The following is a 230686-nucleotide window of genomic DNA, read 5'->3' as shown; positions in this document are numbered from 1 at the left end:
AAAGTCGGGGCAGGCAGCGCCTCAGGGTAAAAGAGTTGATCTAACGTGCCACCAAACATATAGACGAAGAAGCCAAGGCCGAATACACCATACACAATCGATGGCACACCCGCTAAGTTAATCACAGCAATACGGATCATCTTAGTCACAGGCCCTTTCTTAGCGTATTCATGCAAATAGATCGCCGCGATAACGCCAAAAGGGGTCACAATAACCGCCATCAACATCACCATAAACACCGTACCGAAGATAGCCGGGAATACACCGCCTTCAGTATTCGCTTCCCGTGGGTCATCGCTGACAAACCGGCCGATACCGACAAACCAGTGGCCGATTTTTCCTATCAGGCTGATACGATTGGAATAGGTAACATCTAAAATCGTATCGAGTTTGAGCACGACCTCTTCGCCGCGCATATCTTTGATGATCACCGAGTCTCGTGCCGCTTCGGTGCGAAGGGCAAAGAAGGACTTCTCCAGCAGCAAGTATTCAGCCTGCAAGCTCGCTTGCTTAATTGCAATTTCCGCCTTGCGCCCCTCGGTGAGTTGACCATCTAACTCATAACGTCTTTCCCGTAAACGAAGCTGTTCCATTTCATGGTTTATCGACCCGATTTCACTCTTTTGCAGTGTTACCGCTTGATCATTGAGCTCTACGGCACGTTCGATATGCGCCTCAAAAGAGGCCTCGATATCATCGAGGGCGAGTCGCTTTCCATCTTCAACCACTGCAATCGGGTAACCATAGAAATCACCGTTTTTACTTCTCTCAATCACGGCAATATTTTCAGGTTGAGTGCGCGAGATGATATCTGTCGCTAATATCCAGCGAAAATCCAATCCAACGAACTCACGGTTACCGGTTTTAACCAGATAACGCGTCACCGTTTCACCTGGCGTCTCCTTAAACACATGACCCGCAGAGATAAGACGCTCGGTTGGCACCTCCTCTTTATCATATATTTCACCAATTAAGGTGTAACGATCACCTTCTGGATCGTTCAGCTCCCACTGATAAATTTCTGCAGGCCAGAAATAGCTGAGGCCACGCCAGGCAATCATCAACAATAATCCCAGTACGGCAATTAAGCTGATGCTCACCGCCCCACCAGTCATCCATATCCACGGAGACCCGGATTTAAACCACTTACCCATGATTCATACTCCAAAATCCTTGCACAAAAACAGCACCACAGTCATTCATTCTGTAAGCCCAAGGAGAACCAGACTTAAACCACTTACCCATGACGAATACTCCAACATCCTAGCTCGAAAACACACATATTCATTTTCATATATCTAGTCATCATTTCCATTACTCATCATTACAGTGAACTATAACGTTCACGCAGACGCTGTCTCACCACTTCAGCTATGGTGTTGAAGAAGAAGGTGAAAATAAACAGAACAAAGGCTGCAAGGAAAAGCACCCGGTAGTGTGAACTGCCAATCGCCGACTCAGGCATCTCTACAGCAATGTTAGCGGCCAGTGTCCGCATACCTTCGAATACACTCCATTCCATGATGGCAGTATTACCCGTTGCCATAAGCACGATCATGGTCTCTCCCACCGCGCGACCCAGACCCATCATTATCGCAGAGAAGATACCCGGACTCGCCGTAAGCAAGACCACTCGGGTCAAGGTCTGCCAGTTAGTCGCGCCTAAGGCTAAGCTACCATTTGACAGGTGGCGAGGCACTGAGAACACAGCGTCTTCGGCAATCGAGAAGATAGTCGGAATAACCGCGAACCCCATAGCGATACCGACAACTAACGCATTACGCTGATCGAATGTGATCCCCAGTTCATTAGTAATAAACATACGCGAGTCACCATGGAAGAAGGCAACTTCGATGGCGGGACTAATAGCGAAGGAGAACCAACCGATAAAGATAATCACAGGCAATAGCATCAGTTCCTGATAAATTTCAGGCAGACGCTGTTTCCACTTTCCAGGCAGGTTATGCCAGGCAAATGCCGTGGCCAGAATCGATAAAGGTAGCAGCAAGAGCAACACCAAAATACCCGGCAAATTGTCTTCAATCAGAGGCGCAAGCCAGAGTCCCGCTAAGAAACCCAAGATCACGGTAGGTAAAGCTTCCATTATCTCAATCGTCGGCTTCACTATGGAACGTATCTTTGGAGACATGAAATAGGCGGTATAGATCGCGCCGGCAATCGCCAGTGGAGTGGCAAACAGCATGGCATAAAGCGCGGCCTTCATGGTTCCGAAAGCCAATGGCATCAGACTTAACTTAGCCTCAAAGTCATCGGAACCGGATGTCGATTGCCATACATATTTAGGTTCCGGATAGTCTTCATACCAAACCTTACTCCACATCGCACTCCAGGAAACCTCAGGATGAGAGTTTTCAACGGTAAATAGATGCAGTTTAGATCCAGCCTCCACCACAAGCGCGTTAGCTCTTGGACTGAAACCGATTTTTTTAGGATTGTTAAGGCCAAAAGGCTCTGAAAATAACTCACGTTCACTGGTGGTATACAGGAGTGTCAGATCACCTTTTTCACTCACTGTCACGAAGCTCTTTCGATAAAATTCGCTGGCAACGCTGGCAACCGATGAGGAAGTGTCAAATGAACGGATCTCCCGGTATTGACGCCCCCGCTCACCATTGACTTGAAAGTACTGCGCAACCAGGCCCGAATCATAGCTAACCAAGATAGAGCTCGCCCCGGCAAGTAGACTCACATCGGTGACCTTCGCCTTAGCCAATTCTAACTCAAGCACTTGTTGTAAGGAGATATCATCGGCGTCACGAATATTATAGATAAACAGCTTATCACCGCTTCTCAATAGAAGCTGACGCTGATCAGGAGTCATTAATCTTTGCTGGACATCCTGCGGCGCATCATTGATCAAGCCCGTTGTCGCAATCCATTCAACCTCTTCGGTCATCATGTTCTCTTCGCCTTCCTGGCGGGTGAGATGCCAAAGATCATCCTGGTCTTGATAGGCGAAGCTCATCTTGTCACTGCTATAACCAAAGATCAGATTATTGAGCGGTGAGCCCTTCTCATCGACAGCGAACGGCTCTCTTCCGGCTGGGTATCTTAAGTTCGGAGTGATCACGCGTTGGTTATTCGGATAGGTCACGCCAAAGTCGATACCTGCAAGTAACACCTGACCATTACTTAGGCCCAAGGCAAATCGTTGCTCACTGACCACCGAAGACGCACTGCCAACAACCTCTACACCTTGAGGAAGAGAAAGCGTTTGTGTTTCGATTAACTGGCCATTTTTCACATCATAAAAATCGACCCGACCAGACTCTGATACGCGGTAGATGATCTCATTTTGTTCATCACTGCCAACCATCAATGCCGGACTCGTATCATTCGCAACATCGACACTGACCAGTGGAGCGACTTCGGCGCCATCGAAGATTGGTTTAACAACGTATAGCAGATAAAAGAAGATCAATAGCAGAGCGACAAATACCATCGTCCCCCCAATCGTCACCCCCACTTGGGTTAATCTGTCCTGAATAGCCCTTCTACTCGAGCCTTTACTCATCAGTAGGTTTTTAGCCTTTGGATCAGGTTTTATTACCTGAGTTACCATTAGAACCTCGTTTATTAAATAGTCAGTAGAGTTTTCACTGGGATTGTTTCAATTGCTGTGCTAACAATAGCTTAGAAACACTCTCATTATTCTGATGTGTCGAATTATATGACGTAAAGATGACACTAGTGTTACAAGGTACAAATCCAGAGATAATATTTATTCAAAGGAGCTAAATCAACATGTTACGATACTTAGTCACCCTACAGGTAGCCGATAGAAAAGGGTTAGTCGAACAGATCGCGCACGCGGTTAGCCGTCATGGTGGTAATTGGCTCGATTCTGAACTTCGTCATATCGACGGAATTTTTGCGGCCATACTCCTTTTAGAGGTCCCGGCTTCTAACTGGGATATTCTGGCCGAAAACTTAGAGTGTATAGAAGGTTTAAGCATGACCTATGCTAAAACCAATAAAAACCCACATCAGATTAAACACTTTAGTTTTTCACTCGTGGCCTATGACAGACCAGGCTTAGTACATGATATTTCAAACAAGATCAGTGCACTTGGAATTAATATTGAACACTTCAGCACGCGTTATGAGAGCGCGAGCCACACGGGTGTGCCCCTCTTCAGAGCTAATTTCGATCTTGGAATAAAAACCCCCGAACAAGAGGAGCTGCTTTCGAGTGCGCTATATGAAATAGGTGATGATGTGGTTCTGGATAAAATCAGCACTTAAACTGTTAAATACTTAAAGACCAGCTCAAAGAGAGTGAGATCCACTCACTCTCCTTCATGAATATGCCACTCAGCTTTCCTACTTCTTTCAAGTCTCTTTTTACTGGTAGCAATCGAAAAAATCTATCAGAGGTCGTTTAAACAATCTGTTAGACTGTGACCTATCCAGAAGACTGGTCGTTAACGCCAGCTCAATGTCTTGCTCAATTCTATGCTTTATCTTTAATAGGGCATATTTATGCTAGGAACAGCTATGTCAGGTTCAATGTTAGGTACTGTCTCAGGTACGATAAAAAAAATGCGCGCCACACTAGATAATGATGGGCGGGTAGAATACCAACTGCCCATAGGTGATGAGCTGTTAGCCATGAACCCTCTTATCGGCACTAGAGTTACCTTGACGCATACCGGCAAAATTTGCTGCAGTAACTGCGGCAAAAAGACCAAAAAAAGTTATTCTCAAGGACACTGTTTTGTCTGCATGAAGAAGCTGGCAAGTTGCGATATGTGCATCATGAAGCCCGAAACCTGTCACTTTGACCAAGGTACCTGTCGTGAGCCACAGTGGGGAGAAGACAACTGTTTCGTCCCTCACTATGTCTACCTGTCAAATACATCGGGTCTCAAGGTCGGCATCACCCGTCATACCCAGTTACCAACACGTTGGATAGATCAGGGGGCCACTCAGGGCTTACCCATTTTAAAGGTATCGACAAGACAGATATCAGGTTTAGTGGAAGTCGAGTTGGCGAAGTTGATTGCTGATAAGACCAACTGGCGCACTATGCTCAAAGGTAATGCGGAAAATATCGATCTTAAAGCTCACGCTACCGAGCTTTTACCCCAGGTTGAGAGTAAAATTCATGAGATTTGTATGGCCCATGGCGAATACGCCATCGAGAAGCTCAATGAAGATATTCAGGAGATACATTTCCCTGTCACTGAGTTCCCGACAAAGATAACGTCACATAATTTTGATAAAAATCCTATCGTTAGCGGGGTTTTGCAGGGAATTAAGGGGCAATATCTTATCTTCGACACCGGCGTCATCAACCTACGCAAGTTTACCTCCTATGAGATAAGTGTCGGCTAACCGATCGGGGCTCATGGGCCGGTCCCCCTTTACAGGAGAAATCCGGCTCATGCTCATCTCCCCTTTAGAAAAAATTAACAATGACGGCATACTTTAAAACCCCGGTATGCTCACCCGCCTCTACCCAAGTATTCATTTTATCCAGCCTCTCAAAATTTCAGAATCGTCATATACTATATTGCACTAATATATATAACTCCCAATTAGTTAGCTTCACTCTCCCAGGGATAATGTTTCACAATTCATCTTCATCTACGGCCTGGCATTTTCAATATATTTGTTAATCAGATCCCATTTGAGCTGTCGTAGTTACACCGGGTTCACACTTTTGCAACCACCATGTTGTATTTAACTGTTTTTTGGCTCTTAATATTCATTAGATTTTTCTTATGTCTTATCGAATTCATCCTAGGGTGGTTTTCATGAAAATGACAATTAAAGCTAAATTAATCATATTAGTAGGTGCCTTACTCGTTGCTGTTTCCGGCTACTTCATCGTCAACATGATCGTGATTGAACAGGCGGTTCTCAAACAAGAAGAGCTTAATATCAGCAATAAAGTCGAAAGCCTGGTAAAACAGAATCTTATCGGTCAGGTGGATACGCTCAGCCGTTCGGTCAACGACTTCTATCAACAGTCCAGAGTAGAAAATATCAGACAGGCTCTGGGCGATGAGATTGTCATGTTTCGCGGTATCATAAATCGCATGTACGAGAATAATCTCACCGATGATCCCGATATGATGGTCTATACCTTTATCAACGAATATCAGTGGGGAAAGGGCCGTTACCTGTTTGCCTATGACGCAGACACCCTGACAAACGAAGCCGCCGGTATTGGTGGTGTATCGATGGGAAATAGTCGTGATGTTGTCGATGAAAAAGGCAATTATTACGCTCGAAATATTGTAGCCGCCGCCAAAGAAAATAAGGTAGGTTTCACCAGCTACTTCTTCTCCAATCCAACCACAGGGAAGGTCGAAGAGAAGCTCTCTGCCTCCTTCTATTTTGAACCACTCAATCTGGTCATTGCTACCGGTGAGTACATCAGCACCCTGAAACAGGATAAGGTAACGGCCGCACTACAGACCGTTATGGCAGCAAAATATGGTGAAAGTGGTGAGTTCTGGATACAAGATACCAGCGGTAAAATCCTGGCCCACTCTCAAAAAAGCCTCATAGGTCAACAAACAGCAAACACCGATAAGGCAAAGCAAGCCTTGGGTGAGCAGCCTGAGGCCTTCGTCCTGCTCCCGGCCTCCTCTTCGGCGAATAGCGCCGAGGCCAAAATCTCATACGTCAGGAAGATCCTCCCCGAGTGGAATTGGGTCATTGGCACCGGCGCCTATGAGTCCGATGTCACCTCTATTCAACAGGGACTGACCGAAGGAACCCGTGAGATATTTGACAGTAAAATCTACCAGAGTATCGCGGTAACGAGTGTACTTATCGTCCTTGCGCTTATTTTCTGTGTATGGCTGCTGAACAAGATAATCACAGATATGGTCGTACTTAAAGAGCGCATAGAGACCCTCTCCACCGGCGAAGCAGATCTGACCTCTCGATTGGAGATCGCTACCCGTGATGAGCTTGCAGATATAGGTCATTCGGTGAATAATTTTATCAGTTACCTTCAAGATATGATGCTCGATATCTCTAAATCCTCTAAAGAGATCACCGAAGGGATCACGCAACTTAACGGCCAATCTGAACGAAACAGCCAGGCCCTCAATAGTCACACCTCAGAGACTGAACTCGCAGTTACGGCGATCACTCAGATGAACGCCTCAGCAGAAGCCGTGGCCCAAAGTGCGGTGCAAACGGCGTCGAGCACCCAACAAGCCAATGAAGAAGCTAAAGCCTCTAAGGTCACCGTTGTCGATGCTTCAAACAGTGTCATTGCTCTCGTAGAGGAGATGAATACGGCGACCAGCAGCATCAATACCATGAGCGAGAACACCAAGCAGATCGTATCGGTACTCGACGTTATAGGAGGGATCGCCGAACAGACTAATCTGCTCGCTCTCAATGCCGCCATCGAAGCCGCCCGCGCCGGAGAACAGGGACGAGGATTTGCGGTCGTCGCCGATGAGGTACGCTCGCTCGCCTCTCGTACACAATCGAGTACCGCTCAGATAGAGGAGATCTTGTCCACATTACGACGCGATGCGGCAACGGCAGAAAAAGTGATGACCGAGACTAAGAATAGCTGCCAGAAGGTGGCAGAAAATACCTCACGCGTCACCACCAGCCTTGATACCATGACAGGTTCTATCGTGGAAATTAACGATTTAGGCAGTCAAATCGCGACGGCATCCGAGCAGCAAAGTGCAGTAACCGATGAGATTAGCCGAAATATGCACACCATAGAGGCCATGGCACTTGAGCTATTACAAAACGGCCAACAAACGGCGCTAAGCACTCAAAACCTTTCGGCAGCTAACGAGCAACTCAATGTGTTAGTCAGTAAGTTTAAGCTCGCTTAAAAGCGAAAATGAAATATCCCTTTTAACCAATGCCCAAATAACTGAGCATTGGTTAAAATAGGCTAAATTAGTTTTTATTTATATCTCAGATAACCCAATACATAACTATCGCCAAAGAATAAAGATCCAGCAATCTTATTTTGCCATTCTCTGAATTAACCTTATCTAATAAGTATCAGCCTATCAAGCCTGCTGTAAACCCATATCAACATATCGTCAACACCATGATTAACTGTCAAATATCAGTATTTATTTCACCGACTGATATATTTCACCAACACTAGACTGCTCATTTATTGTACCAACATTCAAATTTGATTTTTTTACACTTAAAAATATCAATGTTAGCTATATGTGGAACTTGTTACACACACCTTTTTAATACTAAATTTGTGATCAGATGCTAAATATCAATTGTTATTTGCGTGCTAAAATCGTAAATACTTAAATTATATATTGGTTAGCAATATTTAATTTCCTTGATCAATTAAATAGACTAAAGGGCAAGAGACGTATGACTAATAGAGTTATTCAGACGTTCATTTTCGCATTGTCACCATTTTTTCTACAAGCAACAGCCGGAGAGTTATCTATTCCTGCTGCTCACGCTACCGATAACCCTGTTTCTGTTTTGAGCCAGAAGATTAAAGGTGTACAGCGACAACAAACTATCTTAGCTGAAGAAATTATTGTCTATAACAAGAAGCAGCGCACACTATTAAGTCAACAGGAAAAGGCGGCAACGGCTGTCCTTGACGCAGAAAAGAACAGAAAAAAAGCACAAAAGCAGCTAGATAATCAATTTAAGGCACTACTTAATGATCCTTCAGCTGACATTACTGCCACCAAAAACAGATATCAACAAGCATGGCAATCACTGCAAGATAGCCAGAAGGAAAAACAGCTCATCGCTCATTCGATAACAGAGCAGACAGCCATTATCGAAGGTAGTAAAAAGCGCCAGGCCTCCATAAGCCACGAAATAGCACAGCTTAAAGAACTTAAAAAAGGTGCCCGTGTAAAACGTATCGAAAAAGAGCTAACCTTTAATGACTCGGTTGATGTCTCTCATACCGTTACTTGTAATCTTAAAATGACATTAGCCGAATGTGCAGAGCAAGGAAAAATCCTTACTATGCAAAAAGCGGTTAGAGTTTTCAAAGCTAAGCTGATTGATAGTTTAACAGAATCTGAATTAGCAAAGGTCCATGCCGACGATGTGTCTTTTAACATCCATGTCATGAATAGCCAAACGTTAAAAAATGAATTTAATGGCAGCAGTAACTTCGTCACTCAAATTCAGTCTGAAATGCGTAGCCACCCCTCAAATATTGCCGCCTGCCAACTTTTAGAACTCAAGGAAAGTTACTGTGTCGAGCCAAAAAGTAAATCTGTCTCGATCGCAACAGATAACAACTATACCAGTTCGAAGAAGTGGCTCAGTGTGACAATACGTTCAAACGTCTACGGTGACAGAGTCGTCGTCGATGGCGTCGATTATGGCAGTACTCCTATGGATGTGATGCTTCCAAGTGGACCACACCAATTTAAAATAAGTAAGAAAGGTTATCAGACTTACCAACGTGAACTAACGATAGATAGAGATCAGACAGTCTGGACCGAACTCTACGAGCAAAAACGTAGCGATGGTTGGCAAACTACAGCTGTTACGCCCTAAAATTAATACGAATGGTACAAGTAACAAGGGCAGTATTTATACTGTCCTTTTTTATTCCGGCTTCAAAGCCCTGCAAGCACAACAAAAATGCAACAGATGTAAAGTTCCTGCAAACTCAATCGAGAATGGTTATCATCCGCATCTCTTTGTAACCTACCAGGAAATACCATGCCGTTTTCATTAAGCAAGACAGCCCTTGCCACTCATTGTGCATTGCTTTGTCTTACCCTTCCCTCTTTCGCCACCCACGCAGCAGATAAGACATACGCTACAGCTCAGTCAATGGAGCGTATGATAATAACGGGGAGCCGCTCGGTAGAGCGAATCGATGAGGTCCCCTCTTCGGTTACCCTGATCGACAACGAGTCGCTAAAGCAAGATATGTTGGTCAGCTCTGAGCTACAAAACATCCTCGCATTTCGTGTACCTGGCATGGCACCAAGCTCAGGGACTTCGAGCAACTCAGGGCAAAGCCTGCGTGGCCGTCAGGCGCTAATCATGATCGATGGAGTACCTCAATCGACACCACTGAGAAATGGTCAGTTGGGTATTCGCTCCATCGATGCCGGGGCTATCGAACGCATCGAGGTGATCAAGGGCGCGACCTCTATCTATGGTAACGGCGCTTCAGGCGGTATCATCAACTACATCACGAAAAAAGCCACTAACGACGACAAGGCCAGGCTAGAGTTAGGCGCTTCGAGTAAGTTCAGCGCGGTAAAATTTGAAGATACACCGGGTTATCGTTTCGATGCCTCGATAGACGGTACCAATGATAACTTCAGCTATGTGCTCAGTGGCGCTATCGAAGAGACCGGCCTGCAACGTGATGCAGAGGGTGATGTCATAGGCCTGAAGTATGGTCTGTCAGAGGCCAAGTCCAAGAACCTGTTCACTAAGCTGGGCTATGCGTTCGATGAAGAGAAGTACCTGCAACTCACCTATAACTACTACGAGGCCCAGCAGGAAGCGGATTATGTCGATGTGGTCGGGAGCGTCAATACCGGCGTAAAAACCTATGCCATCAAAGATACTAGCGGTAACCCAAGGCTCGGAGCGCCGCAGGGGCCGCGCGGTAACCATAACCTTATGCTCAAGTATATTGACGATGAACTGTTTGCCAATACTCAGTTAACGGTCGACGGCTACGCCCAGATCATCGAAAACATGTTCTTCTATTCGACCAACCTCTCCAATCCCAGTGAAGGCTACGCCGGCGGCCAGTCACTGATTAAATCCGACAAGAAAGGGTTGCGAGTTAACCTTAATACTCAGATAGACTGGGATAATGTCGAAGTCAGCTTCATCTATGGTCTGGATGCACTCAACGACGTCAGCTCTCAACCACTGGATGATGGACGCATCTGGGTACCGGAGATCGACATGACCAACCTTGCGGCTTATCTGCAGGCAAAAATCATCATAGACAATGACTGGATTGTTAAAGCCGGGGTACGTCAGGATAGGGTGGATCTCACCGTCGATAATTATGAGACCCTGAAGGTATGCCGCGATGCAAATACCTGCTCGGTCCCCATGGACGTTAAAGGGGGAGATATCGATTACGACACCACGACCTTTAACTTAGGTGTCAGGTACAACATGAATGAGCACTTCAGCCCCTTTGTAAGCTTCTCCCAAGGTGCCGATATCTCAGACTTAGGCCGCTTGCTGCGCACCGCAACGGTCGATGATATCTCGCTTATCCGCACAGAAGCCTCGGTTGTCGATAACTACGAAGTGGGCTTCTCGGGACAATTTAACGATTTCACCTACGAGCTGGCCGTATACCGCAGTAACTCAGATCTGGGGACGGGTAACAAATATGATGAAGCTACCGGCGTGTACATGCCGGTACGTGCACCACAGAAGATCTGGGGCTATGAGGCACAATTGAGCTATCAGATTCAGGATCACTTACGCAGCAACGTCACTTACAGCTGGATTGAGGGTAAAGATACCGAGAATGACGTCTATCTCGACGGTAAGGCAATCTCAGCCCCCAAATTTACCGCCGGCATCGACTGGCAGCCGTTTGATGCGGCTAACCTAGGCATTAATTACCTCTATGTGGGCGACCGCGATCGCTTCGAGCCGACAAACGGTAACTATGTCGGTTCCCAGGGGCCTGTGAGCAGCTATAATCTGGTCAACCTCAGCAGCAGCTACAGGATTGATAACTGGCAACTGTCACTGGGTGTAGAAAACCTGCTCAATGAAGACTACTACTCGGCCCGCTCCCAGGCATTTACCTACAAGGGTTATAACACTAAGGGTCTGGGAACCACGGTAAACCTTGGAGTTAAGGCGAGCTTCTAAGATGCTCTAAATCAGGCTTGTTTATAACTGATTAATAAAAAACGGGACCGGTATTAACCGGTCCCGTAAAAGCGAGTAAAAAAATAGAGGCAATCGCAGCCAGATTAATCTGACTGCGATTTTTAACGACGTTATTAACGGCTAGAAGTATCTAACGTCTACTTATGCTTTCCATGTATTTTCCCTTTCTGAATCTTAACTTCACCGGTATGTCCCACAAACACCTGAGCCTTTGCCTTACTGGTGGTGCTATTGTCTACTTCCCAAATAATTCGGCTCAACTCGCAATCTTCTGGAGCTACAACATATAGATCCCCAGTAAGATCCAGGCAGCTTACGGAGAAGATAAACTGATTGGCTATATCCACATCACCATCATCATCCCCTCCATCGAAAGCAAGGTCACCATCGACATCGATATCGACCATAAACTCTTCAGTAATATCACAAAATTCCGTTTTGCCACCACCTTTCTTACTGTTCTTACCTTTAAGAGATACCTGCTTCACACACTTCTCATCGTTATAGCTAGCAGTGCTGACAAAACCTAACTCTATCCAATCGTCTCGATCATCAGAAAAGGAACAAACAACCTCTTCATCGACAACCTCACATACCATCTGATCGGCATTGGTCCAAAAAGAAAACTCTTGTTCCGGTCTTCCTATTCCCCGAATAAACCACTCTTGGGTAGATATCCAACCCGCACGAGGGTCGGTATCACGCATCTGTAGCCTAATATCATTATCCAAACCATCACAATCGGTAAAGCGGGTCAGAGCACCTGGCTCATAACCATCTTCATCAATAGCACCATCGCCATCATTATCAATACCGTCAGCAGGATCTTCGTGATAGCTACCATCGGAATCGGAATCAACACCAACCCAATCAACCATAGTGATAAAGATATCTACCGGCACAATAACGGGACCTTCATCGGTTTCAACATAACGAACAAATGCTGCATGACCACCATCACCGCAGTTCACCAAACCACTGGCGGCCTTCTTAACATGGAAAATCAATGTATCGTGGGGAAATCCCGGTCTGGGATTTCCCGCAGCCAAACAAGCCACACTGAAAATCAATGTCATTAATAAAATAGGTAATTTTAAAAGTTTCATCGCCACACCTCACAATTTTTTACTGCTTCAATTCAAATTGTAGGAGCCGGATTTCTGACTTAATAAAATTAAAACGTCTATAGACGTTGGCCTTTAGCGATGAATGCTATATAGACCAAAACAAGGATTATGCAATAAGATAAAAGTATTAAAATTCATGAGGTAAAAACTACCAACAAAGAGGTAAAGGTCTGGAATAACTGCGCTCAACAGGCATAAAAGTGTAACTAAAGATGTCAATTTGTAAAATTATCTGAAAATGACTAAGCCCCCTCTTACTATTCAGGTAAAAAGAGGCATAAATTAAACAAACAAGAGTTTTGACTCGATACACTGATATTTAGCTAAGTATTCTTGCTAAGTGCAGCTCCAATTCATACGGCTAACAGCTACGGCTAAACTCAAATAAGCGAGTTAACTAAATAGACGGCACAGCCCCTAACATGAGTGAGACCAGCTCGTCGACTCGCTGCTGACGCTCATCCTTGTCCTGTTCTGAATCGGTGAATCCCTGCGCGAGTACGCGCCATGCAGGCTCTGCCATACGTGGATGAAACAGCGCCACCAACACCGACCCTTTTTCATGCTTATCGGCATCGACTCCGATAGTAGACAAGCCCGGAACCAGACCCGCTCTGTCGAGTATCTCCGCATCGCTCATCTCTGATTCCAGTGCGATACCAAAACCTAACAGTAGATCGGGTGAGTCATCGATAGAGACCAGATGATAACCTTTAGCTTCCATCACTTTAGTCATCGCCGTGCGCATAAGGTCGACAACTTTATCATCATTGACTCCCTTCTCTGTTGCCACTCTGGCCAATGCTGGGTGCCATGCAAAACGGGGAGTGCTTTGTGACAGGAAGCCCAAATCTCCGGTTGTCACCATAGTGGCGCGCGTAGGCTTGGACTTAGGCACATCGACAGTGACACAGGCGGTCAACATAAATGTTAACAATAAGCAGCTGAGTTTTTTGAACATGATGTAAGATTCCCTCTTAAATATAATCCAATAATAACCAGTTAAAGATTAACCTAAGCTGACTCATAAGTAATTACAATTAGTTAACTAAAAAGTATTGGCGAGTATTCAAATTGTGTGCGACTAACATCTACTCTGTAGCTCATCGAAGAATTCCGTTAAAATACAATTTTATATCTCCAATAGCGGATCTACATGGAACTGGTTTTAACTATTGCACTTTTTGCATTCTCATCTGGAATCACCCCCGGCCCCAATAACATCATGCTCATGAGTTCTGGTGTCAACTTTGGTGTGAAGAGAAGTCTTCCCCATCTGTCAGGAGTCTGCATCGGTTTTCCCGCTATGGTACTCGCAATAGGTTTAGGCTTGAGCACAGTGTTTCAGGCATACCCCATCATTCACTCAATAATTAAGTATGCCGGTATATCTTATCTTCTCTACCTCGCCTGGCTGATTGCTAATAGCAGCAGTAAACTAGAGGGCAAGAACACACCCGATCCTTTGAGCTTTATACAAGCCGCCGCTTTTCAGTGGGTGAACCCAAAGGCCTGGATAATGTCCATCGGGGCGATTGCCGCGTTCACGAGTGTGCAATCTCCATTGCCGCCTCAAGTACTGACCATAGCGACCGTTTTTTTATGCGTGGCCATACCCAGCGCCTTCATCTGGTTAGGATTCGGAGTGGGCTTAAAACGGTTATTAAGAAATAGCCGCCAACAAAAAATCTTCAACATCTCTATGGCACTCTTGCTTGTAGCATCTATCATCCCTATTATCGCCCCATAAGCCGATATCCATAGAGTGAGCAAGGCTGCCGCAATGACACAGCCAGAGCTGGACCAAGAGAAGAATAAAATGAGAGACCAAGAGCAGGACACTGAACTTAAAGCCATAGCCCAGCACACGCAAAACTGGGTCGAACGTGTGATCATGAAATACAACATCTGCCCTTTCGCTCGCCGTGAAGTTGAGCGTCGCAGCATTCGTTATGCCGTTATCGATGAGGCTAAGATGCACAATGTGCTCGAGGCCTTGATCACAGAATGTCAGCACTTGGATGCTCACCCCGAGATTGAAACTACCCTATTTATCGTCCCCCGAGGGTTCGAAGGGTTTTACCCCTATCTGGATCTCGTCGATATCTCTAATGATCTGCTTATCGAGCAAGGCTATGAGGGGGTATATCAACTCGCGAGTTTCCACCCCGATTACTGTTTCGATGGTGAAGCTATGGATGACCCATCAAACTACACTAACCGTTCGCCATACCCGACCATGCATATCATACGCGAAACCAGCATGGAGCAGGCTCTGGCAAATTATGATGATCCGGAATCGATTCCGGAACGCAACATCGAGTTCTCCCAGAAGAAAGGCTGTGATTTTTTCGCGAAATTATTGTCTGGTTGCATGGGAAAAAAGAGGTAGTTTCATAATTAGTTCCATAAAGGTTTAGAGAATCAATACTGGTCCTTACTCGTTAACAGGTAAATTTTTAACAAGTAAGTTTGAACAGCATTCAGCAGGCAGGCATATCATAAGAATATGTGCCCTACTCATAGATAGAAGAGATAACAATGGCGAAGAAGTTTTACGTAGTGTGGCAAGGCAGAGAAACAGGGATCTTCACGACCTGGGATCAGACTAAAAAGTTGGTCGATAAATTTCCGGGGGCACGCTATAAATCTTTTCCCAGCCAAGCCGAAGCCGAAGCGGCTTTTGGCAAGGGAGCAACATCGACTCTTGCCAGAAAAACATCTCCTAAGCCAGCTTCGACACTAAAGAAGGCCAGCGCGCCTGAAAACACCACAAAGTATGATGTAGAGATATATACAGATGGGGGCTGTGAACCCAACCCCGGAAAGGCCGGCTCAGGTATCGCCGTTTACCGCAATGGTGAACTATCAGAGCTTTGGTATGGACTCTATAACGCCTTCGGCACCAATAACACCGCTGAGTTAAATGCGCTACATCAAGCGCTTCTAATCGCTCAGGACAACCTTAAACAAGGCAAGAGTGTTCATATCCTGAGTGACTCCCAATACTCCATTAACTGTATCACCAACTGGGCCTACGGTTGGAAGCAGAAAGGCTGGAAGAGAAAAACTGCAGGTGATATTAAAAACCTTGAAATAATCCAGATATCCCACGCCATATATGAAGAGATAAAAGAGAAGCTCCAGATCTCGCATGTGGCGGCTCACGTGGGCATTGAAGGCAATGAGTTAGCCGACAGAATGTCGATATATGCTATCGACCGGAAAGACACGCAGTTTTGCCGCTACCCCGAACCGATTGAACTCGCATCGATTCTAAGCCTGAGAGCTGGCTAACATTCCATTTTCGCTTAACCTATCTCCACCCCTTAGCTGATTGCTCAAGCTTATGAGGGGTTGAAATCATTCCTCTCAATGATGAGAGGAATGACCTATGCAGCGATTCCCCGTTCCCCCTAAGCGTTCGCCATCTTATCTTCACTCAAGCCTTGAGTCGGGTCTTCATCGTTAGCCAACATCTTCTTGATAAGCTTAGATGCGGCAAATGCGACACCCACCATAACCACAGCCATAATGGTCAATATACCGAAGTAGTCACCATACAGACTACGCACGATCTCCTGTGTGATAGCCTGCCCCTTTTCAACGGCGATAGAGGTTGAGAACACGGCACCAACGACACCACTGAGCGCCGTGGCAACCGAAAACAGACTTACCGAGAAAGCTTCGATATGCTTAGGCGCCACAGACAGTATGAAGGCGACGACCATGCTGCCAACGATCACTTCCGCAAACGCCAGAAAGAAATGGATAACCAAAAACACTTCGGGGCGAATAATAACATCACTACCTACGGTCATAACGGCTAAGGTCAATATGCCAAAGGCGATGGCGGTAAAGATAAAGGCAAAGCCTACCTTAGTCGCGATAGTAAAATGAATATTGCGTTTCTCCATGGCTGAAAAGGCCAGCGCGAGCAACGGGCCAGCTACCATACACCACATAGGGTTCATGGCCATCGATGCCTCCGGCGCAATAGGAATGATCCCGAACAGATCGCCGCGCATCGTGTTGATAGTAACTAACGTCATCGAGGTCATCATCTGACCATAGTAGACAAAAAATGCGATAGTAAGCAGCACCATAATTAATATGGTACCCATTCTCAGTGACTCACGCTTTTCCGATTTAACCATTATCGAAATAAAGTAACCAATGGCACCCAGACCTATCGCATAAACGATATTCTTACCGATATCCATGTTAGAGAACATGAAGAAGACCAAACCAATCATGGCGGCCGAACTGATTAAAAACAGCACCCAGTTCTTGATACTGACGGGCTGTCTGTCTATCTCCGAGCTGACCTCAAGTAATGGTTTGCGGGTTATCAGCATCAACACAAAGGCCAACAGAGCCATACCAGCGCACAAGAGATAGCTGCCACTGAAGCCTATGACTAACACGATCAACGGAAACAGGTATTGGCTGATAAAGGCACCAATATTGTTGATGGAGTAGTTAACCGCGTAACCGCTCTCGAAGGCCTCTTCGGTCGCGAAGGTTCGCTTGAAAAGCGGTGAGTAAGAGGGGAACATCAAGCCTCTGGCGTAACTGGCCAGGGCAATACCCGCCAGACTAAGAGGCACATTGATTAACGATGCGCCCAGCACCAGCAAACCATAACCTGCGGCGAAACAGACGAAGGCCAGAGTCAGGGAGCGATAAGCCCCGAGAAATTTGTCGGTGATGAAACCGCCGGCAATAGCGAACAGTGGGCCGATAGCAGAAAAAGCACCGACGACCATCATGGTATCGGCTTCTGAATAGTTCAGATCTTCCAGAAAGAAACGGGTCAATATCACCATGACACCGTAAAAAGACATGCCAAACATCATTTGGCAAATCATCATCGAACTGTTCAACCTATTCCACATAACCGGATCTCTTCGTATTAGTAACTAAATAAACTTCAATGTTTATCAACGTGCGCGGATATTACATGAATCAATTCATTGAACCAGAGTGGCTGGTCGCAAAACCAAAGATAATGGCTAAAAACTCTCTCACTGCGCCGTTACTATTTGTTTACACCTGAATCTTCATACGAAAAGGTTTATGCCTGCTTTATGACAGGCCTAAGACTGAAAATGACAAACTGAAAAGAATGGAAACAATATGAGACCAATGGTCATTCCACTCATCCGCTTCCTATAAACTAGATTTAAAGAGTAGAAACATGACAATCTAAAGAATTACTTACACAAAGGAGAAAGCATAACTATGCCAATGAGACTGCCTGTGAGACAATCTGCGCCATGAAAATATACGCCCATGTTCATAAAGCGCCCATTCGAGTTTTCCGCATCAGCAAGCGGCGCTTTTCGATACGTATAAAACGCGATCTAATCATCCTCAAGGAAGCGTTAGCGCAGGAAAAACAGGAGACCAAAGAGATGTTGGTCACCTACAAGCGTTACACCCGAAAGCAGGCCAATCGCGAAGAGCTGCGAGAAGCTAACAGGCAATTCGGGGATCTGTTAAAAGGACTGGGACTTGGCATGTTTGCAGTATTGCCTTTCGCTCCGATCACTATCCCCATAGTGGTTAAGCTGGGTAAAATTGTCGGAGTCGATGTATTACCCAGCTCATTTAACAATATGTCTGGGAGAAAAAGACAGCGAAAATCTCCGGTATTAGCAGGCAGTAAAGAGTAATTTGTAAGCTATTTATAAAGCGCTCCGCACAGCTGATGCATAGTACTGCTGTCAATATTGTGATACCTAAATCCCCTGCCCGCTTTCCCCTGAATTCATAGCCTGTTACCCTACTGTAATATTGTATAATAATGAATTGTTCACTCTTCCCTAACTATTTTAACTACCAGCAGAGAGTACGAGTCCCACATGACTGATTTACTGATTTCAGGCGTTCCAGGAACACCACTGACCATCTTACACACAGATTCTTATGCAGACTGGTTGGCCCAGCAGGAACAGCAAACACAAAACTGGCTAAGCAGCACACAATTTTCCGGTAAGGGCATGAGCCTTATTCCCGCAGCAAATGGCGAACTGGCTCAAGTTATTTTAGTTAGCGCTGAGACTGAATCTTACTGGTTATGTGGCGATCTCGTTAACCAGCTTCCCGCAGGACAATTCGCAATTACCGGCAGCGAGGAGCAGATAAAGGTCGCCGCATTTAGCTGGGGACTGGGTGCCTATACCTTCGATAGATATAAGGCCAGTGAAAAGGTCTTTCCTCAGCTGGTGCTGCCGACTCAGGCTCAAGCCGATGAAGCACTGAAGATGGTGCGCTCTGTCTCTATCGTACGTGACCTGGTTAACACGCCGGCTGCAGACATGATGCCACAGCATTTAGGTGAAATCCTGGAAGGTTTAGCTAACGAATTTGGCGCAAAGGTAACACAGATTGTGGGTGACGAACTGCTGGAGCAGAACTACCCGACGATCCATATGGTAGGCCGCGCCAGTGAGAACCTGCCACGTCTTATCGACCTTACCTGGGGTGATGAAGATGCGCCGAAAGTCACCTTAGTCGGTAAAGGTGTGTGCTTCGACTCCGGTGGACTGGATCTTAAACCTGGCGCGGGTATGCGTCTGATGAAAAAAGATATGGGCGGCGCCGCCCACGTTATCGGCTTAGCACATCAGATCATGGCCAGTAACCTGCCGATCCGCCTCCGTGTGCTTGTTCCTGCGGTAGAAAATGCGGTATCCGCCAATGCGTTCAGACCCGGTGATGTCATTAAAACCCGTAAAGGGATCACGGTAGAAATCGATAATACCGATGCAGAGGGCCGTTTGGTCCTGTGTGACGCTCTCGCCGAAGCCAACAATGATAAGCCTGAGCTGATGATAGACTTCGCCACCCTCACCGGTGCAATGCGTATCGCGCTGGGGACTGAGCTACCAGGGTTCTTCAGTAATGACGATCAGGTGGCTATAGACATGACTCAGTCGGGCCTTAATGTTCAGGATCCAATCTGGCGCATGCCACTACATAAGCCTTACTTTGAGCTGACCGGCAGTGATATCGCCGATCTCGCCAACTGTGGCAAGGTGCCGTTCGGCGGCGCGATTACCGCAGCCCTCTATCTCGAAGCCTTTGTCGATGAAGATATCAGCTGGAGCCACTTCGATGTGATGGCCTGGAATAACCGTAAACTGCCGGGTCGCCCTATTGGCGGTGAAGCATTCGGTATTCGTGCAGTATTTGACTACTTGCAGACGCGTTTCAGTAAGTAGTCAATAAATTTCCCCTAGCAAGGCCTGCCTGCAGGCCTTAACTTTTCTCCTCTAGGTAAAGTGGACTAGTGGCAGTCCAAAGCACTTATATAAGGTGTCCACTTTTAAGGGGTCATATCAACATCACTTCTAGCCTCTAGCCTCTAGCCTCTAGCCTCTAGCCTCTAGCCTCTAGCCAAGTAATAATATTTCAACAAACACACTAAACTCAGTATTAAACCCCATAAAAAACCACCAACCAGCCTAAAATCCAGCCAGACTGTAATTTAACAACATTAATTGCTTTTAATCTTTTCCGATTTTTGTATAATCCTTTTCCGGCTCGAACCTCAAGTTCAATGCCGGCTGTTACAAGGACAAGTGATCGACCCACGGAGTTGGACCGGCAAAACTTTTATAAGTTTTAAAGGTGATCCTTTCTTATATTAATGGCCGGACAACTCAAATCGATCGTCTAAGTGTCTTCACTTGGCGACGTCAAATGTCGCTTTATCCAAAGCAAGCCCCAGTGTCATCAATACAAGCATACGATCATCTTCGACTTACTCCTTTGTAGTTCAAATTTGGATAAATCATGCAGTTGTTGATTAGCTTGGCCGGGATCTTTTTTCTTATACTCTGTGGCTGGATTTTCTCTGAAAATCGCAGTGCAATAAAATGGCGTACCGTTATCGGTGCACTAACCCTTCAGGCAGGCTTTGCAGCCCTGGTTCTCTACGTCCCTATGGGACAACAGGTACTGGGCAGCGTCAGTCAAGGCGTCGCATCGGTATTAGGATTTGCCGACGAAGGCATTAAATTTCTGTTTGGCGATCTGGCCAGCACAGGATTCATATTTGCGATTAGAGTATTACCTCTGGTGATATTCATCAGTGCCCTCATCTCCATGTTGTACTACTTCGGCATCATGCAGTGGGTGATAAAAATCATTGGCGGAGCACTACAAAAGTTACTAGGCATCAGCCGCGCAGAGTCTCTGGTCGCCACTGGCAACATATTTCTGAGCCAGGGTGAGTCACCACTCTTGGTTAAGCCTTTCCTGCCCCAAATGACCCGCTCGGAGCTCTTTGCCGTTATGACCGGCGGAATGGCATCGGTAGCGGGTAGTGTCTTAGGTGGATATGCGGGTTTAGGTGTCGACCTTAAGTTCCTTATCGCGGCGAGCTTTATGGCCGCACCGGGCAGTCTGATGATGGCAAAGCTACTGGTACCGGAAGTCGAGACTCCTGACGCAGGCCAGGCAATCGATATGAACCAGAGTGAGCACAGCAATGCCATCGACGCCTTAGCCTCCGGCGCCATGAATGGTATGCGGGTAGCCGTGGCTATCGGTACTATGCTTATCGCATTTATCAGCGTCATCGCGATGTTTAACGCTGGGCTGGAACAATTGGGTTTATGGTTCAACTTCGAAGGTGTCACGCTTCAGAGCTTGCTGGGTTATCTCTTCGCACCGGTAGCCTTTATCATAGGTGTACCTGCCAATGAGATGATGCAGGCAGGGGGATTCATCGGGCAGAAGCTTATCCTGAATGAATTTGTCGCCTTCATGGACTTTGTCTCGGTGAAAGATCAACTCTCGGCTCACTCTCAGATCATCATCACCTTCGCTCTATGTGGTTTTGCCAACATAGGTTCAATTGCGATTCAGCTCGGCAGTATAGGTGTGATGGCACCGGAGCGCAGCGCTGATGTGGCAAACTTAGGCTTTAAGGCCGTTCTTGCCGCCACATTGGCTAACCTGATGAGTGCAGTTTTAGCCGGAATATTTTTCAGTATTGCTTAATACCCGTCGGTCTACTACTTTGAGATAAAGTGTAAACAGGGGTCTAGGATCTAGATTCTAGGCCCTAGGCCCTAGGCATAAATGTTCCAGACATAACGTATATTTCTACCCATCCTTGGGAAATATACCTTTCTATTTATGAGAGTGTTCCGGCCATAACGTCTGTTTATATGCATCCCTGCCAAACAGACATAAATGTTCTGACTGCCAAGGATGGTGGAAATGCCAATAAATGAATGGAACATTTATGGCCAGACATAAAAAAGCCCCAGATCTCTCTGAGGCTTTTCACTAATTCATTAGCGTGAAAGGTTTAGCCTTCAACAACACCTTTGCTTACCAGGAACTCATCGTAAGTTCCCTTGAAATCATTGATACCATCTTTGCTGATCTCTATGATGCGAGTTGCCAGAGATGATACAAAAGCACGGTCATGGCTGACGAACAGTAATGTCCCTTCGTACATCTCTAGTGCGTTGTTCAATGACTCGATTGATTCCATGTCCATGTGGTTAGTTGGTTCATCCAGCAATAAGATATTTGGCTTTTGCATGATAAGCTTACCAAATAACATACGGCCTTTCTCACCACCAGAAAGCACTTTAACAGACTTCTTAATGTCATCAGAACCAAATAGCATGCGGCCTAAGTAGCCACGAACCGATTGGTCGTCATCTTCCGGCTTACGCCATTGGCTCATCCACTCGAACAAGGTCATGTCGTTTTCGAAATCTGACTCATGATCCTGTGCGTAGTAACCAACCGATGAGTTTTCAGACCATTGAATCGTACCGCTATCTTGTGGGATATCGTGAACTAAGGTACGCAGTAAGGTGGTCTTACCCACACCGTTGTCACCCAAAATAGCAATACGCTCGCCCACTTCAGCCATGAGATTCATGTCTTTAAACAGCGGGCCTTCATCGAATCCTTTGGTTAGCTCTTCCACAACCAAGGCGTTACGGAACAATTTCTTCTCTTGCTCGAATCGGATAAACGGGTTCACACGGCTCGATGCTTTAATATCATCAAGCTTAATCTTGTCGATGAGCTTAGCACGTGATGTCGCCTGTTTAGCTTTAGATGCGTTAGCCGAGAAACGGGCAACGAAGCCTTGAAGTTCAGCAATCTGGGCTTTCTTCTTCGCATTGTCCGACATCAAACGCTCACGCGATTGTTGAGCTGCCATCATGTACTCATCATAGTTACCAGGGAATAGGCGTAGTTCACCGTAATCCAAGTCAGCCATATGGGTACAAACAGAGTTCAAGAAATATCTATCGTGCGAGATGATGATCATGGTGCTATTACGCTGATTAAGCATCTCTTGTAGCCAACGAATCGTATCGATATCCAAGTTGTTGGTAGGCTCATCGAGAAGCAACACATCTGGATCGGAGAACAGTGCCTGTGCCAAAAGTACACGTAGCTTGAAGCCCGGTGCAATTTCGCTCATCAAACCGAAATGTTGTTCGACACCGATACCGACACCCATTAAGAGTTCGCCGGCACGAGATTCGGCGGTATAACCGTCCATCTCAGCAAATTCCATCTCAAGGTTGGCAACCTTAATCCCCTCCTCTTCTGTCATTTCTGGCAGAGAGTAGATACGGTCACGTTCCTTTTTAACTTCCCAAAGTTCAGCATGACCCATGATAACGGTATCGACGACGTTAAACTCTTCGTAACCGAACTGGTTCTGGCTCAATTTACCCAAACGTTCGTTCACATCTAATGAGACGTTACCCGATGTTGGTTCAAGGTCGCCGGCAAGGATCTTCATAAATGTTGACTTACCACAGCCGTTGGCGCCGATCAGACCGTATCGGTTTCCGCCGCCAAATTTGACTGAGAGGTTTTCAAACAGTGGCTTAGCGCCAAACTGCATGGTGATATTAGCTGTAGTAATCAAGTTTAAGTATTCCGAATTCAGTTATGCGATGCGCGGCGAACTCACGCTGCCAGCGCTTGAGTGAGCAAAATCAAGCGCGAAAGTATAGTAGATCAGGCTTAAATTATCAAGATTACGTGACCACCGACAATTCAATTTAAGCACCCAGGATTATTAATTCAACTTCTGGTGTCTTAACCGATTAGCATTAGTGACCACAGTCAGCGAAGACAATGCCATCGCCCCTCCCGCGATAACGGGGCTAAGCAGCATACCGGTAAAGGGAAACAATACGCCTGCGGCAATGGGGATGCCTAAACTATTATAGATAAAGGCACCGAACAGGTTCTGCTTAATGTTTCGCATACTCGCACTAGCCAGGGAGAAGGTATCGGCCAGGACAGATAATCTGCCGGAAAGGAAGGTCAGGTCGGCGCTCTCTATCGCCACCTGCGTGCCATCTCCCATGGCAATTCCCACGTCTGCGCTGACCAGAGCCGGCGCATCGTTGATCCCATCTCCCACCATGGCAACAATCTCACCGCTGCTTTTAAGGTCGATAATATGCTGCTGCTTCTGCTCGGGTAACACTCCGGCTATCACCTCCTCTATTCCCACCTGCTTGGCCACTGCATTCGCCGTTTTAAGATTATCTCCGCTGAGTAAAATCACGCGCTTACCCGATTGTTTCAACGCCGAGATAGCATCGAAGGCATCGGGTTTTAACGGGTCTGTAATGGCGATGACCGCCGTCAAAGCACCTTCCAGGGCGACAAATACCGGGGTTTTCCCCATCTCGGCAAACTCTATGACCTCATCTTCCAGCGCATCCATGTTGCGGACGCTCTGCATTTTCATCAGCTCCATATTACCTACGGCCAGCTGTTGACCATCGACAACACCGACAATGCCCTTACCTTGATAATTGGTAAACGCTTCGGGCTCAACCAAGGATAACTTCCGAGATTTTGCTTCGCTTAACATAGCATCGGCTAGCGGGTGCTCTGAGTGTTGCTCCAGACTCGCAACGCTTGTTAACAAGGTCTCGATTCCACCCGGCTCATCGATACTGATATTTCCAGATGCCAGCAGTATATCGGTAACCAAAGGTCTACCTAAGGTGATGGTGCCGGTTTTATCGAGTACCACGCAGCTAACCTTGCTCGCCGTCTGCAGCGCCTCACCGTTCTTTATCAGCACTCCCATCTGAGCCGCCCTACCCACCGACACCATTATCGACATTGGCGTCGCTAAACCTAAGGCGCAGGGACAGGCGATGATTAACACACTGGTCAGAACGATAAGCGCATGAGACAGCTGAGGCGCCGGACCTGCCATAAACCAGATAAATGACGCAGCCAGTGCAATTAACACCACGACAGGAACAAAGTAGGCGGAGATTTTGTCTGTCAGGCGACCAATAGGCAACTTGGATGTTTGCGCCTGTTGAACTAACTCGATGATCTTCGCCAGACGGGTATCGTTTAACCCTGCAGTCACACCAAATATTAAGCTACCGTTGCCATTTACGGTCCCGGCACTCAAAGCATCTCCTACAGATTTATTCACAGGAACAGGCTCACCGGTCAACATAGACTCATTAAGCTGTGAATGACCGGATAACACTTCACCATCGAGTGCGACTCTGTCTCCGGGCTTGAGTCTGAGACGATCACCTATCTTGATAGAAGCGATCTCAACCTCTTCATCACCTGAATCGGTCACTCTGATAGCGGTCGTTGACTGCAAACCTATGAGCCTTTGTACCGCTTCACCGGTTTTGCCTTTAGCCCTGAGCTCAAGGGCATGACCTAAGTTGATTAAACCTAAGATCATCACACTGGCTTCAAAATAGACATGCCGGGCCTCGGCCGGAAACCCGCCAGGCATCAACACCACTATCATGGAATAAAGCCAGGCGCTTGTGGTGCCCAGCACAATCAGGGTATCCATATTGGCCGCGCCAGCCTTGAGGGCACGCCACATACCCTGATAAAAATGTCCTCCGGTAGTGACCAGAAGCACTAAGGTGACCAAGCCCATTGCGCCCCACATGAGTTGCTGACCAGGGCTGTTGACCATCATTTCGCCGCCTAACAAGCCCCATAGCATCATAGGAATACCAAGGCCCAGACCCAGGGCCGACTGAATAATACGAGTACGGTACTCAACATTTTCCTCTTTAACCTTGGTCTCGGAAGCAAGCTTAGCATCGAGCACCAATTCGCTGTCATAGCCGGCACTGGCTACCGTTGCTATGGCCAATTCGCTGGTGATATCGCCGTTGATCAGCACCTGTTTTTCACCCAGGTTCACCCGCGCATCGACTTTTTCCCCCGATGCCTCCCGAGCTAACTTTGCAAACGCCCCCTCAATCTTGGCAACACAGCTGGCGCAGTTCATTTTAGGTACATATAAAGTCATGCTTGTCATAAGATAGTTTCTCCAGACCCTTTAATAATTCATTGGTATAAGGACTAAAACAAGCGTAATGTCTCCCCTAATGGGAGAGTCAAACATCTTTTTCACGTAATTTAAAAATAGCCCAATGAGGATAGAAGAGAGGACAAAAGATGAAAATTGGTGAGGTTGCTAAACAGACAGGATTATCAGTTAAGAGTATTCGCTATTATCATGATATCGGACTCATCTGTGCCACCCGAGGTGAAAACGGATACCGTGAATATGACCAGCCACAGATTGAGTCACTAAAATTCATCCACCACAGCAGAGAGCTCGGATTTTCACTCGATGACTGCAGATCACTACTTGACCTTAAACTTAATCAGGCGAGAGATGCCGAGGACGTTAAAAATTTAGCTAAGGCACATCTCGAGCTGGTCAGTGAGCGGATCATTAAGCTTCAGGCGCTCGAGGCACAACTGAAACATCTGGTGGACGATTGCCGCGGGGGGCACCAGCCGGATTGCTCGATCATCAATAGTTTAAGTTGAGTTAATGCAGAGTAGAGTTTAAACAGAGTCAAGTTAAAGCCAAGTTGAATTAACCATTTTCGGTCGCCAATGCCTGCCCTGTTGGACTGACCTACTGGCGAAAGGGAGTAAGAAACACCTTATTCGCCATGTTTAAGGTTTTGGGCATTTTCCAGCTGTAGCAGAGCCTGCTCACCTGCCGGTGTAAAACCAAAGACCTTGCCGTAAAAAGCCAATTCCACCTCGAGTGCTTTGACCTTGTGATGCGGGTCCTTCAACCCATGCTCCTCACCATTGAAAGCCAGGTATGAAACGGGCACGCCCTTGGCTTTAAGTGCATTGAACACTCGCTTGGACTGCTTCTCGGCCACTATCGCATCATCACTTCCCTGAATAAGCAGTAGAGGTTCATCGAGCTCCTCCAGGTGATATAGAGGCGAGCGTTGACGATAGATATTCTGCTCTTCGCCGCTGAGTCCGACTAAGTGCTCAAGGTATTTTGACTCAAATTTGTGCGCCTCTTTACTCAGCACTTCCATGTCGCTTATCCCCGCGTAACTCACACCGGCTTTAAAGGTGTCGAAGAAGGCTAATGCCGACAGCACCGTTAACCCCCCCGCGCTGTTTCCGCGCATGGCAAGTTGCAAACCATCGACCCAACCTTTGTTCACCAGATGACCCGCCGCTCTGACCGCATCTTCGACATCCGCTTTACCCCAGCGGCCATAGATACTTTGGCGATACTTTCGCCCGAAGCCCGAGCTGCCACGGTAATTGAGGTCCATCACCGCAAACCCACGGCTGGTCCAAAATTGAATGTCGCGTCTGAATGCGAGACTTGCCTTATAGGTTGGCCCGCCATGTAACATCACCAGCAGTGGCGGCCTCGAGTCCTTAGGAGGGATAAAATCGGGGTTGACCGGGCCATAATAATAACCAAAAACCTGTTCACCTTCCCCGGATTCAAAGCTGATACTTTCGGCTCTGGAGACATAGTTAGGATCGAGTACCGGCAGCTGTGGCGCGTAAACAAGCTGAGTGCCACGTCCATTCACTTTATATATTCCCTTTTCCGGCGTCACTTTCGCGCCGATAAAATAGATCCCATTTTCGCCTTTCACGACTTGGGATATCTCACCAAAATCCACCGCGATTGACTCAGTCAACCCGGTATCGAGAAAGATACGGATAAGCGATGCCACACCATTGTGGCTATAACTGGCTATGATGGTATTGTGAGACTCAAACGCATAGTTATGATTACCCAACTTCCAATCTGGAACGGCAAACTCCGCCTCCATGTCCAGCACATGCTCGAGCTCCCCCTCTGAGTTGATGCGATACAGGTTCCACCAATTATTAAAATCGGCGACAAAATAGAGCTGACCGTCCGGGCTATAAAGAGGCTGGGTGATCGAACCTTCACGATCCTCAATCAATCTGCGAGCATTATGCAGCCCTCCCTTAGGCTCAAGCTCACCGACCCATAATTGTGTATTATCCCAAGGCATATTGGGATGGTTCCATGATATCCAGGCCATCTGGTTATTATCCGGTGAGACTCTGGGGGCCGAATAAAAATCGGCGCCTGAACTGAGTACCTCCCCCTCGCCGGAGAAATTCAGGTTCAGTGCCACCAGACCGGAAACCGGCATGCCAGTCTTGCGATGATCTTCCCTGACACAGATAATACGGGAGCCTTTGGAATAGGATACGCAATCGGCATGACGAGTCCCATTGGGGGTGAGCGGTACAGGGTCTTGATTAGGGGCGATGCGATAGAGGAGCTGATCTTTGGCCTTAGAGACGAACAGACTCTGGCCAATACCGAGAAAAGGGGAGCCACCGTATTCGTGTACCTTAGAACGGACATCAAAATCGGTGCTAACAACCTCGGAAACGCTACCATCGAGCTCGAGACGCTTAATACCGACCCTACCATCGGAGGAGGAGTCGGACTGTACAAAATAAACGGCATCGTTGACGCTCTGTAACTCACCAAAATTGTCTGATAACCCGTAAACATCGCTGGCAGATATCGGCGAGGTCCAGCTACCATAGGTATCAATCTGGCAACCACTGCGTTTATCGATGAGCTCTGTGGGTTCGGTAGGCTCTTTCTTAGAGCAACCGACAAGCAAGCTAAGAAGTAACGCCGAGAAGAGATAGGTCATATACACGCGAAATCTCATTGATACCTCCAAAGTTCATCTTGCTTTATCATTCAGTTACTTCTTTCTGACAATCTTATGCTTAAACCATTCAATCACTGCCAATTGTTTTGCCTGGGTTAGACCAAAATAGATGCATACCCAGGGCGAGATAAGCAGATACCAAGGTAAAACAGTGGTATCACGCCCACTGAACAGGAGAAACAAGAAGCCACAATAGATAACCAGGACACCTGAAATCCCTACAAATAACATGACATTTCTAGCTACTTTTTCCAACCAATCCATCTTCTTATCAAATCTCATAGATACAAAATCCCCAATAACGTGATCATTATCACCTAGATTAGCGATACAGTTCAAGAGACGTTCAGCATCAGGTTTGCTGGCCTTCGAATGAAGGCTGATCACTTTTTCTGTTTTGCTTCTGGCTGAGTTGGTATTGGGTGGTGTGTTTATAACTTTTATCTTCATTGTTATCTAACGCCTGCCCGGCGAGGAATGTGCATTCTTAAGTTTAGAAGGTTCTGCGAGACGGTGAATATGGCGTAGATATATGATTATGAACGAGAGGGTAAATATGGTTGACCACTGCAAAAGGCCACTTTCTTCGGGAATAGAAAGTGGCCTTTTTTATAGATTAAATTTGTTGGTATTCAGCTAACTCTAATGGCTCTTAACTGCTGAGGACTCTTAACTGCTGAGGGCTCCTAACCGCTGAAGGCTCTTAACTGCTAATTAGTCTTCATTGCCGGTGATGAGATTGTTAATCGCTTTTGATACCAGGTCTTTTTTCATCTTAGTGCGTGCAACAGGTTGGTTAAACCAGAAACTCATCGGCTGATCAAAGCCAATACCGTGCATATAGTTGTAGATCGCCTTACGAAGCCCTTCGCCAAGCATTTCATGATCCGTACCGGTTGGATCGGTGAAGTCCACATCGTTTTCAGCGAATAAGATCTCAGGGCGCTCAGCAAGCGTGATGCCAAACTTCTCCGGGTTTATGCCAATAGGGCTGTGAATCGTGGCCACAAAACGGTGCCAGTAGGCGGATTGGAAACAACCTTCTTTCATCATCTGACGCACCATCTCCAGCGAATCAACGGTTTCTTGCTCGGTTTGTGTTGGAAAGCCATACATCAAATAGGCGTGAACCAATATACCTGCATCACTGAAGGCTTTGGTTACCTGGGCGACCCGCTCAACACTCACGCCCTTTTTCATCAGTTTCAATAGACGATCTGATGCCACCTCAAGTCCACCGCTAACAGCGATACAACCAGAGTCAGCAAGCAACTGGCAACGCGCTTGGCTAAACGTCCTCTCAAAGCGGATATTTCCCCACCAGCTGATCACCACATTGCGTTCAATGAGCCGCTTTGCCATCGCAAACAAAAGCTTTGGCGGTAGGGCTTCATCGACGAAGTGGAAACCTGTCTCTCCGGTTTCTTCGATGAGTTGCTCGATTCTATCCACCAGAATATCGGCGCTAGCGGCATCAAAACGGTCGATATAGTCCAGACTTACATCGCAAAAGCTGCATTTTCGCCAGTAGCAGCCATGAGCTATGGTCAGTTTATTCCAGCGTCCATCGCTCCAGATGCGGTGCATAGGATTGAGCATTTCACACAAAGAGAGGTATTCCCCAAGTGGCAGGCCGTCGTATACCGGTGCACCAACATCAGTTTGTGGGATATCCTGGAGCTCTGTATTTTCATTGAAGTGTACGTAGGCCTCCCCATTTTCATCCTCTGCGAGCAGATAGGTTCGCATCAGTGAGTCTACCTCACGCTGTCCTTCAAAGTATTCGAGTAGCGTGATAAAAGGACGTTCGCCGTCGTCCAGACAGATAAAGTCGACAAACTCAAATACTCGAGGGTCCTTCAGCGCACGCAGCTCGGTATTGATAAAACCACCGCCCATTACGATGGGAATGCCGGGATTGATCGCTTTACAGGTTTGCGCGATACGCAGGGCTCCCAGCATATTGCCGGGGAAAGGCACGGTTAACGCGACGACGCTAGGTTGAGTTTCTTCCAGATAGTGCTCAACTAACTGTTCCAAAATTTCCGAGCTGAAACTAGGTTCGCCCATCAAGGTATCGTAGAGATTATCAAAGCTTGGGTTGGCAGCCGCTAATTGCTCACCATAACGGCTCACTTCAAAGTAGGGATCAACCCCCTGAGTAATGACGGTTGAGAGATCGTTAATAAACAGCGTTGCTAGATATTTAGCTTTATCTTGTACGCCTAAATTACCAAAGGCTGCTTGCAACACATCGCCGGATACCGCTTCCATCTGAGCAATAGCGTCAAACGCTGGCCCTTCTGGTAAAAAACGACGGGAGTTAATACGCAGCGCAAGGCTTGGATCTTTGCCCTGCAAAAAACGAATCGCGCTCTCAACTGTCTGATGGTAACGGTCAAACTCAGCCAGAAAATTAAAGATTGCATCAGGTAGCTCATTGTCTTCAAGGTGCTCGAAGTTTTCTTCCACATGCTGACGAATAATCTCCAGCGCAGGCGCTGTCATCATCTCCAGGAAAAGCTCAATAGCAGGATCTCGCTGAACCGCCTCATAGCCTCGAGAGCGTAAAAAACCCGTTAAATACGCTGTTGCCGGATAGGGCGTATTCAGCTGGGTCATAGGTGGAGTCATTAGAAGAACGGTCATAGCCTGCCTTTAAATAGTAAAACCTGAATACTCTGTCTGAAAATGAACGGTGCGAAACCCTCAGTACGAACAAAGTGTGGCAGCAACCCTCTATGTCAGGATTGTTGCCATAAAATAGGAGTGGATTCTAGCAAATGAGCTATACCCATTCTACTTCAAAGTGCAGATTTAAGAGCAGCCTGAGCGAAACCAATTCAAGGCGCATTGTTGAAATAATGGTGGGGCCGTTCGATGGCATTCATGCCGATGGGCACAAAGCAAAGTTGGCAATGATACTCATTCTCTAGATAAATAGAATTTATGGGCTATATTTATTACTTCGAAATGAACATAGAGGGAGGGAATTCATATGATAGTTGCACGTTGGTCTATAGACGCAAAATTTGGACATAAGCCTGCTGTTATTGATTCTCTATCAAAATGGCAAAATATTTTTGGAGCTCAAATCGGCTGGGAAGGAAAATGTAGAATTCTAACAGGTTCTGTTGGTGCTTTAGAGTCAACAGTTATCTCTGAAATTACTCTCGATAACCTGGCTGAATTAAGTGAGTCTTGGGACAAACTAGCTGAGCTAGATGGTCATAAGCAATGGAGTATTGAACTCGAGCCTCACATTGTGTCTGGTACTATGAAGTGGGATGTATACCGTATTGTTGAGTAGCTCAAATCAAAAAACAGTCGCTAGAGGCTGTTTTTTTTGATGTTCACTTTTTACCACGACATACAGCTTAATTTCTAAGTTATCGGAAAGACAGTGGACACCGTCAAATATCGAACTAAATACCCACAAAATCAGAAGATTAAATGAAAGATATTTGAAACTTGCTATCGGACAAGCAACCAATAAAAAACGAGCCTAAGCTCGTTTTTTATTGGTTGATTACAGATGCCGATATTCTTAAATTCGGATCCCGCCATCAATTTCGAACACACGACCATTCACATAGTCATTTTCGATGATAAATTTCACCGTCGAAGAGATCTCTGAAGGCTGACCTAAACGACCGACCGGAACCATCTTCTCCAGACGCTCAAGTGCTTCAGGCTTCATCGCTGCAGTCATCTCAGTTTCAATCACCCCCGGTGCGACGGCTGCGCTACGAATATTGTAGCGAGCTAACTCTTTTGCCCAGCCAACTGACATTGCCGCGACGCCTGCTTTAGACGCTGAATAGTTAGTCTGGCCTACGTTGCCCGCCTTAGCCAGGCTGGAGATATTAATGATCACCCCTTCCTGCTCTGATTCAATCATGGCAGCCGCCGCTTCACGGCCACACAGGAATGTACCGGTGAGGTTCACGTTGATCACGGCTTGAAATTGCTCGAAAGACATACGTCCGGTAACCTTACCCTCTTTGGCTTTCACCAACATGCCATCGAACAAGATCCCTGCGTTGTTGATCAACACATTGACCTTGCCAAAATCTTCCATGATGAAACCGAAGCCGGCGACCACATCTTCTTCATCTGTGATATCGAAAGCGTAACCCTGAACTTCGGCTCTGTCACCGATGTCGGCACAGGCACATTCAAGTTTCTCCTGATCAACATCGATAAGCGCCAACTTAGCACCCGCTTCAGCTAAATCCAGCGCCATAGCCAGACCTAATCCACCGGCGCCACCAGTGATGACCACAACCTTATCTTTTAAATCCATCGAATTACCCTTTGTTTTTAATCTGTTTTAAATTAGTAAACTGTTCAAAAATGCTGGAAAAATCACGTTCCCCATTACCCTGACGTGCATGGTTAACATATAAACTGCGCGCTAAGGCTCCCATCGGCGTGCTTGAATTCGAAAGCAGTGCGGCCTCTTGGGATAACCCAAGGTCTTTAACCATCAAATCCACCATAAAGCCACCTTGGTAGCCATTCGATGAGGGCACAGATTCCATCACGTCCGGACAAGGATTATATTTATCCAGCGTCCAATTACCACCACTACTTACCTTCATTATCTCAGATAATACCTTAGGGTCCAGACCATGATCGATTCCCATCTGCAAAGATTCACTGGTTCCGACCATCAGGACAGATAACAACATGTTATTACATATCTTGGCAACCTGACCCGCGCCCGCTCCACCTGCGTGAAAGATGTTCGCCCCCATGTTACTTAGCATGTTTTTAGCTTGCTCGAAGCCCGTGTCACTGCCGCCACAGATAAAGGTGAGCGTTCCCGCCGCCGCGCCAGCCGTTCCACCCGAAACAGGCGCATCGACAAACTCCAATTCTTTCTCGGCGGCAAACTTCGCCACTACCTGTGCACTTTGAGCATCGATGGTTGAGCAGTCTATCAGTAGGGTGCCCTTTGCAACCACATCAATCAGCCCCTTGCCTTCACCTCCACCGCTTTCGCCGAGGTAAAGTGAACGAACATGTTTGCCGGCCGGAAGCATGGTGATAACGACATCTGCGCCCGCAGCGGCTCCACAGGCACTGCTCGCCGCTAATGCGCCAAGATCCGTAAGTGACTTTATCGTTTCGGGTACCAGATCGAATACACGCACCGTTAAGCCAGCCTTAACTAAATTGGCAGCCATCGGCGCCCCCATATGCCCTAACCCGATAAATGCGACACTTGTCATCTCATGCTCCTTAGCCTTCAGTTTGAAGATAAACTCAATTCATTATTCGTCGTTCATGCTCTTTCTGTTCATTTGTTCGCGCTCACATGCTGAACATTCCTTTTAAGACACCCTCTGTAAATCAATCCTTTTAAAGCACTCTTTTTAAAACATTCCTTTTAAGACACTTGTTTTAAACCATGCTCTTTAATGGATGCTCCGTATCTGCCCATGGAGACGTGATTAATTGCTCTATCAAGTCTTTTGGTACTGCCGAAACCTCTCGATAACGCCATTTAGGCTGTCTGTCCTTGTCAATCAACAGCGCCCTGACCCCTTCACTGAAATCCCCGATAGCGCAGCAATTCACACTGCAACCTAGCTCAAATTTAAATACCTCTGCCAGACTGAGCGATGTGCCAAGCAGGGCTTGACGATAGATGAGATGCCAACTGAGCGGGCTACCCGAGAGCAGCGTCTTCAGCGGACGCTCGAGCCAGGAGTCATGACAATCGACACTTGAAACCCGCTCGACGATCTCAGTCAGAGAGCCTGTCATCAACTCATCTATCTCTGTTTGCTTCGCCTCTAACTGCCCTTGGGGCAATGGCACAGCGGCCTCTTGCTCCATGGCATTGAGCTGCTCAGTTAACAAGCGATGATTTAACTTACAATCATCACCCCAACTCAGGGTGGCTAAGTGATCGAGTAGTGGCTCCTTACTATCACTATTGAGATAGTGATTACCCACCCCGACATATTTTGCATCACCGGCATTCATATTGTAGGCGGTTAATCCGAGAAACAGCCCGGTTTTACCCGGCATTCGGTTGAGAAAATAGCTACCACCGACATCTGGATACAGGCCGATGGTCACCTCAGGCATGGCGATACGTGAACGCTCAGTCAAAACCCTGTGACTCGCCCCTGCCATCAGGCCGAGACCGCCCCCCATGACAATCCCGTCACCCCACACCATGACCGGCTTGCCTAAGGTATGCAGTAGATAATCGAGACGATATTCTCGCTCAAAAAATGTCTCGGCCTGCTCGGTCACCTCACCGGGCGACTCGATCGATGCATGATAGATAGCCCTGACATCTCCGCCGGCGCAAAAGGCCTTCTCGCCCGCACCATCGAGCATCACCATGGCGATTCCGTCATCATTCTGCCACTGTAGCAACTGTTTGGTCATGGCGTTAACCATGGTGAGATTAAGCGAGTTGAGCGCCTTTTCAACATTCAGAGTCACGACACCTATCTGCTTACCCGATGCGGTGCCTAAGGTCTGAAACACCACGCTGTTATCACTCTGGGCAACCAATTCAGCATCTGCATTTTTATGAGTTGTCATCAGCAATTTTTCCAGTTGGCTTTGCGCTTATCCAGGAAGGCATTGACGCCTTCAGCCTGATCTTCGGTATCGAACAAACCGACAAACAGCTCTCGCTCCAGGGGTAATGCCAAACTTCGGGGCATCGTTCGGCCAGCCTGTATAAGTTGTTTACACACGGCTACACTGCTTGGGCTCTGATTGGCGACTCTTGCGGCCAGTGCAATCGCCGCATCCAGAGACTCACCAGTTTCAACCACCTCTTCAACCAAGCCAAGAGACTCGGCCTTATCGGCTTTCAGTCGCTCACCGCATAAAATCATGCGCTTTGCCCAGCCTTCGCCAACCAATGCAACTAAGTTTTGAGTGCCACCGGCGCACGGCAGTAATCCCACCGACGCTTCCGGCAGTGCCATCACAGCCTGAACCTCTGCAATACGAATATCACAAGCCAGCGCCACCTCCAGTCCGCCCCCCATGGCATAACCATTTATCGCCGCAATCGAAACACCACGAAATTGGCTCAAGGCTTCGAACGCTTCACCGAAATGTTTAGACATCGAAGCGGCAACGCCTTTATCGCCGTCGGCAAAGAGCTTAAGGTCGGCGCCGGCAGAGAAGAACTTCTCCCCCTCCCCGGTGATAACCAAAGCATAGATATCCCTGTTTTCGTTAAGCTCAAGCACCTTTTCTTTAAGGGCTTGCAGGCTTTCGCCTGTCCAGGTATTGGCCGGCGGATTACTCATGGTGAGAATGGCGGTATGGCCTTCAATACGTTCAATTATTCCTGTCATAAAACGCTTCCTTTCAACGATTAATCTTCTTTGCTTTGAACCATTAACCTTCTCGACTTCCAACAAGGTTTACCATTAAAATTCAAGAGCTTGAAAACAAACACCACACAGTGGGTTCAATAGAGATACGTAGTAGATCTATCAGAGGATCTGTCCTGCGTTTTCATTCAATAGACGACGGGCAATGATCAAACGCATGATCTCGTTCGTGCCCTCTAAGATCTGGTGTACACGCACATCACGTACATGCCGCTCTAAGGGGTATTCACGGATATAGCCGTAACCGCCATGAAGCTGAAGCGCCGCATCACACACCTGAAAACCGATATCGGTGGCAAAGCGTTTTGCCATCGCGCAGTAGGCGGTTGCCTCGGGATCTTTTTCATCGAGCTTAAATGCAGCCAGGCGTACCAGTTGCCTTGCAGCCACCAGTTCGGTGGCCATATCGGCTAATTTAAATTGAAGCGCCTGAAATGCGGCAATAGGTTTACCAAACTGCTTACGCTCATTCATATATTGCGTCGCACGTTCGAGTGCGGCCTGTGCCGTACCGATTGAACAGGTCGCGATATTAATGCGCCCCCCATCGAGTCCCTTCATGGCAAAGGTAAAACCTTGCCCCTCTTCGCCCAGTAGGTTTGAGACTGGTACACGTACTTTATCGAAGGTGATCTCACGGGTAGGTTGAGCATTCCAGCCCATCTTATCTTCTGCCTTACCATAGGTGATCCCCGCTGCGTCGGCCGGTACTACGATAGCCGAAATCCCTTTTGGTCCCGCCTCTCCGGTTCTGCACATGACAACCAAGAGTTCGGTGGCGCCTGCACCCGAAATAAACATTTTAGCGCCGGAGATCACATACTCATCGCCATCTCTCACCGCTTTAGTCTTCAAAGATGCCGCATCACTTCCCGCCCCAGCCTCTGTTAAACAGTAAGAAGCCAGCTTCTGCCCTGTGGTGAGAGACTCGGACCACGCATCTCTTAATGTTTGTGAGCCAAAACTGGTGACCATCCAGGTCGCCATATTGTGAATGGTCAGCATGGCGGTGGTTGCGGTGCACCCCATGGAAAGTTGCTCAAAAATGATAGAGGAGTCGAGTCTGGACAGGCCCATGCCTCCCTCACTTTCCGGTGAGTATAGAGAGCAAAAACCGAGCTCGCCGGCACGCTGAATCACATCTTTAGGGAAGTGATGTTCCTCATCCCATTTAGAAGCGAAAGGGGCTAACTCCTCTTGGGAAAATTGATGGGCAAGATTGGCAAACTGACGTTGGTCTTCATTCAGATTGAAATCCATCTGTAGGTCTCCTTCGGCACATTCTTTATTGAGCTAGCTGTAGAGCTGGTCGATGAACCAATAGTAAGTTAAATCGTTCAGCTGGTTGTCGTTCATAGCGGCGACGAACTGCTCTTTTTTTATTGTGCCTTGCGTTAATTATGTGAATAAAACGGGCCTAAATCCTGCTGCCTATGGGGCTGAACCTCATAGACAGCGGGTTACTTTCTATACCGGCTTATTTAAGCGCGATAGTCATATTTGGCGCTGCGTGTTCGGCTTCCGAGATCTGCGACTCGAACCAACGAGAGGTGATGGTTTTCGTTTCGGTGTAGAAGCGAACGGCTTGCTTACCATAAGCGTGTTGGTCGCCATAGAAGCTTCCCTTCCATCCGGTGAAAGAGAAAAATGGCAGAGGTACCGGAATGGGGACATTAATACCCACCTGTCCCACCTCGATTTCGTGTTGGTACTTACGGGCAGCCGCACCGCTGGCGGTAAAGATAGAGGTGCCGTTGCCGTAAGGGCTATCGTTGACGATGTCGATAGCTTCCTCTAATGAATCGGCTTCCATGCAACACAGCACAGGACCGAAGATCTCCTCTTTATAGATGCTCATCTCGGTAGTCACCTTGGTGAACATAGTCGGGCCAATCCAGTTACCTGTCTCATAGCCGGATACGGTAAACTCTGAGCCATCGAGCAGACACTCGGCGCCCTCGTTTTTCCCCTGCTCGATGAGAGATAGCACGCGCGCCTTAGCCGCGGGGCTTATCACGGGTCCATAACCCGCATTTTTATCGTCCCAAAGCCCGGGCTTAACCTTAGCCAGCGCCGCTTTCAACTCAGGAACCCACTCTTTAGCAGCGCCAACAAACACGGCAACCGACAACGCCATACAGCGTTGACCCGCCGCACCGACAGAGGCGCCGACCAAGTTATTTATCACTTGCTGCTTATTGGCATCTGGCATGATGACGCAGTGGTTTTTTGCCCCGGCAAAGGCCTGGACGCGCTTTAAATTATCGGTACCCGTCTTATAGATGTATTGGCCCACACCGACAGATCCCACAAATGAGATGGCTTTGATATCTTTATGATTAAGAAGCACATCCACGGCAACCTTATCACCATGAACCAGTTGCAGTACGCCCTTAGGTGCACCCGCCTCTTCGAACAGTTCGACAAGACGTTGTGGCGTCATTGGATCTTGTTCCGATGGCTTAAGTACGAAGGTGTTACCGCATGCAATGGCGAGGGGGAACATCCATAACGGGATCATGGCAGGGAAGTTAAACGGCGTAATACCGGCGCAAACACCAAGAGGCTGGGTATAGCTGTAGGTATCGATACTGCGAGCGACGTTCTCGACGGTTTCTCCCATCATTAGGGTCGCTATATTACAAGCATGCTCAGCCACTTCTATACCGCGCCACACATCACCTTTGGCATCATCAAACGTCTTGCCCGTCTCCTGGGCTAAGATCGTCGCAAGCTCATCATGGTGCGCTTTAAGAAGATGCTGATAGTTAAACATCACACGTGCACGTTCAGATACAGGCACCTCTTTCCAGCTTTTAAATGCTACCTTGGCACTGGCAACGGCGGTTTCCACCTCTTCGACGGTAGCACTATTGATCACCGCTATCTGCTCGTTGTTTGCAGGGTTCGTTACCGAAATCTGTTGCTCTCCCTGGCCCAGAATAAATTGGCCGTCGATATAATGCTTAACTTGAGTTGTCATATTGCTTCCCATTAAGATCGGTTCGAACCGAATTTTGCGGCATTATTATTGTTTTTACACACAAAAGTCGGTCATCTTGTCTTGTTGATTGCTACATGTAAGTGACTACTTCTTAACTCACATCTCTTATTTTCTTGCGACAGTTACCCGCGATAGAATAAATAGATAGAACTAGACTTCGATGGCCATCGCCGTCGCCTCGCCACCACCGATACACAAGGAGGCGACGCCTCGCTTAAGGCCACGCGCCTTAAGGGCATGGATTAACGTCACTAATAATCGCGCGCCGGAGCAGCCGATAGGATGACCAAGCGCACACGCGCCACCGTTGACGTTTACCTTCGATTCATCGAGCGATAGCTCAGAGATAGCCAGCATGGTCACCATGGCAAAGGCTTCGTTGATCTCAAACAGATCCACATCATCCTTGCTCCAGTTCACCTTATCGAGCAGCTTATTCATGGCACCGACTGGGGCTGTCGTAAACATCGATGGCTCCTGTGCATGAGTGGTATGCCCCTTGATGGTGGCGAGCACAGGTAATCCCATTGAATTAGCCTGCTCAGCCGTCATCAACATCAAGGCAGCTGCGCCATCTGAGATAGAGCTTGAGTTCGCCGCCGTGATGGTGCCATCTTTAGCAAAGGCCGGGCGTAAGCTTGGGATCTTATCCGGACGTGCATTGCCCGGCTGCTCATCGGTATCGACAAGGGTATCGCCGCGACGACTGGAAACCGTCACCGGGGTTATCTCCTCTTTAAAGGCACCGCTTTCAATCGCGGCATTGGCTTTTTCGAGTGAGCTCAGCGCAAATGTATCCATCTGCTCTCGGGTCAAGTTGAAATCATCGGCCGTCTCTTGAGCAAATGTGCCCATGGCACCACCGGTATAGGCATCTTCGAGGCCATCAAGGAACATATGGTCCATCACCTTACCGTGCCCCATACGCATTCCACCACGGGCTTTATCGAGTAGGTATGGCGCCTGGCTCATACTCTCCATGCCACCGGCAACAACGACTGAGGCACTGCCAGCTTTAATCAGATCATGAGCCAACATAACGGTCTTCATACCCGAGCCACAGACTTTATTCACCGTTGTCGCACCAACAGACAGAGGGAGTCCAGCGCCTAATGTCGCTTGACGAGCCGGAGCTTGACCCAGTCCCGCAGGCAGTACACACCCCATCAACACTTCATCGAGCTGCTCTTCAGGCAATCCGGTCTGATCCATTAGCCCCTTGATGGCCGTCGCGGCCAACTTCGGTGAAGCCACGCTCGACAATGCCCCTTGAAATCCACCCATAGGGGTACGTTTAGCGGCAACGATTACGATATCTGGGTTTGACTGCTCTGTACTCATATCTACTCCGGTAATGGATTAGCCCTGTCGGTAAATAACCTGTTATCACCAACATCTAAAAACAAATAGTAAGTGTGATCTTGCTCAATTAATATCACTGTGACGTTTACGCGAACGTAAAGCAAGTGTTAGCTGGTCAAACTTCTACCAAAGTATGAGGTGGAGATGTCACTCAGGATTTACAGATTCGGTATTCAGGTGTTAAGGAGAGAATATAATGCTGAGAAAGCTTCGAGGTACGAGGTTTTAGAAGCGAGGGGCGAGGATCTAGAACCTCGTGCCTAGAACCTCGAAGCTCATCACCCGATTAAACCTCATTTTCCCAAGGGGTGATGCCACTCATATCATCCAGGTTATAGGGGGTTAACTGGTAAACATAATAGTTAAGCCAATTGCTGATCAACAGGCTGCCATGACCATACCAGCGAGCAACGGGGTCTTGGCCCGGATCATTGTGCCTGAAATAGTTTTGCGGGATCTCAGGTTGTAACCCTGCACCCAGATCGCGGAAATACTCATCTTTCAGTGTCGATTTCTGGTACTCCGGGTGCCCCATAACAAACAGGTTACGATTATTCGTACTGAGCACCATATAGGCGCCAGCCTCATCGGATTCAGTTAACACCTGCAGTGCCGGATGCGCTTTTAAAAGTTGGACATCCATTTCAGCAAAACGTGAATGCGGGGCCAGGAACTCATCATCGAATCCGCGTAGCAAAGGAACATGTCGGTGAGTACGCTTATGCAGAAATACCCCGGAGCGTTTTTCCTTAAGTAGCTTTCTGTTCAGTCCGTAGAGATGAAACAGAGCTGCGTGGGCCGCCCAGCATAAAAAAAGCACGGAGGTGACATGTTGCTGTGACCAATCGATAATTTCACGAATGTGATCCCAATAGCTTACATCTTCAAATTCAACCTGACCCAAGGGTGCGCCGGTGATTATCAAGCCATCATAGTTTTTATGACGCACGGCTTCGAAATCACGATAAAAGTTATTCATGTGATCGATTGAGGTGTGTCTGGACTCTTTATCGTGAATTCTGAGCAGATCCACATCGACCTGCAGGGGAGTATTACCCAATAAACGCAAAAGTTGCGTTTCGGTCTCAATTTTATTCGGCATCAAGTTCAGAATTAGCACTTTCATCGGACGAATATCTTGATTTGCAGCCCGAGTCTCAGACATAACGAAGATATTTTCTGACTCTAAGATCTCTGCTGCAGGCAGATCATCGGGAATTTTAACCGGCATACCGCGCCTCTTCCATTATCTATATCATTAAAATAAATGTGTCAGACAGAGGGACCGGCGCAGCATGTTTGTATCAATAATGCTTAGCGACCGACCTTCTGTACCAACACTGACATAGGCTCACTGGAACCTAAATCTATGTTATATGCTTGAGTATTGATGAATAACAGCTTGTCATTGAGGGTGATTTTGGCACCGATGGCATAGGTATGGCCCGACTCAAACTGATCTCTGTTTATCAAAAAATGAAAAGGCGCTGGCGTACTGACATCGCTTCGCTCTATCTGCGCAAGCACAATTGCCGGTGCATCCATCAGTGATACATCCTTAAGTTCCACCGTTAACATAGCATCTTGTGGCAGAGCGATTCGCTCCTTGTACCAAACCTCACCCTGGATCTCTACGCCCGCATTGGGTGTTGCACAACCGGCTAATGCACCGACTGCTACGACTAAAGGTAACACTCGCTTAAACCACTTTGGCATATTCTTACTCCTTATCATACATCAAGACTTCTGGATGTCTACATGTCCATATCAAAAATCGTTACTTTTAATTTCTTCACTTTTGATCTCTTCAAGTGTCACTTTTGTAATTTAGCTATGGTCCCCAATTTATCTCAAGACGGGACAGCTATAATACCAATCAGTATAAGAAAGTGATCTACTCAGAGTTTTTTTGGCAAACTAATTCAAGGCGAATGGATGAGGGAATGGTGATCCCTTCTGAAGTCATTCAACGCAGAAGTAGGAAGCCAAAAATACTCCAGAAAGGCGAGTTTTAGCGCATCCGATGCTGTGTTAACGCGCTTAAACGTAGAATAACTATGCTCTTCACTCGTTGCCTTGCCTCAGAAGCGCTAAATTCTCGCTGAGCGATCACACTTTTATACCGATTGGTATAAACTATAACTCTTGTCCTGAACCCCATATCTCCCTATCATAAGCTACCAATTTCAAGCCGAATAGCCTAATGACACAAGCAACCGCCATAATTGTAGGTGCTAGCTCACTCCTGAGCCGAGAAATCGCAAAACAACTCGCCGATCAAGGTGTCGAACTTGCGTTACTAGCGCAAGATCCTGATTCACTTCAAGAGTTTGCAGACAGTCTTCCAACCCAAGTTCATCTGTTTCCATTACAAATTGTAGAGACTCAAGCCATTATCTCAACTCTTGAAGAGGTGTGGCAACAATTAGGCGGGGCTCACCTCGTCTTAGTTAATACCGGTCTGAACAGCTATGATCCACAGCTTCCCTGGGGACCTGAGCAAGATATCATCACAGTTAATGTGCAAGGATTTGCGGCCGTCTGCAATACTGCTTTTCGCTTATTCAGAGAGCAAGGTTACGGCCAACTTGCCGCTGTAAACTCGATTGCCGGCCTGCGTGGTGGTCCAAGTGTGGCTTATCATGCGTCAAAAGCCTTTGCGACTAATTATCTGGAAGGTTTGAGCATGCATGCTCAGCGGTTAAAGTTACCTATCACAATCACTGATATTCAGCTGGGCCTGCTCGACAAAGCCGCAATGCAGCAAAGCCGTTTATGGCTCTCTCCGCCGGATGAAGTTGCAAGGCAGATAATTAAGGCTATGCAGGGAGCGAAACGAAAAGTCTATGTGACTAAACGGTGGCGTTTAGTCGCCTGGCTGACTAAGTTATTGCCCGAGTTTGTCTACAACACCCGACACTGGCGTACAAAGGCCGAACGCCTCGCGGCCAAAGCCGAAGGGAAAAAATAGGTTCGAGGTTCGAAAGATTAAAACAAAAAGGAGCCTGAGGCTCCTTTTTTACTTTCTAGTGTCTTATCTCTGGTGAGATAGCAATATCACTTAGAAGGTGTAACCCACACTTACCATGTAAACCCATGGGTCTACATCTGTTTCAATCGTCACGGCATCACCTGACAGTTTGAAATCAACATCAGTGCTAATCTTTGCGTACCAAACAGAAGCATTCACCAACCAGCTTTTGTTGATTTGGTAATCCAGACCCACTTGTGCAGCAACGCCCCAAGAGTTACCCACACTGAGATCTGTTAAGGCACCATCGAGATCGTTAGTAAACTCGTTGTCGAAAAAGTTAGTGAAGTTAACACCGGCACCGATATATGGACGAAGCTTAGAATCGGCAGAACCGAAGTAGTATTGAGCGACTAAGGTCGGTGGCAGTTGCTTAGTCTCGGCAATCTTTCCTATACCATCAAGTGAGATATCATGAGTAAACGGAGAAGCCGCTAAAAGCTCGATACCGATATTGTCAGTCAACATATAGCCGAAGTTCAAACCCAGCTGAGTGTTATCATCGACGCCAAACTCACCATTTCCCGCGACATCTTGACTCGACTCATTAGGTGCAACAACAGCAACACCGGCACGAATGATTATATCACCCGCTTGGTGGGCAGAAACAGAAGAGGCGAAACCGGTAGATAGTAGGGCGGCCGCGATTAATCCAGACACAATAGTTTTGTTCATCATACTACTCCATTAATACAACAGGAAAATTCTTTATTATTATCAAGTACCTTACATTCGCGTGCATCCTGCCAGACGCCCACCACGACCTTATTGATCCAGATCAATTAACGCACCGCCTACCCAGTTATAGATAGAAATACATGACCAAGCTCACAAAAAACAAAAGAAGCATGATAAATACGGCTTTGTTTTTGAGACAAACATCCGAAACAACAAGATTCACCAAGTAATAAAACATCAAGGTAAACAATTGAAAACGCAACAATCCAGCAACAGTCTGCAACCGAAAAACTGGCAGGAGGAAGAGTGGGATCAGTCGATACTGATTTTAAAGCTAAGACATACGAGCTAGGATTTGTAAACGAGGATATGTGTCCAGCCACCCCTTGGTGCGTACTCTATGGTTAAACAGTGTGAGGGGGCGTTTAGGGTTAGGAGTGAGCTTAAGTTGAAATAGTGATTCGAATCCAAACGCCGAACTGAATACTATAGTGCCGCATTGCAGTGTTAACGCTCCCTCTGCTGCCGTTTTACCATCTGCGACTATAGATACCGCGATAGCCGTCTCTTTTTCGGGCCAATACCCCATGGCATCGAGCGTAGAGGAGTAAGACTTATCACCGTTTTTAAGGTGCATCCTGGCTTGGTTTTTAACTGACCAGGGATACTCAGGAACTAAATCTCTCAATTTGGCCTCATAACGTCTTTCAGCCTCTCTGGACAGATCCGTCGGGTCGAAGTAGATCACGTCAATATCTGTAAAGGGGCTGACAGATAAGCCATGCAACCTATCCCAGGCCAGGTTTCGTACAAAACCCGCCGCCAACATCCATTGTGGCAACGCCAGTTCATTCGCTGCCAGTAATGCACGAATATGTCGGGGAGATTCGTTTATCCACTGTCTTAATTGCTGTTCATAGTCATTCAACTTCAGCTCTCCGCTCTTTTAAATCAGCTTTATTTTCAATTAAGCCCAACAAAAAAGGAGCCTAAGCTCCTTTAAATATCAATAGTATTAAATCTATGAAAATCTTTCACTACTTAATCGGCACCGCCTTCATCACAACTTCCGTCGTGTATATTCCATTATTTATCACAGGGAAACGATCGTAGGTTTGAAAGATCACGCCCCCTTGATATTGAATCATGGAGACAACCCCGTAGTTGATGCTGGAACTCACCGTATCAGACGGCAGAATAAATTTAAATGGCACCGGTGCGCGAGCGATATCAAAGCTCTTCTGAGCGATAATAGCACCGGGTGTATCCATATCGATAATAGCAATGGTGATTGAACTTCCATTAGGCAAGGCAATCTTCTCCAGATAACCTGCGGCGCCATTGACGATTATCGGTTTATCTTCAGTTACAGTGACACAGGCAGAAAGCATCATCATACAAATTAATACAAGGGCTCTTTTCATCATTACAAATATCTTCCTACTGACTTTCTTAGACTCGGACTCACGACGTATTTTATCGGATCATCCCCTTCATTTACCAACTAATTCAACAAGCTGATTCAACAAGCTGATTCAACAAGCTAGTTCACCAGGCCTATTTGCCCTGTGATAACCTAATCAAGCCTTCCTGTGTTGCTGAGGCCACCAGCTCACCGGCCTGATTAAAAAACTGGCCTTTCACGAAGCCTCTGCCACCTCCGGCGTGGGGACTTTCATTGCTGTACAATAGCCAGTCATTCAAGTCCAATGGTCGGTGAAACCACATCGCATGATCTATGGTAGCCATACGCATACCTGGCGTTAAAAATGAGACACCATGAGGCTGTGCGGCAGTCACAAGAAAATTAAAATCAGATGCATATGCCAGCAGGTATTCATTAACCGAGTGGTCGCTGGGCACCTTGCCATTTGCGCGGATCCAAATGTTACGTTTAGGCTCTCTGGCACGGGGATAAAAAGGATTTTCCGGGTTGACCAAACGCATCTCGATGGGCGCGTCAGCCATAAACTTTTCTAACATTTTGGTCGGTACCTTGTCCCCCATGGTCATGGCAAGCTCTTGCTGGTTTAACAGACCATCGGGGCCCGGTACATCCGGCATCTGCGCCTGATGTTCAAACCCCTCTTCATGTTCTTGAAATGAGCAGGTCATATTAAAAATCGGACGGCCTTTCTGAATAGCCTTAACACTTCTGGCACTGAAACTCCCTCCATCACGCATGATTTCAACATCATAAATAATAGGAAGCTTCTCATCTCCGGCGCGAAGAAAGTACGAGTGAAAAGAGTGAACTTTGCGCGTAGGAGGAACGGTCTGTTTAGCCGCACTCAACGCCTGTCCCATAACCTGACCACCAAACACGTGACCAAATCCAAGATCCTGGCTCTGTCCGCGAAATAAGCCAACTTCAATTTGCTCCAGTGAGAGCAAAGATAATAGATCGTTTAATACCTGACTCATCGCAATTTATTCCCAACTAAACAGCCCAACAGCTTAACTCAAATACCAGTTTTTATGCCAGAGCTTTAGATAGGGAGAGTCGAAAACTCATTCGATGACTATGTGCCTTTCCGCTGCACCACGCCGCGCCCAGGCCAACACCTGATCCTCGCCACTTTTATGTAAATTAACCGGAAGCGCATGATGGATCTGTTCCCAGCTGCTAAGCAAGGTTTCAGGTTTGCAGGTATCGGCTTCAAAATAGGTGGGTTTAAACTCGGTAAACTGACCGTGACTAACACTGCCGGCTGCCGTGAGCAGATGCTGACCAGTCGGTGCATCGGTGCTGCATAGAAACAGCATGCTGGCGGTAATAGAAGACTTTGAAAATAGCGGCTTAACAGATGCTGCTAAACGCTCCTCAGTCATACCGGTTAACGCATGAGGAGTAAGACTGTTGACCTTAATATTATGCTCTACACCTTCAAGATAAAGACTATTTACCAGACCAATCAGGCCCATTTTACTGGCACTGAAAGAGGTCTCGTGCATATCTCCATATAAGCCACTTGCGGCGCAGCTCATCATAATCCGGCCATACCCCTGACGTTTCATCAGAGGCCAGATGGCCTGAGTCATATAAAAACTGCCACTGAGATCGACATTTAATTGAGTTTGCCACATATCGACTGTGAGATTTTCAAACGCACAAGGTGTGTGAACCCCGGCATTATTCACCAGAATATCGATGCGTCCCCATAGGTTGACCACCTCTTGGACTGCTTGTTTGATACCATCGACATCACTGACATCCAGCCTGAACATCAAGGCGTTGGCACCTAACTCCTCAACCGCCTTGTGACAGCGTTCGAGTCCGGAGTAGTTCATCACAGCTAAATTAGGTTCACTTTCCGCATAACCCGAATCTATCAAAACCACGTTGGCTCCACGCTCTGCCAGCGCTATCGCATAAGCACGCCCCAATCCGGTTCCGGCCCCGGTAATAACAGCAACTTTATTATCAAAACGCATCGATACTTTTCCTCAATGAATAGCCTCAAATGATTCGATACATGCTCACAGACAGTTCAATTACCAATACAACGTCATTTAATAAAGCGCCAGAGCATACATATGTTCTTAAAAGGGGTATTTATCTCTCCTCCCATCAATAAATATTCCCTTCAGACAGCTATAAAAGCATATCTACAGGCTATTTTCTTTGAGCCAGATAACAGAATTGCATACAGTTTAAGATTGTTAAAAATTGAATTTATGATAGTCAAAAATTGAAATTAAGATAGTTAAAAAATGAATAATTTATCTTCAAATAGACACACATCAAAGTGGGTCACTTCATTGAACCTGATAAACTTGTTATCATGTGCTGACTAACATTCAGTAGACTTCATCAGAACTGCTGTTCACTCCCTTTATAAAAACGATTAAAAAAATGAACCCTTGGATTTTGGCCATTAGGCCTCGTACACTGCCGGCGGCAATTGGCCCGCTCTTGGTGGGAAATATTCTAGCCCTTCAATCAGAACAGTTCACCTGGCTTATAGCCTGTACTTCGATGCTTTGTGCCATCTTATTGCAGATAGCCGTGAATCTGGCAAACGACTACTTCGACTTTAAAAGTGGGATAGACACTGAGGAACGAATAGGCCCGGTGAGAGTCACCCAAGGTGGACTGCTCCCCCCGAATAAAGTCAGGAATGCCATATTCATCAGTCTCGCACTGGCTCTTTTAGTTGGCTCGTACCTTATCTACCACGGTGGTTGGCCGATCGCCTTTCTGGCGGCGGCATCCATATTAGGTGCGCTCGGTTACAGTGGAGGCCCCTACCCTCTGGCCTCACATGGGTTGGGAGAAGTCGCCGCTTTTATCTTTTTCGGTCTGGTTGCTGTTGTCGGAAGTTATTACCTGCAAGCGGGTGACACCAGTACGGCAGCCTGGATTTTAGGCAGCGCCATAGGCTTTCTGAATGCGGCTATTATGCTGGTCAACAATACCCGCGATATGCAAACCGATATCAAGGCGGGTAAACATACACTGGCCGCACATATCGGAGAGGGACAAGCCAGACTGCTCTACCAAGCACTGGTATTCCTGCCTTTTGCCCTTATCATAGGTGGTTTTATTCTCGGTTTCTTGCCAGGGTTACCCGTCTTACTGGCGGGAGTATCACTCATTCTTGCCCGAAAACTAAACAGTGAGTTTAGTCATACTTCCGGTGAAGCCTTAAACCCGCTCCTCGGCAACACGGCCAAACTCACCATGATATTCAGCGGACTGTTCAGTATCGGATTGGTATTCGTGTGATCTTAAAGTCATCAAGCTGATGGTTTAAGACTCGTTAAGCTGGCGGTTTCAAACACCATGGGATAAATACTCCATGGTGTTTATCTCACAAAACTAGATGTTCTGAAACAGGATCTCTATGGTAAAAGTGATGATGGCTTGATTGAGGCGTTCGCTATCGACCTCTTTACTCCAGTTATATTCCGGAGTGATCTGGAAGAAAAGCCATTCACGGGCAAAGTTTTGCCTATAGGTCAGGCCGATATTGGCATTACTGATATAATGGTAAGGCTCGTCGACACCATAAATACTGGCGCGATAATTAATCGCCTGTGTATTACTGATATATTGATACAGATTGAGACTCGTGCCCAGCTCCCAGATATCGAGGTCATTCTCGAAGCTGGCAGCCGCCGTCCAACGCAGCAGATACTCTTGATTAAAAGCGTGCTCGATATCAAACTCCGTGGACTCACCCGTGACCCTTTTTTCCTGATAAATCTTTTGAGTCAGCCGCGTAGTCGTACTCTCTGAAATCGGATAGGTGTACCGCCAACGAGCCTCCAGTTTTGGCTTTAAATTGGCTTTGATATTAAAACTGACCCGCCCTTTAGCATACCAGTCATAGCGTAAGCCGATATCTCGTTCACTCTTATCGTCAGGTCCCTTTAAGAAGGAAAATGGATCATCTTCACCCGTCGAATCAAAAATAAACTTCAACCTTTCATTTACCCCGGGAAGGTTTAAGCGCGCATTTAAATTGGCCCTGTATTTAAAGCCCTCTTTCTCGTAGTAAGAAAAGTCATTGTACCAACGTATGATGGTGCCGGCCCTGGCATCATCTTCGGTGCGGTCATCCTTAAAGAAGCTATCGAACCATATCGCCGGTTGGCAGAATTTGGTATTGAGATAATCGAAGGCCTGATCCAGCGCAGCGTCTTCAGAGGACTCTGTGAAACAGGGATCATCTGTAGGCTCGGCAGGGGGCGTCGGTTCAGCCTCTTCGGCTGACACTGAAGCGACAAATATACAAGTGAGTAAAACAGTAATCTTCAGATACAACTGAATTCCATTTGTTAAATACAGACCGGATAGATACTAACACCTATCGCCTTGAACCGTATCAAAAAACACACTTTAGCCCAAACAATTACCTCAATACTTAACAACCACAACACGGCTTAAAAATTGGACTATGCTTTATTTATTAAATAATAATGAACCAGCTGACGGGTTAGCCACCTTGATAAACATGCCGCATTCAGACAATAGCTATGATCCATGTAAACCCGACTGTTACATGGAGCATCTTGCCGCAGTTAATAAAAAAATGCCCGTTGTCGCTGTCGAAGGCATATACAACGAGTTTGGCGTGTTGCTCGTTCCGAAAAATGCCAATATAGAGCGAAGAGTGTTAGATTTCCTCATCGGCCACAAGATGCAAAAAAACCTGGACAGCTCGATAGGCATTAAAGGTTGTCTGACCAACGAATCATTGTTAAGCCAATTCGATGAGTTTCTATCGAAATATCCGGATCTGACACAGATACATACAACCAATAATTTTGACGTAACCCTCAAGCACCTGTGTACCGTCCAACAAGTTCCGAGAATATTACTCCAGAAGCTCACCATCTTAAGAGAACAGCTCCCGAATGTTTTTGAACAAACCTTATTCAGTAGCTGGCTCGGTAGCATGATCGCAATCGAAATGGAGCTATCTCCTAATCAGGTACAAAATGTCTTCAATACCGGTCTGTTTCATGATCTTGGTCTGCTGCACATAGACCCTGAAATAGTGAATAAGGAGGGTAGCTATAGTGATGATGAATGGCACGCTGTAGAACGCCACATGATTATCAGTAAAGCGATTGTCGGAGAGGTCAATGCGTGTGATGAAGAGGTGTTCAGAGGAATAATGGAACATCATGAACGTTGTGATGGAACGGGTTACCCTAACGAGTTACTCAAGAACAAGCTATCATACTGTGGTCAGATTATCGGCTTAGCGGACATTCTTTTCCATATCCGCACACGTCAGTTCTCCCGCCTGGGTAGAAATATGGCCGACATAGTGCCCTACCTGCAGATAAATTCAAATACATTCATGTTTGAATCTTATCAGGCGATACACAATATCATCTATCGCTCAGATCTGGGTGTAACCGACCTGATTAACAGAGAAGACTTCCCTATCCTTCCGAAACGACTCATTGAGCAGAGAATAAAGCTCAATAAGTTATATCAGGGTTTAATCCTGTTCAATGAGAAGCTGAGCTCCAGTGCCCATGGTAAACACTGCAGGTCATTTATTAACTCCAGCAATCATATCTTTAGAACATTTAATCGTTCCGGATTGAGTAGTCCGGAGATAATACAATGGCTACAAAGACTCACCGAGGAGGACTTCGAAGGTGCACACCTCGAGCTTCAGGAGATTGATGCAATGCAGTATGAGCTATTATGGATGATAAAAAGGGCAAGCAGGCTTTTACCGGGATTAGTTTCAGATGAGATAACTTCACCGGAACAGGATAGTAGCCAGATAACAAAGATGGTTGAGCAGCTCCAACAAGATCTGATCGATGCCTGGGAAAACTATGAATAAAATTAAACGGCTTCCTGTCAGGAAGCCGTCAATATTTCAAAACAGATAAACAGTCACGCTCTATTAAACCCTGTTTATCTCTCTTGCTGTATCACTCCAGTTAAGGTGGTACTTTTCACCAGCAGGTGCATCGGTTCGCTCAAAGGTGTGCGCGCCGAAGTAATCCCTTTGTCCCTGAAGCAGATTTGCGGGCAAAATGTCACACCGATAACTGTCGTAATATGCCAGGGCAGAGCTTATACAAGGTACTGGAATCCCTCTGAGTACGGAGGTTGAAACCGTCTTGCGCCAATCTAGCTGCTTCGATGATAAGGCACGGCTGAAGCTCTCGGCCATCAGTAGGTTCTCAAGCTCTGTTCCGTTCGATGCCGCCGTTTGATATGCCAGGGTAATGGACTGCAGGAAGGTGGCGCGAATAATACATCCGGCACGCCAAATTTTTGCAATTTCGGCGAAATCTAAATCCCAACGCCTCTCTTTAGCCGTCATCGCCATTAACTGAAAGCCTTGAGCATAGCAGGCTATCTTGGCGCAGTAGAGGGCATTCTCAAGCTGAGCGATAAAGGCCTCACGCTCTTCATCTGTTGGCTTATTTGCATCCGGCCCACTAAGTAACTGACTCAGTATCTGTCTTTGCTCTTTTTGAGTACTCACGGCGCGGGCATAAACCGCCTCGGCAATCGTTGGCGCCGGACAGCCTATCTGTAAACTGCTCACCGCCGTCCAAAGGCCAGTCCCCTTCTGACCCGCTCTGTCCAGAATCATCTCAACCAGTGGTTTACCTGAGATAGGATCGGCTTGCTTTAACACTTCGGCGCTGATCTCCATCAGGTAGCTATTCAGACTCCCCTGACTCCAGCGCTCAAACAGAGAGCCAACCTCGCTGGCCGACATACCAAAACCATCACTGAGTAGTTGATAAGCCTCGCAGATGAGTTGCATGTCCGCATATTCGATGCCGTTATGTACCATCTTGACATAATGGCCCGAGCCAACCGGACCAATATAGGTCGTGCACGGCTCTCCCTCTGTCACAGGGTTACCGGGCTCTTGGCGCTCAATGGGTAAACCCGTTTCAGGGTCGACTTTAGCCGCAATAGCCTCCCAGATAGGTTTTATTCTGCCCCAGGCCTTGATATCGCCACTCGGCATCAAGGAGGGACCGAAACGAGCTCCCATCTCTCCGCCTGAGACTGCACAGCTGAAAAAGGTGAACTGGCTGGCATAACGAGCCTCACGCTCTACCGTATCCGTCCATAGGCTATTACCGGTATCGATGACGATATCATCATGGTCGATACCAGCCTCTATAAGCGCATTACATACCCCATCGACAGGGCTCCCGGCAGGCACAGAGAGTATCAAAACACGGGGTTTTTCGAGAATAGATAACATTTCAGAAAGATTACTACAGCCGTTTACTCTTAGCTCAAAATCAATTTGCTGGCTACGATCTCGTTCAGTCCTCTCTTGCTGAACAAGCCCTTCAATCTTATCGGTATCGAGATCGAAAGCAGCGACACGATAGCGGTTATCGGCGATATTCAAGGAAAGATTTTTGCCCATTACGCCCAGCCCGATAACGCCAACATCGTATAGTTTGGAGTGGTTTTGCATTAAGTTATATTCCGTAGGTAACAGAGATTATTTTATTCCTATCTATCACTAATACCAATCAGTATAAAGATGTGATCGCTCAGCGAGAATTTAGCGCTTCAGAGGCAAGGCCCTTTATTGCTCCTGCATAAAGGGCATTCACAACATCCATGTTGTTCGCAACGAGTGAAGAACATAGTTGTTCTACGTTCAAGCTCGTTAACACAGCATCGGATGCGCTAAAACACGCTGAGTAGATCTCTTTCTTATACTGATTGGTATAACCAAGGATATCGAACAGTACATTGGATTTGGCCGTAATCGGCTCAATCAAAATGTGTCACGCGATACCAGCCATCTCTAATACCAATCGGTATAACAGAGCGCTCATCATAGGAGCAGAGATGATAGGTGTTATTTTGGCCGGGATTATACAGACTTTGGTAAGTGAGTTACCAAAATTTAACAATAGAAAGGCGGTGTTGGTTTAATGATTACGTATGCAGGATTAAGATCCTGCATACGTTATGAGGTGAAGTTGATACTTAATGGTCGTCATTCGTCAGAACAAAGGTCATAGTTTGCCCTGACTAACGGCTACACATGGGCGTCCGCATAACCCATACGCGTGAGTGCATTGCGCACCAACTCTAAGGTTTGCGGATCTTCTATGGTTGCCGGCATCTTATACTCCTGATTATCGGCTATCTTTCTCATCGTTCCCCGTAAAATCTTGCCGGAGCGGGTCTTTGGCAATTTCTGAACCGCACTGACCAGACGAAATGATGCGACAGGGCCTATATGTTCCCGAACCAGAGCGATCAGCTCGCGATATAACTCCTCATCGGACAAGGTCACCCCTTTCTTGAGAACAACCAAGCCCAAAGGCAGTTGCCCCTTGAGTTTGTCGTCGACGCCAATCACCGCCACTTCGGCCACGGCCTCATGTTGGCAGAGCACCTCTTCGAATCGCCCGGTAGAGAGACGATGACCGGCGACATTGATGATGTCATCGATACGACTCATGATATACAGGTAACCATCCTCATCCATGTAACCGGCATCCCCGGTCAGGTAGTAACCTGGATACATAGAGAGATAACTGTCCAGATAACGCTGCTCATTATTCCATAGCGTAGTTAACGTCCCCGGCGGTAGAGGTAATTTAATCACCACATTCCCCGAAGCGCCCGGCTCGACAACGTCCCCCATCTCGTCTACCACCTCAACCTGATAACCCGGCACGGGCAAGGCCGGCGATCCCGCCTTAACCTCAACGGGTGCCGTCCCCATCAAGTTAGCCGCAACCGGCCAGCCGGTTTCGGTCTGCCACCAGTGATCGATCACCGGCTTATTGAGTCTCTCCTCAGACCAATGAAGGGTATCGGGATCGCAGCGCTCTCCCGCCAGGAAAAGTGTTTTGAGACAGCTGAGATCGACATCCTTAAGAAAATCTCCATCAGGGTCGTCTCGCTTAATGGCGCGTATCGCGGTTGGTGCGGTGAAGAAACTCTTAACCTGATACTTCTCTATTATCCGCCAGAAAATGCCGGGATCCGGTGTTCCGATCGGTTTGCCCTCAAACAGGACGGTTGTGGCGCCGACCAGAAGCGGACCATAGACAATATAGGAATGACCCACCACCCAGCCAACATCGGACGCCGCCCAAAAAACATCACCGGCAGCGATATCGTAGATATGCTTCATTGACCATGAAAGTGCAACGGCGTGGCCACCATTGTCACGCACAACGCCTTTAGGTTGACCTGTCGTACCTGAGGTATACAACACATAGAGAGGATCGGTTGCAGCAACGGTTTGGCAGGCAATATTTGGTGCACTTGCAACCGCGCTTTGCCAGTCCACATCGCGCCCCGTTACCAGATCTGCCGTGTATTGACTACGGTTTAAGATGATACAGGTATCCACCTGATGCTTAGATTGCCCTATCGCATCATCTAGAAGAGGCTTATAAGGCACGACGCCGGAAGGCTCGATGCCACACGAGGCAGACAGGATCAATTTGGGCTTAGCGTCATCGATTCTGGTCGCCAGCTCACTGGCTGCAAAGCCGCCAAAAACCACTGAGTGAATCGCACCAATACGAGCGCAGGCTAACATGGCATAGGCCGTTTCAGGGACCATGGGCATATAGATGATAACGCGGTCGCCTTTCTTCACGCCGACCGAGTCCATATATCCGGCCAGTCTGCTAACCTGAGCCAGCAGTTCATTATAGGTAATACCGTATTCAGACTCTGTCACCGGACTGACATATTGAATGGCAACTTGCTCTCCCCGGCCATTTTCCACGTGCCTGTCGACAGCGTTGTAACAAGTATTAAGCTCTGCTCCCGCAAACCATGAATAGATAGGGGCCTTACTGTCATCCAGCACCTTGTCCCAGTTCCGGTCCCAGTCTAACTCTTGTGCCGCATTGGCCCAAAATCTGTCAGGCTCTGTCAATGACTCGCTATGTATCTGATGGTGTAACTCGCAATTCAGTGTCTTCATTTTGCTCTCCCACAATAACAGTGATGCCGGCTGGCTAAAGGCCAAGCTAATAACCTTCCCTAAAGGCGTTCCACTGTCAGCTTTCCCTTCCTTCGATACTTCCTCTATGAGTCGATACTAATAGAGGTTGATCATTCCATTATGCAAACCCCACCAGCCATTCCCATTAGACCTTGGGATAAGGGGTAGCTCTCCCCATTGAATTAAAACAAAAACTTAACCCTACAAACTTATTAATAGATATCGGAGATACACTAAGCGCTCAATCTCATTAACCTTAAGAATAGGTGAGTCGCGTGCGTCACAGACCTAGGAGGGAGGGCACCTAAACCAAAGTCTAACCGGACTGTTGAAACGAATAACCAAGCCAACGAAAAACAGTTAAAAATTAACAGCTAACCACCAAACAACAAAGGGCTGCGTCCTTGTTATGTTCAGAACAGATGACACTTATAGACTCAGAAACCACCGTCCCTAGCTTTACCTTTACGTAAACTTCATATATCGTTCAAGAAAGCTAAATTTTATGGTGTTATTCATGAGCGAGAATCTAAGTCCACAAACCACTTACTCCATTAGCGACCTCTCTAAAGAGTTTGATATTACGACTCGTAGTATTCGCTTCTATGAAGATCAGGGGTTACTAAAACCTAAGCGTCGCGGACAAACACGTATTTACGGCTTAAAGGACAGGGTCCGCCTAAAATTGATCCTGCGAGGCAAACGTCTGGGATTTTCACTGGCCGAAACCCGTCGTCTGTTTGAACTTTACGATGCTGATAAGAACAGCAGTTCACAGCTACATACCATGTTAGATCTCGTCGAAGACAAGAAGTCTTCGCTGCAACAGCAGATGGATGACATCAAGGTGGTATTGATGGAGCTTAACTCCGCCGAACAGCAGTGTCGTGCGGCGTTAGAGAAACAGCAAAGCTAACTGATTACGATAAAAATAATAAATACGTAATTACCTTAAAAACTTGATAGGACACAAGCAATGACTCAACTCTACTCATCTCTCAATTTTGGCCTTGGCGAAGACGTCGATATGCTGCGTGATGCAGTACAGCAGTTTGCCGCCAATGAAATCGCACCATTAGCCGCTAAGACCGATCTCGATAACGCCTTTCCTAACGAGCTTTGGCCGGTTCTGGGTGATATGGGGCTACTCGGTGTCACCGTTTCTGAGGAGTATGGTGGTGCCGATATGGGCTACCTCGCCCACGTCGTTGCCATGGAGGAGATCTCACGAGCATCTGCCTCTATCGGTTTGAGTTATGGGGCCCACTCTAACCTTTGCGTCAACCAGATCAATCGCAACGGTAATGCGGCTCAGAAAGCCAAGTACCTGCCAAAGTTAATAACAGGTGAGCACATTGGCGCCCTGGCGATGAGCGAACCCAATGCAGGTTCAGATGTGGTTTCGATGAAGCTGCACGCCCGCAAGGAGGGTGATCGCTATATCCTTAATGGCAACAAGATGTGGATCACTAACGGCCCCGATGCTCATACCTATGTTATCTACGCAAAAACGGATCTCGATAAAGGCGCTCATGGTATTACCGCTTTTATCGTCGAACGGGACAGCAAAGGCTTCAGCACGGCACAGAAGCTGGACAAGCTTGGCATGCGCGGCTCTAACACCTGCGAACTCGTCTTCGAAGATTGTGAGGTCCCCGAAGAGAATATCCTTGGCGGACTCAACAACGGCGTTAAGGTATTAATGAGTGGTCTGGACTACGAGCGCGTAGTGCTATCCGGCGGCCCATTAGGCATCATGACCGCATGTATGGATATCGTTATTCCCTATATTCACGAGCGTGAGCAGTTCGGTAAGTCCATTGGTCAATTTCAACTGGTCCAGGGCAAGCTAGCCGATATGTACACAGGCATGAACGCCGCAAAATCTTATATCTACAACGTGGCAAAATCCTGCGATCGCGGTGAGACAACACGTAAAGACGCCGCCGGCGCTATTTTATATTCGGCCGAGCTCGCCACTAAGATGGCACTCGACGCCATTCAACTTCTGGGCGGAAACGGTTACGTCAACGAATACGCGACAGGCCGATTGCTGCGCGACGCCAAACTCTATGAGATTGGTGCCGGCACATCGGAAATTCGTCGCATGTTGATAGGCCGTGAACTCTTCAACGAGTCTAAATAGGACTATCTCGCCTGTGGGCTGTTAAACAGCCCTAGGCGCCAGATTTCAGCTTAAAAAGGATTGAAACAGTGACTCAACTTAGCAGTCGAATTAATTCCCGTAGCGATGAATTTAAGGCCAAACATGAAGATATGGCGGCCCTTGTTCAAGATCTTAAATTAAAGATTAATGAGATTGAACTGGGCGGCGGAAGCGTTGCCCGCGAACGTCATCTCTCACGGGGTAAACTTCTCCCTCGCCAGCGAGTCGAAAAGCTGTTAGATCCTGGCTCTCCCTTCCTTGAACTGTCACAGTTTGCTGCATTTGAGCTCTATGAAGATGTGGTGCCATCGGCAGGTATCATTGCCGGTATCGGACGCGTGAGCGGTGTAGAGTGCATGGTCATCGCAAACGATGCCACAGTCAAAGGGGGCACTTACTATCCTGTTACGGTGAAGAAGCACCTGCGAGCACAAGAGATCGCGAGTCGTTGTCACCTCCCCTGTATCTACCTCGTTGACTCAGGCGGCGCTAACCTGCCCCGCCAGGATGAGGTATTTCCGGACCGCGATCATTTCGGCCGCATCTTCTACAACCAGGCACAGATGTCAGCCAAAGGGATCCCGCAGATAGCCGTCGTCATGGGGCTTTGCACCGCAGGTGGCGCCTATGTTCCCGCCATGGCCGATGAGTCAATAATCGTTAAAGAGCAAGGGACCATCTTCCTGGCCGGTCCACCACTGGTTAAGGCTGCAACCGGCGAAGAGGTCACCGCCGAAGAGCTGGGCGGCGCCGAAGTCCACACAAAAATTTCCGGTGTTGCCGATCATATGGCGCACAGTGACGAGCATGCCCTCGAACTTGCCCGCAAAGCCGTGACTAGGCTCAATCATCAAAAAGAGATCCTGGCACAATTAAGCCCGGTCAAACCGCCGAAGTTCGATATCAATGAGCTGTACGGCATTGTCGGTACCGATCTGAAGAAACCCTATGATGTCAGAGAGGTGATCGCGCGTGTCGTCGATGATTCTGATTTCGATGAGTTTAAGGCTAACTACGGCAACACCTTAGTCTGTGGCTTTGCCCGCATACATGGATACCCTGTCGGCATCGTCGCCAACAATGGCATCCTCTTCTCCGAATCGGCTCAAAAAGGTGCTCACTTCATCGAGTTGTGCTGCCAGCGAAAGATCCCTCTGCTTTTCCTGCAAAACATCACCGGCTTCATGGTGGGCAAGAAGTATGAACATGAGGGCATCGCTAAACATGGTGCCAAGATGGTCACCGCTGTGTCCTGCGCCAATGTCCCCAAATTCACCGTCATCATAGGCGGCAGTTATGGTGCGGGTAACTATGGCATGTGCGGACGAGCATTCGAACCCACCATGATGTGGATGTGGCCCAACGCCAGGATATCTGTGATGGGTGGCGAACAAGCCGCCGGGGTACTAGCCACCGTTCGCAGAGATGGCTTAGCTCGCAAAGGGGTGGAGTGGTCGGCCGAGGAGGAGCAAGAGTTCCGCGAGCCAATCGTCAAACAATATGACAAGGAGGGCCATCCTTATCACGCCAGTGCACGCCTTTGGGATGACGGTATCATCGACCCGGCGCAGACCCGAGATGTCGTCGGTTTAGCCCTCTCTGCGGCGCTGAATGCGCCTGTTGAAGAGACTAAGTTTGGTGTATTCCGTATGTGATCACGAAGCTGGCAGTCCGCTGCCAGCTGATGCTCAGAATGAAGTACCGAGAGTGAAATTCGCCGCGCTTTAGTAGTTGCCGCGAAATTTCAGATAGCTAGATTTAAGATAAACAGGTTAGAAGAACAATGGACAGCTCAGCCATGACAACCGAATTTTCCAGTACGCTTAATTATGTCAACTGCACCCTCAGCAATGGTGTCGGTGAGATGGTCCTCGACCGCGCCGACAAACATAACGCCTTCGATGAAGTCATGATAGGCGAGATGATAAGCGCCTTAGAATACTTTGCCAAGAGTGCAGCCTGCCAAGTCTTAATACTGAAAGCTAACGGCAAGAACTTCAGCGCGGGCGCGGATCTTAATTGGATGCGTAAACAGGCAAAAATGGATTTCAAGCAGAATCTGAATGATGCTAATGAGTTGGCTAAACTCATGTCACAGCTCGATAAGTTTCCTAAACCTACACTAGCCTTAGTGCAAGGTGCCGCCTTCGGTGGTGCGTTAGGACTCATCTGTTGTTGTGATATCGCCATCGCCAACCAAAGAGCCAGCTTCTGCCTGAGTGAAGTCAAACTGGGGCTAATTCCCGCTGTGATAAGCCCCTATGTCACCCGTGCCATGGGGCAACGCGCCGCGAGACGTTACATGCTGACCGCCGAGCGGTTCGACTCAGTCAAGGCGCAGGAACTGCAGGTGATCCACGAGATTAACGACGATCTTGAACGGGCCGCAGAGCCGATAATTAATCAGCTGATCAGCAATAGTCCACAAGGTATGGCGTGGGTGAAGACCCTGCTCTCAACACTTGAAGATGGGGTGATAGATCAACAGACCTTAGATCACACCAGCGAACGTATCGCAAAGATCCGGGTATCGGATGAAGGTCAGGAGGGACTCAATGCCTTCTTCGAAAAACGCAGCCCAAAATGGAACAGCAGCACCGATAATACGCAAGGAGCTAAATAATATGTTTACTAAACTGCTAATCGCCAACCGAGGCGAGATCGCCTGTCGTATTATCAAAACAGCCAAAGCAATGGGAGTGCGGACAGTAGCCCTCTACAGTGATGCCGATATCGACGCTCGCCATGTCGCCATGGCCGATGAATCATTTTATCTCGGTGGCAGCGCACCGGCAGACTCCTACCTTAAAGCCTCGGCTATCATTGATATCGCCAAGAAGTCCGGTGCCCAGGCTATCCATCCCGGCTATGGCTTTCTCTCTGAAAATGCGGACTTCGCCAGGCTATGTGAACAATCGGGGATCAGTTTCGTGGGCCCCACGGCCGATGCGATTGACTCAATGGGCAGCAAGAGTGCGGCGAAAGAGATCATGGGCGCGGCCAATGTTCCTCTGGTCCCGGGTTATCACGGTGACGCACAAGAGGATCAACTGCTCGTCGATGAAGCCGATAAGATGGGCTTTCCTCTGCTTATCAAGGCAGCCTTCGGCGGCGGCGGTAAAGGCATGCGTATCGTCGAAAGTAGCGATGAAGTACTCGAGGCTATTCAATCTGCGCGCCGGGAGGCTATCTCCTCTTTCGGTAACGACAAGCTCCTGATGGAGCGTTATCTGCGTCAACCCCGTCATGTCGAGGTGCAGGTGTTCGCCGATACCCAAGGCAACTGCATCTATCTCTCAGATCGTGACTGCTCGATACAACGCCGCCATCAAAAAGTGGTAGAGGAGGCGCCAGCGCCGGGCCTGAGTGATGAACTCAGAGTCAAGATGGGCGAAGCCGCCGTCGCTGCGGCCAAGGCTATCGACTATCGAGGCGCCGGAACCGTCGAATTCCTGCTCGATACCGATGGCAGCTTCTACTTCATGGAGATGAACACCCGCCTTCAGGTAGAGCATCCGGTCACTGAGATGGTCACAGGACAAGACCTGGTAAAATGGCAACTCATGGTCGCCAGTGGCAGTGAACTACCGCTCACTCAAGAGGAGGTGCGCATTCATGGCCACTCCTTTGAGGTACGTATCTACGCCGAAGATCCCCATAACGATTTTCTGCCGGCCAGCGGTAAACTGAACTTCCTGCGCGAGCCGGAGCAGAGCAAGCATGTGCGCATCGACTCGGGCATTCGTGAAAATGATGTAATAAGTAACTTTTACGACCCTATGATCTCCAAGCTTATCGTTTGGGATGAATCACGCCCTCGGGCACTACAGCGTTTAGTGCATTCACTGGAGTCATACCAGATCAGCGGCCTGAAGCACAACATAGAGTTCCTGGCCAATATCGCCGAACACAAAGCCTTCAGCGATGCCAATTTCAGTACCGACTTTATCGACCGTTACGGTGAATCCCTTATCGGCATGGCATCGAGTGATGAACATACGGCGTTGGCCTTGGCAGCACTTTATCAACTTTGCGCCCGCAAGGCCGAGGCCAAAGCGTGCGCCATCAACAGTCAGGACCCTTACTCTCCCTGGGGAGCCGTAAGCGGGTTCAGGCTAAATAGCGCAAGCCTGCATAATGTGGCTCTTCTCGATGATAACCATGACATTCAGCACCTTGAGCTCACTGAAACCTTAGTGGGTGAACAGTCCCTCTATCAACTTGAGCTTAATGGCAGCCATTTAGTGCTAAAGGGCGAGTTAAAGGGTGAGATGCTGCACGCTGAGATCTCAAACCATGCCCACGCCAATTGTAGCGACACACACAAAACCAGTGGTCACAAAGTCAAGGTTCCAGTCAGCCAGACAGGCGATGACTTCACCCTGTTTATCAACTCGACCAGTTATCACTTCCGTGCGATTCAAACAGAAATAGATGAAGAGCAGGAGTGTCTGGAAGATAAACTAAAGGCGCCGATGAACGGCACTATCGTCACCCACTTAGTAGAGAAAGGTGACGTCGTGAGCGCAGGGCAAGGTCTGATGGTGATGGAGGCGATGAAGATGGAGTACACCATCGAGTCTCCCTTCGATGGTGTAGTCTCAGCTTTCTTCTTCGAGCCGGGAGAACTGGTCAGCGACGGTAGCCTATTGGTCGAAGTAACAGCCAATGAAGCACCAACTGAAAAAAGTGAGGCTTGAGATGCTTCCAAATCAGGTCAGTATTTTCGAAGTTGGCGCCCGTGACGGCTTACAAAATGAAAAGAGTGTCAGCACGCAAGACAAGATAGCCTTAATAGAAGGTTTAGCCAATGCTGGCATCAAGCGTATCGAGGCTGCGAGCTTTGTCTCTCCCAAGTGGGTACCACAGATGGCCGACTCGGGAGAGGTGCTTAAAAACATCAACCGAAACAGCGCCGTGACCTACAGCGCCTTGACCCCCAACTTAAAGGGACTGGAACTTGCCCTTGACGCGGGAGCCGACGAAGTCGCCATATTCGGTGCCGCTTCTCAAAGCTTCAGTCAACGCAACATCAACTGCTCCATCGAGGAGTCGATAGAGCGCTTTATTCCTGTAATAGAGCGGGCTCAGGCTGCTAATGTTCCGGTCAGAGGCTATGTGTCCTGTGTGCTGGGCTGCCCCTATGAAGGAGATATCCCCTCGAGTGAAGTCGCTCGGGTGTCTGAAATCCTTTACAAGATGGGCTGTTATGAAATTTCACTGGGTGACACCATAGGCGTTGGCACACCGCACAATGCCCGTAAAATGGTTGAAGAGGTGAGCCGCAAGGTTCCTGTCGACAAACTCGCACTACACTTTCATGATACCTACGGCCAGGCACTGGCCAACATTCTGGCCTGTTTAGAAACCGGAGTGAGCGTTATCGACTCTTCGGTTGCGGGCCTCGGTGGCTGCCCCTATGCCAAAGGTGCATCGGGTAACTTAGCCACCGAAGATTTAGTCTATATGTTGCATGGATTAGGGATAGATACCGGCATCGATCTGCGCTTGTTAGCGAGTGCAGGAGATGCAATAAGTCAGACACTGGGCAAAACAACCGGCTCAAAGGTCGCTCAAGCGATGGGCAAATAAGGAGACAAAAATAATGGCAGGACTCAATAAAGTTGTTGGCAGTTATGAAGAAGCTCTTAAAGGCTTAAGTAATGATATGACCATAATGGTCGGCGGGTTTGGCCTGTGCGGCATTCCTGAAGGGCTTATCTCACAGATGGTTACGTCCGGAGTCAGCGGCCTGACCGCTATATCAAACAATGCCGGAGTCGATGATTTCGGCCTTGGCTTACTACTTAAGAGTCGTCAGATAGATACCATGATCGCCTCCTATGTCGGCGAAAACGCCACCTTCGAGCAGCAGATGCTATCGGGCCAGCTGAAGGTGATTTTGACTCCTCAGGGGACGCTGGCAGAGAAAATCCGTGCGGGCGGCGCCGGGATCCCGGCCTTCTTTACCGCAACGGGCTATGGTACCCCTATCGCCGAAGGTAAAGAGACCCGGGAGATCGATGGTCGCCACTACGTGCTCGAGCCTGCATTGACTGCCGACTTCGCCTTAGTACGGGCATGGAAAGCCGATACCATGGGGAATTTAGTCTTCCGTAAAACCGCGGCAAACTTCAACCCTATGATGGCTACGGCTGGCAAGATCACTGTGGTTGAGGCGGAGCAGATCGTCGAGCCCGGAGAGTTAGACCCGGATCATATCCACACACCCGGTATCTACGTGAACCGTGTCATTCAGGGCAAGTTTGAGAAACGTATCGAGCAACGTACCGTTAAAGCCGCACCGGTTATTCTTTAAAAGGGAGGGAGACATCATGGCATTATCCAGAGAACAACTCGCACAACGTGTAGCCCAGGAACTTAAAGATGGCTTTTACGTTAATTTAGGCATAGGTATTCCCACCTTAGTGGCTAACTATATCCCACAAGATATAGAAGTCATGCTGCAATCTGAGAATGGACTACTTGGCATGGGAGAATTTCCCACCGAAGAGACCATAGATGCAGATCTGATTAACGCTGGAAAACAGACGGTCACGGCCGTCGATGGCGCCTCTTTCTTCTCATCGGCAGAAAGCTTCGCCATGATCCGCGGCGGTCATGTGGATCTTACCGTATTGGGTGCCTTCGAGGTTGACGAGCAGGGCTCGATCGCGTCATGGATGATCCCCGGAAAGCTTATCAAGGGGATGGGCGGTGCCATGGACCTGGTCGCTGGTGCAGACAATATTATCGTCACCATGATGCATGCCGATAAAAAGGGTAACTCGAAGCTACTGCCTAAGTGCGAGCTGCCCCTGACAGGTTTTGGCTGCATCAAGCGCGTACTAACCGACTTAGCTTTCATGGAGATTAAAGATGGTGCATTCCATCTATTAGAGCGTGCTCCAGGCGTTAGCGTTGAAGAGATCGTGGCTAAGACAGCAGGTAAACTTATCGTCCCTGAACATGTACCAGAGATGAAGTTCTAATACCTTCCCCTCTTAATGAGAAACACAAGCTTCTTGGTAGCCCAGAGACCTAATCTGGGCTTTTTTATAATCTAGCCTCTCTCCTAACTCAACCTCGCACCCATACTTACACACGTATCAATGAGTTACGCCCTGTGACAGCTAAAATCACAACCAAAGGTAAAGTTATTGATAAAAAAACGCTCACACATAACATCAACAACATATTCAAAACCAATAAGCACCACCCCCACACTAAGTGATAACCAACCAAAAACCAATTGAGCACAAAACAACCACCAATCATTTACACATTGAAATTGTTGATGTTTTATTCGTAAATACTCTGAAGATTACTTGTGTGGCAAGTTGAATTTCAGTATATTTCGCCCATTATTAGTAATATGAAATATACGATTGTGAGCTCAAATAAACTACAGCAAGGTTTTACCCTGATTGAATTGGTCATAGTGATCATTATTCTGGGCATATTAAGTGTCATCGCAGCGCCTAAGTTTCTCTCTTTGAGTAGCGAAGCACAGACATCTAGCCTCGAAGGAGTTGCAGGTTCTATCGCCTCGATGAATCAGATAGTGCACAGTAAAACCCAGATCGACGGCATCGCTGATAAGCAAGACTGTGATGGGACATGTAACAACCATCCGAACTGGGATAGAAACGTAGGTTACTTCTATGTAGATGTATCGGGCACCCGTCTGTACGTATCAAGTGGCTACCCGATGGCAGCAGGAACCTCTCAATCAGATACCATAGTAGAGGATAACTTCACAACGGTTATGGGATTATCCGACGAAGATTTTGTATTCGGCACAGGTGCTAACGGCTCATTTGCTGCCGTCCCCAAGAAATTTGCCGACAAGTTAGCAGATATCCAAAGTGAGAAGTTCAAATGCCACGTCGAATATCGCTCTCCGGTTCCAGCCTATAGCTATTATGTTCGTGCCGTCACCGACGATTGCTAATTCTTAAAAGTATACTCACCTCTTGAGTACTCATAGATAAATTTGGTAGGTTTAACTACTATTTCAGTTCATGCATGTTTTAACTAAATTAAAAGAAAGGCCGTTAAGTAAGTGACTCTAAGGGGGCCCATATGAGACTCAGCCTGCAAGGTGATCAGAAAATATCAATTTTCCAAATCACCGCTGTGTTCAGCATGTTATTTGCCCTGGTGGGGTTCAGTTATAATGTCTGGCGTATGGAGATCAGCGAATACAACAGTAATATGCGCTCGGCAAGTTTCGAACTCTTGCTGCAACTTTCTGAGCTCGAAGGGATCGTATACGCGGCACATTATGATAAAGATCCGGTCGCAGGAAACCCGAGGAGAGGCTGGATTAAGGTCAACTTGATCGCCGACTTGGGTATGATAACCGAGGCGAAGGTCGAGGAATCGGCGGAACAGCTCAAGCTGGCGTGGCAATCTAACTGGCAAAGTATGCCTGACAGTGAATCGAGCGCCGTGGCGGTAGTCGATGCGATAGATGACACCCGTGAAGAGGTCCGCCACTTGCTGTCTAAACTAGATTAAAACGGCGAGATAAGTCACCTTATCTCGCCGTTTACTTTTATCACATATAGCTTATAGCTTATAGCTTATAGCTTATAGCTAAGCTTAGTCCCAAAGGAACTCACGGAAGTGTTTACGACGGAACTTAGAACCACGTAACTTCATTACCGCAAATAAGCACTTATATTAATAGTCTAATCCCAAAGGAACTCTCTGAAGTGTTTACGACAAACTGACTCGTAACTCTCATTGCCACCTATCGCTACCTGCTCGCCTTCCTGCATCGGCTTACCTTCACCATCGAGGCGCACGACCATGTTCGCCTTTCGGCCACAGTGACAGATAGTCTTAAGTTCGACTAACTTATCGGCCCATGCGACCAGATATTGACTACCAGTGAAAAGTTCACCCTGGAAGTCGGTTTTAAGACCATAACACAGGACGGGAATATCCAAGTTATCGACGACGTGAGTCAACTGTTTTACCTGTTCTTTGCTTAAGAACTGTGACTCGTCAATCAAGATACAATGCAGCGGCTGCTCTTCGAGTGCAGCTTCAATCATATTGGCCAGATTATCGCCGCTTGCAAACACCTGAGCCTCGGTTTCTATACCGATCCTTGACGCGACTTTACCTACTCCATATCTGTCATCGATAGATGCCGTCATCACTAAGGTATTCATTCCGCGTTCGCGGTAGTTATAAGAGGACTGTAATAAAGAAGTTGATTTACCGGCATTCATCGCCGAGTAATAAAAATAGAGTTGCGCCAAACTGAAATCCCCAGTGCTTAAATTCTGCAATATCTTAACACTTTTACTTCATCAAAATCACGCTGAATCCGGCCACAGTGTGCATAGCATCAACTTAATCAGAACAAAATCATATTATCATAGCCTCTTCATCCAATGATGAAGAACAGATAGAAATCTCTACGTATTTTGAACTATTTAGCACAAGTAAATTAACCAAAAGCAACACTCATGCTGTTTCAGATACGCTTAATAAACAATTGCTAGATTGAAGGCAAAACCAAAAGGAAATCATCAATTCATGCACAAAACACTACTGGCGGTAACGATTACCGCAACACTGGCATTGAGCGCCTGCTCCGGTACTGCAACGACTCAGCAAAAATCGACTTCAGCATCGCAAACTGAGCACTTACAAACTCAGAGCCTGCAAACTCAGAACCCACTGTTTCAAGCCAGTACACTTCAATATCAAGCGCCAGACTTTAGCCTGATAAAGGATGAGCACTTTCAGCCGGCATTAGAACAGGGAATAACAGAGCATTACCAACAAGTCCTTGAAATTGCCAACAATCCGGAACCGGCGACGTTTGCCAACACCATAGTTGCTTTAGAAACGAGTGGTGAGCTATTAAATCGCACGTCGAAAGTGTTCTATAATTTAGCCGGCTCGAACAGCAACCCGACCCTCAGAGCCATTCAAGGTGAGATGGCCCCTAAGATGGCGGCTCATTCTGACAACATTAATCTTAATACCAAACTATTTAAACGAATTGACAACCTCTACTTATCTCGCAATGAACTAGATCTGACACCAGAAGCGATAAGGCTGATAGAGAAATATCACCAAAGATTCGTGATGGCCGGAGCCAAACTCACCGATAGTCAGAAACAGCAGATCCGCGTCCTCAATGAGGAACAATCGACACTGACCAATGAGTTTGCACAACGCTTGATGCGTATGACAAAAGAGATAGCCCTGGTTATCGATGATAAGCAGCAGCTCGCAGGCCTGTCTGAAAGTGCAATCAGGGCAGCCAAGGCTGACGCCGATGCAAATGGTCACAGCAATAAGTACCAGCTCAACATCACCAACACCACACGCCAACCTGTACTGTCTCAACTCGATAACCGAGAGCTGCGCCAAAAGGTATGGGAGCTGTCATCGAACCGTGGCCTCAGTGGTGAAAATGAGACCGCCAGTTTAGTGGCCAGATTGGCACAGTTACGCTCGGAGCGAGCCGAGTTACTTGGCTATGAAAGCTGGGCAGACTATCGCTTAACGCCTCAGATGGCTAAGACCCCAGAAGCCGTTTATAAGATGTTTGGCTCTATGGTTCCAGCGGTCATCGCCAACACTCAGAAAGAAGCCGACGATATTCAAGCCATGATAACCAAAACCGGTGGCGAGTTTGAACTGTCACCGTGGGATTGGGCTTATTACGCCGAACTGGTACGTAAAGAGAAATTTGATCTCGACGGTGACTCGATAAAGCCCTATTTCGAATTTAATCGCGTACTCAAAGATGGCGTATTTTTCACCCTAGAGGATCTCTATGGTGTCACATTCAAGCCTCGCCCGGATCTGCCGGTTTACCATCCGGATGTAAAGGCCTACGAGATGTTTGATAACGATGGCAGCAGCATGGCCATCTTCTACGCCGATTACTTCGCACGGGAAGGAAAACGTGGTGGTGCCTGGATGAGCTCATTTGTCACTCAATCTGGCTTATTGAACAGTAAACCTGTTGTCGTCAATGTGATGAACATAAAAAAAGCCCCCGATGGAGAGCCAACATTCGTCAGTTATGATGAAGTCACTACCATGTTCCATGAGATGGGACATGGCACCCATGGTATGTTCTCGAAAGTCACCTACCCCAGTTTATCCGGCACCGCCGTATCCCGTGATTTTGTCGAATTCCCATCGACATTCGAAGAAGATTGGGCCGCCCATCCAAAAGTGCTGGAAAACTATGCTAAACACTATGAAACAGGTGAGTCTATCCCCGAAGATCTGCTCAATAAACTGTTAAAGTCTCGCAGCTTCAATCAAGGCTTCGACACATTAGAATATATGTCGGCCGCCCTGTTGGATTTAGAGTGGCATTCACTTAAAGCGGGAGCGCCATTGCAGGATGTCGTCAGTTTCGAAGCCGCCGCGTTGAAAAAGCATGGTGTAGACCTGCCAGCGGTTCCACCTCGCTATAAATCAACTTATTTTGCTCACGCCTTCCCGGGCGGTTACTCATCAAGCTATTACGCTTACATGTGGAGTGAGATCCTCGCCGCCGATGCCTTCGCTTATGTTCAAACTCAAGGCGGATTAAATCGTGAAATAGGCATGAAATTCCGTAAGACGATCAGAGAGGTCGGTAACAGTGTCGCCCCAATGGAAGCTTACAAAGCATTCAGGGGACAAGAGCCGACAACCGAGGCCCTGCTTAAACGCCGCGGCCTGGACAAGTAACCACAAGTGTTCAGCTAAAGAATAAACCGTTTACTATCAAATATAAGAAAGCCACTCATTATGAGTGGCTTTCTTTATATACAGCTTTTATCACCGATAGTGTTAAAACCGATAGTGTTAAAACCGATAGCCTTAACTTATCAGGCTCTCCTGTTCACTTTAATCTTAAGCACTATAACCGAGATGACAAACAAGATACTACAGGTAGCGAAACCTGCGGCTAAAGACTCGGTGAAACCCAGTACTGTGTAACCGGCTAAACTTATCACCGCAACAATCAAGGCATAAGGCAACTGAGTGATCACATGGTCGATATGGTGACAATTCGCCCCTGTCGATGAGAGAATGGTGGTATCTGAGATAGGTGAACAGTGATCTCCGAATACCGCCCCGGCGAGTACCGATGCCAACATAGGTAACATCATATTGGTATGTGTCCCCATCGCCATATCAGCGGCAATCGGCAACATGATACCAAACGTTCCCCAACTCGTTCCGGTCGAAAACGCAGTCAGTCCGGCAAGCACAAATAACACGGCAGGCAGCAGTGCAAAGGGAATATTACCCGTCGCTAAGCTTGCCATATACTTACCCGTTTCGAGCTGGCCAATCACCCCGGCAATCGTCCAGGCAAAAAGAAGAATGTAGATAGCGGGCAACATAGAGCGTGCGCCGGCAACCATACCCTGAAGGATATATGACTTATTCAGCCCCTGGAAAAGCACTAATGCAAGTGTAGATGCGAAACCGATTGCAGCACCGAAAAATAGTGAAGATGCAACATCTGTATTTTCAAATGCGCCCAGAAGAGTAAACTCCAGCCCCTTGGCTGCTAATGCATCGCCACCGCTGCTGACCATAAAGTAAAAAGTCGCAAACACCAGCACGGTAATAGGCAGGAACAGACCTAAGATTTTTCCATTATCGGCCTCGGGTAGATCCGAGTTGGCCCCTGGTGGTAACCCTTTCGCTTCATCATAAAGGTTACCTTTTTGCGCATTGAGCTCATGTTGGCGCATAGGACCGATATCGAGCCCCATGAAGGCGACACAAAGCAGCAATAAAAGAGCGAAGATGGCATAGAAGTTCATCGGGATCATCTGGATAAACACACTCAGATGTCCGGAATCGGTAAAACCATGCGCCGTTAAGATACCGCCGATCAGCGCTATGATATAGGCACCCCAGCTGGAAACCGGTGAGATAACACAAATCGGTGCGGCAGTAGAATCAAGCAGATAAGCTAACTTACTGCGTGAGATGTAATACCTGTCCGTTAAGGGTCTGGCAACACTACCCACGACCAGGCTATTAAAGTAGTCGTCGATAAATATGACGCAACCTAAGAACATGGTCAGTAATTTTGCATCGCGTTTATTTCTGATCTTAGTGCGAGCCCAATCGGCGAAGGCTTTAGCTGCGCCACTGACCGTGATAAGCGCCGTGATCATGCCCAGTAAAATAAGGAAGCCTAACAGATAGATGTTCCAGCTATTGATGCTGCCATCGTCCCAGAAGAGCCCTACAACCTGCTCACCCAGATACTGACCGGAACTCACCGCCGAAAAGTCGGTGATCAATACCACACCCAGTAAAATTCCTATCCCTAAAGAGAGTAAAACCCGACGAGTAACTATCGCCAGCAAAATCGCAACCACAGGAGGTAGCAATGAAAGTGCCGAATCGGCATAACTTAAAGTTGTCATTGATGTATTTTCTTCGTTTTAAGTACGAATGGAGGGCGACTGAACTGGTGGGATACTAGAAATATCTCAGAAAACACCTGTCCTATCAGTAGCGCTCCATAGCAATACCCTATGTTAAAAGGTATAAAATCTTCTTATCTTCCGGATAAGAAATACTATGGCAGTGCCGCACCTATTCGATGTCAGCCCCAGCAGTAAACCTTGATATGTTTTACTACTTCGGCATCAAATCCTTTCATGATAGATAAACGGAATCACCCTGGCTATCACTACTGATATTTAATGCACCTCTACTTCTCAGGACGTTAATTGGAATGGCTCCAAAAAACGTGAAGGTCATAAAAACATAAGCGGCTTTGAGGATTCTACCCCAAAGCCGCTCAATGTGATCGAGTTCACGCTTATTTAGTGTAAATTAATGCCCTGGCAACCTGCGCATCACATTGCATTCACATACCTATACGAGCTCGAGCAGTTGTGGAACCGCTTCAAAAAGATCGGCTTCCAAGCCGTAATCGGCAATTTGGAAAATTGGCGCTTCTGGATCTTTGTTGATTGCGACGATAACTTTTGAATCTTTCATCCCGGCAAGATGCTGAATAGCACCGGAGATCCCCACCGCAATGTAGAGATCCGGCGCGACAATTTTACCCGTTTGACCCACTTGAAGATCATTGGGAACAAATCCTGCGTCAACGGCCGCACGAGATGCGCCTAAAGCGCCACCCAGTTTATCGGCAAGCTGCTCTAAAATAGCGAAGTTATCACTGCTACCCAAGCCACGACCACCCGATACCACCACTGAAGCAGCACCCAGTTCCGGGCGTTCGGACTCTGTCAGGCTCTGGGATACAAACTGAGACAGTGAATCGCTGACTTTTTCGATTGATACCGTCACAGCGGCGCCATCGTTAGCCACAGCATCGAATGCACTAGAGCGCACCGTCATCACTTTCTTATCATCAAGACTCTGCACAGTAGCCATTGCACTACCCGCATAGATTGGACGAACAAAAGTATCAGGGCTAACCACCTCAACGACCTCTGACAGTTGAGCCACATCTAGAAGCGCCGAAACACGAGGAAGCATATCTTTGCCGTGACTCGTAGCCGCAGCCAAAATATGTTCATAGTCTGAAGCGATGCCTACGATCAGCTCAGAAGTATTATCTGCAAAAGCGTTAGCGTACACGGCCGCATCGGCAACCAACACACTTCTAACACCAGACAGTTTAGTGGTCGCTTCAACAACGGCGCCACATTCGTGTCCGGCAACCAACACATCCACATCACTGCCGATAGCCTGAGCACAGGCAACAACTTTGGCAGTATCCAGTTTTAAACTGGCATTATCATGTTCTGCTATTACTAAAATTGCCATTAGATCACCTTCGCTTCATTTTTCAGCTTTTCAACAAGCTCTGCAACAGACGCAAGCATCACACCACCTTTACGCTCGGCAGGTGGTGTCACTTTCAATACTTTTTGATGAGACTTCAGGCTTACCCCTAAGTCATCAATAGAGAGGGTATCTAACGGCTTACGTTTGGCTTTCATTATATTAGGAAGCTTGGCATAACGCGGTTCATTCAAACGCAGATCGGCAGTAACGACGGCTGGAAGCGGCAGAGTAATGCTTTGCAATCCACCGTCTATCTCACGGGTGATCGCTAACTGACCTCCCTCAACCTTAACTTCTGAAGCAAACGTAGCTTGGGGCATCTTGCCTAAGGCTGCCAACATCTGACCAGTTTGGTTATTATCACCATCGATAGATTGCTTACCTAAGATAATAAGTTGTGCTTCTTCTCTACTCTGCACAGCGTTAAGTAATTTTGCTATCGACAGAGGCACCAACTCCTCATCCGTTTCAATATGAACGCCTCGGTCTGCACCTAAAGCCATAGCGGTACGTAACTGCTCTTGAGCCGCTTTAGGGCCCACAGTAACCACAACAACTTCAGAAGCCACTCCGGCCTCCTTTAAGCGTACGGCTTCCTCTACAGCAATTTCACAGAAAGGGTTTATCGCCATCTTCAAATTTGCGGTATCGACACCTGTATTGTCAGCATTAACCCTGACTTTTACATTAGCATCAACGACGCGCTTAACTGGCACCAATACTTTCATAGGGCTTCCTTTACGTCATATTCTAGCGGAGTTGGAGTAGGGGTGAACCTACACTTAAGTAGACTCACTTTACGTGCTGTTAACGTTAACGTCAACAGCGATTCAAACGACCGTTTGTATTTTTGAAGCGGGCTTTGTTCAAAATGGTTATTTTTGGTTACTTTTGGTTATTTAAATAATCAAAATATGAGCCGTTTATATGATATATTTAATTATTGAGCAATAAATACAAATACTATTTGATACTTGCTCTATTAATTCCTATTATTATCCATCAGAAATATCTGTTACTTACTTTTATTAATTGGACCCCAATAATTATGAGCGATTTTCTTGAAATACTAACTCATGGCCGTCGTTTTAAAGCCGCAGTCAAAGAACTGTCTGTTGAAGATTTAAAAGAATTAGCCGTCAAGCTCGATAAAATTATCTCGGAAAGAGAATCAGAAGCTGAAGCTGTTAATGCTGCAATGGCTGATCGCAATGCTAAAATCGATGAAATCCGTAAGCAGATGGAAGCTGTTGGGTTATCGATTGACGATCTAGGTACTGCTGCTATTAAACCTGCTCCTAAGAAGCGCGCACCTCGTCCGGCTAAATATACAATCGATGCTAATGGTGAGACCATCACCTGGACTGGCCAAGGCCGTATGCCGACTGTATTTAAAAATGAACTCGATAAAGGCCGTAACATGGATGACTTCCTCATCTAACCTTACATCAGTACATTCTATATTAAACCGGCCTGGCCGGTTTTTTTATGCCTCTAAGAAGCGTTTTTAATTAAGTTAAAACACTATGAGGAATTGGTGTTTACATAAAGATTAAGATAACCTTTCCCTCATGTTTCGTTTATCGATATAACCCCTACTATGAATCGCAAAATAAAAACAATAATCATACTCGCGGCTTTAGTACTTCCCTATGTCTCCGCAGTGGAAGCAAATGACCAACTAACTGATAATACTCCTAAAACAACGGCACTCACCCATGCCAGACTCATGATAGAACCCGGTAAGATACTCGATGATGCGACACTTCTAATCGAAAACAATAAGATTATCGAGATAATTAAAAATAATAAGGTGCCTTCACAGGCATATGTCATCGACTTAAAAGGTTATACCATCTACCCCGGCTTTATTGACCCCTTTACCGATTACGGCATCGAGTTTGAATATCCTAAAGTTGAAGCCACACCACCCATTTATGAAATAAAGCGTATAGGCGGCAACGCCAAAAATGGGGCAATTCATTCAGAAAAAGAATGGTTTAACTATGTTTACCCTAATAGTGAACAAGCTAACAAATGGATAAACAATGGTTTCACAAGTGTACAAAGCAGCTATCAGGATGGAATATTCCGCGGTCAGGGCGTTACATTATCTCTAGCTGATAAAACGGCGAATGAAATAATATATCGCTCGAATTCGGCTCATTTCTTAGCATTCGATAAAGGCAGCTCCCCCCAAGACTACCCCACATCATTAATGGGAAGCATTGCGCTTATTAGGCAAACCTTAGCCGATGCCACTTGGTATAAAGAGAATAAGAGCAAATCATTTTCTAAAACCGGAAATAACATTGTCGAATTTAATAATGCCTTAGATAAACTTTCAAATATCGAAAATGAGCAGATCGTCTTCGATACCGATAATCTAAACGACCAACTAAGAGCCGCTCAAATTTCAATCGATCATGAGATCAAGGCCACACTATTAGGAAACGGTAAAGAATATGCGCGTATTGATGAACTCAGTGCATTTTCTTACGGTTTAATTTTGCCTCTGAACTTTCCTGCAGCACCCGAGGTCGGTGACGATGATGCAGAAAGGGAGGTTTCACTGGCAAAGATGAGACATTGGGATCGCGCTCCGGCTAATCCGATGACGGTTGAGCGCGCCAAGGTGCCCTTCGCTTTAACTCAACATGGTATTAAAAGCGATGCTTTCTGGCCGAGGCTTAAACAGGCTATTGAGTATGGCCTTAGTGAAGATACAGCATTAGCCGCATTAACGACCGAAGCAGCAGAGGTAGCCGGCATCGCAGACTTCAGCGGCCGATTAAAACCCGGCTATATGGCCGATCTGGTCGTCTCCAAGGGCAACCTATTTAAAGATGGCTCCATACACAGCGTATGGCTGCAAGGTGATGAGCTGCAACTCATTGACCGAAACGATCGACTATTAGATTTAACCTACCAGCTCCAAATTGGCGATCTAACCCTGGACCTCACGTTGGATAATAGCAAAGCCAACAGTGATAAAATTACCGGCACGCTTTCCAGCGGCGAACAGGAGATAACGCTATCAAATGTCTCCTATCACGATAAAAGGCTGAACTTTACGGCCGAAATGAGCGACGCCGGATTCGAAGGGGTCAACCGGTTTACGCTATGGTTCGATAGTCAGGGACTGCGTGGACGTATGCTGGATAAGCACAACACCCTGACACCGATAGCTGGAATACTCACAGAAAAATTGATCGCTGCGCCACTTGCAGAGGATAAACCTGAGAGTTCCCTCATCTCCAGGCTCACTAAACCTAATGTCGCCTATGGTATTGAGGGCTCAGTTGGATCAGAGAAACTGCATATCAGCAATGCCACCATCTGGACCTCCGATGAACAGGGGATACTGGAAAATACCGATCTGCTCATCTCCCGGGGTAAAATTGAACGCCTGGGTAAAAACCTGTCCACCCCATCCGGTTACCGGCTTATCGATGCAAGCGGTAAGCATCTGACGGCAGGTATTATCGATGAACACTCACATATCGCTATCAATGGTGGCACCAACGAAGGCTCAGACGCTATTACCTCTGAGGTTCGCATAGGGGATATCCTTAACCCCGATGATATCGCCATCTACCGTGCATTGGCCGGGGGGGTGACCACGGCGCAACTATTACATGGCAGTGCCAACCCTATCGGTGGACAGGCACAGGTGATTCAGATGCGATGGGGAGAGAGTGCAGCGAACCTCAAATACACTCAGGCGCCGGCCAGTATCAAGTTCGCCTTAGGTGAAAACGTTAAACAGAGTAACTGGGGCGACAAGTTTACCCGCCGCTTCCCCCAGAGCCGTATGGGGGTCAAGTCTCTCTTCAGTGAGGCATTTAATGAGGCCCGCGCCTATCAACAGGAGCTTAAAGCCTATAAATACCTCAGAAGTAGTGAAAAACGTCGTCACATTGCACCTAAGCCTAACTATCGATTAGCGGCAATAGCAGAAGTACTCGATCTGCAAAGAGATGTTCACATTCACTCCTATGTGCAATCGGAGATCTTAATGTTTCTGCGCTTAGCCGAAGCGTACGACTTTAAAGTCAAAACCTTCACCCATATTCTCGAGGGGTATAAGGTTGCAAAGGAGTTGGCCGACCACGGCGCATCTGCGTCGACCTTCTCCGACTGGTGGGCCTATAAATTTGAGGTCTATGATGCGATCCCTCAAAACACCTGCCTGATGCAGAACAAAGGCGTACTCACCAGCATTAATTCAGATGACTATGAAATGCAGCGACGCTTAAATCAAGAGGCGGCCAAATCTATGATGTATTGTCATATGTCCGCCGAAGATGCATGGAAGATGATTACGATTAATCCTGCGATACAACTAGGAGTAGACACCGATTTAGGTTCGATCACCAAGGGCAAGCAGGCCGATATTGTACTGTGGGATCACAACCCCCTATCGGTTTACGCTAAGGTCGAGTCGACTTGGATCCAGGGTAAGCCTTACTTCGACCGTAAACAGGATAAGCTGGCGCAGCAGTCCATTGCAGCAGAACGAGCCGAGCTCATTCAAAAGATATTATCCAGTGAAGAGAGCGAAAGTACACTGCCGCCCGGAGAGGTCATCGAAGATAAGAGCGAACCCGAATGGCATTGTGATACTCAGTTCGATGTTTGGAAACAATCCAGCCAAGGAAGGAGCTCGCTATGATAAACGGACACATTAAAATAGGCTCAAGCTTATCCGGGGTCTTAAAAAATAGCTTAGCCCTCCCCTTCGTCATGCTGAGCACATTCATCATGCCCGTTCAGGCCCATGATATTTTACCTGCGCCGGTTCAGACATCCGCCATCCTCTTTAAACATGCCACGATTCACACGGCCGTCGATGGGGTAAAGGCCGATAGTGACCTGTTAATAGAAGATGGCAATATAATGGCCATCGGCAAGGAGCTCGTCGCTCCCGAGGCGACAGTTTATGATGCCAGCGGGAAACATATCTACCCGGGACTCATCGCGCTGGATACCAGTTTAGGCTTAGTCGAAGTTGAGATGATGCGTCCGAGTAATGACAGCCATGAGGTCGGTGAAATTAATCCGCAACTGGAGGCATTGACCGCCTTTAACCCGGATTCGGAGATCATCCCGACCGTCAGAGTCAATGGCATCAGTCATGCTCAGATTGTCCCCCGGGGGGAAAGCTTAGCTGGTCAATCGGCTCTGGTATCGCTGGATAGTTGGACCGTCGAAGAGGCGATTGTGCCGACACAGACAGCCTTTCACCTCTATTGGCCCAGACTCAAACCTCTACCCAGTGATACGAAAAAAAGAGAGGAACAAAGAAAAGATTACCAAGATCGGGTATCTCAGATATCGGACGCATTCACCGACGGTTATCGCTACTATCTGGCCCATAAAGCCGAGACTAAGAGTAAGCTCGATATGCGCTGGCAATCAATGCTGCCGCTCTATCGGGGAGAGGCTCAGCTGTTTGTGCACGCCAACACGCAAAAACAGATAGAGGAAGCCGCCGCTCTGGCAAAACGCTATCAATTTAAGTTAATTATCGTTGGCGGATATGACGCCTGGCGACTCGCGGAACTTTTAAACGAGATAGAGGCAAAAGTGATCTATACTCGAACTCTAAGCTTGCCGATGCGTAAAGATGAGCCCATAGAGATGAGCTTTAAAATCCCCGCCCTGCTCAAACAGGCGCAGGTCCCATTTGCATTGGGTTTCTCATCTGACTGGAACAGCCGAAATTTACCCTTGGCAGCAGGACAAACGGTCGCGTACGGGCTGAGCAGGGAAGACGCCCTTAAAAGTATCACACTCGATGCGGCTAAGATATTAGGTGTAGAGGATATGGGCGCTATCGCCGTCGGGTATAGAGCCAATCTGGTTATCTCAGGTGGCGACATTCTCGACCCTATGGTGACTAAGATCGAAAAGGTCTATATCGATGGCAGGGACGTCGATCTAAATAATCGGCAACAACAGCTTTATCAAAAGTACCTAAAGCGATAGAATTCTACCTCGAAGGAGTCTTAACAGGTTAAGCGCTTGTTTGACTCCGATCTTAATGATTTAAAATCATAAATTGCCAAAATGCAGCTTCCAACCCACGTTTATAATGACAGGCCTGAATTATGAAAACGCTTTTGATTGCCCCCTTAGTTTTACTTCTCAGCGCATGTGCCGGCGACTATAAGTTCAATACTAACCTCGATGGTGAAGCTATCGACGATTACTTTAAAGCATCGGATGTCGCCGTGTTTGAAGGCAATACCCATCCCTCAGTGCCTTACGAGATTATCGGCTTAGTCGAAGGTGAAACTTGCCAGGAGAGCGTCAACGACGCCCCCGCCTCGATAAGTGAGGCTCGCACTCTTGCCAGAAGGGCCGCCGCCGATAAAGGTGCCAATGCGATTCTAATCAAGAAGTGTATGGTATTCGAAGAGAAAAGTCAGGCGTGTATCAGCAGAGCTATCTGCGTAGGACAAGCGATTAAGACACCTGAAACAGACAAATAATTGAGCCGGTCCAAAACCGATTCGATGCATTCTTAGTCCAACACTGTGATCTGTAAAAATATGACTTTTAACTGTCAAATTGAGGCGGTGGCCTTCTGCCGCACTCCCTATAAGCAAAAATTCGGCATTCCGAGACAGCCCGGGCTCGTGCCTTCGGCCCGGGGCTTCGTCGAGCTGCAAGCCCCCTATAATCATATCGATGCCGTAAGGGGATTAGAGCAGTACTCTCACCTCTGGTTACTCTTCTCTTTTCATGAAAATCTGTCTCAGGGCTGGAAGACCACCGTCAGACCGCCTCGCCTCGGAGGCAATGAAAAACTGGGGGTCTTTGCTACCCGCTCGACCTTCAGACCCAATGGTATTGGTCAGTCGGTGGTTAAGCTGCATAAGATCCATCAAAAGAAGGGCAGCGTTATCTTAGAGATCTCAGGTATGGATCTACTCGATGGCACACCGATTATCGATATTAAACCCTATATCCCCTTCTCTGACTCTCAGCCCGATGCGTTGGGCGGCATCGCACACGAAGCGCCACATTTGATTGATGTATCGTTTACCCAAGAAGCCAAAGCGCAGCTGCTGGGTTACAGCAAGTTGGAGCAGTATCCACGCCTCGAGGAGCTTATCATTGGGGTGTTGGCACAAGATCCCCGCCCGGCTTATAAGAAGTCAAAAGCCGATCCTAAGCTTTATCAGGTCGCCCTGTTTGATCTCGATATTCTCTGGCATGTCATCGATGAACGCATTCTGGTACATGAGATTAAATCCGGTGTGTCGGTTAATTAAAGGTAACATCTTGAATACTCCCGACTATCAGAGCCAGCATAAGAAACGACTATCTCATATGCCCTGGCTCTATTTCAGTCTCAAACCTAAGCTTCTGAACTGGGCGAAGCCTTGGCAGGAGCAGGTTCAGGCCGACTTTATGGCATTGGAGACCGTCTCATTCGGAGAGAACTGTTTCATCGCTCCCGAGATCAATCTGTTCGCCGAACCGGGAAGAGGTATCCAGATAGGCGATCTATGTATGATAGCCGCCGACAGCTTTCTCCATGGTCCCATCACCTTAGGCGATGAGGTTGCAATCAACCACGGCTGCTCCCTGGACGGCGGCCGCGCCGGCATCACCATAGGCGACCAGACCCGTATCGCCAATAACGTCACCATCTACGCCTTCAACCATGGAATGCACCCGGATCAACCTATCTACCAGCAAAGTGTCACCTCTGAGGGGGTCGTCATAGGCAAAGATGTCTGGATAGGCGCGCAGGTTGGCATCGTCGATGGCGTCACCATAGGCGATTGCGCCGTCATCGGCATGGGCTGTATCGTCACCAAAGATGTCCCCGACTATGCCATCGTGGCGGGTAACCCGGCTCGGGTGATTGGCGACCGAAGGGAGAAGGTGTAGGGATACACCTTTTCATCCTTTTAGTTATCCATCTGTCCTTGGTTATTTCGTTGAGTCTTTGAAGACCATAGCTGCAATTATATCAATCACCTGCCGTGGGCAAAAGTGCAGATACTTCTGCGGGACGCAACAAGCACATCCCTGTGTGCTCGACGGCGGCATCCCTGCCGCCAACGCCCCCAGCCGCATCTACACCTGTATGTTTACCTCTTCGATTTAGGTTTATTTGCAAAGGCGATTTTGTCGGATAGGCGGCACCTGTTACCAAGTGCCGCCCTCCTAAGAACCGGACGTGCAACTTTCACTGCATACGGCTCAAGCCTCCACTAAGGCGTGTTCTGTTACCCAGCACCCTACATCGCAGCTAAAACAGGTTCGAACCAAGAGTTTCTGCCTTGCTTAGCCCATTTCCGCTTACTTAAGTAAGCTTCGTATTCTGGGTCGTAAGGTATGGCTGCGCTTCTGATTTTTACATGTCTTTTTATGAGCGTTTGAGCTATTTGGACAAGGTTAAATCGACAATCCATGTTCGCTATTTTATGCCAACCATGAAATTGCCATTGTCCCTTACCGTCCAAATAATATTTACGCCTCACCCAGTCTTTACTTTTAGTTGGATGACGCCTAACTGCCCAACGCCATAACAACCAGAAAAGTTGATGGCCTACATAACCGAAAACTTGCTTAGCAACACTGTGGCGATAATAGTTCGCCCATCCTCTCAGTTTCGGATTCAATATTTTGATTAAATCGTTAACGGGGATTGTTGGATGTTTTCTGATGAATTCACGTAGATTACTCAAAAATGATAGAACGTTGTTCTTGCTCGGTTTAATGAGCAGTTTGCCTTTGTACTTTCTAAGATTGAATCCCAGAAAGTCAAAACCATCATCGATATGAGTTATGTGCGTTTTCTCATCAGAGAGTGTTAAGCCTCTTTCCTGTAGAAAACCAATTAGCTGCGGCTTGATTTCATTAACGAGCACTTCCTTCGAAGAACCTGTGATAACAAAATCGTCTGCATATCCGATAAAGTTGACTCTATTCCCTGTTTTACAAGCAATAGACTTAACCAACTGCTCTAACCCAGCCAGCGTCAGCAACATCAGCGTTGGGGAGATTATCCCACCTTGCGGTGTTCCTTCTGCTGTTTTGTAGAACAATCCTTTATCAACATAACCACATCCAAGCCATTGTTTCAGCATTCGCTTATCTAATTGAATGTTGTCGATGAGCCATTGATGACCTATCTTATCGAAACAAGCTTTGATGTCACCCTCAAGAACCCATTGGCTAGAGCACTTCATGCATAAACATTTGAAGCACTGTGCAATTGCATCTGCTGCGCTTCGGTTAGGTCGAAAGCCATAGCTATTGAGGTCGGCCACCGTTTCCGAAATAGGCTCCAAGGCGAGAAGATGAAGCGCTTGCTGCGCTCTATCTATCATGCAGGGAATGCCTAAAGGTCTGAGTTTGCCGTTTTTCTTGGGGATGTAGATACGCCTGAGCGGTTTGGCATGATAGCCCTTTCTACTCAGTTGATTGACCGCACCTATACAACGAGCATCACTGTTCCAAATGATCCCGTCGATTCCAGGTGTTTTGCTGCCTTTGTTTTGAGAAACTCTTTTAACAGCAAGCAATTTAGCTGATTTAGAGTGAGTTAATATCCACTGCAATGCTTTCGCCTTGCCGTGTTTACCTTCTCGGGTTGCTTTTGCAATGCGCATTTGAAGCTTTAATACGTGTTGCTTAACCGCTTTCCAGTTAATGGATTGCCATTGAGCGCTGTCAGGAGGTGCACTAACTTCGATTGAAGTCATCATTTGCGTTTCTCCTTGAATAAAGTTCTTCAAATCATCTTGCAACGGGAGACCAGCTAGAAGTCAGCTCGCTTTCGCGCCAGATAACAACCTGTATCCGCATCATTACAATGCGGCCTTCGCTTTTTCTAGCCTCCTTTACCTGCATTACTATCGGCAGCCTTCGCAGACCGCTTTCCCAAAGGGAGCAATACAGGCTTACCCTGTTCCGTATGTCGCGCAACGTCAGGTTAGATGCCCACTATAGTGCGGAGAGTTATTTGATCACGAAAGAATACTGTCCAATTTCTTTCCAACTCTCGTTGCCTTTTGGCCACAGCGTATAAACCACTTCCGCTGTTTCGCATATAACGCACCTTACATGGATTCACTTACGTTCATCATACTGACACCCTAGCACTTACCCGATTGTGGTTATCAGGAGGAACATCCTCTCACGATTCTGTTCCCGTCCAATGGACTTCGTTACATTGTCAGACTCGCTGCTTTATTCAGAGTCTTAGGGTCATCTGGTGATACAGATGGTTCACTCTTATCGCGGTGAACAGCGCTTCATACGACTTCAGGTCGCACGGACACAAGCTTGTTAGAGTGTTTGCTTAATTCGGTAGTAACCAAATTAATATAGGCATCAAAAAATACCTTGTTCCTCTAATTCAATGGCTAATATTAGTTGAGTACTGCACTTTAATGATATCCAGAAACCAAGGCAACACTTAATGTCACCTTGGTGTGGTGCTTGATTCTGTGAAGAAAAATAGCCGCTAGTTTAACGACACTTTCTTAGGATAAACATCTGATAGCCAAACTGACCGAGGTAGTTGCTGTAAATGTCGACTTCTTTACAGATGTCTTGTAGTGCCTGAGAGCCTTGCATTTCTGGTTGTAGTTCTTCAATGCGCGATCTCAATGGTTCATAGTAGTTCTGCCATGCTTGGTGACTGAGCGTAAAGCTGTTAAGAACTTCATAACCAGCAACTTCCATCTGTTTGACACGAGTAGTAACCGTTTGAATATCTGGATATTCATGCTTCCAGAACTCGATAGCTTCCTCATTCGGCGTGTCAGTCAACCAAACTAAGTCACTCATCATCAAAATTCCGTCCTCATCAAGTAGAGGCTTCCATTGTGATAGCGCGTGGGGCACACCCATAATGTAAGCACTGCCTTCTGCCCACAAGAGGTCGAAACTCCCATTATTAAAAGGCAGTTCCGTCATACTGGCACAAACGGTTGTGAGTCGAGATGCCAAGCTGTCCGCTTCAAAACGGTTACTGAGTCTTGTCAATGCAGACTGTTCGTTATCAACCGCTGTAATAGATGCGGTTGTTTTATTGGCCAGTACCGTCGTGGCCAACCCTTTACCGCAACCAATTTCAAGAATCGCTTTAGGTTGCTCAGGCAAAAGCGATAACGCTTTCAGAGTTTCACTTTCGCTACCTGGCGCCCATCGTTCAAGTGCTTCAAAGATCTTCATAAATTCAATCATATACTGTTCGTGTTCGTTCATGTCTTTTGATAACCATTTTAATCGCAGAGCCTCTTTTTCACTGAAACCCTGCTTCATTAACCAATCTAAGTGCGCATCCGGAGCTAGCTTATCCACGCTTTCATGCCATGCTTTTAGGTCGCCCTCGCCAAGCATCGCCGCAAGAAGTTCTCGTGACTGCTGTTTTTGAGCAATCTCCTCATCCAGCTTGTACAGGCGGCTTTCTAGAAGTTTGCGATCTACTTTTGCTTCCAAGCACGCTTTGCACTCTTTGAGGGTTAACCCTCCAGCCTGAAGTTTCTGAATCAAACGAATACGCTGGAGATCTTTATCGTTGTAAACCCTATACCCGTTATTCTGCCTTTGACCTTTTATAAGTTGTTGTTTCTCATAATAGAGCAGAGCAGTACGTGATAACCCCACTTCTACAGCGAGTTCAGAAATTCGATACACCGTTTTTACTCCATTCCATTATTTTAATGGGAACACTTTAAACTATGAAGCTATAGACAGGTCAATAATAACTTTAGAAATGACTAACTATTTTGCGTGATTACTGTTTTCTCCGACTGTTCCGCTCCTGTAGTGCCGGACATTTTATTAAGCTCATGTAAACGGAGAAGAGCCAGAATAGTATGGCAAACTCGTTCGCACGATTTACCTATGAGTCAAAACTCTAAATGGATTTTGGGCATTTTCTTGTTAGCAATGTCCGTCAATAAAGCTCAAACCGAAGAAACAACTTTATTGCAAACAGGATGGGTTCATATATGCGGCTGTGGGTATCGAAAACAGGGACGTTTTCGTTAAGCGGCCACGGATGGCTTCACATACCTCGCTGGAAGCGATAGATAGAAATGAAGGTTCGACCTCAACAACACTGCCCAGAGTCAAATTTACCAAACCAAAAATGTCGTTAACCTTCATTCGAAGGTAACAAAAAGGCCAGTTAAATTTAATTAACTGGCCTTCTATGAACTAGACTCAAGGTTCTAAAACCTTAACCCTACTTCTTATCTTTAATATGCGTCATCATACGCTTACGGCGACGCTCCTGACTTACCGTCAGCTTCTTGGTGTTCATGCCTTCGAATGGGTTAGCGCTATCCTGGAATCGGATCTGAATAGGCGTACCCATGACCTTCAATGAACGACGATAGTAGTTCATCATGAAGCGCTTATAAGAATCCGGTAACTTCTTAACCTGATTACCGTGTACAACCACAATAGGTGGGTTGTAACCACCTGCGTGAGCGTACTTAAGCTTAACGCGACGTCCGTTAACCAATGGAGGCTGATGATCGTCTTGCGCCATCTGCATGATACGAGTCAGCATAGAGGTACTCACACGACGTGTAGCACTGTCATAAGCTTCCTGCACAGATTCAAAAAGGTGTCCTACACCGGTACCATGAAGCGCCGAGATAAAGTGAATGCGGGCAAAGTCGATGAAGCCCAAACGACGGTCGAGTTCGCTCTTCACTCTATCCTTGATGTCCTGATCGATACCATCCCACTTGTTGACGGCAATCACCAGTGCTCGACCGGCATTAAGCGCAAAGCCTAATAGGCCCAAGTCTTGCTCCGCGATCCCTTCTCGGGCATCGATGATCAATAGCACGACGTTACAATCTTCAACGGCTTTCAGTGTTTTAATCACCGAAAACTTCTCAACGGTCTCATGCACCTTACTGCGACGACGAACACCTGCGGTATCAATCATCACATACTCACGGCCATCTCGCTCCATGGGGATATAGATACTGTCTCGAGTGGTACCCGGAGAGTCATAAACAACCACACGCTCTTCACCAAGAATACGGTTAGTTAGCGTAGACTTACCCACATTCGGCTTACCAATAATGGCCATCTTGATAGGCAGGTCCTGAAGACGTTTCTGCTCGGCTTCCGCTTCCTCTTCGCTGTACTCTCTCTCCTCTTCATCTTCATCTTCATCGCCATCGCGATTAAGACCAAGCGCTTCGGCGTAAGGAGCTAGCGCGTACTCTATCATGTTGGTCACACCGCGCCCTTGCGCTGCAGCCATCTGATACACTTCACCCAGACCTAATGCCCAAAATTCGGCACAAGCCGAGTCGGCATCTATACCGTCGACCTTATTAGCAACCACAAAGGTGGTCTTTTCCCGGCGGCGCAGGTGTTCACATATAGCCTGATCTGCTGCCGTTAAACCGGCTCTGGCATCGGTCAGGAATAACACCACATCGGCTTCTTCAATCGCTGCGAGCGATTGCTCTGCCATATGGGTTTCAATACCCTCTTCGGTGCCATCGATACCACCGGTATCAACAACGATGAACTCATAACCAGAGAGGAAAGCGCGACCATATTTACGATCCCGAGTCAGCCCAGGAAAGTCGGCCACCAACGCATCTCTAGTGCGAGTCAGACGATTAAAAAGGGTCGACTTACCCACATTAGGTCGGCCAACAAGGGCCACAACTGGAATCATTTTTTTGCCTCTAATCTACAATTTTTTTCAAAAATAATGTTTTTATATAACTAAAAAGCCCCCGGAACAAACTTCCAGGGGCTAAAAATCTATTCAGCTAAAGCTTACGGAAGCGTTATTCTGGCAACTTTACCATCTCGAGTCTGAACATAGATGTTATCACCTTCGACCAGTGGCTGGCTAAATAAACCTGAACCATCGATCTGAATGCGACCCACCAAGGCGCCGGTACTCTTATTGATAAAGTGTAGGTAACCTTCGAAGTCTCCGACAACAATATAATCTTTAAATACCGCAGCCGATGTTAAGTTGCGGTTAGTTAACTCGGTATTGCTCCAGCTTTCTAAACCACTACGTCTATCGACTGAGTATATACGGCTATGGTCATCGACGAGGAATAAGCTCACGCCAGAGTCTGCAAGTTCATGGAAGCTCGAGTATTTACGAGTCCATACAACGCGTCCGGTTCTCACTTCCATAGAGACCAAGTTACCGTTGAAACTAACGGCATAGAGGTTTTCACCTATGATCAATGGCTTCATATCGATATCGGCCATACGGGTAAACTCATTACCCCCCTTAGGCGTATATATCGCTTGTTCCCAAGCCGCCTGACCATTGTTTTTGATGACAACCGCGATCTTGCCGTCTGCCGTGCCAACAAAGAAACCGCCAGACTCATAACTCGCTGAACCGGTACCGCGCAAGGTTAAATTCGGTAGCTTAGACTCGTAAGCCCACTGTTTCTCACCATCATCGACATTAAAGGCTTCGAGTGTTCCCGAGCTGGTGTTGACGACCACAAGGTCTTCACCGACGGATGGCGCCGACAATAGCTCACCACCTGCGATAACTGACCAGAGAGTCTCACCCGTTTCAGCATCGAGCGCACCTAATATGCCACTCTCTCCACCGATAAACACCTTATTACGGGCTGCCGTAACGCCGGAGGCTAATTTAGCCCCCTTGTTCTTAGCAAGAATGTTGTCCTTAAATACTGAACTGAAATCCTGGCTCCAAACTTTTTCACCGGTTTTCTCATCGAATGCGGTGACTTCACCATATCTATCGGCGACATATAACTTGTCGTAACGCACGGCAGGTCGAAGACGCGAGTAATAATCCCCCACACCATTACCTACAGAGGCACTCCAACTCACCTCAGGAAAGACACTTGCCTCAATCTCAGGCAAAGGACTAATCGGCTCTTCTTCTACATCACTGGACGAACAGGCCGATAACAGCCCCAAGCTCAATCCACATGCGAGCAATGTTTTGCACCAAGACTTCATGGGCCGTTTCCTTATGCCTTATTTAAATTATCTAGCTTCATCTGTAAAGCAGGGCTTGATGTCGCCCCACCATTATCTACTGCAGCTTGATAAGCGGCTTTGGCTAGCTCGGCTTCACCTTTACGAACCAGGAAATCACCTTTAAGTTCTTCTTTTTGAGCGATAAATGCAGGGTCTGAAACTTGCTCAAGAGTCGTGATCGCTGTCGCGACCTGCCCCTGTTCGGCTTGAACACGAGCTAAACGCATCGTCGCGACCATAACTAAACTGGCATCGGGTGCCGATCCGATCACGCTTTTCAGCGCCGCTTCAGCCTTGTCCAGATCGCCAGACTCAACCGCCGCTTTCGCAACGATAAGTGATAACAGTGATTGATAACCTTTCTGGCTATGATCTTTAGCGAAGTTTTCAGCCGCACTCAGCATAGCGGCATCTGAAGTTGCACTGCCACTCATGGCCTGAAATGCTTCAGAAGCCGACTCGGCTTTTGCCACCTTGTATTCTGAGTAATAGTTCCAACCGAATAAACCGCCAAGACCGACCACAGCACCTACGACTATGGATGTGCCATAATCTTTCCAGAACTGTTTGATAGCATCTACTTGTTGTTCTTCTGTGCTATAAATTTCCACGTATTCTTCCTCTCTAAATCAGTTCTGCAATATAAGTTGCCAAAGCATCGCGGGCAACTAATTCTTGTTCTTTTTTCTCACGCAGATATTTAACGGCAACCTGATTATTGGCAAGTTCATCTTCACCAATCACTAAGGCCACTTGCGCACCACTCTTATCTGCACGTTTCATCTGCTTCTTGAAGTTTCCACCACCACAATGACTCATCACCCTCAGATGAGGCAGTTCACTTCTCAGTGACTGGGCAATCTTAATCGCTTCAATCTTACTCGCATCGCCCATAGCAGTGACATAAACATCGACAGTAGCAGGGATGTCTTTGGTTAATTCGAGTGTTTCAAGCATCAACACGATACGCTCGAGTCCCATGGCGAAACCAACGGCAGGAGTATTCTTACCTCCCAATTGCTCAACCAGGCCATCGTAACGTCCGCCTGCCAGTACAGTACCTTGAGCGCCCAGGCTCGATGTCACCCACTCGAAAACGGTGCGATTATAGTAATCTAAACCACGAACCAAACGTGGATTAATCACGTATTTGATACCAACGGCGTCTAAGAGTTCACATAAATGTGAAAAATGTGCACGGGTCTCTTCACCAAGATACTCCATCAGCTCAGGCGCATCGGTTAACAGGGCCTGTACATCAGGATTTTTAGTATCGAGAACGCGCAGTGGGTTGGTATACATACGGCGCTGACTTTCTTCATCGAGCTGTTCTTTAAACTGCTCAAGATAAGCGATAAGCGCGTCACGATAGGCCGCACGCTCAGCCGGGTCGCCTAGTGTGTTCAACTCTAAGGTCACATGCTCGGTTATGCCTAACTTTTCCCATAGGCGGTGCGACAACATCAAGACTTCAGCATCGACGTCTGCACTACCTATGCCATAGACTTCAACACCGAACTGATTAAATTGACGGTAACGACCCTTTTGTGGACGTTCATGTCTAAACATGGGACCCATGTACCAAAGACGCTGCTCTTGGTTATATAACAAGCCATGCTCGTTACCCGCACGTACCGTCGAAGCAGTACCTTCGGGGCGGAGTGTTAAGCTGTCACCGTTTCTGTCATCGAAGGTATACATCTCTTTTTCAACGATATCAGTAACTTCACCGATTGAACGTTTAAAAAGGTCTGTACTCTCTACGATTGGAGTACGGATTTCACTATAGCCGTAAGCACTGACAGTTTCTCTCAGTACGGTTTCTAGTTTTTGCCATAGAGGGCTTTGGGTAGGCAGAATGTCATTCATTCCGCGAATCGCTTGGATCTGTTTTGCCACGATAAAGACTCGTCCGAAATTGCTATAAAATTAAAAGCGCCCCGCAGTATATCCCCTGGCGCTTCATTACTAAACGTAAAAATGAGTTTAAACTCAGTTAACAGGCACAATAGAGTACCGTGCCGGCATTTAGCCAACCGTCTCATATGTGTGTGTTAATTACTTATTTATATCTTGAGCAGGAATACGCCCATTGATTATTGATGCCTTGGCTCTGATCTTAGCCTCAAGAGAGTCGACAATATTATCATTATCGAAACGCTCTTTCTGTCTGACGCCGTCATCAAAATAGCCACTCTTACGAGCGCCACCGGTAAGTCCGATATCAGAGACTAATGCCTCACCGGGACCGTTCACGACGCAACCGATAATAGAAACATCCATTGGTGTCACGATATCTTCTAAACGGCGTTCGAGCTCATTGACCGTACTAATCACATCAAATTCTTGGCGAGAACACGATGGACAGGCGATAAAATTGATGCCGCGAGAACGAATTCTCAGTGATTTCAATATATCGAAGCCAACCTTGATCTCTTCAACTGGATCGGCCGCCAGAGAGACACGCAGGGTATCGCCGATACCTTCGGCTAATAGCATCCCCAGACCCACGGCTGACTTAACTGAGCCGGAGCGAGCGCCACCCGCCTCGGTGATCCCAAGATGCAGAGGCTGTACAATCTGTTTAGCAAGCAGGCGATATGCTTCAACCGCGAGGAACACGTCCGATGCCTTCACACTGACCTTAAACTGATCGAAGTTCAACCTATCCAGAATGTCGACATGACGCATGGCCGACTCGAGCAGGGCTTCGGGAGTGGGTTCTTTGTACTTATCCATCAGATCTTTTTCTAATGAACCGCCATTGATACCGATCCGAATGGGAATATTTTTATCACGGGCACATTCGACGACGCTTCTGATCCGCTCTTCATTACCAATATTACCGGGGTTGATACGCAGGCAGTCAACGCCATATTCAGCAACTTTAAGCGCGATGCGGTAATCGAAGTGAATGTCTGCAATCAAAGGGATGTTCGACTGCTGCTTAATCAACTTAAACGCTTCGGCGGCATCCATGGTCGGTACTGAAACCCGAACAATATCCGCGCCCACATTTTCTAATGCTCGGATTTGTGCAACAGTTGCATCGACATCTGTCGTGAGAGTATTGGTCATCGACTGAACCGCAATAGGGGCACCGTCTCCAATAGGCACGTCGCCTACATAGATACGGGTTGAAGCTCGTCTTTTGATTGGATTTTCGCTGTACATCTTATTTACTCTATATATGTCTATTTCATTGAGTTGTCAGGTAACCACAGGGCTACAAACAGCATCAACAGAATCTTGTTCTTCGCAAAGCTTAACTGAGTGCTTATTGCGCCATGGGCAAGGTTAACCTTGCCACCCGCCCGTTAGGAAAGTCACTCAGGCTTACCTTCTCACCATTTAATTTGATACTTACAGCCTGAGGGGCCCCCAGAGTAATTTTAAATGGTTCGACTCCGGAAACATTGAGCTGGCTGCCGGCAGTCTTAAGATCATTAATTAAGGTATCACCCTTCGCGTCTTTGACGTTTATCCAACAGTCGCCATTTAGGTCGAAACTCAATGATGACAGTCTTGTTACCGCCTTTTCTACGCTGGTCGGTACACTCTCCATCTCAACGGCATCGGCTTGTTCGCCTTTCTCGCTCTCTCTATCGCTCGGGGTCTTTGTAGCGGTGGCAGTATGAGTGTCTGTTTGCAAACCGGTTAGGGGGTCGCCCTCTTCGACAAGCGTCGACGCAACCTCGACTTGTGTCAGTTGAGAATCGGCCATCTCTTCAACGGTTGGTTTTGAAAGATCGATATCGGACAGGGTGTCAGACTTTTGTACCCACCAAAGCACCAGCAGAGCCAATAAGATAAAGGCAATCAAATAGGTCACAAACATCAAACGGCCATCGCGGGCCTGACGTGTCGTTTTACGGGAAAAGCTCTGCATCTCGGGCGCTGAAGCCTTAGGTAACTGCCTGTCCAGGCAAGCTTGAATGGCTTTCTTATCGGCCTGAACGATACGAGCGTAATTTTTTACATAGCCCTTAACATAGGTCGCCGAGGCTATTTCACCGAAGTTGTCCGCCTCAATATCTTCAACGATACAAGGGCGTAGGTGCAGTTGCCCTGCGATATCGGCAACACTCGCGCCCTGTTTTTCACGGGCAGCTTTTAATAGTGATCCGAGCGAATCCTCTTGTTCAGAAGTATCCGTTTCTACATGAGTCTCAGCTTCATCCTTGAGCATATCGATTTCTTTTTTAGTCATCAGTGCATACTTGCTCGATACAGCTTAGCCTCTATGGATGCCGGAAACTTTGCCAGAAGCAAAATGCCAAATTTTCTGGCTGCATCTAGATCATTTAAGCCTTGCTCAATTTTTATTCCCAACGTCAAACTCTCCGCGGACTCAGCAACAACTCGATGATAACGTACTAATTGAGCCCTTGCATTGAGATAATCGCCAGTTTCAACGTCAATCTCTGTTAATTCAATTAAAGTCACCTGCCTACGCGGATCGTACTTCAAGGCCGTGGCAAAGTATCTCTTCGCTTTATCTAACTGACCCGCTTTACGGCTGCAGATGCCTAAGTTCTCATAACTCGAGGCTGAACGAGTATATTTAGGCATTCTCACAGCTTTAAGGAACATCTCCTCTGACTGCTTATATTTCTCTTGCTGACACAAGAAAACGCCAAAGTTATTCATAGCATCGCCTGAAGCATCACTGGTTCTTATCGCCTTGCGATAGGATGCCTCAGCATTTTCAAGTTCGCCAACAGTCTGATAGTAATAGGCCATCGAGACATGCACAGCCTCAAGGTCAGGTGCGTACTCGACCGCCTTATCTAAGTTGTATTTAGCCTGCTGACTGTTGCCTTTTTGCAAATAGGTTAATCCAAGTTGCGCCCTCTGTCTTGCAGCAGACTCGCCATCAAACTCCTTCTCGGCCACGGGGACATCTGTGCCGCTATAGGTACGCTCTGATACACATCCACTCAACAAGCCCATGACTATCAGGGTAAGGGCTGTAATTTGGGTTAATCCTTGCTTCATTGGCAAGCCTATCTATCTACATATTACAAAGAGTTAGTTTATTGTGACCGAAATCTGACTATCTTGCATGCGTTTTTTCGCTAAACGCTTGGTTCTATCGCGAATATCCCCTGCCAGCTGTCCACAAGCCGCATCAATATCGTCTCCACGGGTTTTTCTTACGATAACGGTAAGCCCATATTCCATCAGAACTTTAGAGAAACGATCGATGCGTGAATTAGAAGAGCGACCGTATGGAGAGCCCGGATAAGGATTAAATGGGATCAGATTAATCTTACATGGGGTATCTTTCATCAATTTAGCCAGTTCATGGGCCTGATCGGTACTGTCATTGATATGGTCTAACATCACATACTCTACCGTAACGCGGCCACGGTTAGCATTGGACTTGGCAATATAGCGACGGATCCCGGCCAAAAACTCTTCCAACGGGTATTTCTTATTGACGGGGACCAGGACGTCACGCAGTTCATCGTTAGGTGCGTGAATACTTACGGCTAAAGCGACATCGAGCGCATCACCGAGTTTGTCGAGGGCAGGAACGACACCCGATGTCGATACCGTGACACGGCGTTTAGACAGGCTAAAGCCGAAATCGTCGAGCATAATATCCATTGCAGGTATAACATTAGCTAAGTTTAACAACGGCTCACCCATGCCCATCATCACTACGTTAGTGATAGGTCTTTCGCCTGTCTCTTTTTGGAAACCGATAAAATTGGCAACTCGCCAAACCTGACCGATGATTTCGGAAACGGTTAAGTTACGGTTAAAACCCTGCTGCGCCGTAGAACAGAAAGTACACTCCAGTGCACAACCCACCTGAGAAGAGACACACAAAGTTGCTCTATCTTCTTCTGGAATATAGACAGTTTCGACTTCCTGGCCCTGACCGACGTTGATTGCGAACTTAATCGTACCATCAGCCGACTTTTGGTAACTGGAAATTTCAGGCGCTACCACTTCACATCGCGCACTTAACTTAGCTCGCAACACCTTATTGATATTGTTCATCGCATCAAAATCAGTCTCGCCAAAATGATAAATCCACTTCATCAATTGATCGGCACGGAAAGGCTTTTCACCCATTTCTGTGAATAATGCTCTTAACCCTTTACGGTCAAGATCCAATAAATTGATCTTCTTTTCACTCATTTCGACTAACCTCAACACTAAATACGGACCTAATACCCACAACGGGGGGCGGCAAATTATACAGACACCAGGCAATTTTTACTAGCCGCAAGCATTTCTGCATACTTAATGGTAGAATTGGCTTGGACTAATATTGGTCCGTAAATGTAATTCCATAAATGATCACCCTCATCGTTATTGTAGCCGTTGCTATCGGGATATCCTTCCTTTGCAGCGTTTTCGAAGCAGTCCTTCTCTCTGTCACTCCCAGTTATGTTGCAACTTTGGCGCATTCAAATCCTGAAGCGGCCGTGAGACTCGGAAAGCAGAAAGATAATGTCGAATCTCCACTGGTATCGATTCTCACTCTAAACACTATTGCCCACACCGTCGGTGCAGCAGTGGCGGGCGCTCAAGCCGCTAAGGTATTTGGTGATGAGATGCTCGGTGTGTTCTCCGGTGTCCTGACGTTCCTGATCCTGTTTTTCTCTGAGATCATTCCTAAGACATTAGGTGCAAACTATTGGCGTTCACTCGCGCCATCGGTTTCAATCGCCCTCTTGTGGATGGAGCGCCTCACTAAGCCGCTAATCTGGATGTCACAACAGGTGACTCAGCTCTTAGGAAAAGGAGATGAGGGTCAGTATATTCGTCAAGAGATGAGTGCGATGGCGAAAATAGGACATGAATCCGGAGAGCTCGACGAACAAGAATCACTGATTTTGACTCAGATGCTATCGGTCAAAGAGATGCCGGTTAGTGCCATTATGACGCCTAGAACCGTGATATTCAGCCTGTCGGGAGCGCTTTCACAGGAGGAGTTTGCCCTCAAGCACAAGGGCACGCCATTTTCTCGTATACCCATTTACGATAAAGACCCCGATGATATCATCGGTTACATCAACCGTAATGATATCTTGCTTGCCGAACGAAAAACCCCTCAAGCCCCAATCTGTGAATTGAAGCGCAGTTTGGTCGTTGTTCCCGAAACCGCGAAAATTCTGCCTTTGTTTCAGCTGCTCATTAAGCGAAATACCAAGATTGCTATTGTGGTTAACGAATACGGTACCGGCGAAGGGATAGTGACATTGGAAGATATCGTCGAATCCCTTTTGGGTCTCGAGATCGTCGACAGCAACGATCCCGTCACCGACATGCAGCAATTAGCCCACAAGTTATGGGAAAAGCGCATGAAGGACAAGGGGATCCGCCTCTCCGATGATGGCGAGTTTGAATCTTACATCGAGACGCCAAAACCTTAATATCGGATAATCTAGGTGACCTGAGCCTGCAACCACTGCACATATGTCATAGGTAAATTCGGACTTATGTCAGGGTTGCGATAAAAAAGGGAAACTCAGGTTTCCCTTTTACTTTTCTGTCGATATAATCTTCGCCCGATTGAAGAGCTTATCTGCTTAGTTGACCCAGCCTGACGCTCCACCAGCTTTATTGCCACAAAGCACTGTTTAATCGGGATTATATACCCATATTCATAACTGCTTTGACTCTCGAACCCTGCTCAGACTTTTATACGGATTGCCATTAGATGCCCCACAGATACACGCTTAAGCTCGCCCATATCAACGACACACACTCCCATTTCGATTCGAGTCGGGTGCATTTTTCTGTCGATACCCAGGGAAAGTCTTATGACATCTATAGCCACAGTGGCGGCTACGCAAGAATTCAATATCAGCTAACAAAGGCAAGAGAGGAAGCGGCATCGGCCGGGCAAGAGTTTCTCTTTCTTCATGCCGGTGATAGCTTTCAAGGCACTCTCTATTTTAACCATTTTAAGGGAGTGGCCAACGCACACCTGCTCAATCTGCTACAACCCGATGCTATGGTGCTGGGCAACCATGAAGTCGATGATGGCAGTGCACCTATCTTAGCGTTTCTTAACGATATATCATTTCCGCTGCTGGCCGGAAATATGGATATGAGCCAGGAAGCGTCAGATAAGCCCTCCCCTATCAAAGGACATAAGCGGCTATTGGATTATGATGATGCCAACGGCAGAGCAAAAGTTCTGATTAAACCGCTAAAAGATAAGCAAGTTGCCATTATTGGGATCACTTTGGATCAGATGGCCGAGATAGCGCGTCCCGATCCCGACATGATTTTTATCAATGCCATCGAAACGACTCGAAATACAGTAGCGCATCTCAAGACACAAGGCATAGACCATATTCTGGTCCTTAGTCACCTCGGATTCAATCAGGATAAGATTTTAGCCGAGCAGGTTGACGGTATCAGCCTTATCGTTGGCGGCCACACACATACATTGCAAGGTGAGTTTAAAGCCTTAGGTCTAAGCTCGACTTCCTATGGAGTCAGAGTCAATAATACAGCCATTCTACATGCCGGAAAGCACGCCGAAACAATTGGTATTGCGGACATAGAATTCAGTGAGAGCGGACAGGTTATCTCACTCGATGGTCATAACTACTTCATGCTCGATGATCAGTTTATTCTCGAATCTAAGCACGGCATTACACCTTCAGATTACGATGCGATCAGAGCCTACCTGAGCAGTCATCCAGGGATCCGTGGGGACAAAGAGGATGCTTTGGTCACACAAGTGATCAACGCTCAATACCGCCCAGCCATTGAAGCACTCGAGAAACAGGTGCTGGGCTTTATTCCCCGAAACCTGGTTCATACCCGGTTACCCAGTAAATCCCTTCCACATGGAAGTGAAATAGCCCCTTTGGTGTGTAAGAGTATCTATCATGAAGCGAAACTCATGTATCCCAGAGTCGATTTTGCCCTTCACAATGCCGGGGGCGTTCGACAGTCTCTTAATAAAGGGGAACTCACAGTTGCCGATGTTGCCGGGCGTCTGCTGCCATTCGAGCTCTCCCTGGTTAAATATCAGATAAGAGGGCAACACCTATATGAGGCAATTGAATCAGCAATTAACTCTGCAACCAATAACAGCGTGACTGGCACGGGGGCAGGCAGCTTTCCCTACACTTACGGTTTAAAGTATTTTTATGACGGCCGTAAGCCCCAGGGGCAGCGCATTTTGTCACTCGAAGTATTACGCAGTGACGGTGCAGCAGACGAGCCTGAGGTGTGGGAGAGTGTCGACAGAGAGCAACACTACTTTGGTGTGTCATCGGCCTACACAGCTTCGGGAAAAGAGGGATATTATCCACTGCTCCAAGCCTGCTGGCAGCAAGCGATTGAGGGACTCACTCTCCCCTCAGCTTTTATTCGCTTCATGAGCCATGAGCAGTCACTCAAGCAAGATATCTTGCCCCAAATCGAATATATCAGCCACATCTAGTACCGGAATATGAAGGGGTGGAAGGCCAAGATGACTGCCTTTGGCCTGTCACCGCAAGGACTACCCATAGGTTTAGATTCTGTGTGATTCGCGGCTAAAGCCGCTCCTACCGTAAGACCGGCTTTAGCCGGGAACGATGACTTTGAAGACATGGGTAAGAAGCAGGTGTTTAGATAGCAAGGGCTGATTCAAAACCATCTCGCCGGCATCGGTCAACATCGAGCGATAAAGGCGTGAAGACATTCCATTCAATTTTTTCGAATTAATCTTTCAAATTATTCCGATTTTCGTGCTTAAAAGTCAGTAGTAAGCTTATTCCATTGAAATCGTTTTTCAGCAAATTACACTCGAAAGAGGATGCAGACATGGAATTATTCATGCAGAAATTCATCAAGACTAATCCGACTCTTGCACCATTAACACTCAGGGTGCCTATCGGTATAATCTTCATAGCTCACGGCGCCCAAAAATTATTTAGCTGGTTTGGAGGCTACGGACCGGATGTCACGGGTCAATGGCTGGACTCTGTAGGATTAGCTCCCGGTTTCTTTATGGCGCTTTTAGCGGGCAGTAGTGAGTTTCTTGGAGGCTTACTGATATTCGTTGGATTAGCCGTTCGTCCAACGGCAGCCATATTGGCGTTTACTACGCTAGTGGCTATCGTCCCGGTTCATAGCAATAACGGTTTATTCATGTCCAATAATGGTTATGAGTTTGGCCTGTCCCTCTTAGCCGCCTCTCTCTCTTTGATGATATCCGGCGCAGGACGACTATCCATTGACCAACTTGCCAACAAACAGCTATTAAAACGATAGTGCAACCCACCGCGACCAGACTTAAAAGCTCACTCCTATAAGCACAAAATGAGGAGAAAACATCTCCCCGATACCTTATGACCTTATAGTTTCTTTAAGTGCCTTACTCATAAGAAAACCCATAAATATCTGGCCTAGCTTTTCCTGATAGCTCTTATGTTGCACTTTGAAGCCATGGGAGAGAAAGAGCCACTTAGAGAGCAGGGATGCATCGACAGTTAAGTCAGGGTAATCCTGCTCTAAAGCCCACTCTTCCAGAGCTTCATAGAGTTTATGGCCAACGCCACAATGCTGATAAGCAGGGTGAACATATAGGCTGTCTATGTAGCCTCTATTGTTAAAGTGCGTCTCAACATTGATAAAACCACAACACTTAGGGTGCCCGCCTTCAATCATAGCCTCATCCACAACCAACCAGGCTTTGCTTCTCGTTAACCGTTTGTTCCAATGATAGGGCGATCTGGGTTTGGGTGACCAGGCTTGTTTTTGCTCTATCGAGTACACATCATCAATATAACGGATCGCATCATGAAAAATCTGACTTACCGATTGGGCATAACACGCACGATATGGGATCAGGGAGAATTGTGGCTGGTGCGAGAGCATCTGAATTGATGACATAGTTAACGAACATCTTGAGGTAGCTAGAGTATAGCTATTATCGCAGCAGTTCCGCGCAAAAGAAAATGGTGGCGATTATCGAGATAATCGAGCCACCATTTCACCACTTTTAATACGATTTATTTATCGCTAAAAGGTAGAGCTACTTCTTATCGATACGGCCAACGAATAGCAATTCGTCGAAGGTACGGTTTAAAGTCTTACTTGTGAAGTCATTCATCCACATCTGCTCTTGAACAACAACTGTATCGCCTTTGCTCACTTCAATTTGCGGACCCGCAGCCCAAAAAGTTTTGTCTGACTCTTTAATCTGTACGTAGGTGTATCCACCGCCATTCATAGTGTCGACAACAGTACCTTCATGCGTAACACCTTGGGCCCATGCGCTAGAGATCCCTAATGCCAGTGTTGCTACAGCAACCAATTTAACCAATTTAGCTATCATTGCCACTTCCTCTTATTTTTAAGCTCGGCTTTACAATTCAAATCATTTAAACACGGAGCACTTAATAAATCTCTAATAAAAGTCACTAAATAACAAACCAATATGCATCTTTTAGATCAAGATCTCAGAACCTGAGATGCACACTCAGCTTTTTTGAACTTTATTGAGTAGGGGTTGTAACATCCCCTCCAGCCCATTGAGTTTAATCTCATACATCAGAGCGAGTTGCTCACCCAACTTGCCTTCGGGAAAGCCTTTAGAGTGAAACCATACCAGATACGGCTCAGGTAACTCGAGTAATTTTCGCCCGGCATATTTACCAAAGGGCATCTTTTGGTTAATGGCTTCCAACAACAGCTCTTGATTCATCCTTCTCTCTCTTATAATACCCAAGCCACTTCAAAATGCTGAGTTCTGCATTTCGAGGTCGTTTGGGTATAGATCAACTTTTCACTGTGCAGCATAACGAAGAAACAACAAATCGCAATAGAGGTGTTCACCGAATTCGGTCAACTTTAAGCATTGGCAAGCTAGAATCGTATATATCCTTTTTATCTAAAGAATGAAAACATATGTTAATTAGAGAATATATAGCGCCCAGGATCTCTGAACCGACATAGAAAAATTTAATACAGAAGCATCGATATCCCCGTCAGCACGAACAATCCAACCGTAACCAACTGATAACAAGTGTATAAATGTATAAAAAAGAAGGTGTGAGCTGAAATGTCAAAATTTTGCCAAAAATGTCATTTAGTCAAATATCTGTCGTCAGACAAAAAACAAAAAACCGTCAAAAATCAGGTAATTGACACCGATTTAATAAATCACTAAATTTAATTTAACGCTTGGTGTACACCATAAGATAGATGGCCGGCATACGGCCTGGTTTAATATAAAAGTAGATAGCATATCTATAGTACAGACAGGCAAGCACTTGATAAAAGTTAGACAGTAATTAGCGTGAAAGGGGATAGGAAATGATCATATTAGTCGGGGGCGAAAAAGGCGGCAGTGGTAAAAGCTGTTTAGCTCAAAACATCGCAGTATTTTTAACTGCCGAATGTAGTGCTTCAATCATCATGGTTGACTGCGATCCTCAACGAACGACATCGGATTGGATTCAAGCAAGGAATAACAACCCTGAACTTGCCAGCATCAACTGTGTTCAACTTTACGGTAAGATACGTAACGACCTATTGAGTCTCGAGCAACACTACGATTTTGTCATAGTAGATTGCGGTGGCCAGGATAACCTGGCTCTGCGGGCAACCATGTCAGTAGCCTCACATGTACTGATGCCTTTGCGCCCTAAACGCCGTGATCTTAAAACCGTCAGCCATATGGACGATATTGTCGCGACTTGCATGATGATCAACCCCAAGATGCGCGCATCATTCGTTATCACCCAATGCCCGAGCCTGCCTAATCAAGCAAATCGAATTTTTGAAGCGAAAGATGTATGTCGAACCTACGACATCAATGTCTTAGATGCCATCACCTATAGCCGTAATATCTATGATGATAGTGAAGAGTCCGGCCTCTCAGTCATCGAGATTGAACCGACTGGGAAAGCGGCGGCAGAGATGCGTGGAATAGCCTGTGAAATGTTAGAGGCGCAAAACGCAACAGAGATAAGAAACCGCTTAGCGACAACAAAGATAAACAAAATGAGAGGTGACTATGGGTCTGGCCGATCTCAAGAAAAACTCTACGCAGTCTGATTCGGGCTCCAGCGCGAGAACAGGAAAGCTGCAGATGTCGCTCGATGAGTTTATTGACGATGCGACAATCTATGCAGCCGGTTTCTCGTCGAGTGATAAATCTATATCTGATAAAGCTATGGCCGATGTCATTGAGCTGGCGTCACACTTTAGCGTCCCGGAATCACAGCCGTTGAGCAACGCCATTAGCCGTAGCGAACCTAAGCAGGTGAAAAAGGTACTCAGAGGTAGTGAGCCTTTTAGAAAATCGACATTTACATTGAGTGAGTCGGCAATATCGCATTTAGCTGAACTGGCTAGCGGTTGTGATGTAGCAAAGTCAAAACTCATTCGATTTCTTATCGAACACCATTTCTCACTCAGTGATGATGAACGAAGAGAGAAGGAGAGATCCATTATTGTGGACTAGCGCTATTGCACCGAACTTCGCAATGGCGACATCGATTGAGAAGATAAGTTATTCACTAAAGATCTGATTAATTCAATTAACCTTTTACCCGTTTTTCCCAACCTTCGCTGGCAGCAGACTTTTCCCAAAGAGTACTTTCCGAGCTGCCAGTATTTTTTACTTATCTGGCTTATGCCAGGTAACTATCGCCTTAATCTCAGCAAAAAGTACCATTTACATTCAAAGTACAATAAATCATGTACAAATAAGTAACACAATAGTATTACTATTAAGCATTCCGTGTGGATACTGGAGTAATATAACGTGTTAAGAACTGTTGCCAAAATAATCATCTACGCATTTAGCTTTCAGTTCTCACTGTGCCAGGCTCAGTTTTCACTCGACCAGATCCCCGAGATAGAGAATAAACAAGCCATAACCCTCGTTGCCGAATCCGGTTTCTGGACAGAGCACCTCAAAGAGAAGCTACTCCCTAAATACACGGCTCACACAGGTATCACAGTTAATGTCATCACCACATCTCTGGATGAGATGTTTACCCTGCAAACAAACTCTTTAGTCAAAGGGAGCGGAAAGTTTGACCTGCTAACCATGGAAGCCGGCTGGGCTAAAGAGTGGGCCGCAAATGGGTTTACCGTCCCTTTGGACGAATTGGCAAAACTCTATGATCCCAATGGTGAACGAGCGATGAAAAATTATCTGGAACCTTACTACCCTTCCCTGCTCAACATTCTCTCTTATCACTCCGAGATCCATGCCATCCCCTACAATAACTATGTAATGGGGAATCACTATCGCGCCGATCTGTTTCAACATCAGAAAGAGAGGATAGAATTCAGCGCCCAATATGGGTATCCGTTAGCACCGCCGGAAAACCTGCAACAGCTCCAGGATGTGAGTGCGTTTTTTACCAGAAAAACCGGAGAGAAATTGGCGGGTAAGGTACTCGAAAAGCCATTCTATGGCCTTACACTGATGTCAGGAAACCGACCTCATATCAATGATGAATTTTCATCTATCCTCTGGAGCCTGGATGGCTACTGGATGAAACCCGACTACGGTAACGGTTCGACGCTTAAGCTATTTGAACTCCCGTCTGATAATGAGAAGCTGAAACAGACTACGCATATTTACCGGAAGTTAATGCAATACGCCTACCCTGCAGATAAGCAATTCGCATTCGAAGAGGCGGCTGGCGCTATGGCTAACGGCGATGTCGCCATGTGGCCATTTGCCTATAACAACCTTTGGCACGCCTCTTTTCAAGTCGAATCGAATCAGCCCGGCGCAAAGTTAGCCGTCGCTCAGGTCCCGGGAGGCAAGCCCTACAATGGCGCTTACGCGTTCGCTGTCGCCTACGACAGTGTCAACCCACAGGCCGCCTACTGGTTACTCAAATACATGGGATCTTTCGAGGCGCAATTTGCCTATGCATCAGGCGGTGGAAACCCATGTCGAATCGATGTCACCACCGCTGCCGAATTTCAAAAGACTGAATTACGTCATATCGGGGGGGCATTCATGGCCAGCCATGAGGCCAATACAAAATGGTCAGATGATGTACTCAAACTGGGGCACTTCACCAGTACCGCAATGGGAAATATTTATCCTGAACTAACCAAGACCAGTTACGCATTATCCAAGCCTCAAACTGATATCGATGCGGAGATTAATCGGCTCAATCAGACCATAATCCAGCTTCAGAATCGTCATGGTGAAGTGCCAGTGGTAGCGAAATGAAATCAATCAAACCATTAAGAAGTCTGAAGAAAAAAATAAGACTGCTTTTTTATATCGTCGTATTTCTTACATTGGCGATAGGCTTAGTCTCAATTTGCCTCTCTATCGATCTGCAAAAAAGAGTCGATATGATGATAAACCATCATATTAATGAAATTGTTTACGCTCTCGAACTGTCCAAAGATAGTCAAAAGCTACAGGTCATCAGTGTCAAATTGTCGAAAATTGACTCCGAGGAGCAACGAATTCAGCTCCTGTCAGACTTGCAGCAACAGTGGCAGACATTGGAAAGCGGACTCGAAAATTTAACCAGTATGGCAAGCAGCAATGAGAGGATCAAAAAACTAAACCAGCTCTCATCCGATATTAAGAAGGCCGCAGAGCAACAACCCTTACTGGAGCAACTCACCGAGACAGCCATTGCCGCGCAGATCCAGGCCAGTCACCTTCACCTGAATATGGAGCTGATCCAAAAAGGGTTCGCCCGCAGCGTTCAGAAACAGCTAGGTATTCTGGACCAATACGCCAACACCTTACTCGCCACACAAGCGTTTAATGAATTAAAGCGTGTACTGGATGAACACAGACAACTCGCGCAGTTTTTGCATCAAGGAGAGGAACTTTTCAGGTTAGTCGCAGCCGTGAACAAGAGTTCGGATAACGCAGAGCTAAACCTGTTACAAAGAGAATCTATGCGTCACTTCCTTGCCTTAAAAAAACAATCTATGGACTCTATCGTGGCTAAGGAGATACAGAGTGACTGGCTCTCACAGATGGAGCCTAACTTGGTAGGTGACGCCAATATCTTCGCATTTAGTCGTGAAGCTCTCAATAGCAAACGTATAGCGGGTACTTACCTCGAAATTCAAGCAAGTTCAGCACAAGATATAGCTCGATTTTCCAGTGAGCTGGTTGAAGAGGCAAACAAGCAAGTTCATTCGGCGGGGGCGGAATTAAAGAGCGACAGTAATTCGTTCGTCATCTTAATTTTTATCGCAGGCGTGCTCTACACCTTTTTTATCTGGCTAACCAATTGGCACTTCATCTCAAAAGGGATTATTCAACCTGTCATCGCCACCAGCAACGCGATGCAAGCCATCGCCAGTGAGAAAACCGATACACCACTTCCAAAGACCAATAATCTTGAATTGCAACAGATGGTCAGCTCCTTAGAAACCCTGAAAAGCTATGCCGCTCAGGTAAAAGCCATTTCTGAGATTGATGGGTTAACCGGTGCATTTAACCGTCGTTACTTCGATCTACGGCTCGATCAAGCGTTACAGTCAGCACACAATACGCCGCACCCTCTATCTATTATTCTTTTCGATGTCGATAACTTCAAGCAATTCAACGACCGATATGGACACGTTAGCGGAGACCAATGTCTAAAACAGATATCGGCCTCAATGAAGGCGATGCCTGAATTGCAGAACAAGATATTTGCACGATACGGAGGCGAAGAGTTTATCGTATTCCTGCCATACACAGATGCTACCTTGGCAAAAGAGATCGCCGAACTGATGAGAAAAAAAATATTTCATCTGCAGATCCCCCATGAAGATTCAGTTCATCGACAACATATCACTGTTAGCATTGGAGTCTGTACTACAGTCCCAAATAACGACACGACAACCGAGTCAATCATTATTCAGGCAGATCAAGCCCTGTATGAAGCCAAGCAGGCTGGTAAAAATTGTGTAAGAGAGACCGGCACCGGGTTAAACTTCACAGAGATGTCATAGAGAGATAAAAACAAGCAGCGATTGAATTATACACAACTCAACCCAATATCTATCAGGAGAGCAAAATAAACAGAATACTGAAATTTTGAAGAGAGTAATTAATTGATATGTTAGGCATTATATTAGTCAGTATTATAGGTATCGCGGCGATAAGCTGGATAGCCTCGCACTCATGGCGGGTCGAGCGGCAACGAAAGCAGATAATCAAGCACGCATTTCCAAAGCGATGGAGGGATATCCTTAAGAGACGAATGCCCTATTTCCGCACACTCCCTACCGATCTTCAACTACAGCTCAAGCAACTTATTCAGGTATTCATCAATGAAAAACAGTTCGTCGGCTGTGACGGTATAGAGATAGACGATGAGATCCGCGTAACGATAGCGGCACAAGCCTGCCTGCTGTTATTAAATCGTCACACCGACTTCTACCCTAACCTCAAACAGATATTAGTTTACCCCTCAATATTTATCGTCAATAACAAGGAGCAGAGAGATGGCGGCGTCATCTCAGAACGGCAACGCATTCTTTCCGGTGAGTCATGGCAACAGGGAAAAGTGATACTCTCATGGCAAACCACTCAGGCCGATGCGGCCAGCCCGGGAGATGGCAGTAATGTCGTACTCCATGAATTTGCTCATCAGCTCGATCAAGAAGCGGGCGACGCCAATGGTGCACCACTGTTGAGTAGAGTGAGTGATTACTCGACCTGGTCTGAGGTGCTTAGCGAGGAGTACGAAACATTACGACTCGATGCTCAGCAAAACACACCATCAATTTTCAGTTATTATGGTGCTACCAGCCCGGCCGAATTTTTTGCGGTGATAACAGAGGTCTTCTTCGAACGTCCCGAGGAGTTTTACCTGCAGCATAAGAGTCTCTACAAAGAGCTGAGTGTATTCTTCAACCTGGATCCGATTAACTGGCAATAAACCGAAAAAGAACTAGAAAGAAATAAAAAGAAATAGAAAAACATAAAAAGAGATAAAGGAACTCCGATGACCGCTTCATATAACACAATACCTAGCACCTCCCTCCTCATTCAATGGCGCTCTTCGCTTCTGAAACTGCTTACAACAGCAATATTTTTGGTCACAGCGACATCGGTCAGCGCCGGAACAGATAAGCCATGGAGTCAAGCCGAAGCACTGCTCGACAAGCTGCATCAATCGGCCACCGAGGCAAACTGGGACAGATACTTCTCCCTCTACATGCCCGGTGCCATCTTTATCGGCACCGATGCGACAGAACATTGGACCATGTCTGAATTTGAAGGATATGCTCGCCCGACCGATGGGTGGGAATATACAGTTCAGGGGAGAACCCTGGTCCCTCTTACGACACTAAATGGTGATAAGGTGCTGGTATTCGATGAACTACTGAACAGCGCTTCATATGGCCTCTGCCGCGGAACCGGCACCCTGCTCTTAACACGCGATGGCTGGAAAATTGCCCAGTATCATCTCAGCTTCCCCATTCCCAATGAGATAGCGAAAGAGATCACCGGAAGAATTAAAGCTGCGAAGAGATAAAGGAGAGCCAGATCCCAAGGCCTGGGATCTGGCATAGCTATTAGTTAGTGTCCGAAATATTAATTAGTGTCCCATCGCTGCCGATAAGCAGACATTAGCCAGTTGAGAGAAATGAGTGAAGTTATCGAATTCCGACTGGTCGAGTTTGCGGTCTGTGCTGTCTCTGTCGGCATAGATAATACCGATAACCTTCTGCTCGACCAGTAAGGGCGATATCATAAAGCCTGTGGATGAGGTTTTATTTTTCAAATCATCATCCATATACAGACGCCACTTGGGCGAACTGGGCTCATCCACAAACATGGGCTGTTTCAGCTCAATGCAGTCACAAAACAGACACTGGGGCTGTTCGAGTGTGATGATAAACTCATTTTTCATCTGCTCCGCACCATCTCCCAGTACGACACGCGGTTGCAAACGCTTGCGGTTGGGCGAAAGCAGTAAGACGCCACAGCGATCGACGCCAACCCCGGTAAGAATCCCCTCTAAGGTCGTCGTGATCACCTGGTTAAAATCGGCTTTCACCATAGCGCAATTAGTGAGTTCTCTGAGTTTTTTCAATTGTTCATTCATATCAGGCATACGAATAACGGGGGCATCGACTTTAGCATTGAGATCTTTGGTTAAATGCTTAGGATTAGGTAGGTGCTCGACTAATACCTTAGCTCCATAGGCTTCGGCTAACTTTTTTGTCGCATTACTGCACCGTATCATCCGTCCTTTGAGTTCATCGACCTTAATGTCCAGCATGTCGGCAGTCTGTTTAAGCCTCTGCTGTAGTAGTTCTGCCGGAAGGGGCTCTTGTGCTAAGAGCTCACTGATCTGATTGGCCAGATAGATACTGCGGATCTCTGGCGTTCTCTGGTTGGGGTTGCTGAGGGACTTTAATAACACATCACCTAAGCCCCAGTTTCTTGCAATACCTAAGGACAGGGTATTAAACGAGGTGCCTAAAACCTCACGGATCATCGCCTTCTCCTGTATAGGGTCCTCACAGTCTGCCATAGAGGCATCGAGATCCACCGCCTCTTCGCAACCGGTGCTCCAAAATGCACTCTCCCCCAGATGGTAGAGTAGCGAGGCGATAAAGACCTCCTCTTGTAGCTCCTCGTCGTGATCTCGCAGCATCATCTTAGCTAACATGGCAGCCTGAAACGCTCTCGCCATCAGCTTGATAAGCCTCTGATACACCCCCGGAGTCAAGCCTTCAGACTCCAGCAGGCTACTGAGTAGCTTTGCTGTAATACAGATATTACGTATGGTATCGAAGCCTAAGACGACAGATGCACGACTCACAGTGGTCACATGGCTGACGCCTTTGCTATAGGTTGCACTGTTCGCCACCCGCAAAATTCGGGAGGTTAAGGCATTATCATGCATCACACTCTTCCCTAATATACTTAGGGATGAGACATCATCTTTTGCCAGCTTCTCTAAGGTCTTTACCGTAGAGCACAATGCCGGCATCTCCTGATCGCTGATGCGTTTGGTCCAATAATCGACTCCCTTCGATTTGGTATTAGATTGGTTATTGGAAAGCTTCAATTTTTATCTCTGCTCATAGGTAGTGCTTGCAAGCAAGCTAAATGTGCTCTAATTGACCCTAAGTATAGGCACTGAATACAAAAGTTTGCGTTTAACCTTATTAAAAAGTTAAGAATATCAATTGAAATGGCCTGCCCAGGCAGTACATCCGCTTGGCTACATTATGACATTAAAAAAGTTACCACTCCAACCCAAAAGAGGAACATAATCGCAACAAGAAGCGCCCCAAGGGAGTAGCAAACACAAGCAAACTTGATTATGTCATATGGGAAAGAAGCGAAAGGAAAAACCCATGCCGCATGTAGGGGTACGGCATGGGGGACAACGGCTGCAAGGCAGCAAATTGAAACTGATTGAAACTGATTGAAAAAAATAGACCTTAAAACTGTTTCTCTTCGGTCGAGCCGGTTAATGCCGTCACCGAGGAGTGACCGCCCTGGATCACATTCGTTACCCGGTCGAAGTAGCCTGTGCCCACCTCTTGCTGGTGTGCCACGAAGGTATAGCCTTTCCTTGCCGCCGCAAATTCCGCCTCCTGCACCTTTTCGACATAGTGTTTAACCCCCTCTCCCCGAGCACAGTCATAGGCCAGATCGAACATGTTGTACCACATGCTGTGAATGCCCGCTAAGGTGATAAATTGATACTTATACCCCATCTGCGACAGCTCTCTCTGAAAATGCGAGATGGTCTCGTCATCCAAATTTTTCTTCCAGTTAAATGAGGGGGAGCAGTTGTAAGCCAACAGTTGATCCGGAAAGTGCTCGTGAATGGCATCGGCAAACTTTCTGGCCTCATCGAGACAGGGCGTCTCTGTTTCACACCAGATAAGATCGGCAAAAGGGGCGTAAGCCAAACCACGGGATATGGCCTGCTCAATTCCGGCTTTTACACGGTAGAACCCCTCCTCACATTTATCTCCCGTGATGAAATCACTGTCATAGGGATCACAATCTGAGGTCAGCAGATCGGCTCCGTTGGCATCGGTGCGGGCTATGACTAAGGTCTCCACCCCACACACATCCGCTGCCAGCCTCGCACTCACCAGTTTTTGGATCGCCTCTTTCGTCGGAACGAGCACCTTGCCCCCCATGTGGCCACATTTTTTCACCGATGCGAGTTGGTCTTCAAAATGTACCCCGGCAGCACCGGCATCGATCATACTCTTCATCAACTCGAACGAATTGAGTACTCCACCGAAGCCAGCTTCAGCATCGGCAACTATGGGTAAGAAATAGTCTCTGTAACCTTCATCCCCAGGGTTGAGTCCATTGCTCCACTGGATCTGATCTGCACGGCGAAACGCACTATTGATATTATTTAGCACCGCCGGTACCGAGTTAGACGGATAGAGTGACTGATCGGGGTACATAGCCCCGGCCAAATTCGCATCGGCCGCAACCTGCCAACCCGACAGGTATATCGCCTCTATCCCCGCCTTCGCCTGCTGAACCGCCTGACCACCGCTTAAGGTGCCGAGTGAATTAACGTAGCCTTTCTTAGCGCCTCCGTTAACCAGTTCCCATAATCTGGCGGCGCCACGTTTCGCCAACGTATTCTCCGGGACCATTGAGCCTCGCAGGGCCACCACATCCTCGGCCGTATAGGGACGGGTGACCCCTTTCCAACGAGAGTTCTCACTCCAATCCTTCTCAATGGCTTGAATCTGCTCCTGCCGTGAAACAGGTATCGATGCCTTATTCATAATCATCTCCATTCACTCGCCAATGGTATCGTCTCATTAACATCCGCGATAAGTTTTACCATAAGCCTGTCGGCCTTAAATTCGGCGATACGTTAGGTAATAAGTGTTGAGCCCGAATCGCTCGGGCTCAATCAAGGGTGGCTTAGCCGAATTGGCCGGTTAACATTTCATATCCCGGTAGAGTCAGGAAATCGACAAGCTCATCGGAGGTGGTGATCTTCTCGAGCAGGACTGCCGCCTGAGTAAAGCTGCCATGGGTGAACCGCTCCGCACCCACCTCAAGCTTCACGTTAGCCAGCTCCTCCACTAACATCTCCTTGAACAGGACGTTAGTCACCAAAGCCCCATTAGAGAGTTTCTGCTCGTGTTTTATCCACTGCCAGATTGAAGTTCGTGATATCTCGGCGGTGGCCGCATCTTCCATCAGGCCATAGATAGGGACACATCCATTGCCATTTATCCAGGACTCGATATATTGCAATGCGATGCGGATATTGACCCGCATCCCGGCCTCGGAGCGCTCTCCCTCACAGGGCAACAGCAGATCTCTGGCGTGAATGGGCGCATCCACATCACGAGTGATATGTAACTGGTTAACGTGATCCTCACCTATATACTCATTGAAGATCCCCATGGCGGTATCGGCTAAGCCCGGATGTGCCACCCAAGTGCCGTCGTGTCCATTTCTCGCCTCGAGCTCTTTATCTCTGCGTACCTTTTCAAGCACCTCTCGATTCATTTCGCTCTCTTTGGCAGGAATAAATGCAGCCATTCCCCCCATGGCCAAAGCGCCGCGCTTATGGCAGGTCTTAACCAATAACCGTGAATAAGCGCTTAAAAATGACTTATCCATGGTCACGGCTTGCCTGTCGGGCAGAATACGATCCGGATGATTCTTTAATGTTTTGATATAGCTGAAAATGTAGTCCCAGCGGCCGCAATTAAGCGCCACTATGTTCGATCTCAGCTCATAGAGGATCTCCTCCATCTCGAACACTGCGGGCAGCGTCTCAATCAGGCAGGTACACTTAATCGTGCCTGGCTGCAGGCAGAAACGATCTTCGACGAAGGCAAACACCTTGGCCCACCAGCGGGCTTCCTCATGACTCTCTAATTTGGGGAGATAAAAATAGGGGCCACTGCCTTTTGTCAAAAGTTGTCGATAGTTATTGTAAAAATAGAGGGCAAAATCGAACAGGGATGCAGGGATACTCGACGCGTCAAACTCCACATGCTTTTCGAGCAAGTGCAAACCACGAACGCGACAGATCAATACCGCAGGGGAATCATTGAGTCGATAATGCTTGCCTGTCTCTGGCGAGGTGTATTCAATTTCACCGCGCACCGCATCACGCAGGTTAATCTGCCCCTCAACCACCTTATTCCAACTCGGCGCCAATGAATCCTCAAAATCGGCCATAAATACCTTCACATTGGCATTCAAGGCATTGATGATCATCTTGCGCTCGACAGGTCCGGTGATCTCGACACGCCTGTCGGTTAAATCTTGTGGGATCCCACGGATCTGCCAATCACCATCTCTTATCGCGCGGGTCTGTGGCAGAAAGTTTGGCAATTCACCGGCATCGATTAACGCCTGCTTTTTCACTCGGTTTGAAAGAAGCTGTGGCACTTGCGAGGCAAACTGTTTACACAGCAATTCGAGCAGACTCATGGCCCCCTCGGTAAAAACCTGCTCTTGCCCCTCGACATGCCCCCCTTTAATGGTAAGCCTATCTCTTATATCCATCTCTGTCTCAGAGGTGCGGGTGGCAGTGCTCTCTTTGAACATCTGATGTTCAAATGCCGATGATGCAAGCGTTGAATCATTCTGTCTGTTGTCGGTTACTTCGTGTGTCATCCCTCTCTCCCCCTATGATATAAGGCCAAATAGCTAATTAGGCACCTTGCTTCAATATGTCAGTAAACATCTGGTTCAAATATAAATTGCAGATGCTTAAATAATTCATTTGAACAAAAGTTACTCATAAAAAGTTGTATTTGCAACAGTTCGGAATGAGAGACTCGAAGAGTAAAAAGTAAGAAACAGAAAGAGTGAAAATGGTATGACCAATCACAGAAAACCCCAAATTACAACAACCTAGAGCGATCGGGTAGCTTTTATGACCCAGTAAAAAACCGAATTTAGAATTTGTCAGACAAATGAACCAGTGCTTAAGCATGTTTTTTAATTACGAAACATAAGAAGAGAGCGTAAAAATAAACTTACAGCCAATTCATCAAACAAGATGAAAGTAAACTCTAGTTGCCGTTTTTAATTAACCTTAAGGTTAATTAAATAAACACTTTAATTTCAAGTAATTATAGAATCACGAAAACCGTTCGAATTCATACGACCGTTTCAATGTTACGTTTACGTTAACGATACCAGCAGGCGATTAAGGGGAATGAAATATTCGGTGCGTGTTTGTCGATCAACATACGAATAAACATTGGTTTAAATGAAAAAAAACGAAAAAAAATGGCATTTCGAGTGATGATGGTTATAGAGCGACAGGCATGAAGAGGTTACACGCTAGCTGCCCACGGATCTAGTTGGTGATGTAGGAGCGTCTTTAACCGCCCCCAATACAGATACACGATCCGCTACCACTGTAGGGGCGGCTTTAGCCGCGATGTTTTGCCCTGTAGTTGTCATAGCTCCCGGCTAGTCCGTAGCTTTTAGCCCGTACCTCTTAGCCAATAGCCTAAACTTCAACCTGAGTTCTCTCGGCAAACTCACTCGGGCTTTCATCCGACTTCACAATAAAAGCGGGGGCACGGGACAGTCCAATCTCGGGGGTGTATACGGTAACGCGATTCAGTCCATTCCCTTTAGAATAATTCATGGCGATATCGGCTCTGTGCAGTAAAGGATCCAGGCTCAAGTCAGCACTCGAACTCGACGTCACGCCAAAACTGCCGCTGAGGGTAAAATCACGACCGGAATACTTAGTGTCCATGGCTTCGATAGCAAGCCTATGTTGCTCGGCGATCTTCTGCGCAGTTTCTGCATCTGTACCGGGGAGAAACAGCACAAACTCTTCACCGCCGAATCGGGTAAAAATATCATTCGAGCGACAATTTTTTAAGATGGTTTCACAGACATGTTTCAATACCCAGTCGCCGGTAGCATGACCAAAATTATCGTTAACACGTTTAAAGTGGTCCACATCGAACATGATCACACTGAACTCGAGTGACTTAAACGTATCTTTAATATAACGGTTTTCCGCCATATTCTGCGCCGTACCACGGTTTAAGATGCCGGTTAGAGGATCGTTTTGAGCAAGCTTCTTGTATTTACGTTTCTGACCGGTTATTGCAATGGCAAACATGGCCAGCAGTACGAAGCTACCACCCACAATTAACAGCCCCATACGGTCGTTATTCCGCTTTAACGCTCTCATCTGCTCCCGTGCGGTATATAGCTCACGTTCATGGTTAAGCATGTTTATTTCACGGCTTTTCTCACCGTTTTCAAACTTGGCCATCTGGTAAGCGTTCGCTTTGGCTTTGGTGTCATCGAGATGGGTATTGGTGATATTCTGATGTTGGCTCAGATATTGATAAGCCAGCGCATGCTCACCACGCTTACTGGCAAGCTCGGCCAGCACCTTAGACGCAATCTTCTTGTAACTGAGGTTGATAGGCTCATCGGATAACGCCATCACTAACCCGGCATACTCTTGCGCCTTTTCGGTTTGCAGCAAGCCCAGGTAGGTCTCACTGAGAAGAGAGTGAACACTGTCAATTTCAATCTGAAACTTAAAAAGACGATACTCCTCTAAAGCCTGAAGCAGATAATTTTCCGCAAGCGCATAGTTTCCCTGTTTTATTGCCACATCGCCCAAGCCCTTTTTAGACATGGCGACGATGACAGGCAAATTGTTTAGCTGGCAAAAGTCGCGGCTGTTTTTAAAACGGCTTTCTGCCATCTCCAGGTTTTGTGTTTTCAACTCGGCAACCGCTAAGTAAAGCAGAGAGTAACACTCGTTCTTGGCGCTGTTACCTTTACTAAGCTTCAACGCAAGCCCCGCATACCGGGACATCTCACCGTAGGCTTGTAGATCTAAATAGAGGTTCACTAATCTCAGATAGGAGCTGATTTTTATTTCGGTATCTTCTATCTCCTCAATCCTGGAGAGGTTTGTCGACATCACATCCAGGGCCTGCTGATAATCATGTTGACCCAGATAGGCACTCGCCTGATAGAGATAGATAGAGTTGAGTAATTTTTTGGGCGGGTTTAACCTCTCGGCCTGCTTTAATGTTGTAATGGCCTCAGCGAACCTAGCGCCATACAGGTGTTGAACACTCTGCAAGACCAGCAATCTGGAGTACTGCTCAGAGGTGAGTTCAGCTTGTTCGGATACCAGATCATCGATAAGAGATAAGGCTAGTGATGGGTTAGATTTAAGCGCGAGCTCGAGTTCATCGAGCCGCTCTTCGTAGACATTGTCTATAGCCATCACAGCCGGTGAAAAGGCTGTGATGATTATAAAGGCGACTAAAAACCTTACAAAATTAGACAATGAGTCAGCTCTATTTATTCTTAGGACTACTAATAATCATATAGGTTTTAGCTTCTACGCTCTCCCCCGACAGTGATTTTATCTTCTTGCTATCCCCTGACATGACGGTATTGATCTCTTCATCCGTTAGGCCGTTGGCCTTCATCACACCTTCAGGATCTTGTTTATAGGCATCCATCAGATCGGAATCGGTACCCAACTTTTCGAAAAAATCATTAAAATTTGACATCTATACTCTCCTTTTTATAAACGTACCATCTCAAAGCGTACTTAAAGTGCATCTTGCTAGCGCACATATTGGTTGTTTCTTTTTATCAGTAAATCGGTAAACCGGTTTGCCCTAATAGGCTTTGTTGTTAATCATTAGTCATTGCTCATTGAGCATCGGGTTACCAGCTCTTAGCTTAGAAGCTTAAACTCAAAGGTGCATTTTTTTTACCCTAAATCGGCTTCCGAGATCCCCAGTTTAGCCAAGATCTCACTGTTGAATTCCAGCTCTCGACTCGGCGGGATCAATAGCGTGCTGATAGGGGTTAACTCGGCAAAAGGCAGTTCTTTCAAAGGGAGTCTATCGATACGCGGGCTCTGCACCGGCAGGTTCGGGGCTTCATAGATCACTACCTCATGCTCAAGTGGATACCACTCACTCAGCTGCTCGACCAGTATCTGCAGGCGATCCGATGAGGTACTGAATTTTGTCAGGGTATGTTCTCCCGCGATCCCAATCTGCCAAAGTAGCAGATGTGTCGTCGGATCGGGGGAATGCCTGTAAAACATAAACTGGCTCGCCTCGAAGCTCTGATGGCCCGAGTTACCGGGATCGATACCTAAGTCGGCCCATAAACAGGCCTCGGCGGAGATCCCCGGCTCCATCTTAGCGCTGTAGCCCTCCTCTCTCGCCTGAGCTATCGCAAAGTGAGAGACGCAGGCAAACACCCCGGGGTGACCATAGAGGGCACATACCACTTTTTTACCCAGACGAACCTCAATCAATATGGCCTGAACCATCTGAGCATAGGTATCGCGTCGGTTCTTAACCTCATCGCCTTGAGCATAATAGGGTTGTAGGCTGCGCACATCACCGTTGAGTGTTCCCAGCCAGTGCTGCGCAAACCCATCGGGAACCAAGGAGAACACCACATCGGCATTTTCGATATAACTTTTACTCAGAACGCTTATCTGGCCTGCCAGATTAAGACCTGTGCCGACACACACTAATGTCCCTCTTGCGACCTCTTGCTTCTTATCCATTGGCACTGGTGTCATCCTATTCATCCCATCGAGGCGGGTTTATTATAAATATTTTTTCTTATAACTCGGGTACTTGTGCATATTTTTCAGGCATTAACCACATTCTCATAACTTTCTTAACACTTTGCAAGTGGTTATTAGTCATAAAATAATTTGAAACATATTCCTCTGATATTACTCAAGTTCAAGCATTTAGTGCTGGAATATTCAATATTGACGCCAAATAGCCGTCTCACAGAGTTCAAGGAACAAAAATCAACTCTGAAGGTCGAAGCTACATGATTGAACTTAACGTCCGTTTGAACGCCATGTTGATGCCATAGAGGGGCTGGCGATAATCGATCCATTTAAAACAAATGACTTTTCATTGAACCTGAGTATCGATAGCCCTTGTCAGCATAGGGAGTGCTTGGGTATGATGGCCAGCAGATTTTTAGGAAGTAGCGTATTCAATGACAATTAAAAAGCAAAGTCTTACCCTTTTGGGCGCAGCTGCGCTCTCGTTATCGCTCAGTGCCTGTAGCGTTTTTGACTGGTTGATCTATAAGCCAGATATTCCGCAAGGCAACTACATGGAAACTCAACAGGTTGAAAAACTGCGTATTGAGATGACCAAAGAGCAAGTTGAATACATTCTCGGACGTCCGGTGCTTCGTGACAGCTTCTCCGATGACACTTGGTACTATGTATACCATTACAAGAGTGGACGTGATGCCAGCATCACACATAAAGAGCTGATCATACATTTTGAAGGTGAGATGCTGACGAAGGTCGAGGGTGATTATGAGTTAGCTGAAGACTTTAATACCCCACTGGATCAGAGCCGTCTACCCGATGCCCCTATGACTGGAGTCGGAGCCGATCTCGAAGAAGGTACTGAGCCTTTGATCCCTGAGCAACGCCCGGATAGCAAGCCTTTGATTGAAGAGGTTGAGCCGGAAGCACAGGCTAAGAAGAAATTTGAATAGTCTCTGGTAATTGCCAGCAAGATCCTAGGTTTCATAACCTAGGATCTAGATTCTTACTCTTGAAGCTAATAGTTGAAGCTAATAGTTGAATCTATAATTAAAACGTTAGTTACACCTTTCCGCCAGTCTTCTTATTTATCCGTCCCTCATCTTTAGCCTTTTCGGCTCTTTTACGGCGCACATCTTTAGGATCGGCAATAAGTGGACGATATATCTCAACCCTTTGTCCCGGCACTAACACCTCGTGATGTTTCACTAAACGGCTGAAAATGCCTAGCTTAACGTTTTCGAGATCTATCTCGGGAAAGAAAATATCGATTTCGCTCTGTTTAACCGCTTCGATACAGGTCGTACCCGGTGCTACCTTGATCTGAATACGTTTTTGTTGTGTTGGCAAGGCATAGATAACCTCTACCTCAAAATTTTCTTGATCTATATTCATCAATCTTATCTCTTAAAAATCGCAGGATGCTGAACGAGGATTCCGAGGCTTATTATACCAATCGGTATAAGAAAGTGGTCAACTCAGAGTTATTTTTGGCTGCATAATTCAAGGCGAAAGAGTGAGGGAATGGTGATCCCTTTTGAACTCATTCAACACCGAAGTAGGCTGCCAAAAAAACTCCTGAAAGGCGAGTTTTAGCACTTGCGATACGGCGTTAGCGAGCTTAAACGTAGAATAACTATGTCCCTCACTCGTTGCCTTGCCTCACAAGCGCTAAACTCTCGCTGAGTGACCACACCTTTATACCGATTGGTATTACTATCAGTAAAAAGCTGCCTGTAAATAACTATCTGTATATAACTTTGGCTCTACCGGTAAAAGCTGTCACCATCGAAGCCATCAACTCTTTGAAAATTTTACCGAAGGCCATATCCACCAGAGTGCTGGAAAACTCAAAGTTCAACTCAAAGTCAATTTTACACGCATCTTCTGTCAGTTCAGTAAAGCGCCACTCACCGACCAGGTGATTAAAGGGACCATTTTCGAGCACTAATTGAATGCTTTTCCCTGGGATAATTTGATTTCTGGTCGTAAAGGTTTTGCTGATCCCCGCCTTCGAGACGTCGACGGAAGCCAACATGGTTTCACCATCGAATTCCAACACCTTGCCACCGACGCAGCCGGGTAGGAACTCTTTGTAAGATTCGACATCATTAACAATTTCATACATCTGCATTGCACTAAAGCGCACTAACACGCTGCGGGATATCTGTGGCATTTTAACTCTTTGACCTGATAACAGTGGCTGTTTGTAATTTCTATTGATGGGATTTTAACACGAACCTCAGAAAACGCATATTTCCAACCAGACAGGTAAAAAGGCTAAGTTAACGGTATAACATGTACAAAAACCAACCAAACCCACGGTAATTACTAAAAATCATCGAATAAATTGGTGGGAGCAATTCCAAAAACTCTGTCGCCGAGTATAATAGCCAGCCTATGGCTAAGAAAAACGCAAAAAAATCAAAAAACTCCTCCGCATCTATTGCGCGTAATAAACGTGCGACATTCGACTATAAGTTCGAAGAGAAGATGGAAGCAGGTCTATCCCTGATGGGATGGGAAGTGAAGTCTATTCGTATGGGCAAGGTTAACTTGTCTGAAAGCTATGTATTTATGAGAGATGGCGAAGCCTTTCTTTTCGGATGTACCATAGCCCCATTGAATACCGCATCCACACATGTTGTCTGTGATCCAATGCGTTCGCGTAAGCTGCTACTTAAACGTAAAGAGCTAGATAAGTTGCAGGGACTCGTCGATCGTAAGGGTTACTCTATCGTACCAATCTCTATGTATTGGCAAAAAGGCGCATGGGTAAAAATTGAGATCGGTCTTGGTAAAGGTAAGAAAGAGCACGATAAGCGTGACGATACCAAAGACAGAGAGTGGCAGATTGAAAAGGCTCGAACCATGAAAAAGGCGGTTCAACAGTAATTTCAATACCGTACGAACGTTAGAACGTACGTATATCGAACAATCGGTTGTAAATGCAGTTTTTATCCTTGGTAAACGAGATATGACGCGTTACAATCACATTGTACTTGGGGGCGATTTTGGATTCGACAAGATTCTCGAAACCCTGGGAGCATGCCGAGGGGCGGTTGGCCTCGTAAAAAGCCGCACTGTTATAGTTGCAAACGACTCTAACTACTCTCTAGCAGCTTAGGCTAGCTAGCCATCTTGCCGAAACTTCTCAAATGGGTTTGGTTTATAGATGGTCATCTTACATTTGATAGCGAGGGAACCACGTTCAGGGGTGAACCGCGAAACAGTACTGAACTCGCCTTGTAATATCCTGTCTTTCGGAGCTTGCAAGGTTAACCAAAAGAGAGACTAAGCATGTAGCGCCTTGGATGTAGGCTTTTTGGACGCGGGTTCGAGCCCCGCCGCCTCCACCAATTCTAAGGAAGGGCTATCAGAAATGATGGCCCTTTTTTTATACCTACAATTTGTGTTTGAGCCCCTGTAAACCTCCCTATTTTAGGACTAGACACCAATTGTATTGATGAAAGAAATCCGAGCCCGATATTCACCCTCACCCCTTTCTTTTATCCGTCTGTCACTGACACACTTACAAATTTTGCTGGTCATGCATATCAAACAGCCAATAAAATAGACCCAGTGTAGAGTGAGGAACTAACACAACCCCAAGCTGCAGGCTATTGCGAAATTGGCTTGCCTTAGAGTAGTCTTCTCAGAAGTACAACACTTTCTGCGATATCAATAGTGCCCGTTCATTGACCAAACAATCGAGCAGCTGCGCTGTCAGTTTGGCAAAGCCCCTGTAGTGATCCGTTGCGGCGTGTTGACAGACAAGCTCCAGCATTCTCGGTGCCCAGGGCATCAGATGTTGTTGCAGCAATTCGTTTATCCCCTGATCATTACCCTGTTCAAGCAGTGCTGCCAGAATCGCCAGCATCAATCCGAAGTGATCCGTCGGCCCAGTTTGTTCCGGTTGTAGATCCACACCATGCGCCCGGCAAAACTTCTGAAACGCCCAGGTACTCTCACCACACACCAGGTTCTCCCGTTCGGTATACACAGAGCCCCAGGGGTAGGCCAACACCGGGCCCGGACCGACAAACAGACGGTAGTAATCCATCTCTACCTCTTTAAGTTCATCCCGTTGCAGGGAATGGCTTATCTCGATTATGGCTTGATTCAACACTCTGGCGGATCCAAGTGTCGGCCAGGTATCCAGCAGGCCACTTTGCTCCAACTCCTTGAGACGAGCCGAAGTGGGGCTATGGTAAAATTGATTATGTAATACCCTCAGTGCGGCGACATACATATCCTGATTGTTAATCTGCTTCATATACTTGAATAACCCGATAATGGCCGCAACCAATCTTTGCACTGCGGCGCTTTACACTAGCTGATTTTCTTAAACCTCAAACTCATTCAGTATCTCTCCGCCCGGCTGAGCATTGCGATTAACCTTAATGATCAGGTTTGGCGAGGTGATGTCAGAACTCGGAAGAGGCTGAATATCGGCATTATCACCATGCTTGTTGCGCAGCTCATCGATTGGCCCAAACTCCAGAGCCCGCAGGGGGCACGAATCGACACAGGTAGGGTTTAACCCTTGCTCCAGACGGTCGTAGCAACCATCACATTTGGTCATCACGCCACGCTCGCTGTCGAATTGAGGTGCATCATAGGGACAAGCACGTGAACAGCTTTGACAGCCTACGCAGAGACTGGCTTCGATATGCACCAGCCCATCGCTCTTGCGCTTATGGCAAGCACCGGTAGGGCATGCTTTGACGCACACAGGATGAGAGCAGTGGTTACACGAGATTGAGGTGTAGTGAGCAAACACATTGTTATTAAAGGTACCATCCTCATTTTCGGTCCAGCTGCCACCACCATATTCATACACGCGGCGCCACTTTACTCCCAAAGACAGATCACTGCGGTCTTTACATGCCACCTGGCAGGTTTTGCAGCCGGTACACTTGGTGGTGTCGACAAAAAAGCCGTATTGAATTTTATCAGTCATTTCTTCTTCTCCAATTTTGCAAATCAATACAGGCTGATTTCAACCAGGTTAGTGTGTTGAGGGTTACATTTACCGATAGCTGTGGGGCGTTGTGAGGTCAGTGCATTCACGCAACCGCCGACATCGACATCACCTTGTTTCTTCGTCCAGGCTCCCTGTGGCAAAGAGGTGACCCCTGGCATTATTCTTGGCGTCACTCGCGCACGAACCTTGAGCTTACCGCGCAGCGAAGTCACCAGTACTTCATCTCCCTGGGAAATTCCCCGTGCTGCTGCATCTTTAGGGTTCATCCATACGGCATCTTCGACGGCTTCACGCATCCAGGGGTTACTGTGGAAACTGGAATGAGTACGCCCCTTGGCATGGTGACCGATCAACTGCAGTGGGTATTGCTTCTTCGTCTCAAGATCCTCAAATCCCTCCCAGGTCTTGATGTATTTAGGAATGGCCGGGATCTCATCCCCTTCATTGAGCGTCCATGTTTTTGACATGGTATCCAGGGTTTCAGAATAGACCTCTATCTTTCCGCTCGGGGTACTCAGGGGGCTAGCAACAGGATCATCAATATAGGATTTGAGACCTATGACGGGCTTGGTGTCTTTGACCCGGTAGATCCCCATCTTCACCAACTCATCATAATTTGGGTAGCCTTTCTTGACTGCTACCTCGTTGTAAAGTGACTCCAGCCATTGTTGATAATTCTTACCCTCGGCATACTCCTGCTCAACGCCCAGGCGTTTTGCAATTTCCAGGCACACCTCGAAGCAACCTTTAGCACTGAACGGGGTATTGACTGACGAGGTCATGGCGGTAAGCACGCCGGCTTCGGTCGCCGAGTTGGCACTGATATCGGTTCCCTCCGCGTCGGTCAGATCGGGCAATAGGATATCTGCATATTTGGCACTGGGCGTCATCTGAACATCGTGCACCAGAATAAACTCACACAGAGACTCATCCTGAAGGATTTCATGAGTTTTGTTGACATCTGAATGCTGGTTAATCAGGGCATTACCCGCATAGTTCCAGATAAATTTGATGTTTGCCGACAGCTTCTCTGCACCACGAATACCATCTGTGGTGGCGGTCATCTCCTCGCCCCGAACAACGGCATCAGTCCACAGGAAGCAGGGGATCTTGGCGGTAACCGGGTTAGCCCCGGTTGGAGAGAAGGCCAATGGGTAGACGTTTCTAGCAGGCTGAAAACCGGTATTGGTTCCGGACTGGCCCACTTTACCCAGCAAGAGTGGCAACATCAGAATGGAGCGAACCGCCTGCTCTCCACACGCATGGCGCTGTACACCGAGCCCTTGAGAGATAAACGGCGCCTTGGCAGCAATCAGCTTAGTGGCCAGCAGACGGATCTCTTCGGCACAGATACCGGTAATGGCTGCAGCGTACTCAGGGGTTTTAACCACCCCATCCGGCCCCTGGCCAAGGATATGAGACTTATAGTCGCTGTTTGCGGCCGCGCTGGCCGGCAGAGTCGATTGATCGTAACCGACACAATACTTGGCCAGGAAGGCTTCATCGGCGGCACCTTGAGTAATTATCTCGTACGCTAATGCTTCACAAAGTGCGCCATCGGTGCCGGGGCGTATGGCAAGCCAATGACACTGGCTGCTCACAGCCGTATCTGAGTAACGCGGGTCAACGACATAAGTTTCTACGCCTTTAGCGACCACGCTAAGGGCATAGCTGCCGCCGGCGCCGCTCATCTCAGTCTCGGCCGGGTTATGACCAAAACTCAGGTATAGATCGCTGTTTCTCAGCTCCGCATAGCCACTTGCCGGACGACCACCGAAGGTGTACTGACCCGCGTTCGATGCCTGTCCGCTGCTATAGGTGTTATATTGACCCAGGTAACCACCCAAAATGTTCAGCAGCTTAGCTCCCCAGAGTCCGCCATAAGCCCAGTGACCACCGGAGAAAAAGGAGTACAAGCGCCCGGAAGCGTATTGACAGTAAACGGACTCATTACCATAGGTATCAATAACTCGCCTTAATTGAGCGGCAATGGTGTCAAAGGCTTCTTCCCAGCTGATCTCCCTGAAATTCCCCTCTCCGCGCTTACCTACACGCTTCATCGGCACCTTTAGGCGATCTGCGGCGTAGACTTTTTTCTTGGTTGAGCGTCCTTTGGCACAAGCTCGGGACTGATGGCTCTCCCAACTGTCATCCCCCAGATCATCAGACTCGATTCGGGCAATTTTGCCATCTCGAGTGACAACCTTAAGCGGACAACTGTGGCCACAGTTACAGGTGCAGGAACTCCAATTGATTTTTTCGGCTACCGGAACCTCTGGAATAACGGTTTCTGTCTTTTTGCTGCCACAGGCAGTCACACAGGAGACCGCACCTGCAGCGGCACTGAGTTTTAAAAAATCACGTCTTTGCATGAGTTTTTCCTTTTTTACAGGGTGTAGTTAAACGACAGCATCACTTGGTGCGCGTTATAGTTATGGTTAAGCTCACCTAACGTGGTTAGCCCCGGCACAGCATTCGTCGCGACTTGAGCCGCATCTGTGTCGTAATATCGTTCATATTGATAACTCAGCTTCAATGCCATCTGTTTGCTCAAGGCATAATCGGCATACATACGCACGCTGTGGTTATAGGAGAAGTAATCACCGTATGGCTGACTAGCATCAGCCGTGACGAGGGTGCCCCCGACCGAGGTGTCACTGATTGAATTACTGAACAGGTAATCACCGCCTAAGGTGATCTTCTCCTGCATCAGGCCGCCATAACTGAAGCCGGCACCGATATTGATAAATTCATCTTCGATATCGGCGTTCCAGTCCGGGGCAGAGAAGCTCTGGCTACCGGCTTGAGCCGAGTTGATCCACTGCTGACCGGCAAAACCGTAAGCCGACAGCTGCTTGCTAAACTGCAGGCTAAGATTGACGTCATAGCCAAAGTCTTGTAACTCGGTCAGGCCTATCTCGGTGGCATCATAATCGTCTTTGGCATAACGGCCGATCACGTCGATACTCATCCAGGACAGCGGCGTGTGGTTAACCTTAAGCTCGACGGCATTACGTTTGCGATCCGCAAGATAGTACTTACGCATCAAGGCGTTCTCCTCAGAGGAGGTGACCTCGTTCACCTCATAATCTGAGCCACCACGGTTGCCATGGCTGGCTTTCAGATTGACATTGAACTTGTCGAAGGCGCTCACATTAAATTTGGCCCACAGGCTATCTTCATTGGTCTGCTCGCGCTCGCTATAGCTACGGTCGACCTCTTTCCTGTCATAACCGGCTTGCAGACGGTAACCACTGGCGATGCGATAGCTGGCATTGACCTTATAGGTGTTGCGCTCGATATCCTGAGGAACATTTTGCTTAAACGCACCGCTTAAGCCGTTGTAGCTGTACTGAGTAAACTCCCACACAGAGCTCTTGTTATCTCGCTTGCTGTAATCGACGCTGCCGCCTAAGCGCAGGCGATTGCTCAACATTGAGGTCACGGCAAAACGACCATCCAAGGTATCTATCTGCCCATCCCAGCTCTGCAGCGGATTACCACTCATCTGAATAAGCGAGTCATCCTGGATCATCCGCCCCGTCACCAGACGGCCACTCATCACGGTACGATTTAGCTGGTACTGGCCAGATAGTGACACCTGATGAGCCTCATTATCCGGCGTTGCCGAGTAGACATCATTCATATGAGGCAGGCTCAGGTCTTTGATGTTATTGCTGTAGTAACTACCAAAATAGCTCAGCTCGGTTAACCAGTTATCACCGGCTAACGATGCCCCTGCATCGAGCTGCTTAGTGGTGGCATCGACAGGCAAGCCAAAGTTAACCGGACTCGGGGCGACCAGGCTGCTCGATTGATGACCCGTCTTCTCCTCCTGGCTATAACGGATGAAGGTGTTATAAACCCCCTCTCCATAGTTAAAGCCTATCGCCGACTTCTCACGCTTTAGCGCCAGATCAAACTCATTGGTGTAGGCGCTGGGGGTTAGCATCCCATCATTATGCCAAAGCTGACTCTGCACATCGCCCGCCTGATAACTCTTAAGCGACTGATAATCCAACTCCAGCTCATATAGCCCTGACTTTCCGACCTTGATGTTGGCAAAGCCGTTATCCATGCCTAACTGATGAGCCTGAATCTGAGCCTGATACCCGGTCTCATTTTGATAGCGGATATCACCACTTACGGCTGCGATAGCACCATCTTCGGCACTTCCCAGCGCATTACCCGCATGGATATCATCCACCGAGTTATAACCCGCCGAGACCGAGACCTCACCGCGGTAGCCATCACTTGAGACACAGCGTTTACATTCATACTTATCAAAATTGATCGAGTCAGTATTGGCGTTACCGACACCGAAGTTTGTCGCCATCGCCGAACCTGAAACGGCCAGCAACGACACTGTGATGATATTGAGTTTAAATCTCATGATATTGCTCCCTATTAGCGCTGCAGCAGGCTGCCTGATGGATGGTTAGAACCATGGATCTTGCTATGACAGTTCAAGCAACTCTTACCACCGCCGAAGGCATCCATTCCCGGTTCCTGCACCACTCGGCTGGCATGACCATCGGGCGCATGACACTGCTGACAGAGTTGAGGCGCACGGCTCTTCAGCATGCCTTCGTTGACGCTGCCATGGGGGTTATGACAGGTAACACAGTTCTCGGTAACCGGTGCGTGTTCCCATAAAACCGGTCCACGCTTCTCACTGTGACATAAATAGCAGGTGTCATTAATTGTCGGTTTATTCAGGGCACTTTCGCTCATGGAGCCGTGAGGAGAGTGACAATCGATACAGGTCATCTGGTCCCATTTCAGCGGGTGAGATGAGCGCTTGTTCATATCGGCTTTTGCCTGGGCGTGACAGCTGGTGCAGCTATCGTTGACACTGAGCTTGTCGAGCACAGGATCTTTGGCGGCATGCAGCTGATGGCAATCGCTGCAGGCCACTTCATTGAGATTATGGTTGCTGCTATGCCAAGCCATCTGCTCAGGATCGTTGTGACAGCCCAGACAGACACTGTTTTTACTTTCGGCAGAAAGCTTGCTCTCTTTGCCAAACGCAATCATCGGCTCCTTTCCGCCCCTGTTATGCTTGCCCTGCGGGCCATGACAGGCTTCGCATTGCAGGCCTGCCATAGGAGCATCGGCGTGATTCATCTTGCCATGAACACCATCGAAGATAGCCATGACGGTATCACTCTTCTTATGACACATAAGACAGGAGTCGGCGCCTTTTTTGGAATACTTCCCTTCAGAAAATTTCTGCATCAACAGCTCAGTTAATACACCTTCCGTTAAATCATTCCAAGGAGTCGAACTGACTCCAGATGAAACACTCAAGCATATAACAACACTGAGCAGTCGCATGGTAATTTGATACCATTTCATAAAGTTACCTTAATTATTATTTTGATAGTTAGCGCTTAATAAAAGTGTTTAATACCAGAAAATTATATATCTTCAACATTCATTGAAATAGGTAAAGTACTTGGCACAAAACGACAATAGTGACCTTAATCAATGACTGATATAACAGATAAAAGAAATTCACTTAATAAACTCCGTGATAACTTGTTTTATTTATCACAGTGCTTAATAATTGTTTCCGCTGGTGTTAGAATAAAACTGCTGACATCATATATATAGTTAACTTATTGGCGGGCATATTCACAATGATAAAATATAGGGTTTTACCTGCTGTGATGACTAAGTTAGTCATTGAATATTGTGAAGTTACTGGTTTTGCAATACCAGAAGATTATCATCACCTGAAACATTTAAATGACTTCGACCTTATCGGGTATAACGTACTTTTAGAACTACTGAATACGATTGAGAATAATTCAGACAACAATATCTTTTTCGTGGAGCTACTCCCTTTCATCAAGCGGCGATTCATCCCTTATTTAAGTCAGCATTTAAGAGATACCAGCAGTAGTGCCCAAATATTGAATGGACTCTTAAATACATTCCCAAATAAATCTGCCAGCGTTGATTGGAAAATCATTCATTCTAAAACTGAAATCGAATTAGTATCTAAGCGCCCCAGCCTCATGTCGTCCAGCTCGAAATATTGCGACATCTATCTTTACAGCTTCATGCTTGAGCTCTTAGTTGAAAATGAAGCGGCCTCCGGCAAAGACATACTCAGCGTTAAACTCCCATTTGAAAGGAGTCATTATGCCAAATACGTTGATATTTTTGAAAATGTAGAGTTTGAAAGTAACCATATGTCAATTCTGGTTAGAAAACCGGAACGAGAGACTTATGAACCTGAATCGAGAACCATCGAATTACCCAATCTAACCCTCATAGATCAAGTTACTGCAGCCGCAAATACTATTGATGTTAATACATTGAACTTAAAATCATTATCCTCATTAATCGGCATTTCCGAACGAAACCTCCAACGAAAATTATGTTCTGCAGGAAAAAAACCGACCGCAATAATAAAGAGTGTTAAGTTTTCAAGAGCACGTCAAAATCTAATCAGAAATAAGGGGTGCGTAAAGAGAACCGCTTATGAGTGTGGATATACAGATTTAAGTAATTTTACCCGGCTATTTGTAAATATTACCGGTCTCCCACCAAGAGAGTACGTTAAAGCTAACACTCATCTATTCAGGTAATATCCAGCTAATACTTATCCAGTTCAGCCGTCGAACAAAATTAACCGTAACGCGTCAAGCCTCCATAATTAACAGTGGACCAAACAGCAAATGAATCTATTTCAACGTCAATATAAGATTAGCCAACTTTCATTATACCTCGAAGACTTCATCACTGACGATTTGAATATCACAACAATATTTGAATACGTTCCTGTATCAACCATAGCAAATTTCATTTCTCGATTTGCCTTAAATGAGTCAACGGAACACACCCCGAAAATCCAATGCTTAATTGCAATGGCACATTGTGCAGAACGGCTTCCGGAGCGGCGTAATGATGTTGAAAACCTGACTCTATTTATTATTAAAACTGCCAGTGTTCAATTCCCACAATTGCTACCTATCCTCAATAAAGTCCCAAACACTGAGAAACATAGCAATATGATTGGTCAACAAACCAACTCGCTCTATTGACTCCAACTCCCAAAAGTTCAAAAAGCCATAGCTAACCATCAAGTTATACGCCGATGTTGCAGGCAAAGTGTTTCATCAATTAGATCAATGAATACAACCAGGTTCCCAGTCTATAGATGTCATAGAGGAAGTAACAGAGAAGAAAAAGCGTACCAATCTGAATTAACTTATCTCTCCAATCTATGTCTGACAGAAAATCTTCGACATCTTCCTCTATCGATTCCTCTGACTGGCTTATATCGTCGACTCCTTGTGTATTGCCTCCTTGTATAGCCTGCCTGGCTGTATTGATTGGGGTAACGGAAGAGTTGGTCGCATCTTGTTGAGCAGCCCTCAACGCTAAATTTTCTAACGTCAATTTATCATTCTCAAACCGCAGCTTTTTCATGCTTCTCACCTGTACCGAGAAACCGATAAAACCCGCCAACGGAATTAAAATAGCCATAATTACAAACCAAATGATTTCCATATTCATCTCTATAGCTTCATCTTGTGTGGAGTACTATTATTACCTGTTAGTCAGTGCCACTTAACTTCTGTTATCGCACACTGTTGATTTTCACTTTTTATTAGCTCTACTCTAGCAGAACTGATGCGTTCAGGGAGCACTTCATTGTTGATCGGCTCCTATTTTTCTCTTAAATCGTGTCTACTTACGAAAAAAGTTTATGTGATATCCCTCCCTACAGAACCGACCTGGCATCCAGCAGCAAAAGTACCACAGTCACGATAACTAACAGCAAAAACAGAGTGACCGCAATTGACCAACGCTGCAAAAAGTATTCACCGGCGTCGAACGCTCTTTGCCATACACGTTTTTGCCAGAGCTCATCCCATCTGGCAAGCCATGAAGCGCGGAATTTCGGTAAAGTATCGGTTCCTGTCCGCCGCCCCCAGCGAATGAAAGCTTTAAACCAGTGCTCCATCTCCAGTGCTGTCCGGTCAGCCCTCTTCGACCCGGACACCTTGCCCTTCGCCTTATAGCATTCGAAACTGACGATCATAATCGCCAATCCCAATCCAACTGTAAAAATGAAGATAGGGGCCAAATCTCCATACCTGTTCCATAAGGCAGGATCGCTCAAACCAGCCCCCAAGCCCATAACGAAGCTTCCCGTCACTATGATGGCAACATAGGCTGGTAGCTGTTTGCGTTGTGCCCGCATAAAACCAAAAAGTATGACATAAAGGATTGTGACTGCGCCAACGGCCTGGAGCAAGATCCCCGGCATCGGCGCAGCCATCTCACCCAGAGGCAGCCAGCGTACGATGCCAAGCAAGCCGGTTGCGACGGGACCAACCCACAACAGCAGTGCCGTTGCGGGGCGAGCAGAGGCATAGGCCAATGGCAGCCATATGTGTAACGGCCATAAACCCACCTTGAGGGCGAAGCCAACAATCACTATCGACAGATAGAGATCTGAGGATTTGGTTAGCGACACTGCGTGAGCCAGGATTGCGAAACCCAGATCTTCAGTTATCGCTTCGGCCATCACCATAGCCTCAAACAGGATAATATCCGCGAAGATCAGCAACACCAGGTATACCCGTCCGGCGCGACGAGTCGACTCATCTGCATCGGCAAGCAACAGGCCAATACACGCATACCCCATCAGGGTCGTGAACGCGAAGAAACAGACCAAATCCGTCGCCAGAATCGCGCCCAGCTGCCCCGCCAAAGATAACAGAAACAAGCTTGTCTGAGGATGATAAACATCACGCCCATCCGGAGCGTGCAAAGAGGTTGCCGCAACGCCCCACACCACTACTGATATCGCCAACCACCAGCGAGACCCCGCATCGAGACCCAGCCCTGATCCCAACTGAAACCAAGGCAGTTCAATACAATAATCTACAGGGATAAACACCAGAGCAACCGCTGGCAACAGGGCAATATGTACAGGCCAGGGCAGACGACGATGCAATGCCGGAAACGCCAGCAACAGCGGCAACACCAGTGCCGATACAAGCAGAAAGGCACTCACTATGCCGTTCACTGCGCGAGTCCTCGGTTCACAATTAAACGAGCCCATTCCAATAGGCCAAACGGCGCAGATGCTAACAGCCCCAGAACCAATGTCATTAAAGCGGTAACCAATGGGGGAAGCAGTAACGCCCACGCTGTCTCTTGGCGTCCGAAAGTACGTTCTGCCGGCCAGCTGTCGGGAGGCTTCTTAAACCAAGCGATATACAATATCGGCAGAAAGTAGGCAGCATTGAGTATACTGCTACCTGCCAGAATCAATATCACCCAGTCTTGCCCGGCATCCAATGCCCCTCGTCCGAGATACCACTTGCTGAAAAAACCTGCCAGCGGCGGCGCCCCTATCATACCAAAGGCACCAATCGTGAATGCTGACATGGTCCACGGCATGCGCCAACCGACTCCATTCATCTCACTGATCTTGTGAATTCCCAGCGTCTCTGCGAGGTTTCCTGCGCAAAAAAACAGGGTGATTTTCTGTACTCCCTGATGCACCAGATGGATCAGACCGCCAATAGTCGCGACGGGACCGGCAACCGCGATGCCTAGCACTATGTATGACACCTGGCTGACCGTAGAGAACGCAAGCCGACGCTTCAGTTCATCCTGAAACAAGGCCCGCAGCGAACCGTAAATAATAGTTGCGGCAGCCAGTATCGTCAAAGGTAATGTCACCCCCAAACCAGTGGCAAACTCAATGCCATACACATCGTAAACGACCCGTACAATACCGAATGCCCCCGCCTTCACCACGGCCACGGCATGCAGCAATGCACTCACCGGTGCCGGTGCCACCATAGCCAGAGGTAGCCAGCCATGCAGGGGAAGCAATGCCGCTTTTACACCCAGCCCGGCGATCAACAATGCGAAGATTAACATTAGTGTTGGGTGCAGAGAGGTATCGAGACCAGACAGGAACCCGCGAGCCGTAAACTCCAGGGTGCCGGCAAGGGTATAGAGCCACACCGACGACAGCAGCAGCAATGCACCACCGGCGATAGTATAGGTCAGATAAATTCTGCCAGCTCTTCGCGCCACCTCGGTTCCGCGATGTACGATCAACGGATAAGTGCACAGGGTCAATAGTTCATAAAACACCAAGAAGGTCATCAGGTTGCCCGCCAGAGCAATACCGACAGTAGCCGTTACACACAGACTGAAGAAGCCGAAAAAGCGGCTGCGGTAAGGTGACTCCTCCAGATAACCAATGGCATAAACGGTAGTAACCAGCCACAATCCGGCGGAAAGCAGCACGAAAAGCATCGACAGTGGTTCGGCACGCAGTACCAAATCGAGTCCAGGCAGTAGCGGTAGGCGTGACTCGTAATGGTAGCCGTGTAACATGCCCCAAAACATTCCCCCAATCAGCACTATTTTAAGTAACGCACTGGCCAAATTAAGCGCTGTGCGGGCAACAACATGCTCCTCGGACAAAAAGAAGATCATCAATCCCGGTATGAGAGAGCTGCCGAGGACCAACAATGGCAGGGCCGTACTCCAATTCATCCGGTACCTCCTTCGCCAAAGGGGGAACCAATCTCCATCAGCGCCAACGGCCAGGAAGCGAACAGCCCCAAAAAGATAACCACCAATGCCAGCCCCAGAGCGGTCCACTCCATTCTGGCCGGCACATCTCGGGCCTCGAGTGTCTGCTCGGCTTGGGTAAACACATGACCTACGACCTTAAAAACATAAGCAGCGGCCAGTAACCCGCCGAGAAGGAGAATAACTCCCCACCACCACTGCCCCGACTGTATTGATGCCTCCAGCAATAACCACTTGGCGATGAACCCGCCACTAGGCGGTAGACCCATAATACTGATCCCCGCGAGGGCAAATGCTGTCAAAGTAAGGGGCAGACGCTGTGCTATCGAAGAGAGAGCCGCGATGCGATCATCTCCTCCGGCAGCCAGTATATTTCCCGCCGCCATGAACATTGCCGCTTTGGCCACAGCATGAGACAGCAACATATATAGCGCTCCCTTCCAGGCAATACTTATCCCCAACGGAAAAGCCAAAAACAGATAACCTAGCTGCGATACCGTCGAGTAGGCAATAAGCAATTTAAGTCGTGTCTGTCGCAGTGCCTGGATCCCGCCCCAAAGGACTGCCGCCGCGCCAAGCAACCCCAGTAACTGAGCGAATGAAGTACCGACCATTGGAAAGATCTCCAGCCACATGCGCAGCAGAATATAGAAGGAAGCCTTGACCACCAATGCGGACAACAGTGCACTCACCGGCGCCGGAGCACAGGCATGAGCTGCCGGTAACCAGAAATGCATAGGGAAAAGCGCAGTCTTAAGAAGCAGGCCGGTACTTATCAATCCTACCGCCGCCCACACTGCAGGCGACGGCTCCGCCCGTTGCGCCAGTATTGCAATATCCAGACTGCCAAAACTGTGATAAAGAAAGGCAACACCCAGCAGGTAAAACAGGGAGCCCATCAGGTTGACCAGCAGATAACGCATGGCTGAGGTCAGGGCTTCCGCCCCATTGGCCAATGCCACAAGGGCCACTGCCGTCAATCCCAGCAATTCCAGTGTGACATAGAGATTGAAGATATCAGAAGATAGAAACAGTGCATTCAGTGCTCCACACAGGAACAACCATAGCGGCCAAAAATGGTTCGCTTTATCGCGACTGAAATAACCGCTGGAATAGACGCTGATACCCAATCCCACCAAGGCCGACACCGCCACCATAAGCAGACTCAGCCCATCGGCGTAAAGGTCGATACCCAGGGGGGCGCCCCAGCCACCAACGGCGTAACGCTGCGCCCCCTCCTCGCTCAGTTGCCAACCCAGCCCCCACACACAAGCGACAACTGCCAGCGAAATAAGCAGACCCAGTGATTTAGATATTATCGGGAACAGGAAGCAAGCCATGCCCCCCATTAAAGGTAAGATGATCAGCACCACAATCCACGGGACGTCCCCCAATATTAACTCCATAGGCAGCAAACTCAGCCGTTTACAGTGATCACTCCCGGCCCCTGTCGGGAAGTTCATTTTTTCCGGTTGCCCGATTTACCTTCAGCATCAAGATGAGTGCCAATGCTGTAGCAGACACAGAAACCACGATGCCGGTGATCACCATGGCATGGGGAACAGGATCCGGCAAGACGTCCTCAGTACGGGAAGACAGTGCCACCAACACCAGAAACACGCCTGTACTCATCACATTGACAGCCAGTATCTTGCGCAGCAAATGAGCGTGAACGATCAAGGCGTTCAAGCCCAGAACGAACAAACCCACACCAAGGAGCGCATAGAGGTAAACATAGCTCATTTGTCCGCCCCCCCCGGTCGTCTCCCCAGGAACATGGCCGCCAGCGTAGCACCGATGGACAGCGTAGCCGCTACTTCGATCATCAATATCAGCTCACTGGCCACAGAAGGTGGATACTGTAAGAATCCACCTTCTATCAGAAGTAAAGCCGTACCGGCCATGACAAACATACCCAGGCCCAGGACTATAAGCATTCTCAATGGCAGTCCTGAGCATCTGTTGCCGATACGCCATCCGCAAAGCAGCAGCAATACTCCCGCAGCTCCCAGCAGAGATCCGGCTTGAAAGGCTCCCCCCGGCGCATCGGCGCCTATCCACAACAGATAACCGGCCACCAGGATCAGCACGGGAACCAGCTGACGTGACATAATGTCCAAAACCAGCCCCGGGCTTGTTTCGTGATAATCAGGCATGCCGCCGAGTGACCACACGCCAAGCAGAGCCACCATCAACACTCCCATCTCCAGCAAAGTATCGTAACCGCGAAAGTTGAGCAGCACCGCAGTCACTGGATTAGACACGCCACTAACCTCCATGTTGTCGACCAGCATTTTGGGCAGACCTTCCACAGGTTCAGGCATAGACAATACGGTATAACCGAGACCCACACAGAGCATCAGCAACAATGGCAACAACCAAGGATTCCTCTCCATATCATCTCTCCTGGTTTACCCTGGGGACAGTTTATCTTCCGAGCTTAAATTTCATTCAACCTCAATGCTCTTACGTGCACGCTGCGAGCAATGTAGCATCTTTTTGCTCGTCTCTATTTTGGTTCCTCATCTGAATCATCTTGAATATGTGACTGAACGTCCTCACCGTCAGATGCACCGTTACTGATATCCTTGAGTCGCGCGTATGCGGCCAGCAACAGGGCGCCGGTCAGACCCGCACCAATAGCCGCCTCAGCCAGAGCTATATCCGGCGCATTGAGCCGCACCCAAGCTAATGCCATCAGCAGCCCGAAGCTGATAAACAGCACAATCGCCTTGAAAATATCCGTGCTCGCGAGTGCCAGCCAGGCCAGACTGAACAAGCTCACTCCCAACAGGCCATCTAACACCCAGTTTAGTATGGTCAGCGCTTCCACGGCTTGATCCCCCGCAGCAAAGCACGTCTTGCAATCAAATGAGAAATACTGGCGCTGGCGAGCATCACCAATACCCAAATCATCAGCAGCTTGCCCACGGTAAACCAGCTTTGTACCTGAACGGCCAGCCCTGCGATCACCAGCCCAAGGCCCACGTTGTCGCCTTTAGTCAAGGCATGCAGGCGAGTGTAAACATCAGGAAACCGCAACAGGCCCAGGGTGCCAGCCAGAAAGAAAACGCCCCCTGCGATGAGCAGGACGGAGGAGATGAGATCAATTGCCGTCATGCTTTTTCTCCCTAACCCGCCAGGCGCGACGGATAAAAGCTACCGCAGTTACCGCCGCAAGTAAGGCAAATACCAGTGCCACATCACGTAGGGCCGGTTTGTCCGTCGCCTGAGCCAGCAATAACATTGCAGCCACTGATGTGGTGCCGAACAACTGTGCCGTCAACATGCGATCCGCGGCGGTGGGACCGCGCAACACCCGCCACATTCCGACAATGAGGTTCAGCAAGAGGAACAACGCCAGTGTGAAATATAGGGTTTGCATACGGCTTTAGTCGTCCAATATAACCGGCGTTTTAAAGCCCGGTGGTTTGCTCGCGAGTACGGAGCAATCGATTTGATTCAGGATTGATTCCGCGGTATTGCCCATGATAAAGCCTGATACACCAGTACGGGCTACTGTTCCCATAACAACAAGATCTGCGTCGATATGCCTGGCCAGCGCCGGTATCTCTTTGCGAGCTCCTCCCTTCACCAGATGCTTTTGGGGTTTAAGATAATGCAAAGTATCCTGCCCCATATTGGCGCTCACCTCGCACATCAGATCATCCAGATTAGCCTCATGTTGTCGTCTAACTTGCTCGACACAGGCGTTGACTTCGCTTTCCGACGCATTCATGAATGCCCCATGACGCATGGACCCCTCTCCTAACACATTCCATGCATGCACGATATGCAGCTCGGCAGCCCCGGCCAGAGCCAGAGAGCTGGCCATTTCGAGTACCTGACGGTTAAGTGCATGTCGTGATTCCATCTCTTGCGGCTGATGGGTGTCATCGACATCGACTGCGGCCAGGATGACTCTGTGGGTCTTTGGGGCCTGCGACTTGATTAACCAAACCGGACAGGGGCACTTGCGCAAGATATGCATATCGTCACTGCCAAATAACCGTTCTAACCAATCCTGATATTCAGGTACTTTGATCACCAGATCCCGCCCGTTGCGCAGAACCTCACGTATGATCTCCAGGAATGGCGTGCCAACCAATACTTTAGTTTCGATCTTAACCCGCTTAGCGAACGGCTCAACGAATGCCTCCAGTCGTTGTTTGTGTATACTGACCATCGCGGCCTGCAAATTGGCTAAGCCAGAGCCACCATCAGACATCCCAATCCCCACAGTGACATATGGCGCCACGTCAACCACAGTTAAACAGGCCTGATTATTCTCGGCCAGAGTGACGGCACGCTCCAGAGCCGGTTCGCAAACTTTCACCGGTTCCAACACACAAAGTATGTCTTTAAATCTCTTCATTGCATTCATCTCCTTTAGCATCCTGCAGGGATATTTTGAACATCTTGGCAACAATTTGTTCTAGCGTCGCGAGTTCAGATAACACGTTTTTTCGTATATCGAGCACATGAACTTTCAGACAGTTCGCTCCCAACTCGACACTCAATGTACCCGGCAGCAGACTGACCGTATTAACCATGAATACCCGGCACATTCCCGGTGGCAGGCGTAAGGGGAAGTCAACAAGACCCGGTGCTATGGGCATTTGGGGGTGAAATGCGCGCCACGCCACATCGGCACCGCCACGCAGCGAGTGCCAAATAAAAAATGGCACGAAGCGTACAGAGCCAACCACCGAACAGGAAAAAGGAGGCACCAGTACCATGCTTATCAGCGTAGCAACAAGCACTACCGGCGCACCAACCAGCCATGAGTTTACTGACCCCGCAGTGAGCATCCACCACATAAAGGTAAAAGCAGCCGCGCGAAACCATACCCTCCGGAAGTGAATATTCATCAAATCGCTGAACCAGCCCCTACCTGATAGTCGACCCATACCGCATCTCCCTGGAGCATCTCCGTCACCTCATGGCTCACATCCATATACGGCATCAACATCAGGGCGATCCTCGCCATACCCGAACCTGTGACATCACCCAAGCCATGAGCCATCAACTCACTAAACATGCCTTGAAAAATGCTCATTAATCAGCCTTATTACTCTCAGCGCAACGGCGCAACAACTTATCTGTCTCCACTAAAGTGTAGATGATGATTCTGCCTATGAGTATCTCAATTTATTAAGTTATTCCAACCGGAGCGGTGCCAAACAATCGGTTCATCATAGGGAAATATACCTACATCATTTACAGCCAGTATTGCAGAAGTGACCTTGCCAATAACCGATAGAAAAAACAGCGGGGGCAACCACACGAAAGAGAGCGTGACAATCTTGCTCTATTCTGCGAGATTGGCCTAAGCCATCATTTTATAAGGAGATTGGCATGATAGTTTTGTTATCGGGAATGGTGCTGTTTATCGCCATTCATCTATTTCCAACTCAGGTACAAGCTCGGCAAGCCTTGATAGGTAAATTGGGAAGAGTCCCCTATCTGGCGCTGTTTTCCACCATTTCACTTATCGGTTTTGTACTGATCATCAATGGCTTTGGCATGGCCTCTAAGGAGCAACTCTGGCAACCACTGTCTTTCGCCAGACCACTGGTACACGCCATCATGCCACTTGTGTTTATCTTGCTTATTTCAGCCTATCTCGATACCTATATACGCGCAAAACTCAAACATCCCATGTTGATTGCCACCTGCTTATGGGCCTTAGTGCATTTGCTAGCCAACGGTGACCTGGCCTCCAGCGTACTATTTGGCGGATTCTTCCTCTATGCTTTAGCCGACATTTTACTGGCAAAATCCAGAGACAGTATCGTGCCCAAGGGTGAACCTAAGGCAAAGTTCGACGTCATCGCGGTGGTGGTTGGACTAATTGTCTATGCTTTGGTGCTGCGCGGCCACCAAACACTATTCGGTGTGTCCGTGATCGACTGATGGAATGGTGGACGGATAAGATGGGGGGGATTTGCCCCCCTAAATGAGCGAATAACTTTGATAATTAGAGTACTTTGATAGCCAAAGCGCTCTGAAATCTAATCTCTTTGATAACTTGTAGTAAACGAGTAACGGAATTAATTTAAGTAGACTCAACAGCCTTCAATCACCACCTCATAAACCGGCGCGGCTTTTGGGTCATCCTGATTGCAGGTAGCGGGATTAGTCGTACCGTAGGCTTGCTGGTACATAAAATAACATTGACCGGATTTGATATCACTCTGGTCAAAGCCAAAGTAGACCTTATCGACACCCTCAAATTCAAAGCCTAAACGGTCATCGCTGTAATTTAATCTCTTAGCCACATCGGTATTATCCAGATATCCGCATTTTAAACGAGTTTCGAATACACCATCACCGTCAACATCTACATCGGTAAGATCGCCACGACCCGGTACGGGCTGAGCCCGGTAGCTGGAGAGTTTAGATAAGATATACATCTGCTTATTTGCCTCAACAACGGAGGCGCCGAATTGTTGCAACACAGCATCTTTAGCATCGCCGCTCAGGCTAATGAATTTACTGGACGAGGTGACAGCCAGAATTCCCAATATAACAATAACGACGACGAGTTCTATAAGCGTAAATCCATGCGAACTTGAGCAGTTCTTCGAGTCCATTCAATTAACCAATACATTCAAACGTTTTCAGGTGGCTAGATTTTGCACATGATAGAGGGAGAGTTCAAGCTAAATGGATGACGAGAAAGGTAAAGACAGATCTATCTCTCGTCTTCACATCGCTGATGCTCTTTTGCTAGAAGTGGCTAACCAAATTGAGCTAGCTATTTTTCACAGCCCAAATAAGCTCAGTTATACGCTGCATTATTCGAGACCGGGTAGCCTACAGCCTTTGTTAACCTGAATTCTGGTTAGTTTTTAGCTTTGGATTTTTCTCCGCAGTGCCCAGCTAATACAAGCAGTCCTGCCAGGATCCCGAGATTTTTAATGAAGTTTTGCATCTCATGGGCGGCTTCGATTCCGGTGAAGTTCCAAAAATCATGCAAGCTGACATTTATCACCACCACAAGCAGTGCAAGCAGTATCGATACAAGCGCGGTATAGCGGTTCATTAACAGGGCGATGGCGGCAACGATCTCAAATATTGCCGCCGCAGCCAGCAGTTGAGGAGCCATGATCATCCCATGGGTTTCCATTAAGGTTATATGCATATCCCAGCTGACAAACTTCATAATACCGGGCAATAAGAAATAAAGCGCCAGCATTACCCGCCCCACAGTCACCAATTTTTGATTCACCTTCGCTTCCTCTCTGTGGCTTGTATGAATTAGCCACACATATTCGTATTCTCTGACTCATACATTCAGAGCATAAGCTAAGGTTAGATGCTCTCGCCGTTTACCGTTAGCATCACATCGATGTTATTACGAACTGCATTTGAATAAGGACAGACAAGATGCGCATTCCTCACCAAAGCTACGGCTTGTGCTTGAGGCAACTCCAGCTCCACGGCCAAGGCAACGGATAATCCAAATCCCCCCTCTTCTCTAACTCCAATTCCAACCGTTGCAGTTACCGGCGCTTGAGTTAAGACCAACTTACCTTCACGTGCAACATGCAGCAGGGCATTTGAAAAACAGGCACTATAACCTGCGGCAAAAAGTTGTTCCGGGTTGGTCGCCTCTCCCGAGCCTCCCATCTCTTTAGGGTAGCTTAATGCTAAAGATAGCTTGCCATCATCTGTCGCGACATTGCCGTTTCGTCCTGCGCTGGCGGTTGCTTGAGTGCTATATAGTGCTTTCATTGTTTAACTCCATATCTAGTAAAAAGCGCACATTACCTAATATTTTTGATAAAAACTGCCGATAAAAATGCAGGTAAAGATTGTGCGCAATTGAATTAACGCAATTTATACCACGCCAATGACTTGCGAGCAAGTAAATTGCGCGCAATTAAATTTGCACTAGTAGCATTACAGGCATAGAAATGAAGAAAACCTCATCACTAAGTCAATACAACACGGTGTTTTATTCAGCATAGATTAAGGACGTATCGGCTAACCTTGATGTGAAAATATCGAGTTTTGAGGAGAGTCATGAGAAAGATAATTATCAGCGCCTGTATTTTACTATACTCAGGTGCCAGTTTCGCGAATGAGTTCAATCGTGAGCTTTGGACCCTGCAGCATTCTCAAGCTCAAGCTACTATCGTCTCAAGCCACGGATACCAAAAGATGAAACTCGTCGACAGTGGTGCTGGCAAAGCGGTTGTGGTTTTTACCCACCTTGACGATCAGGCCTACTGTGGCGGCCAAGATGCGCTGTTTAAGCCCATCCCCACCAGCATAGATGTTGAGCTTGAGGTCAATAAAGCATTACAGCTTCTGTCTGTTCCTGCATTAATCGGATGCAATCAAGGCATATCCTTCGCAGAGGTGAATGGGAAGGCCAGCATGAAACTCATTGGCATGATGCAAGATGCAGCTCGGGTGCAATTTTATGACCAAAGCTTTTCATTAAACGGATTCGAGGCTGTATCACAAAAAGTGATCCACTGACCCGGTAGTCTATACTGGTCCTTGGCTCACCTCCGCATGATAAGGCGATCAGGGACTAATACAAAGCGTCACATCAATTACCTTGAAGAGGTGCCGGGGATCTGTTTATGCTCAAGAGCAGACTTTTATCACTTACTGTCGTTTATTGGAGCTGAATATGAACTATCAGGTTTCAAAGCGCTTTATCAGTACCTCTATTCTCTTGCTCATCTCTCCCTGGGTAAGTGCAGGACAATGGCATCTTCAGGTAGATAATGACTTCATCTTCAAAGATGACGGTAACTATACCAACGGCTTAACGCTTGGTTGGGAGAGTGCTCCGCTACAAAATCTGGATGACACAGCCTCCCCTATACGCTGGCAAAGTTTGTTTAGCTTCAAGCAGAACAGTGCACAACGAGCCTGGGGAGTGAAACTCACACAGCAGATGTGGACACCCGGTGAAATCAAGATTGAGACTCCCCAACCCTACGACCGCCCCTATGCCGGCTACTTAGCGATTGAAAGTCACACCGCGACCTATGGAGAAACTTGGGCCCAGAAAAACTGGTTATCATTGGGTATTTCAGGGCCGGCTTCCGGTACTGAGCAGTTACAGAAACTGTTCCATAAGCTCACGCCATCATCGACACCGAATGGCTGGCAACATCAGATTGAAAATCAATTAACGATTCAACTTGCCTATGAACTAGATGCGCTTATTATGCGCAGAGATGCATTCAGTAACGCATTTACAGGTGAAACACTGTGGGAGCTGAGCGGCTTTAGTCATTCACAAGCGGGGAACTTTCGCAGTGAAGCGGATCTCGGGTTAACCTTCAGGTGGGGGACAAATTTAGCAGACTCATTTGCTCGCTTAAGCCAGCATAGTGGTCAATTCGGTAACATCTCGGCCACCACTAAATTCAGCAGCTGGATGCTCTTCACCCGGGCCTATGTGGGATATCGATTCAATGATCTGACCATAGATGGATCCCTTCCCTACAACTCCCATGTTGAGTTTGAAAACAGTCAGGCGGGTGTCACCACAGGCATTATCTGGGCCCATCCAAGCTGGTCTCTCGCGTGGAGCTTTAATGCTTACACCAAAGAGTACCAGAGCGATCCCGACAGTTGGCATGGTTATGGCTCATTAATCATCAGCTGGCAGTTGTAAAAGAAAGTCATAACCTCATATCGGCCGGGTTTCCTTCAGGGCTAGAGTGTTCATTATGCTCAGTCTTTTCATAAGCGCTATCATACACATCGTCACGGGGAGTATTATCGTTAAGCGTATTGAAAAAATCATATAAGCTTTCCAATATCGTCCCTAACTCTCTGCTCACCACCTGTGTTTCGCCCTGAGTCTCCTCTATCTTTAACGATGTCTGATCTGCAAGAGCCATAAGCTGTTTCTCCTGATCTTCCTCCAGTCCGAGTCCAAAAAGCATCCCCTCTAATTGATTGACCATACTATGCATGATCCCTTGAGAATGCCTGTCATGTTCAAACAGTCGCTCTGTCGTTAACTCCAACTGCTTCTCAGCAACGGCGATGACCTGAGTAAAAATGTTCTGTCTTTGCTCAACCATCTCCTCACGTGCTTTTAAGGTAGCCAGGTGAGCACCGGCGATATCCATTAATACAGCAATATGATCCCTGAACCTTCCGCATCGTTTTTCATCATCTAATGGCATATCCTTTATCAGCAAGACGATATGGGGCGCTCTGATAACGGTACGTATCCCCACACTTAATATTCGTTCACTATGAACAACAAACCGAGAAAGCACTTGTGCTTCTATACTCTCTTCGCCGCAGTCCACAAAAACAGCGGAGCCGGTGTCAATTCTCGCCACAGAGTTCATCCCAAAGTTCCTGAGAATTCTTATGATGGCAAGCCCCACCTCATGGGGGTGTTCAATGGATTGTACGTCCTTAATAAAATTAACCACCTGTCCTAATTCACTGCTGACGGTCATCGCCTCCATGGCGATCTCAGTAGCCTCTAATGCCGATTTCTCGGCATTAAACACCTCTAAATACCGTTCGAGGCAAGTATCAACCTTTGCATTAAGTGCTTCCGGTTCTGCGGGTTTGACAATGTACTCATCGGCTCCGGCTTCGAAGCCTGCCAGCCTTTCCTCTACGGTATCGAGAGCTGATACGAAAATAATGGGTAAGTTTGCAGTGGCAGATTCTTTTCTCAGTGCGACACACACCTCATAACCTGTTAACCCCGGCATATCGACATCCAGCAGTAAGAGGTCGGGGATTGAATCCTTTACCATGGCCAGGCAAGTTTCACCGTTATCAGCTTCGGTAACACGATACTTATCCTCAAGCATCCCCCTGAGTATTAAACGGCTAATAGCAGTATCATCAACGATTAGTATATTAGAAACTGGCTTCATCTCTGACTCTCCGGTAAATGCTTAACTTAGCCGCTTTAACTCATTCAGCCACATTGAATGGCGGTACTGAGTGAAACGCCCTGAATGTTTTTCTACTAATAGTTTTTTTGCTAATAGTTTTCATTACAACTTAACTGAATCGTGGCCGATACGACTCTATTTCTTCCCAACTCTTTCGCGCGATAAACGGCCTCATCGGCGCGTGCCAATAATTGCTCGAAACTCTCTTCATTAGGTCTCAGCTCTGCCACACCAAAGCTGGCGGTAATGCGGATCCCCGCCGGCATTAATCGTTCAATTTTATCCCTCAACCTCTCAGCCTTCTCCTCGGCACTATCGATTGAGCAATGTTCAAACAGGGCAACAAATTCCTCCCCACCGAAACGTGCAACCACATCCTCTTTGCGATTACTCTCGGCTAAAGCCTTGGCAACGGCCTGCAACACGCTATCCCCGGCCTGATGACCGAACTGATCGTTAACCTGCTTGAAATGGTCGATATCTATCATCAATATCGACAGTGGATTATTGTGCCGGATAGATTCTGCCATTTTTTGATTGGCGGCTTCGATCAGGAAATGACGGTTATAGAGCTGGGTGAGCTGATCGTGCAGCGCCATATTGCGCAACTCATCACTCTTTTGTTTCAACATGATCTGAGTACTGACCCGTGCGGTAACGATGGCGGGACGAATAGGCTTAGTGATGTAATCTACGGCTCCGAGTTGTAGGCCATACTCCTCTTCATCATCACTGTCTCTCCCGGTAACGAAGATGATGGGAATATGCTGGGTATGTGGATTAGCCTTAAGCTTTCTACATACTTCATAACCATCCATTTCTGGCATAACCACATCCAATAAAATGAGATCGGGTAGGGGGTCTATGCGTGCGAGCTCGAGACATCGCTGCCCATTCATTGCAATTTTTAGCCGATAGTCTTTTTTCAAACACCCTGCCAATAGTTGAATATTGGTCCGTGTATCATCAACGATCAAAATGGTTGGTAAGTCATTCATTAACCAAGTCCTTGTTGAGTTTCGAGTGACTTTCAGTTAGCGCTTTAGTTAACAGTCTTAATGTCGCTGTGGCCTCGGTATGCTCAAAGTCGGCCAGTTGATTTAGTAACTGGTTACAGAGTTCCTGCATGGCTTCATTTTCGGTCGCCCACTTTAAACTGGAAAAATCATCCACATCAATATAACTGCCATCGTCGAGAAGGTTACCAATATCCTCCAGCATCAAATTTAACGCATCCTCACTCATGCATTTATCTTGCTGAAGTTGCGAGACATTGTTACGTTGAAAATCTTCGATACAGGCTTTCAATGCGCTATAGGCCAAACAAAAAACTGGAATATCTTTCTTAATCGAATCGATATCGTAAGTTTTTGCCGCTGACTCAATCTTTTCGGCCTCTGCCCGCAGCATTTCTGCACCAACATTAGCCGCAACGCCCTTAACCGTATGCGCCAACTGCCTGCTCTGCTCGATATCTTCACTCTCTGCTGCAAGCAAGAGTGAATCTACCCGAGCAGGAATATCCTCCATAAAAAGGGTCACGATTGAATTAAAGAGTGACTCCTTCCCCATGGCTCGCTTCATTAAGCCCTCTCTATCCCAGACTGGGACTTCACCAACTGAAGCGTCTTGTTCATCAAGTATAGAGGGCTTTGATTCAACTGGTGGAGAAAACAGATCCGCTTCTTTTCCTCCTTGCTCACCATGACTAACGGTAAGCCATTGATATAGTTTCAAACGCAGTTTATCTGAATCGATAGGTTTAGAGAGGTAGTCGCTCATCCCGGCATCTAAGCACTTCTCTTTATCGCCCATCATGGCGTTTGCAGTCATCGCCACAATGGGAATATCAAGATATTGTTCACCCGCATTTCCGGCTCGGATCTGTCTGGTTGTCTCGTAGCCATCGAGCTCGGGCATTTGACAGTCCATCAATATCAGTGAGTATGGCTTGCTGCCACCCCGCAGCAATTGTTCCAATGCCAAGGCTCCATTATCGGCAACCTCGGTCGATAAACCTAAGTCTTCTAAGATCCCCTTAGCAACCAGCTGATTAACGTAGTTATCTTCGACTAAAAGAATATGGGTATCTTCGGGCCAGCTAAACACCTCTCCCCTCTTAACCTGGCTCAATGACTGTAAATAATGATGAGTCACCAGCGGCTGAGCCTCTTGCAGAGCCTGCCCCCCTTCAGAAACAATCGATAAGGCGTCAAATAGATCGGATGTCGTTGTAGGCTTAGGAAAATAGGCGCTAAAACCGAGTTCGGCGAAGAAGTGTGTATCACCGATTTGTGACATAGAGGTCATCATTACCAGTTTAATCGGTTCGAATCTGCTGTCGGCTTTCAACCTCTTTCCCAGCTCAGCTCCATCCATATCGGCCATCTGCATATCTAAAAATGCCACATCGAACAGCTGCTTATCCGGATCTTCAAAATACTCTTCACATATCTGAATGGCCTGCGGACCACTCTTAGCTTCGACGACATCGGCCCCCCAGTATTCGAGCTGGCCACGGATCACCTCTCTGTTGGTTTCATTATCATCGACGACCAATAACTTTAAGGCGGTAATATCGACCTTAGGCACAACCAACTGGGAGTGAGTACTTCGCCCTAAACTCACCTCGAAACGAAAACAACTCCCCACCCCCTCTTCACTTTCTACCGACACACTGCCCCCCATCAGATTGCAGACTTTATCGACAATGGCCAGTCCTAACCCGGTTCCGCCATACTTTCGGGTCGTTGAAGCATCCACCTGACTGAAAGAGTCAAACAGTGAGTCAATTTTATCCTCCGCGATACCAATGCCGGTATCTGAAACCGAACATTTTAAACGCCACAATGTCTCATCATCGCAGGGAACAAGCTCTGCCTTAATCACCACTTCGCCCTGCTTGGTAAACTTAATCGCATTGCCCGTGAGATTGGTTAATGCTTGTCTCAGACGTCCTGGGTCGCCATTGACCATAGAATACTCGACGCCTTTGACGTCGAGAATAAGTTCAAGATCTTTATCCTGAGCCAGGTGAGCCATGCCCTCGGCAAACTCCCCCAGCATACCCCGTAAATTAAAATCTAAATTTTCCAGCTCAAGCTTACCGGCATCAATTTTAGAATAGTCGAGAATATCATTGATAAGCGTCAGTAAAGATTCTGCACTCGATTGGGCGATACTCACTCTTCGACGCTGAAAATCAGACAATTTAGTATTGAGTAACAAGCCCAACATACCCAGAACACCATTCATCGGCGTTCGTATCTCATGGCTCATACTGGCCAAGAACTCACTCTTGGCTTTTACCGCCAGCTCGGCTCCCTCTTTAGCCAGCATCAGCTCACTCCGAATCTTCATACTCTCGGTAACATCCCGAAAACTCCAGACCCTGCCAAGCACCCCACCTTCTGACATCATAGGAAGTGAAACACGCTCAAACACCCTCCCATCAATAAACGCTAAAGTATCGAATAACTCAAGCTCCGGATCCCTGTATAGCCGCTCAATGCCTTGTATAAAAGACGCGGAATCCACAAGCTGAGACTTGGCATAGTGAGCAATCTCTGAGTCATCGCGTCCAATCAAGGTTTTGTCATCTATCTTCCAGAGTTCCATAAATCGATTATTGACCTGCAGTATCTTGCCCTGAATGCTGGTAACTAAGATGCCGTTATCTGTAGATTCGAGCACTGAATGCATCAGAGACAGCGCTTCATTCGCCTTTATAGATGCGGTCATTCTCTCGGTGATATCGGTGCGAATTGCAATATAACTATGGGGGTGACCCTCAGCGTCTTTAAGTGGAACAACTGTCGTATCAACCCAATACAAGGTGCCATTTTTGGCTCTGTTACATATCTCGGCGTTCCATACCTCTCCCTTAGTGATCACCTCATACATCTGCTTGAAAAAGCCCCGGGGATGATGACCCGAGTTGAGTATTCTGTGATTCCGGCCCAGAAGCTCTTCGGATGCATATCCACTGATCTCTGTAAAAAGCTGGTTGACATAGGTGATCGTACCCTTCAGATCTGTCACCGCGACGATGGAGTGTTGATCGAGAGCAAATTTTTGCCCCTCTAAACTCTCCAATGCCTGTTGCAGCTGCTCTTTAGTCTTGTACAACTTCTTTTCATGGCTTGTTCTTGCATCGACCATAAAGTTAAATGCATCGGTCAGTAGGCCTATCTCATTGTGACTATCTATCGTTAGTTCACCCACCTCCTTTCCTGAGGCCATCTTCAGGCTCGCCGCCGCTAACACATTAATCGGATAGGTGATTTTTCGGGTGATATAGACAGCCGCAATAATGACGACTAAAGCGGTAATCATGACTAAAAACATAGTTATCTTGCCTAACCAGTTTATCGCCGATAACGCTTCATCCCGCTCCAATTCACTAATGAGTAGCCAGGTCACATTAGCCATTTTGACTTCCTGACCCATGCCGATAACCTCTTGGCCGTTAGGGCCAATATACTCAGAAGCCGACTCTTTTATACTCGGCTCATCCGTACCAGCATTCCTGCTATCGCCTTCATGCAATCTACGTTTGTTACGCCAGATGTTAAATTGGAAAGTATCAATTTTTCTCAGAAGTACTTCATTCCAATTATCTTTTATGGGCGTTCTTAATGTGCCATCTTCAGCTACCAGGTAGTGTGATAACGAGCTATTCACACCGAAAGTAGAGCCTAATAAATTCAGTATCTTCTCAAACTTTAACTGGATAACGAAAACCCCGATGGGTTCTCCAAACTCATCAAACAGGCGTGCACTGACGAACCCCGCAATAGACTCAGATGACGCTTCATAACGTTCTAATCCGGAAAAATTAGCATCGCCGGTATCAAGAGCTAAGCGGACACTGGTCGAAAACAGCGAATCACTGTTTTTTTCACTAAAAATATTTTGACCAAGATCCTCCTCTTTAGTCACGGTGAAGAGGATATTCCCCTGCATATCAATTAAATACAGATCACTGATATAGTCATACTGATGAGCCTTAGCCAGAAGCTCATGCTGATAGGTATCGACTGTCTGGTCCCAGTCAGAAGTTCGAACATATTCATCTCCCGCCAGTTTACTCCTCTCCAGCCCCGCGATAAGTGACTGCAGTAAGAGGGAGTTGTTGGGTGAAGCGGCTTCAACATTAAGATCGACCATTCGATACTGAAACCAGCTCTGAATGGCTTTTGTGCTCAATAAAGAGGACTGAGCCAGCTCCTTTTGTAACTCATTGACCAGGCTCTGTTTCGCTTGCTCATAACTAAACCAGGAAACTCCAACCAATGGGATTAATGAGAGCATCAGAAACCATAGAATCAAACTGAGACTCAAAGAGCCGTACTTACTTTTAGCAGGGCTATCTATTTCATTCGGCTTATCGTCCATATTCACCTTTTAACTATCACTATTGACTGCTCCGATAACTTTATTGAATGCAAAACAAAGTTGAATTTAGCTTAGTAGAGGTGGTGAAAAAATTCACGAAAAGCGGAAATAAAACAGAGACAAGGGAGATGACGACTCGACAATAGATAGGGAAAGGCAACGACTAATAGTCAATCACACAAATTTTGATAAGTTTGTCTTTCCGTAAAGTGAAGGAGGAAATTTATACGGAATCGAAGGCGCTTAAGTCCAGCTGGATCCCGAAAATATCGTTCCTCGCCACTTGATGTCGGGATGATGGGATGCGAAAGCAGTCAGTTTTCAGATTCGACTCAGCATCATACTCTTAACAACCATTGTCGATTAATGTCAACATAACGGCTTCTCCTTCTCCATTTATACCCGTATATTGCAGGTGACACTCAGAATCGACAGATAAACCTCTTGGCACAAAATTTACAAATTTATCACTGCCGCCTTCAATATAAATACCCCACTGGCGAGTAGCGACAGAGGACTCATCCTTGAGATGTTCAGCATCTAATGCCAGAATCTGAGTAATACTTTCATATACGGCGGCACTATCAATGTTCTTTGTGCTGGCTTTTTGTGACACTGGCAAAGAGGAAGGGATATGACCATAGGTCAATACGGCGCTGCCTAAGCTTCCTCCCAGTTGAACGTCGGCCACAGCTTGCCGCTCTTTTCCCTGTAGCACAGCTTTAGAGTAAACCAGCTGGTTTCCGCTTGAGATAGCCCCTCTTACACCATTTAATACCGAACGGTGAGCATCACTTTTTAAATTGATAAACTTGGGCGCCGCAACCACTGACAAAATGCCCAAAATCACTATTACTATCACGAGTTCGACTAAGGTAAAACCTGAATCTGCTTTTAAAGTAACACTTGATGCATGCATTAAATTTTCCCTCTGGGGCATTAAAAACAACCGCTATAGATCTATAAGTAGCCAGATTAAATAAGAGAAGATGTTATTTATCTTGATGTTCTCGACGATACAATTCCCACTCTTCAATCACTTCACCCGAGGGAAGCGTGCAAATACCTTGTTGTCCATCGGGACCGCTGACAATCTCCAGCTTTCCATCCAATGCAAGGCAGTAGTCGGAAGCCGGGTTACTCATGTTTGCCATAGCGGCCTCTTCATGAATGGAACATGCCGCAAGGGCTAAGAAAATAATAACCAGACCGACACCGATAAAGACGCCGTTAAGCACCTTCTCAAATGAGATCTTGCCAAACAAATCAAGGTTCATATTTTTCATGAAATGACTCCAGATAATCTTCGATTTCAGGCAAGGAGAAGCTCTCACTTATCGGCCTGTAAATATTAAAAAGCGCCCGAGTGGACGCTTATCGTTTATTCTTTATCATTTAAGTAATGACTTAGAAACGGTAACCAACAGTAAACATCACAGTGCTGAAGTCTTTATCGGAAGTAGAGTAAGATACAGGCCCTGCATCGGTACCTCGGGCGTCGAGAACCGAACCGGTTCCTTTCATGTCACGATCGCCGTTGTGGAAGGTATAGTGCAGGTTGAAATTCAGGCCGTTATTCATGTAGTAACCGACACCAATCATAGGCTTAATCACGGTGCTGCTAGCGGTGTTTAAGCTTAGTTCTGCTATATCGACCGTTTCTTGCCCCGGAGTGGCATTATTAAGTTCATATTGACCCACTGATTTTAGCTTTGAAAACTCGGCACCGGCCTTAAGTGCTAGCTGTCCTGCTCCGATATCAAACTGGTAACCAAGGTATAAGGTATGAGCCTTATAATCATTTCTTTCGCTACCGTTTACCTGAATCATCTCTACATCTGGCGATCCAGGCATGACGTCTGTTTCAAAGCTGGTATTAATATTCTGACCTTTCTCGGCACCGCTGTAGGTATAACCAAAAACGAAGTCGCTATAACCCGCTTCCAAACCGATGGCAGCCTTAGTTCCCATGGCCTTACTGTTTGAAACACCAACCATAGGGTTGAGTGTAAATTCACTCGCAGTTGCCGAAGCGGATAGGGCTAACATTGAAGTTACGGCGCACGCTAATAATACTTTTTTCATAATAATTCTCTATGGTTCTCTGAATGAGTTGGCTTTTGCCCGGTTACTCACCTTGTATGGGTCTGGCTACTTTCTGACATAGCGTGTCACCGGCGACTGACTTAGGCTTGCTAATGGTTACTATGGGTTTTACAAAGGCTTTAACAAAGAAGGGGTCTCTCTTTGTTAAGGTGAGCTCATGATATAGAGGGTGGATTTACCAGACATCATTAAGAAAATTGATAAGTCTTAGAGATACAAGGAAGGAAAACTGCCGCCTCATTGTTATTAAACAGTGATCATTTTTAACAGCTGGTTGCAGTAGAAACAGATATGTCGGAATTGAGTTATTCCCGAGACTCTTTTTTATGTGACTCGGTTAGTCAGCCAGCAAAATCTTAGTGATATGAATAAAAAAAAGCGACTCAACAACTAACACTGTAAGTAATGAATAGTGGAAAGGTTTTCAATAAGATAAACACACATCGAATCGATAAATTACTTTTAATATAATGATGGGTGAAAAATGAAAATCAAAACATGGGTGCTTTCCTTAAGCTTACTGAGCGCTGCGACAATGGCCAACGACTTCTATGTTCCCTCGACAATATCAATCGAAGGACAAGAGTTTTTAACTGAAAATTTTTCCCACGAATTACGAAACGCCTCTGTCATTCCAGAGGGGATGGACACGAAAGGATGGAAACAGTTACAGGTGCTTTCTGATGAACAGGTTCAGCCCCTCAATGATGCCGCAATGGCTATCTACAAACCCATCATTAACGAAACCAGCATCGCAGGCGTACCGGTTGTCGATATCAAACCCCAGGGCTGGAAAGATAACGGTAAGGTTTTAGTCTACACACACGGTGGTGCGTATGTGGCATATACGGCAAAAAGCAGTTTAGCCAGCAGCGTCCCTGTGGCGGCAGATACCGGTCTTCGTGTGATATCTGTAGATTATACTCTGGCGCCTCATGCCAAATATGACACCATCACAGATCAGGTTATCACCGTTATCCAAGGCTTAACCAAACAAGGTTACAAGATGTCAGATATCGCCATCTATGGGGATTCTGCAGGTGGAGGCTTAGCGGCAGGCTCTGTACTTAAAATGCGTGATTTAGGCATGGAGTTGCCCGCCGCAGTTGTGCTTTGGTCTCCCTGGTCAGACATTACAGATACCGGTGACAGCTATCACACGCTAAAAGATGCCGATCCTCTTTATCTTTACGACTTACTACTCAGGCCGTCTGCAGAGGCCTACGCCGCTAAGAAAGATCAAAAGCATCCCTATGTATCTCCGGTATATGGTGACTACAGCAAACCTTTTCCATCGACCTTGATTCAGGCCGGAACCAAGGAGCTCTTCTTGAGCAACGCGGTAAGGTTGTATCAAGCGATAGACAGCAATGGTGGCGAGGCTAAGCTCGATATTTATGAGGGAATGTGGCATGTATTTCAGGCCTTTTCTTTTAATATTCCAGAAGCAAAACTTGCCAGGAAGAAGATGGCGACCTTCTTAGATGAAAAGCTGGATACTCAAGGCTAGGGAAACAAGCTTAATGCCCAACAGGGAGCTTAACCCCTCCCTAAACTGAAGCGGGTTTCATTAACTTCCCTCTGATACATTCACGATAAACCTGTGTTCATTTAATTGATTAATAGAAATAAAAAATCCCCTGCACTCAAAGTGCAGAGGATCCTTAAAACGAGCATTAATCTTGAAGCTTAATGCTCGACAGCATCAAGAATTGCCGGGATCACTTTATGAAAGAGTGAAATAGCCATCCGCGGTGTCTCTGTCATAGGATAACCTCCATTCATCGCAATAACGGTGCCACTGGCTTTATCCATAGCGACAACCTGCCCATGAATACCCACCATTGCCAATATCGAGTAACCACCTACATTCAATAGGCGAAATTGGTCCTTATACCAACCATCTGCAAGGGAGGCTTCCTTACTGAGTTTCCATGCAGAGCGAACGTTATCATCCCCTTGTAATAGACCAGAGATAAAATCCGATGGGATCACTTGCTCTCCAAGATAGTTCTTACCATCATTCATCAGCACCTTACCAATACGGGCCATGTCCTTAGTCGCGGCATTCAGTCCACCCGAAGCAACGGCACCACCGACATGATCTGACATTAGAAAGGCATCATTTTCTAATCCGACTTTCTTCCAAATATTATCCTCAATCAGGTCTGCGAGTCTTTTTCCTGTCGCCGCTTCAACCACCTTGCCTAAAACTTCTGTATTTACACATTGATAGGTGTATTTCTTACCCATCTTTGTTTCGACCTTAGTCACCAATGGAAAATAATCCGTCACACCACGAGGGTAATCACCAGCGGTATCACCGTTATAGGACTGAGATAGTGTCATGCGGTCATCCCAGGATTTATGCTTGGAGACCTTCTGGATCACTGAGGTTCTCATATCTGCCACTTCCTGTACGCTTGCCGTTTCCCATGCAGTACCTTTCAGTTCGGGCAGATAGTGGATAACGGGTTTGCTCATATCCAGCTTTCCCTCACTCACAGCAATCGCCGCCATCATCGAGGTAAATGACTTTGTTACCGACATCATCAAGTGGGTAGAGTGTTCATCCATGTTATTCCAATAATGTTCGTGCAACAGACGATCACCATTGACCACGACCATAGAATGGTTTTTCAGGCGATCCCGCAGAAAAGTATTGAGATCCATCTGACCATCAATATCGGTGATCATAATCTTACTGAAATCGAGTTGCTTATCACTCTTTAATACTTCAGGAGACAGCACATCCTGCCCACTTCCCAGAAGGCCGTGGCTGATGCGATAACTATGGGTAAACTTGTAGGCATGGGGAAAGGTAGATGCAGCATTCTCCCCTGAATCATAGTTTTTAACCGAGATCATATGCTGGGCTGCATTCTCTAAAAAAGTGGCATCTCGTCCCTGAAAATCAGCCGCAGATGAGCCAAATGAAACGAGCAGAGAGAAAGCTAATAGTGTTTTATTCATAATATATTCCATAGATATTTTTAAACAATCATAACAACCAAATAGGTCAAATCGAAAACATTAAGTTAAAATCGACTCAATAATCTCTACTTAGTTAACATGCTAAAAGTAATAGGAGATCCCAACTTCAAACTTGTTGTCGTTATCTATTTCACTCATAGGGGTACCTATGATATTCATCTCGGCATCGGTACGGGTATAGGTATGGCTCACCTCGGTCCACCATTTGCCATCGGCGCTGATTGGCATGCCGAAGCCGGTTTTGACCTTGAATATATCGGCAGAAATTTTTTCGCCCTTACCATTGGTGCTTGGCTCACCATCGAGATGCATGAACTCTGGTTGAATAACAAGATATTTGCCCATGTCGCCTATGGCGATAGAGCCAAAAAGGTTTACCTGATACCCCGTTAAATCGAATTTACCATGCTGATGCTCAGCCTCACCCTTTACATAAGCCACGTTAGGAAAGATAGATAATGCTTCCCAGGGCGTGGTCAATTTTGTAATGGCGCCCAGGGCGACGATATCTGTGCTCACATCCTTATCGTCACTCTTCCAGCCTTTCATGTAGTCGACAGAGAAACCAGCCTGTGGAAGCACTGAGCTGCCGGTATCTAATACTTGAAAATAGCGAAGGCGCGAGTTCTGTGCTTTCTTGCCAAACTCATTGTTCTTGGTAGCGACAGCATGCTCGACCAGGCCGATATAGTTATTCCCCTCAGAGTATGCTCCGGCAATGCCTAACATGCCGTTAAGCTTGCCTTCATTGTCTATGGTGCCGTAAGCAAATGAGTTAACGGCGGTTAAGTCTGAAGGATCCGGCTGCTTGTCGCCGGCAAAAGCCGCACCAGAAAAACCGATAACCAGCGCGATAGAGATAAGTGTTTTTTTCATAATAGGTCCTCAAAATCATAGATACTGAAATGGTTAACCGAGTGGGCTACGAAGGCTAAAAGGCATTGAGATAATTAACTTTCCAGCACTCTGCTTTAGTTAATATTCTAAGGATTAAGCTTGATTAAGCATCATTAAGAGGGTTAGTAATACGGGGGTAATAGAAGTGGTGCTGATAATTAAAAACAAACTTAACAGCCAACAAGACAAACTAAGTCTTCAGACAATAAAAAGCCCTGGAATCGTGTCCAGGGCTTGAGTGAATCGAGTGAAGAAGAATATTAAAATTTAACCATAAGTGATCACAACTGTTTTCTCATTCTCACCGGCATGATCTGTTTGAAAATAGAGGGTGACCTTACCGTTATCTATCTCATAGAAGGTAGAGGTTACCGTTCCCATAAGCTCACCACGCCCTTTCCACAATACCGAGTGACCCATAAAGTTCTGTACATCTGCCTTTGAAGCCGTTGTTGCCTCTTTTTTCATAAAGTTTTCGGCAGCATCCTGGCGTGCAACAGATTTAGCCGCAAAGCTGGCGTTCACAATTTCAGGTTTTGGCTGATATAGAGAGTGGTTAGCATGCGCCTGCCAGTCGCCATAACTAAAATTAACATGACCACCATAGTTATTCTCAATATTCAGTACCTGACCTTCGCCGGCAACCGTGTAAGTAAAAAATGCGGTGTACTCGGGGTACTTCTTAAATAACTTGACCACTTCAGCCGTCGTCTTGGTGTTATACACATCCCAACTTAGATAGTAGGAAGGTACTGCAGTCTCAGATAAAATTTCACCTTTGGCATTCTGTCTGGCAGTGCCTTCATCGGCCATGGTATTCATCAAGAAAACCTGACCACCTTTACTCACGCCGCCATAGGGGATAAGACCCGCCCATGTCTGTATGATGCGATGGCCACCGTCGGTATCGGTATGGTTAAGCATCAACAAGCCTTGGTAGTTAATCCCCATATAATCGAAGTTTGAAGCCGCCCAGGCTTTACCCCCTTTTGCCTTAACGGCAAATGAGGTGCACTTAGCTGGAGCGGCAGGCTGATGCCCTTCGGCCTGAAGAAACCCCATGCCGCCACTACGCTGACTCTCAAGAATGGCTTCATCGGACATACCAACGGCAAGGATACGATTAGGGCTGATATCGAGAGATGCAGATAAACCGGCGATATATTGGGCCGCATCGGGAGACGCCAGTTTAAGCTTAGAAAACACTTTATTATCAGTGAATGACTGCTCCAGCTTTGAAAGAGATAAACCTGGCAACATGACCCCCAGAGTGGTATCGAACCTCTGCATACCCGCTAATATCTGCTCGCTGGCCACTTCACCAACATGTTGGCCTAACTCATAGGTACTGCCGGTAAACTTAATTTCACCTATCTGCTCAGAATGCTGAATTAACTCAGCATTGACACTAAAAGATGTAGCTAAGACAAGTGTGGAAAATATTAATGCTTTCATAATATTACTCTTCGGTTGCATTGACTCACCAGGAGGCCAACTCATTGTTAATTAATTTGGAACAGGGTCAGAATATGCCGAAAAAAAACACTAAACATCACTACAAAACCTAAAGAGCGGTAGTGAAATAGTAATACCAATCGGTATAAGCAGTGACAAGCAACAAGGTGGACAGACGGATAACGGCAAGCGGTTTAGTTAAAAGTAAAATGCCAATCTGAATCAGATTGGCATCGATAAAAGTAGAACTGCGCAATACTAGCTTGAGGGTACAAGCGTAGCGGATGATTGCAGCTCAACCTTGACACACTTTTCACGTAAAGTTTGCAGCATGATATAGAGTACCGGTACAACAATGAGACCGATAAAGGTCGCCGATATCATGCCTCCGCAAGCCGCCCAACCGATCGCCTGCTGTGCGGCGTAACCCGCTCCATCGGAAAACATCAGCGGCACCAGCCCGAGGATAAAGCTCATCGCCGTCATCATTACCGCGCGGAAACGCAATTTGGTCGCGGTCACCGCAGCATCGACGATACTATAGCCCTGCTCTTCACGTAGTAGCTTGGCAAACTCGACAATCAAGATAGCGTTTCTCGCCGCCATTCCCACCATCAACACCATAGCTATCTGGACATAGATATTGATATCGGCTCCCATGGCAAAGACGGTAAACAAGGTGCCTAGCAGGGCCGTAGGAACACACAAGATGATACACAGGGCGACGACCCAGGACTCATATTGCGCCACCAATAACAGGTAGGTAAACAAGATGGCAAGCATGAAGGCGATAACCGCCGAATCTCCCGCCGCCAACTCCTGCTTAGTCAGACCCGCCCACTCAATCTCATAACCTTCTGGCAGAGCCTTCGCGGCCTCTTCAACGGCAGCGATCGCATCTCCCGAAGCATAGCCCGGAGCCGGGTAACCATTGATATTCACCGCCTGCATCAAGTTAAACTGCTGGATAACCTGAGGCCCAAACACAATTTTTGGAGTCACCAAGGAGCTGATGTTGATCAAATCGCCGTTATCGTTTCGAACCGTCAGATAGTTAAGATCTTCAATATTCTTACGGTTAACCTGTTCGGCCTGAACGAAGACATAGAAATTACGTCCCTCTCTATTGAACTCACCGGCATAAGCGCCTGCAAATTGCGCCTGAATGGTGTTGAACACTTGATCCATGCGCAGACCCAGCATCTTGATCTTCTCACGATCGATATCGAGCATGATATTGGGCGTATTAGCGTTGAAAGTCGTATAGGCTCCCACAACTCTGGGATCTTCATTAATTTGGGCAATGAAGGTGTTGGCCGCCTCGGCAAGCTCGGCAGGATCCCGTCCCATCTTATCTTTAAACATCAAGTCGAAGCCTGATACTAAACCCAGCTCGGGAATCGCAGGTGGTGAGAAGGCAAAACCATACACCTCATCATTAGCATCGATAGTGGCTTGGATTTGTGCAAGTACAGTCCATTGATCCAGTCCAACCTGGCCTCGACGCAACTCCAGCTCATCGAGCGAAATTAACAATAGACCGGCATTTGAGCCCGATGTATTGGTTATCAGATTAAAACCCGATGCCGACAACACCGTCTTGACACCTTCAATATGCTGAACCTTTTCTGATAGCGACTTCAGAGCCTTATCGGTACGATGCAGTGCGGCGCCATCGGGCAACATCACCACCGCAAACAAAGTGCCTTTATCCTCTTCGGGCAGGAAACCGGTAGAGGTGTTCGCCCCCAGGAAATAGATAGCACCGATTAGACCCACAAAGAGTACTCCGGATAAAGCGAAGCGACGCCCCAAAAATTGGACCGTTGTGCCGAAACCATCTCGGGTTTTATCGACCCCTTTATTGAACACCCTAAATAGCCAGATCTTCTTCGACTCACCACGTCTCATCAATAAGACACACATCACAGGTGTCAACACCAGCGCGACTATGGTGGAGATCACGACCGCTGCACAGATGGCGATACCAAACTGACCGTATAAGATCCCAGTCATCCCCGGCATAAACAGAGTCGGTCCGAAAACAGATAACAACACCAACATGGAGGCGATGATAGGCCCCGTTACCTCTTTCATCGAATTTAACACTGCATCTTTAACACTGAGCTCTAGATCCTCCTCCAGCAATCGTTCGACGTTTTCAATCACAATAATTGCCGCATCGACCACAATACCAATCGCCAAGATCAAACCAAACATACTGATGATGTTAATGGTCATGCCCGCCGCGAGCATAACGGCAAAGGTGGTGATCAAGGAGACCGGAATCGCAGCCGCCGTAATTAATGTGACACGCCAGCTTTGCAGGAACAGCAGGGTAATTAGCGTAACTAAGATAACGGCATCACGCAGGGTACTGAAAATATCGTCAATCGCGGCCTGAACGAATACCGTACCATCATAGGGGATATCGATTTTCATACCATCGGGTAAAGCTGCCGAACTCAGGTACGCTTTCACCGCATTACCTACATCCATCGCATTTGAGGTCGGAGAACGGTACATAAATACCGTGGAGGCAGCTTGGTTGTTGTGGTAGGTGTTAGCCATATATTGCACGGAGCCAAGTTCAACCTTGGCGATATCTTTCACTTTGACGAGTCCATATTGATCCGAGCGAACAATGACCTCACTAAACTGTTCGGGTGATGAGAGTGCGCTTTCGACCTTAAATGTATACTCCCAGGAATGCATCTCTGCACTGGGCTCGATACCCGAACGGCCGGCGGCCAATATTTGGTTCTGCTCAAGCAAGGCCGCCTGTACATCTTCCACTGCGATACCCAGCGCGCTCATCTTAGAGGGATCGAGCCAGATACGCATAGAGTAGTTCTTCTCTCCGATAACCATCACCCGAGAGACTCCTGAGATACGCTGCAACCCCTCCTTAAGCATCACAGAGGTCCAATTTGACAGCTCGATGGCATCCATTTTCCCGCTATCATCACGTACACTAAAAGCCATCAGCATGCCTGAAGAGACCTTCTCGACGGTTACACCATAGCGGCGCGCGCCATCGGGCAAACGAGAGATCGATTTGTTGACCCGGTTTTGAACTAAAGTCACCGCTCTGTCGGCATCGATACCAATCTCAAAACTTACTTCAAGAGAATAGGTACCGTCATTACCGATATTGGATTTCATATAGGTCATGCCTTCTACGCCATTGACCTCTTTTTCGATAATTGACGCGACCGATTTTTGCATCACATCGGTTGAGCCCCCATCCATGTTGACGTAAACCATCACGGTAGGAGGCGCAACATTAGGATATTGACCCACAGGAAGCTGAGTGATGGCAATCATGCCGATAATGGTCATAAACAGGGCTATGACGACGGCGAAATTAGGACGATTTATAAAGAAACGGCTCATGACTTACCCCTTAATCTCGACATCCAGACCAGGGTAAAGCTTCATGGTCGCGCTGGTGATCACCTGGTCTCCCTCATTTAAACCATCGAGTATCTCACTCAGTCCATGTGTCCCTAATGAAGTCACACGCTGAAGGTGGATCTTATTATCGACGACGAGATAGACAAACTTGCCCGAACGGTCGGTCAACACTGAAGTCTGAGGCACGGCAATATTGCCCTTCTTTGAGTTGTTAGACAGAACAACTTTTGCAAATTGGCCATCGAGTAGATCGCCTCTGTTGTCGAAACGATAACGGACTTTCAACGTACCTTTACTGGGGTCTATTGCGCCATCGATGGCGAAAAGCCTGCCGTTTTGAGCATAAGAGTTATTGTTGACTATCAGCTCGGCGGTTAAATTATCTATACTTTGAATAAAGGAGTCATTACTCGGAAGTTCAACGATAGCATCGATCATAGTATCGTTAACTATATAGCTAATGGGCTCTCCACGAGATAACACTTGCCCCTCATCGACATAAAGCGCGGTGATCTTGCCATTGGTTGATGCACGGATCTTAGTCCTATCGAGCTCAATTTGAGCACGTTGTTCATATGCTTTGGCCAGTTCAAGCTGTGCTTTGGCAGCTTCAAATGCCGCCTCCATCTTATCGAAGGTAGACTCGGCCAGATCACCGTGTTTACGCACTTTTATCGCACGCTCATAGGCAGACTTTGATTCTTTCAAGTTAGCCTTGGCTAGAAGAACATTTGCCATTGCCTCTTTATGATTAACCACATAATCGATATCTTCCAACTCGATTAAAATATCGCCCTCCTGCACAGCTTGGCCATTTCTGACTAACTTTTTTTCCAGAGCTCCTGTAGTGAGTGCGATGATCTGCACCCTTTCAGAGGCCGTCAATGCCGTACTATAGGTCTTTGTCTGAAAGACAGGTTGATATTTTGCGCTGGCGATACTGACTTGAGTGGCTGGTACCTGAGTAACATCAAGCTCTGATGCATGGGTGCATAGCGCCAATGTAGGGGACAATGCAACAAGTGCGACTAGAGTGTGATTCTTCATTTTTTCTCCTGGTGGAAAGAGGAAGCTCTCCGCTTTCGATATCGGTAAAATTGTCTTAAACAGATAATCATGGCCTACTGGTTAAATTCCTATAACCACCCACTACAGCTCCATCGTTCATGCCCTACGACCAGTCACATCTACTTCTTTAATAGTTAAAAGTTAAGAGTTAATGTCATGAATATCTAACTTGATATTTCATTGTTTTTTCAATACTGACGACATTAGTTAAAAAACAATCACCAAGCATCATTAGGAGTATTAATAAACTAATAACTAGGAAACATGAAAAACAAATATTGAAAACGAGGTTTACGTGATCAACAACATAGTCACAACTCGAAGTGGGATGTGTCGCACACAACTTAATTAGATAGGAAAATGAATAGAAAAATAAATAGGAAGATGCACTAAAAATGTGGAGCATTTTAGAATTAAAAAATGCAATAGTTCTTATACTTTACAACATAGAGCATAGAACTAAAAATAATAAGCTAAATTAAAGTTTACCCTCTTATCCCACCCCTCTCCCAAGCACGGCAGACCAATATGGTTATTATCGGCCGTTGAGAATGTCATGTTATTCCCCATGATATAATCGAGCATAATAACCACGGAGCCAATATACGCAGAAAATCCGGTGACATTTTGCATACTATTATCATAGCTACTATCGTCGACATCGGGTGTCATTAAACCGAAATCATTATAAAGTTTAAGTCGGCCCCAGGATGTTGGCACATTTTTAGCGATATTAACGCTGTAAACCTGCGCTTTACTCGCCACCTCGAAAGTCGCTCCAACAACAGAAACTGCAATTTTTTTGCTACCGACGGGTTCTGCGGCATCATATTGGTATTCCAGTAATTGGAGTTGAATATTCCAATCATATATATGACTATCTAAATGAAGCGCATAAGCGGTTCTCTCGCCCATATTTCCTGTTTGACTATTATAGATATCTCCATATTGTAGCGAAACACCTAAAGCAGTCCCCCCCGCCTCATGGTCAAAAAAATACGTGTGCCTTAAATTAAATTGATTTACTTCTTCATTAAAGTATTCAATCCCACCAATTTTTCCGCTATAGAGATCGGCGCCATAACGTTTGGTTTCGCTCGCCTCATATTCGGCATTCTTGTAGAAGGCGAACTCAGTACGAAAATTCTCACCCTTATATACAGATTTGATCCCCACATCATGATCATCTTCGAAGCCTAAGTAATAAGGCAGGCCAAACCAATAGCTATTTGATATAACACCTATATTGCCGAAAGGGGTTTGATTTACACCGAATTGGATTTGAAAGTCATTCGACACATCATAGTAACCATAGCCATATCTCACATAATGACTGTCCGCAGTAAACCGATAATCAGATTCTAAGCCCCATTGGCCATTTTTTCCTGAAAATTTAATCGAAGTCACATCAAAAACCAGATCCCCCCCTTTGTGTTTCGACTCTTGATTATAGTCGATATATTTGTAGTTAACTTTTACAGCACCACCGACTTCAAGTCGCTCTGGCGAATCGGCGGCAACAACATTGATGTCACTAAAAAGAACAAGTAGTAATGAGTTAATCCATACTTTATTCATGAGTTTTCTACCAATAGATGTTTTGTAAAACAAGATTATTTAGGTGGAGAGAGGATTGACCTCTCTCCTGTTAATAGCCGGGAAGCTAATTTGTCCCCCGATCCGTGAAACATAAGCTCATTAACACATGAGTTCATGGGACGAACAAGAGTACAGAGCGAGGTTAAATTAAAAAAATTCATTAATCATCACTAGCAAGCTTAATTAAACTAGAAACAAGTTAAGAAAATATCAAATGTACTTTAACAATATAATGTTTAGACACTACTTTTCAAAGTGGATATTTATAAATAGATATCAAATGGCACAAATAAGAAATTAATATAAAATGAATGTTTTGATACCATTCTCATAAGCAGCGAGTATGCTCGCTAATCATAAGAGAACGATTTTAAGAAAGGGGGCCATCCGTGGCTTCAGAGAGTCCATAAACTTTTATACCGATTGGTATTACTATGCTTTATCCTGTGCCAGCTTATCCAAAATTGCTGGAATAATCTGCTGAAAAATTAAGATGGCCATCCGTGGTGGTTCCATTTCGCCGAAACCTGAGTTCATCGCAATAACCGTTTGGCTTTTAGGCTCGATCACCAAGATCTGACCATGAATTCCGACCATGGCGATAAACTTATGTCCTTTAATATCGAGTACTCTAAATTGATCCTTATACCAACCTGTCGCAAGCGCCGACTCCTTGCCCTGCTGCCAGGCAAAACGAACTTTATCATCACCTTGAAAGAGCGCTTCGATAAACTCAGCAGGAATGACTCGTTCACCCTGTTGACTCACCCCTTTGTTGGCGATAACTTCACCCACCTTGGCGAGATCCCGGGTTGTCATATTTAATCCTCCGGACGCCACAACTTCGCCATTACGATTACTCATCCACTTGGCTGGCTGCTGTGCACCTATCTTGCCCCAGATCTGCGACTCAAGTAGTTCAGCTAACGGCTGGCCCTGCACCTTCTCGACGACTTTACCTAACAGCTCGGTATTCACATCCAGATAGTCATAAACCTTGCCTATTGGCCTATGGTTATCCAGAGTATTGGCATAATCCATCACACCGCGCATATCAGGGTATTTACTGTCGCCGTTCCAATCTTGCGCTTCTGTCATACGATCGTCCCACAGCTTGCCTTCGCTGAAGGTGACACCTATGCCTGAACGCATGTCGGCAACCTCCTGCACGGTTGCATCCTCAAAGCCTGTGCCTTTCAGCTCAGGAAGATACTGAATAATGGCTCTGTCCATATCCAGCTTCCCCTGCGCTACGGCGATTGAGGTCAGGAGGGATGTAAAAGACTTAGTCACTGACATCTGCAGATGTGTCTGCCCGGCACCATAACCATTCCAGAAGTGCTGATGCACTAAGCTCCCTTTGTTAAGCACCACCATAGAGTGATTTTTCAATCGGTCTCTGAGGAGCACTTCTAAGCTGTGCTCACCATCGAGATCTGCAGCAGTCAGCTGCAACAGCGCTTGAGGGCGCTCTGGCCATTCTCGAGGGTTAACATCGACAGGCAGTGAGATCTCCATATGGGGGGTAAACCGATACGCATTAGGAAATGTTACCCCGGCATGGGCTCCATGGTCCCAGTTATCCTGAGTGACCCCAAAAGCAGCCGATTGCTGGACAAATGCGTTATCGAGTGGCTTGAATTCCACCGCTTGTGCTTGATGAGCCAAAGCCAAGGGAAGTGCCAATAATAGTATGGATGCAATGGTCTTCATCTAACATCTCCTGAAAAGAAACTTGGTAACGCTTGTTTAAATAGCGATGTAATTTCTATTACGCTACAGACTTCATGGTCCACACTATGCCAAGCAGCGCTTCACTATAAAACAATCTTCCTCTTAGTGATTTCTAGTGATAAACCCCTCATTCAAGTGCTTAGCGGTATCCAGTGAAGTCATAAACAGGTAATATTAAGTCACTTTTGATTAGCTATGAGACTAAGATGACAACAAAATTATCACCTAAAGCTAAGGCAGAACTTGGCAGCTTAATGGTCAATACTTCTGAGCTGGTTAATCTGTTGTCGTTACTCCCTAAAGAGCAATTAAGTGAATACCCACTATTGCAGAAAGAGCTTATCAGCAAGCATCCAGGTGTCAGAGACTACAACAAGGCAATTAAAGATAAGCTGTTCTCTAAAGAGGAGTACAGAGACCGAATCCTCGCAAAGTTAGACCTGTTCGCTTACGAATTGGCTATCTCACTCAATACCGACTACTTAATTGAACGTATCAATCTATTGGTGGGTAGCGACATCGACAAGATCGACGAACTTGAGATGAATGAGATCGGCGCAGATGTACTGCAGCGGATATTAAATGATCTGAGCAATCACGTTCGTAAGCAAGTTCAACCTAAAGGCGACCATCCATTTTTGGCCGAGCGTGGCAGAATCGATCATAAATTCTGGCGACACTCAGATAAGGCATTCGATGCCTACTATGAAGGGTATAATACACAGGCAGCGCTCGATGCCTGGTGCCAGTTAAATCTCAGCACTCGTTGCCCTCAAAGCTTTATTCGCTGGATGAAAGCCTATGGCGATCCACGAGAACTCAGTGAATGGTGTAGTTACATCGCCAATTAAGTAATACCACTTGGTATAAAAAGTCTCTCTTCAAGCCCCACTCAGCATTGAGCACAATCGAGAACCGTTGAGCTCAATGCTGAATAATACCAATCGGTATAAGTTTCTCGCTCTACAAATTCCACCACTTTTCACCCTATTTTCCAGCTATCTTTCCAATTGCAACTTGATTTGCAGTTTGCACCGACTTTCAAAAAGCGAACAATAAATCAAGCGTAATAGCCTGATAAATAAAAGTTTTAACTTGTGGCACATCCCCTGCATTTAACCCTCTACACAGAGAATATGGATATAGGGACACCCAATGAAAACAGCATACTGCTCGGTTATAACCACGTGTTTATTGCTCAGCCAGGGAACGTCATGGGCGGCAGAGTTTTCTAACTGTCCAACTCAAGCATTTATCATACAAACCCCCTCCTCTGTCCCTATCTCTTATGGCGTAGAGCTGGCGACAGGAAGTTATGTCATACTTTCAAACGACATGAATCGCATTAAAGCCTATAACGGTGTCGGATATAATTATCATGATAACTATATTTATGGGTGGGATTACGAAGGCAGTACCTTAGGTAAGACAGGCGATGATTACATCATCACGCCGTTAAACGTCACTAAGGATACCTCTGCCGCCGCGGCCGGTAACTTCTTTGTGGGTGATATCGCCATCGATGAAAATGTTTGGTACGGCTATAAAAAAAACAAAGGCTTATTTAAAATCCCCCTCGATGACCCTAATAACTATTCAATGTCATTGGTTGTCGGAAGTACCGATAATGCCACCTATAAGATAACTGACTTTGCTTTCCACCCCAGTGACGGGCAGATCTATGCAGTGACCAATGGGGCCACTGGTAGCTTACTGCAGATAGATCCCTCAAATGGTTCGGCTAATAACTTAGGTGTCGTGGTCACCTCTTCGGGTTCAAATTTTACCTTCGGTGCCCAGTTCTTCGATCCTGACGGAACCCTTTACCTCAGTAATAACAGTGACGGAAAGATCTATCGCCTCAATGTCGATGAAGCGAACCCCAGTGCGGATATATTTGCTTATGGCCCCTCATCATCGAGCAATGATGGCGCCCGCTGCGCCTTGGCCGAGGTCCCCGTTGGAGATAACGTTGACTTCGGTGACGCCCCAGACTCATACGGCACCTATATGGCATCTAATGGTGCCAGACACTCGATTATCGATGACTTCTATCTGGGCTCACTCGTCGACAATGAAGCTAATGGTTACCCATTGCCGCTTTCTGATGACAGCAGTGATGGCATAGATGATGAAGATGGTATCAGCTTTCCGACTGGCTTCGAGCTGGGTGAATCGGCTGTAATATTAGCGACCGCTACAGGCACAGGTGGTTACCTCAATGCCTGGTTCGATTGGAATCAAAACGGCAGTTTCGACAGTGATGAACAGGCAATTATCGGCCATGCACTTTCTCCTGGCAGTAACAGCGTGAGTTTAGATGTGCCAACCTGGGGAAAATCCGGCCAATCCTGGGCACGATTTCGCTTCAGCAGTCTGGCGGATATCGGCCCGACTGGCGGTGTCGGTGACGGTGAGGTGGAAGATCATCAGATCACCATAACCGAAACCGGGGTCACGATTAATTACTACCCCTCATCATCGAGTTACACCTCGGTTGCCTATGAAGATCTCTACCCCGATCAGGAAGATTACGATATGAACGACGTCATCTTTCACCTGAGATTGATCGAATATATCAAGAATAATCAGATAATAAGAGTCGAGTTTGAAGCTCAGCTTGCCGCAATGGGCGCCGCCTACCATAACGGGTTTGCGATACAACTACCCGATGTTGCTATGGGCAAGGTTAAAGAAAACTCCATCGAATGGAGTATAGATGACGTTGCTCAGGCAGGCTCTCCATTAGAGTCAGGACAAACTAATGCCGTATTTATCTTTACCCAAGACTTGTGGGATCACATCAGTTTATCGACCGGGTGTAACTACCTGAGAACCGAATCGGGTTGTGGCACCAGCTATCGAACCACCTGGAAGATGAGAGTCCCCTTCGAGACCACGATTGCCCAATCACAGATGCCGGATTTCCCCTATGATCCCTTTATCTTTGCCACTCCCGGCACCGACCACGGCTTAGCGGCCAAAAACGTGGTTGGAGAGCTGCCGGGACGCAAGCTGGAGATCCACCTGAAAAACAAGGCTCCGACCGATAAATTTGCCACCGCTTATTTCGGATCCAGAGAGGATAGATCCGACCCCGGTGCGGGCCAATATTTCCTCAATGAGAATGGCATGAGTTGGGCTATAGAGATCCCGACCAGTTGGCAACACCCTCTCGAAAGAGAAAGGTTAGATATGACCTATTCGGAATTTCTTAACTTTGCTGCAGATAAAACGGGAAACACCAACCCCAACTGGTATCTCAATGCAAACCGATCACTGATTTTCCAGGATTAGACGAGACAGGAATAAGGATCAGAACATGAAATCTATAATCAAACAAAGAATAACCAGACACAGCATGAGTAGATTATGCCGAACCATTTTCACGTCACCGGTTTTGGTCATCACCATTATCTCGATTTTACTCTCGGGTTGCGGTGGAGGCGGTGATGATGGTGCCACAGAAATAACAAGTCCACCGACCAGCGTTACGCCAACGGCTGATACAACGACACCCACAACTACGCCACCAGAGACCACAACACCGGATCCGGATCCCGAACCGATACCGGATCCAACCTCAATGGACGATCTGATAGTCGATGCCAACAATACCATGCAAGCCGCATTTCAACTGGCAGTATCGATAGAGATGGACTCGACAAAACGCGCCTATTTTTCTCTATGCGATGAATTCAGTGGCAGTAATAACAACTACAGGGTGAATTTCGAGTCTTGTCAGTACCGGGGGCCGACCGCGAATGGCAAGCTTGATACAGATCTCAAAATTGCCAACCATAATGGGCAATTGATAGCCGTACTTTGGTTCTACGATGGTACGGCACCTCACTATCAAATTTGGCAATATGATGACCAAGCCCAAGATCAGCGACTCACGCTAAACTAGCCACGAATATTTTGCGGAAAATACGCCAAACTGAAACTAACCTAAATACCTGAACGAACCTTGTCTTTGGGCGGTTAATACCCGCCCTTTTTTTTCGGATAGCTAAATTTGTGAACGGCACACTCCTTTCGATGCATGGTTAAGTGAATTTATCCGCGTGACTTTAGCAAGAGAGCCTGTCCTCTACGAAGGGGCACTTGCCAAACGTGGTCAACCCTATGATGAAGATTACCTGGTTATCGAAGCGGGTGAAGAGGTTGGAATTAAAGTTGAAATTACTCTTGTTATCGACTCGCACAGATTAACGGTTCTTGCCAGAAGCCATAGTTATGCTTTCCCTGACGCTTAACCTCATACATGGCTGTGTCCGCATGCTCGCACACAGCAATAAACTCATCATCGCCCTTAAATAGGCTGATCCCAATACTCAGGCCAATTGAAACTAACTTCCCGTCCAGTTTTATGGGTAAGTGGTATCGCTTAAGCAGCTTTTGCGCCACATTAGCAAGTCGTTCCACATCACAGCTCGGATGGAGGATCACGAACTCATCGCCTCCCATGCGCGCAAGTTTTGCGTCCTCTCCCACGATGGAGCGTAGTGAATCTGCCACATGGATCAACAGAAGGTCACCGAATCTATGACCATGCCTGTCGTTGATGGATTTAAATCCATCGAGATCGATAAAGAACATGGCGCCACCGTTAGCATCTTCTGCGAGCTGGTTTTCACAAAAGGCCTTCTCGAGTGCCTTTCGATTTAATAGATGAGTTAAGGGATCTCCGTGTGCCAATTTGGCCAGACTCAGCTCATAACGCTTCTCTTGGGTGATATCGATATGAGTTCCCATGATCCTAAGCGGCTCACCTTTAGGACCATATTCGATAATTCTTCCCCTGTCTGACACCCAACTCACGCTGCCATCTTTATGGATCATTCGGTGTACGGCTTGGTAGGTATCTGACTTGCCTTGAACGTGGTCGTCAAAAGCGGCAATCACCCAATCTCTATCCTCCGGGTGCAGATTGCCTTTCCAGCTATCAATAGTAGCGGCAAGCTCCTGCTCAGTAAAACCTAAAAGGTCCCCCCACTCCCGGTTAAAAATGGTGAGTTCACCTGTGGGAATATATTGCTGCCACAAACATAAACCTGTGCCATCGAGCGCCGCGGACAACTTCTCCTCCGCACTCTCTTTTTGGGCTTTAAGCTTAAGGTTCTCACTCTGTAAATGGGCTATCTCCTCCTCTAGCTGTGCAATAGTTTGCTTGTGATCCATACCCTCACCCGGCTCTTTTACCTATCAGGAATAAACACTAGTTGTGTAGCAAAAATGTAAACAGAGCCAGTTTAACGGAATAGCATCCCCTAATGAAAGTTTATCCGATAATAAAATGCATATTATCAATGACAATGCTCTCATCAAGGTCTCGGTTCTATTTAGGATTGCCTGAAATTGTTAGCGGCTAATGCGCTTATATCCCCTTTACCAGCAGACTCCTTTTTCCAGAAAGTGTATGAGTGTATTTTGAGCCTTTGAAATATAAGGCTTTAAGAGGTAACTCCAGTAACAGAGTCAGTACGTTAGTGCAGCCCAACCCTAGAGGGCGGCGACTTGTTTGTACAGGTTATTGCAACATATTGCTAAGTGACTCAGGTTACCTTCCTTGATACTTAGCGACTGCTCTTTTTGAATTCCCACACTTTCACGCATTCCGGCAGGTCATAGAAAAATGCTGGTCTGTTTCCCGAACGCTCCCCATAGTCCCGATAAAACCGTGTGCAGTAATCTCGCTCTTTCCCCTGCTTCTCTACACACTCTTCTATGTATTTTTCGCGTAACGGCGCCAATTTTTCTTGCCTGGCATCCTCACACAATGAGTCCAACTCTCTCTGCTTCGTTCTGATATCATCTGCATATGCAGAAGCTGCGGATAGTAAAATGAGCATCATTGACCACTGTATTATTGTTTTCATTTTTCTCTCCTCTCTCCTGCGCCCAACGAGTGTGTGGGGACTTCCCCAAATTAATAGCCTAGCAACTGACGGCTGGAGCCTAGAACCACTAGGTATTATTGCACTTCAATTTCTTCCTGCAGCACCTTAAGCGCATCTAATATTGTCATAAACTTCTCGCCAAATGAGGTGACGCGGTACTCGACTCGTGGCGGGATCTCCGGATAACTTATTTTTTCTAAGATGCCGAACTCGACATTGCGTTTCAAACATTGATTAAGCACCTTAGTCGTTAAACCTTCGACACTACGCACCATCTCACCGGGTCGATTGATATCTTGATCCAATAATTGATACACGGTCAGCGACCATTTACATCCGACGATGGTTTCGACCATGCGGGTGCTTTCACTTGGACCTATCACTCTTTGCTGCATATTTTAAATTTATTTCTCTTTGAAAGTCATAAAGATGTACCAAAAAGTACCTAGCGAACCAATTAGTACTTACTTTTCTCATCTGGGTGAGAAGCCTAAGATTACCACACTTAGCGAGCTGGCTTCATCCGCTAGCCCATCATCAATTTTAGGCTGACTCAATGCTGAGCTTAGCGAATAGAAACAGGAAATATCAGTTATGAAATTTACTCAAACAGGTGTGGCACTCATCATAGGTGGCACAAGCGGCATGGGGTTTGAAACGGCGAAGCAGCTCATCGAGGCAGGTATTGAAGTTGTCATCGTTGGCAATAATACTGTGAAACTCGATAGGGCACTGACTGAGCTCAACAGCTTAAACAAGAGCGCCAATGTCGGCCAAGATAAAGCATCTGGTATTCAGGCCGACCTGTCCCAAGCAAGCCATCTACGGCGCATCACAGACTTTGTGGAACTACCGACAACAAACATAGGCTACCTGGTCAATGCCGCCGGGTATTTCAACCCAAAACCTTTCGTTGAGCATAGTGAAAGTGATTATGAAATCTATATGGGCCTGAACAAGGCGACCTTTATTATCTCTCAAGCGGTGGCTAAAAATATGATAAAAAATGGCGGTGGCAACATAGTGAATATCGGCTCTATGTGGGCCAAGCAGGCGATAAAAGCCACCCCATCTTCCGCATACTCGATGGCCAAAGCCGGGTTGCATGCATTAACCCAACATATGGCAATGGAGCTGGCTGACTTTAATATCCGGGTAAACGCCGTCTCTCCAGCCGTGGTTAAGACGCCGATTTACAATACCTTTATCGATCCGTTACAGATGGATGAAGCCCTGGCAGGCTTTAATAGTTTCCACCCTATTGGCCGAATTGGGAAGCCGACAGACATTGCCAACAGCATAAGTTTTCTGCTTTCCGGTGACAGTGACTGGGTTACTGGGGCAATATGGGATATCGATGGTGGCGTGATGGCTGGCCGCAATTAAGGCTAAACCAATATTATGCTTCGGGCTTCGGGTAACATAAGAGATAACACAGGTGACATATGCAGCATCTCAATCTGGATTTTTCTAAAAGAGTCGTGCTCGACTCAAACACCTTAGATTGGCTTCCCAGCCCACTCGAAGGTGTCACCCGCAAGCCTCTGGCGAGGGAGAACCTGGAGAGTGGCCATGCCACCAGCATAGTTCGTTATCAGGCGGGTTCGCATTTCAGTGCTCATAGCCACCCAATGGGTGAGGAGATATTTGTCTTAGCAGGCACCTTTTCCGATGAAGATGGTGATTATCCCCAAGGCACCTATATCCGTAATCCACCTAGCAGCTCTCATCGTCCTTTCAGCACGGCTGGCTGCACCTTATTCGTCAAACTAAATCAGTTTGACCCTAACGATACAGAGCGAGTGCGTATCGATACCCGTGCCCTGCCATGGCAAGCAGGAATTGGCGGACTTAAAGTCATGTCACTGCATGATTTTGAGGGGCAACATACCGCATTAGTCAAATGGCCTGCCGATGAGGTTTTTCAGTCTCACCGACATTTTGGTGGCGAAGAGATATTGGTGCTGTCAGGGCAGTTTGAAGATGAGCACGGCCAGTACCCGACACACACCTGGATCCGTAGTCCGCACCTGAGTGAGCATCATCCTTTTGTGAAACAGGAGACGGTCATTTTCGTTAAAGTGGGGCATCTGCCGATTTAAAGGCAGTAAATAGAGGTTTAAACACTCCCTGTATCTGGATTATTGACAGCGCTCACCCCATCAGTTTAATCGTTTGGTCGCAAAACAATTTAATCCGTTGGAATAAACTTGGAGCGGCTTGAAACTGACCCCGGTTCTGTGTTTTTTGCTCAGCGCGCTGACGATAATGCTCTCTAATCTCACGACGCTCTTCGGCTCGATTCGCCACCTCTGCAAAACGTTTACGTTGGGTAAGAGTCATGCTCGCCATAAAACTTCGAAATGGCGTCTTGGGCATTTTAGCTGTCAAATTCGTTTTAGGCGTGCTGCACATATTCACTCCTCAAGCGGTTCGGCTGTCTCCGCTCACAGTCTCTTATACTGTCTCTTACGGATTGTGAGCGGAGCGCCGAAAAGAGCCGAACCATTCATGTGATAAGAGACCGTGCTTGACTGAAATAACTTTCATCAAAGCAGTGGTCATAGAATCACCACCGGACAAGATTTAAAAGATGGGCTAACTAAATTTGAGTCTGAAGAATAAGGAAGCGAGTTTATTTGTACAACTTAACTTAGAGCGTTTATTTCGACTACTTACTTGGACAACTTGGCCATCAGATCTGACTTAACTATCTCCAATGCTGACAGCGCAACTTGGGGGTCTATCTCATTACTCTCAAAAAGGTAGATAAGGTCGACAGCCAACTGAACGTCGACTGGTGCGTCATCAATCGATGAGCCACTGTTCTTATCGGTATTTTCTTCTTTTGACATAATATGCAGATCTTCTGTTAACTGTTTTTATAAAGGAATTTTGAAGCTTTAGCGTCAAACCGTAGCGATATCGCATTCTAAGCGGGTATTTTAGATATTTCAGCTACTGGCGACAAGTATGCTAAGAAGTTAACTAAGGGAGGAGGCATGACGAAAGCAGGACCGTGGCCTCTCGATTAACATGATATCTATCGTTTATCTATATCGATCTGTATGTACCCATGGCTTTCGAGATAGTGAAATGCAGATAGAGCTTGTGGACAAGTCAGATTTAACCAGATAGCGACCGGGAGATCTCTGAAAACCGTTTCAGAAAATTGGTAGTCACCCGGATCCAGTCCCAATTGCTTCATTAAGGCAGGGCCTGAAGTTTGGTCACCAAAGGCATAATCCACCCTCCCCTTAGCAAGAAGTTGAACACCTTGTCTGGTGGTTTCGACACTAAAAATATCCATACCGGCCTGTGTCATCTCAAAGCCAAGGCCATCACGCTCTAACGCCCTGAAATAGGCCACTCGCTTACCCGCTAATTCAGTCAGGCTATTCCAGACAAATGGTGCCTCTTCCCGGCGCCGATATAAACCCAACTTTATCGGTTCATCCGCTAACCCGATAAGGCGGTGATCATCGTTCGGGCTTTGCGGTGGGTAAAAGCTGGCACACCACTTCCCCTCCTGAACCATTCGATGTGCCCGCGCAGCCGACAAAAACTGAGGTTTCACCAAGGTAGCACTCTGTGACAAGGCATCACTCAACAACTTAAATGCCAGACCATTGTCATCAGAGGTTTCAGAGGTAAATGGCGCATAATCCATGGCAATAACCTCAAGCTCCTCAATCTCAAGCCCTTGAACCTCAAGCACTTCAACCTTAAGTTCTCCGGCTTGGAGCATCAGGCAGGAAAAACAGAGTAAGGCACAAGCGGCTCGTAGCATTTTTCCTCCCTAGGCTAATACCTATTAATATAACTCATTAAATTTATTGAAATTGTATATTAGATTATCAGAGTTATTCGCTGCAGATACCAAAATACAACTTAAGTATGAGTCTTAAAGCTCAAATTCTCGAACATTTGCTAACGGAGGCGGTACAAAAAAGTCCGGCTATCACTGAATTTCATTAAAATCCGTTTCATCAAAGCCCAAGCTAAGGATATACTCCTATTAATATCTAAAAATATAAGATCACCTTATGACTACTGAGACTCAAAAAATCGATTTTTCAAACATCAATAAGACAACCGCGAAGTCTTTTAATGAACAGAAGAACTTGATTAAACGTCTGTTTAAAGGCAATACCGTACTTTGTGAAACCTGCAAACAACCCTTGAAGCTGATAGTTCCAACAGAAAATGGGACAGAGAAAAAATATGGGGTGTTCTGCAACAAGCACTGTACCGACATTGAGCTAGAGATAGAGTTAATGCTTTAAGCAATATACAGCGGGGTCCTGGTTTGATCTTGCCTGAATAGATAATTCGTGGCTCTACGTAGTTTCGGCAATCGTCTTATCTTTATCCAGGCAAGTCATTAAATCTGCAGTTCCCCTCAATACACTTCCCTCTCTACTCCACTTAATCTCTGAGTTCCCCTTATCTATTCCACTTAATCCCTGCCTCCTTCTCTATGGATCACCAAGACTCATTCAAATGACTCTTAAAGATAACCCATTCATCATCTTACATACTCACTGCCAACAAAACATATCAATAAATATGAAACTGCTGATAGCTATAATCATTTTACTATCCACCGCCATCAACTTAATCAACTCTAAAAGCCACTCGGTGCTACAAGAAACCGGAACGATAACAAGGACCCAAGCAGAGGTTGGCCAAGATGTCAGAATGCCTTCTTCAAATGATGTAAAGGCTTATTTCGGCGGCGATAAGGTGAAAGTAACAGACGTTAAAACTCAAACAGAGCTCAGTGAAGGCAGAGCTGTGAGTATCGTCGACATCATCAAGATAATGTAAGCTAGATATCGCCCCCCCACTCACCTCGCTGCTCATTGGGGAGAGTAGCTAAAGCGGGCACCCGGCCTGCCAGTGCTTACAAGCTCTATGCTTACAAGATCTAAGTTCACAATACTAACTTTCTCAATAGTTATAATGGAGAAAAGCGATACAATAGCCTATTGTGATAATACCAACCGGTATAATACCTAGCCTGTTGAATAACTGCTCTTTGAGCGGGATCCTCTCAGGTCATTGAATACGGATTTAATGAGATGGGTATAACAGGAGGACGCCGTGAAAATCAGCCAGCGATTGAGTCAGATAGACAAGATGATAAACAATCACTATGACCATATTTGGGATTGTTGTTGTGATCATGGGCTGCTTGGTGCCAGACTCCTTCAAAGAGGCGCTGCAGGCACCATTCACTTCGTCGATGTGGTCGATGAGCTGATGATGGATCTCGAAAAAAAACTCACCCGCTTTTTCCCCTCAGACCAATTAAGCGATGACACTTCCTCGGCTGATGAAATGCAGACGAGTCATTGGCAAGTTCACTGTATTGATGTGGCACATCTGCCTATCGCTGATTTTGACGATTGTGAGTCACATCTAATCATCATTGCAGGGGTCGGAGGTGAGTTGCTTATCGAGTTAATCGGCTCAATTATGACTAACTACCCAAGCAAACATTTTGAGTTTATCCTCTGCCCGGTTCACCACAACTACAAACTCAGGCAGCACTTAGGTCAACTGAAGTTGGGTCTGGTCAATGAATGTCTTATTCAGGAGAACAAACGTTTCTATGAAATAATGCATCTGTCTACAGACTGCGAGCAAGCCATCGTGAACGTCGGTTCTATCATGTGGAACCTGTCTCAGGATGCGGACAAACAATACCTGTATAAAACGATATTGCATTATGAACGCATGCAAAAAAGTGCCGGCGAGGATGCCGATATGTTGGCGCAGATCATCGATGACTATCGCGCACTGGAAAAGCGCATTAAATAATCCGGATGAGTTAACCCGAGTTCAGGTTAACTTACATCACAAAGGGGCTTCACAGGCCCGGTCCCCTCAAACCTGTTTAAGAGGTCTCCGGCTTGCAGCGTTTATTCAAGAAAAGCATACGCCATTCAAGACTCTGAGTTATACTCGCAGCCCATTATCCTCGTTCCGGCACCAGATATTTTCATGCGCCTATTAAAATCCACTATTCACCCCGATATTCAAACTCTCGAAGGCAAGCAGTTCCACCGTAAGGCCGCCCGAGGCATCATTTTAGACGGTGAGAATATCTTAATGCTCTACACTGAGCGTTATCATGATTACAGTATTCCTGGTGGTGGTATCGATGACGGCGAAGAGATTGAAGCTGGATTACTCCGTGAGTTAGAAGAGGAAACCGGCGCTCAACATATTGAGGTTATGAGTGAGTTTGGTTTATACGAAGAGTACCGGCCTTGGTATAAAAATGATCACGATATCGTACATATGCAGTCTTACTGCTATGTGTGCAATATCCACCCTGAGTTAGGCGAGACTCGACTGGAAGAGCATGAGATACAAAACGGCATGGAACCGGTATGGATTAATATTCATGAGGCAATAGCCCATAACGAGCACACCATGGCTAACAGCCCAAAGAAAGGGATGTCAATCGAACGGGAAACCTTCCTGCTGAAACTGATTGTGGACGAACTCATTCAAGGGTAACCGGCGGTGACGGCAGGGCTCAAGGTGATATCGATAGCTATGTTATCGATATCACCATTTATCAAGTCTTTAAGCCCCCCAGGTAAAACAAATTTCGCAAAAAAGCGTACAAACTAAAAGCTTACAAACAAATTAATGATCATCGCATTGATGATATCGATGAAGAAACCACACACTAAAGGCACGATGATAAAAGCTCTGTGCGCCGCACCATATTGTTGAGATACCGCCGTCATATTTACGATAGCCGTAGCCGTAGAGCCTAAGGTTACCCCGCCGAAGCCGGAGCAGATAACCGCCGCCTCATAATCTTTGCCCATGGCTCGGAATACGATAAAGACGGTAAACAACACCGACAACAGTACCTGTATCGACATCACGACCGAAATATAAAATAGACTGCCCTCGAGCTCCCATATCTTCAGGCTCATCAGCGCCATCGTTAAGAACATACCTAAACAGATATCCTGAATTAATGATAATCCTCTGGAAGCCTCCTCCACATAGGTAAGGTCTCTGTCCTTCTTCCTATTCAAAAGTGCACGGCCGACATTGCCGATAATAATACCGGAGAGCAGACAGGCAACAAACATAGGCAACTTAAGTCCGGCCTCCTGCATCGCCAGATCGATAAAGTAACCAATAATCAGTGTCACGTTCAACCATAGCCAGGCTCTGAGTACGCCAAAATAATCTACCTGAATATGGTTTGAACTACTCTTATGGCTGGCACCGATATCGAGCTCTTCATCCAGGTTGGGCTTAATATGGTGGCGCTTCATCAGGTAAGCCGCGATGGGACCACCGATAACACAGGCAGAGATTAAGCCTAATGTATTCGATGCGATACCCAACTCATTGGCATTAGCGATACCTAACTCCTCCACAAAGGTGGGGGTCCATGCCATAGCGGTACCTACGCCACCGATAAGCGAGATAGAGCCAGACATCAGCCCCGCTTTGGGATCTAAGCCAAATAGAGTGGCAACACTCACTCCCGTGAAGTTCTGTAAGAAGATAAACACACTGGAAAGAAGTATCAGGATCAACAGGGGCTTTCCCCCTTTGAGCAGAGTCGCGAAGTCGGCCTTCAAGCCAATTCCGGCAAAGAAGTAGAGCAGCAAGATATCTCTGACATCCAAGTTAAACTCAATTTGTAAGCCAAAGGCATAATAGAGGATCCCCACAATAGCGGCGCAGGCAAATCCCCCAACCACTGGCTCGGGAATACTATACTTACGCAACAGCTCGTAACGGGAGATGATCGCTTTACCGATAAATAGCGCAATGATCGCTAAGGTAAAGGAGACAAAGTCTTTAATCTCAAGGATGTGAGGTTCCATTTTACAGTTCCTTTAAAATTGAATTGCCAACTTACAAAACTATAACATTTGTAGAGGGTATAAAGCTAAACTTTCAGTGAGTTATCAAGCTTTATAAAGCTTATGTCTCTATTATAAGCATTCATCTTACAAACAGCAGAAACCGCGGTGAGTTAACTCTGATATGAACGGGTTAACGTCCATCTTAATTACTCCTTTAAAAGTCAGTAACTATCCATTCATGACAAAATAATCACTTAAAAACAAGGAGTAATATTAGCTCACGAAACTGTGCGCCAGAACAAAGACAATCTATATGACTACCCCCTACAATCCCTGTCAGGAAAAGTTTTAGTGAGTTTTAAAATCGTATGGATTCGTTTCAGTGGGATGGACACTTCGTTACCGGCTTAGATGATGTTGACAGGCAACACCACCAGCTCGTCAACCTGATTAACCGGTTTGGGCACCTGCTCGCCAGTAATAATTTGCAATCATGCGATATCGACCAGGTACTCAGTGAGTTGTGGCGCTATACTCAGCATCACTTTCAAGATGAAGAAGCCCTGATGCAAGCCAAAGGGGTCGATGAGCGACACGTTAAGCTGCAAGAAGAGGCCCACAATTACTTCTTAAGTGAGATGCAAGCGATTCAGGCTTCAACCTCTATCGGCAACCCAGAGACGCTTAAATACCTTCTGGATTTTCTGACTCAGTGGTTGGCCTACCATATCTTAGGTGCCGATCAGAATATGGCCAGACAGATTGCCGCCATAGACTCAGGATTAACACCGGAACAAGCCTATGCAAGAGAGGAGTCTCAAGCCGATAGTGCCACAGCCCCTCTACTCAAGGCGCTCAATGGCCTGTTTAAACAGGTATCCCAACGTAACAAACAGCTAATAGAGTTTAATCACTCCCTCGAAGAGAAGGTTCAGCAGCGCACGCAAGAGTTAATCGACGCCAATGCCCACCTGGAGAAGCTCTCCGTTACTGATGTCTTAACCGGTTTACCCAACCGACGTTTCGCCATGGAGAAGCTCACTCAGCTTTGGCAGGAATCCGTGCAAAGCCAACAACCACTGGCATGTATGATGTTAGATGCGGACCACTTTAAAACCGTTAATGATACTTATGGGCATGATGCCGGCGATAGGGTGTTATGCGAGTTATCCAGAGAGTTGCAACATGCCGTTCGTACCGATGACATCGTGTGCCGTTTAGGGGGAGATGAATTTGTTATCATCTGCCCGGCAACTGATCTAAATGGTATCAGGCACATTGCCACTCAGGTTCACGAGAAAATCGCCGCCATGACGGTCTCATTCGGAAGCGGCAGCTGGCAGGGCAGCATTAGTGTTGGGGTCTCTTCCAGGACAGATCAGATGCAAGATTACAGTGAACTGATAAAGCGGGCGGATGAGGCTGTCTACCTGGCTAAGCAAGCTGGCAAAAATTGCGTCAGGCGCGCTCAATAAATACACTGTTCTCGCGACTTATCGTCTTCTCCTAAAGAATAAGTCGCGGTCAATCTCCCACAGCCTCGACCACTTCACTGTCTTGATTGAGCACCCAGCTCTCCCCCTCTGATTTTGCGATTATCACGGTTCCACACGCATCACTGAATACATTTACCGATGTTCGTAGCATATCCAGTATTCTATCAGTCACCAGCAGTAAACCTATCGCTTCAAGAGGTAAACCTATTGCCCCTAAAATCACGGTAATGGCCACCAGGCTGGCAGCCGGAATACCCGCGACCCCAATTGAAGTGAGCAGAGCCACTAACACAATGGTAAATTGGGTGATAAACCCGAGCTCCAAACCATAGGCTTGGGCAATAAACATCGCGGCCACACACTCATAAAGCGCCGTGCCGTCCATATTGACCGTAGCCCCCAAAGGTAAAACAAAGCTTGCGGTTTTTCTCGATACTCCGGCTCGCTTTTGTATGCACTGCATGGTCAATGGCAGAGTCGCAGAAGAGGAGGCCGTTGAAAACGCCATTAACATCGCCGGAGACATAGCCACAATCTGCTTTATGGGGCTTACTCTGCCGACGAATTTAAGCAGCAGAGGTAAAACAATAAACGCGTGCAGCGCCAGGGAGATGATGACCGTAAACAGAAATACCAACATAGGCTCAAAAGCATTAAAGCCTGTTGCACTCACCGTCTTTGCTATCAATGCAAATATTCCCAGAGGAGCAAACTTAAGGACAAACTGAGTAATAAGCACCATCGTTTTCGCGACGCCTTTCCAAAAGTCCCGTAGTACCTCTCCCCTGCGCCCCTCGACGCGCCCCATAAAGAAACCAAACAGTAGACTGAAAAAAATAAGGCCTAACATCTGACCTTCACTTGCCGCCTCTACAATATTGGTCGGGATCATTCTGACAAAGATCTCAACCAGATCTTTACTCCCTCGCCCCTCAACCTGACTTAGTGTCGACGCAACCTCAGCGCTGTTAGTATTGAGGTTGAGCAAATCACCAGCGGGTTGCCCATCGATAATCCCCGGCAGAGTAATATTGACTAAGGTCAAGCCTATTAAGATGGCTAACAGACTGGTCATGGTGTAATAAGCCATTGTCTTTAGCCCGAGTCTCCCTAAACTATCGCCATGATTGAGACCAGCCATACTCGAGATAATGGATGACATGATCAGAGGCACGATTACCATCTTGAGGGCATTGAGAAACATAGTGCCGATGAAATCATAAATTTCATAAATCGCACTTTCGGGGACTGTCATAATACCGACTAAGATAGCCAGTAAGATGGCAATCAAGATCTGCCAATGTAGCTTCATCAGTGTTATCTCCGCCAGGCGCGGTTAATACCTGTACACTAATCCTAGACAAGAATTGAATATTCAACCGAATACATTCTCTTTAAGGACAGAATTGACGCTCCGCTCATTACTGATAAATTGAAATATCCCTCTCCTATTTTCACTTTTCCCCAAAAATTCAGATTAGGCTTAACTCAGTAATTCAAAAACTGAGCAGAAAAAAGGCGCCCTCAGGCGCCTTCTCTTTTGCAAAAAAAGTCTGAATTAAACAGACATTTTGCTACTTACTTCGCATACTCAACAGCAATTCCGGCCGCCAACTTGGCGTTGTTAAACACAAGCTCGATGTTGGCTTTCAGGCTGGTGCCTTCTGTTTTTTCTGCAACTTTAGCCAGTAAGAAAGGTGTCGACTCTTTACCCGATATCCCTTTGCTGTCCATCTCGGCAACGGCATTGATGATCACCTCATCGATCATGGCGCGATCAAGCTGATACTCTTCCGGTATTGGGTTTGCAACGACAACGCCACCTTTTAATCCCATCTCCCACTTGGCTTTCATCGCCGTCGCGATCTGCTCGGCGGTATCCAGTCTGTAGTCGACACCAAACTCGCTTTCACGGGTATAGAAAGCGGGCAGAGTATCAGTTTGATGACCGATAACCGGCACGCCCTGAGTCTCCAGATACTCCAGAGTCAGGCCGATATCCAAAATAGATTTAGCACCTGCACAGATAACCGCCACATCGGTATTAGCTAACTCTTGAAGATCGGCCGAGATATCAAATGTCTGTTGTGCACCACGGTGAACACCACCGATACCGCCTGTAGCAAATACCTTGATACCCGCCATCTGCGCCAAAATCATGGTCGAGGCCACTGTAGTCGCACCATCTACCTGCTTAGCGACAATAAAGGGGATATCGCGGCGACTGGTCTTAATGACATCTAAACCTGCCTTACCTAAATATTCGATCTCTTCATGAGTCATGCCCACTTTCAATCGTCCCTTCAAGATGGCTATCGTCGCAGGGATCGCGCCATTATCACGAATAATCTGCTCAACCTTCAGGGCCGTTTCCACGTTTTGCGGATAAGGCATTCCGTGTGAAATAATCGTAGATTCCAGTGCAACAACTGGCTTTCCTGCTGCAATTGCCGCGGCGACTTCTGGATTAATATCTAGGTACTGCTCTAACATGTTAACTCCTTGATAATTCGGTTTACTGATATTTCTGACATATTTGGATTAATGGTCGCAAGGTGTGACAGCGCCACGACTGCTGCGGCCATAGCAAATTTGGTTGAGTGCTCTATGCTCCACTCCTGGATCCAGCCATGAGCGAGGCCTGCAAGGAACGCATCACCGGCCCCGTTCGCATTAACCATGGCGACCGGGATGGCTGGGATAAGCGCTTGAGCACCTTCATCACTGTAAAACACACCATCACTGCCAAGACTTAGGAAGATGCGCTTAACCCCCTGGTTATGGAACCAGTTAGCTAAACCGGGTAGCTCACTATAGTCTTCAATGATGATCCCTGAGAGCTGCTCGGCCTCTTTAAGATTGGGTTTTAACGTGTGTACCGAACTTAGAAATGGCTTTATTTTCTTAGCCTTAACACAGGAGACGGTATCCACAAATATGGGTCTGTCGGAGAAGTTATTGAGCAGGTATTCCAGTGATTCTGCTGACAGGTTTGCATCCAAAATAATAAGATCTGCGCGTCTTAACAGCTCCTCCTTCTCCTTGAGAACCTCGACACTCAAACGATCCAGGATTGCCATGTCATTAATAGCAACATGCATGTCGCTGTCGCCATCGAGCACAGAAAGATAGGTGGAAGTATTCACATCATTGAGCTGCAAGCAGCCTTTCATATCGATACCAGCTTGCTGGCATTGACTCACGATCATCTGCCCATAAGTATCTTTACCTACGGCACTGATCAGCCGCGTCTCGGAACCTAACCTTGCTAAGTTCTCGGCGATATTACGCCCGACGCCTCCGGGAGAGCAGCTCACACTGCCCGGGTTTGAATCACCGACCTGCAATGAATTTAATGGACGGCCAAGAATATCCATATTAGCCCCGCCGATAACAACCGCATATCGGGATTCGGCTAAGATATAACCTTTTCCCCGAATGACGCCTTTATTGGTGAGGTTCATGATATGCCCGGCAACGGCGGAACGGCTTATGCCTAACTGATCGGCTAAGCTCTGTTGCGCGATAAGTGGGTCTTGTTTAAGTAGTGCCAGTATCTCTAGTTCGCGTTCTGTCATCTTTATTATCCAGGTTACACGCCAAACAAACATTTGTTTGGATACCAAACTTAAGTTTAAGCTTGAACCTAAAGTATGCTCAATAAAGGCAAAGTTCAAGTAAAAAATGTAATTTCCAGGTAAAAAATGTGAACTAACAACAGTTCAGTCAACGCTAAATTATCGCTGCGTCACGGTAGGAAGTAGGAAGCAGGAAGCAGGAAGTATCAATAACGACAAGTCAAAGAGAGGAAAGATAAGTTCTAGGTTCTAGGTTCTAGGCGGTCACATCAGATTCTGAGTTCTGCGTAATATGCTCGAAGCTCGAAGCTCGAATCCTCGTGACTCGTGCCCTGAAACATTCGCGGCTAAAGCCGCTCCTACATGGATCACCGTCGCCCGAAACTCGTAGCCCGTAGCCCGTAGCCCGTAGCCCGTAGCCCGTAACTTACAGCTTATGATATTTTGTGACAAAGCGATCTAACTGATTACCAAAGGCTTGCTTCTCACTCGCCCCTATCGCAGCTGGCCCTCCGGTTTGAACCCCGCTGGCGCGCATGGTATCCATAAAGTCCCGCATATTCAGAATCGACTTTATGTTCTGCACGGTATAGAGCTCACCGCGGGGGTTCAGGGCAATGCCGCCTTTATCTATCACTTCCGATGCGAGTGGAATATCGGCTGTGATAACCAGATCTCCGGCGTCGAGACGCTTCACGATCTCATCATCGGCCACATCGAAGCCCGAAGGAACCGTCACCATCTTGATAAAACGAGATGGTGGAATACGCATGGAGTGGTTAGCCACTAATGTGACCTCGACTTTCGCCCTGTCCGCAACCCTAAACAAGATCTCTTTAATTACCCCAGGGCAAGCATCTGCATCGACCCAAATCTTCATACTTATCTCCTAAAGTGCACGTTCACGAATGCGAGTTAACTTAAGCTATTGATTAATATATACCCAAGCGACAGAAATGATAAAGCCACCGAAATCGGTGAGATAACGGCGGCTTTAAAGTCAATCGAGTATTCGTCCGACTTACTCTTCGCTTGGCATAACCTTCTTAACGAAGCAGGTCAAGATAACGATACGAGTACCGTTTACACGACCTTCGATATGCTCAGGGTTATTCGTCAAAGAGATACCGCGAACGGTTGTGCCGCGCTTAGCGGTAAAGGTAGTGCCCTTAACGTTAAGATCTTTAATGATAACGACGTTATCACCCGCCTCTAAGATTGCGCCATTACTGTCTTTGTGAGGTACAAAATCTTCATCGACCTCTTCGATTCCCGCTTCAGCCCACGCTTGCATATCTTCATCGAGATAAAGCATATCAAGCAGATCGCGCGCCCATGCTTCAGCACTGATCTGCTTTAACATACGGTAAGCCATGACTTGAACGGCTGGCACCTGACTCCACATGCTGTCGTTGAGACAACGCCAGTGGTTCATATCGATAGTTGCAGGAGTTTTGATCTGACCAGTACAAGTGTCACAAATCATGATTCGCGCATCACCGTAACCCTTAGACTCTGGCAGCTCAAAGGCAGCTAAGTTTGATTCGCTACCACATAATTCACACTTGCCACCACAGCGGCTTAATAGTTCTTTAGTCATCTCTTTCTCTTCAAGCTAAACGGGTCTCAATAATGGGCGGCACTATATCATATAGAGCCAATTCACAACAGCCAGCCCGTCCCGGCTATGCTTGCTTCATGACACGTATCAAACATTTTCACATTGAACATTGACGATTTCACTGCTACACCTAGAAGACAGTGAAGTATGCACAGGGAGGTCATATGCTTATTCTTACGAGAAAGACGAACACTTCAGTTATCATAACCAATGTCTATGATGAAAATGGTAAGCCCTTAAAAGACATAGAGATTAATATCTACGCCGACAATCGAATCGGAATCGATGCCGACAGTTCGGTAGATATCTATCGAAGTGAGATGCTTCAGCTCGGAGAGTAGCGCTCTGCCTGTTCAGGTAGAGTCAACAAATCAAACATTGGAAATCAAACTCTTGATAAGAGTTCTGGCAGATAAGATCCATAAACTAGTTATTGCTAAAAGGAACCTATGATAAATTACTAAAATGAGTGACACACTCGTTTACAAGGATCCGTTATGTCCGAGGACAAGAAGAAAATCTTAGTGCTGTTTGCGCATCCGGCTCAAGAGCGCTCAGAGGTCAACAAGCCACTTTTTACCGATTGCCAGCAACACGGCGATGTGACGGCTGTCGATCTCTATCGGGAATACCCCACATTTCATATCAATATCGACAAAGAGCAGCAGAGACTGCGCGAACATGATGTCATTATCTTTATGTTTCCACTCTATTGGTATTCCACTCCCGCAATATTAAAGCAGTGGCAAGATCTGGTGCTTGAATATGGTTTCGCCTACGGCGCCAACGGTCATGCATTAGAGGGGAAGACGTTTCTGTGTGCCGTCACTGCCGGCGGCTCAGAGGCTGCCTACCAGCAAGCGGGCTACAACCATTTCACTGTCCGGGAGCTACTCCAGCCACTGGAGCAAACAGCGTCATTAACGGGGATGAATTATCTCCCCCCCTTCGTACTGTTTAGCGCCAGAAATGCGGTAGAAGAGAACCGCGTAAATGCCCATATCGAGAGTTTTCGTCATCTGTTAACCGCATTGGCTGAAGATAATTTAGATGTTGAAACGTCAAGAGCATTGCCCGTATTAAACACCAAATTATCTGGCTCATTTAACGCTTAATTGCAAAGTTTAGACTAAGGGAACCTAATGACAGCTTATTTTATTCAAGCTTTTATCTACCTTTGCGCGGCGGTTATCGCAGTGCCTTTGGCCAAACGTTTTGGGTTAGGCTCTGTACTGGGTTACCTGATGGCGGGAGTGGTTATCGGTCCGATCATCGGTCTGGTCGGCAGTGAAACCAATACCTTGCAACATTTTGCCGAATTTGGCGTGGTCATGATGCTATTCCTTGTGGGACTGGAACTCGAGCCACGAATGCTTTGGGATATGCGTAATAAACTTATCGGCTTAGGCGGCCTGCAGATAGGGTTAACGACCGCAATCATTACCGCAGCAGGTATCTACTTTGGCTTAAGCTGGAGCATCGCACTAACGGTAGGCCTTATCTTCGCGCTGTCTTCTACCGCCATCGTGCTGCAGACCTTTAACGAGAAAGGCCTGTCAAAAACCGAAGGAGGAAAGAATGCATTCTCGGTTCTCCTGTTCCAGGATATCGCCGTGATCCCCATGCTGGCGCTCATTCCACTATTGGCACTACCCGAGTTGGTCGAACAGGCACAAGCCGCAGTTGGCCAAGCCGCGCAGCAGCATGAAGAGCTCTCTTTAGTGGCCGGTTTGCCTGGATGGGCTTATGGGATCGTGGTCATGTTGGCCATCGCAGCCGTTGTTGTCGGTGGGCATTATCTCAGTCGTCCTCTGTTTCGATATGTCGCAAGTTCGGGCCTGAGGGAAATTTTCACCGCCACTGCGCTTATGCTGGTTATCGGCATAGCAGCATTGATGAGTTTAGTTGGCCTATCCCCGGCTCTGGGTACATTTCTAGCCGGTGTGGTACTGGCTAACAGTGAATTTCGTCATGAACTTGAGTCCAATATCGAACCTTTTAAAGGTTTATTGCTGGGACTATTTTTTATCACAGTTGGCGCAGGCATCGACTTTGGAGTGTTAGCCGATAATATCGGCCCCGTGCTTGGGATCACTGCCGGGGTCATGCTGGTAAAAGCCCTGGTATTATTTCTGTTAGCGCTCATATTCAGAATTAAAAACAGCGATCGCTGGTTGTTTGCCCTGAGCTTAGCTCAAGCCGGGGAGTTTGGTTTCGTCCTGCTCAGTTACACGGTACAAAACCACGTGATCCCTACCGATCTGGCCCAGATGCTCTCATTGGTGGTCGCCCTGTCTATGTTCCTCACACCTGGCCTGTTTATCTTCTTCGATAAGGTGATTGTGCCAAGGTTTGAACATTTTGAAAATGACCGAGAGACCGACGAGATCACCGAAAAGGGAACGGTGATCATCGCAGGAATTGGCCGCTTCGGCCAGATGGTGAATCGTTTCTTACGGGCCAATAAAATCGATACTGTGGTACTGGATCATCAGATATCTCAAGTTGAAAACCTTAAAAAGATTAACGTTAAGAGCTTCTATGGTGATGCGACTCAACCAGATCTGCTCCACACCGCAGGTATCGAAGAAGCCACCATGCTGGTCATCGCCATCGATAACAATGAACGTGCGGTAGAACTGACAAAATATGTGAAGCACACCTACCCGAAAGTGAAGGTTTTTGCCCGTGCATTCGACAGAGGGCACCACTTCGAACTTAAACATGCCGGGGCAGACTTTATCATCAGTGAAACCTACCATTCAGCCTTAGAGCTTGGTAAAGAGGCCTTGATCTCCCTCGGGGTTCATCCGTTTAAAGCCGAACAGAAGAAGGCCACCCTACGCGAGCTGGAACTTTGTTATAAAGATTCACTGTTTGAGTCCTGGAAAAAGAAAACCGAAGACAGCAAATACAGCGCTCACTTCAGAGAGTTGTTTATCGAACTTGAAACCGCCATAGCGAAAGCGATGAAGAGTGATCACTTCGATGAGCAGGCAAGAGTCGAACGCGGATGGACGCCGCCGCCTAAAGACTATGAAAAGGAGATGAACAAAACGGAATAGCAATTCTGGCATTTCCGAGTCATTATTCCTTCCATAAAAAAACCACCGACTGAGCGGTGGTTTTTTAACTTTTACATCAAGGATGCATCAGATTCTCAGCCTTAACGGCGAGAAACTCATCTCGTCAATTTAGACAAGTTTCATCTCTTGAACTATCTCATGAGCTATCTCGGGAGTCGTACTCACAGGCTTCTCATGAAGGTCGGCTTTTAGCTGACCTTTTCTGTGCTTAAGCGCTGCGTCAAGCTTCTTAGCCGCAGTCGCAATAGCCGGATACATCACACCATTACAACCAGATGCTGAAATTCGGCTACCTTCATAATTTGTACGCAGCTCAACCTGATACTCGCCATGCTCCTTAGAAATGATGACATCTAACGAGATTAACGTTGGGAAATGAGTGGCGATTTTGGAAAACTTTTCGTTCACATGCTCTTTGATTGAATCGGTAACATCGACGTGGTGACCAGAAAGATTTATTTTCATAGGTTTTCCTTTTAAGAATTACTTCAATAATAGAACTTGGGGCTGGTGGTTGAAAAGACAAGGGGGCAAGTAAAATATTTTTACGCTACTAATTTTGCCCTACACTTTTATCGGTATTTCCTACTCAACCAGGCTTATACGAGTCCTGTATCCATTCTAACTATTACAAATACTCTTGAACTAACCAACACCAGTTCCCCACACCGGAGCCTCAATAAGTACTTTCAAACTAGTTGTATTAATATGTACTCCTCATATTTCATAAAAGCAAGTAACGACTATATTCAATGTCCAAAATTAAGCCAAAACTAAGATAATCGTTATAAAAAGCATCAAATTGATGCTTTTTTATTACTCGGATGACCGATAAATGGGGGGGACTCACTAAGCATATGCTAAAAAAACGATCCTTGAAGCAGAAGTGTTTCGTTTATCGACAAACATCGACTCATTTAACTTTTTAAGCTATCTGGCTCACCGTCTTTTTTGGGATCCAGCGCTCACAGCGGCAATCTTTACACATTAAATGCGAATGAAAACGGTTATCACCTAGGTATTATTAAGGTAGAATCACAACAGCTTTTTTGCCAGCGCTAAACTGGCCCCTTTCCACCAGGAACAAACCATAGTGGTCTTACCAAATTTAAACTGGCGAGCATTTATCCGTTCGCAAGCTATCAACATTATGTCTCGCAGCTTTGCAGCCATTTTTGCAGGTTATTTAGTCGCGGCTACCGCCTGTGGTTTATTGGCTCTCATCATACCTTTGCCCGCCGCCCAAAGTGCGCTGACCGCTATGATGCTCTCATTTAGCTTTTATGCTACGGCGGCTATCTGGGCGTTTAGTGTCAGGACAAGCTGGCAAGCCTGGCGGGATCTACTGGTGATTGGTGCCACCTTTTACATCATTATCTTGTGGGTAAATTAAGCAATGAAAGAGACATTTTTTCGCTCCATGACCTGGTTACACACCTGGGTTGGCCTGCTGGTATGTTGGGTACTTTTGTTAGTTTTTTTTGCAGGCACGGTTAGTTATTACCGCTATGAGATATCCCTATGGACCAAGCCGGAAATTCATAAGGATGTTTTTCAAGCCTATCAAACAGACAACTTAGTTCACCAGCTTCGAGACGGGCAAGCCTACCTATCTGAGCACGCTAAAAGTGCAAAAGATTGGCGCATTAACTTCCCCACCGAACGTAAACCTTATCTCAGCTATGGCTGGCAGACACTACCGAAACCCGGCGAACGAAGGGGACAGTTTATTGAGCATATCGCCCATACAAATGGTCAGGGTATGGTCACCGACGTACGTGATTCACGCGGTGGTAACTTCTTCTATAGATTACATTTCGACCTTCATTACATGCCGGCAAAAATCGCTCGTTGGATTGTCGGGTTTTGTACTATGTTTATGTTGCTGGCTTTGATCAGTGGCATTGTCATTCATAAGCGCATCTTTAAGGATTTTTTCAGCTTCAGGCGAAATAAGGGCGGTCGTTCATGGCTCGATGCCCATAATATCAGCTCGGTACTCGCCCTTCCCTATCATTTGATGATCACCTATACCGGCCTAATCACTTTGATGTTGATGTATATGCCTTGGGGGGTGATGACCGCCTATGATGGTGACACCCGTGCATTTCGCGCGGAACTGAAACCGGGACGAGAGCAAGTTGCCGCTTCGGGTACCCCGGCACCATTAATTCAACTGAGTACATTACTCCCCGCCGTAAAGACGAATTGGGGAGATACGCCGATTAAACAGGTGGTGATCAGCAATATCAATGATGAAAACAGTCGGATCAGTTTCTATAAAAATACCCAACAGTCAGTAACAGACCTGCGTATACCCCTGATATTCAGCGGTGTATCTGGTGAGCAGTTGAGTCAAGCAGCCGATACCCCCTCGGCAGCTCATGCCACACACGATACGTTAATGTCGCTGCACACGGCTCGTTTTGCTGAGCCGGTATTAAGGGGATTCTTCTTTATCTGCGGTTTCATGGGCTGCGCCATGATAGCCACCGGAACCCTGTTATGGGCGGTGAAGATCCGCCAAAAACAGCAAAAAAGTATCAAACAGGGCAACAAACCAAGCTTAGGCCTGCGTCTGGTAGAGGGGCTAAATCTGACTTTTATCGCAGGCTTACCTCTGGCAACCTGTGGATTTTTCTATGCTAACCGGCTCCTGCCGGCACAGATGGCAGACCGGCCTCAATGGGAGGTACACAGCTTCTTTGCCGTTATCTGTTTAACCGCACTGCTGGCTTACTTTGACCGCAGCCTGACAAGCTGGCGCAGAGTACTGGGGCTTAGTGCGGTTACCTTTATGGCGGTCCCTCTTCTTAACTGGGCGACCTCCAGCCAACACCTGTTTCAAAATATTGCCAGCCATCAATGGGCATTAGTAGGTTTCGATCTCCTCTGTCTGTTGATAGGAATAGCATTATGGTTTGCAAGAGATAAATTAGCTCACACTCACGCTAAGCCCTCTACTCGTGTCGCGGCAAACACTGCACGTCCGAATAAAGAAAAACGGGTTCTTACAGCGACAAAGGTGTCGCCTGAGCTGGAGCCGTCAGCTAAGGAAGGTGCGTAATATTATGATCTCTAACTCTATGACCCTCAGCATTCTCAACTTCAGCTACCTCGCTTTCGGTTGTCTGTCCTTAGCCATGTTTTCTCACTTTCGCGGGGCTTTTAAACGTTCACCCAACCAAACTCAAAGCAGAGTACTTTACTGGTCCGGCTGGATCATACTCGCTGCCAGCTATTATGCTGGCGTGGTTTATCAGGGGTTTGCCTATGGCAGCATACTATTCACCGGACTTTTATCCCTTGCAGGACTATTAGTGATCTTGACGTTAAGCTACCGGGCTCATCACCTGCCCCATTTCATGACAGGCTCCGGAGTCCTTGGCACCCTACTGCAGATCTTCGCCTAAATTGAGGTAAGCAGCACAGAGTGCGGGCTGAGTTTATTTGAAAAACGGTAGAATGTGTCGTTTTTTCAATCAAATTCAGTCTGCATTCAGCTTTACCATTGTAGAGTGGTTCAATTGATACCACTTTACGCGAGGCAGAGATGCAAATTAATTCAACTTCTCAAAATACAGGCCCGGCTACACAGGCTATAGCATCGAAGCAATCGGTACAGAACGCCACTCAATCTAAGACCGACTCTCCTCTCACTACGACTCAGCCTTCGCAGCAGTCAAATAGCGACAGCGTGACAATTTCTATACAGGCAGCAGCGCTTTCATCTCAGTCTCAAGCTCAACCAAGCGCTAAAGATGCTGAAACGCTGCCTGTAAAACCAGCCCTGCCCAATGACGGAGAAAAAGTTGACAACTATGTCGAATACAAAAAAGCCAAGGCTCAATATCAGATCTACTCAGATATGGCCGGTATAGTGACTGGCAACAGCCAAGGGATGTCGGCATCGACTGCCTATTACCTGTCAAATAACGATGATGCACGCGCCGCCGTCGTAGACAGCAAGGCACAGCAGCAACAAATTTCAACGATGCAGACCTATGTAAATACCACTCAGAGTATCGATGACTGGTACTAGCTTTTCCCGTATATCAGATAGTAAAACGCCGCTAAATGCGGCGTTTTTTGATTAAGGACAGTTCCTGCCTCTGCATGGTTTATCAGGTTTACCGTTTCCGCCACCAGTGTTTCCACAATCGAGCAGGAAACCACTTCCGGTTCCCTAAGAGGAGTCATCCATCCCTATGGCACAATATTCAGCTCCCGCAACCGACGTTGTAGTAGCTAAGCCAGTTCCCATAGGAACGGATGAAAAACGTGAACCTCAGGCACGGCTAACTCTACCTGACTGGTTCTTTGTGAAAAATCGGCATGCAATTTATCTTCATCTACACCGGGCTTAAACTTGACGATATAGCGCTGCTCCTAAGCGGCAAGACTTCCAGAAAAAATAACCAGTAAGAGTATACAGAGTACAATCAGGATCTTAGTAGAATTAGTCACGAGTAACCCCTTAAACTTTAAACGCCTCAATATTAGCCCTAGCTATTAAGTGACTCGGCTGTTAAGTGACTCACTTATGCTTCCTTAGCCGTTCGCTTGATACCTTTCTCTAATTACCACAATATCTTTGCTAACCACTTTTCTACTTTCTAGCCTCTAATACATAAAGTATGGTTGCTAACCAACAGAAAAGTGCTGTAACAAGATAAAAGTCTAACTTCCTCTGGTTATATACAGCTTAACTATAAGAAAACCATCACCCTCATTGAAGAACAAACATCCCCCCTCTCACATTCAGCTGATTTATATGAATTAAGAAAGTAACTATGATGGGACACAAAAAAGACGCCGTCAGCGCCTTTACATTATCTGGAAGAATCGACGACGCTAGTTTTCAACAAAGTCATCTTCAAAGTTCGTTTCCCAGTATTTGTAGCCCTGAACCGTAGCCTGAGCGGCGGCCCCCATTAAATTAACCTGATAGGTTTTGACACCACTGAGATCCACAGACTGATTAGCAGATGCCTGCTCGCCACTTCCCTCGTACTCGGCGCTGGCTTCTGCCTGCGCTTGCCCCTCGAAACCTGCATCCTTAAAGCGCTGAACGGCAGCCTTGTCCATAAAAGCTTGCACGAATGCGACCTGCTTCCAGCCAATGCCTGCACCAACACCACCAGTGGCGAAACGATAATATGACTTGCGCCCCAGTTCATTGAGCACACAAACTCCGCCTCCGGTAGATATGGCAAACAGATAGCTGTTACTGCCAGTACAGGTGACATAGGCAACCGAGTTAGCCACTGCAGAAGCGGCACCTTTGTGTTCACTATAGATCTCTTTCAATGCAGCCTGCGTTTCCTCACGTGCATTTTTCTTTTTCGCTTCAGGCGTATTTCCCGTAGCGCAACCGACAAGTAAAACAGGTAAAAGTAGGAACACTAATTTGTATTTTTTCATTCTGCTACCTTATGTAATTGTATTAAACGAAAGAGAACCACAACTATTTTGATGGACTTTTATATCTCAGTGTAAAGTTTTTAAGCCCTGAGCATCACCGACTGCCAAGATCTATTATATGGAAATCTCTCGGATGAATTAAATCACCTAGCATCGACACTAAAAAGTATAGGAGAGCGTTAACATGGGTCCTTGAAAGCCATAATGGAGCTTCAGTGTGGAATTGTCATCCTCAATATCCGCCGATACTTTATAGTATTTATAAGAGAGTTCGGTGGCAAAACTATCCCTGAAGGTATACTCAATTCCGGCACTCAAGTCGACCAACCGACCACTGATGTTATCTAAACTCAGATAGAAATATTGAGCCTGTGTACCTAGTTGCCAACCATCAGCAAACTGATAATTGACAACGACACCGATATCGGGCAGAGGGGCCGTAGCGTCGGTGAATACTATGTTGTCGGGTTCGAGCTCCACTGAGCCACAATTATTGTCGACACAAGCCGCGATATCCCCGGAAAAACCCAGTTCAAACCACATCACGTGCAGGCCCGCAGTCAGGATCAAGTCCCATTCATCATCGCGGTAAAAATCATAGCCATAACCAATGCGGGCAATATCGACATTAAATGTTGTGGTGATCACGCTGCCTGACTGCACTAAATATTTATCCCCGGTTTCAGGGTGCTCATATTCGAAGGGGGTGGTTATATTCAGGTTTGTGGCATCACGGTGTAATCGCTTCCAATCCAGATAGACCCCGTGATGGCCATTGAACCAGTATGCCACCTCAAAAAATGGGAGGAATTCACTTTCAGTTAACTTGAGATCTGATTCAAAATCCAGCTCAAAGCTCTCATCGGTTAAGGGACTGATCACCTCCATTCCCGAATCCGATGTCGAATAAAAGCTTCCTATCGCGATCCGTAACTTACTCTCATCGGCAAGAGTCATGAAAGAGGAGAGTAGCAAAGTACAAGATACAAGTGTCTTGATGGCAAATTGGAGTCGGCCTCCCCCCGCTTCTGTATGTAAACGCTTCATCCTTAACCTCCGATAACCTAACTGTATTAACTCTAGCATCGATTTAATTTTACAGGCATAAAAGAGCCCATGACCTTGAGTAAAGACCCGATGAATCAAATGGATGAAGTAATAAAGATACGCTGGGAACATAGATGAAACGGAGATAAAAATGGGGGTTAAAAGCCTGGGAACTGCTCGGCCGGTAACCCCCTAAAGGTGCTTGCTATAGACGTGGTGAGCGCCTATCTAATACAAAATGTTTACTTAATATCCTCAGCCACTCCATCGGGTGATATTGGTAGCGCCTTTAATGGCATAATCGGCTGTTGGATCAGCTCATCCTTGAGGTAAGAGATCGCTTTATCTAATTGAGCATCACCACCTGTGAATGTGGCATAAGGTAGGTTATCGACTTCGATATCCGGACTAACACCTCGCCCTTCGAGCACCCAACGTCCGTCCATCGCATACTGCGGATACTCGGCCACCCGTGCCATCCCTTTGTCTGTCAGCGAATTACGACCGGATAACCAAACACCCGCTCCCGCCGTTTGCTTTCCTATCAAAGGAGCAACACCCAGTGCCTTGATACCGGCCGCGAATGTTTCACCATCCGAGTAGGTCAACTGATCGGTAAGCACCACAAGATGTCCACGGAAGGTCTGTTGCATATTGGCATTTGGCGTACCACGAGTCGGTTGCCAAAATGCCCAGGTACGGCGCAGTAGTTTCTCGATGATCCAACTATCAATGTTGCCGCCTCGGTTACGGCGCACATCGATAATCAGCCCCTCTTTTTCAAAGTTGGCGTAAAACTCACGTGCAAAGCTGGCAATATCACCACTGCCCATAGCGTACAGGTGCAGATAGCCTATCTTACCCTCACTTCCCAGTGAGACCTTATTGCCATTATGATTGACCCAATCTAAGTATCTCAGCTTGGCATCGACTCTGGTGTCAACAGGCATGACGATGGTCTTATGCTGCTTCTTTCCACGCTTAAGCTTAAGTAGTACCTGCTTTTTAGACTGGTTTCTTAAGTAGCGCGTCACATCGGCCACATTGGTTACCGACTTACCATTGATCTCCAGAATAATATCGCCCACTTCAGCATCGACTTCGACCCTGGCCAGTGGAGATGACTGTGCAGGAAGCTCAGGATCATTCTGGTAAATATGGGATATCTTCACGCCGGACTTGGTCTGTTCGAGGCGAGCCCCGAGACTCGATGCCTTGGCCATCTTACTGTCTTTAGGGAGATCGCCTCCTCGCACCTGAGAGTGCAACGAGTCCAACTCGCCCATCATCTGCTTAAAGATGTCATTCAGCTCATGCCTGTCGGTTAGCCTGTCGACCAATGGCTGGTATTTAGCCTTAGTTGCTTGCCAGTCCAAGCCACGCATTGTCTTGTCAAAGAAGGAGTCTCTGTGCATCAACCAGGCATCTTCGAACATCTGTTGCCACTCCAGTTGTGGCTCGATAGCGAGTTGCCACTGCCCGGTTTGCACCTTGGCATTTTTCAGCTCTTTTGGTAGCTTATCAACCGCATCGACAATCAGCATCTCTTTGCCACCGTTGCTGTGCTTGCGTATGAATATTTTCTTCCCGTCGGCTGAGAGCGCATAATCTCCCACGTCTTTGGCAAATGTCTCGACCTTAGGGCTTAAGGGATCAAACTTTATAACTTTCAAGTCAGGCTTACTGCTGCGTCCTGATGCCCTGTCCAGCAGGTATAAGCTGTCCTCTTTAAGACTCAGTTTTGAGTAATTACCAGAACCGACCGGCACTTGCCATAGACGTTGATTAAGTCCTTTCCAGTCAACATTAATCTTAAGCTTGTCGGCCTCTTTATCTGACTTCTTGTCAGACTCTGCAGGCATTAGCTCATTAGGTTTACGGAACGCAAAGCTGGCACTCTTGTCCAGGGCGATGGCGAAAATTTCACTGCGTTTATCGAACATGGGTCCCATGTTACGATCGCCCCATGGTGAGGTCGGCGTCGCAGTAAACTGACGATTAGATAAGAAATATAACCATTTCCCATCGCTACTGAAGGCGGGGGAATAGGATTCATATTTATCGCTCGTCACTGTTTCACTGCGGTTTTCTTCCAGTGAATACAAGACAATTTGAGGTCTGGGTTTACCCAGCTCAGATTTGGTAATGGCAATAAATCGACTATCGCCAGACCAGACCACATCGGCATAGGGACCTAACCCCTCCCCTTGGGTGATGATCTTCTTACTGCGATTTTTCTTTAGATCTAACAACCAGAGATTGCCATCGTAATCATCCGAGGCGATGTAACGTCCATCGGGTGAAACACTCAATGACATTCTTAGCGTCTTACCATCTTTGGTTAACTGCTTGGCCCCTTGACTTCCATCGGCCGGGAACTGCCAGATCTCCTGCTCACCGGATGCATCACTGATACCATAGACCCACTGGCCGTCGGGACTCATTACCGAGGCTCGAATACGACTGTTTCCCGGAAGAGCTATCTCGACAAGGCGCGATCCATCAACACCGGCGATGGCCACATGGCTTCTGGCGGTGATAACGACTTTGTCACCTACGGGGGATACTTGTGTCGATGTCGCATATTTCATAGGGCTGTTCACCCAATGCTCACGACGCTGAGAGAAGTCTGAGACCAGATCGATATCTAAGACACGGGTATCATTAGCCGCAATATCGAACAGTTTTATATCCGCGCCTTGCTGAAATACGATACGACCTTTATCTAAACGCGCCCCTCTGACTTGCCAATCAGTAAACTGGGTATGCTGTTTCAAATTCTGACCATCTGTCATCATTGACCAGATGTTGTCATTGCCATCGCTATCACTCACAAAATACAGACGGTTATCCCACAGCATGGGCTGACGAACAGAGCCAGAGTGAGAAGCGGTTAACAATTCGGCTTCCTGTTTCGAGCCCAGTTTAAATCGCCATAACTCGCCCTTAGCTCCACCTCGATATACTTTTGCGTTATCCCCGGTAGTTTGTAGCCCAAAGCGGGTAAAATAGAGATACTCACCACTATCATCGATAGCCCCTTCGATGGCATCGGCCAGAGGCAGATCGGTGGTCATTAACGTCTCGGGGTTAACGGTTCTTAAGACCCAGTAGTTTGCAGGGCCAAAGGCATTGTCGGTGGCGTAGAGCACTTCGCCCTCGGCGGTCCAACCTTGTACCCGGACCCGACTATTTTCGAAGCTCACTCGCTTTGCTTTCCCACCAGCAATCGGGATCACATACACTTCGCTGGCACCTTCATAATTGGCCACATAAGCCACCCACTGACCATCTTTTGAGATACTGGCGCCCAACTCTTCGGCCGGTAGGCTGGTGAGTCTTTGAGCTCGGCTTTGGGTCAGCTCCTTAGTCCAGAGATCGCCTTCGGCGGTAAAGACAAGCGTGTTATCACTCAAGGCCGGGGCACGGTAATAACCTAGACTTTCCGATTCGGATGAGAAGGCACTGGAGGCACTTAGGCTGCCGAGTGCTAATAAAGTGCAGACAAAAGAGAGACGAAGTTTCATTATTAGCTCGTTATTCTTATTAAATATTTTCTGAAGTCACAGTTTTAAGCTCAACAAGGTAGCAAACTTTTCTTAAAGCAACAGTAAAATATTTCACAATAATTATTAGCAAATGTGTACAAGTTATCTTTGTCGTTTAACTCCCTAGCTATACTCTGTAGACGGTAGCTGCAAAAGCGGACTCATAGATGGCATATGATGAGGAGGAGATGAGTAAATCCAGCTCAATATCTGAAGATATTGAGCTCTTTAGTGATGAGCAATCCACTTCGGTCAGGCAAGATCCGGTCATAAAAAAATTACTCGGTAAACTCCCCGATGACATTGCAGACAGCTACTCAGAGAAACAACTTCAAGGGCTCAGAGTCGCCCTGGGCGATCGAACCTGGGGAAAACATTTCATCGACAGAAGAGGTACGTTCGCCATCACCTTCGTACGTTGGCGATTTTATTATGTATTTCTATTGGGAAAGAACCGAAGAGCCTATACACGTCGGGAGAAGCATGCCTCACTGCTGATGTTTATGGGGTTAATCTTGCTATTTTTATGCATCAGTGTACTGCTTGGCTTATTGACTCTATACCTTCTCAAATCTGCTCTGGGTATAGATCTGCTCGAGGGGACCTCGCTTGGTGCCTGGGATTGGTTTAAGGAGCTATGGTAAAGAACGATGGTAATAAAGAACAAGGTCATTATGGAGGCTGGTGAAATAACCGCTCACTTTTTGGAGCTGGGCGATCCTCAAATAGCCACACACTCGCAGCGTTTTTTCAAAACCGACACAGGGGAGTATGGCGCCGGGGATAAGTTTATCGGTATCAGGGTACCCGTCATCCGCGCCCGTGTAAAAGCCCTGCCACCTCTCTCCCTCGACACTATTTCCGAGCTTATTCGCAGTGAATTTCACGAAATCCGTCTATTCGCCACATTGGCCTTAGTAGACAACTTTAATAGGGCCGATGAAACAGACAGAGAGGAGATATACCATCTCTACCTGGAAAATCATGCATTTATCAATAATTGGGATATCGTAGACTGTTCGGCCCATAAAATTGTCGGTCCCTACCTGCTCAATCGCCCGAGGGAGACGCTATACAAACTCGCCGGGAATGGCACGCTCTGGCAACGTCGCATTGCGGTTATCAGCTGCTTCACCTTTATCAGGCATGATGACTTTGATGACATACTCAGGCTCAGTGAAAAGCTACTCTCCGATCCTGAAGATCTTATACATAAAGCTGTGGGTTGGATGCTTAGAGAGGTAGGGAAACGAGATAGGGCAAGGTTGGAGGCATTTTTAGACCAACATAATAAGCAGATGCCGAGAGTCATGCTCAGATATGCGATAGAGAAGTTTCCGACTGAGCTTCGCCACCATTACATGAAAAAGTAAAACGGCAGCTACCTGGTCGATAGCTGCCTTTTTCTGGTCAAAAAATGGCTAGTGCTGTTTAAGTAATACCTGCAGCTCATTCCACATTTGATGCTGGGGATGACTAGGCTCCCCAAGCTGTGGATACTGCTTCTCTATCTTCAGAGCAAGCTTTTTGGCCTCAATCCACTGTTTGCTCTCCACCAGCTGCACTAAATGATTCAATGCCTGCTTGGCACTAATCACGGCTTCACGTTGCGTCGAGCTCTTAATTAAAGTTGGCTGTTTCTCAAGGGTATCACTAAGCCGGTAAGATGTGCCCTTCTGGTTCAGTGACTCAGAAGCTTGCGAAGTGGCTTGCCCGGTAGCAGTGCCGCTAACGTCAGAACTTCCACCATCAGGCTTCACTGACATACTTCTCGGCGCTATGGCCTTAAGAGTCTGCTCCTCACCAGCCTGTCCGCCTTGAACTTCCACTGGCTCACTCATCTGCATCATCACAGGCATGGCATCATCACGCAGTACATCCTGAGGCGCCTCAGGATTGATGAGTAGCAGGGTCACAACCAGCATCACCGAGGCCGCAGAAGATAATGGCCAGCGATACTGACGCCAAAAACTATGCTCCACTCGCACCACATTATCTTTCGAGGCATTATCAGTCGCACGCTTTGCCATCGCGATGATTTTCTCATCGAGCTCCGGGCCAGGTTGCTCCTGTTTCATCTTTCGATACCATCGCTGAAGTTCAGGGTCGAACTGAGCAGATTTATCTGTTTTATCATCTTTCATTGTCGACCTCCTGCCATTTATTCATAACACACTCTTTCAGCGCCCTGTTTGCGTATCGAATACGACTCTTTGTCGCCTCAAGTGTAACCTCTACAATCTCTGCAATAGCCGCTGCGGTGAACCCCGCCTCCATGCTGAGTAAAAATGTCTCTTTTTGAACCGTGGGCAACAGGTCTATACACCCTCTAAGCAGCTTAGCTTTAATATTCTCCTCCAATGCGCTATCGGGAGAGAATTGATCCGATGACATCTGATTATCGCACTCCTGCTCTTCACTAAATGCGTCACTGAACAGATCGACCGGCTTCACCGCCCGAACATGATCAATCAACAAATTATGTGCGATACGATATAACCAGGTCGTAAATTTGGCACTGGTTTCATAACCCACAGCAGCCTTTATCACGCGGCCCCATGTTTCCTGATACAGATCTTCGGCAAGCTGCTGATCGCCTGTTTGACGAACGAAATATCGATACAGGCCCCCCTTATGCTTCTGGTACAGAGACTCAAACGCCGATGTATCCCCTGCGGCATATTGCAACATCAAACGTTGATCCGCCTCAGCTTCTGTAGACTTATCCTGCTCTAATGCTTCTGCCACACATTTCTCCAAGCTATCTTCAATTCAACTCGCCCGTCCATCCCGCAACATGCGAAGACGAACATAGATTCATTCTTGTTAGAAAGTTTGCCTTCCCGGCACAAGTTTGTCTATCTAATAGTATGAGTTAAAAAGAAGTTTACAGCTTGGTTTAACCCGGTTTTAAAGCCAAGGATTATCGCCAAGATTTTTGCCCACTTATAGCTATAAACGGCAAAGCATGAGAAAAGGGTTAATCACACTATAAAAATGTAAGTGCTACGCATCACATTTTCAAATCACGTTTTGTGCTATTTTTACCTGATATCGACAAAGTTCAATTCCCACAATACTTGCCAACAATATTTAGCAACAATACGTACCAAAGAATATGATTATCACCTGCGTCACATAACACCAGCTTCACTGAACACCTGCCCCCCATGGCAATAGGTGCTTACTGCTTTACCAACCCATCCCCTAACTTCACTCAAGGCGATTAAACGTGCCACACAGAGCCCATCTTTTTTCATTAACCCTCGGCCATGCGCTATATCAATCCTGCATAAAAAATGGCTATCAATTAAAAAACTTTAAACAGGATATTCTTGCCGGCATCTCGGTCGGGATCATTGCCATCCCCTTAGCGATGGCGCTCGCTATCGCCAGTGGTGTGCCTCCTCAATACGGTCTTTATACCGCTATTGTCGCAGGCTTTATCATCGCCATGACTGGTGGGTCCCGATATAGCATTTCCGGTCCTACCGCGGCATTTGTCGTCCTGCTTTATCCCATCGCCCAGGAATTTGGCTTAGCAGGACTGCTTATGGCCACTGTCATGTCAGGGGTGATCTTAGTGATGATGTCACTATTAAAGCTTGGCCGTCTCATTCAATATATCCCTGAGCCCGTCACACTCGGCTTCACCGGCGGTATTGGGGTGGTCATAGCGACTTTGCAACTTAAAGATTTCTTTGGACTTTCGAATACTAACCTACCCGAACATTTTGCCGACAAGGTACACACCCTGATATTGGCTATGCCTTCGGCCGATGGGCCCAGCACTGTCGTCGCAATGGTCACATTATTGGTCATGCTGATTTGGCCAAAGCTTAAGACTCAGATCCCGTCGCATCTTCCCGCAATCATGGTTGGTAGTTTACTGGCCTTAGTGTTAAACGGTTATGGGGCGGAGATTGAAACCATAGGGACACGTTTTCATTACGCATTAGCGGATGGTGGGACAGGCATGGGGATCCCTCCCTTTCTACCCACCTTCGAATTTCCCTGGTTACAAAATGGTGCAGATGGTTCCCCGCTGGGACTCAGCTGGAGCATGGTTCAGGCGCTCCTCCCCAGCGCGTTCGCCATCGCTATGCTCGGCGCAATTGAATCACTTTTATGTGCGGTAGTTTTAGATGGCATGACGGGTAAACGCCATAGTGCAAACAGCGAGCTTCTTGGCCAGGGGATCGGCAACATAATCGCGCCCTTCTTTGGTGGGATCCCCGCAACGGCCGCCATAGCCAGAAGTGCCGCCAATGTAAAAGCCGGGGCCTATAGTCCGGTATCTGGCATCATTCACTCCCTGGTACTCTTGATTGGCTTGATCTCACTGGCCAACATTCTGGCTTATCTGCCCATGCCGGCGATGGCTTCGCTGCTCTTAGTCGTTGCCTGGAACATGAGCGAAGCCCCCAAGGCCCTGCACTTACTCAAGTCAGCACCTCGCAGTGACATCATTGTCTTTCTCACCTGCTTCTCCCTCACAGTGATCTTTGACATGGTTATCGCCATCACCGTAGGGATTGTGCTGGCAGCACTGCTATTTATGAAAGAGATAGCTGAGATGACAAGGCTTTACGATATCAGCCACAATAAAAGATATATCGATAAGCCTATTGGGGAAAATTGGCTTGCCTTAAAAATTAACGGGCCGCTATTTTTTGCTGCAGCCGACGCTATCTTTTCAGAAATAACCCTGCTGGCCAAAGGAAAACGGACCGTCATCCTCTATATGGACGGCGTATCGATTCTCGATGCAGGGGGATTGGCGGCATTAAATAAGCTGCTAGGAAAATTAAAACAGACAAATACACAGCTGGTTATTGCAGATCTACAGTTTCAACCCATCAGAACACTGGCAAGAGCTAAGATACAACCTATCGACGGCCTGTTATATTTTTATCCTACCTTAAGGGAAGCCTTAGAGCGGCATTCAAATAATTAAAAGTCGACAATAAAAAACGCCATCGAACCTAAGACTCGATGGCGTTACTTAATCATTTCATTTAACTCAAACGTTAGCGAGCTTCTCTTGAAGCTTGGCATCTTTCGCCTGCACGGCTTCGGCCGAAATAGCACGCTCCTCTTTAACCTTAAGCGCTAATGCATCATCACCAACGGAAAGCATCTGCGCGGCTAAATAACCCGCGTTTTTAGCACCGGCGCTACCGATAGCCACGGTAGCAACAGGTACGCCGCCAGGCATCATGACTGTCGATAAGAGTGCATCATGGCCCTGCAATGGACCACAATCGACAGGCACGCCGATAACAGGACGAGTAGTGATACCGGCAACGGCGCCCGCTAAATGGGCCGCGAGGCCAGCTGCACAGATAAAGACCTTACAGCCACGCGCTTCAGCATCTGTAACGTATGCATGGGTCGCCGCAGGCGTACGGTGAGCCGATGTGACCTTAGCTTCAAATTGAATATCAAATGTTTTTAGCACATCTAGGGTAGCTTGCATGGTGGGTAGATCAGAATCAGATCCCATTAACACTGCAACAAATGGTTTGCTCATTTTTATTCCTTATGTAGGGTATTACTTTTATTTTTGGGCATATTATATAGGTAAGCCACCTGCTAATGCGAGTTTCAAAGAAAATGAGTTCCAAGTCTTTAAGCCTGGTATATCTCAGTCTTTGACATCAAATTGAGTGTCTATCCCGACAAAAAAGCCAGAAATATCACTACCTCTGTACCATCTTGAAACGGCATATCCGGATGACTTCACAATATAAATAACGCCTTGAGTAAACGGCTCCCCCAAGCCAGGCCGTGATTATCACCTAGCTGTAATTACACTGCAAATAACTTATTGATACAGATCTATAACCATTTAAATCAAGAGTATTTATAGTCTGGCATCACCAATGAGACGAAACCCACTTTTAAAACCCGTTTTTTGATTTATTATCACCATAAAAGGTAAAAAAATTACTGGCTGTCATTTACAATCAGGCAATGAGTTTTCTAAACGCCTATGTAGAGGCAATTTGAACAGGTTTACTATGGATAGAATAACCAAAGTGACAGAGACTGACGGTCTGAAGAAACAACAGATTGATAGCTTAGATCTGAAATTTCACTTTGGCCTGCTGGGCGGCCCACTACTGCTCCTCATTGTCATCTGGCTGACATTTTTCAATTCGAGTTTTGATAGTGCGTTACTATTGAAGCTGCTTTTGGTCTCAAGCATCTACACTCTGGGCTACAGCTTAAGCTACTACCTGCATCAGGGACGGCTAAATCGTCTATGGCAACATCTGCAACAGATAGTCCATATCAACGACACCACCTTCGAACTCGTCAACCTGGCCAGTCATTACAAAAATGAACAGGCATTTTTGGATGCACTCCTGAAAAAAGCCGTTAGCAGTATTGAAGGGGCTGAGATGGGAAGTATCATTCGAGTCGACCCCGATAGCCAGCAACTCCACTTCGAATCGGCCGTTGGCATCAATATCGAAAAATTACGACATGTTAAATTTCACCTGGAGCAGTCTTTCGAGTTCCGCTTGACCGAGGGACGCTGCGATAGAGTCGTGGTGATTGATAACATGGAGAATATTAACTCCCATAGTACATTAACCGATGCGGAACAGGAGATCCTACTGACCGCCCCCGACAACCCTATCCGCTCTACTCTTTCAAGCCCAATCCAGATCGACGGCAAACTGTATGCGATGATCAACTTAGACAGTAGCGTAACTAAGGCTTTCGGACACTATGACCGCAACCTTGTCAGCATCTTGACCCACGAAGCCGAAAACGCTATCGCCTTGTATCAAAAAACACGTCAAATCCAGATGTTAGCTAACTACGATAGCCTCACCTCCCTCTACAACCGTCAACGCTTCGAAGCGCGACTCGAGAATTGGAGCATTAAGCCTCACTTTGGTAGCTTCCTGGTATTGATAGATCTAGATAACTTAAAACAGATCAACGACTGTGGCGGCCATCAAGCCGGCGATAATGCCTTACGTTCACTGGCATTGGTACTGAAACGCTATTGGCACGAACATCAACTCGTCGCACGTTATGGTGGCGATGAGTTTATTGCCCTATGCCACGGGCCGTTAGATAAGATTATGGCTGACTTAGCCGAAATTCAGCGGGAGCTGAATAGCGAAACGACAAAGGTTCACTTCAGTTTCGGAATCGCAGAATATCGAAACAACTGGCAGCAGGCCTTTAGAACAGCAGATATCGGCATGTATGATCATAAACGCAGTAAAAAATGCGCTTAACGATATCGAGTTGAACCCAGTGGGCATATAACTTAGCAGGCACTTTTGATAGGTAATAAAAAGCCCCGATTCATTCGGGGCTTAGTCTTAAAGAACTGGCGATTACAGAGAAACTCTAACCAAAGAACAAGCGCCATAACCAGGATGAATCGAGATCTTCCTGACAAGTGCGATATTGCGCCGCATAGCGTTTCGACCTATCGTCGACCTTTTTGGCCACTTTAACCAACCAGGCTTTCTGGTTATAGGTTTTACGCTTGTAACCGCCCCAGCCTTCATGATAATTCAGGTACTGATTTCTGGCGTCCCATTTCGAAACACCGTTGATTTTATGGGTTTTATAGATAAACCAACCCATAAAATCCATGGCATCATCGAAATTGCTGCGACTGGACCAGGAGTTACCCGTCTCTTTAACATAATCATCCCATGTCATTGTCTTTGCCTGGGCATAACCATAGGCATCACTGGCACGTCCTATCGGTATGAAGCCAAGAAAATACTCCATAGGAGGCGCGGCATTATGTTTGAAAGAGCTCTCCTGATACATCATAGCCAGAGGGACATGCACCGGCACCCCCCACTTCTCTTGCGTATTCTTAGCGGCTTTATACCAGGAGCGATTCTCTTTATAGATAGAGCATAAATTTTCGGGTTCTTTAGGAGGAGAGGTGGCACATCCCGAAAGAAACAGTGCTAAACAAGCTGAAATCAAAACCGAATACAATTTCATAAGTGTAGAGACCAAAGAGCAAAATTATCAAAGCACTAGTGTCACATTGATAGAAAAAAGAAGCAATTGACGTATGTTAAAAACGGGGGAAAGTGACACGGATTTTTCCCATCTGAATGTAGCGACTAAGATTCGGCCAATAGCAGCTATCGACACTCATGGGATCTCTAACTTATAAGCGCTAAGTTTATCAATGCTAATTCAGGATAGAGAAGTCTCGTTACAGACAAAGGCTTAGACCCAAACAATAGGATCTGTTTTACTCAGGCAGGGATAATTCGCACTCATGGGACTCCTGAAGCCAGACCTCAGGTTGCCAGAACCCTGTGTCATTGCCCCGATAACGTTTATCCGTATTGAACTTGGCACCGAGATGATAGCGCTGCTCAGCTTCAACGGTTACAGAGAGCACTTTAGGCGTTCTTGCGGCGAGTTTTACTTTCAGCGATGGCGAACTAATCAACTCGGCGAGGGTAAACTCATAGACTCCGGGGGAGAGCTGATAGTTAGGTTTAGAGATCACTGGCTTACCATTGAGGTGGGTAACCACAACACGATAAAGATCCTGGCTGGAATCCGGCTCGAGATAACCTGAAACGATGCCACACTGCAGACTATTGTCGGGCTGTGAAGCACAGCCCGATAAAAGTGCTAAGCTCGCTAGCAGGACTAAAGTCCCCCTTGAGCATAAGCGGCTCATACTGAACTCACAACCTTTGGGGTTTCAAATGAAACGCTGTCATCGTTAAAATAGTCGGCTAAATACTCTTCAAAATTTTGAGTCGACTCTGATTCTATCTTTGTCTGTTTCTCTAAGGAGCGGCTCGCTGCTTGCTGATATTGCAACAACACCTCCTCTGGCAAGGAGTAACGACTCAATATGTCATGATACTCTTCGGCTAATTTTTTGACCCAACAACCATGATCGACCTGGGAGCCATTAAGCTCTTTCATGATCTGCCCCGAGATGGTTAAATCAGGGTCGATCACAGCACTTTGCCATCTGTCGAGTGCATCGATATAGAGATGCTCACCTTCATTATCGAGTAACGACGCAAGTGGTTTCAGCTCATCGAACATCTCCCTCATCCAAGTTGAGAGCAGGACAGACTCACCATTTCGACTTAACTCAAGGCCAGGCCTGCGACCTTCTAAAACCACGCGATTAAGGTTATTTGAAATTTCATTTTCTTGCACAGAATCGGATGTAGGTGATTCATTTAGCAGACAATACATTAAGAATAAGTCGAGGAATCGGATCTGTGACGCATCGATACCCACAGGGCTGTATGGGTTTACATCCAAGGCCCTGACTTCGATATATTCGATACCGGCCCGCGCGAGTGCCTCTGAAGGTTTTTCATCATCTAAAGCCACACGTTTAGCACGGATAGGCGAGTAAAACTCATTTTCAATCTGGAGTACGTTAGCATTCAGTTGGCGAAATTCGCCATCGACCTTAACGCCTATCTTCTCGAAGTTAGCAGACGGCATGTTTATCGCACTGTTCATCCCCTCCAGATACTGTTCGAGGGAGTCATAGCTGATGTCTAACTGCTCTTGCTCTTTATTTGTGTAGCCGAGATCGCTCATCCTCAGTGAAGTGGCGTAAGGCAGGTATAATGTCCCCTTACCCATCTTCTCAAATTCAATATCAGTCTGTTGATCTTTAATAAATGAGCTGCACAAGGCCGGAGATGCGCCAAACAGATAGGGTAACACCCAAACCATATGGCGATAATTACGAATGAGCCCCAGATAAGACTCGGAGATAAAATCACTCTTAGAGACCTGAGTATCACTTAAATTGTAGAGCTTGTCCCACAAGGTATCTGAAACAGAAAAATTAAAATGCACACCGGAAATAATCTGCATTTGAGCGCCATAACGATAGGTTAACCCTTTTCGGTATAAACGCTTCATTTGACCCGCATTTGAGGAGCCATAATCAGCAATAGGAATCGCTGCCGTATCGCCCACATAACAAGGCATGCTGACAGGCCAGAGGCGCTGGCTATCTAAATTCTGGACGGTGAAAGCGTGAGTATAGGTCAGATCGTCGAGTAAACTGTTTATATCGCTGAAAACCGGAGTGATAAACTCAAGCAAAGATTCACTGTAATCTGTAGTGATCCTTGGGTGAGTTAATGCAGAGCCTAGTACCTTGGGATGACCGTCTATAGCAAGGTGTCCAGAGCTATTGATCCTCAATGCTTCGCGTTCAATTCCACGCTGCATTCCCTTTAGTGCATTACGCCCCTCAGAATCAGAGAGATGTCCAATCAGTTCATTGAAAGAGTTCAATATTTTTTTCTCTAGTTTCATCATCATTTACTTATACGAGTAAGACCAGCCCTGCCATTATTACTTTCAGTAAAGCAATTAAAGGCTAACATTCCTATCTAGCTAGTTAACTCTCTATTGAGTCATAAAGTAAAGCGGTATCAGAATATCTACGACACAGAAGCTGCTACTCTTTCCTGTCATTGATAAAATTACAGATACCGCTAATTTTATATCTCTAGATATATGGTCAATTTCGAATATTACAACTCTAAAGTTTTCACCGGATATCCAAGTGCTTTAATATCCGCCTCTATCGTCATCTTATCCCCCACAATTAACACCACCATCTCATCGAGATCCAACTGCTCTTTGGCCAGATGGTTAAGCTCAGTTTTGGTCACGCTCTGAGTGATCTCAGTCTGTTGCTCCGTGAAGTTAGCATCGAGGTCAAAACGTTGAATAAGACGCAGGAAACCGGCTTTCTGATAAGGTGTTTCGTAATCGAGCGCCTTACCTTGAGAAACCGAAGCCTTCATGAAAGCAAGTTCTTCGTCTGTGATCCCGGATTGACGGTATCCTTTAATCTCTTTGAAAAACTCAACAAGGGCCTGTGATGTCACATCGCTGCGAACATTAGCCTGAGCGACAAACACCCCCAGTTCACTGCCACCGGAGAAATAACTTCTGGCACCGTAGGTATAACCTTTGTCTTCGCGCAGATTGAGGTTGATACGACTATTAAACGCCCCCCCTAACGGGTAATTCATCAGGTAAGATTTATAAAAGTCGCCCGTAGCGTCATAAGCTAACGCTCGCTTACCTATCTTGATGACAGACTGAGCGGCACCTGGCTTATCCAGAATGTAGATGGTGCCACCAGCCAACTCAGGCAATTGAGTTAAGTCGGGTAACTGAGTCCCCTCTCCTTTCCAGGTAGAAAAGCGAGCTAACTCAGCTAAGATCTCTGATTCATTGAGGTTACCAACGGCCACAATTTGGGCATTCCCAGCACTATATTGTTGCTGATAGAACGCCTTTACATCGGCTAAGGTGAGAGATGAAACCGTCTCTAATGTGCCGCTACTGCTCACACCGAGTGGATTAGTATTGCCGTAGAGTAAGCCATCAAATGCGGTATTAGCCAGATAGCCCGGATCCGACATCATATGCTGTAAACTTTGAAGCTGTTGCTGCTTGAGTCGCTCGAAATCTGCCACTTTAAATCCGGGTTCAAACAGACGTTCCCTCACGATATCTAAGGTTTCATCCAGATGAGAGGTGAGACTCGTCACCTTAATGTAACTTTGATAGCTACTTGCTCCAAAGCTAACACTACTGCCTAACATCTCTAACGCCTGCGCAAGCGCTTCGGCACTTCTTTTCTGGCTCGATTCATTCAGCATAGAAGCCGTTAAGCCTGCTAAACCGGCCTTATCGACAGGAATGAGCCTATGACCGCCATTGAGGTAGATAACGAGTTCAACGGTTGGGGTCTCTTCACTCTCGGTGCCACTCACCTCGATGCCATTCGCAAGTTGTCCGCTCCAAATCTCAGGAGATTTAAGCTCCACAGAGGCTCCGACTTTCGGCATCGATGTGCGATCGAAAGATGAAGAGATCTGTTGATAATCGGTAACACCTTGCACGGCAACCTCTGACACATTGAGTGCTGGTGCAATAAAGTTATCTTCATGGGCAATGAGCTGTCTTTGTCCCTCGGGAACCACACTCATCACGACCATAGGTTTATCTTTAATGTATCGGTTAAAGACCCGCATCACATCGGCTTTGGTCACGTTAGCGTAACGCTTCAAATCAGAGGAGATCATATCCGGGTTGCCCGAAAAGGTCTGGTTAAACGCTAATGTCGACACTTTTCCAGACACACTCTGAAGACCAAATATGGTACTGGCCTCAAACTGAACCTTTACCTTTTGCAGATCTTCATCGGTCACACCACGTTGTTCAAACTCACTGATCGACTCTCGCATCCTTTTTTCAAGATCCGCAAGCTGCCCTCCCTTAGCTGGATTCGCCAGAGCATACATAGAGAACTGACAAGCCAACTCCTGACAAGGGTGACTCACACCAGCCTGAACGGCAAAACCGTCTTTAACTAAATTTTTATAAAATAGTGACGTTTTTCCGCCACCCAGAATATTAGAGAGCAGATCCAGTGCAGCCTCATCCTGATGACGAGCATAAACTGTCGGGAAACCGATGCGTACCAGAGGAAGATGGACCCTATCCTCCATAGAGATATAACGAGTTTTATCGAGTGTGACTAATGGTTTTTCGTCAGCAGTTACTGCCGGACCACTTGGGATCTCACCAAAATATTTATTAACCCAAGCTAAGGTCTGCAGCTCATCAAAATCACCGCCAATAGTCAGTGTCGCATTGTTCGGGCCATACCAACGTTGAAAAAAGTGCTTCACATCATCGACATCGGCACGTTCCAGATCTTCCGGCCAGCCAATAACAGGCCAGGAGTATTGATGCCCCTGAGGATAGAACGCCTGATTAAACAGCTCACCCATTCGCCCGTAGGGCTGATTGTCGATTCGCTGCGCGCGTTCATTCTTTACCGTTTCGCGTTGTACTTCAAACTTCTTCTCTGTCAGGGCCGGCAGGAAAAATCCCATACGATCAGATTCAAGCCACAACATCTTTTCCAGCTGGTTACTTGGCACAGTCTCAAAGTAGTTGGTTCTGTCGGTGTTAGTCGTACCATTAAGGGTTCCACCCGCTTCGGTCACGGTTTTAAAATGCTGTTCATCGCCAACATGTTCAGAGCCCTGGAACATCATGTGTTCAAAAAGGTGGGCAAAACCAGAACGTCCTTCGACCTCTCTGGCAGAACCGACATGATAGGTCACATCGACATGCACTAAGGGATCTGAACTATCTTGGTGCAAGATAAGGGTCAGTCCGTTGGACAATAGATATTTTTTGTAAGGAATACCTACCTGTGACTCTTCAACTTTAACCGTTTCGAGTAATGTGACACCTGTAGGTAAACTTGATTGCGGTTGCTGGCCTGCACAGCCAACTAAGATCGCAGTGATTGCCGTAGCTAATATCCATTTTTTCAATTTATTACTCCTAATACCAATTACAACCAATGCAGCGCTAGTGCTGCCACCAACAAGTAGCGAATACTCTTGCCTATTAATATCATCAGACTCGATTTCACCAGCGGAAGTTTCATCCATCCCGCTAATAAACACAAAAGGTCTCCAATGACCGGCGTCCACGAGAGAAGCAGAGCCCAATAACCATACTTATGGATCATACCCAGTGACCGCCGGTACTCCCCCTTAGCCATCGCCTCCGGACTGCGTGCAAAACGACCCAAGGTACCAAGATAATAGCTGGTTATCGCTCCTAAAGTATTCCCGATACTTGCCACTATGACTAAAGATAACCAGATGGAGCTATCATCATTCAACATAGCGACGAGTAAAACTTCTGATCCGCCTGGTAACAAGGTGGCAGCAAGAAAAGCTGCACTAAACATCAACCATAACTCTGTCATTAAAGCTTACCTAATGAAAATTCGTAATTTTTTGTTTATCTATAAAGCCAATAACGCTATGTTACCCAAGTGTTAACGATTAAAGTTATTAAAACAAACTTAATTATCACAATAAGTTATAACGAAATCGGTTTGTTTTGCAAGATACTCTATCTATACAATGAAAACTTCGGATAATAACCTAACCCTAATTTAAGGGATGAGTTGATCCTCAGCTTTTTAAACGGACAAAGATTACCGTTTAACTCTTTTTTGAATATTAAGAATAAAAATTAATTGGAATTTATAATGTGGCAGACCATTAAACAGATCCCCTTCTGGCAAAAAGTTCTCGCGGGCTTCATTTTAGGCGCGTTAACAGGCGTAATTTTTGGCGAATCGGCAACCATCCTCAGACCTCTGGGTGATCTCTTTATCAGCGCCATAAAAATGCTGGTCGCCCCTTTAATCTTATGTGCCATCGTCGTCAGCATTACCTCCTTAGGCTCACAGGTAAACCTGAAACGTTTGAGCTTTAAAACTCTGGCCATGTTTATGTTTACCGGCACACTCGCCTCACTCATTGGTCTCACTGTTGGTTCCCTGATTGACATGGGCGGCTCTATGGAGCTGGTTGCAACTGAAGTACGTGAACGTGATGTTCCCGGGTTCGCTCAAGTATTATTGAACATGATCCCCGTTAATCCTTTTGCCTCTCTGGCCGAAGGCAAGGTACTTCAGATCATCGTCTTTGCAGCCTTAATTGGTATCGCAATCAATAAAGTGGGTGAGAAAGCCGAGCCCCTGAAACGCGGTTTCGAAGCTGGTGCAGAGGTCATGTTTCAGTTAACCCGCATGGTATTACAATTGACCCCTATCGGCGTCTTCGGTTTGATGGCTTGGGTAGTCGGTGAGTATGGTTTATCCACACTTCTACCATTAGGTAAGTTTATTGGTGCTATCTATCTGGCTGCACTCATACATATCATTTTTGTTTACGGTGGTCTGATAAAATTCGCAGCGAAACTCAGCCCGGTTCAATTTTTCAGAAAGGCAATGCCGGCTCAGTTAGTAGCTTTCACTACCGCGTCTAGCTTCGGCACTCTGCCGGCCAGCACGCGCTGCAGCGAGTCTATGGGAGTGTCTAAGCAATATGGTTCTTTTGTCCTGCCATTAGGGGCCACGATGAATATGGACGGTTGTGGTGGTATCTACCCGGCAATCGCCGCCATCTTTATTGCGCAGATCTATGGCATACCACTCGATATGACTGACTATATGCTCATCGCCGTGACAGCGACGGTAGCATCGGTAGGTACCGCAGGTGTACCAGGAAGCGCCATGGTCATGTTATCTGTAACTCTGGGAGTCGTCGGTTTACCTCTGGAAGGTATCGCATTTATCGCTGCCATCGACCGTATCATCGACATGATAAGAACCAGCACCAATGTCACCGGCGATATGATGACAGCAGTTGTTATCGGGAAATCTGAGGGCCAGCTCGATGAGCAGCAATTTTATGCCAATGATGAAGCCGTAGGTGAGGATGCTTCCGAAGCGCTATTAGCCAAATCTAAGCCGGTATCGGAGTAATACCAATTGGTATAAATTTACCTAAATCTAAAGCTCCTTGTCGCGATATCAAAACAAGCCGCTAATGCGGCTTGTTTTATTTTAACTGATAGCTAATCAACTGTTCAAATTGAGTTATATACCGATTGGTATTAGTATTATACTTATCCCGCAGCCCCTACACTCCGAGTACAAGGCAAAAATATAGTATGGCAAAATTCTTCCTGTTCCCCATCATCTTATGCCTGTTCTGGACCCTGTTCCTACATTTTAATGGTGTCCCCCTGAAGCAGGGCAAGAAGGGCTTTATCTACATCATTGCCATCAGCATGACAATTATTCTCTCTCTGGGCCTACTGCTGTGGATCACTTCCGGACAAAATATACGAAGTTAATACTCTTTAGCCCTTGCTTAGTAAATTTGTATCAAAAAATACCTCTATAGATTTATTTTTCTCGACATTTATAGTATAAGCTCTCTAAATTTAGCGCGATCCCTATTATTAATACAAAGGGTATAAGCATTAAGCAGTTTTAGAAGGTCCCATGTCAGATAAATTTTTCTTTAAAGGGCGTCAAACCCCTAAGCCTAAACATGAAAGTTTTGGCTATAACACTAAACGAGTAGCTAAGCCGGGCACCAGTGATAACCCATTGACCTTAGTCGTCCCCTCGAAGGAGCGCCAAGCACAAATCGAGGCTATCTTGAGCCAGCATGAGTTATTGGCCAATATAGAGGTTAACGCAGAAGCGGAAGAGAACATTGCTGAATTGGATGGCATACTCAATAAACCACAAACCACTCGTTTTGAAAAAAAGCCCAACAGAAATGAGCCTTGCCCTTGCGGCAGCGGGAATAAATACAAGAAATGCTGTGGTTAAAACACAAATGTCACTGGTTTAGAGGTTTAAACCAGTGACATATCTATTCGATAAGTTGAGACTACATATTACTTGAGATAACCGTTAGGTGCTTCTCCAGTTCATCTTCGGTTGTAGGCAAGCTTTCCAATTCGAACGTCAATGGATCTCCACCGTTGAGCATAAACACCGAGCTCTCACCATGGTCGTAATGAAACCACTTCCCATTGATACATAGATCCGTATAGCAGTTCGGTAATAATTCCATATGTACACCTCTTAAATATGTTCGTAACGGTTCGGTTGAATCAAACTAAACGACACCCTAAAAATAGTGACGCACCTCTAAAAAATCCCAAACCAACAACAATAACCCGCAACCAAGAGTTGCATATGTGATATCGATCACCTTTATAAGACCTTAAATGACTTAGAGAGACATTGATCTAAATCAAAGAGGCTGGAAATACTCAAACCAGACAGAAGCTGAAAACAGCGTTTACCACCAAATTCAGCATTAAAATCAACACAAATCAGATAAAAAAAGCGTAAAAAAAAGTCTCGCAATATTAATCTGCAAGACTTTAATAAATTGGGCTTAAATAACTTAGGTCACAGCACTTAAACGACAGAACTTTGGTCACAGCCCCTGGACCAGAGAACATGGCTCACAGCTTGAGTGTGAGTAGACCTCTCGATATCATCTCTGAACCGCTTAGCCCAATACTGCAATCAATACACCTGCCGCGACAGCCGAACCCAGCACACCGGCAACATTAGGCCCCATAGCGTGCATCAACAAGAAGTTATGTTGATTTGACTCTAAACCTACCTTGTTCACAACCCGTGCAGCCATCGGGACCGCAGAGACACCCGCAGCACCTATTAACGGGTTGATCTTCCCACCAGACAATTTACACATAAGTTTAGCCATCAACACCCCGGTGGCGGTGCCGATTGCAAATGCAACGGCGCCAAGGAGCAAGATACCTAATGTCTCGAGCTGTAAAAATTGATCCGCAGAGAGTTTAGAACCCACGGCTAAACCCAGGAAGATGGTCACTATGTTGATCAGCTCATTTTGAGCCGTGCTCGATAATCTGTCTACAACACCAGACTCACGCATCAAATTGCCCAGACAAAACATGCCCACCAATGGTGTCGCTGCAGGCAGGAACAGAATAGTTAACCCCAGCACCATAAGCGGAAAGATGATCTTCTCTTTCTTACTCACTTCGCGCAGTTGCTCCATCTTTATCTGACGTTCAGACTCTGTCGTTAGCAACTTCATGATTGGCGGCTGAATTATCGGAACCAGAGCCATATAAGAATACGCTGCAACAGCAATAGCCCCCAACAACTCAGGTGCAAGTTTTGAGGCTAAGAAAATAGCCGTGGGGCCATCGGCACCACCAATAATGGCGATGGCACCGGCATCTTGCATGGAAAATTCAAACCCAGGGACAAAATTAAGGGCGATAGCACCGATTAATGTGGCAAAGATACCAAATTGGGCTGCGGCTCCCAGAAGCAACATCTTAGGGTTGGCTATCAAGGCACCGAAATCGGTCAGCGCACCGACCCCCATGAAGATGAGCAACGGAAATACTCCCGTTTCAATCCCAACATGATAAGCAAAATAGAGTAGCCCTCCCTCCTCCGTGAAGCCTCCATTGGGAATATTGGCTAAAATAGCACCAAACCCAATAGGCAGTAGAAGTAAAGGTTCGAAGCCTCTCACAATCGAAAGGTACAGAAGCAAGGCTCCTACCCCCATCATCAGTAGCTGCCCAGGGGTAAAATTTGCAATGCCTGACTCAGACCAAAATGCAATTAATCCTTCCATTTAGCCTCCTAAGCTATGCCAATTAATTGATTACCAACGGAGACAGAGTCCCCCTCTTTTACCCATACTTTGCTGATGACACCATCAGACTGGGCCCTGATTTCGGTTTCCATCTTCATCGCTTCTAAGATAATAACCACATCACCTTCGCGAACGGCATCGCCGGTTTGAACATTGACCTTAAATATATTGCCGGATAAGGGTGCATTCATCTCTAATTTTATTTCGCCCGCAGGCGCTTGAACCGCAGCGGAACTTGCTTGAGGTGCCACGAAAGGAACCACGTTCTCACTGGGGGTAATTTGATTGATATCACCACCGGGAGAGACCTCAACGACGAAACTTTGGCCCTGTACATTTACCGTATATGTCTCGGGACCGCGATCAGTACCCGAAGCCGTTGCAGAACTCGCTTGTACCTCAGCTTGTGCCGTAGCCCCAGGCTTAGGCTCGAACATATCGGGGTTATTACGATTCTTGATAAACTTGAGGCCTATTTGCGGAAACAGCGCATAGGTCAACACATCATCGGCTAACTCTTTAGCCAGTGTTAGCCCTTCACTGCGCGCCTTCTCAAGGAGTTCAGCGCTAAGATTTTCAAACTCGGAAGTCAACAGATCTGCGGGACGGCAGGTGATGGCTTCGGCGCCATCGAGAACCTTGGCTTGAAGTGTTGCATTGACAGGCGCAGGTGTCGCACCATACTCTCCTTTAAGCACGCCTTCGGTCTCTTTAGTCAGCGACTTATAACGTTCTCCGGTCAATACATTAATCACAGCTTGAGTGCCCACAATTTGTGATGTAGGGGTAACCAATGGCAGGAAGCCTAAGTCTTCACGTACTCTTGGGATCTCCTCCAGTACTTGGTCTAATTTATCGGCAGCCCCTTGCTCTTTAAGCTGACTTTCCATATTGGTTAACATGCCGCCTGGTACCTGAGCTCGTAAAATCCGAGAATCGATCCCCTTTAACTCACCTTCGAACTGAGCATACTTCTTTCGTACATCTCTAAAATAAGCGGCAATCTCTTCGAGCAAAGCCATATCGTAACCAGTAGCTCTCTCTGTCCCCTCCACCATAGCAACTAACGTCTCTGTTGCACTGTGTCCATAGGTCTGGCTCATCGGCGAAATGGCGGTGTCCAGCACATCAATCCCAGCCTCAATGGCCTTAAGGTATGTCGCCGAACTTAACCCTGTCGTCGCATGACACTGCATTGAAACTATCAGATCTGTTTCAGATTTAATCTGACTAATCATATCGAACGCATCGTAGGGCTTAAGCAATCCAGCCATATCCTTAATGCATAATGAATGACAGCCCATATCTTCCAAACGCTTAGCCATATCGGTCCAGGTCTCGAGGGTATGAACCGGGCTGGTTGTATAAGAGATAGTTCCCTGCGCATGTGCGCCAACTTCAATAACAGACTTTACTGCGGTTTCCAGATTGCGAACATCGTTCATGGCATCGAAAATTCGAAAGACATCCACACCGTTAATGTGGGCCCTTTCGACAAACTTATGTACCAGATCATCTGCATAATGACGGTAACCAAGCAGATTTTGACCACGAAGTAGCATCTGCTGTGGCGTATTTGGCATCGCCTTCTTTAGCTCTCTGAGTCGCTCCCAAGGATCTTCACCCAGGTAGCGAATACAGGAGTCGAATGTGGCCCCGCCCCAAGACTCCAAAGACCAGAAGCCGACTTTGTCCAACAGTGGTGCAATGGGGAGCATATCCTCGGTGCGAAGACGAGTGGCGAGGATTGATTGGTGTGCATCTCGTAAGACGACATCAGTTAACGCAAGTGGCTTGCTCATAAAAACTCCCTACTAGTATTTTTTATTATGCTTTTGCACGATATTGGTGAATGGCTGAAGTGATAACCGCAACCATCAGGGGATCGACGCCCTGTGCGGAAGCTGTATCGCTCTTTTCAGCTGGTGCTTTATGTTCGATCGGCTGTGGGGCAAATTTGTAAGCCACCAACTTAATTCCTAAGATCAGCACGGTTAGAAACACGAAAACCAGCCCCATCCCTAAAAGCATGATGCCAAGTGCTTCAATAATTTGTTCAGATATCGAATCCATATCACCCTCTGTATCAAAGTTACTCCAACAATGAATATATAGCACCACCAAGCAGCTTTTTATTCAATTAAGATCTAAAAAGCACCAAGTGAATGCCAAAAATTATCCGCTTGTAGAGTAAATTAACGCTGTTCACGGGAAAAACAATAACTAATCTATAACAAAATTGCGAGCAGCTTGTAAATTGGTCATACCAATAGTGACAAAAACAAACTGTTCATGAAGAGAATTCACTAATTTAAGCAGGATATTTATAAGGAATCATCAATCGGCAAGTGTTTTTCATTACTTTTTAGTAAATGGAGCTGTGAAGAGATAGAAATTGAATTCGGAATAAAGGATAAAAAGCGGACAAAATGAAAAGTTATGCAGTACTTTAAGAAAAGTGATGAGGTAAGAGGTTAGAAAAAGGGGGAATAGGTAAGAGATAGGTACAAAAAAGCCCATTGATATTATCAACGGGCTTGGTTTATATACCAATCCTACTAATTATGTGATCTTTCAGCGGGAGTTCAAAGCACTGTAGGCAAGGCGGATGTTTGAAGCTAATAGTTATTCTATATCGAAAGCATCTAACGCAGCATAAAGGGCTTTGAAACCCGCACTATGTGAGCCTCTCAGGCATTCCACTTCTGCGTTACATTATCTTAAAAGGGAATAACCATTTCTTCACCAATGCACCTTGAATTGAAAGGCCTGAATGGCTCTGAACTGAGCACCTATTTAGTGAGATTGGTATTATGGCGGAGAGGGAGGGATTCGAACCCTCGATGGGATTTAAAGCCCATACTCCCTTAGCAGGGGAGCGCCTTCGGCCACTCGGCCACCTCTCCTAATTTACTTACAAAAGTAAATGGTGCGCGTGGGAGGATTCGAACCTCCGACCGCCTGGTTCGTAGCCAGGTACTCTATCCAGCTGAGCTACACGCGCAAATCTTACATCTTAAAGCCGTCTGTAAAAGACAACTTTATTTCCACTTAATCAATTAAAAACTTAACCAATTAAACAGACTTGAATATGGTGCGGATGGGAGGATTCGAACCTCCGACCGCCTGGTTCGTAGCCAGGTACTCTATCCAGCTGAGCTACATCCGCACAAATAACACTTAACACTAACTTTCAGACTAAGTCTGAGAAGAGATGGTGCGCGTGGGAGGATTCGAACCTCCGACCGCCTGGTTCGTAGCCAGGTACTCTATCCAGCTGAGCTACACGCGCAAACTTTATCTCTATCTCTGCCTGTAAACAGACAATTTCAATTCCGATTAATCAGTTAATAACTGAACCAATTAAACAGAATTTAAATATGGTGCGGATGGGAGGATTCGAACCTCCGACCGCCTGGTTCGTAGCCAGGTACTCTATCCAGCTGAGCTACATCCGCACAAAAACACTTTAACACCGATTATCAGACTTAATCTAAAAGAGATGGTGCGCGTGGGAGGATTCGAACCTCCGACCGCCTGGTTCGTAGCCAGGTACTCTATCCAGCTGAGCTACACGCGCGATATCTTTCTTTTAATGGTAGTTCTAACCTGTTTAACGACTCCATTGCTTTGAGCATAAGACGTTAATAACTACCTTAAGCCACAAAAAAACCCGTTGATTGCATCAACGGGCTTAATTGTAATGGCGGAGAGGGAGGGATTCGAACCCTCGATGGGATTTAAAGCCCATACTCCCTTAGCAGGGGAGCGCCTTCGGCCACTCGGCCACCTCTCCTAATTCACTTTATAAAAGTAAATGGTGCGCGTGGGAGGATTCGAACCTCCGACCGCCTGGTTCGTAGCCAGGTACTCTATCCAGCTGAGCTACACGCGCAAATCTTACATTTTAAAGTCATCGATACAATGACAACTTTATTTCCAGTTAATCAATTAACTGGAAACTTGAATATGGTGCGGATGGGAGGATTCGAACCTCCGACCGCCTGGTTCGTAGCCAGGTACTCTATCCAGCTGAGCTACATCCGCACAAATAAAACTTTTTTCGATTTTTCATATTGAATGGTGCGGATGGGAGGATTCGAACCTCCGACCGCCTGGTTCGTAGCCAGGTACTCTATCCAGCTGAGCTACATCCGCAACGCGTTTCAATATATTCCGTCGTCTCACAAAAATGGTGCGGATGGGAGGATTCGAACCTCCGACCGCCTGGTTCGTAGCCAGGTACTCTATCCAGCTGAGCTACATCCGCAACGTATTTTGCAAGTAAGAAATGGCGGAGAGGGAGGGATTCGAACCCTCGATGGGATTTAAAGCCCATACTCCCTTAGCAGGGGAGCGCCTTCGGCCACTCGGCCACCTCTCCGTTTCTTGGCGCACATATTACTGTTTGAAGAAAATAAGTCAAACCATTTCTTATAAAGCATTTCTGTTTGGGGTGTTTTTAAACAGATCAAACAAATAATATACCAATACCAATAAATATCTGATCATTCAACAGGAATCGAAGGCCATACAAGCAAGGGCTCTGCTTACTTCTCTAGTAACAACCTAACGAGTTTATCTCGATAATTGCTCCAGCACTATTCTTCCCGCACCTATCCATGGACTCGTACCGGTTAACTCGTTTGCCGTACAATATAGAGAGACGCCACATCTGATATTTAAGATTCACGAATGCCAGAAAGCAAAAAAGCCAGCGATAAACTGACTTCTCTATTTAAAGACTAATCTTGAGCAGGCTAGACTAAAAATTGCCACCTTCAGAAGGGTTGCCAGCTTTTTCAGACTGAATGCGCTGGTAGATCTCTTCACGATGTACCGAGACTTCTTTAGGTGCATTCACACCGATACGTACTTGATTACCTTTAACGCCTAAAACAGTGACAGTTACTTCATCACCAATCATCAGTGTTTCACCAACACGACGAGTCAATATCAGCATTCGTTTACTCCTTTAGTTCCAAATTCTGCTTAATACGGCACTAATCCGTTATATATACGTATTATAAGGTTAGCTTAGTACAAATTAATAGTACTCTTACCGAAATCCATCATTAAAATGCAGCTTATTTAATTCAAAAGCGTGATATAGCCCCCGAACAGCACCTGATAACATGATAGGGCCCTTAGCGATAGCAAAGCTAATGCCAGACTCTGTAGTTAAGCTAGCATTAAATCTACCATTACCCAAGGAGCAAAGCCCTTTATCATTGATATAGAAGGATAGATGATCAATTACTTTAACAATCCCTACATTAACATAGTCAAACGGTTACAAAATGCGAGTTTCCCTTCCAGGCTAAAGCCGGCCCTGCATAAAAAAAGCGCTTCAGATGCCTGAAGCGCTTTTTAATAGCCAAAGCTGATTGTTATACCATTGGTGTTAAGCTAAGAGTTAAGCCAAACGCTCAGTAAGCCATGGGATAACTTGCTCTAAGGCACTATCCAGGTTCTCTGGTTGGCTACCACCGGCCTGCGCCATGTCTGGGCGACCACCGCCTTTACCACCGACTTGTGATGCTATCGAGGCTACCAGCTCACCGGCCTTAACTTTAGAGGTCAGATCTTTAGTGACACCAACGATCAGATTAACTTTTGCATCTCCGGCGATACCCAGAACCACGATGCCAGAACCAAGCTTCTGCTTCAGCTCATCTTGCAATCCACGTAGCGCACCGGCTTCGACACCGTCCAGCTTTTTAACCAACACATTCACACCGTTGACCTGCTGCGCTTCGCCCGCTAAATCGGCACTTGTGGCCGCAGCAAGCTTATCTTTAAGCTGAGATAACTCTTTCTCAAGCAGCTTAGTGCGATCCAGCTGTGCCTTAAGCTTAGATACCACAGAGGCACTATCGGCTTTAAGTAAGGCTGCCGCCTGGTCTAGCTCTGCTTTTTGCCCTGCTACATAGGCCATAGCCGCCGCGCCAGTTACCGCCTCGATGCGACGCACGCCAGCAGCAATACCACCTTCCGAGGTGATCTTAAACAGACCGATATCACCGGTGCGACCGACGTGAGTACCACCACAAAGCTCGATAGAGAAATCGCCCATAGTGACAACTCTGACTTCGTCGGTATATTTCTCACCGAAGAGTGCCATAGCCCCCTTCTCTTTCGCTTGATCCATGTCCATCACTTCGGCACTGAGCTTGTGGTTTCTACGGATTTGAGTATTCACCAGATCTTCGACCGCCTTCAACTCCTCAGGCTTAACACCCTCGAAATGAGAAAAATCGAATCGCAACCTTTCTGAGTCAACCAGTGAGCCCTTCTGAGTCACATGTGTGCCCAGTAACTGGCGTAGTGCGGCGTGCAACAGGTGAGTCACGGAGTGGTTCAGCTCGGTACGATGACGCAGCTTTTTATCGACGTTAGCTTCTAAGCTGTCACCGACAGATAACGTACCTGAGGTTAATGCTCCCTGATGCCCAACGGCTTGACCGTACTTTTGAGTATCCTTCACATCAAACTCGATACCTTTAGCCGACAATACCCCTCTGTCGCCACATTGACCGCCCGACTCACCATAAAAAGGGGTGCTGTCGAGAACGATAACGGCTTCATCTCCGGCGCTCAATGAATTGACAGATTCACCCGCCATATAGATAGCGGTAATTTTTCCAGGTGCAGTTAACTCGGTATAACCGGAAAAATGCGTCAGTTCATCAATTTTCAGAGAATCATTGTAGTCAGTCTCGAACTGCCCTGCCGCCTGAGCACGACTTCTCTGCTCGGCCATCGCGACTTCAAAACCCGCCTCATCGACGGTGATTTCACGCTCACGACAGACATCAGCGGTCAAATCGACAGGGAAACCATAGGTATCGTAAAGCTTAAATGCCGTTTCACCATCTAATACATCACCTTTCAGTGCGTTTAGCGCGCCATCGAGAATGCCCAGGCCACGCTCAAGTGTGCGTGCAAACTGCTCCTCTTCGGCTTTCAACGACTTCTCAACGATAGCTTGAGTTGCCACCAGCCCTTTGGCTGCATCGCCCATGACTTCGATTAATGTAGGTACCAGCTTATAGAAGAAGGAGTCGCTAGCGCCAAGTTTATTACCATGACGAACCGCACGACGAATAATACGACGAAGTACATAACCACGACCTTCATTCGATGGCATAACACCATCGGCGATCAGGAAGGCACATGAACGGATGTGATCGGAGATAACCCGCAGCGATTTATTTTCTAAATCAGTAACGGATAATATTTCGGCAGTTTTCTTGATCAGCGCCTGGAATATATCAATTTCATAATTAGAGTGAACGCCCTGCATGATTGCAGCGATACGCTCAATACCCATACCGGTATCCACAGAAGGCTTAGGCAGTGGTAACATTTCACCATCAGATTGGCGATTGTACTGCATGAAAACGATGTTCCAGATCTCAATGAATCTGTCACCATCCTCTTCCGGAGTACCCGGACGTCCACCCCAGATGTGGTCACCGTGGTCATAAAAAATTTCAGAACATGGGCCACAAGGTCCGGTATCCCCCATCTGCCAGAAGTTATCTGACGCGTATGGTGCGCCTTTATTGTCACCTATGCGAATAAGGTTTTCAGCAGGTACGCCGATCTCTTTAGTCCAGATATCATAGGCTTCATCATCGGTCTCATAGATAGTGACACACAGACGCTCTTTAGGCAGCTTTAACTCTTGAGTAAGAAAGTTCCATGCAAAACTAATTGCATCACGCTTAAAGTAATCACCAAAACTAAAGTTACCCAGCATCTCGAAGAATGTATGGTGACGAGCCGTGTATCCCACATTATCTAAGTCATTATGTTTACCACCAGCGCGAACACAGCGCTGAGACGAGGTCGCACGCGTATAGCTACGCTTGTCTTCACCCAGAAACACATCTTTAAACTGGTTCATACCCGCATTAGTAAACAGCAAGGTAGGATCGTTAACAGGTACCAGTGAACTACTGTCCACAACCTGATGACCGTTAGTACGGAAATACTCTAAGAAAGCACTTCTTAGCGCTGCAGTGGTTTGATACATGAAATCATCCTGAATAAGGTTAAGCTAACGGTGACTCTGTGAAATCACCGACATTCTATTTAGCCGAACATTATAAGCAGTCTCAATGATAACAACCAGAGTTTTAGGAGCACAAAGTCGCAAAGGGGGGGAAATCAGCAGTTCCCGGGCGGGATCTATGTTTTAAAATGAAAAAATGATCCGCTGTGAACACTAAAGGCACAGACATTTATTCGTCACGGTCCTTGATATCACCCGTACGGCGAATATCGAGACTAACCGAAGCGTAGAACTAAGTGCGTTACCGCCAGTGATTTCAGGGTTACCAAATGAAAATAAAGAACTTGCAATGTAGACACACAAACGCCCCACTTTAATTTTCCACATGAATAACTAACCTCTCCTAAACACAATGAGACTCAAATACAAGCATTGAAAGACCTCGATAAGGAGAAACAATAATTACCGACAATAACAAGCTAAGAAAAGCCAAGATAAAACGCCCCTCACAAATAAGCAACATCACTGTCATCGCAATGCAAAACAACTTAATAAAATCTATAGGATAACTTATCAACCAACAATAGTTACACTTCACGCCTCCTTAATATTCAGCAAACAATTAAATAATTTTGAGTGTGCGCATCTGTAAAAGAAAGGGAGGGCATTTTCGATTAAACTTACGATACATACCCAATGATTTCTTTCGTTCTCTAACAAAATAGTTAGCGGCCCCGAATTCAAGCTTGCAAGCAGATTATTACTTTGCCACTTGGAGATTCATTATTTTAAAGGGATACAAAAATGAATGACAAACATATAAGATGAAAGTTAAAACTGACAGCGATATTTTATCAAAAAACAAAACACCTAACATTGTAAATACAAATATTACTCATACCTAAATGAGTGTACGACCCAATAATTATAAATCGCTACATTCGAAATAAATTCCACATAAAAAACATTCAACCTTTATCCCTAAAATATTCTTTAAGTGCTTTAATAACAGCTCTTACTTTCATTGGGTTTTTTTTATTGATCGTCAGTGCGTGGATTTCATGATTCCCCTGACTCCAACAGGGTAAAACTCTAACTAACTCTCCAGACTCGATCAGATGAAGAACCTCTAACTCTGGAAGAACAGCTATGCCAAACCCCTCCTGGACATGGCATATAAGCGAATTGAGATCATTAAAACGCAGCCTTAACTTGGGAGTTAATCTATAAGGTTTGTGTTTAGGGTGGTGTAGTTCGATTTCAGAGAAAGTTTGTTTGTTAATTAGCCCAAGCCAAGAATGCTTTTCTAAATCATCAGGTGTGACTGGGTTTCCATTCTTTTGCAAATACTCTGCACTGGAAAATAAATGTTTCCGAACACTGCCCAATGGGTGGTAAATAAAATTTGAGTCTTCAGGCTCACCGACTCGTACTGCTATATCAACTTTTTCTTCAATAAGATCAATATACTGATCATGTGCAATGATGGTGAGATTAAGTTCGGGATTCGTAGAAATTAAGGGTTTCAATGCTTGCGCGATTGGCTTTGTTGCTAAACCAACAGGGACAGAAACCCGCAGTTCGCCGTTAAGAGAATGTTTAAGCTCATTGATGGCCTCCTCTGCATCAGCGGCAGCTGATAGCATTTTTTTCCCGTGCCGATAATATTGTTCTCCTGCTTCGGACAAACTTATTTTTCGAGTGGACCGATAGATGAGAGTGACTTCTAATTCAGCTTCCAATTGGCTAATATACTGGCTCACAGCAGGAGGGGTCATCCCTAATTTTTCTGCGGCCCCGCGCATTGTACCACTATCAATTACCTGACAAAAAATAGCAATTCGTTTGAGTCTACTTAAAAATCTACTTTGCATGACACGCCCATTGTTAAGCAATCATTAATAATGACGTAAGTTTATATTCACTAATCAAGTAATGATTAAGTGTATATGATTAATCTATCTATTGCCAAAGTAATATCAAACCTTACATGGATACAAAACCTTTATGTTATCAATTCGAAAAACATTAGTGCAGAGTAATATCCAAAATGTTTTTTTAGCTATATTATTAGCTTCAATTACAGCCCTCGCGCCTTTAGGTATTGACACCTATTTACCTGCATTACCTTTGATGGCAATTGACTTTGGTAGCAGCGTACAAATCATACAAACATCAATTTCCATCTTCTTCATCGGTTTGGCACTAGGACAATTTTTAGGGGGAGCACTATCTGATAATTTTGGTAGAAAACCCATATTAATCATTGGTCTTTTTGGGTTCATGTGCACCAGTACCGCTTTAGTATGGGTTGATCAAGTTGTTTATTTACTAGCTTTACGATTCTTGCAGGCAATGTCAGGAGGTTTAGCCATGGTTAATTCATCAGCGATCGTTAATGACCGATATGTAGGTTTAGAGCGCACTCGTATGTTTGCCTTAACTAGTCTTATTATGGCGAGTGCTCCCCTTATTGCACCAGCAATTGGATCCATTTTGCTTCATTTTTTTCAGTGGCAAGCTATTTTTATATTTCTTTCTATATATGCGGCTATTATTCTTGTTGCCACTCTTATCAGCCTAAAAGACTATTCAACACCAACAAAAACAACAGGCCTTAAGGAATTATTTACCCCCTACAAAGTTGTTTTGACTAATATCAGAGCATGGCGGTATTTACTGCTAAGTTCAAGTGCAACTTCTGTTATGTTTATTTTCCTTACCAATGCAGCATTTGCTTACATGGAGTTCTTCCATGTAAGCAAGGAGCTATTTCCAGTTCTATTTGCTAGTAATTTGTTGGCGATGATGATTTTAAATCGTGCTTCGTCCTTCCTTTTACGTTGGCTATCTCCCTTACAACTTTTATTGACTGGGAGTATGCTTCAGTTTATAGCGGTTAGCCTATTTGTCATCGGTAATGCAACTGGTTTGTCTTTAGAAATGATGGTCTCGTTAATGATACTGGCAATCGGTTCTTTAGGGCTGATTTCGCCTAATGCTATGAGTCTTTATATGCAATCATTTTCAAGCGCCGCTGGTTCTGCATCAGCCATGATGGGTATTTTCAACTTTGGATGTGGAGCGTTAATGGGGGCTTTATCAAGTTTGTTGATCCATGAAGATTTACTTCCCATGTCACTTTTAATGTGGCTAATGGCTGTTATTACTGTGTATTTATCTTACTTAGCAAATAATATGCAAGATGCATCGCATTAAAGCTTGCAAATAAAAACAATATTAATAGGAAGTACGTAATAAAAAATAGTAACAAGTTAAAATCTTGTAGTGGTCAATTAATATTGACCACTTCCAATACCTAAACCTGTTCCCTCGCTTTGACATATTTGATGTTAACCCCCCGTTGTATTGATGCGGGGGCATTTTTGTTCAAATACCCTTTATAGACGCAGTCACCCCCAAGTTTTTGGTCGGTTGTTCAGCTTGTAACTGGTATACCTAGTCTTATGACTTTGTTGATGGCCTTAACATCTGCCAGTACTTCACCTACTTAGGTGTTATAATTCCGCTGGCTAAGTTTTATATTATTCAATTACTTGTATCAGTACATGACGGTTTCTGATAACGCGCTTTGGTGCAGTATGCTTCATCCGCTGAAACCCGTCCAATAAGTCTTCAGAAATGATTGAACAATGTCGGCAACACCTCAATATCATCGACGTTAACGAGTGACGCTTCAGAGACTAATATCTCATGGTGCTATATATCGCAAGTTGAAACTGACGTCAGGTACGGCGCTTCATTACCGTGCTTACGAGTTTTCTATTCAACTTCACCGTAGACATGAGGCTCGTTAAATCAATGGCTATATGTTCCACAATTCCACGACTCTGTGCACGACATTTGATATCGACACTCTTGGTTCGCCAGCTAGTGCAGCTAAAAGTCGTCGAGATAAGAGGCACGCCTGCGAGTTGGAAAGCTGAGTGAATGAAGACCTCAAGTTCTCGTAATGATAAATTGAATACACCTTTAACGGCGAGTGCAGTTTCAATAGCAACATCGGAGTAACTCTCACCTCTACCACTACGCCAGTGATATACAGCTCATCGTCAAGCCCTAATCGCTTGAACATCAATACAGAAAGTCTACGAGACTAGATTAACCAATGCCTTGTTGTACTGAGACCAGTTGGTGATTTTACGCTAAATTCTTCCTATCTTTATGTTTACCCATAACTACCAGTTAGATCAGAACACGATAACGTAAAAAGCTCTCCCCCTTAGGCTGGACAACATAAGATATTGATTTTAGTCATCTTTGGGTTACTTATACCAAGCAAAAAAAGATAAAGCATTTTTGTTATCAAATGAGATTGTCATATTAATGTTTTAATGGAAAACATTCCCTCCCCATTAGTTAGCTAGAGTTAATAATTATATTAGTTTTCCCCCTCTAATAAAATGTTAAATAAATGTCTACTATAAACCTCATGCTTAACATTATTTAAAGGAATTACCTTGAGAAAATTACTACCTGCCACATTATTCATCGCTACAGTATCGTGTCTAAGTGCTTGTTCGCATACAGATACACGAAACGTACAATCCCAATCATTCGATCAACAGGATATCAACCTAATGAAACAAACAGCCATAAAAGCACAAGACGCTTTTTTTAAAGATTTTGATGCTGTAAAAATGAAAGAGTATTACCGTGAAGATTATATTCAACACAACCCCCATGTACCAACAGGTCTAGCACCAGCAATCGGATTTTTACCGGTATTAAAAGAAGCTGGTCTAACCTATAAAAACCATCGTTTATTGGTAGATGGTGACTTCATTGTTATGCATAACACTTATAATAATGCTGAAGCATTTGGCGCTAAAGAGGTGGTAACGTTTGATGTATGGCGCATGCAAGGTGGCCAAGTTGCCGAGCATTGGGATGCCATTTCTCCTGTTATTAAAGAAACGGCAAGTGGGCGCTCACAATTCGACGGCCCAACACTGGTTACTGACACCGACAAAACTAAAGACAATAAACAATTAATTGCTAACTTTATGGAAGATGTATTTTTTGGCAAAGCGCCTGAAAAAATCACTGAATACATCAGCACAGAGCAATATGATCAACATAATACAATGGTAAAAGACGGTTTAGATGGCCTAAATGACGCCCTTGCCTATCTTGCATCACAAAATAATATGTTCGATTATCACAAAGTTCACCGTATTCTCGGCGAAGGTAATTTTGTTTTAACTCAAAGCGAAGGGCGTTGGAATGATAAACCACAAGCCTTCTATGATCTATTCCGCATTAAGGATGGAAAAATTGTAGAGCATTGGGACATCATTCAAGAAGTACCCGCCGAAATGGCTCACGATAACGGTATGTTTTAATTGCCCTCAACAGGGTCTCATATTAGAGGCCCTGCTTTCCTAAATGTTTACGCATTATTATTGTGCGTTTTGCACATTTGATTAATACATAGAAGCCTTAATGAGCAAAACAGGCGGATAAGCTTCAAAGGGTTAACGATGATTCCTTACCTCCCAATAAATAAATATAGGCAAGCCATTAAACTTGACCAAGCTACTAACATTAAGCCAACTGCCTTTTTGCACCCAGCCATTATTTCAGTGCTTGAGCAACTTAACGTTTCTTTTTCTCCTAGTATTTCACAGCAAAAAGCTTTAGAAAAACTACACGGGGCCTTAGCACTGGTGGAGCCCTATCGACTGCCAACAGATTTAATGAACGAGATAGACTCAATTGCAGCTTGTGTAAACGCTCAACAACCGCTTACGGATACAGCATCATTGCCCTCCATTGATAGTACTTATACTACCTCCTATCCAGCTGCAGGCAACACCAGTATTTGGGTCGGTGACATTACTCAACTTAAGGTTGATGCAATTATTAATGCTGCTAACGTCTATCTATTAGGCTGCAGACAACCCAATCACCGATGTATTGATAACGTAATCCATTCTGCTGCGGGATCTCGGTTAAGAGATGATTGTGCCACCATTATTGAGCAACAAGGTGGTTTGGAGCCAACGGGGTCAGCCAAAATAACCAGAGGCTATGCACTACCAGCAAAGTATGTCATCCATACTGTAGGCCCATGCTTACATTCAGGTTATTTACCTGATGAAGAAGATGAAAAGCAACTAAAAAGTGCTTATCAAAGTTGTTTAACCCTAGCTTCTGAAATTAACGACTTAAAAACACTTGCCTTTTGTGCTATTTCAACAGGAGTGTTTTCCTACCCCAAAATAGATGCGGCAAGCGTTGCACTTGAAACAGTTTCTGACTGGCTAAGTGAGCACCCACAGCATTTTGAGAAAGTCGTGTTTAACTTGTATACCCAAGCAGATGCAGCTATTTACGAAAGGCTTATTTATGAATGGACATGATTTCGTCCCTCAGCTTATATCAACCGCGAAAGCATGGTTAGAGGAATCCGAGTTTATTCTATTTTCTGCGGGTGCAGGAATGACCGCAGCGGCTGGTATTAACTACGCTGATACGGCTCTATTTAAACGTGAGTACCCGGCCATGCTACAGTATGGGTTTAATGCTCAATATGAACTCATTGGCTTTGATAACTGGACACCCGATTTGCAATGGGGGTATTGGGCTGCGCATGTCAATTTTGTACGCTTTAAATGGCCTCAGACAGAGGTATATCAACAATTTCACCAATTAGCGGCACATATTGATAATGAAAATACCTTTGTTATGACATCCAATGTTGATGCCATGTTTGAGCGCAATGGATTTGATGCAAACCGTATCTATACGCCTCAAGGCGATTATGCACTGTTGCAATGTACCACACCATGTACCGATGACGTATGGCCGTGGAAAGCACAAATTGACAAAATCATAGCAGCAACGGATCCTAAAACTCAGCGCCTTTTAGACAACTCCTTGATTCCCTGCTGTCCAAACTGTGGCGGCACCGTATTCCCTAATGTTCGTTCAGATGCTTCATTTATTGATGCTCACTTACTCCCTAACGGACGGGGTTTAGAAAAATGGTTGAATCGGGCAAAAGATAAAAAAGGCGTAATCATAGAGGTAGGTGCAGGTTTCAATACTCCGTCAGTTATCCGCTGGCCTAATGAGCACATAATATGTTCAATGCCAGACTGGAAACTTTTACGTATTAACTTCACCCATGCTGATGTCCCCGATAATCTATCAAAACGAGCTATCGGATTTAAGGGAAATGCAGCAAACATAATCCAAAACCTGCAATAGCCAGGAGTGTTTATAACAGTAAACATCCAAACATGTCACCGGGAGAAAATACCCCATGCAGCATTTTATCAAAATTAATAATACTACTTTTAAACCTCATAAAAAGTAGTGAAACTTACAATTTTACTTTTATTCTTTCGCCTTACAACACGATTTACAAGCGGTCAATTAACTTTCGAGCCATCCGTTCGACTTCAACACCGAAGTGCACCAGCAATTATTTACATAATGAAAAGGGGCCTTATTTATTTCAACAAGAGCTATTTTAATACTGTAGAACCTTGTCGATAAACATGGTGCATCACATTAATCAACGTTTCAATAAAATATAATATTACCATATTCTAAATGTCGGGTATTAAACATGAATCCATCTATGCTGCGCACATTTGTCGCTGTTTATGAAGAAGGAAAACTCACCTTAGCAGCTCAACGCTGTGGTGTAACACAACCAACGATAACTAATGTTATCAAAATGCTTGAACAAGATTTAGGTGAAAGTCTATTTAAACGAGGTGGTCAAGGAGTTGTTCCAACTGGTGTAGCTCACAGTCTTTATTTTAAAGCTAAAAATATTCTTAGTGAACTAGATTTGATTCTCAATACTGGATGGGATTCTGTAGAGACAGTGAAAGTAGGTATACCTCCTATCATGAGTCCCCATAAGCATCAAAAAATATTACGGACTTTAAACCGCTTATCAAATATAGGAGTGCGAATCCACATTTGCCACAAGCGACAGCCGTCAGATATAAAAATAGGCATGGATGATAAGCGCACAGAGAACGAGCTTTTTATACCTTTATGGAATGAAAAATTTAAGTTGTGCATTCCATTTGAACATCCTTTAAATCAGCTTGCTGAAATTACTCCGTCTGATCTTGACGGAGTTGAGTTTGTAGTAAACCCAAGGTGTTTTAACCGTAAACGTATTGCCAGAGTGACTTCAGGAAATAAGCGAGCAATTAAAGTCACTGCACACGCACATTCTAAACCCATGCTGATTCAATTGGTCCGAGCTGGTTATGGGGCTGCATTAATGTCTGATGCAATGCTTGAAGGCGTGCAAGATGTAGCAATCCGAGAATTGAGTGGTAGTGAAATGTTAATTCGCTATGGCATATTGGTAGTTGCAGACAAAGCCGAAGAATTACCATATTCTCAAATCATTAATGCCATTAAAACAATTG

At 46.5% G+C, this 230686-nt stretch carries 197 protein-coding genes, 12 tRNA genes, 1 other RNA gene, 1 pseudogene and 1 riboswitch (2 of these 212 running past the window's edge); of the genes and pseudogenes, 81 read left to right on the top strand and 130 right to left on the bottom strand.

The window, feature by feature from the left end:
• Together pstA and SSED_RS07770 are read right to left on the bottom strand one after the other, a co-directional pair.
• Positions 1-1154, bottom strand: the 5' portion of a protein-coding gene (gene pstA, locus SSED_RS07775) for a phosphate ABC transporter permease PstA (protein WP_012141849.1). 499 nt of this gene lie to the left of the window's left edge; the window shows 1154 of its 1653 coding nt (coding positions 1-1154); it begins with the start codon at positions 1152-1154; the stop codon falls past the left edge of the window.
• A 170-nt stretch (positions 1155-1324) separates the two neighbouring features.
• Positions 1325-3583: an ABC transporter permease subunit gene (locus SSED_RS07770; RefSeq protein ID WP_012141848.1), complete on the bottom strand. Its 2259-nt coding sequence runs from the start codon at positions 3581-3583 to the stop codon at positions 1325-1327.
• Positions 3584-3765: 182 nt separating this feature from the next.
• Here SSED_RS07770 and SSED_RS07765 point away from each other — a divergent pair, with 182 nt between their 5' ends.
• The 5 genes from SSED_RS07765 to SSED_RS07745 all read left to right on the top strand — a co-directional run bounded on the left by SSED_RS07765 (position 3766) and on the right by SSED_RS07745 (position 11841).
• Positions 3766-4266 (top strand): glycine cleavage system transcriptional repressor, encoded by a 501-nt coding sequence (locus tag SSED_RS07765; RefSeq protein ID WP_012141847.1) that lies wholly within the window; start codon positions 3766-3768, stop codon positions 4264-4266.
• A gap of 252 nt (positions 4267-4518) precedes the next feature.
• The gene (locus tag SSED_RS07760; protein ID WP_223295956.1) at positions 4519-5358 is read left to right on the top strand and encodes a DUF2797 domain-containing protein; all 840 of its coding nucleotides are present in this window, start codon (positions 4519-4521) and stop codon (positions 5356-5358) included.
• Positions 5359-5780: 422 nt separating this feature from the next.
• Entirely contained in the window at positions 5781-7844 is a 2064-nt protein-coding gene (locus tag SSED_RS07755) for a methyl-accepting chemotaxis protein (protein ID WP_012141845.1), read from the top strand.
• 514 nt (positions 7845-8358) lie between these two features.
• Positions 8359-9522 (top strand): PEGA domain-containing protein, encoded by a 1164-nt coding sequence (locus SSED_RS07750; protein WP_012141844.1) that lies wholly within the window; start codon positions 8359-8361, stop codon positions 9520-9522.
• A gap of 168 nt (positions 9523-9690) precedes the next feature.
• Entirely contained in the window at positions 9691-11841 is a 2151-nt protein-coding gene (locus SSED_RS07745) for a TonB-dependent receptor (protein ID WP_012141843.1), read from the top strand.
• Between the two features lie 158 nt (positions 11842-11999).
• Here SSED_RS07745 and SSED_RS07740 read toward each other — a convergent pair whose 3' ends face one another.
• Together SSED_RS07740 and SSED_RS07735 are read right to left on the bottom strand one after the other, a co-directional pair.
• Positions 12000-12968 carry a hypothetical protein gene (locus SSED_RS07740; protein ID WP_012141842.1) on the bottom strand — a complete coding sequence of 323 codons (969 nt, stop codon included), beginning with the start codon at positions 12966-12968 and terminating at the stop codon, positions 12000-12002.
• Between the two features lie 418 nt (positions 12969-13386).
• A complete protein-coding gene (locus SSED_RS07735) occupies positions 13387-13950 on the bottom strand; it encodes a DUF4136 domain-containing protein (protein ID WP_012141841.1) in 564 nt (187 codons plus the stop codon).
• 195 nt (positions 13951-14145) lie between these two features.
• On the opposite strand from SSED_RS07735, the gene SSED_RS07730 reads away from it, so the two are divergent.
• The 3 genes from SSED_RS07730 (at position 14146) to SSED_RS07720 (ending at position 16286) form a co-directional block, all read left to right on the top strand.
• Positions 14146-14739, top strand: coding sequence for a LysE family translocator (locus tag SSED_RS07730; protein ID WP_012141840.1), 594 nt, complete (start codon positions 14146-14148; stop codon positions 14737-14739).
• Between the two features lie 69 nt (positions 14740-14808).
• Positions 14809-15381 carry a DUF1415 domain-containing protein gene (locus SSED_RS07725; RefSeq protein WP_041422039.1) on the top strand — a complete coding sequence of 191 codons (573 nt, stop codon included), beginning with the start codon at positions 14809-14811 and terminating at the stop codon, positions 15379-15381.
• Positions 15382-15530: 149 nt separating this feature from the next.
• Positions 15531-16286 (top strand): ribonuclease H1 domain-containing protein, encoded by a 756-nt coding sequence (locus tag SSED_RS07720; RefSeq protein WP_012141838.1) that lies wholly within the window; start codon positions 15531-15533, stop codon positions 16284-16286.
• Positions 16287-16405: 119 nt separating this feature from the next.
• Here SSED_RS07720 and SSED_RS07715 read toward each other — a convergent pair whose 3' ends face one another.
• Positions 16406-17863: an MFS transporter gene (locus SSED_RS07715; protein ID WP_012141837.1), complete on the bottom strand. Its 1458-nt coding sequence runs from the start codon at positions 17861-17863 to the stop codon at positions 16406-16408.
• Positions 17864-18268: 405 nt separating this feature from the next.
• On the opposite strand from SSED_RS07715, the gene SSED_RS07710 reads away from it, so the two are divergent.
• From SSED_RS07710 to SSED_RS07700, 3 genes are all read left to right on the top strand, one after another.
• Complete coding sequence (locus SSED_RS07710; protein WP_012141836.1) at positions 18269-18667, top strand: hypothetical protein; 399 nt, start codon at positions 18269-18271, stop codon at positions 18665-18667.
• A 189-nt stretch (positions 18668-18856) separates the two neighbouring features.
• Positions 18857-20218: a leucyl aminopeptidase family protein gene (locus SSED_RS07705; protein WP_012141835.1), complete on the top strand. Its 1362-nt coding sequence runs from the start codon at positions 18857-18859 to the stop codon at positions 20216-20218.
• 574 nt (positions 20219-20792) lie between these two features.
• Positions 20793-22004 carry a NupC/NupG family nucleoside CNT transporter gene (locus SSED_RS07700; RefSeq protein WP_012141834.1) on the top strand — a complete coding sequence of 404 codons (1212 nt, stop codon included), beginning with the start codon at positions 20793-20795 and terminating at the stop codon, positions 22002-22004.
• A gap of 313 nt (positions 22005-22317) precedes the next feature.
• Here the strand turns inward: SSED_RS07700 and SSED_RS07695 are convergent, their stop codons facing one another.
• Positions 22318-23916, bottom strand: a complete 1599-nt coding sequence (locus SSED_RS07695; protein WP_083758932.1) for an ABC-F family ATPase — start codon at positions 23914-23916, stop codon at positions 22318-22320.
• A gap of 153 nt (positions 23917-24069) precedes the next feature.
• Entirely contained in the window at positions 24070-26328 is a 2259-nt protein-coding gene (locus tag SSED_RS07690; RefSeq protein ID WP_012141832.1) for a heavy metal translocating P-type ATPase, read from the bottom strand.
• Positions 26329-26468: 140 nt separating this feature from the next.
• On the opposite strand from SSED_RS07690, the gene SSED_RS07685 reads away from it, so the two are divergent.
• Positions 26469-26849, top strand: coding sequence for a MerR family DNA-binding protein (locus SSED_RS07685; RefSeq protein WP_012141831.1), 381 nt, complete (start codon positions 26469-26471; stop codon positions 26847-26849).
• A gap of 119 nt (positions 26850-26968) precedes the next feature.
• Here SSED_RS07685 and SSED_RS07680 read toward each other — a convergent pair whose 3' ends face one another.
• From SSED_RS07680 to SSED_RS07670, 3 genes are all read right to left on the bottom strand, one after another.
• A complete protein-coding gene (locus tag SSED_RS07680) occupies positions 26969-29020 on the bottom strand; it encodes a S9 family peptidase (protein WP_012141830.1) in 2052 nt (683 codons plus the stop codon).
• Positions 29021-29056: 36 nt separating this feature from the next.
• Positions 29057-29305 carry a hypothetical protein gene (locus SSED_RS07675; protein ID WP_012141829.1) on the bottom strand — a complete coding sequence of 83 codons (249 nt, stop codon included), beginning with the start codon at positions 29303-29305 and terminating at the stop codon, positions 29057-29059.
• A 432-nt stretch (positions 29306-29737) separates the two neighbouring features.
• Entirely contained in the window at positions 29738-31672 is a 1935-nt protein-coding gene (locus SSED_RS07670) for a B12-binding domain-containing radical SAM protein (RefSeq protein WP_012141828.1), read from the bottom strand.
• A 349-nt stretch (positions 31673-32021) separates the two neighbouring features.
• On the opposite strand from SSED_RS07670, the gene SSED_RS07665 reads away from it, so the two are divergent.
• On the top strand, positions 32022-32333 hold the full coding sequence (locus SSED_RS07665; RefSeq protein WP_012141827.1) for a hypothetical protein: 312 nt from the start codon (positions 32022-32024) through the stop codon (positions 32331-32333).
• Positions 32334-32570: 237 nt separating this feature from the next.
• Here SSED_RS07665 and SSED_RS07660 read toward each other — a convergent pair whose 3' ends face one another.
• The 9 genes from SSED_RS07660 to SSED_RS07620 all read right to left on the bottom strand — a co-directional run bounded on the left by SSED_RS07660 (position 32571) and on the right by SSED_RS07620 (position 42487).
• Positions 32571-33329, bottom strand: a complete 759-nt coding sequence (locus tag SSED_RS07660) for an SDR family oxidoreductase (RefSeq protein ID WP_012141826.1) — start codon at positions 33327-33329, stop codon at positions 32571-32573.
• 4 nt (positions 33330-33333) lie between these two features.
• Entirely contained in the window at positions 33334-34260 is a 927-nt protein-coding gene (gene mmsB / locus SSED_RS07655) for a 3-hydroxyisobutyrate dehydrogenase (RefSeq protein ID WP_012141825.1), read from the bottom strand.
• Positions 34261-34432: 172 nt separating this feature from the next.
• Positions 34433-35593 carry an enoyl-CoA hydratase/isomerase family protein gene (locus SSED_RS07650; protein WP_012141824.1) on the bottom strand — a complete coding sequence of 387 codons (1161 nt, stop codon included), beginning with the start codon at positions 35591-35593 and terminating at the stop codon, positions 34433-34435.
• Positions 35593-36366 (bottom strand): enoyl-CoA hydratase, encoded by a 774-nt coding sequence (locus tag SSED_RS07645; protein WP_012141823.1) that lies wholly within the window; start codon positions 36364-36366, stop codon positions 35593-35595. Before SSED_RS07645 ends, SSED_RS07650 begins: the two co-directional genes overlap by 1 nt.
• A gap of 141 nt (positions 36367-36507) precedes the next feature.
• Entirely contained in the window at positions 36508-37665 is a 1158-nt protein-coding gene (locus SSED_RS07640) for an acyl-CoA dehydrogenase family protein (RefSeq protein WP_012141822.1), read from the bottom strand.
• Between the two features lie 217 nt (positions 37666-37882).
• A complete protein-coding gene (locus SSED_RS07635) occupies positions 37883-39388 on the bottom strand; it encodes a CoA-acylating methylmalonate-semialdehyde dehydrogenase (RefSeq protein ID WP_012141821.1) in 1506 nt (501 codons plus the stop codon).
• Positions 39389-39559: 171 nt separating this feature from the next.
• Positions 39560-40750, bottom strand: a complete 1191-nt coding sequence (locus SSED_RS07630; protein ID WP_012141820.1) for a thiolase family protein — start codon at positions 40748-40750, stop codon at positions 39560-39562.
• Between the two features lie 307 nt (positions 40751-41057).
• Positions 41058-42002, bottom strand: coding sequence for a homoserine O-acetyltransferase MetA (gene metA, locus SSED_RS07625; protein ID WP_012141819.1), 945 nt, complete (start codon positions 42000-42002; stop codon positions 41058-41060).
• A gap of 83 nt (positions 42003-42085) precedes the next feature.
• A complete protein-coding gene (locus SSED_RS07620; RefSeq protein WP_012141818.1) occupies positions 42086-42487 on the bottom strand; it encodes a YbaY family lipoprotein in 402 nt (133 codons plus the stop codon).
• Between the two features lie 487 nt (positions 42488-42974).
• On the opposite strand from SSED_RS07620, the gene SSED_RS07615 reads away from it, so the two are divergent.
• Positions 42975-43742, top strand: coding sequence for an SDR family NAD(P)-dependent oxidoreductase (locus tag SSED_RS07615; protein ID WP_012141817.1), 768 nt, complete (start codon positions 42975-42977; stop codon positions 43740-43742).
• Between the two features lie 90 nt (positions 43743-43832).
• Here the strand turns inward: SSED_RS07615 and ompW are convergent, their stop codons facing one another.
• The 5 genes from ompW to SSED_RS07590 all read right to left on the bottom strand — a co-directional run bounded on the left by ompW (position 43833) and on the right by SSED_RS07590 (position 47915).
• A complete protein-coding gene (gene ompW / locus SSED_RS07610) occupies positions 43833-44480 on the bottom strand; it encodes an outer membrane protein OmpW (RefSeq protein ID WP_012141816.1) in 648 nt (215 codons plus the stop codon).
• A 334-nt stretch (positions 44481-44814) separates the two neighbouring features.
• Positions 44815-45408 carry a nucleotidyltransferase family protein gene (locus SSED_RS07605; RefSeq protein WP_012141815.1) on the bottom strand — a complete coding sequence of 198 codons (594 nt, stop codon included), beginning with the start codon at positions 45406-45408 and terminating at the stop codon, positions 44815-44817.
• A 109-nt stretch (positions 45409-45517) separates the two neighbouring features.
• Positions 45518-45907 (bottom strand): YbaY family lipoprotein, encoded by a 390-nt coding sequence (locus SSED_RS07600; protein WP_012141814.1) that lies wholly within the window; start codon positions 45905-45907, stop codon positions 45518-45520.
• Between the two features lie 130 nt (positions 45908-46037).
• A complete protein-coding gene (gene tesB / locus SSED_RS07595) occupies positions 46038-46904 on the bottom strand; it encodes an acyl-CoA thioesterase II (RefSeq protein ID WP_012141813.1) in 867 nt (288 codons plus the stop codon).
• Positions 46905-46991: 87 nt separating this feature from the next.
• The gene (locus SSED_RS07590; protein ID WP_012141812.1) at positions 46992-47915 is read right to left on the bottom strand and encodes an SDR family NAD(P)-dependent oxidoreductase; all 924 of its coding nucleotides are present in this window, start codon (positions 47913-47915) and stop codon (positions 46992-46994) included.
• Positions 47916-48336: 421 nt separating this feature from the next.
• On the opposite strand from SSED_RS07590, the gene SSED_RS07585 reads away from it, so the two are divergent.
• Complete coding sequence (locus SSED_RS07585; protein WP_012141811.1) at positions 48337-49209, top strand: 1,4-dihydroxy-2-naphthoate polyprenyltransferase; 873 nt, start codon at positions 48337-48339, stop codon at positions 49207-49209.
• Between the two features lie 93 nt (positions 49210-49302).
• Here the strand turns inward: SSED_RS07585 and SSED_RS07580 are convergent, their stop codons facing one another.
• Positions 49303-50250: a hypothetical protein gene (locus tag SSED_RS07580; protein ID WP_223295955.1), complete on the bottom strand. Its 948-nt coding sequence runs from the start codon at positions 50248-50250 to the stop codon at positions 49303-49305.
• Between the two features lie 133 nt (positions 50251-50383).
• Here SSED_RS07580 and SSED_RS07575 point away from each other — a divergent pair, with 133 nt between their 5' ends.
• Positions 50384-51796: an HD-GYP domain-containing protein gene (locus SSED_RS07575; protein WP_012141809.1), complete on the top strand. Its 1413-nt coding sequence runs from the start codon at positions 50384-50386 to the stop codon at positions 51794-51796.
• Positions 51797-51859: 63 nt separating this feature from the next.
• Here the strand turns inward: SSED_RS07575 and gnd are convergent, their stop codons facing one another.
• Together gnd and SSED_RS07560 are read right to left on the bottom strand one after the other, a co-directional pair.
• Positions 51860-53413, bottom strand: a complete 1554-nt coding sequence (gnd, locus tag SSED_RS07570; protein WP_012141808.1) for an NADP-dependent phosphogluconate dehydrogenase — start codon at positions 53411-53413, stop codon at positions 51860-51862.
• Between the two features lie 576 nt (positions 53414-53989).
• Positions 53990-55906, bottom strand: a complete 1917-nt coding sequence (locus tag SSED_RS07560) for a propionyl-CoA synthetase (RefSeq protein ID WP_012141807.1) — start codon at positions 55904-55906, stop codon at positions 53990-53992.
• Positions 55907-56444: 538 nt separating this feature from the next.
• Here SSED_RS07560 and SSED_RS07555 point away from each other — a divergent pair.
• The 10 genes from SSED_RS07555 to SSED_RS07510 all read left to right on the top strand — a co-directional run bounded on the left by SSED_RS07555 (position 56445) and on the right by SSED_RS07510 (position 66617).
• On the top strand, positions 56445-56843 hold the full coding sequence (locus SSED_RS07555; RefSeq protein WP_012141806.1) for a MerR family transcriptional regulator: 399 nt from the start codon (positions 56445-56447) through the stop codon (positions 56841-56843).
• Positions 56844-56903: 60 nt separating this feature from the next.
• Positions 56904-58073 carry an isovaleryl-CoA dehydrogenase gene (locus tag SSED_RS07550; RefSeq protein WP_012141805.1) on the top strand — a complete coding sequence of 390 codons (1170 nt, stop codon included), beginning with the start codon at positions 56904-56906 and terminating at the stop codon, positions 58071-58073.
• A gap of 68 nt (positions 58074-58141) precedes the next feature.
• The gene (locus SSED_RS07545) at positions 58142-59749 is read left to right on the top strand and encodes a carboxyl transferase domain-containing protein (RefSeq protein ID WP_012141804.1); all 1608 of its coding nucleotides are present in this window, start codon (positions 58142-58144) and stop codon (positions 59747-59749) included.
• A gap of 143 nt (positions 59750-59892) precedes the next feature.
• Entirely contained in the window at positions 59893-60717 is an 825-nt protein-coding gene (locus SSED_RS07540; protein WP_041422035.1) for an enoyl-CoA hydratase-related protein, read from the top strand.
• 1 nt (position 60718) lies between these two features.
• Complete coding sequence (locus SSED_RS07535) at positions 60719-62794, top strand: acetyl-CoA carboxylase biotin carboxylase subunit (RefSeq protein ID WP_012141802.1); 2076 nt, start codon at positions 60719-60721, stop codon at positions 62792-62794.
• 1 nt (position 62795) lies between these two features.
• Entirely contained in the window at positions 62796-63686 is an 891-nt protein-coding gene (locus tag SSED_RS07530) for a hydroxymethylglutaryl-CoA lyase (protein ID WP_012141801.1), read from the top strand.
• A gap of 13 nt (positions 63687-63699) precedes the next feature.
• Positions 63700-64413 carry a CoA transferase subunit A gene (locus tag SSED_RS07525; protein WP_012141800.1) on the top strand — a complete coding sequence of 238 codons (714 nt, stop codon included), beginning with the start codon at positions 63700-63702 and terminating at the stop codon, positions 64411-64413.
• Between the two features lie 16 nt (positions 64414-64429).
• Complete coding sequence (locus tag SSED_RS07520; RefSeq protein ID WP_012141799.1) at positions 64430-65086, top strand: 3-oxoacid CoA-transferase subunit B; 657 nt, start codon at positions 64430-64432, stop codon at positions 65084-65086.
• Positions 65087-65484: 398 nt separating this feature from the next.
• Positions 65485-66048 (top strand): prepilin-type N-terminal cleavage/methylation domain-containing protein, encoded by a 564-nt coding sequence (locus SSED_RS25090; protein WP_150104318.1) that lies wholly within the window; start codon positions 65485-65487, stop codon positions 66046-66048.
• Positions 66049-66179: 131 nt separating this feature from the next.
• Positions 66180-66617, top strand: a complete 438-nt coding sequence (locus SSED_RS07510) for a hypothetical protein (protein WP_012141797.1) — start codon at positions 66180-66182, stop codon at positions 66615-66617.
• 173 nt (positions 66618-66790) lie between these two features.
• On the opposite strand, the gene SSED_RS07505 is transcribed toward SSED_RS07510, so the two are convergent.
• Positions 66791-67369, bottom strand: coding sequence for a thymidine kinase (locus SSED_RS07505; RefSeq protein ID WP_012141796.1), 579 nt, complete (start codon positions 67367-67369; stop codon positions 66791-66793).
• Positions 67370-67649: 280 nt separating this feature from the next.
• Here SSED_RS07505 and SSED_RS07500 point away from each other — a divergent pair, with 280 nt between their 5' ends.
• Positions 67650-69818 (top strand): M3 family metallopeptidase, encoded by a 2169-nt coding sequence (locus SSED_RS07500; protein ID WP_012141795.1) that lies wholly within the window; start codon positions 67650-67652, stop codon positions 69816-69818.
• A 140-nt stretch (positions 69819-69958) separates the two neighbouring features.
• Here the strand turns inward: SSED_RS07500 and SSED_RS07495 are convergent, their stop codons facing one another.
• The 3 genes from SSED_RS07495 to SSED_RS07485 form a co-directional block, all read right to left on the bottom strand.
• A complete protein-coding gene (locus SSED_RS07495; RefSeq protein ID WP_012141794.1) occupies positions 69959-71524 on the bottom strand; it encodes a Na+/H+ antiporter NhaC family protein in 1566 nt (521 codons plus the stop codon).
• A gap of 81 nt (positions 71525-71605) precedes the next feature.
• Positions 71606-71825, bottom strand: a riboswitch (Lysine riboswitch).
• 156 nt (positions 71826-71981) lie between these two features.
• A complete protein-coding gene (locus tag SSED_RS07490) occupies positions 71982-72905 on the bottom strand; it encodes an electron transfer flavoprotein subunit alpha/FixB family protein (protein WP_012141793.1) in 924 nt (307 codons plus the stop codon).
• Positions 72905-73654, bottom strand: a complete 750-nt coding sequence (locus tag SSED_RS07485) for an electron transfer flavoprotein subunit beta/FixA family protein (protein ID WP_012141792.1) — start codon at positions 73652-73654, stop codon at positions 72905-72907. Before SSED_RS07485 ends, SSED_RS07490 begins: the two co-directional genes overlap by 1 nt.
• A gap of 320 nt (positions 73655-73974) precedes the next feature.
• On the opposite strand from SSED_RS07485, the gene SSED_RS07480 reads away from it, so the two are divergent.
• The 6 genes from SSED_RS07480 (at position 73975) to SSED_RS07455 (ending at position 80834) form a co-directional block, all read left to right on the top strand.
• The gene (locus tag SSED_RS07480; protein ID WP_012141791.1) at positions 73975-74367 is read left to right on the top strand and encodes an H-NS histone family protein; all 393 of its coding nucleotides are present in this window, start codon (positions 73975-73977) and stop codon (positions 74365-74367) included.
• Between the two features lie 159 nt (positions 74368-74526).
• Positions 74527-77601: an amidohydrolase family protein gene (locus tag SSED_RS07475; protein ID WP_012141790.1), complete on the top strand. Its 3075-nt coding sequence runs from the start codon at positions 74527-74529 to the stop codon at positions 77599-77601.
• Positions 77598-78917: an amidohydrolase family protein gene (locus tag SSED_RS07470; protein ID WP_012141789.1), complete on the top strand. Its 1320-nt coding sequence runs from the start codon at positions 77598-77600 to the stop codon at positions 78915-78917. The genes SSED_RS07475 and SSED_RS07470 overlap by 4 nt, the downstream gene beginning before the upstream one ends.
• A 122-nt stretch (positions 78918-79039) precedes the next feature.
• Positions 79040-79423, top strand: a complete 384-nt coding sequence (gene rcsF / locus SSED_RS07465) for an Rcs stress response system protein RcsF (RefSeq protein ID WP_012141788.1) — start codon at positions 79040-79042, stop codon at positions 79421-79423.
• Positions 79424-79483: 60 nt separating this feature from the next.
• Positions 79484-80209, top strand: a complete 726-nt coding sequence (tsaA, locus tag SSED_RS07460; RefSeq protein ID WP_012141787.1) for a tRNA (N6-threonylcarbamoyladenosine(37)-N6)-methyltransferase TrmO — start codon at positions 79484-79486, stop codon at positions 80207-80209.
• Positions 80178-80834 carry an acyltransferase gene (locus SSED_RS07455; protein WP_012141786.1) on the top strand — a complete coding sequence of 219 codons (657 nt, stop codon included), beginning with the start codon at positions 80178-80180 and terminating at the stop codon, positions 80832-80834. The genes tsaA and SSED_RS07455 overlap by 32 nt, the downstream gene beginning before the upstream one ends.
• 82 nt (positions 80835-80916) lie before the next feature.
• On the opposite strand, the gene SSED_RS24820 is transcribed toward SSED_RS07455, so the two are convergent.
• The 11 genes from SSED_RS24820 to rlmN all read right to left on the bottom strand — a co-directional run bounded on the left by SSED_RS24820 (position 80917) and on the right by rlmN (position 94085).
• The gene (locus SSED_RS24820; RefSeq protein ID WP_041421582.1) at positions 80917-81102 is read right to left on the bottom strand and encodes a hypothetical protein; all 186 of its coding nucleotides are present in this window, start codon (positions 81100-81102) and stop codon (positions 80917-80919) included.
• Between the two features lie 85 nt (positions 81103-81187).
• On the bottom strand, positions 81188-82660 hold the full coding sequence (ltrA, locus tag SSED_RS07445) for a group II intron reverse transcriptase/maturase (protein WP_012141785.1): 1473 nt from the start codon (positions 82658-82660) through the stop codon (positions 81188-81190).
• A 766-nt stretch (positions 82661-83426) separates the two neighbouring features.
• Positions 83427-84599 carry a MerR family transcriptional regulator gene (locus SSED_RS07440; RefSeq protein ID WP_012141784.1) on the bottom strand — a complete coding sequence of 391 codons (1173 nt, stop codon included), beginning with the start codon at positions 84597-84599 and terminating at the stop codon, positions 83427-83429.
• Positions 84600-85152: 553 nt separating this feature from the next.
• On the bottom strand, positions 85153-86619 hold the full coding sequence (gene der, locus SSED_RS07435; protein ID WP_012141783.1) for a ribosome biogenesis GTPase Der: 1467 nt from the start codon (positions 86617-86619) through the stop codon (positions 85153-85155).
• A 104-nt stretch (positions 86620-86723) separates the two neighbouring features.
• Positions 86724-87911 carry an outer membrane protein assembly factor BamB gene (gene bamB / locus SSED_RS07430; protein ID WP_012141782.1) on the bottom strand — a complete coding sequence of 396 codons (1188 nt, stop codon included), beginning with the start codon at positions 87909-87911 and terminating at the stop codon, positions 86724-86726.
• 11 nt (positions 87912-87922) lie between these two features.
• A complete protein-coding gene (locus SSED_RS07425; RefSeq protein ID WP_012141781.1) occupies positions 87923-88543 on the bottom strand; it encodes a YfgM family protein in 621 nt (206 codons plus the stop codon).
• Between the two features lie 13 nt (positions 88544-88556).
• Positions 88557-89831 (bottom strand): histidine--tRNA ligase, encoded by a 1275-nt coding sequence (gene hisS / locus SSED_RS07420; protein ID WP_012141780.1) that lies wholly within the window; start codon positions 89829-89831, stop codon positions 88557-88559.
• Between the two features lie 159 nt (positions 89832-89990).
• Positions 89991-91106 (bottom strand): flavodoxin-dependent (E)-4-hydroxy-3-methylbut-2-enyl-diphosphate synthase, encoded by a 1116-nt coding sequence (gene ispG, locus SSED_RS07415; protein ID WP_012141779.1) that lies wholly within the window; start codon positions 91104-91106, stop codon positions 89991-89993.
• Positions 91107-91209: 103 nt separating this feature from the next.
• Positions 91210-92142: a RodZ domain-containing protein gene (locus SSED_RS07410; protein ID WP_012141778.1), complete on the bottom strand. Its 933-nt coding sequence runs from the start codon at positions 92140-92142 to the stop codon at positions 91210-91212.
• The gene (pilW, locus tag SSED_RS07405; protein WP_012141777.1) at positions 92142-92930 is read right to left on the bottom strand and encodes a type IV pilus biogenesis/stability protein PilW; all 789 of its coding nucleotides are present in this window, start codon (positions 92928-92930) and stop codon (positions 92142-92144) included. The genes SSED_RS07410 and pilW overlap by 1 nt, the downstream gene beginning before the upstream one ends.
• Before the next feature lie 33 nt (positions 92931-92963).
• Complete coding sequence (gene rlmN, locus SSED_RS07400; RefSeq protein WP_012141776.1) at positions 92964-94085, bottom strand: dual-specificity RNA methyltransferase RlmN; 1122 nt, start codon at positions 94083-94085, stop codon at positions 92964-92966.
• Between the two features lie 158 nt (positions 94086-94243).
• Here rlmN and SSED_RS07395 point away from each other — a divergent pair, with 158 nt between their 5' ends.
• The 3 genes from SSED_RS07395 (at position 94244) to SSED_RS07385 (ending at position 98174) form a co-directional block, all read left to right on the top strand.
• The gene (locus SSED_RS07395; protein WP_012141775.1) at positions 94244-95326 is read left to right on the top strand and encodes a CNNM domain-containing protein; all 1083 of its coding nucleotides are present in this window, start codon (positions 94244-94246) and stop codon (positions 95324-95326) included.
• Positions 95327-95613: 287 nt separating this feature from the next.
• Positions 95614-97359, top strand: coding sequence for a bifunctional metallophosphatase/5'-nucleotidase (locus SSED_RS07390; protein WP_012141774.1), 1746 nt, complete (start codon positions 95614-95616; stop codon positions 97357-97359).
• A 365-nt stretch (positions 97360-97724) separates the two neighbouring features.
• Positions 97725-98174, top strand: coding sequence for a DoxX family protein (locus SSED_RS07385; RefSeq protein WP_012141773.1), 450 nt, complete (start codon positions 97725-97727; stop codon positions 98172-98174).
• Positions 98175-98249: 75 nt separating this feature from the next.
• Here SSED_RS07385 and SSED_RS07380 read toward each other — a convergent pair whose 3' ends face one another.
• The 3 genes from SSED_RS07380 to SSED_RS07370 form a co-directional block, all read right to left on the bottom strand.
• A complete protein-coding gene (locus tag SSED_RS07380; RefSeq protein WP_012141772.1) occupies positions 98250-98795 on the bottom strand; it encodes a GNAT family N-acetyltransferase in 546 nt (181 codons plus the stop codon).
• Between the two features lie 142 nt (positions 98796-98937).
• Positions 98938-99240 (bottom strand): hypothetical protein, encoded by a 303-nt coding sequence (locus SSED_RS07375; RefSeq protein ID WP_012141771.1) that lies wholly within the window; start codon positions 99238-99240, stop codon positions 98938-98940.
• Positions 99241-99384: 144 nt separating this feature from the next.
• The gene (locus SSED_RS07370; RefSeq protein WP_012141770.1) at positions 99385-99609 is read right to left on the bottom strand and encodes a DUF3820 family protein; all 225 of its coding nucleotides are present in this window, start codon (positions 99607-99609) and stop codon (positions 99385-99387) included.
• Positions 99610-100220: 611 nt separating this feature from the next.
• Between SSED_RS07370 and SSED_RS07365 the strand changes: the two genes are divergently transcribed.
• The 6 genes from SSED_RS07365 to SSED_RS07340 all read left to right on the top strand — a co-directional run bounded on the left by SSED_RS07365 (position 100221) and on the right by SSED_RS07340 (position 106387).
• Entirely contained in the window at positions 100221-100964 is a 744-nt protein-coding gene (locus SSED_RS07365) for an AAA family ATPase (protein ID WP_012141769.1), read from the top strand.
• The gene (locus tag SSED_RS07360) at positions 100924-101373 is read left to right on the top strand and encodes a hypothetical protein (protein ID WP_012141768.1); all 450 of its coding nucleotides are present in this window, start codon (positions 100924-100926) and stop codon (positions 101371-101373) included. The genes SSED_RS07365 and SSED_RS07360 overlap by 41 nt, the downstream gene beginning before the upstream one ends.
• 303 nt (positions 101374-101676) lie before the next feature.
• Positions 101677-103113, top strand: coding sequence for an extracellular solute-binding protein (locus SSED_RS07355; protein WP_012141767.1), 1437 nt, complete (start codon positions 101677-101679; stop codon positions 103111-103113).
• Positions 103110-104855 carry a diguanylate cyclase gene (locus SSED_RS07350; RefSeq protein WP_012141766.1) on the top strand — a complete coding sequence of 582 codons (1746 nt, stop codon included), beginning with the start codon at positions 103110-103112 and terminating at the stop codon, positions 104853-104855. Before SSED_RS07355 ends, SSED_RS07350 begins: the two co-directional genes overlap by 4 nt.
• 107 nt (positions 104856-104962) lie before the next feature.
• Complete coding sequence (locus SSED_RS07345; RefSeq protein ID WP_012141765.1) at positions 104963-105787, top strand: M90 family metallopeptidase; 825 nt, start codon at positions 104963-104965, stop codon at positions 105785-105787.
• Between the two features lie 66 nt (positions 105788-105853).
• Positions 105854-106387 carry a nuclear transport factor 2 family protein gene (locus tag SSED_RS07340; RefSeq protein ID WP_012141764.1) on the top strand — a complete coding sequence of 178 codons (534 nt, stop codon included), beginning with the start codon at positions 105854-105856 and terminating at the stop codon, positions 106385-106387.
• 63 nt (positions 106388-106450) lie between these two features.
• Here SSED_RS07340 and SSED_RS07335 read toward each other — a convergent pair whose 3' ends face one another.
• The 6 genes from SSED_RS07335 to SSED_RS07310 form a co-directional block, all read right to left on the bottom strand.
• On the bottom strand, positions 106451-107932 hold the full coding sequence (locus SSED_RS07335; RefSeq protein WP_012141763.1) for an HDOD domain-containing protein: 1482 nt from the start codon (positions 107930-107932) through the stop codon (positions 106451-106453).
• Between the two features lie 379 nt (positions 107933-108311).
• Entirely contained in the window at positions 108312-109637 is a 1326-nt protein-coding gene (gene aceA, locus SSED_RS07330; protein ID WP_012141762.1) for an isocitrate lyase, read from the bottom strand.
• Between the two features lie 142 nt (positions 109638-109779).
• The gene (gene aceB, locus SSED_RS07325; protein ID WP_012141761.1) at positions 109780-111498 is read right to left on the bottom strand and encodes a malate synthase A; all 1719 of its coding nucleotides are present in this window, start codon (positions 111496-111498) and stop codon (positions 109780-109782) included.
• Positions 111499-112345: 847 nt separating this feature from the next.
• Complete coding sequence (locus tag SSED_RS07320) at positions 112346-114172, bottom strand: tetratricopeptide repeat-containing diguanylate cyclase (protein ID WP_150104317.1); 1827 nt, start codon at positions 114170-114172, stop codon at positions 112346-112348.
• Between the two features lie 10 nt (positions 114173-114182).
• Positions 114183-114401 carry a hypothetical protein gene (locus SSED_RS07315; protein ID WP_012141759.1) on the bottom strand — a complete coding sequence of 73 codons (219 nt, stop codon included), beginning with the start codon at positions 114399-114401 and terminating at the stop codon, positions 114183-114185.
• Positions 114402-114607: 206 nt separating this feature from the next.
• Entirely contained in the window at positions 114608-115438 is an 831-nt protein-coding gene (locus SSED_RS07310; protein WP_012141758.1) for an SAM-dependent methyltransferase, read from the bottom strand.
• A gap of 437 nt (positions 115439-115875) precedes the next feature.
• On the opposite strand from SSED_RS07310, the gene SSED_RS07305 reads away from it, so the two are divergent.
• Positions 115876-116391 carry an outer membrane protein assembly factor BamE gene (locus tag SSED_RS07305; RefSeq protein WP_012141757.1) on the top strand — a complete coding sequence of 172 codons (516 nt, stop codon included), beginning with the start codon at positions 115876-115878 and terminating at the stop codon, positions 116389-116391.
• Positions 116392-116500: 109 nt separating this feature from the next.
• On the opposite strand, the gene SSED_RS07300 is transcribed toward SSED_RS07305, so the two are convergent.
• Positions 116501-116833, bottom strand: a complete 333-nt coding sequence (locus SSED_RS07300) for an RnfH family protein (protein WP_012141756.1) — start codon at positions 116831-116833, stop codon at positions 116501-116503.
• Between the two features lie 349 nt (positions 116834-117182).
• A complete protein-coding gene (locus tag SSED_RS07295; RefSeq protein ID WP_012141755.1) occupies positions 117183-117614 on the bottom strand; it encodes an SRPBCC family protein in 432 nt (143 codons plus the stop codon).
• A gap of 224 nt (positions 117615-117838) precedes the next feature.
• On the opposite strand from SSED_RS07295, the gene smpB reads away from it, so the two are divergent.
• Positions 117839-118333: an SsrA-binding protein SmpB gene (gene smpB / locus SSED_RS07290; protein ID WP_012141754.1), complete on the top strand. Its 495-nt coding sequence runs from the start codon at positions 117839-117841 to the stop codon at positions 118331-118333.
• Between the two features lie 109 nt (positions 118334-118442).
• Positions 118443-118797: a transfer-messenger RNA gene (gene ssrA, locus SSED_RS23945) on the top strand.
• A gap of 296 nt (positions 118798-119093) precedes the next feature.
• On the opposite strand, the gene SSED_RS07285 is transcribed toward ssrA, so the two are convergent.
• The 5 genes from SSED_RS07285 to SSED_RS07265 are packed head-to-tail and all read right to left on the bottom strand — an operon-like array spanning position 119094 to position 125783.
• A complete protein-coding gene (locus SSED_RS07285; RefSeq protein ID WP_223295954.1) occupies positions 119094-119756 on the bottom strand; it encodes a TorD/DmsD family molecular chaperone in 663 nt (220 codons plus the stop codon).
• Positions 119757-119783: 27 nt separating this feature from the next.
• Positions 119784-120401, bottom strand: a complete 618-nt coding sequence (locus SSED_RS07280) for a DMSO/selenate family reductase complex B subunit (protein WP_012141752.1) — start codon at positions 120399-120401, stop codon at positions 119784-119786.
• Between the two features lie 23 nt (positions 120402-120424).
• The gene (locus SSED_RS07275; protein ID WP_012141751.1) at positions 120425-122797 is read right to left on the bottom strand and encodes a DMSO/selenate family reductase complex A subunit; all 2373 of its coding nucleotides are present in this window, start codon (positions 122795-122797) and stop codon (positions 120425-120427) included.
• A gap of 14 nt (positions 122798-122811) precedes the next feature.
• A complete protein-coding gene (locus SSED_RS07270) occupies positions 122812-124818 on the bottom strand; it encodes an MtrB/PioB family decaheme-associated outer membrane protein (RefSeq protein WP_012141750.1) in 2007 nt (668 codons plus the stop codon).
• A gap of 14 nt (positions 124819-124832) precedes the next feature.
• On the bottom strand, positions 124833-125783 hold the full coding sequence (locus tag SSED_RS07265; RefSeq protein WP_012141749.1) for a DmsE family decaheme c-type cytochrome: 951 nt from the start codon (positions 125781-125783) through the stop codon (positions 124833-124835).
• Between the two features lie 314 nt (positions 125784-126097).
• Here SSED_RS07265 and SSED_RS07260 point away from each other — a divergent pair, with 314 nt between their 5' ends.
• Together SSED_RS07260 and SSED_RS07255 are read left to right on the top strand one after the other, a co-directional pair.
• Positions 126098-127024: a helix-turn-helix domain-containing protein gene (locus SSED_RS07260; RefSeq protein WP_223295988.1), complete on the top strand. Its 927-nt coding sequence runs from the start codon at positions 126098-126100 to the stop codon at positions 127022-127024.
• A gap of 90 nt (positions 127025-127114) precedes the next feature.
• Positions 127115-127480 (top strand): hypothetical protein, encoded by a 366-nt coding sequence (locus SSED_RS07255; protein WP_041421579.1) that lies wholly within the window; start codon positions 127115-127117, stop codon positions 127478-127480.
• 79 nt (positions 127481-127559) lie between these two features.
• Here SSED_RS07255 and SSED_RS07250 read toward each other — a convergent pair whose 3' ends face one another.
• From SSED_RS07250 to SSED_RS07195, 12 genes are all read right to left on the bottom strand, one after another.
• Positions 127560-127949, bottom strand: coding sequence for a hypothetical protein (locus SSED_RS07250; protein ID WP_041421578.1), 390 nt, complete (start codon positions 127947-127949; stop codon positions 127560-127562).
• A 214-nt stretch (positions 127950-128163) separates the two neighbouring features.
• The gene (locus SSED_RS07245) at positions 128164-129477 is read right to left on the bottom strand and encodes a proton-conducting transporter transmembrane domain-containing protein (protein ID WP_012141746.1); all 1314 of its coding nucleotides are present in this window, start codon (positions 129475-129477) and stop codon (positions 128164-128166) included.
• The gene (locus tag SSED_RS07240; protein ID WP_012141745.1) at positions 129474-130970 is read right to left on the bottom strand and encodes a complex I subunit 5 family protein; all 1497 of its coding nucleotides are present in this window, start codon (positions 130968-130970) and stop codon (positions 129474-129476) included. The genes SSED_RS07245 and SSED_RS07240 overlap by 4 nt, the downstream gene beginning before the upstream one ends.
• Entirely contained in the window at positions 130967-132472 is a 1506-nt protein-coding gene (locus SSED_RS07235) for a complex I subunit 5 family protein (protein ID WP_012141744.1), read from the bottom strand. The genes SSED_RS07240 and SSED_RS07235 overlap by 4 nt, the downstream gene beginning before the upstream one ends.
• On the bottom strand, positions 132444-132719 hold the full coding sequence (locus tag SSED_RS07230) for an NADH-quinone oxidoreductase subunit K (RefSeq protein ID WP_263053385.1): 276 nt from the start codon (positions 132717-132719) through the stop codon (positions 132444-132446). Before SSED_RS07230 ends, SSED_RS07235 begins: the two co-directional genes overlap by 29 nt.
• 29 nt (positions 132720-132748) lie before the next feature.
• Complete coding sequence (locus SSED_RS07225; protein WP_012141742.1) at positions 132749-133405, bottom strand: MnhB domain-containing protein; 657 nt, start codon at positions 133403-133405, stop codon at positions 132749-132751.
• 113 nt (positions 133406-133518) lie between these two features.
• Positions 133519-133842: a Na(+)/H(+) antiporter subunit B gene (locus SSED_RS07220; protein WP_012141741.1), complete on the bottom strand. Its 324-nt coding sequence runs from the start codon at positions 133840-133842 to the stop codon at positions 133519-133521.
• Entirely contained in the window at positions 133830-134129 is a 300-nt protein-coding gene (gene mnhG, locus SSED_RS07215) for a monovalent cation/H(+) antiporter subunit G (protein WP_012141740.1), read from the bottom strand. The genes SSED_RS07220 and mnhG overlap by 13 nt, the downstream gene beginning before the upstream one ends.
• Positions 134116-134328: an MrpF/PhaF family protein gene (locus SSED_RS07210; RefSeq protein ID WP_223295953.1), complete on the bottom strand. Its 213-nt coding sequence runs from the start codon at positions 134326-134328 to the stop codon at positions 134116-134118. Before SSED_RS07210 ends, mnhG begins: the two co-directional genes overlap by 14 nt.
• Positions 134329-134400: 72 nt before the next feature.
• Positions 134401-135384: a universal stress protein gene (locus tag SSED_RS07205; protein ID WP_012141738.1), complete on the bottom strand. Its 984-nt coding sequence runs from the start codon at positions 135382-135384 to the stop codon at positions 134401-134403.
• On the bottom strand, positions 135371-135919 hold the full coding sequence (locus SSED_RS07200) for a Na+/H+ antiporter subunit E (protein ID WP_012141737.1): 549 nt from the start codon (positions 135917-135919) through the stop codon (positions 135371-135373). Before SSED_RS07200 ends, SSED_RS07205 begins: the two co-directional genes overlap by 14 nt.
• Positions 135880-136068, bottom strand: a complete 189-nt coding sequence (locus SSED_RS07195; RefSeq protein WP_041421576.1) for a hypothetical protein — start codon at positions 136066-136068, stop codon at positions 135880-135882. The genes SSED_RS07200 and SSED_RS07195 overlap by 40 nt, the downstream gene beginning before the upstream one ends.
• A gap of 299 nt (positions 136069-136367) precedes the next feature.
• On the opposite strand from SSED_RS07195, the gene SSED_RS07190 reads away from it, so the two are divergent.
• Positions 136368-136925: an NnrU family protein gene (locus tag SSED_RS07190; RefSeq protein WP_012141736.1), complete on the top strand. Its 558-nt coding sequence runs from the start codon at positions 136368-136370 to the stop codon at positions 136923-136925.
• Between the two features lie 152 nt (positions 136926-137077).
• Here the strand turns inward: SSED_RS07190 and SSED_RS07185 are convergent, their stop codons facing one another.
• The 3 genes from SSED_RS07185 to ohr all read right to left on the bottom strand — a co-directional run bounded on the left by SSED_RS07185 (position 137078) and on the right by ohr (position 138749).
• A complete protein-coding gene (locus SSED_RS07185; protein WP_012141735.1) occupies positions 137078-137605 on the bottom strand; it encodes a type II secretion system protein in 528 nt (175 codons plus the stop codon).
• A 251-nt stretch (positions 137606-137856) separates the two neighbouring features.
• Positions 137857-138243 (bottom strand): DoxX family protein, encoded by a 387-nt coding sequence (locus SSED_RS07180; RefSeq protein ID WP_012141734.1) that lies wholly within the window; start codon positions 138241-138243, stop codon positions 137857-137859.
• A gap of 83 nt (positions 138244-138326) precedes the next feature.
• Positions 138327-138749 carry an organic hydroperoxide reductase Ohr gene (gene ohr, locus SSED_RS07175; RefSeq protein ID WP_012141733.1) on the bottom strand — a complete coding sequence of 141 codons (423 nt, stop codon included), beginning with the start codon at positions 138747-138749 and terminating at the stop codon, positions 138327-138329.
• A 291-nt stretch (positions 138750-139040) separates the two neighbouring features.
• Here ohr and SSED_RS07170 point away from each other — a divergent pair, with 291 nt between their 5' ends.
• Together SSED_RS07170 and SSED_RS07165 are read left to right on the top strand one after the other, a co-directional pair.
• A complete protein-coding gene (locus SSED_RS07170; RefSeq protein ID WP_012141732.1) occupies positions 139041-139502 on the top strand; it encodes a hypothetical protein in 462 nt (153 codons plus the stop codon).
• Positions 139503-139659: 157 nt separating this feature from the next.
• Positions 139660-140658: a lipid A deacylase LpxR family protein gene (locus tag SSED_RS07165; RefSeq protein WP_012141731.1), complete on the top strand. Its 999-nt coding sequence runs from the start codon at positions 139660-139662 to the stop codon at positions 140656-140658.
• A gap of 7 nt (positions 140659-140665) precedes the next feature.
• On the opposite strand, the gene SSED_RS07160 is transcribed toward SSED_RS07165, so the two are convergent.
• The 6 genes from SSED_RS07160 to SSED_RS07135 all read right to left on the bottom strand — a co-directional run bounded on the left by SSED_RS07160 (position 140666) and on the right by SSED_RS07135 (position 149398).
• Complete coding sequence (locus SSED_RS07160; RefSeq protein WP_012141730.1) at positions 140666-141895, bottom strand: response regulator; 1230 nt, start codon at positions 141893-141895, stop codon at positions 140666-140668.
• A 110-nt stretch (positions 141896-142005) separates the two neighbouring features.
• Positions 142006-142914 (bottom strand): diguanylate cyclase, encoded by a 909-nt coding sequence (locus tag SSED_RS07155; protein WP_012141729.1) that lies wholly within the window; start codon positions 142912-142914, stop codon positions 142006-142008.
• Positions 142907-147313 carry a response regulator gene (locus tag SSED_RS07150; RefSeq protein ID WP_012141728.1) on the bottom strand — a complete coding sequence of 1469 codons (4407 nt, stop codon included), beginning with the start codon at positions 147311-147313 and terminating at the stop codon, positions 142907-142909. Before SSED_RS07150 ends, SSED_RS07155 begins: the two co-directional genes overlap by 8 nt.
• A gap of 346 nt (positions 147314-147659) precedes the next feature.
• Positions 147660-148232 carry a type II secretion system protein gene (locus SSED_RS23605; protein WP_012141727.1) on the bottom strand — a complete coding sequence of 191 codons (573 nt, stop codon included), beginning with the start codon at positions 148230-148232 and terminating at the stop codon, positions 147660-147662.
• 73 nt (positions 148233-148305) lie between these two features.
• Complete coding sequence (locus SSED_RS24950; RefSeq protein ID WP_012141726.1) at positions 148306-148599, bottom strand: putative hemolysin; 294 nt, start codon at positions 148597-148599, stop codon at positions 148306-148308.
• A 121-nt stretch (positions 148600-148720) separates the two neighbouring features.
• Positions 148721-149398 carry an outer membrane beta-barrel protein gene (locus tag SSED_RS07135; RefSeq protein ID WP_012141725.1) on the bottom strand — a complete coding sequence of 226 codons (678 nt, stop codon included), beginning with the start codon at positions 149396-149398 and terminating at the stop codon, positions 148721-148723.
• A gap of 505 nt (positions 149399-149903) precedes the next feature.
• Between SSED_RS07135 and SSED_RS07130 the strand changes: the two genes are divergently transcribed.
• The gene (locus tag SSED_RS07130) at positions 149904-150929 is read left to right on the top strand and encodes an alpha/beta hydrolase (protein ID WP_012141724.1); all 1026 of its coding nucleotides are present in this window, start codon (positions 149904-149906) and stop codon (positions 150927-150929) included.
• A gap of 179 nt (positions 150930-151108) precedes the next feature.
• Here the strand turns inward: SSED_RS07130 and SSED_RS07125 are convergent, their stop codons facing one another.
• The 7 genes from SSED_RS07125 to SSED_RS07095 all read right to left on the bottom strand — a co-directional run bounded on the left by SSED_RS07125 (position 151109) and on the right by SSED_RS07095 (position 162562).
• Positions 151109-152392: a serine hydrolase domain-containing protein gene (locus SSED_RS07125; RefSeq protein ID WP_041421575.1), complete on the bottom strand. Its 1284-nt coding sequence runs from the start codon at positions 152390-152392 to the stop codon at positions 151109-151111.
• 102 nt (positions 152393-152494) lie between these two features.
• The gene (locus SSED_RS07120; RefSeq protein ID WP_012141722.1) at positions 152495-153289 is read right to left on the bottom strand and encodes a hypothetical protein; all 795 of its coding nucleotides are present in this window, start codon (positions 153287-153289) and stop codon (positions 152495-152497) included.
• Positions 153290-153577: 288 nt separating this feature from the next.
• Positions 153578-154765 (bottom strand): C45 family autoproteolytic acyltransferase/hydrolase, encoded by a 1188-nt coding sequence (locus SSED_RS07115; RefSeq protein WP_150104316.1) that lies wholly within the window; start codon positions 154763-154765, stop codon positions 153578-153580.
• Between the two features lie 258 nt (positions 154766-155023).
• Complete coding sequence (locus SSED_RS07110; protein WP_012141720.1) at positions 155024-158161, bottom strand: efflux RND transporter permease subunit; 3138 nt, start codon at positions 158159-158161, stop codon at positions 155024-155026.
• Between the two features lie 3 nt (positions 158162-158164).
• Positions 158165-159229 (bottom strand): efflux RND transporter periplasmic adaptor subunit, encoded by a 1065-nt coding sequence (locus SSED_RS07105; protein ID WP_012141719.1) that lies wholly within the window; start codon positions 159227-159229, stop codon positions 158165-158167.
• 480 nt (positions 159230-159709) lie between these two features.
• Positions 159710-160828: a hypothetical protein gene (locus tag SSED_RS07100; RefSeq protein ID WP_012141718.1), complete on the bottom strand. Its 1119-nt coding sequence runs from the start codon at positions 160826-160828 to the stop codon at positions 159710-159712.
• A 453-nt stretch (positions 160829-161281) separates the two neighbouring features.
• Positions 161282-162562: a serine hydrolase domain-containing protein gene (locus SSED_RS07095; protein WP_012141717.1), complete on the bottom strand. Its 1281-nt coding sequence runs from the start codon at positions 162560-162562 to the stop codon at positions 161282-161284.
• A gap of 227 nt (positions 162563-162789) precedes the next feature.
• Here SSED_RS07095 and SSED_RS07090 point away from each other — a divergent pair, with 227 nt between their 5' ends.
• The 4 genes from SSED_RS07090 to SSED_RS24565 all read left to right on the top strand — a co-directional run bounded on the left by SSED_RS07090 (position 162790) and on the right by SSED_RS24565 (position 166842).
• The gene (locus SSED_RS07090; protein ID WP_012141716.1) at positions 162790-163434 is read left to right on the top strand and encodes a hypothetical protein; all 645 of its coding nucleotides are present in this window, start codon (positions 162790-162792) and stop codon (positions 163432-163434) included.
• A gap of 304 nt (positions 163435-163738) precedes the next feature.
• On the top strand, positions 163739-165880 hold the full coding sequence (locus SSED_RS07085) for an LruC domain-containing protein (protein ID WP_012141715.1): 2142 nt from the start codon (positions 163739-163741) through the stop codon (positions 165878-165880).
• A 25-nt stretch (positions 165881-165905) separates the two neighbouring features.
• Positions 165906-166493, top strand: coding sequence for a hypothetical protein (locus SSED_RS07080; RefSeq protein WP_012141714.1), 588 nt, complete (start codon positions 165906-165908; stop codon positions 166491-166493).
• Positions 166494-166650: 157 nt separating this feature from the next.
• Complete coding sequence (locus tag SSED_RS24565) at positions 166651-166842, top strand: hypothetical protein (protein ID WP_150104315.1); 192 nt, start codon at positions 166651-166653, stop codon at positions 166840-166842.
• On the opposite strand, the gene SSED_RS07075 is transcribed toward SSED_RS24565, so the two are convergent.
• The 3 genes from SSED_RS07075 to SSED_RS07065 all read right to left on the bottom strand — a co-directional run bounded on the left by SSED_RS07075 (position 166778) and on the right by SSED_RS07065 (position 168842).
• Positions 166778-167767, bottom strand: coding sequence for a diguanylate cyclase domain-containing protein (locus SSED_RS07075; RefSeq protein ID WP_012141713.1), 990 nt, complete (start codon positions 167765-167767; stop codon positions 166778-166780). The two genes, SSED_RS24565 and SSED_RS07075, sit on opposite strands and share 65 nt — an antisense overlap.
• A gap of 395 nt (positions 167768-168162) precedes the next feature.
• A complete protein-coding gene (locus SSED_RS07070) occupies positions 168163-168465 on the bottom strand; it encodes a hypothetical protein (protein WP_012141712.1) in 303 nt (100 codons plus the stop codon).
• Between the two features lie 95 nt (positions 168466-168560).
• Entirely contained in the window at positions 168561-168842 is a 282-nt protein-coding gene (locus SSED_RS07065) for a winged helix-turn-helix transcriptional regulator (RefSeq protein ID WP_012141711.1), read from the bottom strand.
• A 238-nt stretch (positions 168843-169080) separates the two neighbouring features.
• Here SSED_RS07065 and SSED_RS07060 point away from each other — a divergent pair, with 238 nt between their 5' ends.
• Together SSED_RS07060 and SSED_RS07055 are read left to right on the top strand one after the other, a co-directional pair.
• A complete protein-coding gene (locus tag SSED_RS07060; protein WP_012141710.1) occupies positions 169081-169872 on the top strand; it encodes an SDR family NAD(P)-dependent oxidoreductase in 792 nt (263 codons plus the stop codon).
• Positions 169873-169931: 59 nt separating this feature from the next.
• The gene (locus tag SSED_RS07055) at positions 169932-170588 is read left to right on the top strand and encodes a cupin domain-containing protein (RefSeq protein ID WP_012141709.1); all 657 of its coding nucleotides are present in this window, start codon (positions 169932-169934) and stop codon (positions 170586-170588) included.
• A 52-nt stretch (positions 170589-170640) separates the two neighbouring features.
• On the opposite strand, the gene SSED_RS07050 is transcribed toward SSED_RS07055, so the two are convergent.
• From SSED_RS07050 to SSED_RS07040, 3 genes are all read right to left on the bottom strand, one after another.
• Positions 170641-170901: a hypothetical protein gene (locus tag SSED_RS07050; RefSeq protein WP_041421573.1), complete on the bottom strand. Its 261-nt coding sequence runs from the start codon at positions 170899-170901 to the stop codon at positions 170641-170643.
• A gap of 260 nt (positions 170902-171161) precedes the next feature.
• The gene (gene rsmS, locus SSED_RS07045; RefSeq protein WP_012141708.1) at positions 171162-171341 is read right to left on the bottom strand and encodes a pleiotropic regulatory protein RsmS; all 180 of its coding nucleotides are present in this window, start codon (positions 171339-171341) and stop codon (positions 171162-171164) included.
• Between the two features lie 188 nt (positions 171342-171529).
• A complete protein-coding gene (locus tag SSED_RS07040) occupies positions 171530-172276 on the bottom strand; it encodes a transporter substrate-binding domain-containing protein (RefSeq protein WP_012141707.1) in 747 nt (248 codons plus the stop codon).
• A 256-nt stretch (positions 172277-172532) separates the two neighbouring features.
• On the opposite strand from SSED_RS07040, the gene SSED_RS07035 reads away from it, so the two are divergent.
• From SSED_RS07035 to SSED_RS07020, 4 genes are all read left to right on the top strand, one after another.
• A complete protein-coding gene (locus SSED_RS07035) occupies positions 172533-172772 on the top strand; it encodes a hypothetical protein (protein ID WP_012141706.1) in 240 nt (79 codons plus the stop codon).
• A 415-nt stretch (positions 172773-173187) separates the two neighbouring features.
• The gene (locus SSED_RS25065) at positions 173188-173316 is read left to right on the top strand and encodes a hypothetical protein (protein ID WP_263053384.1); all 129 of its coding nucleotides are present in this window, start codon (positions 173188-173190) and stop codon (positions 173314-173316) included.
• Between the two features lie 276 nt (positions 173317-173592).
• On the top strand, positions 173593-174312 hold the full coding sequence (locus SSED_RS07025) for a tRNA (adenine(22)-N(1))-methyltransferase TrmK (protein ID WP_012141704.1): 720 nt from the start codon (positions 173593-173595) through the stop codon (positions 174310-174312).
• Positions 174313-174495: 183 nt separating this feature from the next.
• Positions 174496-175017, top strand: a complete 522-nt coding sequence (locus tag SSED_RS07020) for an NUDIX hydrolase (protein ID WP_012141703.1) — start codon at positions 174496-174498, stop codon at positions 175015-175017.
• A 113-nt stretch (positions 175018-175130) separates the two neighbouring features.
• On the opposite strand, the gene gltS is transcribed toward SSED_RS07020, so the two are convergent.
• A complete protein-coding gene (gene gltS, locus SSED_RS07015) occupies positions 175131-176360 on the bottom strand; it encodes a sodium/glutamate symporter (protein ID WP_012141702.1) in 1230 nt (409 codons plus the stop codon).
• 350 nt (positions 176361-176710) lie between these two features.
• Here gltS and SSED_RS07010 point away from each other — a divergent pair, with 350 nt between their 5' ends.
• A complete protein-coding gene (locus tag SSED_RS07010; protein WP_012141701.1) occupies positions 176711-177817 on the top strand; it encodes a sensor domain-containing diguanylate cyclase in 1107 nt (368 codons plus the stop codon).
• A gap of 49 nt (positions 177818-177866) precedes the next feature.
• Here the strand turns inward: SSED_RS07010 and SSED_RS07005 are convergent, their stop codons facing one another.
• The 5 genes from SSED_RS07005 to SSED_RS06985 form a co-directional block, all read right to left on the bottom strand.
• Positions 177867-179150: a dicarboxylate/amino acid:cation symporter gene (locus tag SSED_RS07005; protein ID WP_012141700.1), complete on the bottom strand. Its 1284-nt coding sequence runs from the start codon at positions 179148-179150 to the stop codon at positions 177867-177869.
• A 266-nt stretch (positions 179151-179416) separates the two neighbouring features.
• Positions 179417-180331: a pseudouridine-5'-phosphate glycosidase gene (locus SSED_RS07000; protein WP_012141699.1), complete on the bottom strand. Its 915-nt coding sequence runs from the start codon at positions 180329-180331 to the stop codon at positions 179417-179419.
• Positions 180325-181416, bottom strand: a complete 1092-nt coding sequence (locus tag SSED_RS06995; protein ID WP_041421572.1) for a PfkB family carbohydrate kinase — start codon at positions 181414-181416, stop codon at positions 180325-180327. Before SSED_RS06995 ends, SSED_RS07000 begins: the two co-directional genes overlap by 7 nt.
• Positions 181417-181843: 427 nt before the next feature.
• The gene (locus tag SSED_RS06990) at positions 181844-182296 is read right to left on the bottom strand and encodes a YaiI/YqxD family protein (RefSeq protein WP_012141697.1); all 453 of its coding nucleotides are present in this window, start codon (positions 182294-182296) and stop codon (positions 181844-181846) included.
• A gap of 141 nt (positions 182297-182437) precedes the next feature.
• The gene (locus tag SSED_RS06985) at positions 182438-183016 is read right to left on the bottom strand and encodes a PhnA domain-containing protein (RefSeq protein ID WP_012141696.1); all 579 of its coding nucleotides are present in this window, start codon (positions 183014-183016) and stop codon (positions 182438-182440) included.
• Positions 183017-183201: 185 nt separating this feature from the next.
• Between SSED_RS06985 and SSED_RS23940 the strand changes: the two genes are divergently transcribed.
• The 3 genes from SSED_RS23940 to SSED_RS06975 all read left to right on the top strand — a co-directional run bounded on the left by SSED_RS23940 (position 183202) and on the right by SSED_RS06975 (position 186102).
• Complete coding sequence (locus SSED_RS23940; protein ID WP_083758930.1) at positions 183202-183378, top strand: carbon storage regulator; 177 nt, start codon at positions 183202-183204, stop codon at positions 183376-183378.
• A 156-nt stretch (positions 183379-183534) separates the two neighbouring features.
• Positions 183535-184152 (top strand): NAD(P)H-dependent oxidoreductase, encoded by a 618-nt coding sequence (locus SSED_RS06980; protein WP_012141695.1) that lies wholly within the window; start codon positions 183535-183537, stop codon positions 184150-184152.
• Positions 184153-184179: 27 nt separating this feature from the next.
• Positions 184180-186102 (top strand): monovalent cation:proton antiporter-2 (CPA2) family protein, encoded by a 1923-nt coding sequence (locus tag SSED_RS06975; protein ID WP_012141694.1) that lies wholly within the window; start codon positions 184180-184182, stop codon positions 186100-186102.
• Between the two features lie 129 nt (positions 186103-186231).
• On the opposite strand, the gene hpf is transcribed toward SSED_RS06975, so the two are convergent.
• On the bottom strand, positions 186232-186588 hold the full coding sequence (gene hpf / locus SSED_RS06970; protein WP_012141693.1) for a ribosome hibernation-promoting factor, HPF/YfiA family: 357 nt from the start codon (positions 186586-186588) through the stop codon (positions 186232-186234).
• Between the two features lie 628 nt (positions 186589-187216).
• Here hpf and SSED_RS06965 point away from each other — a divergent pair.
• From SSED_RS06965 to SSED_RS06950, 4 genes are all read left to right on the top strand, one after another.
• Positions 187217-187516 (top strand): DUF3649 domain-containing protein, encoded by a 300-nt coding sequence (locus SSED_RS06965; protein ID WP_012141692.1) that lies wholly within the window; start codon positions 187217-187219, stop codon positions 187514-187516.
• Between the two features lie 3 nt (positions 187517-187519).
• The gene (locus SSED_RS06960) at positions 187520-189190 is read left to right on the top strand and encodes a PepSY-associated TM helix domain-containing protein (RefSeq protein ID WP_012141691.1); all 1671 of its coding nucleotides are present in this window, start codon (positions 187520-187522) and stop codon (positions 189188-189190) included.
• Positions 189191-189194: 4 nt separating this feature from the next.
• Complete coding sequence (locus SSED_RS06955; protein WP_012141690.1) at positions 189195-189536, top strand: DUF3325 domain-containing protein; 342 nt, start codon at positions 189195-189197, stop codon at positions 189534-189536.
• A gap of 140 nt (positions 189537-189676) precedes the next feature.
• Positions 189677-190165: a hypothetical protein gene (locus SSED_RS06950; RefSeq protein ID WP_012141689.1), complete on the top strand. Its 489-nt coding sequence runs from the start codon at positions 189677-189679 to the stop codon at positions 190163-190165.
• Positions 190166-190977: 812 nt separating this feature from the next.
• Here SSED_RS06950 and SSED_RS06945 read toward each other — a convergent pair.
• From SSED_RS06945 to SSED_RS06935, 3 genes are all read right to left on the bottom strand, one after another.
• Complete coding sequence (locus SSED_RS06945; protein ID WP_012141688.1) at positions 190978-191547, bottom strand: lipid-binding SYLF domain-containing protein; 570 nt, start codon at positions 191545-191547, stop codon at positions 190978-190980.
• Between the two features lie 159 nt (positions 191548-191706).
• Entirely contained in the window at positions 191707-192594 is an 888-nt protein-coding gene (locus tag SSED_RS06940; protein WP_012141687.1) for a DUF481 domain-containing protein, read from the bottom strand.
• Between the two features lie 242 nt (positions 192595-192836).
• A complete protein-coding gene (locus tag SSED_RS06935) occupies positions 192837-196121 on the bottom strand; it encodes a S41 family peptidase (RefSeq protein ID WP_012141686.1) in 3285 nt (1094 codons plus the stop codon).
• A gap of 188 nt (positions 196122-196309) precedes the next feature.
• Between SSED_RS06935 and SSED_RS06930 the strand changes: the two genes are divergently transcribed.
• Positions 196310-196786: a hypothetical protein gene (locus SSED_RS06930; protein ID WP_012141685.1), complete on the top strand. Its 477-nt coding sequence runs from the start codon at positions 196310-196312 to the stop codon at positions 196784-196786.
• Between the two features lie 6 nt (positions 196787-196792).
• A complete protein-coding gene (locus SSED_RS06925) occupies positions 196793-197515 on the top strand; it encodes a DNA alkylation repair protein (protein WP_223295952.1) in 723 nt (240 codons plus the stop codon).
• A 48-nt stretch (positions 197516-197563) separates the two neighbouring features.
• Here SSED_RS06925 and SSED_RS06920 read toward each other — a convergent pair whose 3' ends face one another.
• Both SSED_RS06920 and SSED_RS06915 read right to left on the bottom strand, forming a co-directional pair.
• Positions 197564-198286, bottom strand: a complete 723-nt coding sequence (locus SSED_RS06920; protein ID WP_012141683.1) for a hypothetical protein — start codon at positions 198284-198286, stop codon at positions 197564-197566.
• Entirely contained in the window at positions 198276-198890 is a 615-nt protein-coding gene (locus tag SSED_RS06915) for a sigma-70 family RNA polymerase sigma factor (RefSeq protein ID WP_012141682.1), read from the bottom strand. Before SSED_RS06915 ends, SSED_RS06920 begins: the two co-directional genes overlap by 11 nt.
• 484 nt (positions 198891-199374) lie before the next feature.
• Between SSED_RS06915 and dauA the strand changes: the two genes are divergently transcribed.
• Positions 199375-201099 (top strand): C4-dicarboxylic acid transporter DauA, encoded by a 1725-nt coding sequence (gene dauA, locus SSED_RS06910; RefSeq protein ID WP_012141681.1) that lies wholly within the window; start codon positions 199375-199377, stop codon positions 201097-201099.
• A gap of 66 nt (positions 201100-201165) precedes the next feature.
• On the opposite strand, the gene purE is transcribed toward dauA, so the two are convergent.
• Positions 201166-201675, bottom strand: coding sequence for a 5-(carboxyamino)imidazole ribonucleotide mutase (gene purE / locus SSED_RS06905; protein WP_012141680.1), 510 nt, complete (start codon positions 201673-201675; stop codon positions 201166-201168).
• A 490-nt stretch (positions 201676-202165) separates the two neighbouring features.
• Between purE and SSED_RS06900 the strand changes: the two genes are divergently transcribed.
• Positions 202166-203404: a sensor domain-containing diguanylate cyclase gene (locus SSED_RS06900; RefSeq protein WP_012141679.1), complete on the top strand. Its 1239-nt coding sequence runs from the start codon at positions 202166-202168 to the stop codon at positions 203402-203404.
• A gap of 115 nt (positions 203405-203519) precedes the next feature.
• On the opposite strand, the gene SSED_RS06895 is transcribed toward SSED_RS06900, so the two are convergent.
• The 5 genes from SSED_RS06895 to SSED_RS06875 form a co-directional block, all read right to left on the bottom strand.
• Positions 203520-204137, bottom strand: a complete 618-nt coding sequence (locus SSED_RS06895) for a transglycosylase SLT domain-containing protein (protein WP_012141678.1) — start codon at positions 204135-204137, stop codon at positions 203520-203522.
• Positions 204138-204396: 259 nt separating this feature from the next.
• On the bottom strand, positions 204397-204837 hold the full coding sequence (locus tag SSED_RS06890; RefSeq protein ID WP_012141677.1) for a hypothetical protein: 441 nt from the start codon (positions 204835-204837) through the stop codon (positions 204397-204399).
• The gene (gene gshA / locus SSED_RS06885; RefSeq protein ID WP_012141676.1) at positions 204834-206468 is read right to left on the bottom strand and encodes a glutamate--cysteine ligase; all 1635 of its coding nucleotides are present in this window, start codon (positions 206466-206468) and stop codon (positions 204834-204836) included. Before gshA ends, SSED_RS06890 begins: the two co-directional genes overlap by 4 nt.
• A 215-nt stretch (positions 206469-206683) precedes the next feature.
• Positions 206684-209518, bottom strand: coding sequence for a M16 family metallopeptidase (locus SSED_RS06880; RefSeq protein WP_012141675.1), 2835 nt, complete (start codon positions 209516-209518; stop codon positions 206684-206686).
• Positions 209519-209538: 20 nt separating this feature from the next.
• Positions 209539-209961 carry a YqaA family protein gene (locus tag SSED_RS06875; RefSeq protein ID WP_012141674.1) on the bottom strand — a complete coding sequence of 141 codons (423 nt, stop codon included), beginning with the start codon at positions 209959-209961 and terminating at the stop codon, positions 209539-209541.
• A 285-nt stretch (positions 209962-210246) separates the two neighbouring features.
• Between SSED_RS06875 and SSED_RS06870 the strand changes: the two genes are divergently transcribed.
• The 3 genes from SSED_RS06870 (at position 210247) to SSED_RS06860 (ending at position 212394) form a co-directional block, all read left to right on the top strand.
• Positions 210247-211533 carry a dicarboxylate/amino acid:cation symporter gene (locus SSED_RS06870; protein WP_049772151.1) on the top strand — a complete coding sequence of 429 codons (1287 nt, stop codon included), beginning with the start codon at positions 210247-210249 and terminating at the stop codon, positions 211531-211533.
• A 188-nt stretch (positions 211534-211721) separates the two neighbouring features.
• The gene (locus SSED_RS06865) at positions 211722-211907 is read left to right on the top strand and encodes a hypothetical protein (RefSeq protein WP_012141672.1); all 186 of its coding nucleotides are present in this window, start codon (positions 211722-211724) and stop codon (positions 211905-211907) included.
• 151 nt (positions 211908-212058) lie between these two features.
• Positions 212059-212394, top strand: a complete 336-nt coding sequence (locus tag SSED_RS06860) for a PBPRA1643 family SWIM/SEC-C metal-binding motif protein (protein WP_012141671.1) — start codon at positions 212059-212061, stop codon at positions 212392-212394.
• Between the two features lie 61 nt (positions 212395-212455).
• Here the strand turns inward: SSED_RS06860 and SSED_RS06855 are convergent, their stop codons facing one another.
• The 19 genes from SSED_RS06855 to SSED_RS06765 all read right to left on the bottom strand — a co-directional run bounded on the left by SSED_RS06855 (position 212456) and on the right by SSED_RS06765 (position 224134).
• Complete coding sequence (locus tag SSED_RS06855) at positions 212456-212641, bottom strand: hypothetical protein (RefSeq protein ID WP_012141670.1); 186 nt, start codon at positions 212639-212641, stop codon at positions 212456-212458.
• A gap of 447 nt (positions 212642-213088) precedes the next feature.
• Entirely contained in the window at positions 213089-214219 is a 1131-nt protein-coding gene (locus SSED_RS06850; protein ID WP_012141669.1) for a sodium ion-translocating decarboxylase subunit beta, read from the bottom strand.
• An 8-nt stretch (positions 214220-214227) separates the two neighbouring features.
• Positions 214228-216042 (bottom strand): sodium-extruding oxaloacetate decarboxylase subunit alpha, encoded by a 1815-nt coding sequence (oadA, locus tag SSED_RS06845; protein ID WP_012141668.1) that lies wholly within the window; start codon positions 216040-216042, stop codon positions 214228-214230.
• 25 nt (positions 216043-216067) lie between these two features.
• The gene (locus SSED_RS06840) at positions 216068-216313 is read right to left on the bottom strand and encodes an OadG family protein (protein ID WP_041421571.1); all 246 of its coding nucleotides are present in this window, start codon (positions 216311-216313) and stop codon (positions 216068-216070) included.
• Between the two features lie 741 nt (positions 216314-217054).
• A tRNA-Ser gene (locus SSED_RS06835) sits at positions 217055-217146 on the bottom strand.
• Positions 217147-217167: 21 nt separating this feature from the next.
• A tRNA-Arg gene (locus SSED_RS06830) sits at positions 217168-217244 on the bottom strand.
• 88 nt (positions 217245-217332) lie between these two features.
• Positions 217333-217409: transfer RNA gene (locus SSED_RS06825), tRNA-Arg, on the bottom strand.
• Between the two features lie 46 nt (positions 217410-217455).
• Positions 217456-217532: transfer RNA gene (locus tag SSED_RS06820), tRNA-Arg, on the bottom strand.
• Between the two features lie 89 nt (positions 217533-217621).
• A tRNA-Arg gene (locus SSED_RS06815) sits at positions 217622-217698 on the bottom strand.
• A 45-nt stretch (positions 217699-217743) separates the two neighbouring features.
• Positions 217744-217820: transfer RNA gene (locus SSED_RS06810), tRNA-Arg, on the bottom strand.
• Positions 217821-217944: 124 nt separating this feature from the next.
• A tRNA-Ser gene (locus SSED_RS06805) sits at positions 217945-218036 on the bottom strand.
• A 22-nt stretch (positions 218037-218058) separates the two neighbouring features.
• Positions 218059-218135 (bottom strand) — tRNA-Arg (locus SSED_RS06800).
• A 75-nt stretch (positions 218136-218210) separates the two neighbouring features.
• Positions 218211-218287: transfer RNA gene (locus SSED_RS06795), tRNA-Arg, on the bottom strand.
• A 34-nt stretch (positions 218288-218321) separates the two neighbouring features.
• Positions 218322-218398, bottom strand: a tRNA-Arg gene (locus SSED_RS06790).
• A 35-nt stretch (positions 218399-218433) separates the two neighbouring features.
• Positions 218434-218510, bottom strand: a tRNA-Arg gene (locus SSED_RS06785).
• Between the two features lie 22 nt (positions 218511-218532).
• Positions 218533-218624, bottom strand: a tRNA-Ser gene (locus SSED_RS06780).
• 381 nt (positions 218625-219005) lie between these two features.
• The gene (gene csrA, locus SSED_RS06775) at positions 219006-219203 is read right to left on the bottom strand and encodes a carbon storage regulator CsrA (protein WP_012141666.1); all 198 of its coding nucleotides are present in this window, start codon (positions 219201-219203) and stop codon (positions 219006-219008) included.
• A gap of 453 nt (positions 219204-219656) precedes the next feature.
• Entirely contained in the window at positions 219657-222281 is a 2625-nt protein-coding gene (gene alaS, locus SSED_RS06770) for an alanine--tRNA ligase (RefSeq protein ID WP_012141665.1), read from the bottom strand.
• A gap of 947 nt (positions 222282-223228) precedes the next feature.
• A complete protein-coding gene (locus SSED_RS06765; RefSeq protein WP_012141664.1) occupies positions 223229-224134 on the bottom strand; it encodes a LysR family transcriptional regulator in 906 nt (301 codons plus the stop codon).
• A gap of 133 nt (positions 224135-224267) precedes the next feature.
• On the opposite strand from SSED_RS06765, the gene SSED_RS06760 reads away from it, so the two are divergent.
• A complete protein-coding gene (locus SSED_RS06760; RefSeq protein ID WP_012141663.1) occupies positions 224268-225479 on the top strand; it encodes a Bcr/CflA family efflux MFS transporter in 1212 nt (403 codons plus the stop codon).
• 220 nt (positions 225480-225699) lie between these two features.
• Here the strand turns inward: SSED_RS06760 and SSED_RS23935 are convergent.
• Positions 225700-226420: pseudogene (locus tag SSED_RS23935) on the bottom strand (transposase).
• Between the two features lie 441 nt (positions 226421-226861).
• On the opposite strand from SSED_RS23935, the gene SSED_RS06755 reads away from it, so the two are divergent.
• The 4 genes from SSED_RS06755 to SSED_RS06740 all read left to right on the top strand — a co-directional run.
• Positions 226862-227626, top strand: a complete 765-nt coding sequence (locus SSED_RS06755) for a nuclear transport factor 2 family protein (protein WP_012141662.1) — start codon at positions 226862-226864, stop codon at positions 227624-227626.
• A 138-nt stretch (positions 227627-227764) separates the two neighbouring features.
• A complete protein-coding gene (locus SSED_RS06750; RefSeq protein WP_012141661.1) occupies positions 227765-228646 on the top strand; it encodes a macro domain-containing protein in 882 nt (293 codons plus the stop codon).
• On the top strand, positions 228633-229496 hold the full coding sequence (locus SSED_RS06745) for an SIR2 family NAD-dependent protein deacylase (protein WP_012141660.1): 864 nt from the start codon (positions 228633-228635) through the stop codon (positions 229494-229496). Before SSED_RS06750 ends, SSED_RS06745 begins: the two co-directional genes overlap by 14 nt.
• Positions 229497-229860: 364 nt before the next feature.
• Positions 229861-230686, top strand: the 5' portion of a protein-coding gene (locus SSED_RS06740) for a LysR family transcriptional regulator (RefSeq protein WP_012141659.1). 17 nt of this gene lie beyond the right edge of the window; only the first 826 of its 843 coding nucleotides appear in the window; it begins with the start codon at positions 229861-229863; its stop codon lies beyond the right edge, outside the window.

Source organism: Shewanella sediminis HAW-EB3, from assembly GCF_000018025.1.
GTDB classification, from domain to species: domain Bacteria; phylum Pseudomonadota; class Gammaproteobacteria; order Enterobacterales; family Shewanellaceae; genus Shewanella; species Shewanella sediminis.
Note: the sequence above shows the minus strand (reverse complement) of the source record. Positions and strands in the feature narration are given on the sequence as shown.

Bases quoted from the DNA above. Each gene is read 5' to 3' on its own strand.
- mmsB (WP_012141825.1), bottom strand. From the start codon at position 34,260: ATGACAAGTGTCGCATTTATCGGGTTAGGGCATATGGGGGCGCCGATG.
- SSED_RS07555 (WP_012141806.1), top strand. From the start codon at position 56,445: ATGAGCGAGAATCTAAGTCCACAAACCACTTACTCCATTAGCGACCTC.
- SSED_RS07115 (WP_150104316.1), bottom strand. From the start codon at position 154,765: ATGAAAGCATTAATATTTTCCACACTTGTCTTAGCTACATCTTTTAGT.
- bamB (WP_012141782.1), bottom strand. From the start codon at position 87,911: ATGAAGTCTTGGTGCAAAACATTGCTCGCATGTGGATTGAGCTTGGGG.
- gltS (WP_012141702.1), bottom strand. From the start codon at position 176,360: ATGGAACCTCACATCCTTGAGATTAAAGACTTTGTCTCCTTTACCTTA.
- SSED_RS07095 (WP_012141717.1), bottom strand. From the start codon at position 162,562: ATGAAGACCATTGCATCCATACTATTATTGGCACTTCCCTTGGCTTTG.
- SSED_RS07535 (WP_012141802.1), top strand. From the start codon at position 60,719: ATGTTTACTAAACTGCTAATCGCCAACCGAGGCGAGATCGCCTGTCGT.
- SSED_RS06755 (WP_012141662.1), top strand. From the start codon at position 226,862: ATGAAACAAACAGCCATAAAAGCACAAGACGCTTTTTTTAAAGATTTT.
- SSED_RS07640 (WP_012141822.1), bottom strand. From the start codon at position 37,665: ATGGATTTCAATCTGAATGAAGACCAACGTCAGTTTGCCAATCTTGCC.
- SSED_RS06890 (WP_012141677.1), bottom strand. From the start codon at position 204,837: ATGAGCCGCTTATGCTCAAGGGGGACTTTAGTCCTGCTAGCGAGCTTA.
- aceA (WP_012141762.1), bottom strand. From the start codon at position 109,637: ATGAATAAGGCATCGATACCTGTTTCACGGCAGGAGCAGATTCAAGCC.
- SSED_RS07745 (WP_012141843.1), top strand. From the start codon at position 9,691: ATGCCGTTTTCATTAAGCAAGACAGCCCTTGCCACTCATTGTGCATTG.
- SSED_RS07560 (WP_012141807.1), bottom strand. From the start codon at position 55,906: ATGAAGACACTGAATTGCGAGTTACACCATCAGATACATAGCGAGTCA.
- SSED_RS07170 (WP_012141732.1), top strand. From the start codon at position 139,041: ATGAGAAAGATAATTATCAGCGCCTGTATTTTACTATACTCAGGTGCC.
- SSED_RS07040 (WP_012141707.1), bottom strand. From the start codon at position 172,276: ATGCTACGAGCCGCTTGTGCCTTACTCTGTTTTTCCTGCCTGATGCTC.
- SSED_RS07340 (WP_012141764.1), top strand. From the start codon at position 105,854: ATGACCGCTTCATATAACACAATACCTAGCACCTCCCTCCTCATTCAA.
- SSED_RS07525 (WP_012141800.1), top strand. From the start codon at position 63,700: ATGGCAGGACTCAATAAAGTTGTTGGCAGTTATGAAGAAGCTCTTAAA.
- SSED_RS07715 (WP_012141837.1), bottom strand. From the start codon at position 17,863: ATGATGATTTGCCAAATGATGTTTGGCATGTCTTTTTACGGTGTCATG.
- SSED_RS07700 (WP_012141834.1), top strand. From the start codon at position 20,793: ATGCAGTTGTTGATTAGCTTGGCCGGGATCTTTTTTCTTATACTCTGT.
- SSED_RS06900 (WP_012141679.1), top strand. From the start codon at position 202,166: ATGGATAGAATAACCAAAGTGACAGAGACTGACGGTCTGAAGAAACAA.
- SSED_RS07085 (WP_012141715.1), top strand. From the start codon at position 163,739: ATGAAAACAGCATACTGCTCGGTTATAACCACGTGTTTATTGCTCAGC.
- SSED_RS07240 (WP_012141745.1), bottom strand. From the start codon at position 130,970: ATGAATTGGAGTACGGCCCTGCCATTGTTGGTCCTCGGCAGCTCTCTC.
- SSED_RS07200 (WP_012141737.1), bottom strand. From the start codon at position 135,919: ATGGGTCGACTATCAGGTAGGGGCTGGTTCAGCGATTTGATGAATATT.
- SSED_RS06940 (WP_012141687.1), bottom strand. From the start codon at position 192,594: ATGAAGCGTTTACATACAGAAGCGGGGGGAGGCCGACTCCAATTTGCC.
- SSED_RS07105 (WP_012141719.1), bottom strand. From the start codon at position 159,229: ATGAAGAATCACACTCTAGTCGCACTTGTTGCATTGTCCCCTACATTG.
- SSED_RS06995 (WP_041421572.1), bottom strand. From the start codon at position 181,416: ATGACAGAACGCGAACTAGAGATACTGGCACTACTTAAACAAGACCCA.
- SSED_RS07265 (WP_012141749.1), bottom strand. From the start codon at position 125,783: ATGAAATGGTATCAAATTACCATGCGACTGCTCAGTGTTGTTATATGC.
- SSED_RS07730 (WP_012141840.1), top strand. From the start codon at position 14,146: ATGGAACTGGTTTTAACTATTGCACTTTTTGCATTCTCATCTGGAATC.
- purE (WP_012141680.1), bottom strand. From the start codon at position 201,675: ATGAGCAAACCATTTGTTGCAGTGTTAATGGGATCTGATTCTGATCTA.
- SSED_RS06945 (WP_012141688.1), bottom strand. From the start codon at position 191,547: ATGAAAAAATACAAATTAGTGTTCCTACTTTTACCTGTTTTACTTGTC.
- SSED_RS07470 (WP_012141789.1), top strand. From the start codon at position 77,598: ATGATAAACGGACACATTAAAATAGGCTCAAGCTTATCCGGGGTCTTA.
- SSED_RS07360 (WP_012141768.1), top strand. From the start codon at position 100,924: ATGGGTCTGGCCGATCTCAAGAAAAACTCTACGCAGTCTGATTCGGGC.
- SSED_RS07590 (WP_012141812.1), bottom strand. From the start codon at position 47,915: ATGCGTTTTGATAATAAAGTTGCTGTTATTACCGGGGCCGGAACCGGA.
- SSED_RS07100 (WP_012141718.1), bottom strand. From the start codon at position 160,828: ATGAATAAAGTATGGATTAACTCATTACTACTTGTTCTTTTTAGTGAC.
- SSED_RS07455 (WP_012141786.1), top strand. From the start codon at position 80,178: ATGAGATTAAATCCGGTGTGTCGGTTAATTAAAGGTAACATCTTGAAT.
- SSED_RS06920 (WP_012141683.1), bottom strand. From the start codon at position 198,286: ATGAAAGATGATAAAACAGATAAATCTGCTCAGTTCGACCCTGAACTT.
- SSED_RS06745 (WP_012141660.1), top strand. From the start codon at position 228,633: ATGAATGGACATGATTTCGTCCCTCAGCTTATATCAACCGCGAAAGCA.
- SSED_RS07020 (WP_012141703.1), top strand. From the start codon at position 174,496: ATGCGCCTATTAAAATCCACTATTCACCCCGATATTCAAACTCTCGAA.
- SSED_RS07510 (WP_012141797.1), top strand. From the start codon at position 66,180: ATGAGACTCAGCCTGCAAGGTGATCAGAAAATATCAATTTTCCAAATC.
- gnd (WP_012141808.1), bottom strand. From the start codon at position 53,413: ATGCAAAACCACTCCAAACTATACGATGTTGGCGTTATCGGGCTGGGC.
- SSED_RS07060 (WP_012141710.1), top strand. From the start codon at position 169,081: ATGAAATTTACTCAAACAGGTGTGGCACTCATCATAGGTGGCACAAGC.
- SSED_RS07770 (WP_012141848.1), bottom strand. From the start codon at position 3,583: ATGGTAACTCAGGTAATAAAACCTGATCCAAAGGCTAAAAACCTACTG.
- SSED_RS07225 (WP_012141742.1), bottom strand. From the start codon at position 133,405: ATGGAGAGGAATCCTTGGTTGTTGCCATTGTTGCTGATGCTCTGTGTG.
- SSED_RS07010 (WP_012141701.1), top strand. From the start codon at position 176,711: ATGGATTCGTTTCAGTGGGATGGACACTTCGTTACCGGCTTAGATGAT.
- SSED_RS06840 (WP_041421571.1), bottom strand. From the start codon at position 216,313: ATGGATTCGATATCTGAACAAATTATTGAAGCACTTGGCATCATGCTT.
- SSED_RS07050 (WP_041421573.1), bottom strand. From the start codon at position 170,901: ATGTGCAGCACGCCTAAAACGAATTTGACAGCTAAAATGCCCAAGACG.
- SSED_RS07540 (WP_041422035.1), top strand. From the start codon at position 59,893: ATGACAACCGAATTTTCCAGTACGCTTAATTATGTCAACTGCACCCTC.
- SSED_RS07575 (WP_012141809.1), top strand. From the start codon at position 50,384: ATGCTTTATTTATTAAATAATAATGAACCAGCTGACGGGTTAGCCACC.
- SSED_RS07185 (WP_012141735.1), bottom strand. From the start codon at position 137,605: ATGGACTCGAAGAACTGCTCAAGTTCGCATGGATTTACGCTTATAGAA.
- SSED_RS06985 (WP_012141696.1), bottom strand. From the start codon at position 183,016: ATGACTAAAGAACTATTAAGCCGCTGTGGTGGCAAGTGTGAATTATGT.
- SSED_RS07370 (WP_012141770.1), bottom strand. From the start codon at position 99,609: ATGAATCAAGAGCTGTTGTTGGAAGCCATTAACCAAAAGATGCCCTTT.
- SSED_RS07710 (WP_012141836.1), top strand. From the start codon at position 18,269: ATGAAAATATACGCCCATGTTCATAAAGCGCCCATTCGAGTTTTCCGC.
- SSED_RS07275 (WP_012141751.1), bottom strand. From the start codon at position 122,797: ATGCAAAGACGTGATTTTTTAAAACTCAGTGCCGCTGCAGGTGCGGTC.
- hpf (WP_012141693.1), bottom strand. From the start codon at position 186,588: ATGAAAATAAATCTTTCTGGTCACCACGTCGATGTTACCGATTCAATC.
- SSED_RS06930 (WP_012141685.1), top strand. From the start codon at position 196,310: ATGGCATATGATGAGGAGGAGATGAGTAAATCCAGCTCAATATCTGAA.
- ompW (WP_012141816.1), bottom strand. From the start codon at position 44,480: ATGATGAACAAAACTATTGTGTCTGGATTAATCGCGGCCGCCCTACTA.
- SSED_RS07150 (WP_012141728.1), bottom strand. From the start codon at position 147,313: ATGGACGATAAGCCGAATGAAATAGATAGCCCTGCTAAAAGTAAGTAC.
- SSED_RS07195 (WP_041421576.1), bottom strand. From the start codon at position 136,068: ATGAGCATTTTTCAAGGCATGTTTAGTGAGTTGATGGCTCATGGCTTG.
- SSED_RS07160 (WP_012141730.1), bottom strand. From the start codon at position 141,895: ATGAAGCCAGTTTCTAATATACTAATCGTTGATGATACTGCTATTAGC.
- SSED_RS07295 (WP_012141755.1), bottom strand. From the start codon at position 117,614: ATGCCACAGATATCCCGCAGCGTGTTAGTGCGCTTTAGTGCAATGCAG.
- SSED_RS07495 (WP_012141794.1), bottom strand. From the start codon at position 71,524: ATGACAACTTTAAGTTATGCCGATTCGGCACTTTCATTGCTACCTCCT.
- SSED_RS07680 (WP_012141830.1), bottom strand. From the start codon at position 29,020: ATGAGATTTCGCGTGTATATGACCTATCTCTTCTCGGCGTTACTTCTT.
- SSED_RS07270 (WP_012141750.1), bottom strand. From the start codon at position 124,818: ATGAGATTTAAACTCAATATCATCACAGTGTCGTTGCTGGCCGTTTCA.
- SSED_RS07345 (WP_012141765.1), top strand. From the start codon at position 104,963: ATGTTAGGCATTATATTAGTCAGTATTATAGGTATCGCGGCGATAAGC.
- alaS (WP_012141665.1), bottom strand. From the start codon at position 222,281: ATGTATCAAACCACTGCAGCGCTAAGAAGTGCTTTCTTAGAGTATTTC.
- SSED_RS07755 (WP_012141845.1), top strand. From the start codon at position 5,781: ATGAAAATGACAATTAAAGCTAAATTAATCATATTAGTAGGTGCCTTA.
- SSED_RS07520 (WP_012141799.1), top strand. From the start codon at position 64,430: ATGGCATTATCCAGAGAACAACTCGCACAACGTGTAGCCCAGGAACTT.
- SSED_RS07055 (WP_012141709.1), top strand. From the start codon at position 169,932: ATGCAGCATCTCAATCTGGATTTTTCTAAAAGAGTCGTGCTCGACTCA.
- SSED_RS07205 (WP_012141738.1), bottom strand. From the start codon at position 135,384: ATGAAGAGATTTAAAGACATACTTTGTGTGTTGGAACCGGTGAAAGTT.
- SSED_RS06980 (WP_012141695.1), top strand. From the start codon at position 183,535: ATGTCCGAGGACAAGAAGAAAATCTTAGTGCTGTTTGCGCATCCGGCT.
- SSED_RS06855 (WP_012141670.1), bottom strand. From the start codon at position 212,641: ATGGAATTATTACCGAACTGCTATACGGATCTATGTATCAATGGGAAG.
- SSED_RS07305 (WP_012141757.1), top strand. From the start codon at position 115,876: ATGACAATTAAAAAGCAAAGTCTTACCCTTTTGGGCGCAGCTGCGCTC.
- SSED_RS07530 (WP_012141801.1), top strand. From the start codon at position 62,796: ATGCTTCCAAATCAGGTCAGTATTTTCGAAGTTGGCGCCCGTGACGGC.
- SSED_RS07665 (WP_012141827.1), top strand. From the start codon at position 32,022: ATGATAGTTGCACGTTGGTCTATAGACGCAAAATTTGGACATAAGCCT.
- tesB (WP_012141813.1), bottom strand. From the start codon at position 46,904: ATGAGTCAGGTATTAAACGATCTATTATCTTTGCTCTCACTGGAGCAA.
- SSED_RS06865 (WP_012141672.1), top strand. From the start codon at position 211,722: ATGGCAAAATTCTTCCTGTTCCCCATCATCTTATGCCTGTTCTGGACC.
- pilW (WP_012141777.1), bottom strand. From the start codon at position 92,930: ATGAAGCAAGGATTAACCCAAATTACAGCCCTTACCCTGATAGTCATG.
- SSED_RS07165 (WP_012141731.1), top strand. From the start codon at position 139,660: ATGAACTATCAGGTTTCAAAGCGCTTTATCAGTACCTCTATTCTCTTG.
- SSED_RS07255 (WP_041421579.1), top strand. From the start codon at position 127,115: ATGAATCTATTTCAACGTCAATATAAGATTAGCCAACTTTCATTATAC.
- SSED_RS07485 (WP_012141792.1), bottom strand. From the start codon at position 73,654: ATGAAAGTATTGGTGCCAGTTAAGCGCGTCGTTGATGCTAATGTAAAA.
- SSED_RS07620 (WP_012141818.1), bottom strand. From the start codon at position 42,487: ATGCCAAAGTGGTTTAAGCGAGTGTTACCTTTAGTCGTAGCAGTCGGT.
- SSED_RS07000 (WP_012141699.1), bottom strand. From the start codon at position 180,331: ATGTTAGAGCAGTACCTAGATATTAATCCAGAAGTCGCCGCGGCAATT.
- gshA (WP_012141676.1), bottom strand. From the start codon at position 206,468: ATGATGATGAAACTAGAGAAAAAAATATTGAACTCTTTCAATGAACTG.
- SSED_RS07475 (WP_012141790.1), top strand. From the start codon at position 74,527: ATGAATCGCAAAATAAAAACAATAATCATACTCGCGGCTTTAGTACTT.
- rsmS (WP_012141708.1), bottom strand. From the start codon at position 171,341: ATGTCAAAAGAAGAAAATACCGATAAGAACAGTGGCTCATCGATTGAT.
- SSED_RS07385 (WP_012141773.1), top strand. From the start codon at position 97,725: ATGGAATTATTCATGCAGAAATTCATCAAGACTAATCCGACTCTTGCA.
- SSED_RS06765 (WP_012141664.1), bottom strand. From the start codon at position 224,134: ATGCAAAGTAGATTTTTAAGTAGACTCAAACGAATTGCTATTTTTTGT.
- SSED_RS07130 (WP_012141724.1), top strand. From the start codon at position 149,904: ATGAAAATCAAAACATGGGTGCTTTCCTTAAGCTTACTGAGCGCTGCG.
- SSED_RS07280 (WP_012141752.1), bottom strand. From the start codon at position 120,401: ATGACTGATAAAATTCAATACGGCTTTTTTGTCGACACCACCAAGTGT.
- SSED_RS07315 (WP_012141759.1), bottom strand. From the start codon at position 114,401: ATGTCAAATTTTAATGATTTTTTCGAAAAGTTGGGTACCGATTCCGAT.
- SSED_RS07005 (WP_012141700.1), bottom strand. From the start codon at position 179,150: ATGAAGCTACATTGGCAGATCTTGATTGCCATCTTACTGGCTATCTTA.
- SSED_RS06935 (WP_012141686.1), bottom strand. From the start codon at position 196,121: ATGAAACTTCGTCTCTCTTTTGTCTGCACTTTATTAGCACTCGGCAGC.
- SSED_RS07300 (WP_012141756.1), bottom strand. From the start codon at position 116,833: ATGAATATAGATCAAGAAAATTTTGAGGTAGAGGTTATCTATGCCTTG.
- SSED_RS07705 (WP_012141835.1), top strand. From the start codon at position 18,857: ATGACTGATTTACTGATTTCAGGCGTTCCAGGAACACCACTGACCATC.
- SSED_RS07765 (WP_012141847.1), top strand. From the start codon at position 3,766: ATGTTACGATACTTAGTCACCCTACAGGTAGCCGATAGAAAAGGGTTA.
- rlmN (WP_012141776.1), bottom strand. From the start codon at position 94,085: ATGAGTGAAAAGAAGATCAATTTATTGGATCTTGACCGTAAAGGGTTA.
- SSED_RS06925 (WP_223295952.1), top strand. From the start codon at position 196,793: ATGGTAATAAAGAACAAGGTCATTATGGAGGCTGGTGAAATAACCGCT.
- SSED_RS07645 (WP_012141823.1), bottom strand. From the start codon at position 36,366: ATGACAGGAATAATTGAACGTATTGAAGGCCATACCGCCATTCTCACC.
- SSED_RS07395 (WP_012141775.1), top strand. From the start codon at position 94,244: ATGATCACCCTCATCGTTATTGTAGCCGTTGCTATCGGGATATCCTTC.
- SSED_RS06895 (WP_012141678.1), bottom strand. From the start codon at position 204,137: ATGAAATTGTATTCGGTTTTGATTTCAGCTTGTTTAGCACTGTTTCTT.
- SSED_RS07500 (WP_012141795.1), top strand. From the start codon at position 67,650: ATGCACAAAACACTACTGGCGGTAACGATTACCGCAACACTGGCATTG.
- SSED_RS07550 (WP_012141805.1), top strand. From the start codon at position 56,904: ATGACTCAACTCTACTCATCTCTCAATTTTGGCCTTGGCGAAGACGTC.
- SSED_RS06860 (WP_012141671.1), top strand. From the start codon at position 212,059: ATGTCAGATAAATTTTTCTTTAAAGGGCGTCAAACCCCTAAGCCTAAA.
- SSED_RS07070 (WP_012141712.1), bottom strand. From the start codon at position 168,465: ATGAAAACAATAATACAGTGGTCAATGATGCTCATTTTACTATCCGCA.
- SSED_RS06850 (WP_012141669.1), bottom strand. From the start codon at position 214,219: ATGGAAGGATTAATTGCATTTTGGTCTGAGTCAGGCATTGCAAATTTT.
- SSED_RS07190 (WP_012141736.1), top strand. From the start codon at position 136,368: ATGATAGTTTTGTTATCGGGAATGGTGCTGTTTATCGCCATTCATCTA.
- SSED_RS07650 (WP_012141824.1), bottom strand. From the start codon at position 35,593: ATGACAACTCATAAAAATGCAGATGCTGAATTGGTTGCCCAGAGTGAT.
- SSED_RS07365 (WP_012141769.1), top strand. From the start codon at position 100,221: ATGATCATATTAGTCGGGGGCGAAAAAGGCGGCAGTGGTAAAAGCTGT.
- SSED_RS06950 (WP_012141689.1), top strand. From the start codon at position 189,677: ATGCAAATTAATTCAACTTCTCAAAATACAGGCCCGGCTACACAGGCT.
- SSED_RS07390 (WP_012141774.1), top strand. From the start codon at position 95,614: ATGCCCCACAGATACACGCTTAAGCTCGCCCATATCAACGACACACAC.
- SSED_RS07675 (WP_012141829.1), bottom strand. From the start codon at position 29,305: ATGAGATTTGATAAGAAGATGGATTGGTTGGAAAAAGTAGCTAGAAAT.
- SSED_RS07660 (WP_012141826.1), bottom strand. From the start codon at position 33,329: ATGGATTTAAAAGATAAGGTTGTGGTCATCACTGGTGGCGCCGGTGGA.
- SSED_RS07725 (WP_041422039.1), top strand. From the start codon at position 14,809: ATGAGAGACCAAGAGCAGGACACTGAACTTAAAGCCATAGCCCAGCAC.
- SSED_RS07735 (WP_012141841.1), bottom strand. From the start codon at position 13,950: ATGTTCAAAAAACTCAGCTGCTTATTGTTAACATTTATGTTGACCGCC.
- SSED_RS07350 (WP_012141766.1), top strand. From the start codon at position 103,110: ATGAAATCAATCAAACCATTAAGAAGTCTGAAGAAAAAAATAAGACTG.
- SSED_RS07235 (WP_012141744.1), bottom strand. From the start codon at position 132,472: ATGAACTTCCCGACAGGGGCCGGGAGTGATCACTGTAAACGGCTGAGT.
- SSED_RS07090 (WP_012141716.1), top strand. From the start codon at position 162,790: ATGACAACAAAATTATCACCTAAAGCTAAGGCAGAACTTGGCAGCTTA.
- SSED_RS07375 (WP_012141771.1), bottom strand. From the start codon at position 99,240: ATGATAGCTAAATTGGTTAAATTGGTTGCTGTAGCAACACTGGCATTA.
- SSED_RS06875 (WP_012141674.1), bottom strand. From the start codon at position 209,961: ATGACAGAGTTATGGTTGATGTTTAGTGCAGCTTTTCTTGCTGCCACC.
- SSED_RS07750 (WP_012141844.1), top strand. From the start codon at position 8,359: ATGACTAATAGAGTTATTCAGACGTTCATTTTCGCATTGTCACCATTT.
- SSED_RS07585 (WP_012141811.1), top strand. From the start codon at position 48,337: ATGAACCCTTGGATTTTGGCCATTAGGCCTCGTACACTGCCGGCGGCA.
- SSED_RS07410 (WP_012141778.1), bottom strand. From the start codon at position 92,142: ATGACTAAAAAAGAAATCGATATGCTCAAGGATGAAGCTGAGACTCAT.
- SSED_RS07075 (WP_012141713.1), bottom strand. From the start codon at position 167,767: ATGGATCACAAGCAAACTATTGCACAGCTAGAGGAGGAGATAGCCCAT.
- SSED_RS07080 (WP_012141714.1), top strand. From the start codon at position 165,906: ATGAAATCTATAATCAAACAAAGAATAACCAGACACAGCATGAGTAGA.
- SSED_RS07720 (WP_012141838.1), top strand. From the start codon at position 15,531: ATGGCGAAGAAGTTTTACGTAGTGTGGCAAGGCAGAGAAACAGGGATC.
- SSED_RS07260 (WP_223295988.1), top strand. From the start codon at position 126,098: ATGACTAAGTTAGTCATTGAATATTGTGAAGTTACTGGTTTTGCAATA.
- SSED_RS07110 (WP_012141720.1), bottom strand. From the start codon at position 158,161: ATGAGCCGTTTCTTTATAAATCGTCCTAATTTCGCCGTCGTCATAGCC.
- SSED_RS07380 (WP_012141772.1), bottom strand. From the start codon at position 98,795: ATGTCATCAATTCAGATGCTCTCGCACCAGCCACAATTCTCCCTGATC.
- SSED_RS06750 (WP_012141661.1), top strand. From the start codon at position 227,765: ATGATTCCTTACCTCCCAATAAATAAATATAGGCAAGCCATTAAACTT.
- SSED_RS07065 (WP_012141711.1), bottom strand. From the start codon at position 168,842: ATGGTCGAAACCATCGTCGGATGTAAATGGTCGCTGACCGTGTATCAA.
- SSED_RS06955 (WP_012141690.1), top strand. From the start codon at position 189,195: ATGATCTCTAACTCTATGACCCTCAGCATTCTCAACTTCAGCTACCTC.
- SSED_RS07740 (WP_012141842.1), bottom strand. From the start codon at position 12,968: ATGAAACTTTTAAAATTACCTATTTTATTAATGACATTGATTTTCAGT.
- SSED_RS07690 (WP_012141832.1), bottom strand. From the start codon at position 26,328: ATGACAAGCATGACTTTATATGTACCTAAAATGAACTGCGCCAGCTGT.
- SSED_RS06960 (WP_012141691.1), top strand. From the start codon at position 187,520: ATGAAAGAGACATTTTTTCGCTCCATGACCTGGTTACACACCTGGGTT.
- ltrA (WP_012141785.1), bottom strand. From the start codon at position 82,660: ATGATGACTTCAATCGAAGTTAGTGCACCTCCTGACAGCGCTCAATGG.
- SSED_RS07635 (WP_012141821.1), bottom strand. From the start codon at position 39,388: ATGACAACTCAAGTTAAGCATTATATCGACGGCCAATTTATTCTGGGC.
- SSED_RS07310 (WP_012141758.1), bottom strand. From the start codon at position 115,438: ATGACACCAGTGCCAATGGATAAGAAGCAAGAGGTCGCAAGAGGGACA.
- tsaA (WP_012141787.1), top strand. From the start codon at position 79,484: ATGACTTTTAACTGTCAAATTGAGGCGGTGGCCTTCTGCCGCACTCCC.
- SSED_RS23940 (WP_083758930.1), top strand. From the start codon at position 183,202: ATGCTTATTCTTACGAGAAAGACGAACACTTCAGTTATCATAACCAAT.
- csrA (WP_012141666.1), bottom strand. From the start codon at position 219,203: ATGCTGATATTGACTCGTCGTGTTGGTGAAACACTGATGATTGGTGAT.
- SSED_RS07630 (WP_012141820.1), bottom strand. From the start codon at position 40,750: ATGAGTACAGAGCAGTCAAACCCAGATATCGTAATCGTTGCCGCTAAA.
- ispG (WP_012141779.1), bottom strand. From the start codon at position 91,106: ATGTACAGCGAAAATCCAATCAAAAGACGAGCTTCAACCCGTATCTAT.
- SSED_RS25065 (WP_263053384.1), top strand. From the start codon at position 173,188: ATGCCTTCTTCAAATGATGTAAAGGCTTATTTCGGCGGCGATAAGGTG.
- SSED_RS07600 (WP_012141814.1), bottom strand. From the start codon at position 45,907: ATGATGAAAAGAGCCCTTGTATTAATTTGTATGATGATGCTTTCTGCC.
- oadA (WP_012141668.1), bottom strand. From the start codon at position 216,042: ATGAGCAAGCCACTTGCGTTAACTGATGTCGTCTTACGAGATGCACAC.
- SSED_RS07250 (WP_041421578.1), bottom strand. From the start codon at position 127,949: ATGGAAATCATTTGGTTTGTAATTATGGCTATTTTAATTCCGTTGGCG.
- SSED_RS06975 (WP_012141694.1), top strand. From the start codon at position 184,180: ATGACAGCTTATTTTATTCAAGCTTTTATCTACCTTTGCGCGGCGGTT.
- SSED_RS07670 (WP_012141828.1), bottom strand. From the start codon at position 31,672: ATGACCGTTCTTCTAATGACTCCACCTATGACCCAGCTGAATACGCCC.
- SSED_RS06990 (WP_012141697.1), bottom strand. From the start codon at position 182,296: ATGAAGATTTGGGTCGATGCAGATGCTTGCCCTGGGGTAATTAAAGAG.
- SSED_RS07480 (WP_012141791.1), top strand. From the start codon at position 73,975: ATGAGCGATTTTCTTGAAATACTAACTCATGGCCGTCGTTTTAAAGCC.
- SSED_RS24950 (WP_012141726.1), bottom strand. From the start codon at position 148,599: ATGAAAAATATGAACCTTGATTTGTTTGGCAAGATCTCATTTGAGAAG.
- SSED_RS07125 (WP_041421575.1), bottom strand. From the start codon at position 152,392: ATGAATAAAACACTATTAGCTTTCTCTCTGCTCGTTTCATTTGGCTCA.
- SSED_RS07035 (WP_012141706.1), top strand. From the start codon at position 172,533: ATGACTACTGAGACTCAAAAAATCGATTTTTCAAACATCAATAAGACA.
- metA (WP_012141819.1), bottom strand. From the start codon at position 42,002: ATGCCGGTTAAAATTCCCGATGATCTGCCTGCAGCAGAGATCTTAGAG.
- SSED_RS23605 (WP_012141727.1), bottom strand. From the start codon at position 148,232: ATGCATGCATCAAGTGTTACTTTAAAAGCAGATTCAGGTTTTACCTTA.
- mnhG (WP_012141740.1), bottom strand. From the start codon at position 134,129: ATGACGGCAATTGATCTCATCTCCTCCGTCCTGCTCATCGCAGGGGGC.
- smpB (WP_012141754.1), top strand. From the start codon at position 117,839: ATGGCTAAGAAAAACGCAAAAAAATCAAAAAACTCCTCCGCATCTATT.
- SSED_RS07760 (WP_223295956.1), top strand. From the start codon at position 4,519: ATGTCAGGTTCAATGTTAGGTACTGTCTCAGGTACGATAAAAAAAATG.
- aceB (WP_012141761.1), bottom strand. From the start codon at position 111,498: ATGACACACGAAGTAACCGACAACAGACAGAATGATTCAACGCTTGCA.
- ohr (WP_012141733.1), bottom strand. From the start codon at position 138,749: ATGAAAGCACTATATAGCACTCAAGCAACCGCCAGCGCAGGACGAAAC.
- der (WP_012141783.1), bottom strand. From the start codon at position 86,619: ATGATTCCAGTTGTGGCCCTTGTTGGCCGACCTAATGTGGGTAAGTCG.
- SSED_RS07685 (WP_012141831.1), top strand. From the start codon at position 26,469: ATGAAAATTGGTGAGGTTGCTAAACAGACAGGATTATCAGTTAAGAGT.
- SSED_RS07155 (WP_012141729.1), bottom strand. From the start codon at position 142,914: ATGAATGACTTACCAACCATTTTGATCGTTGATGATACACGGACCAAT.
- SSED_RS07120 (WP_012141722.1), bottom strand. From the start codon at position 153,289: ATGAAAAAAACACTTATCTCTATCGCGCTGGTTATCGGTTTTTCTGGT.
- SSED_RS06760 (WP_012141663.1), top strand. From the start codon at position 224,268: ATGTTATCAATTCGAAAAACATTAGTGCAGAGTAATATCCAAAATGTT.
- SSED_RS07490 (WP_012141793.1), bottom strand. From the start codon at position 72,905: ATGGCAATTTTAGTAATAGCAGAACATGATAATGCCAGTTTAAAACTG.
- SSED_RS07135 (WP_012141725.1), bottom strand. From the start codon at position 149,398: ATGAAAAAAGTATTATTAGCGTGCGCCGTAACTTCAATGTTAGCCCTA.
- SSED_RS07615 (WP_012141817.1), top strand. From the start codon at position 42,975: ATGACACAAGCAACCGCCATAATTGTAGGTGCTAGCTCACTCCTGAGC.
- rcsF (WP_012141788.1), top strand. From the start codon at position 79,040: ATGAAAACGCTTTTGATTGCCCCCTTAGTTTTACTTCTCAGCGCATGT.